Below are 225,699 nucleotides of genomic sequence, written 5' to 3' on the forward strand. Positions count from 1 at the left end.
TACCGACGCGCCGCCGAGTTGACCCGAATGCAATGGATACAAGCTTGCGATGAAGCGGTCGCCGCCTTTGCCGGATAAGGGATTGATGGTTTCCAGGATCCTGGCATTGCGCATATCGATGTATAAACGCAGGGTGCCGGTACGCTGCCAGTCGTCGGCACGGCGCAAGCGCGCGATAAATAGTCCTTTATCGGGCTGACGGGAAATACCGACCAGGGAAGTACCGTCGCGCAAATAAGGCGCGGCGGCCGCTTGCACCGCGTTCCACGAAATAGCCTGCTCGCCTTTTTCCAACGCCGGCATGGCGATATTGCGGCGCTCGGCACCGACTTCGGCCACGCTGGCCACCAGGCTGCGTCCGGCTTCGGGCAAGCCGTTGTAGAAGCCGGTCAGCGCCAGCGCCAGCAGGGGCACCAGGGCCAGCAGGCCGATGGAGCGATGCAGGTCGTAATTGCTGCGGTAGGCGTTCTGGTTCAGCCGGATGCGCAGCGCGCGCAGCCAATGGCCCTGCCTCGGCCATGCCAGGTACAAACCCACCAGCAGCAGCACGGCGACCGCCGCCCCGATATAGCCCTGCGCGATGCGGCCGGGCTTGCCCTGGAACATATTCAGGTGCCAGGTCTGCAGCATCGGCATCCACTGCTGCGCGCCCAGGCCGACGGCGGCGCGGTCGCGGCTGCCCAGCAACGCGCCGCTGCAGGCATCCAGCATGGCTTCGCCGGCTTCCATGCCCGGCGCCTTGAACGTGACACGGTAGCTGCCGCCCTCGTGGCGCGGCAGGTAGACGAAGCCGACCTTGGCCTTCGGCCACTGCGCCTGCACCTTGGCCGCCACCGTATCCACATCCAGCGGCGCGGCGCAGCCGCCGCCATGGAACAGCTGCGGATTGAGCGCTTCGTCCAGCTCATGCTCGAACACCAGCAAGCTGCCGCTCAAGCCCATCAGTACGAACAGCAGGCCAAGCGTCATGCCGGCCCAACGGTGCAGCCAGCTCATGGCCGGGCGAAGTTTCTGGCGCATCGGCGGACCCGGCTTAGAATGCGGCGCGCAACTGCAGGTACACCATGCGCGACGCGCCGGCCAGCTTGCCCTGGTTCACGTCGGTGGTGCGGGTGAAGCTGCGCTTGTCGGCCAGGTTATTCACGCCGGCCTGCACTTCGAAACGCTGCTCGCCAGGGATCGCATAGGTGACGCTGCTGTTCCACAGACGGTAGCCCGGGATCACGCCCAGCGCGCCATTGGCGCTTTCGGCCACGGTGTTGGCGTCGTCGGCGTACTGCCTGGACTGGTGGGTGGTGTTCAGGTCGAACACCAGGCCGCCCAGCTTGTAGCGCGCGCCCTGCGCGTCCACGGTGCGCGAGTAGAACGGCACGTCGTTGCCGGCGTAAGTGCCCTGTCCTTGCGTGGCCTTGGTGTAGGCGTAGGTGGCGTAGGCGCTCAGGCCGGCCAGCTTGCCGCTCTTGTCGAAGGCGTACTCGGCACGGGTTTCCAGGCCGCGGTGGCGGGTCTTGCCCAGGTTCTGGTAGAACACCGGCGCCTTGTTCAGGAACACGATCTGGTTCGAGAAGTCCAGGTTGAAGGCGGTCGCTTCCAGCTGCCAGCCCTTGGCGGCGTAGCGCGCGCCCAGTTCCACCGTCTTGGCCGTTTCAGGCTGCAGCGCGTCGGCCGAGCTTTGCAGGTTCAGCTGCAAGTGCTGGATGCTGCCGAAAGAGGTGTTGTAGTTGGCGAACACGGTGGTGGCGCTGTCCAGCAGGTAGGAAACGTTCACCGACGGCAGCGCCTTGGTGTTGGTGCTCTCCTGTTCGAAGCCGTTCAGCACATTGGTCCGGCCCATCTTGATGTGCTCGTAGCGCAGGCCGGGCGTCACGCGCCAACGGCCGAAGGCGATCTGGTCGTCGATGTAGAAGGCGTGCGCGTCGGTGCTGTTTTCGGAGTTGCGGGTTTCCGTGCGGGCGCCGTTGCTCAGCTTGATGTTGACGTTCTTCTCGTCGGCGCGCTCCTGCAGGTAGCGGTAGCCCACCGTGATGTCGTTGCGCACCGCCCCCCAGTTCAGGCGTTGCGTGTAGCGCGGCTCGAAGCCGAACACATTGTAGTGGCGCGGGCTGTTGGCGCTTTGCGTGGCGGCGCCGTCGAAGCCGTTGGCCAGCATGCTCTGGCGTGCGCTCTGGTTGAAATAAGTGCGCACTTCCACTTCCCGCGTGTCCGACAGGGAATTGATATAGCTCAGATCCACACCCTTGCGGGTACCGTCCCAGAAGTCGCCGTTGCGGAAGGACGCGGACGGGTCGGCCGCGTACTGGGCCGTGGTCAGGCCGCCCGGCGTTTCCGATTTGACGTCGTAGTAGGACAGCTTGGCGTTCAGTTCAGCGGTGGCCGACAGCGGGTAGCTGAATTTCAGCGCGAAGTCGTTCAGCGAGTCGCGGCTGTGGGCGCGGTAGCCGTCGCCTTCCACGCCGGAGTACAGCATGGCCACGCCCAGGCCCCCTTCCGAGCGGCCGCCGACGAAGGCGCTGTACTGGGCGCTGCTGTTGCCGCCTTCGTAGCGGTTGTAGCGCACGGACGCGTCCAAGGCCATGTCCTTGGACGGGATGGCGCGGGTCTTGAAGTTGATGATGCCGCCCACGTTCTGCGGGCCGTAGCGCACCGCGCCGCCGCCGCGCACCACGTCGATGGCATCGATATTGGCCAGCGACACCGGCGCGAACGACAGCTGCGGCTGGCCGTAGGGTGCGACCGAGACCGGCACGCCGTCCAGCAGCACGGTGGAACGCGGCGAGTAGCGCCCTTCCAGGCCGCGCACGCCGATGTTCAGCGACACCGCGCTGCCGCCGCTGGACGAGTTGTCGGTGATCTGCACGCCGGGGATGGCGCGCAGCACGTCGCTGATGCTGTCGGCGCCGGAGAGCTGGATGTCCTCGCGCTTGACGACGCTGCGCGCGCCGCCGAAGGTCTTCAGGCTCTGCTGGCCGGAGCCGAGCCAGTTGCCGGTGACCTGCACGGTTTCAATCGGCGTTTCCTGGGAAAACGCGGTGGCGGAAATGAGCAGCGAAATCAGCTGCAAACAGGCTGCGGCGATGGCGCGTCGCTGGAAAACGGGAGCGTTGGACATTTTTTCTAAGCAATAATTCGGAAGATCCGCATGATAACATTAGTGAGAATAGTTCTCAATTACCGTTTTGGACAGGACTCGCTGCACATGGAAGACGCCGCCGGGCGGTCAGCAATGCCATAATTGCAAACAGACCAGCATTGAATGGAGACCAGCTATGCGAACTGTGGGTTTATTGTCGGGCAAGGCGATCCCGGTGCTGGGCCAGGGTACCTGGAATATGGGTGAGGAGGCGATCTACCGGGCCCACGAAGTGGCCGCCTTGCGCCTCGGTATGGATCTGGGCATGACGCTGATCGACACGGCCGAAATGTACGCAGACGGCGGCAGCGAAGAAGTGGTGGGCGAGGCGATCGCCGGGCGGCGCGATGAAGCCTACCTGGTAAGTAAGGTCTACCCGCACAACGCGACGAGGGCGGGCGTCCGGGCGGCCTGCGAGCGCAGCCTGAAGCGGCTCGGGGTCGAGCAGATCGACCTGTACCTGCTGCACTGGCGCGGTTCGGTGCCGCTGGCGGAAACGCTGGAGGGCTTCATGGCCCTGCAGCGGGCCGGCAAGATCGCCGCCTATGGCGTCAGCAATTTCGACCTGGACGACATGCGCCAGGCACGCGCGCTGCCGGGCGGGGGCGAAATCGCCGCCAACCAGGTGCTGTACAACCTGGCCAAGCGCGGCATCGAATGGGACTTGCTGCCGTGGTCGCAACAGCAGCAGGTGCCGCTGATGGCGTATTCGCCGCTGGAATCGTCGGCGCTGGAACAGCGCGCCATGCTGGACAACCGCAGCCTGCAGTCCGTCGCGCGCCGCCACGGCGCCACCCCGGCGCAGATCGCGCTGGCCTGGCTGCTGGGGCAGGAAGGTGTGATCGTCATCCCCAAGGCCGCCAATCCCGACCACATCCGCCAGAACCGCGCCGCGCTGGACATCGCCCTGACGACCGAGGACCTCGCCGAACTGGACCAGGGATTCCCCCGTCCCGGCCGCCGCAGCCCGCTGGCGATGCGCTGATTCCAAAAGGTTCCCCGCAATCACCTGATGCAACGCATGCTCCCAACTACAGCTTAGGCTGATACTGGGGGAGCTGCGCGCCTTGCGCGTCGGGAGACCTCCTTGAAAAAATCCAGAAAATGGTGGGAACCATGCGCATTGATCGCCAGTCATATAGGTAATGCAACTGTGATCTTTTTGCTGTTTGGCGCCACAGCGGCCGGCATGGGTATTTTGGTAAGGCAGCTGGAACGCCTCAACGTCCCTTCCTTTACCTTGTGGTTACTAACAATGCTGGACTATGCCACGATCATCACCGGCGCAATACTTTACCTGGGACTATTGGGAGCCCACACGTGGAGGGCTCTGAAGGAGATGTTAAAATGAAACGAACTTTCGCAGAAATTTTCTGGCATTCCGCCAAGCAAACCCCAAAACTGTATTTCGCTCCCCTGGTGGGTGCAGTGAGGGGGGCGGTTGAATATACTCGTCTGCAATATAAGCTGGCGGCGGAAGAAGATGCCATCTTCTTCGGTAAGGACGACGAACCGGCACTGCAGAAACAGGGCATCGAGCAGGCAGGCTAAAGGCGGCTAAATCGCCGGGCAGCCGCCGGCTTTGTATTTGCAGTGGCGCGCGATGACGCTGCGGATGATGCTGACCAGCTGGCAGGCCGCCGGCCCCGGCCGTTCGGCGTTGGCGATGATGAGCGACAGCGACAGCTTGCGCTTCTGCCCTATCCTCAGCGGCAATGGCTTCAGCAGGCCGGACGCGAGCTGCGGCTGGATCTTGTGCGTGGCCATCCAGCCGAAGCCCAGGCCGGCGCACACCATCTCGGTGCGCGTGGCCGGGCTGGTCACGGTCCAGCGCTGGCTGGTGTTGAGCCAGCCGAAATCGCGCGAGGCCGTGGCGCCGCCGTCGCGCACGACGATGTGCAGGTGGCGCTCCAGGTCGTCCTCGTTCAGGTCGCGGCCCAGGCCGTGCAGCGGATGGCCGGGATGGGCCACCGCGAGGAATTCGATGTCGAGCAAAGCATCCCCCAGGAAACCGCTGGGCACGTAGTTGGCGATCACCACGTCGGCGCGCTTTTCGCGCAGCACGTCGTCCGAGGCGGACAGGATGGTTTCCTCCAGGTTCACGCGGGTGTGCCGCGCCAGCGGCTCGAAGGCCTGCAGGATCTCGATCAGCAGCTCGCTGGGGAACAGGCTGTCGACCGCGAAACGCAACTCGGACTCCCAGCCTTCGTTCAGGCTGGCGGCCAGCTCCTCCAGCTGGAAGGCGTCGTCCAGCAGTTCGCGCGCCTTGCGCAGCAGCGTTTCGCCGTTCCGCGTCAGCCTGGCGCGGCGGCCGTCGATTTCCAGCAGTTCGATGCCGAGCTGCTCCTGCAGCTTGGCCACCATGTAGCTGACCGAAGACTGGCTGCGGTGCAGCGCCTCGGCCGCCTGCGCGTAGCCGCCGCATTCGACGATGGCTTGCAGCACCTGCCACTGCTCCAGCGTGCTCCGCGGGATCTTCATCACTTGCTCTGCATGACGTAAGTGCCGTCCCAGTCGTCCGGCGGCGGCTCGGCGGCCAGGCGCAGGCAACGCTCGATGTAGAGCGCGGCCGCCTTGTCGGCGGGGTTGAGCGCCTGCACTTCCTCGAACAGCTTGCGCGCCGCCGCCCACTTGCGCCTGCGGTAGTTGATGATGCCGTTGCGGAACAGCCCCATGGCGTCGATCAGGTGCGGATAACTGTCCTCGGTGTGGTAATCCATCACCTCGTAGATCGATACCGGCTTGGTCTTGCCCTGCACCACCACCGTGTCCAGTTCGCGCACGCGGTAGGTGCCGCGCAGCGCGCGGTAGGTGAGTTCGCTGATCAGGATGTGGGCGCCGTACTGCTTGCAGGCCGATTCCAGCCGCGCGGCCAGGTTCACGCCGTCGCCGATGATGGTGTAGTCCATGCGCTTCTTGGAGCCGATATTGCCCGACACCACCTGGTCCGAATTCAGGCCGATGCCGATGTCGACCGCCAGCTTGCCGTCGCGCACGCGTACCTGGTTCCAGGCGCGCAGCTCGGTCATCATGGCGATGGCGGTGCGCACAGCGCGGTCGGCGTCGTCCTCGTGCGGCACCGGAATGCCGAAAGCGGCCATGATGGCGTCGCCGATGAACTTGTCCAGCATGCCTTCTTCGCGCTGGATGCAATCGACCATCATCGTGAAATATTCGTTCAGCAGCGCCACCGTGCCCTGCGCGCCGAGCTGCTCGGTGATGGTGGTGAAGCTGCGCACGTCCGAGAACAGCACCGTGGCGTTGACGTTCTTTCCGCCCAGCATCTCGGCGCCGTTGGCCACCATCTGGTCGGCGATGCCGGGGTCCATATAGCGCGACATGGTCGCTTTCAAGCGTTTTTCGCTGGAGATATCCTCGAGCATCAGCATCCAGCCGATGCGCTTCTTCTCCATCGACAGCAGCGGCTGGACGTTGAAGTTGACCGAGATCGTGTCCTCGCCGACGATCAACGGCGCGTCCATCAGATGTTCGGCGGACTGGTGTTCCTCGACCCGGCGCAGCTTGTCGAGCACCCAGGAATTGGCGCCGGCGAAGAAATCGGCCGCCTGGCGGCCCAGCACCGCGGCCGACTCCACACGCAGGATGCGCAGGCCGGCGGCGTTGCAGGTGACGATGTTCTCCTGCCCGTCCAGCGTGATCACGCCGTTCGACATCGACTCCAGCATGGCCTCGTTGTAGTTCTTCATCTGCTGCACGTCGGCGAACAGCTTGGCGTTTTCCAGCGCGATGGAGATCTGCGCCGTGAAGGCGCGCAGGCGCGACTCGTCTTCCGTGCTGAAGGGGCCGCCGCGCTTGTTCAGCACCTGGGTCACGCCTATGGTCTTGCCGTTCTTGTTGACGATGGGCACGCACAAGATGGAACGGGTGAAGTAGCCGGTGCGCTTGTCGAAGGCCGGGTTGAAGCGCAGGTCCGCGTAGGCGTAGGGGATGTTGATGGTTTTCCCGGACGTGAAGACGGCGCCAGCGATGCCTGCGTTGTTGGGCAGCCGGATCTGCATCGACTCCAGGCCCTGCCCCACCTCGGACCACAGCTCGCCGGTCTTCTCGTCGTTCAGGAACAAGGTCGAGCGCTCGGCGTTGAGCAGGCGCGTGGCCTCGCCCATCACGCGCTGCAGCAGCGAGCCCAGCTTGATGTCGGCGGTGACCTCGGACACCACGTCGATGAACTCCATCTCCTGGCGCCGCACTTTTTTCATGCTCTCCAGGAAGCGCGCGCTTTGCAGCGCCAGCGTGCCTTGCGTCGTCAGCGCCTCCAGCAATTCCAGGTCCTTGCGGGTGAATTTTCCCCGCGTCTTGTTCAGCGTCTGCGACACGCCGATGATCTCGCCCTTGAAGGTGCGGATCGGCACGCACAGGATGTTGCGCGTGACGAAACCGGTCTGCTCGTCGATGGCGCGGTTGAAGCGCTCGTCGGCGTAGGCGTCGGCGATCATCAGCGGCTCGCCGGTGGTAAACACGTGGCCGGCGATGCCGGACGTGTTCAGGAAGCGGATCTCGCGCTGGGTTTCACCCTGCGCGATGCGCGAGAACAGCTCATTGGTTTCCGAGTCGTTCAGGAACAGCGTGCCGCGTTCGGCGCCCAGTTCCTCGGTGGTCACCTCCACCAGCGCGGTGAGGATCTCGTCCAGCGTGTCGTAGGCGGCCATGCGGCGCGACACTTCCAGCAGCAGCTCGACCTTGCGCAGGCGGCGGGTTTGCGCGCCGGCGGCGGCGTCGGCCACGAATTTGTCCGCGTTCTTGTCCATCTGGATCATGCGTGCGCTTCCAGTGCGGTGCGCAGCGCGCGTATGGTCTCATGCAGCTGCAGCACTTCGCCGCGGTGCGCGGTGGCGGCGCTTTGCAGCGCGGCGGCGTGCTCGTGGGTCAGCCGCTCGAGCTGCTCGCGCAGCACGGTGACGGTGTCGCGCAATTGCGCGATCTCGGCGATCGAGCCCGCCAGCGCGTTCTTGACGGCGGCGTCGCGCTCCATATTGGCCTGCTCCAGCGTGTCGCGCAGCGACATCACCGTCGCACGCACCTGCTGCGCTTCGTTGTGCGCGGCCGCCAGCGCATCCTGCACCTGGCGCTGGCGCTCATGGTGGGCCTGCTCCAGCTCGGCGCGCAGCACAACCACGGTGCGCTGCAGGTCGCGCACCTCGGACAGGGCCAGGCCGAGGGCATCCGGGGCCTCGGCTGGCAGAGCGGCGGTGGTGGTTTTTGTCATTCAGCAATCATACCATCCGGCGCCGCTGCGGAAAACGGGGAACAGGCCCGGAGCCGGTACGCCTGCTGCGCGCCGGATACGCAGCCTTCCTTGCTATCCTGGCTTGGCGCCAAGGCAGCCAGGGCGCCTGGTGCAGGCGGTGTTTTGGACCGTGTACTAGCTCGGAAATTCTCCCCGCGGCGTGCTGCTTCGTTATAATGCGCATTCGTCTATATTGATAGGTGTGATAACTGTGTCCGATCGTCTAGCTGTACTGCCGCAATACCTGCTGCCCAAGGGCGCGCTGACCAACTTCGCCGGCCGGGTGGCCGGCGCGAAAGGCGGCGCCATGACAACCCGGCTGATACGCTGGTTTGTGGGCCGCTACGACGTCAACATGGCCGAGGCGGCGAATTCGGACATCGCCAGCTACCACTCCTTCAACGAATTCTTCACCCGCGCGCTGCGCCCGGACGCGCGGCCGCTGGCCGACGCCGACTTCATCTGCCCGGTGGACGGCCGCATCAGCCAGTTCGGCGCGATCGAGGACGACCAGATCTTCCAGGCCAAGGGCCACAAATTCAGCACCACCGCGCTGGTCGGCGGCGACCAGGAACTGGCCGCGCAATTCCAGCACGGCAGCTTCGCCAACCTCTACCTGAGCCCGCGCGACTACCACCGCATCCACATGCCGTGCGACGGCAAGCTGACGCGCATGATCTACGTGCCGGGCGAGCTGTTCTCGGTCAACCCGACCACGGCACGCGGCATTCCGGGCCTGTTCGCCCGCAACGAACGCGTGGTGTGCGTATTCGACACCGCCCACGGCCCCTTCGTCATGACGCTGGTCGGCGCCACCATCGTCGGCAGCATGGCCACCGTGTGGCACGGCGTGGTCAATCCGCCACGCCGCTCCTCGGTGCAGGAATGGACCTACGGCGACAAGGACATCGTATTGAAGAAGGGCGAAGAAATGGGCCGCTTCCTGCTGGGTTCGACCGTCGTCATGCTGTTCCCCAAGGACAAGCTGCATTTCAACGCGGCGTGGCAGCCCGCCGGCCCTGTGCGGCTGGGCGAAGCCATGGCCAACCTGAAATAATGGAACAGGCCGGCAAGTAGGCGGCTTGACGTAGGCGGCTTGACGTAGGCCGCTTGACGTAGGCTGCTTGACGTAGGTTGCTTGACGTAGGTTGCTTAACGTAGGCGGCTTAATTCATTGCGGCGCCAAGCGCCCGTGCGCCGGCCAGGTCCTTGCGGATCAGCCGGTCCGCCTGCTGCGCAACGATGAATGCCACTGCCAGCAAGGCCGCGCCAACCAAGCCGATCTGGTGGCGGTCGAGCAAGCTGATGCTCGCGGCGCCTAGCACCCCTGCCAGCGACACGCCGATATACAGCGCCGCCGAATTCAGGCCGAGCAGCAGCGGCGCGGAAGTCGGCGCTAGGCCGATCAAGCGGTGCTGCTGCGGCACCAGCATACCCCAGCCACACACACCCCATATGACGATGGCCACGGCCGCGCTCCAGTAGTGGGCCGACGCCCATGGCAAGAGCGCGAAGTCGACGGCTCCGAGCGCGATGGCGCCGTAAATGATGGCCCGGCTGCCGAAGCGGTCGGTCAATTTCCCCGCCACCAGATTGCCGGCCGTCGCAGCCAGGCCCCACAGCAACAGCAGGCCGGCCAGCGCGTCCGGCTTGCCGCCGGTGGCGCGGTCAAATGTCACGCCGATATAGGTGTAGACCGCGAACAGGCCGGCGTAGGCAGTCAGCGTGGTCAACAGCGTCAGCAGCACACGACGGTCCTGCAGCGGCGCCAGACGCTGGCGCAGCGTCACGGCGGGCAAGGCGGGAAGCTTGGGCAGCAAGAAGGCCACAGCGACGCTGGCGGCCAGGCCGATGGCGGTCACGAACCACATCGTGTAGCGCCAGTCGCCCAGGCCGCCGATGAAGGTTCCCATGGGCGAACCGAGCGCGGTGGCGCTGGTCAGGCCGGCAATCACGATGGCCAGCGCGTGGGCGCGCTTCTCGGGCGGCACCAGCGAGGCGCCTGCCGCCGTCGCGGTCGGGCTGAACATGGCCGCCCCCAGGCCGGCGATCAGCCGGCTCGCCAGCACCCATTCGATGCTCGGCGCGATCGCCGTCACGAAATTTCCAAGCACAAACACGGCCAGGCCGGCCAGCAGCAGGCGCTTGCGCGGCCAATGCGCGGCCGTGGCGGCGATGACCGGCGAGAGCAGCGCATAACTCAGCGCATATAGCGTCACCATCTGGCCGGCGACGCTGATCGGCACGCCGAGCGACTTCGAGACTTCGGGAAGAATGCCGGCGACGACAAAGCTGTCCGTGCCGATAGCGAACATACCGGCGGCAAGCACGAGCAAGCGACGATCCATGGTCCTACTCCTTTAAATTAGTTTCATAATGAAACTGTAGCAGACGAAGTTGCATAACGCAACTGACTTGTTTAGAATCGGCGTATGCAACGTAAAACTTTCGATGGCATGAATTGTTCAATAGCCCGCGCGCTCGACCAGGTCGGCGAATGGTGGAGCTTGCTGATCATTCGCGAATGCACGCTGGGCACGACCCGCTTCGACGAGTTCCAGGACCGGCTGGGCATCGCCCGCAACATCCTGACCAGCCGCCTCAAACGGTTGACCGAACTGGGCATACTGGAAAAATCGGCGCTGGGCGACAGCGAGCGCCGCCAGGGCTACCGGCTCACGCCCAAGGGCGAGGAACTGTTCCCGGTGTTGATGGCCTTGCTCCAGTGGGGCGACAAATGGGCCGCTGGCGACGGCGGGCCGTCGGTGCGCTTTGTCGAGCGCGGCTCGGACCAGCCGCTGGGACCGGCAGGCCCCCTGTCGGCCGACGGGCGCGTGCTCGGCTTCCGCGATGTGCGCATGGCGCCGGGGCCAGGCGCGACCGACGCTACCAGAGACCGGATCAAGGCCCGCAATCTGGCGGTGCTTGGAAGCAGCGACCCTTAGGCCATCTGTTGCGTCAATCTGCTGCGTCGATCCGCTGCGTCGATCTGTTGCCCGTAGGCCTCGCTGCACGTTCCAGCGCCAGCGGTGAGAAAGCATGGTTGTGTTTTTGCTACTTTTGTGGCAAAGATCTATTATCATCCTGCCATCCATGCTAACGTCGGTGCCTGCCTGCAAACGAGGGGACCGTCATGAGCATCGCATCCAGTCTGAAATCCACCGGCATCGCAGAAGTGATGGTGGTGCTGAAGCCGGCCAAGCAGGAAACGGCGGCGGCGGCCACTGCGCCGCAAAAGGTCGCCCGCCATTTCAAGACATCGCCGTTCTCCCAGGACAATGCGCTGCTGGAACAGCTGAAGGCGACGAAGTCCCTGAAAACACCCCGCATCAAATCGCGCGAGCCCTCGGCGCTGGCCCTGGGCACCGCGTCTCCGCCGGACTCGAAAGTCCGGTTTTATCCGCACCTGGGCATCGCGCTCGGCGTTGTCGACCGCGCGGGGCTGGCGGCGCTGCGCAAGGAAGACAGCGTCGCCGCAGTGATCGAGGCGCCGCAACTGCGGCTGATCAAGCCGGTCGCCAGCGCGGCGGCTGCGCCGAAAAACGGCTACACCTGGGGCTTGCGCGCACTGGGCGTCGATGTGCTGCACAAGCAGGGCTACAAGGGCAAGGGCATCCTGATCGGCCACCTGGACACCGGCGTGGACGCGTCCCACCCCGCCCTGTCCGGCGCGGTCAAGAAGTATGCGGAGTTCGACGCGCTGGGCAATCAGCTGGCGAAAGCCAAACCGAGGGACTCGGACGAACATGGCACCCACACGGCAGGCACGATTGCTGGACGGCCGGTCAACGGCGTCAGCTTTGGCGTCGCACCGGAGGCGAGCTTGGCCAGCGCCATGGTCATAGAAGGGGGCAATGTGCTGGCCCGTATCCTCGGCGGCATGAACTGGGCGGTAGGCCAGCGGGTGCGCGTGCTCAGCATGTCGCTGGGCCTGATCGGCACCAAGGATACCTTTCTGTTCCTGACGCGTATTCTGCGGGCACGCAATGTCCTGCCCGTCTTTGCCATCGGCAACGAAGGGGCCGGGACCAGCCGCTACCCGGGCAACTATGCCGAGGCCTTGTCCGTCGGCGCCATGCAGGAGGACGGCCTGATCGCCGATTTCAGCGGCAGCCAGCGCTTCCTGCGCAAGGCCGATCCATTGGTGCCGGACGTGGTCGGCCCGGGAGTCGACGTCGTCTCCTGCGTGCCGGGCGGCAGCTACAAGGAGATGTCGGGGTCGTCGATGGCAACGCCGCACATCGCCGGCCTCGCCGCGCTCCTGATGCAAGCCAGGCCGGGCAAATCGATTGCCGAAATCGAGGCCGCCATCTTCATGTCCTGCAGCCTGAAGCCGGGCATGCTGCCTTCCCGCGCCAACCGGGGCTTGCCCGACGGGGTAAAGGCCCTCTCGCTGCTGTGACGCGGCTTGCCGGGACGGCAGGCGGCGGGATGGCAAAGGGTGTATGCTTCGAACTGCATCACGACATCGAAGCGAGGTATGACCTTATGGCTACGTCCACTACCAAGCAGGGCAAAGCGGCACCCGCACTGGTGGAAGCTGTCGTCGTATTGCGTCCGCTGGCCGGCGACAGCTTGCCCAGCCCGGCGCAGAGCAAGAAAATGGCCAGCGCCGTCCTGCACAGCGCCACGGAAAAAACCGGTCTGCAACCGGCCTCGTCCTCCATCTTCGAGAACCTGCATTCATTCAGCGTGCGTGCCTCCACCGAGTTCATCGACGCGCTCGCCCGTTGCAAGGAAGTCGCCCAGGTGTTGCCGAACGACGCAGCGGCTCCCGAACTCATCGCCCCGGTCCGCAAACGCCCTGCCACACTCTAGTCCGGGTTTCGCTTCGGCCCGGGGGGTTTAGCCTGTTTGCCCGCCGCCCAGCGTTTCCAGCATATCGAGGAAGACCCTGGTCTTGGCCGGCATCAGCCTGCGGCCCGGGAAAACGGCCCAGCCCGTCACCGGCGGGAAGCTCCATTCCGGCAGCACGCGCACCAGCTGGCCGCTGTCGAGGAAACTCTTGGCAAACATCTCCGTGCTGGCGGCGATGCCGATGCCGGTGCAAGCCATGCGCACCAGCAGCTCGGGCGAGTTGGCCAGCATGCGCACCGGCAGTTCCCTCTCCCACTCCGTTTTGCCGCGCAAAAGCTTCCAGCGTATCATGCCGTTTTGCTTGGGCGGCAGGCTAAGCAGGTCGTGTTTGTACAGGTCGTCGGGATGCTCCGGCAGGCCGCGATACGTCGTGTAGCCGGGCGCAGCGTACAGCCCGTGCTTGCTGATGACGACCGCGCGCGCGGCCAAAGTGGAATCGTCCGGCAGCTTGCCCATGCGGATGGCCAGGTCGAAACCCTCGGCCACCAGGTCCACGCGGCGCGGCGACAAGTCCACCTCCAGCGAGATGGCCGGATACATTTCCATGAAACGCGCCATCAGCGCGCCCATCGCGTAGTTGGCGAAGTCGCCGGGCATGGACACCCGCAGCAGGCCGCTGGGCGCCTGCTGGCGGTGCTGGGCCAGCGCCCCCGCCGCCTCCGTCTCTTCCGTCACCTTGCGCGCGTGCTCCAGCAGGCTGGCGCCGAACTCGGTGAGCACCAGGCGCCGCGTCGTGCGCTGCAGCAGGCGTTCGCCCAGCTGCGCCTCGAGTAGCGACAAGCGCCGCGACACGGTCGATTTCGGCTGCTGCACCCGCTCGGCCGCCGCGCTGAAACTGCCGCACTCCACTATCCGGGCGAACAGGAGCAAGTCGCCGGGGTCGATATCCGCCATAAAGTTTCCATGCTGTGTATGCCCGCGCACCTTACCACACGGGCGCTGATCGGAAAACAACGCGTCCGACAAATCGATTTACACTTAATATGTTTAAGCTTAAAGTATCCCTGCATCGCTCGGCCATTCCCCCAACCCACGAAGGAAAAGAAGATGAAGAAATCACTGATCGCAATGTCCCTGTGCAGCCTGTCCGGCCTGGCCGCCGCGCAAAGCAGCGTCACCATGTATGGCACGGTCGACGCCGGCATCGTACGCGAATCGGGCGGTGTGGCCGGAAAGATCACCAAGCTGACCGGCGGTGTCGAAGGCGGTTCGCGCCTCGGCTTCCGCGGCAGCGAAGACCTGGGCGGCGGTATGAAGGCGATCTTCGCGCTCGAGATGGGGCTGGCATCGGACACCGGCGCCAGTGGCCAGGGCGGCGTGCTGTTCGGCCGCCAGGCGCTGGTCGGCCTGCAGAGCAAAGCGGGCACCGTGACGGCGGGCCGCCAGTACACGCCGCTGTTCCTGGCGATGAACAGCGTCGATCCCTTCCAGTCGCTCAGCACCGCCGGTTCCGCCGCCAACCTGATGTCGAACGCCGGCATACGCATGAACAACACCGTGAAATACGCCATGCCGGACACCATGGGCTTCTCCGGCGAAGTGGCATACGGCTTGGGCGAAGTGGCAGGCAACAGCGACGCCGGCCGCCACATCGGCGCGAACGCCGGCTACACCAGCGGCCCGCTCAGCCTCAAGTTCGGCTACGCCAACGTCAACAACATCCCGGTAGGCGCCGCGCCCATTTCCAAGGGCCGCACCGCCATGCTGGGCGCCACCTACGATTTCGGCCCGGCCAAAGCCGCGCTGGCCTACTCGACGAACCGCGGCACGGTCAACATCAACAACACCATCAACCCGAACGGCAAGGCCGACTCGCGCGACATCCTGCTGGGCGTGACGGTGCCGCTCGGTGCGCATACGCTGCGCGCCTCCGTCATCGACAAGAAGGACCGCGCCGGCACCAGGCGCGGCGCCGACCAGTGGGGCGTGGGCTACAGCTACTACCTGTCGAAGCGCACCGACGTCTACCTGGCCTACGCCAGCATCGACAACGATGTCGCCGCCGGCGCCACCGGCTTCTACACTGTCGGCAACGCCACCGAAGTCGGCTCCGGCAACCGCGCCTTCAACCTCGGCCTGCGCCACAACTTCTGACCGAGCGAAACCGTATGGATGCGTAAGCTTGCTCGAACTTCGTAGGGCGGGTTAGCCGGTACGGCGTTACCCGCCATGCGTGCACGCCGGCGGCCTGGCTGGTAACGCGCATGCGCTCGGCGCGCCCCGCAAATCCGCCCTACACGCCCACGTAGCGGTGCCAGATGTCCGGCGCCGCGCGCAGCGTGGGCGAGTCGCCCGACCACACCACCTTGCCGCGCTCGATGATGGTATGGCGGTCGGCAAAGCGCGTCAGGCGCTCCACGTATTTGTCGATCACCAGCGTGGTCTGGCCGACGCTGCGCAAGCGCTCCAGGCAAGCCCAGATCTCTTCGCGTATCAGCGGCGCCAGGCCTTCGGTGGCCTCGTCCAGTATCAGCAAATGGGGATTGGTCATCAGCGCGCGCCCGATGGCCAGCATCTGCTGCTCGCCGCCCGACAGCTGCTTGCCCATGTTGCGCGCCCGTTCCCGCAAGCGCGGAAACAGCTCGTAAATGCGGGCCAGCGTCCAGGGCTCGGCCGACTGGCAGCGGTTGGCGGCAAAGGCCACCAGGTTTTCCTCCACCGTCAGGTTGGGAAAGATCTGCCTGCCCTCCGGCACGATGGCCACGCCTGAACGGGCGATGCAGTCGGTGGCCATGGCGTCGATGCGCTGGCCGTTGAAGGTGATGCTGCCGCTGCCGATGCGGTTCAAGCCCAGGATGGAGCGTATCGTGGTGCTTTTGCCCATGCCGTTCCTGCCCAGCAGCGTGGCAATGTCGCCCCGCCGGATATCGAAGGTCACGCCGAACAGCACCTGGCTGCTGCCATAGGCCGCCGTGATGTCCTCCACTTGCAGTATCGCGCTCATGCCGCCACCTCGTCGCCCAGATAGGCCTTCTTCACTTCGATATTGCCGCGGATCTGGTCCGGCGTGCCGGTGGCGATGATGCGCCCGGCCACCAGCACCGAGATCCGGTCCGCCATGCGGAACACGGCATCCATGTCATGCTCGATGATGAGCACCGCGATGTCCGGCCGCAGGCTTTCTATCAACGGTATCATCTCCACCGATTCCTCGTGGCCCATGCCGGCCATCGGTTCGTCCAGCAGCAGCAAACGCGGACGGGTGGCCAGCGCCAGGCCCAGCTCCAGCTGGCGTTGCGCGCCATGCGCCAGGCTGCCGGCAAGACTGTCCGCGTACGGCCCCAGGCCTACCCGGCCGGCCAGTTCGCGCGCCTCTTCGAACAGCGGGCGCTCGCCCGCCGCCGGGCGCCAGAAGCGCATGCTGGAACCGCTGCGCGCCTGCACCGCCAGCGCCAGGTTGTCCAGCACCGAGAAGCGCGGGAAGATGTTGGTGATCTGGTAGGAGCGCGCCAGCCCGGTCTGCACCCGCAAATGCATGGGCACGCGCGTGACGTCCCTCCCGGCGAAGACGATGCGCCCGCTGTCGGACGCCAGCGCGCCGGAGATCTGGTGGATCAGCGTGGTCTTGCCCGCGCCGTTGGGGCCGATGATGGCGTGGATTTCGCCCGCCTTCACGGTCAGGTCCAGGCGGTCGGTCGCGGTCAGTCCGCCGTAGCGCTTGACCAGGCCCTGTAGTTCCAGCAGCGCGCCGCTCATTTCCGGCCTCCCTTGTAACGCTCATTAAACCGGTCCGCCAGGCTGGCGACGCCCTTGGGCAGCAACAGCACCGCGACCAGCAGGATCACGCCCAGCGGCAATTGCCAGTGCTCCGTGTAGCCGGACAGCACTTCCTCCAGCAGCAGCAAGGCGAAGGCGCCCAGCACGCCGCCCCAGAAATAGCCGGCGCCGCCGAGGATCACCATCACCATCAGGCTGCCGGACTGGGTCCAGTGCACCAGGCTGGGGCTGACCAGCATGTTCTGGTTGGCGATCAGCGCGCCGGCCAGCCCGGCCAGGGCGCCGGCGATGGCGAAACAGGTCAGCTTGTAGCGGAACACCGGATAGCCGATCGCCGCCATGCGCGTTTCGTTGTCGCGCACCGCCTGCAGCACACGGCCGAAGCGGGAATTGACCAGGCGGTGCAGCAGCAGCAAACAGCCCGCCAGCAGCGCGAGCACGACGTAATAGAAGGGAATGTCGCCCGACAGGTCCACGCCCGGGATGCCGAGCGTGGAGCGCGACATCAGGTTCAAGCCATCCTCGCCGCCATAGCTGCGCAGCGAAATGAACAGGTAGTACACCATTTGCGCAAAGGCCAGCGTGATCATGATGAAGTAGATGCCGCGCGTGCGCAGGCACAGCGCGCCTATCGCCAGCGCCATCAGGCCGCCCACCAGCATGGCGGCCGGCCAGCCGACCCAGGCCGACACGACGCCGTGCTGCATCAGGATGCCGACCGCGTAGGCGCCGGCGCCGAAATACGCGGCGTGGCCGAGGCTGACCATGCCGCCGAAGCCCAGTATCAGGTTCAAGCTGCTGGCCGCCAGCGCGAAGATCATCAGGCGGCAAGCCATGCTGACGTAGAACTCCTGGCCCAGCGCCTGCGCGGCCAGCGGGAACAGCAGGAAGGCCGCCAGCAGCGCCAGCGTGCGCGGCAGGGGAAGGCGATGGTGCAGATTACTGTGCAAATTGCTATGCATGGCGCGCTCCTAGCCGCGTGCGGGGAACAAGCCCTCGGGTTTGAAAAACAGCACGGCGGCCATCAGTATGTAGATCAGCATGGACGATAGCGCCGCGCCCAGGTCGGCCAGCAGGCCGTCCGGCGCCAGCGTACGCGTCAGCACCGGCAGCAAGGTGCGGCTCAGGGTGTCGACCACGCCGACCAGCAGCGCGCCGGCCAGCGCGCCCCGGATCGAGCCGATGCCGCCGATGACGATGACCACGAAGGCCAGGATCAGGATGCCCTCACCCATGCCCGACTGCACCGTGAGTATGGGGCCGAGCAAGGCGCCGGCCAGCGCGCACAGCGCGGCGCCGAAGGCGAACAGCAGCGTAAACACGCGGCCTATGCTGGCGCCCATGACCATCGCCATCTCGCGGTTCGAAGCTCCTGCCCGCACCACCATGCCGATGCGGGTCTTCACCACCACCACGTACAGCAGCAGCGCCACGGCCAGGCCGGCGCCGATGATGAACAGGCGGTAGGCGGAGTAGCTGAAGTCGGCCGTGAACTGCACCGGCGTGGCCAGCGCGGCCGGCACATTGAGGGAGATCGGCGCGGCGCCCCAGATCAGGCGCGCCAGCTGATTGAATATCAGGATCAGCGCGAACGTGGCCAGCACCTGGGACAAATGGTCGCGCCCATAGAGGCGCCTCACCACGGCCAGTTCCAGCACCACGCCGAGCAGCGCGGTGGCGCCCACGGAGAGCAGCAGGCCTAGCCAGTAAGAGCCAGTCATGCCGGTGAAGCTGGCGGCGAAGTAGGCGCCCGCCATATACAGCGAACCGTGCGCCAAGTTCACCAGGTCCATGATGCCCAGCACCAGTGTCAGCCCGGCCGCCAGCAAAAACAGCATCAAACCAAACTGCAAGCCATTGAGGCCATGCTCTATCAGTAGCGCGATATCCATGCCCGTCCCTCTCCGAAGAAGCGCCAGAAAAATACTTTAAGCTTCAAGCATATTACCCGAATTTGGCGCCGGGGCCAGCTTTTTCGGGGCCTGGCCACGGTTTTTTTGAGGCGCCATATTTTTCTTGACGCATATATATTTTAAGCTTAAAGTAGTTTTCACAGCATCTGGCAATGGCAGCTACAGCGCAACGACACGCACCACCGACACACAGTCTATACGGAGCAGACATGATCGTCACAGGCCACATCGATACTTTCGCACGGGACAAGCTGCCGCCACGCGGGCAGTGGCCGGAAATGCCGCGTTCCCTGCCGGAGCTGGAATACCCCGAGCGCATCAACTGCGCGTCCGCTTTGCTGGACGACATGGTCGCGCAAGGCCATGGCGGCCGTCCGGCCATCCACAGCTACGACGCTTCGTGGACCTACGCCGAGCTGCTGGAACAGGTCGACCGCATCGCCCACGTGCTGCGCGGTCCGCTCGGCCTGGTGCCCGGCAACCGCGTGCTGCTGCGCGGCGCCAACAGCCCCATGATGGCGGCGTGTGCGCTGGCCGTGATGAAAGCCGGCTGCGTCCTGGTGGCCACCATGCCGCTGCTGCGCGCCAAGGAACTGACCGCCATCATCGGAAAGGCCGAGATCAATGCCGCGCTGTGCGCTTCGGCGCTGTCCGAGGAGATGGAACTGGCGCGCGCGCAGACCGGCATGGCCGGAGCGGCCTTGTACTTCGGCGGCGACGCCGGCGCCGACGGCGGGCTCGAACAACTGATGCTCGCCCAGCCGTCCTGCTTCGCGGCGGCCGACACCGCCGCCGACGACGTCTGCATCATCGGTTTCACCTCGGGCACCACCGGCGTCCCCAAGGGCACCATGCACTTCCATCGCGATGTGCTGGCGATCTGCGACTGCTTCCCGCGCTCCACGCTGCAATCGGGCAGCGGCGACGTCTTCATCGGCACGCCGCCGCTGGCCTTTACCTTCGGCCTGGGCGGCTTGCTGCTGTTCCCGCTGCGGGTGGGCGCCGCCGCCGTGCTGCTGGAGCGCCTCACGCCCGAACTGCTGCTGAAGGCGGTGCAGGACTTCCGCGCCACCATCTGTTTCACCGCCCCCACCTTCTACCGCCTGATGGCGCCGCTGGCGGCCGAATACGAGCTGTCATCGCTGAAGAAGGCCGTGTCGGCCGGCGAGGTGCTGCCCGTCTCCACCCGTACTGCCTGGCGCGAAGCGACCGGGCTGGAAATCATCGACGGCATCGGCGCCACCGAGATGCTGCACATCTTTATCTCGGCGGCAGGCACCGATGTGCGCCCCGGCGCCACCGGCAAGGCGATTCCAGGCTACCAGGCTTGCGTGCTTGGCCCTGACGGCAAGGCGCTGCCGCCCGGCGAGGTGGGCCAGCTGGCTGTCAAGGGACCAACCGGCTGCCGCTACCTGGACGATGCGCGCCAGCAGCAATATGTGCGCGACGGCTGGAACCTCACCGGCGACGCCTACTGCATGGACCAGGACGGCTATTTCTGGTACCACGCGCGCACCGACGACATGATCATTTCGGCTGGCTATAATATCGCCGCGCCCGAAGTGGAAGAGGCGCTGATGTGCCACCCGGCAGTGGCGGAATGCGCGGTGGTCGGCTGGCCCGACGAGGAACGCGGCCAGATCGTCAAAGCCTTCGTTGTGCTGCGCCCCGGCCACGCGGCCGGCGCCGAACTGGCGCGCGCGCTGCAGGAACACGTCAAGCAGACCGTGGCGCCATACAAGTACCCGCGCGCCGTGGAATTCCTGGCGACGCTGCCGCGCACCCAAAGCGGCAAGCTACAGCGCCACGCGCTGCGCAGCGACGCCGCCAAATGATGAAGAACCGTAGCAGATCCATCCCACCCACCAGCCAGGAGCCGCCCGTGAAATTCACCGCCACCACCCTACGCCATTCCGTCCTCGCCGCAGCCGTGTGCGCGGCGGCCGCCTCGGCCTCCGCCGCCGACAGCGTGAAAGTCGGCATGGTGACCACGCTGTCCGGCGCGGGTGCCGGCCTGGGCGTCGATATCCGCGACGGCTTCTCGCTCGCGCTGACCCACCTGGGCAACAAGATGGGCAACCTGCCGGTGGAAGTGATCAGCGGCGACGACCAGCAATCGCCCGACGTGGCCAAGCAGCTGGTGGACAAGATGATCAAGAAGGACAAGGTCGACTTCATGAGCGGCATCGTGTTCTCCAACCTGATGCTGGCGGTCGGACCCACCATTTTCAATTCCAAGACTTACTTCGTCAGCGCCAACGCCGGCCCGTCCCAGTATGCCGGCGAGCAGTGCAACCCCTACTTCTACAACGTCGCCTGGCAGAACGACAACCTGCACGAGGCGGTGGGCCAGCAGATACAGCAGCGCGGCTTCAAGAACGTGGCGCTGATCGCGCCCAACTACCCGGCCGGCAAGGACGCGCTGGCCGGCTTCAAGCGCTATTACAAAGGCAAGGTGGCCGACGAGATCTACACCAAGCTGGGCCAGCTCGACTACGGCACCGAGCTGGCGCAGTTGCGCGCGCTGAAGCCGGACGCGGTCTACATTTTCCTGCCGGGCGGCATGGGCATCAACTTCATCAAGCAGTTCGTCGACGCCGGCCTGTCCAAGAACCTGCAGCTGTTCGGCCCGGGCTTCTCGGCCGACGAGGACATCATCCGCGCCGTCGGCGCGCCGATGCTGGGCATGTTCAACGCCTCCCAGTGGGGCCACGACATGGACAACCCGCAGAACAAGCGCTTCGTGGCCGATTTTGAGAAGACCTACGGCCGCCTGCCCAGCCTGTACGCATCCCAGGGCTACGACGCGGCCATGCTGATGGACTCGGCGGTGCGCGGCGTGAAGGGCAACCTGGCCGACAAAGCCGCCGTGGGCAAGGCACTGCAGGCGGCCAGCTTCAAGTCGGTGCGCGGCGAGTTCAAATTCAACCGCAACCACTATCCGGTGCAGAAATACTACTCGCGCATGATAGGCAAGGATGCGCAGGGCCGCATCACCAACCGTACCCTGGGCGTGGTGTTCGACAACCACCAGGATGCCTACGTCGGCGCCTGCAAGCTGTAAAAAGTTAATCAAGAATTGAACCGGGAGTCACGATGAACATCACATGCATAGGCGGCGGGCCGGCCGGATTGTATTTCGGCCTGCTGATGAAGAAGCAGAACCCCGCCCACGAGATCACCATCGTCGAGCGCAACCGCGCCTACGATACCTTCGGCTGGGGCGTGGTGTTCTCTGACCAGACCCTGGGCAACCTGGTCAACGCCGACGAGCAGACCGCGCGCACCATCCTGCAGGCCTTCAACCACTGGGACGACATCGACACCCACTTCAAAGGCAGCACGGTCACCTCGGGCGGCCACGGCTTCTGCGGCATCGGCCGCAAGCGCCTGCTCAACATCCTGCAGCGCCGCTGCGAGGAACTGGGCGTCAAGCTGGTGTTCGAGACCGACGTCGCCGACGACCAGGAAATCGCGGCCGCCTACAACGCCGACCTGGTGATCGCCAGCGACGGCTTGAACAGCCGCATCCGCACCCGCTACGCGGCCAGCTACCAGCCGGACATCGAGCAGCGCAACTGCCGCTTCGTCTGGCTCGGCACCAAGAAGCTGTTCCCGGCCTTCACCTTCGCCTTCGAGCAGACCGAGCACGGCTGGTTCCAGGCCCATGCCTACCAGTACGACGGCGATACCTCGACCTTCATCGTCGAAACGCCGGAGGATGTGTGGCGCAAGGCCGGGCTGGACCAGATGAGCCAGCAAGAGTCGATCGAATTTTGCGAGCGCCTGTTCGCCAGGCAGCTGGACGGCAATGCGCTGATCAGCAACGCCACGCATCTGCGCGGTTCGGCAGCCTGGATCACCTTCCCGCGCATCATCTGCCGCAACTGGGTGCACAGCAACGACATCAACAGCAAACGGGTGCCGGTGGTGCTGATGGGCGACGCGGCCCACAGCGCCCACTTCTCGATCGGCTCCGGCACCAAGCTCGCGCTGGAGGATGCGATCGAACTGGCGCGCTGCTTCTCGCAACACGGCGAGGCCGGCATGGAGCAGGTGCTGGACGCCTACCAGCGGGCGCGCGCGGTGGAAGTGCTGAAGATCCAGAGCGCGGCGCGCAATTCGATGGAGTGGTTCGAGAACGTGGAGCGCTACACGGCGATGGAGGCCGAGCAGTTCGCCTACTCCATGCTTACCCGCAGCCAGCGCCTGTCGCACGAGAACCTGCGCGTGCGCGACGCCGCCTACGTGGAGCGTTACGAGCGCTGGATCGCCGAACGGGCCCACGCCCAGGCCGGCCTGCCTGCGCCTGCGCCGGGCCGCCACAGCATCCCGCCCATGCTCACGCCCTTCAAGCTGCGCGGCACCGTGCTGAAGAACCGCATCGTCGTCTCGCCGATGGCGCAGTATTCGGCCGTGGACGGCGTGGCGGGCGACTACCACCTGGTGCACCTGGGCGCGCGCGCCATGGGCGGCGCCGGCCTGGTGTTCGCCGAAATGACTTGCGTATCGGCGGACGCCCGCATCACGCCGGCCTGCCCCGGCCTGTATGCACCGGAGCACACGGCGGCCTGGAAGCGCATCGTCGAATTCGTCCACAGCCACACCAGCGCCAGGATCGCCATGCAGATCGGCCACGCCGGCGCCAAAGGTTCCACCCGCCGCGCCTGGGACGGCATCGACCAGCCGCTGGAGAGCGGCAACTGGCCGCTGGTGGCGGCCTCCGAACAGCAATACCTGCCCGGCGTGTCGCAGACGGCGCGGGCGGCGACGGCCGGGGACATGGCGCGGATCCAGGCCGATTTCGTGGCCGCCACCAGGGCTGCGGCCGAAGCAGGCTTCGACTGGCTGGAACTGCACTGCGCGCACGGCTACCTGCTGTCGTCCTTCATCTCGCCACTGACCAACCACCGCCAGGACGAATACGGCGGATCGCTGGAGAACCGCTGCCGCTATCCGCTCGAGGTGTTCCGCGCGGTGCGCGCCGCCTGGCCGCAGGACAAGCCGATCAGCGTGCGGATTTCGGCCCACGACTGGGTTGAAGGCGGCATCACGCCGGACGACGCGGTGGCCATCGCGCGCCTGTTCAAGGAAGCCGGGGCCGACATGATCGATTGCTCGTCGGGCCAGGTCAGCAAAAGCGAAAAACCGATCTACGGACGCATGTTCCAGACCCCGTTCGCGGACCGCGTGCGCAACGAGGCGCGCATTCCGACCATCGCGGTGGGCGCCATCTTCGAGGCCGACCACGCCAACAGCATCATCGCCGCCGGCCGCGCCGACTTGTGCGCGGTGGCCCGTCCGCACCTGGCCAATCCTGCCTGGACGCTGACCGAATCGGCCAGGATAGGCTACCTGGACGTGGAATGGCCGCAGCAGTACACGGCCGGCAAGGTGCAGCTGGAGCGCAACCTGGAGCGCGAGCGCCAGATCGCGGCAGCCAATAGCGGCATGACGCCGCAGCAGGTCGCCGCCAAGCTGCTGGAAGGCTGAGCATGGATCCGAACTTGCAAGGTAGCGCACAGCAAAGCGCAGACTCGGCCGACGGGCCGGGCGCGCGCCCGGATGCCAGCCTGGGCGCAGGACCGCTGCGCGGCAAGCACGCGCTGGTGACCGGCGGCGGGCGCGGTATCGGCAGCGCCATCGCGCGCGCCCTGCTGCTGCAAGGCGCGCGCGTCACGCTGGCGGGACGCACCGCGGCGGCGCTGGAACAGACAGTGCAGGAATTGGCCGCAGTCCTGACGGAAGCCGCGGCAGGCGCCCCGGCCGCGTCCCCGGCTCCGGCCCCGGCCCCGCCTGCGGGCGCCGCGATCGACTACGTCACCGTCGACGTCACCCGCCGCGCGTCCGTCGACGAGGCGCTGGCAGAAGCGGCGCGGCGCCACGGCCGCATCGACATCCTGATCAACAACGCCGGCCAGGCCGCGTCCGCGCCGTTCGCCAGGACCTGCGACGACATCTGGCGCCAGATGATGGCGGTGAACCTGGACGGCAGCTACCACTGCATCCAGGCCGCGCTGCCCGGCATGCTGGAAGCGGGCTGGGGCCGCATCGTCAACGTCGCCAGCACCGCCGGGCTGGCGGGCTACGCCTACGTGTCGGCCTACTGCGCCGCCAAGCACGGCGTGATCGGCCTGACGCGCGCGCTGGCGCTGGAGCTGGCCACCAAGGGCATCACCGTCAACGCGGTCTGCCCCGGCTATACAGAAACCGATATCGTCAAGGACGCCGTCGCCAATATCGTCGCCAAGACCGGGCGCACGGAAGAACAGGCGCGGGCCGAACTGGCGGCTGGCAACCCGCAGAAGAAACTGGTGCAGCCGGAGCAAGTGGCCGACGCCGTGGCGTGGCTGTGCCAGCCCGGCGCCGGCGCCATGACCGGACAAGCGCTGGCCGTGGCCGGCGGCGAAATCATGTAAGAAAGCAGAGAATGACACGCAAACTCCCGGCCAAGGCCGCATTGAAGGCTGTCCCGGCCGCAAGACCGGCCGCGCTAGCCGCCCAGGCAAACAAGGCGGCATCGGCCGCGCCGGCATCGCAGCCGGCCCAGCCTGCGCAGGTCTTCGACCTGGAGTCGCGCCTGACGCAGGACCATCACCAGTCCCTCAAACTGTGGCTGCGCATGCTCTCCTGCACCACCATGATAGAGAGCGAAATCCGGACCCGCTTGCGCAACGAATTCGGCATCACGCTGCCGCGTTTCGATTTGATGGCGCAGTTGCAGCGCCATCCCGAAGGACTGCGCATGGGCGAACTGTCCAAGCGCATGATGGTCACCGGCGGCAATATCACCGCTATCACCGACCAGCTCGAGCACGAAAAACTGGTGCTGCGCGTGCCCGATCCGAAGGACCGGCGCGCCTACAGCGTCAAGCTCACCGCCGCCGGCCGCCGCTCCTTCGAGCGCATGGCGCTGGTGCACGAAGGCTGGATCGCCGACCTGCTGGACGGCCTGTCGGTTCAGGAAAAGAACGACATGATCGCGCTGCTCTCGCGCATGAAAGGCCATCTGAGCGATGGTCCCCACCAAGACGAATAAGGAACACCGCCATGCGTTATCTACCAGGAAGCCCGCACCAACTGCCCGGCAACAGCCAGGCCTTGGCCGATTACAGTGCCGCGCACTTTAAGTTCGAAGTGAACGGCGGCGTCGCCGTGGTGACGTTGAACCGCCCGGAGCGCAAAAACCCGCTCACCTTCGAGTCCTACGCCGAGCTGCGCGACCTGTTCCGCGCGCTGGCCTACGCGGACGATGTGAAAGCCGTCGTCATCACCGGCGCGGGCGAAAACTTCTGCTCCGGCGGCGACGTGCACGACATCATCGGCCCGCTGACGAAGCTCGACATGCCCGGCCTGCTGTCCTTCACCCGCATGACGGGCGACCTGGTGAAAGCCATCCGCGCCTGCCCGCAGCCGGTCATCGCGGCCATCGACGGCATCTGCGCCGGCGCCGGCGCCATCCTGGCCATGGCGTCCGACATGCGGCTCGGCACGGAGCGCAGCAAGACGGCCTTCCTGTTCACCCGCGTCGGCCTGGCGGGCTGCGACATGGGCGCCTGCGCCCTGCTGCCACGGCTGATCGGCCAGGGGCGCGCCGCCGAGCTGCTCTACACCGGACGCTCGATGTCCGGTCCCGAGGCCGAGCGCTGGGGTTTCTTCAACAGCCTGCAGGAACCGGCGGCGCTGCTGGAGGCCGCCCGGGCACTGGCGCAGGGCCTGGCCAGCGGTCCCACCTTCGCGCACGGCATGACCAAGAAAATGCTGCAGCAGGAATGGAATATGGGCGTGGACGAGGCCATCGAGGCGGAAGCCCAGGCCCAGGCCATCTGCATGGCCACCAACGACTTCCACCGCGCCTACCACGCGTTCGTGGCCAAGCAAAAACCTGAATTCGAAGGCAACTGAGGAGCCACCATGTCCGACAAAAACTACCTGAACTGGCCCTTCCTTGAACCGCGCCACCGCCTGCTGGAGCAGGAGCTGGACAACTGGGCGACGCAGCACATCGCGCAAGAACATGCGCACGACGTCGACGCCGCCTGCCGCGCGCTGGTGGCCCAGCTGGGCCAGGCCGGCTGGCTGGCGCACGCCATCGCGGGCACGCGCCATGGCGGCGGGGCGGACGTGATCGACACGCGCGCCCTGTGCCTGATCCGCGAAACGCTGGCCCGCCATGCCGGCCTGGCCGATTTCGCCTTCGCCATGCAGGGCCTGGGCTCGGGCGCCATCAGCCTGTTCGGCAGCGACGCCAACCGCGAGACCTATCTGCCGCGCGTGGCGCGCGGCGAAGCCATTGCAGCCTTCGCGCTGTCCGAACCGCAAGCCGGTTCCGACGTGGCGGCCATGCAGTGCGCCGCCGTGCAGGACGGCGACAGCTATGTACTCAATGGCGAGAAGACCTGGATTTCCAATGGTGGCATCGCCGACTTCTACGTGGTGTTCGCCCGCACCGGCGAAGCGCCGGGCGCGCGCGGCATTTCCGCCTTTATCGTCGAAGCGGGCGCGCCGGGCTTCGAGATCGCGGAACGCATCAACGTGATTGCGCCTCATCCCCTGGCGCGGCTGACGTTCAACAACTGCCGCATCCCGGCCGCGCAGCGCCTGGGCGAGGCGGGCCAGGGCTTCAAAGTGGCCATGGCCACGCTGGACGTGTTCCGCACCTCGGTGGCGGCGGCGGCGCTGGGCTTCGCCCGCCGCGCGCTCGACGAGGCGCTGGCGCATGCCAGGCAGCGCAAGATGTTCGGCCAGACCTTGGCCGATTTCCAGCTGACCCAGGCCAAGCTGGCGCAGATGGCGACCGGCATCGACGCCGCCGCCCTGCTCACCTATCGCGCCGCCTGGCAGCGCGACCAGGGCCAGAACGTCACCAAGGAAGCCGCCATGGCCAAGCTCACCGCCACCGAAACCGCGCAGCAGGTGATCGACGCGGCGGTGCAGATGTTCGGCGGCCTGGGCGTGGTCAGCGAGCATCCGGTCGAACGGCTGTACCGCGAAATCCGCTCGCTGCGCATCTACGAAGGCGCGTCCGAGGTCCAGCAATTGATCATCGCGCGCGAAATGCTGCGCGCCTGACTCCGACACCATCGGCATCATCGACACCCATCGACATCATCATCTGAGAGGCACACCATGGAATTCCTGCAACCACCGGGCTGGGTACAGCCCAAAGGCTACGCCAACGGCGTGGCCGCAAGCGGCCGCACGGTTTGCGTCAGCGGTATGATAGGCTGGGACGCCGAAGGCCGTTTCCACACCAGCGATTTCGCGGGCCAGGTCGAACAGGCGCTGCGCAACATCGTTGCGGTGCTGGCCGAGGCCAAGGCCGGGCCGGAACACGTCGTGCGCATGACCTGGTACGTCACCGACAAGAAGGAATACGTCGGCGCCTACAAGGAAATCGGCGTTGCCTACCGGGCCGTGTTCGGCCGCCATTTCCCAGCCATGACGGCGGTGCAGGTGGCGGGCCTGATCGAAGACCAGGCCAAGGTCGAAATCGAAGTGACCGCCATCGTGCCGGAAACGGCATGATCAGCGAGGCGAGCACACTGACGTCCGGTGACAATGCCGCCTCGCCGGCTGCAGCACCGTCGCCGCTGCCGCCGGCTCCCCGGGACACGCGCACGCTGGGAGTCGCAGGCGCGGGCGCCATGGGGCGCGGCATTGCGCAGGTGGCGGCGCAGGCCGGCATTGCCGTGCTGCTGTACGACGTGCAGGACGGCGCTGCCGCCAGGGCCGTGGCCACAGTGCGCGAGCAGTTCACCGCGCTGGCCGCCAAGGGCAAGCTCACGCGGGAGGTAGCCGACGCGGCCAGCCTGAAGCTGGGCGCAGCGGCCACGCTGGATGCATTGGCCGATTGCGACATCGTGATCGAAGCCATAGTCGAGCAGCTGGAGGCCAAGCGCGCGCTGTTCGATGCGCTGGAACACATCGTCAGCCCCTCGTGCGTGCTGGCCACCAACACCTCCTCGCTGGCTGTGACGGCCATCGCCGCCGGTGCGGGCCTGCCGGGCCGCATCGCGGGCTGCCACTTCTTCAATCCGGTGCCGCTGATGAAGGTGGTGGAAGTGATCGCCGGGGCGCTCACCGGCAGCGACGCCACCGATGCGCTGACCGCCTTGGTCAAGCGCATAGGCCACACGCCGGTGCAGGCCAGCGACACGCCGGGCTTCATCGTCAACCACGCGGGACGCGGCTACCTGACCGAAGCGCTGAAGATCGTGCAGGAAACCGTGGCCGATTTCGCCCAGGTGGACGCCGTGCTGCGCGGCGCCGCCGGCTTCCGGCTCGGCCCCTTCCAGCTGCTGGACCTGACCGGGCTCGATGTGTCGCATCCGGTCATGGAATCGATCTACCGCCAGTATTACCAGGAGCCACGCTACCGCCCCAGCCCTATCACGGCGCAGCGGCTGGCGGCAGGCCTGTTGGGCAAAAAGACCGGACGCGGATTCTACGGCTATGCCGGCGGCAAGCCAATGCCGCAACCCTCGGCCGCAACTATCGCAACCGCCGCCATAGTGCCGGAAGCGGCGGCAGAGGCGGCACTGACGGCACCGGCGGCACCGGCAGCGGCAGCGACGGCAGCGGCAGCGGCAGCGACGGCACAACCGGCGCCGGCACCAGCGGCGGCACCAGCGGCAGTGGCATCTGTTGGCTGCGCCCCATCAATCACAGGCGCCGCGACCGTGATGCAGAGCGCCACGATGCAGCAGGCATGGACTGCCCCGATCTGGATAGACGCCCCCGACACCGGTACCCACGCCAGTCTGGCTGCGCTGCTGCGCAGTCTGGGAGCCGACGTCGAAACCGGCTTGCGCCCGTCGGACTGCGCCGTGTGCCTGGTCGCGCCGCTGGGCGAGGATGTCAGCGCCTGCGTGGCGCGGCTGGAACTCGATGCCGGCCGCACGCTAGGCATCGACCCATTGTGTACTGCCAACGCATCCATCGCAGGCACCGGCCCGGGCTCGGACATCCGTCCGGATTCCAGCCCGCAAGCCGGCACTGGCTCGGCGCCGTGCGTGCCGCTTGGCGCCGGCCACGTGACTTTGATGCTGAACCCCGCTACCGACATCGCGCTGGCCGAACGCGTGCTCGCCCTGTTCGAACAAGGCGGCCAGCCCGCCACGCTGATCGATGACAGCGCCGGCTTCATCGTGCAGCGGGTGCTGGCGACCATCATCAACATCGGCTGCGACATCGTCCAGCAAAGCATCTGCACGCCGCAAGACCTCGACAGCGCGGTCACGCTGGGCCTGGGCTACCCGCGCGGCCCATTGGCCTGGGGCAACCACCTGGGTCCGCGCCGCGTCCTCGCCATCCTGCAAAACCTGCAGCGCGTCACCGGCGATCCGCGCTACCGCCCCAGTCCCTGGCTGGTGCGCCGCGCCCAGCTCGGCCTGCCGCTGCACCATGTGCGCGGTGCGGTGAACCAGGCTGCGGCGCCGTCCTGCGAGACGCCATGAGGACCAAGGCCGGCATCAGGGACGGCGGCGAGCACGGCGGCGCCGCGCCGCTCTACCAAGGCTACGGCGCGGCGGAACTGGACCGGCAGTACAACGCCCGCGCCACCGTGCCGGACGCCACCGTCTACCTGCGCGCCTACGCCGAACAGAGCGCCGCCATGCGCGCCGCGCTGCCCTGCCACTGCGGCGTGGCGTACGGCGCGCACGAAGACGAACAGCTCGACATCTTCCCCGCGCCCAGGCCCGGCAGCCCGGTGCTGGTGTACATCCACGGCGGCTACTGGCGCGCCCTGTCCAAGGGCGATTCCAGCTTCATGGCCGCCACCTTCACGGCGGCCGGCGCCACCGTGGCGGCGGTCAACTACTCGCTGGCGCCCGCCGTCGCGCTGGACCACATCGTCGACCAGAACCGGCGCGCGCTGGCCTGGATCCACCGCCACATAGCCGAGTACAACGGCGACGCGGCCAAAGTCTATCTCTGCGGCAGTTCGGCCGGCGGCCACCTGGTCGGCATGCTGCTGGCGCCCGGCTGGCAGCAGGCGCACGGCCTGCCCGACAGCGCGGCCGCAGGCGCCTGCCCGATCAGCGGGCTGATGGACCTGGCGCCCATCCCCGCCACCCACATCAACGAGTGGGCCCGGCTCGATGCCACGGCGGCGCGCCGCCTCAGCCCGCTGCATCACCTGCCGGAGCAAGGCGGTCCGCTGCTCGCTTGCGTGGGCGCCAAGGAAACCGAGGAATTCCGGCGCCAGAGCCGCAGCTACGCCGATGCGTGGCGCGCCAAGGGCTTGCCGGGCGAATATCTGGAAATCGCCGGCACCAACCACTTCGACGTGGTGCTGGAGCTGGCCAGGGCGGACAGCCTGCTCGCGCGCGCCCTGTTGCGCATGATGGGCCTGGCCTAAGCAGGACGACGCCCCCTGATTGTTCCATGCATGGATCAATGAAACTCATTTAACCATCTTAATCTATTCTTTTGAGACTGTTAAAGTTCATCCATCGCAGCAAACAACCCAACAAGGAGCGTCACCATGAACATCCTGCAAATCAATTCCAGCGCCCGCAGCACCGGTTCCGAATCCACCCGCCTGGCCGACTCCATCGTCGCCAAGCTGAGCGCCAGCAACCCCGGCGCCAGCGTTGCGCGCCGCGACCTGGCTGCGAATCCGCATCCGGTGATCGACGAGCCCGCCCTGCAGGCCCTGTTCACCCCGGCCGACCAGCGCAGCGCAGAGCAAGCCGCCCGCGTGGCGCTGGACGACGCGCTGATCGCCCAGGTGCAAGCGGCGGACGTCATCGTGATCGGCTCGCCGATGTACAACTTCGGCATCACCGTACAGCTGAAATCGTGGTTCGACGCGATCGCCCGTGCCGGCGTAACCTTCAAATACGGCGCCAGCGGCCCGATCGGCCTGCTGAGCGGCAAAAAAGTCTACGTGGCCCTGTCCCGTGGCGGCATGCACCGCGACGCCCCGAGCGACACGCAACTGCCGCACCTGAAAATGTTCCTGGCCTTCCTGGGCATGACCGACGTGCAGTTCGTCTACTCCGAAGGCCTGGGCATGGGTCCGGACGCGGTGGCCAAGGCGCAGGCGGAAGCCGATGCGCAAGTGAACGCGGTGCTGGTGTAACTCGACACAACAAGGAGCAAAGGTCATGACACAGGCAAACATAACATCCGAGAACGTGCTGCAATCGCGCGGCGTGGAACGCATCATCAATGGTCAGGCCGTGATGGACGGCGCGGGCGTGAAGATCAACCGAGTCCTGACCCAGCCCTTGCAACGCCGCCTCGACCCTTTCCTGATGCTGGACAACTTCGGCAGCGATACGGCGAACGACTACATCGCCGGCTTCCCCGAGCACCCGCACCGGGGCTTCGAGACGGTGACCTATATGCTGACCGGCCGCATGCGGCACAAGGACAGCGCAGGCAACGAAGGCTTGCTGAGCAACGGCGGCGTGCAGTGGATGACGGCGGGCCGGGGTGTGATCCACTCCGAGATGCCGGAACAGGAGGAAGGCCGCATGGAAGGCTTTCAGCTGTGGCTGAACCTGCCCGCCAAGGACAAGATGCGCGAACCGTGGTACCGCGACTTCAACGCCGAACAGGTGCCGTCGTTCAGCACCCCGGAAGGCGCGCAGGTCCGCGTGATCGCGGGCGGCAGCCACGGCGTGGCCGGCGCGGTGCAGCGCGAAGTGACGGAGCCGATCTACCTCGACGTGGAACTGCCGGCCGGCGCGCGCTTCAGCCAGCTGATCCCGGCCGGGCACAACGCCTTCCTGTTCACCTATCGCGGCGCGGTGCATGTGGCCGGCAAGCCGGTGACCATCGGCCGCATGGCGATCCTGGAGAATACGGCCGGGGCTGACGGCGTGACGGTAACGGCGGCAGAAGACAGCCGCTTCATCCTGGTGGCGGGCCATCCGCTGAACGAGCCGATCGCGCAGTACGGCCCGTTCGTGATGAACACCCAGGCCGAGCTGACGCAGGCGGTGGAGGACTTCCGCGCAGGCAAGCTGGGCGAGGAAGCGCACGCCTGAGGTTGCCGTCCAGCCAAGTTCAAACCAGCAGTTCAAACCAGCCTCTGGGGGAGTAACACCCCCAGGGCTGTCTCCAATCCGCTAAAATGCCGGCATGACATCCCCACTCATCGGTTGGCTCAAGCACCTGAGCCGGATCTGCGGCTTCGACACCGCCGATTCCTTCCCGCCCGGCCATCCGCACGCGCGCACGCGCTGGAACGCGGCCTATTTCGACATTGCCTCGGACGTGAAAGCGGACGAGATGGAGCGCCGCGTCAGCGACGCCATCGGCAATACCCCCTTGGTATTCGCCCATATCACGGCGCCGACGCCGCGCATGCAGCGCGCGCTGCTGGGCGTGATCGAGGCGCGCATCCGGCAGAACAACGGGAAAGAGGCGGCGCAACTGATCGCCCTGCTGATCAAGGCTTACCAGAGCCCGCACACCGCCGAGGCCCTGCCGGGCCTGCGCCACGCCATCGACAGCACCCGTGACGACGAGGCCCCGGCCCGCGTGCGCGCCGTGCTCGAATTCCTCAACAGCATGCAGTCGCCCTACGACGTCATCGACATGCGCCCTTGAAGGCAAAGGATCAGCCCGCCGTACCCAGCTCGGAGGAGGATGGGGACGCCGAGTCACCAGGTAGATAAAGCGGGCTCTGCTGGAGTACTGGCTGGACGCTGGTTGCCGGGGAAATGGCGGTCGCGCAGCTTCATGAAGGGGACCTCCACTGCCGCATACAGCAGCCAGCCGCCAAGCAGGCTGGCGGCGGCCATGATGCCGATGCCGCTCCAGCTGGCGGTGCTGACGCCCCACCCCGCCAGCTCGGGCTTGAGCAGCAGGAAGAATTGTTTGTGCGTCAGATAGACGGCGTAGGACCACAGCGCCAGCTTGCCGGCGCCCGGGATCGCCGTTTTTTGCAGCAGGGAACCGGGACTGAGCGCCGACACCAGCAACAAGGTAAAGCCCAGCGCCAGCAAGGGGTAGCCGAACACTGTCATGCCGTAGCTGTAGTGGTCGTCCCAGAATAGATGGAAGGCCAGCGCCGATACAGCCAGCCCTGCCGCCAGCGCCCAGTTGCCGCGCGAAGTGAGGCGGAGCCAGGCTCCGGCGTGGTAGTTTTTCAGCAACGCCAGGGCCACGCCGGCGACCAGGTCGTCGAAACGGCACAGCGAGGAGTAGTAGATCGCGTTGTAATAAGCAAAGCCGCCTTCGCTGTCGCCCACTTGCGTGTTCCACAAGTAGCTGCGGATGGCCATGCCGCCCAGGAAACTGGCCGCCACTGCGACCCAGGCCCATACCAGCGAGCGGCGCATGGCGGCGATCAGCAGCGCGACCGCCGGCAGCAGCACGTAAAACTGCTCTTCCACGCAGAGCGACCAGGCGTGCGAGAACGCAGTGCCCGGCATCAGGTCGAGATTCTGCGTGAAGGTGAGGAATTGCCACAGCGGCGGCAAGGTCAGGCCGGCGCGGAAGTACGGCCACAGCGCGTACAGCGCGAGCACGACGTAGAATGCGGGCAAGGTGCGCAGGAAGCGGCGGATATAGAAGGTGCGCAGCGAAAAGCCGTCTTCGCTGCGCATGCCGGCGAAGATCTGGTTGCCGATCAAATAGCCCGACAAGGCGAAAAACAGGTCGACGCCGACCCAGCCGACCTCGCCTAAAAAACTGAATGGGGCGCGCCGCGTGACGAACAGGACGTAGTGGTTCATGAACACGAGCAGGATCGCCAGCGCGCGCAGGGTGTCCAGGCCATGAATGCGGGTTATGGATTTCATGCAGCATTTTAACTGTTGGATGGCAGAATCCCCGCTAGAATAACGGCCATTCATCACAGCTTCGGGGACCAGCATGACTGTAGCAAGCGATCTGCATTTCAAATCCGTCAACTATACGGGCCAGGGCCAAGGCCCGCGCGTCATCATCACCGGCGCGGTGCACGGCAACGAAACCTGCGGCACCAAGGGCATCTCGCGCGTGATGGAGGAGATCGACAGCGGCAAGCTGCGCGTGCTGAACGGCAGCGTGACTTTCGTGCCCATCGTTAATCCGCTGGCCTATGCCAAGGGCCAGCGCTCCGGCGACCGCAACCTGAACCGCAACCTGTTCCCGAACGAGAACCCGCAGGATTTCGAGGACCGCATCGCCAACTGGCTGTGCCCGCTGCTCGGCCAGCACGAGGTGCTGCTGGATCTGCACTCCTTCAATGCGCAGAGCCAGCCTTTCGTGATGGTCGGCCCGCGCAACAACGACGGCACCTTGCAGCCTTTCCAGCATGAGGAGAAGGAACGCGCGCTGGCGCGCCGCCTGGGCGTGAAGCGTTTCGTGGACGGCTGGATGGCGACCTACGGCGCCGGCGTGCAGCGCCGCCTGCGCGACGATTCGCAACTGGAAACCGTGCTGCGCTACGGCGTCGGCACCACCGAGTACATGCGTTCGACCGGCGGCTACGCGCTGACGCTGGAGTGCGGCCAGCACGCCGACCCGCAGGCGCCGGACGTGGCCTACCGCGCCATCCTGAACACGCTGGCCTTCCTGGGCCTGGTCGACGCGCCGCAGCCGCTGCCTTTGGCGCCCGAGGACACGGAATACCTGAGCATGGTCGAGGTGCACGACAAGAAAAACGCGGGCGATACCTTCAGCCGCGTCTGGTCCAGCTTCGACCGCGTGTCCAAGGGCGACGAGATCGGCCGCCGCAGCGACGGCACGCCGGTGCTGGCGCAGGCCGACGCCATCGTCCTGTTCCCGGACACCAATGCGCGCGCCAACGCGGAGTGGTACTACCTGGCGAAGGCCAATCCGGCCGGCTTCTAAGCGAGGGACAGGCCGCCCAGCGCGGCCACATGTTGCTTTTTACGCACGCAGCGGGCGAAATATTTTCGGCCTTCCAGGATGAAAGTCTGTCCCGGCATTCAGGCAAGACTCCTTTTCCGTTGGCATCGCCATTTCTGGGGGATACAATCGCTGGAGGAGAAAAGCATGCACATTCCGCTGCCGCCCAGTGCCAGACTCATCAGCTTGTGCATCGCGAGCCTGTCCTTGGCCGCCATCGCCCAGCCCGTCCCGGTGCGCACCATGGGCCAGGAGAGCTTGCCTCCCAAATGGATAGCGCGCGAGGGCCGCCTGGAAGGCTTGTGCCCCGAGATCCTGTCCGCCATGGAAAAGGCCGAGCCGCGCCTGAAGTTCTCCGGGCAGGACGACTTCCGCTCCGTGCCGCAGATCGAGCAGGGTCTCGAGTCCGGCGCAGTCGGCGCCGCCTGCGCCCTGCTGGACACCGAACGCCGCCGCAAGATAGCCCATATGTCCGCCAGGGTATACATGGTGCGCCACCGGCTGGCCGCCTCGGCCGCCGACAAAGCCACGGTGGACTCGATCGACGACCTGGTCCGCCTCAATCCCCTCATCGCCACCTCGCGCGGCGCGGCCTACTCCGAGCAGCTGCGTGCCCTCGGGCTGGAAGTGGACGACAGCACCGGCGATAACCTGACCAATCTGAGGAAGATCCTGGCCGGCCACGGCCGTTTCGTCTACATGAATGAACTGACGCTGGCGTGGATGATCCGCGAGAACAAGCTGCAGGACAAAATCCGGCTGATGCCGGCCGTGCTGAAGGAGGAGCCGATCTTTTTCTGGATCAGCAAGAAGGCCGATCCGGTGGCGGCGCGGCTGATGAATCAGGCGCTGCAAAAAATCAAGGCCAGCGGCGAACTGGCGCGGATCTACGAACGCTGGTCCGGCGAGAAAGCCGCGCCTTAGCCGGGCGGGCAGAATGGTTTAGTGCGCCGACACCAGCTTGAGGCCGAGGATGCCGCAGGTGATCATCGAAATGCAGACGATGCGCGCCACGCCGGACGGCTCGCCCAGCACCAGGATGCCGAACAGCGCCGTGCCCACGGTGCCGATGCCGGTCCAGACCGCGTAGGCCGTGCCCAGCGGCAGGTCGCGCAGCGCCAGCCCCAGCAAGCCCATGCTGCCGCCCATGGAGAGCAGGGTCAGCACGGATGGCACCAGGCGGCTGAAGCCTTCGGTGTACTTCAGGCCCACGGCCCAGCCGATTTCCAGCAGGCCGGCGACGAACAAAAATACCCAGGCCATCTCTTCTCCTTGTTTGGCGGCAACCACTAAGCGGGATGTCAGTATATCATTGCAAAATACCAAATTTTATAGGGGTAGTGAATGTTACTAATGGCACAAATCGTCACCGGCCTGGTGCTGCTGATCCACGTCTACATCGTGCTGCTGGAGACCGTGCTGTTCCGCACGCGCGGACGCCGCGTGTTCGGCCTGAGCGCGGAAAAGGCCGACATCGTGCAGCCTGCCATGTCGAACCAGGGCTGTTACAACGGCTTCCTGGTGGCCGCGCTGGCGCTCGGCTTCGTCCATCCCAACCCGGCCACGGCGCTGGCCTTCACCGTGTTCGGCCTGTGCTGCGTGGCGGTGGCCGGTGTGTGGGGAGCGGCCACGGTGTCGCGCCGCATCCTGTTCGTGCAGACCGTGCCGGCCGTGATCGCCCTGCTGCTGGTCAAACTGAGCTAACACTTCGAGACGGGCGTGCCGCGTGCACGCCGTCCATTTATATCGTAATATACCGATATTAGCATCGGACTTTCCAGATGCGAATATCGTCAAAGCCAAATATGAACATCGACATCGACGCAATCCACAAAGCGCTGGCCAACCCGGTCCGGCGCCAGATCCTGGCCTGGCTGAAGGATCCGGAAGCCCACTTCGCCGACCAGGCCCATCCGCTGACCTTCGGGGTCTGCGCGGGGCTGATCGACCAGCGCACCGGCCTGTCGCAATCGACCGTGTCGGCCCACCTGGCCACCTTGCAGAAGGCCGGCCTGGTGACGGTGCAGCGGGTGGGACAGTGGAATTTCTTCAAGCGCAACGACGAGGTGATCCAGGGCTTTCTCGACCATATCAACCAGGGTCTGTGAACGGCCCCGCACCTTCCAGGAAAACATCATGGCAAATCTTTTCGACCCCATCAAGATCGGCGACCTGACCCTGAACAACCGCGTCATCATGGCGCCGCTGACGCGCGCCCGCGCCACCGGCGGCGAGCGCGTGCCGAACGCACTGATGGCCGAGTACTATGTGCAGCGCGCCTCGGCCGGCCTGATCCTGAGCGAGGCGACCGCCGTCTCGCCGCAGGGCGTGGGCTACGCCGACACGCCGGGCATCTGGTCCGACGAACAGGTGGCAGGCTGGAAAACCGTGACCGGCGCCGTGCACGCGGCCGGCGGCAAGATCTTCCTGCAGCTGTGGCACGTGGGCCGCATTTCGGATCCGAGCTTCCTGAACGGCGAGGCGCCGGTGGCGCCGAGCGCGATTGCCGCCAAGGGCCATGTCAGCCTGCTGCGCCCGCAGCGCGGCTACCCGGTGCCGCGCGCGCTGGAGCTGGCCGAAATCCCCGGCATCGTGGCGGACTTCCGCAAGGGCGCCGAGAACGCCAGGCTGGCCGGTTTCGACGGCGTGGAGATCCACGGCGCCAACGGCTATCTGCTGGACCAGTTCCTGCAGGACGGCACCAACCGGCGCACCGATGCGTACGGCGGCCCGATTGAAAACCGCGCACGCCTGCTGCTGGAAGTGACTGACGCGGTGGTGGAAGTATGGGGCGCCGGCCGGGTCGGCATGCATCTGGCGCCGCGCCGCGATTCGCACGACATGAGCGACTCCGATCCGGCGGCGACCTTCAGCTACGTGGCGCGCGAACTGGGCAAGCGCGGCATCGCCTTCATCTGCGCGCGCGAGGCGGTGGGCGAGGACAGCCTGGGGCCGCTGCTGAAGCGGGAATTCTGCGGCGTCTACATCGCCAACGAGAAGATGAACCGGGATGTGGCCGAGCGCATCCTGGCCGCAGGAAGCGCCGACGCGGTGGCATGGGGCACGGACTTCATCGCCAACCCGGACCTGCCGGCGCGCCTGCGGCAAGGCGCGGCGCTGAACCCGGCGCGTCCGGCAACCTTCTTCCACTCGACAGCGGAAGGGTATACCGATTATCCCGCACTGGCTCCGTCCTTCTAGACGCTGCGCGGCCCGGGCCGTTGAATGGACCGCGAGCCAAACGGCCAGGCCGGGACGATGCCCGGTCCCGGACGCATCAACGCATCAACGCGGGATGGTGTAGTTGGCCGGCACGAACTGGTAGCCCTTGCCGCTGCTGCGCACATGGCCGATGCCGGGGAACTGCAGGTGGGCGGCGGCGATCCAGTAGCCCTGCTTGGCCGCGTCGGCGAACGCCGCCTTGCGCTGCGCCAGCGCCGCCTTGCTGTCGCTGTCGAATTCGATGGTCACCGACGGGTCTTCGAACTGCACCGCCTGGACGTGCAGCAGGTCGCCCAGCAGCACCAGCTTCTGGCCCTTGCTCTCGACCACGTAGACGGTGTGGCCCGGCGTGTGGCCGTAGCTGCTCACCGCTTTCACGCCCGGCACCAGTTCGGTGCTGCCTTCGAACGGGTTCAGCTTGCCCGCGTCGCTGTACGGCGACACCGACGCCATCGCACCCTGGAAGAAACCCTTCTGGTCGGCCGGCGCCCTTTCCAGGTTCACTTTGCTGAGCCAGAAATCCGTGTCGTGCTTGTCCGCGCGCAGCACGGCGTTCGGGAAGGCAGCCTTGCCGGCCGCCGCCGCGCCGCCGACGTGGTCAGGATGCAAGTGCGTGATATAGATCTCGTCGACCTGCTCCGGCTGGTAGCCGGACGCTTTCAGATTGCTCACCAGCTTGCCCAGCGTGGGGCCGAACAGGCCGCCGGCGCCGGTGTCGATCAGCACCAGCTTGCCGCCGGTGTTGATCAGGTAGCCGTTGACCGACGTTTCCAGCGGCACTTTCAGGAAGGACTTGGCCAGCGTCTGCGTGGTCTTGGCCGGCTTGTCGTGCAGCAGCTTGTCCATCGGCAAGTCGACGGTGCCGTCGTTCAGCGCGGTCACTTCGAAGTCGCCCAGCATCATGCGGAAGTAGCCCGGCGCCTGGGTTTTCGCCAGCGGCGCGGCGGCAAAGGCGGACGATTGGCCCAGCATGGCTGCGAGTGCGATGGCCACGCCGGCGGCCGGAATGCGACGAGAGATCATGGTTACCCTTTGTGTGTGATGTCGAATTGCACACAATATCGTAAAAACACGATGGGCGTCTAGAAACTCATCGGGAAGCGCACGGACAGGGTGACGTCGGGGGTGTCGCGCGTCAGGCCGGCGCCGACCGACACGTTGAGCGAACGTTGCTCGTTGAAGCGGTAGGAGAAGCCCATCAGCAAGGTGCCGAGCTGGGTGCGCACGGAACCGGGCACAGGCACGCCGTTCTGCTTGGTGCGGCCCATGGAGTCGTGGCTGTAGCCCAGGCTGAGCGAGGCCTTTTCATTGAGCGCCAGGCCCATGCCGAAGTTAAAGCCGAACACGTCGCCCGGTTTCAGCGTGCCGAGGTCTTCGAATTCGCCGTTCAGGATCACGCGGCGCACGTTGCTGCGCTTGACGTTGCGCAGATAGCTGACACTGCCGAACAGGATGGCGGGGTCGGACGGGAACAGCCACGTGACGCTGGGCTGCACAGAATAAAAACCCGAGCCGGTGGGCAGGTCCAGCGGCAGGCCGGTGCCGGTCGCGTTGGGGCCGACGCAGCGGCCGGCGCAGTCGGTGACGACTTCGAATGGATCGCGCCCGGTGCGGGTTTTCACGCGCAGGCCGGCCACGTAATAGGGCTTGTCGGCGCCGCCATCGTTGAGCTGATGGCGCAGCGCCAGTTCCACGTCGCCGACGCCCCTGCCGCTGGTCGAGAAAACGTTCTCGACCGCGCTGCCGGTGAAGATTTCCCTGCTGACGGTGGAGTCGGAGCGGTAGACATAGGGCACGCGCACTTCCAGCTCGGTGCGCCGGCTCAGGCCGTAGCGGCCGGCCAGCGCGGCGGTCATGGTGTTGCGCTTGACTTCGCGCACGTCGACCAGGCCGATCAGCAAGGCGGGAATGATGGTGTAGCCGACCAGCACCACGCGGTTGCTGGACGAGTAGCCGAACTGGTAGGACGGTTCCAGCACGTAACGGCCCTTGGGCGTCAGCACGCCGGGCGCTTCGAACAAGGGCGCCACTTCGGGCGGGCGGCCGTCGCGCTGCGGCGCCTGGCCGACTGCGGGCTGGTTGCCGCCCGGCACGCCGCCGGCGCCAGCGCCGCCGCCCGCCGGCCCCTGCGCCTGCCCCTGCCCCGCCCCCTGCCCCGATGCCTGCGCCACCGGCTGGGGCAGACCGGGCACGGAAGCTGCCGCATCCGGGCCCGCCCCCGCCGAGGCGGCAGCCTGCGCGCCGCTCTGGGCGCCGGCCTGCGCTGCGTCCGTGCTGCCCGCTGGCGTGCCGGCCGGCTCGCCCATCCGGGCTGCCGCCGCGGCGGCGCCGCCCGCCGGACCGGTGCCGCGCTGGGCCGCCAGGCGCTCCTGCGTCGCGGGCGTGCCTGCCAGGATGCGCTGCTGTTCGGCCAACTGCCGCCGCATCTGGTCCAGCAATGCGCGCTGTTCGGCCAGCTGCCGCTTCAGCAGCTCGATCTCGGCGGCCAGCCCGGCGCTGCCGCTTTGCCCTGGCTGGCCGTGGGCCAGCGTCGTGCAGACGATGATGGATAGACCGGCCGAGCCGGCGCGCAGGACGTGGGCAAATCGCATTCCTTGCTCCTTTTCAATGGGGTGCGAGCGCGCCGGACAGGGCCGCGCGCATGCTGCTTTCGAGGTTGATACCTGTGAGCATAGATAAACCACTGACGGACGCATTGATCGTTGTCTGGCTTCGTATCAATTGGTCGTTGACACTGTTCTGAATTAACAACGCCGACATCGCTTGCGACGCCTGCTGCGCCCCGTCCGGCAGCGATATACCGTTGTTGAGGCCGTTCTGCACCACCATGAAGGGCTGGATGGCCTCGCGCGCCAGCAAGGCTTCGCCGGCCGTGACGCGGGACAGGTCGGCGATGTTGAACTGGCTGCTGGCCACGGTGCCGCCGTTGATCGACACCAGGCGTTCGATGCCGAGCGAGACCAGCATGCCATTGCCGCCGTCGAAGCCGCCGCGCTGCGCCTCCAGCGTGCTGTCGGCCACCGGCGTCCAGCCGGGCGGCAGGCCGTCCGCCCCGGCGGAAATAGTCATGCCGCACAAGGCGGCAGCGATCCAGCGCGAAGATGTCATCGCGTCCTCCGTTCAGAAATTGCCATCGCCCAATTTGGGCAGGGTCAGGCGCTGCAGGCTGTCGCGGTCGATACCGGTGCCGAGAGCCGCTTGCGGCGCCACGCGCCAGTCCGCCGCCTCGTTGAAACGCGGCCGCTGCGGGCTGCCGTGGACGACAAACAGCAGCCGGTTCTGCCAGACGGCCTCGAACGCGGCGCGGCCCATGGCGCGGGTGCCGCCGGACGGGTCGCCGATCAGCACGCGCTCGCGCGACAGGCCCTTGACCACCACGAAATGGTGATAGCCCTTCTCCGCCACCAGCACGATGGCCGGCAGGCCCGCCTCGGCCAATTTGTCGAGCGGCAATTCAAAGCCGTCGGCGGCATAGCCCAGGCTGGCCAGGTAGCGCTTGATGTCCAGCAGCGAAAACCCCTCGCGCTGGATGCGTTGCTGGTCGCCGTGCAGGAACATCTGCTGAAAGGCGGCCTGCTCGGTGACCGGGGTGTTGAAGTGGTAGCTCAGCAGCGTCGCCACCGCCGCCGAGCCGCAACTGAAGTCGAATTGTTGCCGCACCGTGCTGCGGTAGCGCGCCTCCTTCAGGCTGGTGACCCGCAGCGCGTAACTGGCGCCGCCGGCGCCGGCCAGGTCGGCCGCCGCCGCTGACAGCGGCGGCAACACGAGCAAGAGCGGGAGCGCGGGCAAAAGCGCCAGGAATGCATTCGGCGCCCTCATTTGAACTGCACATTCACGATGGTGGCGTTCTGGATCAGCACATTGGCGCCGGAGTTCTGGATCACCATGGGCAGGCCGGAAGCGTTGCTGAACGCGCCTTCGGTGATGACGTTGGCGCCGGTGGCGACCGCCACCGCGCTGTTGCCGCTCACCGCGCCGTTCAGCTTCATGTCGCTCCACGGCGTGTCGCTGCCGCCGCGCAGGCCGGCCAGGCGTCCATCTTCCAACGGCGCGCCCAGGCCGGCCGCGAGACCGCGCGCGCGCGCGCTTGCCACGGCCAGCGGGGCCGGCAGCGCAAACACCCGCGCGTCCGCCCCGGGGCCGCCGCCCGGCTCCTCCGGAGGGGCCGCGTACGCGTTCAGCGCCGCGGCCTGCGCCAGAGCCCATCCAAGCTTGGCTAGGCGCTGCATACCTACCTGCCGACAGCCAGGTTGGCCTGCACGTTGATGCTCTGCTGGATCAGCGAGGAGAAGCCGTTGTTCTGGCTGACCGTCATGATGCCCGCAGCCGACTGGCCCACGGTGGACATGGTGTTGGACATATTGAACGAGCCGGCGTTGACGGAATTGCTGCCGCCGGCGCCGCCGGTGCCGCCATTGCCCGCGCCGCCGGCGGCGTTGCCCGCCGTCTGCGTGCCGCCCGCGCCGCCCATCCCGCCGGTGGCCGCACCGCCCGCCGCGCCGGCACCACCGGTGTTGCCGCCACCGCCAGCGCCGCCGTCGCCGCCGTTGCCGGCGGTCGCAGTACCGGTGCTCGCCGCGCCGGTGGTAGCCATGCCGCCCGTGTTGGTGCCGCCGGTGCCGCCCGCCCCGCCGGTGTTCGACGCCGCACCGCTGTTGCCGCCCGCGCCGCCCGCCGCGCCCGCCGCGCCGGCGCCGCCGGTGGCGCGGTCAAATGTCACGCCGATATAGGTGTAGACCGCGACCAGGCCGGCGTAGGCAGTCAGCGTGGTCAACAGCGTCAGCAGCACACGACGGTCCTGCAGCGGCGCCAGACGCTGGCGCAGCGTCACGGCGGGCAAGGCGGGAAGCTTGGGCAGCCAGAAGGCCACATCGACGCTGGCGGCCAGGCCGATGGCGGTCACGAACCACATCGTCGCCGCCGGCGCCCGCCGCGCCGCCGCTGGCGCCGGCGCCGCCGGCGCCGGACGTGCTCGTGCCGGCGGTGGCCGTCACGGTGCCATTGCTGCCTGCGCCGCCGGTGGCAGTGCCCGCCGTGGCGGTGGCATCGCCAGCCGTGGTGGGCGTGCCGGTGCCGGTTGGGTCGCTGCCGTTGGCGTTGTTGGTGCTGGTGGCGCGGCCAGCGTGGCCATAGCCGCCGCTCGCCGTCTGCATGCCGGAAGCGTCGCCGCTGGAGGCGCCGCCGCTGGTGCCGCCCGCGCCGCCGTACCCGCCCGCGCCGCCCGCCGCACCCGCGCCGCCGCTGGCGTAGCCGGTGCGGCCGCCGTAGCCGCCTTCGGCGCCGGAGACCGAGCCGGAAGCACCGCCTGCGCCGCCATTCGCGTTGCCGGTGGCGCCACCCGCGCCGCCACTCGCCTGGCCGCCGGCGCCGCCGGCGCCGCCGGCGCCGCCATTGCTGGCACCGGCAATGCCGCCGTTGCCGCCATTGCCGCCGATACCGCCGTCGCCTGCGCGGCCGCTGTTGGCGTCACGGGCCGTTCCGCCGCCGCCGCCATCGGCGCCGGTGGCCGAGCCGCCGGTAGCGCTGCCGCTGGTAGCGCCGCCGCTGGTAGCCAGACCGCCAGCGGCACCGTTGCCGCCGCTGCCGCCGCTGGCACTGGCGCCGTTGCCGCCGTAGCCCGCCGTGGCGCCGGCGCCGTTGCCGCCATTGGCGCCCCGGTTGGAGCCGCCCGTGGCGTTGCCGCCGATGCCGCCCAGGCCGGTGCCGCCATTGGTATTGCCCCAGTTGTTGGCGCTGTTGCCTATGTGGTGGATGGCGTTGCCGCTGACCGAGCCGTTCAGGCGGCTGATCGCGGTGGCCGACGAGGTGTTGAAGGAGTTGCTGAGATTCGATGTCGCGGTCGCGCCGTTATTCGCCGCCGCCGAGCCGTCGGCCAGCGCCCGCGCGATGCCGTCGCTGTTGGTATTGCTTGGTTCCGTAGTTTGGGCCGATGCGCTCATACTGAAGAGCATCGCAATTGTTGTCGCCAGCAGTGTTTTCTTCATTTCCTTGCCTCACCAGGTTAGTTAAAAGGTCGTATTGCCGAGGCAGCGCCCCGGTCAGAGGGATCTCAGCAAACTTGATGCCAAGCCGCCGCCGACGCACAAGTCATTGAAACTAAAGAAGAAATTTGCGCAGCCCTGGGAATTCCTGGCGCCGGGGAAATTGGGGGCGCAGCGCCAGTCACAACGGTGTGACGTGCTCGGCCGATGCGCTGCACGTAAACCGTTGATTTAGCTGGGCTGTCATGGGGAATACGCGCCGCCGCGGCTGTAACGCGGATGTGACAGGCGCGGCGGTGCGGCTCATTTGCCGCGCGCGCGCGACGGATTGGCGATGCCGTGTTTAGCCATCAGACGGTACAAGGTCATGCGCGAGACGCCCAGTTCCTCGGCCACCTGGGTCACGCTCTTGCCGTGCCCCAGCCCGCCTTCGATGGCTTGGCGCTCGGCGCGCACCCGGGCGCCGTCCAGCGGTTCACAGCCGTCCTGCGCGGGCGCGCCTTCCAGGCCCAGGTCGGCCGGTTGTATCAGCCGTCCTTCGGCCATGATCAGCGCGCGCCGGATGCGGTTGATCAGTTCGCGTACATTGCCCGGCCAGTCGTGGCGCCGCATGGCCGCCTGCGCGGCGCTGCTGTAGCCCTTGAGGCGGGGCGCGCGCTCGGCGGCGAACTGCTCGAAGAAGTGTTCGGCCAGCAGCACCAGGTCGTCCTTGCGCTGGCGCAGCGCCGGCACGTCCAGCGACAGCACGTTGAGGCGGTAGTACAAGTCCTGGCGGAATTCGCCGCGCGCGACCGCCGCCTCCAGGGCGACATGCGAGGCGGCAATGACGCGCGCGTCCACCGGCACGCTGCGGGTGCCGCCCACCCGCATCACCGATTTCTCCTGCAGGAAGCGCAGCAGATTGGCCTGCATCTCGAGCGGCAGGTCGCCGATTTCATCGAGAAAAATGGTGCCGCCGTCGGCCGATTCGAGCAGGCCGCGCCGGTCCTGGGACGCGCCGGTGAAGGCGCCGCGCACGTAGCCGAACAGTTCCGACTGCGCCAGCGTGGGCGAGATGGCGGCGCAGTTGACGGCCACGAAGGGCCCGGCGGCGGCGGCCGAGCGCGCGTGGATCGATTGCGCCACCAGTTCCTTGCCGGTGCCGCTCTCGCCCCAGATCAGCACCGCCGCGTTGACCGGCGCCACCCGCGCGATCTGGCTGTGCAGGCGCCGCATGGCCTCGGAATGGCCGACCAGCGGACTGTCGCTGCGCTGCGGCAGGCGCGGATAGGGCTGGGCCCGCAATGCGGCCAGGCCGTGGGCGTGGCCCAGCGTATGCTGCAGACGGCTGCGGTCCAGCGGCCAGGTGTGGAAGTCGCAGCAGTGGTCGCGCACCAGCTGCCGGTACGGCTCGTGCTGCAGCCGCAAGGGGTGGCACAGCGCGATCCAGTGCACGGCGGGATGGCGGCGCAGGAAGGCGTCGGCGGCCGGCACGTCCTCGAAATCCATCAGAAAGAGGCCTACACTGATATGGCGGGCACGCAAGAGCTTGCTCGCGTCGGCCAGGCTGGACGCCTTGCACAGTTCCCAGCCCTGGATCGTGTCATCCAGGTTTTCAAATGTCGACAGGTCTCCCGCTGCTACGCATAGCACTGTTTTTGTTGTCATTTTTGGCGTCTCCCTAACCGGACTGTGCCGCATGTAGACAAAACGGCAATCATGACTTTATCAGAACACCTTACTGATGAGCGTTGTTTTCAGGTCGGCCTGGCGTGCCCGGGGCCGCCGGGCTTGCGGCTGCCTTGCCCGCCGGATAGAATGTCGGCGCACTTTTTCCGATCGCCAACCAGGCAATAAATGAACAATGATCAACTGAAACCGGCAGACCTGCCCAAGCTGGGGCAGCGTGTCGCGTTGCGCGTTCTGACGCTGTTCGGCTGGCGCCTGCTGTTCCGTCCCCTGCCAGGTCCGCGCGGCATCTGCGTGATTTATCCGCACACCTCGAACTGGGACTTCATCGTCGGCCTGCTCGGCAAGTGGGCGCTGGACCTGCCGTTCCGCTGGCTGGCCAAGGACTCGCTGTTCAGGATACCGGTGCTGGGCAAGTGGTTCCACGCCATGGGCGGCGAGCCGGTCGACCGCAGCGCCCAGACCGGCATGATACAGCGCCAGGCCGCGCGCATGAACGCGGCGCAATGGTACTGGGTAGGCATCACCCCGGAAGGCACGCGCAGCTACCGGGAGAACTGGAAAAGCGGCTTCTACCGCCTGGCGCTGGAGGCCAGGGTGCCGCTGTGCCTGGTGTACATCGATTATCCGAACAAGACCCTGGGGCTGAACCAGCACGTGTTCCCGAGCGGCGACCAGGCGGCCGACATGGCCGCCATCCGCGCCGGTTTTGAAGGGCACGAAGGGCTGCACCCGGAGAAGGCGGCACCCATCGTGCTGTCCGAGCGCAAGCCGGACTAGGCAGCCATCATCAACACGCCGGTGGCGGCGATGCCCGCCCCGGTGATGCGCACCATGTCCGCTCCGGCCGCCCGGCCGAACCAGCGGCCCGCCGCCATCAGCAGGCCGCTCGCGGCCAGGAAGCCGAAGGCGCTGCCAGCCAGCGGCAGTTCGTGGCCGTGGGCATTGCCGTGCAGGACGGCGAAAGCGGCAATCATCGCCGCGCCTATGGCCAGCGGCAGGCGCGCGGCAAGCGCGATCAGCACGCCGGTCAACACCACCGTGGCGGCAATGCCCGCCTCCAGGCCCGGGATGCTCAGGCCCGCCACGCCGCTCAATGTCCCCAGCAGCATCGCCGCCAGGAAGAGCAGCGGCAGCGGCTTGCCTTGCGGCTGGCGCGCGCCCCAGATGCCGACCGACAGCATGGCCAGCAGATGGTCGACGCCGGTGAGCGGGTGCAGGAAGCCGGCCTGGAAGGCGGCGGCCCATCCTGATTGGCCGAAGGCGGCCAGCAGCGGGCCGCCGGCCGGCGTGGAAGCGGCGACGGAGGCTGCCGCTGCGGCGGCAGCCGACGCGTGAACATGCAGTTGGCCGGCGTCCGGGTGGGCCAGCGCGGGCAAGGCCAGGCCGGCAGCCAGCAGGCCCAGGGCCAGGGCAGGCGCGTTGCGGGGGAAGGTCGTCATGCTTGCTCCTTGTGCGCCTGCTCCAGCAGGCCTTGTTGGCGGATGAAATCGATCACGGCGGCGACGCCTTCGCCGCTGCGCAGATTGGTGAAGAGGAAGGGCCGCGCGCCGCGCTGCTGTTTGGCGTCGCGCGCCATCACGGCCAGGTCGGCGCCGACGTGGGGCGCGAGGTCGGTCTTGTTGATGATCAGCAAGTCCGAGCGCGTGATGCCGGGGCCGCCCTTGCGCGGGATTTTCTCGCCGCCGGCCACGTCGATCACGTAGATGGTCAGGTCGGACAGCTCGGGGCTGAAGGTCGCGGCCAGGTTGTCGCCGCCCGATTCGACCAGGATCAGGTCCAGGCAGGGGAAGTCGGCCTGCATGCGGGCGATGGCTTCCAGGTTGATGGAGGCGTCCTCCCGGATGGCGGTGTGCGGGCAGCCGCCGGTCTCCACGCCCATCAGGCGCTCGGCCGGCAAGGCGTCCGCGCGCAGCAGGATCTCCATGTCCTCCTTGGTGTAGATGTCGTTGGTGATGACGGCCATGTCGTAATGGTCGCGCATGCCTTTGCACAGCATTTCGCACAACGCGGTCTTGCCGGAGCCGACCGGGCCGCCGATGCCGACGCGCAGCGGATTGGATGGATGCATGATGGTTCCTCTTTAAGATCGGTATAGACGGCTGTATTGGACCTCGTGCCGCATCGACAGCAGCGACAGGCCGGGCGCCCAGTTGCTCATGTCCTCGTCGGCCACGGTGCGGGCGTGCAGCGCGGCCGCCTCCAGCTCCGGGCGCAGCGACAGCAGCATGCGCTGGCCGGCCACCTGGCCCAGCGGGACCGATTTGACGCACACCAGCACCTGGTTCTCGGCCCAGGCGAACAGCATGGCCAGCAGCGCCTCCTCGCGCGGGATGTCGAGCGCGGCGACGGCGCAGGCGTAGGCGACCGGCAGCGCCAGCTCGGTTTCGGGCGGCAGCATGGCCGTGATGGCGGCGTCGGCGATGCCCAGTTCGGCGATCAGGCGCGACAGGGAGTAGCCCATCTGCAGCGTCTCGGCGCGGAACTCGGCCGTGTCGCGCGAAGCGAGGAAGCGTTCGCTCCATTCGGCCACGGCGGCCGCGTCGCGGCGCCCGAAGGCGTGCATCAGGCGCCAGCAGACCGGGGCTTCCCACTGCGACACGACTTCGCTTAACTGGCGCACGATCCAGGCGCGCCCCGTTTCTGCGTTGTGCACCGCGCCCGACTCCAGGGCCGCTTCCAGCCCCTGCGAATAGCTGTAGGCGCCGATCGGCAAGGCCGGGCTGGCGAACTGCAGCAGATGCAGCAGCGCGGCGGCGTGCATCATGGCGCGACACCTGGCATAAGCGAACTCGTAGGGCGCGTTAGCCGGCACGGCGTAACCCGCCCTACGGCGTCGATGTAAGGCTGAGGTTTCATGACGCGCTGTCGCCGGGACGGTGGATCTTTTGGCGCAGCGGGATGGGCGCGAGCGGATGGCCGCCGTGGCTGTCGTGGCCGTGCCCGTGGCCGCCGCCGTAGGCGCCGGACTCGGGTTCGAAGGCGGCGTCTTCCGCCACCACCACGGCGCCCAGGCCGGCCAGCATGTCCTTGAGCACGGCGTCGGCGCGGATGCGCAGGAAGCCATCGCCCACTTGCGCCTGCGTGTGGCGGTTGCCGAGGTGGAAGGCGCAGCGCAGCAGGGTGTGCGCATCGGCGCACGTTACCTTATAGGTCGGCTCGCGCGCGGCGACCACGCGCACGACGACGTTGCGGTCTTCGCCGGTGAGCAGGTCGCCGTCGCGCAGCACGGTGCCGCGCACGGTGAACACGCCGACTTCTTCGCCGGTGCTGAGCACGGCGCGCAAGCGGCATTTTTCGCGCAGCTCGTAGGGCAGCACAAGCTGCGCCACCGGTTCGGCGACGCCTGGGCCGGCGCTGGCGGGGAGTTTGGTGTGCAGGGTCAGCATGGGGATGGCAAGCCTCGTCAGAACAGGAAATAGCGCTGCGCCATCGGCAGCACGGCGGCCGCTTCGCAGACCAGCAACTGGCCGTCGGCGCGTACTTCATAGGTTTCGGGATCGACTTCCATATGCGGCGTGGCGCCGTTGTGGATCATGTCGCGCTTGCGCAGCGTGCGCGTGTTTTTCACGGCGATGGTCTGCTTGTTCAGGCGCAGCCGTTCGCCCAGGCCGGCGTCGAACGCGGCCTGCGAGACGAAGGTGAAGGACTTGCGCAGGCCGCCGCCGAAGGCGCCGAACATCATGCGGTAGTGCACCGGCTGCGGCGTCGGGATCGACGCGTTCGGGTCGCCCATCTGCGCGGCGGCGATCATGCCGCCCTTCAGTATCATCGACGGCTTGACGCCGAAGAAGGCAGGCTTCCACAGCACGATGTCGGCGATCTTGCCCACTTCCAGCGAGCCGACCACGTGCGAGATGCCGTGCGTGATGGCGGGGTTGATGGTGTATTTGGCGATGTAGCGCTTGGCGCGGAAATTGTCGTTGCGCGCGCTGTCCTCGGCCAGCGCGCCGCGCTGCACCTTCATCTTGTGGGCGGTCTGCCAGGTGCGCATGATGACCTCCCCCACCCGGCCCATGGCCTGCGAGTCGGACGACATCATCGAAATCGCGCCGATGTCGTGCAGGATGTCCTCGGCGGCGATGGTCTCGCGCCGGATGCGCGACTCGGCGAAGGCCACGTCTTCGGCGATGGCCGGGTCGAGGTGGTGGCACACCATCAGCATGTCGAGGTGTTCATCCAGCGTGTTGACGGTGTAGGGCCGCGTCGGGTTGGTCGACGAGGGCAGCACATTGCCCTGCCCGACCGCCGCGATGATGTCCGGCGCGTGGCCGCCGCCCGCGCCTTCGGTGTGGAAGGTGTGGATGGTGCGGTCCTTGAACGCGGCCAGCGTGTGCTCCAGGAAGCCGCCCTCGTTGAGCGTGTCGCTGTGGATGGCGACCTGCACGTCGAGGCGGTCGGCCACGGACAGGCAGTTGTCGATGGCGGCCGGGGTGGTGCCCCAGTCCTCGTGCAGCTTCAGCCCGATGGCGCCGGCCAGCACCTGCTCCTCCAGCGGCAAAGGCTGGCTGACGTTGCCCTTGCCGAGGAAGCCGAGGTTCATCGGGAAGGCGTCGGCCGCGCTCAGCATGGCGTGCAGATGCCACGGCCCCGGCGTGCAGGTGGTGGCGGCAGTGCCCACGGCCGGGCCGGTGCCGCCGCCCAGCATGGTGGTCACGCCGCTCATCAGCGCTTCCTCGATCTGCTGCGGGCAGATGAAGTGGATGTGCGAATCGATGCCGCCGGCGGTGACGATCAGCCCTTCGCCGGCGATGATCTCGGTGGCCGCGCCGATGGCCATCGTCACGCCGGACTGGATGTCCGGGTTGCCGGCCTTGCCGATGGCGGCGATCAGGCCGTTCTTCAGGCCGATGTCGGCCTTGACGATGCCCCAGTGGTCGAGGATGACGGCATTGGTGATGACGGTGTCCATCACCTCGGCGTGAGGACGCTGCGACTGGCCCATGCCGTCGCGGATCACCTTGCCGCCGCCGAACTTGACCTCCTCGCCGTAAATCGCGTAATCCTTCTCGATCTCGATGAACAGTTCCGTGTCGGCCAGGCGGATGCGGTCGCCGGTGGTGGGGCCGTACATTTCGGCATAGGCGGCGCGCGGAATCGATGCCATATTATCCTTTCGGTGGCGTGTCTTGCAGCTTGCCGTTGACGGCGCCGTTAAAGCCGTGCACCACGCGGTCGCCGGCCAGCTTGACCAGTTCCACGGTGCGCTGCTGGCCCGGTTCGAAGCGCACGGCGGTGCCGGCGGCGATGTTCAGGCGCATGCCGTAGGCCTTCCAGCGCTCGAACGAGAGCGCGGGATTGACTTCGAAAAAATGGAAGTGGGAGCCGACCTGGATCGGACGGTCGCCGCGGTTGGCGACGACGACGGTGACGGTTTCACGGCCCTGGTTGAGGCCGATCTCTCCTTCTTCGAGCATGAATTCACCAGGGATCATGATGAGCTCCTTCAAGGGATGGGGTGGTGTACGGTGACGAGCTTGGAGCCGTCGGGGAAGGTCGCTTCGACCTGGATGTCGGGGATCATTTCGGGCACGCCCTCCATGACGTCGGCGCGCGTGAGGATGGCCGCGCCTTCGGACATGAGCTCGGCCACGCTGCGGCCGTCGCGCGCGCCCTCCATGATGGCGGCGCTGATCAGCGCCACCGCTTCCGGATAGTTCAGTTTCAGGCCGCGCGCGCGGCGGCGCTCGGCCAGCAGGGCGGCGGTGAAAATCAGCAGCTTGTCTTTTTCGCGTGGGGTCAGGTCCATGGTCTTTCCTGTTCAGGTGCGCCAGCTGCGCGGGTCGAAGGCCGCGCGGCCCAGCAGGTGCGGCCGCAGCTTGCGCCAGACGGCCAGCATGATTTCGCGTGCGGCCTCGCTGTCGTCGCCGAGGTGGCGCACGACCAGCAGGCCTTTCATCTGGGTGGCGCCAAAGCCGCTGCCGTCACCGCCGCCCGAGCTGCGGCCGACGTCGTTGCGGATGTCGGCCAGCACGGCGGCGGGCAGCGGCGCGCCCGCCGCGATCAGGGTGGCGCACACGCTGCGCCCGTCCAGGCCCAGCGGGCTGGCGATGCCGTCCGGCGTCAGCGCGCCCTGCTCCCACCACAGCAGCTTGCCGCCGCGCCGGATGCGGGTGCGCTGCGCCACACGGCCGGCGCGGAAGGTCTCGCCGGAGGCGCGCCGCCCCATGCACAGGATTTCGCAGCCGAGGTAGCTGGCGTCCGCCGCCAGCGCGATATCCTGCTCCAGCTCGACGTGGGCGCCGTCGAAGAAGATGGTCTCCTGCGGCATCCATTCGATGGATGCGCCGGCGCCGGCGTCCAGGCGCACGCTCTGGCGCGACACCTTGCCGTTGGCCTTGTACCACTTGGCCGCGCCGGGCGTGGTGAGGAAGGCGCGCGCGCGCCCCCCCACCGTGGCGCTCAGCGCCAGCTGGTCGCCGCCCACCACGCCGCCGGGCGGATGGACGACGATGGCATGGCATACCGCGCCGCCTTCCGGATACAGCGGCTTCTGCACCCGCAGCGGACCGCTGTGGCGGCGCTCGACCAGGCGGGTGGTGCCGGCGTCGTCGGCGAAGCCCAGCGCCAGGCTGGCCTGCCAGGGAGCGTGCGCCGGGACGGCCGCGCCGCCACCGGCGCCGCCCGCCGGAGCAAGCGCAGCCAGGCCGGCGGCAGCGGGTATGGCTGCGGCCGGATGGCTGTTAGCGCTACACAAAGTGTCCGCGTGAATGACGGTGTCTGGCATCAATGAAAAAGTGAAAAAGTGGGCGGCCAGATGGACGACCACGTACTGAACGAGTAGTACGCAAGTAATACAAAGCAATACGCAAGTAGCATGCCAGCGCTTGCGCGTCTTTCGCGCCGCCGCGGCCGCGGTCAGCGCACCAAGTTGGCACGGCCGCACCAAAGTGGAGCGCCCGCCCCTGCATCCCCCAATGCCGCGCCCTTGCGGCAAGGCATGGCGTATAGTCCAAACGCATGAGCACCACACTCTGGTTCATCCTGATCGGCTGCCTGATGCTGGCGCGCGGCCTGGCAGCGACCACCTTGTCGCGGCTGCCCGTGACCTCGGCCATCGTCTACCTTGGCGTCGGGCTGGCGCTGGGGCCAGCCTTCCTCGGCATCTTCGCCATCGACCCGTACGCGCAAGCGCCCTTGCTCGAGGTGCTGGCCGAACTGGCCGTGCTCATCTCGCTGTTTTCGGCGGGCGTGAAGATGCCGGTGCCGTTCGCGCTGGCGCGCTGGGCGCCGTCGCTGCGGCTGGCGTGGCTGTCGATGAGCATTTCGGTCGGGCTGATGACAGCCTTCGGCACCCTGGTGCTCGGTCTGCCGCTGGGCGCGGCGGTGCTGCTGGGCGCCATCCTCGCGCCCACCGACCCGGTGCTGGCCACCGACGTGCAAGTGCGCCACGCGGGCGACAAGGACCAGTTGCGCTTCGCCCTGACCTGCGAGGCCGGCATGAACGACGGCAGCGCCTTCCCCTTCGTCATGCTGGGGCTGGGCCTGCTCGGCCTGCACGAACTGGGCGAGCACAGCTGGCACTGGGCACTGGTGGACGTGCTGTGGGCAACGTCGTCGGCGGTGCTGTTCGGCATTGCCGGCGGCGCGCTGCTGGCACGGCTGGGCTGGGCGCTGCGCGGCAAGGATCCGAAGCACGAGGTGCTCGACGACCTGGTCGGACTCGGCCTGATCGCGGTGGTGTACGGCGTCAGCGTGTGGCTGCACGCCTGGGGTTTCCTGGCCGTGTTTTTCGCCGGCGTGGCATTGCGGCAGACCGAGCTGGTGCTGGCGGGCGCGCCCAAGGACAGGCAGGGACTGCTGAAGGCTCCGCAGCCGAGCACCGCGCACGCGGCCACGCCGGCCAACTCCCCGCCCGATGCCGATGCACCGCTGACGGTCAGCGGCGAGTCGCTGATCTTCAAGGAACACCTGGAGCGCCTGTCCGAGCTGACACTGGTGCTGCTGCTGGGCGGCGCCGTCACGGCGCAAGTGTGGGACTGGCGCGCATGGAGCACGGCGCTGTTCCTGTTCCTGGTCGCGCGTCCGCTCAGCGTGTTCCTGGGGCTGGCAGGGTCGGCGGCGCGGGGCCGGGTGCGCGGCATCGTCTCCTGGTTCGGCGTGCGCGGCATCGGCTCCGTCTACTACCTGATGTACGCGGTCAACCACGGCCTGCCGCAGGGCCTGGCGCGCGAACTGATCGACATCACGCTGGTGGTCATCATGCTGTCGATCGCCGTGCACGGCATCAGCGTCAAGCCGCTGTTCGACCGGTTCTGGCGCGACTAAGCGACTGTCTGCAATTCGTTTGACGTAGCCGTTTGCGCACTTCGCGGGGATGTGCAATATTGCCTTTTAGGCTATTGCATAATCGACAAATCCACTGCGGAGTACGGATGCTTTCTTTCCTGAATCAAGTTTGGCATAAGTTGGCGTGGTCGGCCTGGTCGTCCCGGCTGCTGCTGTTCGCGTTCTTCTGGATGGTGGCGGCGGCCGGTTTTTCGGGCTCCGTCGGCAAATGGGGCTTGCGCGACAACGCGGCCGAGTTTTCCATCGAGGGCATGCTGGAGGCCCGTGCCCAGAAACCTTTCGTCTACCGGCAATTGCTGCCCATGCTGGCCAACGCCGCCGACCGCGCCGCGCCACCTGGCATCAAGCAGCTCGCGTCCCGCACGCTCGGTCCGCAGAAGGTCTACGTCAAAGCCAGCTCGGCCGCCAACCCGGCCATCAGCTTCCGCTACATCGTGGTCTACTACCTGTCCTTCCTGTCCCTGCTGGGCAGCTTGTTCCTGATGCGCGCGATCTCACTGGACGCCGGCCTGGCGCCCATGACGGCGGTGCTGGCCCCGAGCGCGCTCGCGCTGGCCTTCCCTTACCTGCAAACCGTAGGCGGCTTCTTTTACGACAGCGCCGAACTGTTCTTCTTTGCCCTCGCCTTCCTGCTGGTGAGCAGGCGCCAGACGGCGCTGTTCTTCGCCATCCTGATCCCGGCCACACTGAACAAGGAATCGTTTCTGTTCTTCGTCGTGGCGCTGCTGCCCCTGCTGATGCACCACTATCCCAAGCGCAGCGCCGCCGCCATCGGTGCGGCGGCGGTGCTGGTCTCCGGGCTGGTCAACGCCGCCGTCAAGCTGATGTTCGCCGACGCGCCGGGCGGCGCGGTCCAGTACCACCTGGCCGGCAACCTGCAAGCCTATCTGTCGGGCGCGCCCTACAGCCAGCTCGAACTGACCTATGGTCTCGCCGGGCCGCGCCAGGCCTTCGCGCTGACGCTGTTCATCATCGCGCTGGTGTTCGCGCGCGGCTGGCGCGACAGTCCCGGCGTGGTGAAACGCCACATCCTGCTGGCGGCGGCCATCAACCTGCCGCTGTTCGCCGCCTTTGCCGCCGCCGGCGAATTGCGCAACCTCAGCCTGCTGTTCATCGGCTTCGCCATCCTGATCGGCAAGGCACTGGAAGCCGGCGGGCGGGCGGAGACGCCGGAAGCAAGCATACCCTTGAACCTGGAACAGCCGCGCTACCGGCATGGAGGCGAACTATGATGGACATCCCGCTGGTGGTGGACCTGGACGGGACGCTGACGCCGACCGACACCCTGGTCGAAGGCACGGTGAAGCTGATACGGCAATCGCCGAAATACCTGCTCTGGCTGCCGATCTGGCTGCTGCGCGGGCGGGCCGGCTTCAAGAGCAGCCTGGCCGAGCATGCGGGCGTGTCGGCGCATCTGCTGCCCTACAACGAACCCTTCCTGGCCTGGCTGCGCGTGGAAAAGCTGCGCGGCCGGCGCATCGTGCTGGCCACCGCCGCCCACCAGACGGTGGCCGACGGGGTGGCCCGGCATCTGGGCCTGTTCGACGAGGTGATCGCCACCACGCCGGGCAGCAACCTCAAAGGCGAAGCCAAGCTGCGCGCCATCCGCCGCCTGGTCGGCGACGACTTCCTGTACGCGGGCGACAGCAGCGCCGACCTGCCGATCTGGAAAGCGTCCGGCAAGGCCATCCTGGTGGGCGCGGACGGGCGCACCGGCAAGGCCGCGCGCGCGGCCGCGACGGTGGAGCGCGAATTCGGCCTGAGCCTGCAGCCGCCGCCCAAGCTGCGCCTGTGGCTGCGTGCGCTGCGCGTGCACCAGTGGCTGAAAAACCTGCTGCTGTTCGTGCCCCTGCTGACCGCGTTCTCCTTCCTGGAACCGGCCAAAATCTGGCCGCTGCTGCTGGCCTTCCTGTCCTTCAGCCTGGCCGCCTCGGCCACCTACATCGTCAACGATCTGTGGGACCTGGAGTCGGACCGCCACCACCCGCGCAAACGGTTCCGGCCCTTCGCCAGCGCCGAACTGCCTATCCTGCAAGGGCTGGCGGTGGCCGGGCTGGCGCTGGCAGCGGCGCTGGGCCTGGCCGCCGCCGTCTCGCCGCACTTCCTGCTGATATTGATGGTCTACCTGCTGCTGACCAGCAGCTACAGCTGGGTGCTCAAGCGATACGCGCTGATCGACGTGCTGATGCTGTCGGTGCTGTACACGCTGCGCATCCAGGCCGGCACGGTGACGCTGCAAGTGCCGACCAGTTCCTGGCTGCTGGCGTTCTCGGTATTCATCTTCCTCAGCCTGGCCCTGGTCAAGCGCTGCTCGGAGCTGGTGCTGCTGGCGCAGGAGCAGCGCGAGGCCACGCAGGGCCGCGACTACCGCGTCAGCGACCTGGCGGTGCTGTGGCCGCTGGGCGTGGGCGCCGCGCTGAGCGCGGTGGTGGTGCTGGGACTGTTCATCAGCGCGCCCGAGACGCAGGCGCGCTACCTGAGCCCCAACCTGCTGTGGCTGGCCGCTTTCGGCCTGATCTACTGGCAGGCGCACATGTGGATCAAGACCACGCGCGGCGAAATGCATGACGACCCGGTGATCTTCGCCATCAGGGACAGAGGCAGCCGCATGACGGTGCTGGCCATCGTCGGCGTGGTGCTGGCCGCGCGCTTCCTGGCGCTGCCGGTGTGAATGCCCGCTCGGACGCCTGCTCGGATGCCTACTCAGATGCCAAATTCCGCAGCCGCCTTGGCGGCCCAGATGGCCTGGTCGCGGCTGGGGAAAGGCTGGTCGTAGTTGTCCACCTCGCCGTTCTCGCCGACGAAGCAGGTCCACCAGCCCTGGTCGTCGTGCCGGATGGCAATGGAATTGCTGGTACAGTGTTCCAGCATCGCCTCGCCGTCGGCCAGGGTGACGATGGAGACGCCGCGATGCGTGATTTTGTTGGCCATATGCCCCCCGGAAACAGCAGCCCGGCGACGCCGAGCCTGTTCCTTTAGTGTAGTCCAAATAACAAACTTGCCGCGCAAACGTGCGCGCCGCCTCACTCCTCCTTGGGGTACGGGCTTTTGCCGCCTTCCGCAATGAAAGCGTCGATGCGCGCCTGCAGCACCGGCAGCGGCACCGAACCGAGGTTGAGCACGGTGTCGTGGAAGGCGCGGATGTCGAATGCCGCGCCCAGCGCCCGCTCGGCCTTTCCGCGCGCCTCCATGATCGCCATTTCGCCCAGGTAATACGACAGCGCCTGGCCCGGCCAGGAAATGTAACGGTCCACCTCGGTGGCGATCTCGTGCGCCGACAAGGCCGTGTTGGCGTGCAGATAGGCCTGCGCCTGCTCGCGGCTCCAGCCCTTGGCGTGCACGCCGGTGTCGACCACCAGGCGCGAGGCGCGCCAGGCCTGGTAGCTCAGCATGCCGAAGATCTCGTACGGCGTCTCGTAGATGCCCATCTCCACGCCCAGCCGTTCGGTGTACAGCGCCCAGCCCTCGCCGTAGGCGGAAATATAGGCATTGCGGAAGGCCGGCCGGCCCTTCTGCTCGAGCGCGATCGGCATCTGGAAGGCATGGCCGGGGGCCGACTCGTGCAAGGTCAGCGCGGGCAGGCTGTATAGCGGACGCGCCGGCAGGTTGTAGGTGTTGAGCAGATAGGTGCCGGGCCCGCCGCGCCCGGAGGTGTAATACGGCGCGATATCGGGCGCCACCGGGGTGATGGCGAAGCGGCTGCGCGGCAGGTAGCCGAAGTAGTCGCCCACCTTGCCGTCGAAGCGCTTGGCTATCCAGGCCGCGCGCATCAGCAGCTCTTCCGGCGTGCGCGCGTAGAAGCGCGGGTCGGTGCGCAGGAACTGCAGGAAGGCCGGCAGGTCGCCCTTGAAGTCGACCTGCCGAATCACGGCCATCATCTCGGCGCGGATCTTGGCCATTTCGGCCAGGCCGGTCTGGTGGATCTGCTCCGCGCTCAGCGTGGTCGTGGTGTACTCGGTGATCTTGGACTGGTAGTAGGCCCTGCCGTCCGGCAGCCGCTCGGCCGCCAGCGTGTCGGTTGCCTTGGGCAGGTACTCGGCGCGCAGGAACTGCAGCAGTTGCCGGTGCGCCGGCACCACCGCCTCGCGCAGCGCCTTCAGCGCCTCCGCGCGCAACCCGGCCTGGCGCGCGGCAGGTATGGCCGGCGGCATGCGCATGAACGGACGGTAGAAGGCCAGCTTCTCCAGCTCCTTTTCCTCGGCCACGGCAGCCACCGACAGGTCGCGCCCCAGCAGCGTCACCTTGGGCGGGGTGAAGCCGCGCCGCAGGCCGGCGCGCATATTGTCGGTCGCCTCGCCGAAGTAGCGCGGCACGTCGCGCAATTGTTGAATGTAGGCGGCGTATTCGGCCTCGGTGCGGAAGGTCTTGTCGGCGTCGCCGGCCATGTTGGACCAGAAGGCGGAGTCCGAGTTGAGCGGCTTTTCGTATTCGCGGAAGCGCTGGTTCTCGATCAGCGCGGCGATCTGCGCGCGGTAGACCGCGTAGTCGATGCGCCCGGCCGGCGGCAGGCCGGCCGGCGCGATCGCGTCCAACTGGCGCAGCACGCGCTGCCAATAGTCCAGGCGGGCCTGCTGCGTGGCTGCGTCGACGCGCGGCAGGTCCGGGCGGATGCCGCTGACGTCGTCCTCTGCGTCCTCCAGGCGCTGGCTCATGCGCCACTGCCATTCCTGCGTGTACAAGGCCTTGAATTCGGCCGCCCCGCCGCCCGCTTCGTTCGCCGCCCGGACCGGGAAAGCGGCGGCCGATAATACGCCGGCGGCGGCCAGGGCCGCGCTGATCTTCTTCATGATGTCCTTACTGGGATGGTAACTGAGCTGGGAGCGGCGGCGGCAGCTGCAAGGCGCGCTTCTCCCGCAGCAGCGCGGTGTAGGCGGCGGCCGCCAGCGGCCTGCTGAAATAATAGCCCTGCATTTCATCGCAGCCGTGCGCCGCCAGGAATTCGACCTGCTCGCACGTCTCCACGCCCTCGGCGATCACGCGCATGTTCAGGTTGTGCGCCAGCGAGATCACCGACAAGGCGATCGCCGCGTCGCTGGTCTTGGTGGTGACGTCGTCGACGAAGGACTTGTCGATCTTGAGCACGTCGATCGGGAAGCGTTTCAGGTAGGCCAGCGAAGAATAGCCGGTGCCGAAGTCGTCCAGCGAAATCGCCACGCCGATGTCCTTCAGGCGCCTGAGCGCGGCCACCGCCTTGTCCGGGTCGCCCATCACCGTGCCCTCGGTGATCTCCAGCCCCAGCGAGGCCGCCGGGATGCCGTGCCGGCGCAGCGCATCCTCCACGCAAGGCACCGTGCTGTCGTGCGCGAACTGGCTGCCCGACAGGTTGACCGCCACCTTCACCATGCCCAGGCCCGCCGCCTGCCAGGCCGCGATCTGCGCGCACACGGTATCGACTACCCACACGCCGATGGCGTTGATCAGGCCGTACTCCTCGGCCAGCGGGATGAAGCGGTTCGGCCCCACATGGCCCAGCACCGGACTGTGCCAGCGCAGCAGGGCCTCGGCCCCCAGCATGGCGCCGCTGCGCAAGCACATCTGCGGCTGGTAGTGCACCTCGAACTCGCCGCGCGCGCTGGCGCCGCGCAGCTGCGCCTGGATCGCCAGCTTGGCGCGGATGTCGGCGTCCATGCGCTCGGTGAAGAAGGCGTAATTGTCGCGCCCGACCTCCTTGGCGCGGTACAGCGCCGTGTCGGCGTTGCGCAGCAGTTCGTCCAGCGTGACGCCGTCGGTCGGGCTGACCGCGATGCCGATGCTGGTGGTCAGCGCCAGCTGTTGCGTGCTGCCGGCCTGGCCAGGCTGGCCGGGCTCCGGCTGGCGGTCGATCTGCACGCCTTCGCGCAGCCCGGCCAGGATCTCCTGCGCCATCGCCATGGTGGCGCCCAGCTGGGCGTCGTCGGGCAGGATGATCTGGAACTCGTCGCCGCCCTGGCGCGACACGGTGCCGCGCTCGCGCACGCAGCCGCGCAGGAAGCGCGCCACCGCCTGCAAGGCCTGGTCGCCGGCCGGCGCGCCGTAGGAATCGTTGATGCTCTTGAAGCGGTCCAGGTCCAGGCACAGCACCGCCACGCATTGCCCGTTGCGCTGCGCCGCCGCCAGCGCCTCGTCGAAGCATTGGCGCGCCAGCAGGCGGTTCGGCAGCCCGGTCAACGCGTCGTGGTAGGACAGGAAGTCGATCAGGTGCTGTTCTGCCTTGCGCTCGGTGATGTCCATGAACACCACGATGTAGTTCTCCACCGCGCCGCCGGCGTCGACCACGCTCGACACGCTGAGCAGGCCGGGAAAGGTGGCGCCGTTCTTGCGCCGCGCCAGCATCTCGCCCGACCAGTGGCCGTGCTCGGCCAGCGACGCCATCAAGGCGTCGTAGGTGGCCGCGTTCTGCTGCACCGTCTGCAGGGTGCTGACGTGGCGCCCCACCATCTCGGCGGCGTCGTAGCCGGAGATGGTGCTGAAGGCCGGATTGGTGGTCACGATGTGGCCGCCGGCGTCGGCGATGATGATGGCGTCCTGGGTCGCGCCGAACACCCGGCTGGCCAGGCGCAGCGCGTCCTCGTTGACGCGGCGCCGCTCGACTTCGCGTTCCAGCGAGGCGGCCGTCTCGGCCAGTTCGGCGGTGCGTTCGCGCACGCGCTGCTCCAGGTGGGCGCGCTCGGCGGCCAGCGCCAGCTGGGCGCGCCCCAGGCGCACCTGGGCGTCGGTGCGGGCCAGGATTTCCTCGGCCTGGAAGGGCTTGGCGATGAAGTCGGCACCGCCCAGCGCGAAACCGCGCACCTTGTCGTCGGTGTCGTGCTGGGCCGACAGGAAGATCACCGGCACGTGCGCCAGCGCCGGCGTGGCCTTCAGGCGGCGGCACACTTCGAAGCCGTCGATGCCGGGCATGCGCACGTCGAGCAGGATCAGCTCCGGCGGGCGCGATTGCACCGTCCACAGCGCCAGTTCGCCATTCGGCGCCTGGCGCACGTAGTAGCCGGCCTCCGTCAGCAGGTCGCTTAGCAGCTTGAGCGAAGCCGGCGTGTCCTCCACGATCAGCACTTCGCCCTTGCTTGTTTGTTCCGACAAATCGCGATGCATCTCCACCCTTCCACCCTCGTTCTTATTTTCCTCGCAACCCTACCATAGATTGGATCTGCGCCCAAGGGCATGCGGCCACAGCGGCAGCGGCATGCCGCTGCCGCTGCTCCCAGGCGCGCTGTGCCCCACGCCCCTCCCGCCCAGCACGCTGGCGAACAGCTTGCCCTTACCCATTTACCCAGCCTCCCTCATGCGTCCGTCATGGCATTGTTTGCTCGGCCGTGTCCTGCGGCGCGAGCAGTTCGCACAGCTGGGGATACTGGTGCCGCGCCAGCATGCGCTTGATGGCCGCCACGGTGCCGGCGCAGGCCGGCGGCAAGGGCGCCAGCAGCGCCGCCACCCGGCCCAGGTTCAGTTGCATCACCGCTTCGCGCAACGCCGCCCGCACCGCCGGCGGCAGCGCCGCCAGCGCGGCGGCCGTCGGCAGCTCCTCGCCGCCGGGCGCCCGCGCGCCCTCAGCGCCCACGCCGCCCACGCCGCCAAATTCCGCGCCCGCGCCCGCCTCCGTCTCCGCTCCGTGTGCCTCGCCCGCGCCGCCTTCAAGTTCGCCGTCCACCGCGCCGCCCGGCACCGCGAAACGGAACACCGCGCCCGCGCCCAATGCCGACTGCACCGTCAGCGTGCCCCCCATCAGCTGCACGAACTCGCGCGAGATGGCCAGGCCCAGGCCGGTGCCCTCGGAGCCGCCCTCCTGCTCGGCCTGCACGAAAGGCTCGAAGATGCGTTCATGGTCGGCCTCCGCGATGCCCGGCCCGGTGTCGCTGACGGCGAAAGTCAGCAGCCAGCGCGGCGCGTCCTCTCCCAATCCGTCCGGCACCGATTCCAGCCGGGCCCGCGCCTGCAGCGTGATGCGCCCGCTGCGGGTGAATTTCACCGCGTTCGACATCAGGTTGAGCAGCACCTGGCGCAGCTTGGTGCCGTCCAGGCGCGCCCGCAGCGGCAACAGACCGCTGTCCAGGCGCAGCGCCACACCGGCGCTGGCACGCATGCTGACCATGTCCATCACCTCCTGCAGCATCTCGGCCAGCAGCACCGGCTCGCTCTGCAGTGCCGCGCGCCCGGCCTCGACCTTGGACAGCTCCAGGATGTCGTTGATCAGGGTCAACAAGTGCTGGCCGGAGCGGTGGATGATGGCCAGGTTGCGCTTTTCCTCCGGCTGCATGCTCTTCGAGTCGGCCATCAGGCGCGAGAAGCCGATCACCGAGTTGAGCGGGGTGCGCAGCTCGTGGCTCATATTGGCCAGGAAGACGCTTTTGGCCTGGTTGGCCGCGTGCGCCTGCGACACCGCCACCGACAGCGCGTGCGTGCGGTCCTCCACCAGTTCCTCGAGGTGGTGGCGGTGGCGCCGCAGTTCGAGCTGGGCCGCCTTGTGCGCGGTGATGTCGTAGTTGACGCCCACCATGCGCAGCGGCTTGCCATGGCCGTCGCGGAACAGCATCGAGTCGGCCTGCAGGTGGCGCACCGTGCCGTCCGGCCACACAATGCGGAACTCATGATCGAAATCGGGGCCGCCGTCGAGCGTGCGCTGCAGCGCGGCCTGGCAGGCCTCGCGGTCCTCCGGGTGCATGCGGTCTATCCACCACTGCATCGGCATGACCGCCTCGGCGCGCTCGGCGCCGTACAGGCGGAACATCTGGTCGTCCCACACCACCGCGCCGCTCTGGATGTCCCAGTCCCAGATGCCGATGGCGGCCGCGCGGGTGGCAATCTGCAGCCGCTGCTCGCTGGCGTGCATGGCGCGGTAGCGCGACTCGAGCAGCGCGATCATCTCGCGCAGCGAGGCCTGCAGCGTTTTCAGCTCGCCGAAGAACCAGGCGCGCGGCGCCGGCGCGGCCGGGTTCAGGCCGGCCTTGACGTCGGCCGCGTAGCGTCCGATCGCCTGCACCGGCTTGAGCATCATGTGCCACAGGGTCAGGTACAGCCCGGCCACCAGCGCCAGGTCCAGCACCAGTATCATGCCGGCGATGGCCCAGCTGCGGGCGCGCAGTTCGGCCAGCAGCGCGGCCGGCGAGGCGTACAGCGTGATCACGCCTATGCTCTGGCCCTCGACCACCATCCGCCGCTGCTCCTGCAGCAAGTCCGGCCCGCGCGGGCCGATCAGCGTGCTGACCAGCTGGCCATCCGGGCTGCGCGCCAGGATGTAGGGCCGGGCCCCGCCGGCCGGCGCCACCATGCTGGCGTGCAGGCCGCGGTTGCTCAAGCCGCTCTTCATGATGGTGATGATCTGGGCCTCGTCGAAATTCCACACCGGCAGGGCCACCGCCGCCGCCAGCTCGTCGGCGCTGGTGGCCAGGCCGGCGCGCAATTGCTCCCAGCGCTGCGTTTTTTCGCTTTGGTAGAAATAGGCGGCGAACAAGGCCAGCACCACGGTCACCACGGCCGTCAGCGCCACGCTGACCAGCAGCGCGATCGAAATCTCGCCGCGCCCACGGCCCCGTCGCCCACCGCCGCCCGCTGTCGATCTCGCTGTACCCATGTCCCATGCCGTTGAAAAGTGCCTGATGCGGCTCAGTCCGGCACACACCACTTGCGAATGATATGTTCAAGCCCCGGTCAAGTCCAAGTATTTATTGCTTGGCCGACCGTCAGACCAGGCGAATTTCGATGGCGAGGCTTTTCATGGAAAAATTGCCTAGGGTTGAAAAGCCCGCCGCAAAGCCTGCAGCAGCTCTTGCGAGGCGAACGGCTTGCGCAGGTAGGCCAAGCAGCCGAGGCGCTGCGCGGCGGCCTCGAAGCCGCCGTCGAGCTGGCTGGTGACAAAGACGATGGGGGGCGCCGTGCCCGAGCCGACCAGCATCCGCTGCAGCTCGATGCCGGACAAACCGCCTAGGTCGATGTCGAGTATTAAACAGGCAACGTCGCTATGGTCGGCGCGCTGCAGATACAGCTCGGCCGAGGCGTACAGCTGGGCCATGTAGCCGGCCGCGCGCAACAGCCGGCCCAGGGCCTTGAGCATGCCCGGGTCGTTTTCGACCACCGCCACGACGAGATTTGCAGGTTCCATGACGCCATCCTAAAGCGGATCCGGCGGGCTGTAACGTGTCCTTTGGTACAGGTAGCAGGACAGGCTGCGACGGCGGGCGCCGCCAAGCTCAATGGGCGGCCAGGCCCAGGCGATTGGCCATCTGCACCAGTTCGGCCAGCGAACCGGCGTTCAGCTTCGCCATCAGGCTCTGGCGGTGGGATTTCACGGTGCGTTCCGTGTTGCCCAGTTCAAAAGCGATTTGTTTGTTCAGCATGCCCTGCACCACCAGCACGAACACCTCGCGCTCGCGCACGGTGAGCGTGTCGGCGCGTTTGCGCAAATCGCTCATCTGGCTGCTGTGCAAGGCGGCCGCCTGGTAGCGCTGCATGGCGCGCTCGATGGCGTCCAGCAGCTGTTCCTTGCCGATCGGCTTGGGCAGGAAATCCTCGGCGCCGGCCTTGATGGCGCGCACGCTCATGGCGATGTCGCCACTGCCTGTCAGAAACACGATCGGCAGGATATTGTTGCGTTCCCGCAGATGCTGCTGCAGCTGCAAGCCGGTCAGGCCCGGCATGTCGACGTCCAGCAGGATGCAGCCGGCCTCGTTGCCGCTGACGGTGCGCACGAAGGCGTCACCCGACTCATAGGCGCTGACCTGGTAGCCGCAGGCGCCCAGCAGGCGCGAGAGCGCGGTGCGCAGCGGCTCGTCGTCGTCGATGATATGGATTCTCATGGGTTCTCCAGCGCCTCGCGGTCCTGGGCCAGCGGCAGCGCGAAGCCGACAGTGGCGCCGCCGCCCGGATTGTCCAAGGCCCAGATGCGCCCGCCGTGCGCGTGCACGATGGCGGCGGCGATCGACAGGCCCAGGCCCATGCCGTGCGCCTTGGTGGTGAAAAAGGATTCGAACAGGCGTTCCTGGTTGGCGCCGAAGCCGCAGCCTCGGTCGCTCACCAGCACCTCGGCCATGCCGGCGCTGCCCGGGCCCGCCTGCCCGCGCCGGGTGCACAGCGTGACGCTGCGCTCCCCGCCGGCCGGCTCGGCAACGACCTGCCCCATCGCGTCCATGCCGTTCAGCACCAGGTTGATCAGGATCTGCTGCAGCTGCACCGGGTCGGCCGACACCGTCAGCGCCTGCGGCGCCAGCTCGGTCTCCAGCAGCACCTTGCGCATGCGCGCCTCGCTGCCCAGCAACGCCGCCATCTGGCGCACCGCCTCGTTCAGGTCCAGCGCCTGCGCCACCGGGTCGGACTTTTTCAGCAGTTCGCGCATGCGCTGTATCAACTCGCTGGCGCGCCGGTCGTCGCGCTGGATGTCGGTCAGGATCTCGGCCACCTCGCCCAGCGCCGGCGGGCTCATCCTCATGAACAGTTCGGCCGCCTCGGCATTGCTCATGATGGCCGCCAGCGGCTGGTTCAGCTCATGCACCAGCGCCGCGCAATACACCGAGGCGCTGGCATTGCGGTTCATATGCGCGATCTCGGCCAGGCGCAGACGCGACTCGCGCTGCAGCAGGTCGTTATGGGCCGCCAGTTGCTGCTGCAGGCGGCGTATCTTCAGGTGCGCCATCACGCGCGCGTTCACTTCCTCGAACTGGAACGGTTTCGAGATGAAATCGACGCCGCCGACCTCGAAGCCGCGCAGCTTGTCATCGGTGTCGCTGTGGGCGGACAGGAAGATCACCGGCACCTCGTCCAGTCCCGGCATCTTCTTCAGGCGGCTGCACACTTCGTAGCCGTCGATGCCCGGCATGCGGATGTCGAGCAGCACCAGGTCGGGCGCCTGCGCCTGCGCGCTCCACAGCGCCAGTTCACCGTTGGGCGCCTCGCGCACACGGTAGCCGGCGTCGGTCAGCAGCCTGGAGAGAAGTTGCAGCGAGGCCGGCGTGTCCTCGACCACCAGGATGTCGCCGCGCACCTGCCCGGCTGCTTGCTCGGCCTGATCTACCTGTACCACTGGGTCCATCCACGCTCCCGTATTGACGCCGGACCACGTCCGCCGCGCCAGTATATTGCATGCCCCTGCCCGCGCGCCACCGCCGTCGCCGGCAGATGCGCCGCAACGCCAGACCGGGCGTTCCTGCGCCGGTTCTGTGGCGGCCTGGCAACGGTGCCGATCGGGGAAGCAACCATGCCGGCGCGGCGCGCCCCTCAAACGAGCTTGGCCAGTTCCGTCTCGGTGAAGCCGGCCAGGCGGCGCGCTTCGATGTTGAACGGTCCCTTCAGCGCCGGCGCCCGGTAGCGCGCCGCCAGTTCGTCGTAGGCGGCGCGCGGTTCCAGGCCGCGCTGCTCGCATAAATGCCGATACCAGCGGTTGCCGATTTCGACGTGGCCGATTTCGTCGCGCAGGATGATGTCGAGGATGGCGGCGGCCGCCAGGTCCCCGGCCTGCGCGATCTTGGCGCGCAGCGGCGGGATGGCGTCGAGACCGCGCGCCTCCAGCGTGCGCGGCACCAGCGCCATGCGCGCCGTGATGTCCTCTTTCGTGCGCTCGACCATCTCCCACAGGCTGTCGTGGGCCGAAAAGTCGCCGTACTGGTAGCCCAGCGTGCCCAGGTGCGCCGACAGCATGGTGTAGTGATAAGCCTCTTCCTTCGCCACGCGCAGCCAGTCCGTGTAGTACCCGGCCGGCATGTCCGGGAAGCGCCACAGCGCGTCGAGCGCCAGGTTGACCGCATTGAATTCGATGTGCGCCAGCGCGTGGACCAGCATGGCCCGCCCTTCCACCGTCGCCATCGAACGCCGTCCCACCAGCCGCGGAGGCACCAGCTCCGGGCGCGCGGGGCGGCCGGGTATGGCGCCCGCCGCGTGCAGCGCCGCGCCGCCGTCCAGCGCCATGGCGCCATCGGCCCAGGCCGCCTCCATGGCCGCCACGGCAGCTGCCTTCGCAGCCGGGTCGGATTCAAGCAGGCATTGCAGCGCGATTGCGCGAAGCTCAAGCGGTGGCGACATCATGTAAACCCATGCAGATAAAAGGCGGCAGTGTACCTCAGGCAGCGGCCATGCTGGTGGACGCGCCGGCGCGCAACTGCAGTCTATCCCACAAGCGGTCGTGGTATGGCAGCGCGATGACGTTCAGGATGGGCTCAAGCACAGCCGCCAGGCCGCCGACGGCCAGCGAGCCGGTGGCCCAGTACAGCATGGCGAAGGCGACGGCGGCATGCATCAGCGTCTGGCTCAGTTTTTCGCCCGCCAGCGCGGCGTAGCGCGCATTGACGGCAAAGGCGCTGGCGCGCAGCTTGTGCCACAAGCGCTCGTGCAGCGGCAACAGCAGCACATTGATCACCGGCTCGAGTATCGCGGCCAGGCCGCCGAAGGCGATGGAACCGGTGATGGCGTACATGAGGCCGAACGCGATGCTCGTGTGGGCGGCGACCTGGCTGACTTTTTTCGCTACGATGATCATATTGAGCCTCGCTACTTTATTCCTGGACAGGCTTAATAGTAACGAGTCTCATTTAATAGTAAAAATTGATTATTTTTACCGAAACGATAGCATTCACCTCAAGCAATGTCACGCACCACCCGGCACGGATTGCCGACCGCCAGGCTGTTGGCAGGGATCGACTTGCCAACCACGCTGCCCGCCCCTATGGTGCAGTTGTCGCCGATGGTCACGCCGTGCAGGATGGTCACGTTGGCGCCTATCCACACATGGTTGCCGATGGTGATGGGCAGCGCCTCGAACACGCCAGCCGCGCGCGCCACCGGGTCGACCGGATGGCTGGCGGCCGAAATCACCGTATTCGGCCCGATCAGCACGTTGTTGCCCAGCGTGACCGGTGCGCAGTCAAGCACCACCAGGTTGTGGTTGGCGAAGCAATTCTCGCCGACGGTGATGTTGTAGCCGTAATCGCAAAAGAACGGCGCCTCGAAGTGCGCGTTGTTCGGCTTGCGCAGCAGTTGCTGCAGGATCTCGGCGCGCTTGGCGACATCGTCCTCGCGGTTGAAGGCCGCGCACAGCAATTTGGCGGCGCGGCGCTCCACGCTGCCGGGCGAATCGCCGGGGCGGTAAGGTTTGTTCAGGTCGGACATTGACACTCCAGAAAGTTCAGGCGGCTGCCTGGTGGATTTTATCGCAGGCCATGGCTGTGCTCAGGAAGATGGGGCCGCTCAGTTGCGCCGGCAGGTCGCTCGCACGCAAACGGTCCATCACCGGGCCTTTCACTTCGGCCAGGTGCAGCGTCACGCCGCGCCGGCGCATGCTCAGGTTCCACTCGGACAGCGCGAACAGCGCCGTGGTGTCGATCGAACTGACGGCCGTCATCACCAGCACCAGGTGGCGCGCGCTCGGATGCGCGCGCAACTCCTCCTCGATCCGTCCGCCGACCGCTTCCACGTTGCCGAAGAACAGATTGGCATCGATGCGCAGCACCAGCATCTCGGGCTGCGTTTCGGCAGGATAGCGCTCGATATTGCGGAAATGCTCGCTGCCGGCGATGCGGCCCAGCACCGCGATGTGCGGACGGCTGGCGCGCCAGATCAGCGTGCCCATCGACAGCACGACGCCGACGATGACGCCCGCCTCCACCCCCAGCGCCAGCACGCCAGCGCCGGTGGCCACCCAGGCGGCGGCGTCGCCCCGGTCGTAGCGCCAGGCCAGGCGCAGCGTATCGAATTCCAGCATGCCGAGCACGGCCACGATGATGGTCGCGGCCAGGGTAGGCAATGGCAGCAGCGCCAGCCAGCCGGTCGGCGCCACCAGCGCGGCGGCCAGCAGGCAGGCGGTGATGACGCTGGCCAGCGGCGTGTTGGCGCCTGCCGAGAAATTGACCGCCGAGCGCGAAATGCTGCCGGTGACCGGGAAGCCGCCCGACACCATGCTCGCCACGTTGGCCGCGCCCAGTCCGATCAATTCATGGTTGCTGACCAGTTTCTCGTTGCGCTTGAGCGCCAGCGTCTGCGCGGCGGACATGCTCATCAGGAATACCATGAAGCCGATCAGCAAGCCGGGCTGCAGTAGCGCGCCCCAGTGGGCGCTGGAGGTGGCCAGGTTCAGCCCCGGCAAGCCTGACGGCACGGCGCCGGTGGTGCGGATGCCCATCGCTTGCAGCCCGAGCAGCGGCACGGCGGCCGTGGCGGCCAATACCACCAGCATCGGCGCCAGGCGCGCGCCCAGGTCCGCGTGGGCGGCCTTCATGCCGCAGCCGCGCAGCAGGCCAGCCATGTAGCGTTTGCCCAGCACCAACAGCAACAGCGACGCGCCGCCCAGGATCGCGCTAGGCAGATGGAATTGCGGGAAGGAAGCGCCCAGCAGCGGCTGGACCTGGCCCGCCGCGATGACGATGGCGGCGCCGACCGTGAAACCGCTCATGACCGGGCGCGAGAAGAAATTGGCCAGGAAGCCCATGCGCAGCGCGCCGCACAGCAGCAGCACCGCGCCCGCCACCAGCGCCAGTTGCGCGGCCAGCACGCCGTACAGCCCCGATCCCGCCGGCGCCAGCGGCGCGATGACGGCGCCCGTCATCAAGGACACGATGGCCATCGGGCCGACCGATTGCGTCATGCTGCTGCCGAACAGCGCATACACGACGGGAGGCAGGATGCTGGCGTAGATGCCGACCACGGGCGGCAGCCCCGCCACCAGCGCGTAGGCCATGCCCTGCGGGATCATCATCATCGCCACCACGATACCGGCGCTGATGTCGCCCGGCAGCATGGCACGCCGGTATTGCCTCAACCATTGCAGCATTGTCTATCCGTCCAGCCTTGAAATATGCGAAGCGTAACATACGGGCAACGCATATGGATATAAGGAAAACGGATAAGGGACGTGCAGGAATTGAGCGATGTCATCTCCGCAGGCGGAGCTGTGGGGTCAGGTAAAGCACCACCCTGCCGTTATTCTTTCTTTTTCATCAGACCGGCCAATGATGCAAACGGATTATGCGTCGCCGGCGCGACCTCGGCCGATTTCAGACTAAGTCCCTGGTCGGCCTCAAGATAACGCGAGTGTTCGTTATCGTGGCAGTAAAGGCACAGCAACTCCCAGTTGCTGCCATCAGGCGGATTGTTGTCGTGATTGTGATCACGATGGTGCACCGTCAGTTGTGACACATTGGTATGCGTAAATTCACGCATGCAGCGCCCGCACACCCATGGATACATTTTCAGCGAGCGCTCGCGATAGCCCAGCTCGCGCTGGTCGGCCGCGCGCCGTGCGTCGGCCACAATTTTGTCCAGCCGCGCGGCATCCGGTTTTTTTCCAATGGTCATGCTTGTTTCCCTCCCTTGCTGTTACTTGTTGACCGGCATCGCCCACTGTCGGCGGACTCGGCCGCTGGCCTTGTTGCCGACGGTCGGCGGCTAAATTTACTATTTAGCAGCGAATATGTCGGATTCGCCCTTTTGGGCAAATATTTCTCCGTACGTCAGCACACCATTTTTCAGTTCGTAAGAATAGTAGACAATAACGGAATAGTTGGATCGATGATTCAGTGCCACAGCAATTGCATCGCTTTTTTTTCCAGAGGATGGCACGACGACGCGCACGTCATAAACTAAGACCGTGGCCTTAAACTCGCCGGAGTTTGCACCCACCACGAAGCCCTGTTTCAATAGCTTGATCACATCAGCTGAAGGCGGCCGCTCTCGGCCATCGTACCCAGCCATGCTTGCAATTGCTCCCGAATTTCTCAACGCACCACCGTAGGGGAAAAACTCGCCATCCTTCTTTAACATCTTTTCCGCAAAGGGCAGGACCGCGTTCATTAACAGCTCGCATTCGGCTTTTGGAGACTGCAATGTTTCTGCCCTTCCTGTGCCAAAAATAGAGAACCCCAGGGCTATTAGCCATCGTAATTTCATAAAAGTCATTCTATATAGCGGTTTAGCACACGGACTTGACTCTCCCGCTGCATCACGACATTCGCCTATTTTTTAGAGCTTTCCACCTGCCGCTTCAGGTAAATTTGCCTTTGCCCGACATAAAAAAGAAATGCTACGCAAAAAAATGCAAACGACGCAGCGTAATGAGCAATTTGTCCGCTATGAATTGCCTCCCACATCTTCATGGCTGAAAGCATGAGCCACGGCAGGGGGACTATAAACCCACCTCGTTATACACAACTTGCCAGCATCCCCATTTCGCGTAATGTCTTGATCGTATGAGCCGAGGCCCGAACATCGCAAATGCCTTCCCAAATGGTCTTGGCCCCCGGTTCACCGTCGCCTTTTCTCGCCAGGAATCCCCCGGCGCGAGCAATCATACGTACGACTTCGTTCAGTGTTGGTGCCGTCGGCGGTCGCTTCTTGTTGAGCAAATAGGCCGCCTGTATTTCATCGGGATCGAAGAACAGGCTGGCGTCAAGGTCGGGGCATGTGCGGCCCATACGCATCAGATAAGCGATCCGCCACGCCACCACCAAGTACAGCGCGAGCGCGCGCTCGATGCGCTCGATCCTGCCCAACTGCAGTTGCTCAACCTTGCAGCCGGCCTTGAATACGTTGAACAGCATCTCGATCTCCCAGCGAGCCCGGTACCAGTCAATCAGTTCAGCCACCTCGGCCGCCGTGGTGGCCACTCTGTTCGTCAACAGGCGCCATTCGATGGCTTTCGTGCCAGCCAGCGCGCCGTACTCACGCGCCACAATGCAGGTCGCTTGCACCGTTTTACCCTTACCCGCCTTCAGTTCGACACGGCGCGCCCACAGGTGCTGGCGCACGATTCGCGCTTTGTTGCCTGGCCGGGCTGCGAGCATGAATTCGATCTCGCCCAGCGCCGCCCCTTCCGTAGTGTGGGGCCACAGCTTCTCGCTGTTGGGCAAGCAGCGGTTGTGCGTCGCGCGCACCAGCCAGTCGAGCGGCATGCCCAGTTGCTGGGCGCGCGCCATCAACGGCATCATGTCCGCTTCGCGGTCGGCCACATACACCAGGCGCGTCGATGCCAAACGCGGCGCCAGTTCGGCCAGCCGCTCGTAACCCTCGATCCAGCGCAGGCTCTCTTTCGGCCCGCCGCGCTTGCCATCTTCCTTCTTTGGTTCGCGCGCCCACATCCATACGTCCAAAATCCCCAGCGGTTCGCGCGCCGTCGTTACCGCGTAGGTCGGGTGCAGGTACATGCCGCGCTGCGCCTCGTAGCTCAGTGGGCCAAGGCCTTTGGCCTGCTGGCCATTGAAGTCCAATTCCGTCGTGTCCTGCAGGCACAGCACTACCGATTCTGCCGCCATCCGCTGCTCGGTCTGCTGCCAGTGGGGTTCCAGCACCGCTTGCCATTCCACGCTGTCGTTGTCGAAGAAGCGATATGCTGCCATCGTTTCGCCCCATCCGTTGCACGCCTTCGGCACGCTTGCCGTCGGGGCCGCAGCCATACTTTCCATCAGTGTCCTCGCTCGCCGGTTCAGGCGCGCATCGCCCAGATCGAGTTGCCCAAATTCCGCTTCCGTCCAGCTTGTCGATCCGTTTGCCAATTGCGCCACGCAAAAGACGAGAGTAAACGCGATTTCGCGGCAGTTTACAAGCCCGGCGCTAACTCACTGAATGTAAACGGAAATTCCAGCGGCCAACGTCATGGGGCCGACTTGTGTATAACGAGGTGCTATAAACCGGGCATTTCTTTTAAAAAACTTCATTTAAGGCCATCTCATTAAGAATAAACATAGCGTGCCTGCTCTTGGCCAGCATCGGCTCAAGGCGAATAGAATAACATCTTGCCGGAGAGGAAAATACACGAATTGTCACAAAGCATCGCTCGCTGGGGTTTGTCGCGTCCAGAGTAGGTACCTGCATTTCTGCCCCCAAAAAATGCAGTTTCGCTCCACAGCTGGGCGGTTTCGTCACTGATCGATGGCTGGGTGCGAGGCCATCCGGCAAAGTGCGGTGATCGACACCTACTTGTACAAGGAGCACACCATGCTGCGACAGATTCTGATTCAAACGCCGGTCTACGTCTGGGCCATCCTGGCTTTCCTGGTCTATCGCGGCATGGTCGCCAGCAAAGACCGTCTGGTCAACTACCCCAGCGTGTTCATCATTCCAGCAGTAATGCTGGTGCTGGGCCTACAAAGTATCACCCGCGGGTTCGGGCTGGAAACGTTGGCTGGCGCGGCTTGGCTGGCTGGGGCGCTGATCGGCGCGGGCTTGGCTTACACTTTCACTGGCCCCATCACTGTGGACCGCGCGGCCGGCGTTGTGATGCAGCGCGGCAGTTGGTTGCCGCTGACACTGATGATGGCTATCTTCTGCTGCAAGTATGCGGTCGCGGTGACTGTGGCGATACAGCCGGCATTGAGCGGCGAGCCGCGTTTCGCTGTCCCCGTCTGCTTGGCGTTCGGTCTGTTCAACGGCATCTTCCTGGGACGATTGATGCGTACCGTGGCTGCTTGGATGATGAGCAGCACCATTGCGCGATACGCCGCCTGAGGGGAGTTCTAGGAAGCGAAAAGCCGCGCCTCCGGCGGCATCTTCGACAATATACGCTAAGGCTCAGGTATGTCGACGCGGCGCAGCCTACCTGGGAAAGGACGATCTGGCACACTCGTCCGCCGTCGGGAATTCGCCCACGCCCATGCAATACCGGTAGCTGGCGGGGAGACCTGATATGGACTTACTGTCCCCATTTCCAATTTTAAACTCAGTCAGAAATCTCCTGTGGCAAGCCCGATGCAGGTTCTGCGCCGTCCCCGATGTCTGGCAGCTATCAACGTAGAGCCGGTACGCACACGGCACCGGCGACTTGGCGCCATTCAATTCAGTTCTGCACGTAAAAGTCGTGTCCACCAGGGACTCGCGCGGCGCCTGGGCGTCAATTTCCGACGCGCCCGCCAACCACGGCAACATGCAAGACCAGATAAGTAAGAATTTTCCCAAGAGTCCTCCAAATTCAATGCTCTAACGCCCCTGCTCCAGCGCCGCGACAACCGCCGCCAGCACTTCCTCCGACTGCGCCGGATCGGCCATCACGCGCGCCAGCACCAGGCCGCCCACCATGCTAGCGTAGTCCGCTATCGCGCGCTGGCGTTTGGCGCCGGCGTCGGCGCCGGGTTCCAGGCCGGCCAGCAGCGCCAGTTGCGCCTGCACGCCATCGGACATGGCTTGCCGCACGTCCGGCCCCGCGCGCGCCACATCCGTACCCAGGCTGCTGACCGCGCAGCCCTTGCCGGGAAAATCGCGGTGCGATGCCGACAGGTAGGACTCGGCGATCGCCGCCACCGGCCGCGCCGGGGCGCCGTCGGCCAGCGTGCGCCATTTATCGACTGACTTTTCCATCGCCTTGCCGCACGCCTCGGCCAGCAGCACTTCCTTGGAAGCGAAGTGGCCGTAAAAGCCGCCGTGCGTCAGGCCCGCCCCCTTCATCAGGTCCGCCACGCCGATGCCGTCGAAGCCCTTCTCGCGGAACAGCCGCGCGGCCGTGTCCACTATCCGTTCGCGGTTCAGCGCCGCCTGCTCCCTGCTCACCTTCATGATCGTCACTCCCGATAAGTTCTACTTGACATTATATATTATGGACGTAATATATGACTCATTGATGATGGTCATCATATAAAATTTTAGGAGCACCGCCATGCAATACAAGACTTTCGGCCGCCGCACCGGCTTGCGCGTATCTGAAGTGGCACTGGGCGCGGGCAATTTCGGCACCGGCTGGGGCCACGGCGCAGAGCGGGACGAGGCGAAGAGCATGTTCGACGGCTACGCGGCGGCGGGCGGCAACTTCATCGACACCGCCAACGGCTACCAGGGCGGCCAGTCCGAGCAAATGGTGGGCGACTTCATCGCCGCCGACCGCGACCATTTCGCGCTCGCCACCAAGTACACGCTGGGCGCGGGCAGCGCGGACGGCCTGTCGCGCACCGGCAACAGCCGCAAAGCGATGATGCAGTCGGTGGAGGCCAGCCTGAAGCGCTTGAAAACGGACCGCATCGACCTGCTGTGGACCCATTTCTCTGACGACCAGACGCCGATGGAGGAAATCCTGCGCGCCTTCGACGATCTGGTCCGCTCGGGCAAGATTTTGTATGCCGGCCTGTCCAACTTCCCGGCCTGGCGCATCGCCCGCGCCGACCTGATGGCCGACTTGCGCGGCTGGGCTCCGATAGTGGGGGTGCAGATGGAGTACAGCCTGGCAGAGCGCAGCGCCGACCGCGAACTGCTGCCGATGGCCGACGCGCTCGGCCTGGGCGGCGCACTGTGGTCGCCCCTGGGCGGCGGCGTGCTGACCGGAAAATACCGCAACAACGAGGCCGGCCGCCTGCAAGCCTTCGGCGGCTTCCTGTTCCGCGATGAGAAAGACCAGCGCACCGGCGCCACGGTGGACGCCGTGCTGGCCGTGGCGGCCGAGGTTGATGCGCCGCCGACGCATGTGGCCATTGCCTGGCTGCTGGAACGCAGCGCCCGCGCGCACACCAACCTGATCCCCATCCTCGGCCCGCGCACCCGCGCGCAGCTGGACGGCACGCTGGGCGCGCTGACGCTCAAGCTAAGCAATGAACAGTATCAGCGCCTGGCCGACGCCAGCGCCGTGCCGCTCGGCGCGGCTCAGGAATCGGCGGCGGCAGCGGCGGCAGGCATCGCAGGCGGCACGCCGGAACTGCTGCTGCCCGCGAAGCTCCCGGTCGCCTGAGCCGAGCGTTCACACCGCCCGCGAGGGGGCGATGTGCCAGATATTGCGGGCCGCCGCTTGTCATTCCCACGCAGGTGGGAATCCATACGTCCTATGGGTTCCCGTTTTCACGGGGACGACGTGGTCAGCGAGCCATCAAGTGGGAATTCATGCTTCCTATGGGCCCCGTTCGGCGGCGATGCTCGACAAGCGGGTCAGCCACCGCTTGTCATTCCCACGCAAGTGGGAATACATGCGCCCTATGCGTCCCCGTTTTCACGATCCCGACGTGGTCAGGTAGCCATGGCCAGTTCGACGCAGTTGCGTCCGGCGCGCTTGGCGCGGTGCAGGGCCGCGTCCAGGCGCTCCAGCAGGACGGAACCACCCTCTTCCGGCCCCGCTTGCGCCACGCCCAGGCTGATCGTCACCGTCTCGCAACCCGGCAGTTCCGTTCCGGCGATGGTTTCGCGCAGCTTCTCGGCCAGCTTCAGGCAATCGATGGCGGTGGTGTGCGTGGCAATGATCAAAAACTCCTCGCCACGCATGCGCACCAGCGTGTCCGACGTGCGCAAGCGGCTTTGCACCGTCTGCGCCACCGTACGCAAGGCCTGGTCGCCGCAAGGGTAGCCGTAGATATCGTTGACCGACCGGAAATTGTCGATGTCGAAGGAAATCACACCCAGCGGTACACCGTAGCGCCGCGCGCGGCGGATTTCATTGTCCAGTTCGGCTTCGCCATGGCGCCGGTTGACCGCGCCGGTGAGCGCGTCCAAGGTGGTGATCTGCGTCAACTGCCCCGCCAGCGCATCATTCTGATGCTTCAGCTCGCTCATTGCTAAACCGAAACTGATGAACTGCGCCAGGCTACCGAAGCAGGCGAACTGTTCGCGCGAGAAGGCAATGTGGCGGTCAAACATCAGGCTGACGGCGCCCTGCACCGGCCCGCCCGGCTCGCTGCGCAGCGGAAGGGCCAGCACCATGCGCACGCCCTTGTCGTGCAAGCTCATCGCCAGTTCGGGATTGCCCGCCTTCTCAGGGGCGTCGAGCAGCACCATGTCGCCGCTGCCGACTGCCATCAGCGGCGGGAACTCGCCGGCCAACGGTGATTGCAGCAGCCGTTCTGAGCGCTGCAGCAGCTTGGCCAGGTCCAGGTGGTTGCGCGCTTCCTGCGCCACCAGGGCCAGGTTGCCGCGCTCCTTCATGTGGAACAGCGCCGTGTGGCGCACGCCGGGGAAGCTGCACAAGGCGCTGCAGATCTGCGCCGCCATCAGGTTCAGCTCGTCCATGCCGGTCAGCGCGCGTTGCACGCTGCGCTGGATGGCCAGCAGGTCGCGCAACTCTTTTTCCCTGTCCAGCAGACTCTGCTGCGCCGCCGCGGCCGCGTCCAGCGGCGCGGTCAGCGCCCGGCCGACGGCTTGCTGCAAATCCTCGCTGAGGATGGGACTGATGCGGTAGCTCAGCGGGCCAGCCGCCATCAACTCGGGCAGCCAGGAGGAGTTCCCGTAGGGGCACAAGACCAATACCGGTGCGCCGTGGCGGGCGCGGATCAAGTCGCCGGCGCCGGCAATGTCGCCATTGTCGTCGAAACCGTCCAGGTCGATCACCAGCAGGTCCACCGGCTGGCGGCCCAGCATGGCGGCGGCGCCGTCGAAGGTCTCTGAGAGCAGCAATCGATTGAACAGCTCACCGCAACTGGCCTGGAATTCACCACGCCTTTCGCCGGAGAGGTTAAGGAATAGCCCTACCCGCCGGGCATGGCTGTCGATGTCTGCACTCATGAGATATCCCCAAGTATTCTTATAAAAAACCTATCTCTACAGTTTGCCATAAAGTTCACAATAAGCAATGTGTGTGCTATAAAAAACACGATTAATGTGCGAAAACGCACGGTCAGACGCGCCCGCCATCCCAATACTGGTCGCTTGCAGACCTAGGAGAGCGACATGGCCAATTCGGAAAACAAGGCGGCGGAATCGGCCGCCAGCATGCAACGCGCGGTCCAACAAGAACAGGATAGGCGCGACCAGGCGCAGGGGCAACAAAAGGAAAGCAAGGATCCGGTGCAGACCGGCCACCACGACCAGCCCGTCCCACCCCTGCCCCAGCAGCACCTGGAAAAACCGGGCATGGAGGCGGACATGGAGCTGAAACCGCGCTTCCTCGCCCCCGACTACTGCGGCAGCGGCAAGCTGGCCGGCATGACCGCCATCATTACCGGCGGCGACTCGGGCATCGGCCGTTCGGTGGCGGTGCTGTACGCGCGCGAGGGAGCCGACGTGGCCATCATCTACCTCGACGAGCACGAGGACGCCGCGGAAACCAAGCGCTACGTCGAAGCCGAAGGCCAGAGCTGCATGCTGCTGCCCGGCGACGTGCGCGACCCGCAGTTCTGCCACCGCGCGGTCGAGCGTGTACTCAATGAGCTGGGCCACATCGACATCCTGGTCAACAACGCGGCCTTCCAGGAGCATGCCGGTTCGCTGGCTGAGCTGTCCGAAGAACGCTTCGACCTGACCATGAAGACCAATATCTACGGCTATTTCCACATGGCGAAGGCGGTCGAACCGCATCTGCAGCGCGGCGCGTCCATCATCAACACCGGCTCGGTGACCGGCCTGCAGGGCTCCAAGCATCTGCTGGACTACTCCACCACCAAGGGCGCGATCCACGCGTTCACGATGTCGCTGGCCTCCAACCTGCTCGACAAAGGCATCCGCGTAAACGCCGTCGCGCCCGGGCCGGTGTGGACGCCGCTGAACCCGGCCGACCAGTCTCCGGAAAAAATCGCCAAGTTCGGCGCCTCGACCGACATGAAGCGGCCGGCCCAACCGGAGGAATTGTCGCCCGCCTATGTCTTCCTGGCCGCGCCGTGCTGTTCCAGCTATATCACGGGCATCGTGCTGCCGGTCACCGGCAGCGTGGGCGACTGAGCCGGCCCCATGGCACGCTCCTTGTGGAAAGGCGCCATCAGCTTCGGCCTGGTGCACATACCGGTCGAAATGCATACGGCCGTGCAGTCGCATGACCTCGACCTGACGATGCTGGACCGGCGCGACTTTTCCCCGATCGGTTTCAAACGCTACAACAAGAACAACGGCAAGGAAGTCAGCTGGGACAACATCATCAAGGGCTACGAGTACAAGGACGGCGAGTATGTGGTGCTGTCGGACGAAGACCTGAAGCAGGCCAACGTGAAGGCGACGCAGACCATCGACATCCTGGCCTTCGTCAACGCCGAGGACGTGCCGCTGACCTACTTCGAAACGCCCTACTACCTGGCGCCGGGACGCGGCGGCGACAAGGTCTACGCGCTGCTGCGTGAAACCTTGCGCAAGGCCGGGCGCATCGCGATTGCAACCGTGGTGATACGGGTGCGCCAGCACCTGTGCGCGCTGGTCTGCGTGGACGACAGCATCATCCTCAACACCTTGCGTTTCGCCGAGGAGATCCGCAGCACGGAAGAACTGAAGCTGCCGCCCAAGTCGGTCAAGGCGGCCGGCATTTCGGACAAGGAATTGCAGATGGCCTTGTCGCTGGTGGACGGCATGACGGAGGAATGGCATCCGGAGCAGTACCACGACACGTACAAGAACGACGTGCTGGCATTGGTCGAGAAGAAGGTGAAGGCCAAGCAGACCAAGTCCATCACCGTCGCCGCACCGGAGAAGAAGGAAAAGGCCGCCAGCAATGTGGTGGACCTGGTGGCGCTGCTCAAGCAGAGTTTGGGCAGCAAGGGGAAAGGCAAGGCTGCTGCGGACGAGGAAGAGGAAGAAGCGGACACCGAGGAAACCGGGGACGCGGGAGACGTGGAAGACGTGGAAGAGGCGCCAGCCAAGGTACGCAAGCCTGCGGCGGCCAAGTCAGGCGCCAGCAAGACGCGCAGCACGGCGGCGCGGTCGGCCGCCAAGCCGGAGGCAAAGACAGCTGCGAAGGCGAAACCCGCAACGAAGACAGCCTCGAAATCCACCGCCACCCGGCGCAAAGCCGCCTGACGTGGCATTCCCGTGCAACGGGAATCCATGCTTCGGCGGCTGAGACACGGCGGACGGATTCCCATTGGCACGGCGGTCCGCCGATGCGGAATGACAAGGCGCGACAGCGTCACGCGTCCGGGGTGAAGCCCAGTTGCTTCATCGCGGCGCTGATGCTCTTCACACTGTCGTCGTAGCCATCCCAAGGCGTGTTGCCCTCATCGAGCCTGTCGTGCACGGTCGCTACCGTCCAATGATCCCCGCCCTTCAAGCGCCCCAGTTCGTCCCAGCGCACCGGCACCGATATCCCCAGCCCCGGCCGCGTGCGGGCCGACCAGGCGCACACGGTCGTCGCACCGCGCCCATTGCGCAGATAGTCGATGAAGATCTTGCCGACCCGGTTCTTCGGCCCGCTCTTCATCGCAAAGCGGTCCGGCAAGGTCGCCGCCATATGCTCGACGATCTCCTTCGAGAACGCCTTCACGGTGTCCCAGTCGTAGGCGGGCTTGATCGGCACAACCACGTGCAAGCCCTTGCCCCCGCTGGTCTTGAGAAAAGCGGGCAAGCCCAGTTGGTCGAGGAAGGCGTGCATCAATTCTGCCGCTTCCTGGATCGCGGTCCAGCCGACGTCCTTGCCCGGGTCCAGATCGAAAACCATGCGGTTCGGCTTCTCGTAGCTGCGCGCAACGGCATTCTGGGTGTGGATCTCCACCACGTTCCACTGCGCCGCCGACAGCAGGCCCTCGACGCTGCCCACCACCAGCATGGGCGGATGATCCGGATCCAGCGCCTGGTCCAAATGCTTCAGGCCCGGCATCTTCGTCACGTCGGCGTGCTTCTGGAAGAACAGCTCGCCGCCCACGCCGGCGGGCGCGCGCACCAGCGATACCGGGCGCGCTTTCAAATGCTCCATCATCAGCTCGCCCACCAGCGCGTAGTAGCGCACCAGCCCGATCTTGGTGGTGCCGCTCTCCGCGTCGATGACGCGGTCCGGGTTGCTCACCTTCAGGGTGTCCGGCAATTTGCCGTGCAGCCCGCCAGGATCCGCCGCCTTCGCGTCTCCCGCAGCACGCGGGGCTGGTCCGCCGCTGCGCATCTCTCCGTCCGCCCCGGTCTTGGCACCGGTTGTGGGGCCCGCTTTAGTAACCGCCTGGGTGCCGGCTGTCGCGCCCGCCTTGGTACCGGCCTTGGTGCTGCCTTTGGTGTCCGCCTGGGTCCCGGCTTTGGCGCCACCTTTAGCCCCGGTCTTCGCTTCGCCCTTGCGCCCTGTGCTGCCCGCAGCTTCAACGGCAGCCTCGTCGACCGCCTCGTCAGGCCCTTCATACGCCAAATCCTCCACGTGCGCGGGCTGCTCGCGCACGATGGCGCGTGGCGGTTTGTCCGTGCGCAGGCCCTGGAACACGGCATGGCGCACCGAGCCGCTGCGCGTCCATTCACCAAAGCTGACCTCCGCCACCAGCGTGGGCTTGACCCAGTGCGCCTTCTTGGCGATGGCGCGCGTCGGCGCGAAGGGGCTTTCATCGGCGGCCAGCTTGTCCAGCTTCGCCTTCAGCGCATCCAGGTTCTTCTCATTGAAACCGCTACCGACATTGCCCGCGTAATGCAGCTTGCCGTCCTTGCCGTGGGTTCCCAGCAGCAGCGAACCTATGCCTGTGCGCGAGCCTTGCGGATCCGTGTAGCCGCCAATGACGAACTCCTGCCGCTGCCCGCACTTGAGCTTGATCCAGTTGCCCGAGCGGCGCGAGGTGTAGCGCGAATCGCGCCGTTTTCCGATGATGCCTTCCAGGCCCATCTTGCACGCTGCCGCCACCATCTCATCGGGCGGCGCATCCAGTTGCGCGCTAAGGCGTACCACGCCCGCATCATCCGAGCCATGCCTGGCCATGACGGCCTCCAGCAACTCGCGCCGCTGCGCCAGCGGCACGGCGCGCAGATCGTAGCCATCGAGATAAGGCACATCGAACAGGAAGTAGACGATATCGTTGGTCTTCTCATTGTCGAAGGACTGCTGCAGCATGCCGAAATCCGGCCGCCCGTTCTCGTCGTGCACGACGATCTCGCCGTCGTACCAGCCTGCGGGCAGCTTCATTTTCACCAGCGCCGCATGCAGAGGCATGAGCTTGCGGGTCCAGTCGTTGCCGTTGCGGGTGAACAGCTTCACATCCTTGCCATCCACCCGGGCCAGGATGCGGTAGCCGTCGAACTTGATCTCGAACACCCAGTCTTCCGGCGTCGACGGCGGTTTGTCGACCAGCGTCGCCAGTTCGGGTGACAGCGTGGCCGGCAATTCGGCCCTCTCGACATCCGCCATGTCGGCGACAGCGGTTTTGGTGGCAGCGTTTTTGGCACCGGCGGTGCTGGCGGCCGTGGTTTTGACGGCGCCGCTGCTGCTGGCCTTCTTCGCGGCAGCAGCTTTCGGCATGCCCAGCGCCTTCACGCTGTCCGGCATCTCGTCGATCACGCTGAACTCGGCCGCAGGCCGCGCGTACTCGTCCTTCTCCTTGATCAGCAGCCAGGGCTCCTGCTTCTCGCCGCGCCCCTTCATCCGCACCAGAGCCCAGCGGCCATGCATCTTGTGTCCGCGCAGCTCGAATTTCAGGTTGCCCGCCTGGTAGCCCTTGCGCGGGTCGTCCAGCGGATGCCAGGTGCCCTTATCCCAGATGATGACTTTGCCCGCGCCATACTGCTTTTCAGGGATGGTGCCTTCGAAAGTGTTGTAGGAAATGGGATGGTCTTCCACATGCACGGCCATGCGCTTGTCGTGCGTGTCGTAGCTGGGACCTTTCGGCACGGCCCAGCTCTTCATGGTGCCGTCCAGCTCGAGGCGGAAGTCGTAATGCAGGCGCGAGGCCCAGTGTTTCTGGATGACGAAAGACAAATTTTCGCCGCCCTCCTCCCCGCCTTCGGCAGGTTCGGGCGTGATGTCGAAGTTGCGCTTGGCCTTGTAGGTTTTAAGAGAGTCGCTCATAAGGGCAACTCTACGCCTGCGGCCTGGGCGCCGCGGTTAGCCAGCTAACAAAACCGGCCAAGCGCCGCTATTTCGCCTTGTACGTTCCGCAGGCGATGTACAAGTCGTCCACCCGTTCGACATAGGTGCTTTTCGACTCCAGCGCCCCGGTCTTGGCATTCGGCCATTTATAGTCCACCCAGCCTTTGCCTTCCTTGCTGGCGGCGATCTCGCGGAATTTCTGCACGAAATTCACGCCGTCCACGTCCCGCAAGTCGCCCAGCGACTTGCCCACCAGCTTCGCGTTCGCGCCATGCGCGATGACGGAGCCGCCCGCGTAGGGCGACATGAACAGATACAGATCCTTCTCACGGAATTGCGGCGTGCGGTTATTGATTTCCGCTGCCAGCTTGTCGCGGCCGTTGGCCTTGTAGAAAGCGATGGCCTTCTTCACCAGCGCCACCGCCTCGTCCGCCGTGCCGCGCTCCACTTCGTCGGCCGCGCCTGCCGCCGCGCTGGCGCCTATCAGCAAAGCCATCACCATCGATTGCAGGAATTTCAACATTGTCGTCTCCGGTGGATACAGGTGTAGAGCCATCCTATGCCGCAGCTGATTCGACATCAAGCAACATTTACGGACGCGTTTCGGGTCTGCAACATGACAAGCGACGTTCAGCAAAGTATCCGTGATCAATCTGCCCTCGTTGCCAAAGAAGTCAGGCTGAATCGTAGCCGAAATTCACTAAATGTTGGCTCGGCCGGCAAATCGGCTTATAGTCGATGCCAGCACCCCACCAGAAGGAGGCGCCATGAAACCTATGCGTTTGCTGAAGTTGTTGTTCATTGCCTGGTCCCTGCCCGTCCTCGCAGCCGAACCGTTGCCGATGACGTTCGCGATGCAGGTCTTCCCTCCTTTCATCATCCACGAAAACGGCCAGCAGTCCGGCTTCTTCCCCGACACCCTGCGTGCCGTGTGCACCGCCATGCACGCGAGCTGCACGATGGAGGTCTACCCACAGCGCCGCGCTTACGCGATGGCGCTGGGCGGCGGGGTGGACGGGATTCTGATGCTGCTCAATACGCCCCAGCGCCAGGTAGACTTGTACATGGGTCCGGCTATCGTGCAGACCGCCTACGCGCTGTACGCGCAACAGCAAAACCCGGTGCGCTACAGCGTCCCCGCCGACCTGGCTGGCTACACGGTAGCCGCGTACGGACCGTCCGGCACGTCATACGCTGCCGAGGGACTGGTCAACCGCATCCCCGGCGCGCGCCTGGAGGTGGAAATCGACAACCCCACCGCGCTGCGCAAGCTGCGCATGGGCCGCTACGGTCCCAAGGCGGTGGTGTTCATCAACCACGACCTGGCGCTGCACTTGATGAAGCCCGAGGGGGACGCGGGACTGAAGCAAGTGGGCGAGTTGCAGAAGATCGAATATCACATCGGCCTGTCGCGCAAAAAGCTGCCGCAGCAGCAAGTCGATACCTTTCACGCCACCTTGCAGCAATTGCTGCGCGACGGCACCATCGCCGCCATTGCCAAAAAATACGGCCTGAAAGCGGTGCCGTCGGAATGAAAAAAGAGGCGGCGCCATCTCTGGCGCCGCCTCAAGGGCAATACTACCGGGTTTGGAGAGAGATTACTTCGATGCCACCGCCAGCGGCGCTGCTTCCCAGCCGCCGCCCAGCGAGCGTATCAGCGCCACCGTGGTGACCGCGCGGCTGCCGCGCAGTTGCACGGCGCTGCGTTCCACGCTGGCCAGGTTGCGCTGCGCGTCCAGCAGGTCCAGGTAGCTGGAACGGCCGGCCGCGTACAGCTTCTGGGCCAGGTCGGCCGAGCGGCGCGCGGAGACCAGCGCGTCGTCGATTTCCTGGGTCTGGCCGGTCAGGATGCGCAGGCCGGCCAGGTTGTCTTCCACTTCGGCGAAGGCGGTCAGCACGCTCTGGCGATAGCTGGCAACCGATTCTTCCAGCACCGCTTCGCTGCGCACAACGTTGTTCTTGTTGCGGCCGCCGTCGACGATGGGCAGCGACATCAGCGCGCCCAGCACCCACGAGCGGCTGCTCCACTTGAACACTTCCGAGAAAGCGCCGGCGGCGCCGCCGCCCGACGCGTTGATGTTCAGCGCCGGGAACATGGCCGCACGCGCCACGCCGATGCGGGCGTTGGACGCCTCCATCGCACGCTGGGCCGATGCGATGTCCGGACGGCGCTCGAGCAGCGCGGACGGCAGGCCGGCGGGGATCGCCGGCAGCAGCGACGAGTCCAGCAGCGGGCTGACGCCGGCGGTGAAGTTGGCCGCCGGCTGGCCCAGCAAGACCGCCAGCGCGTGCTCGGTGGTCACGCGGGTACGCTGCAGGCCGATGGCTTCGGCGCGCGAGGTGGCCAGTTCGGTCTTGGCACGCGACAGGTCGAATTCGCCGATGTCGCCCAGGTCGAAGCGGCGCTGGTTGACCTTCACGTTCTCCTCGCGCAGGCGCACGGTCTGTTCCAGCGTGGCCAGCTCGGCGTCCGTGGCGCGCAGACGGAAGTAAGTCTGCGCCACGTCGGCCTGCACGGCCAGCAGCACCGAGCGGTAGGTCGCCTCGACCGAGGCGGCGTCGCTGCGGGCGACGTTCACGCCGGAGGATACGCGGCCGAACAGGTCCACCTCATAGCTGGCCGACAGGCTGGCGCTGTAGCTGGTCTGCGGCGCCACCGGCGAGCCTTGCGGCAGGCCGAGCGACTGGGCCGACGCGCGGGCCCGCTGGGCGCCCACGCCGACGCCGATTTGCGGAACGCGGTCCGCCTCGGCAATGCCGGCGATGGCGCGCGCCTGCTTGACGCGGGCGGCCGCCACGGCCAGATTGGCATTGGCCTTGGTCGCTTCGCCTATCAGCTGCGTCAGCGCGCTGTCGTTGAAGGCCAGCCACCACTCGCCGCGCGGCTGCTGCTCGGCAGGCTGGGCCTGCTTCCAGCGGGTGCCGTCGGCGGCGGTCTGCACCGGCGCGTTCGCCACGATCGCGCCGGGAGCTTGCGCTTCCTTGAACGCGGTCGGCACGGCGACGCTGGGCTGTTTGAATTCAGGCGCGGCGCAGGCGGTCAGCAGCAACGCTGCCAACAGCGAGCTGACTGCGGGCGCGACGCCTTTTGCGATCATATTCATTAGTGAGTCCCTTCCAGTTTCGCTGCCGCCACGGGAGCGGCGACGTCGGATTTCTTTTCAAAACGCTGGGCCAAGGTACGCAGCAGGACGTAGAACACCGGCGTCAGGAACAGGCCGAAGAAGGTCACGCCCAGCATGCCGGCAAACACCGCCACACCCATCGCGTGGCGCATTTCCGAACCCGCGCCGCTCGAGAACACCAGCGGCACCACGCCCATGATGAAGGCGATCGACGTCATCAGGATAGGACGCAGGCGCAGGCGGCAAGCTTCCAGCGCCGCCTGCAGCACCGTGCGGCCATGGTCTTCCAGTTCGCGGGCGAATTCGACGATCAGAATCGCGTTCTTGGACGCCAGGCCGACCAGCACGAACAGCGCGATCTGCGTGAAGATGTTGTTGTCGCCGCCGGTCAACTTCACGCCGATCAGGGCGCACAGGATGGACATCGGCACGATCAGGATCACCGCCAGCGGCAGGGTCCAGCTCTCGTATTGGGCGGCCAGCACCAGGAATACCAGCAGCACGCACAGCGGGAAGACGTAGACCATGGTGTTACCGGACAGGATCTCCTGGAACGTCAGGTCGGTCCACTCGTAGGTCACGCCCTTGGGCAGCGTCTCCTTGGCGATCTGCTCGAAGATCGCTTGCGCGGTGCCGGACGAGACGCCGGGCGCCGGGCCGCCGTTCATGTCCGCAGACACGTAGGCGTTGTAGCGCTGCACGCGGTCCGGGCCATAGCTGTCCTTGACGCGCATCAGCGAGGACAGCGGTATCATCTCGCCCTTGTCGTTGCGCACCTTCAGCTGGGCGATCTGCTCGGCCTGCGAACGGAACGGCGCGTCAGCCTGCACGCGCACCTGGTAGGTGCGGCCGAACTGGTTGAAGTCGTTCACGTACAGCGAGCCCAGATTGATCTGCAAGGTCTGGTAGACGGTCGCCAGCGGCACGCCCAGCTGCTTGGCCTTGGTGCGGTCCACGTCGGCGAACAGTTGCGGCACGTTGATCTGGAAGCTGGAGAACACGCCCTGCAGCTGCGGATTGCCCCATGCTTTCATCTGCATCGCCTGGCTGGCTTTATACAGCTCGTCGTAGCCGACGTTGCCGCGGTCTTCCAGCATCATCTTGAAGCCGCCGATGGTGCCCAGGCCGTTGACCGGCGGCGGCGGGAACACCATCACGAACGCGTCCTGCACGGCGCCCATGCGCTTGTTGATTTCAGCGGCGATGGCTTGGGCCGACTGGCTCTTGTCCTTGCGCTCGTGGAAAGGCTTGAGCGAAGTGAACACGATGCCGGAATTGGGCGCATTGGTAAAGCCGTTGATCGACAGGCCGGGGAAGGCAATGCTGGCCTCGACGCCGGGGATTTCCTGGGCGATGGCGGACATCTTCTTGATGACGGCGTCGGTGCGGTCCAGCGAGGCGGCGTCCGGCAGCTGGGCGAAGCCCACCAGGTACTGCTTGTCCTGGGACGGCACGAAGCCCGACGGCACCACCTTGAACATGAACACGGCTGCCACGGCCAGCGCGGCGTACACGGCCAGGGTGGCGCTCTTGCGGCGCATCACGCCCTTCACGCCCAGCTCATAACGATCAGAGGCACGGCCGAAGAAGCGGTTGAACCAGGCGAAGAAGCGGCCGAAGACCTTGTCCATGCCGCGGGTCAGCGCGTCTTTCGGCGCGTCGTGCGGTTTCAGCAGCGCGGCCGACAGGGCCGGGGCCAGGGTCAGCGAGCTGAATGCCGAGATCACGGTCGAAATCGCGATGGTCAGGGCGAACTGGCGGTAGAACTGGCCGGTCAGGCCGGACACGAAGGCGATCGGCACGAACACGGCGCACAGCACCAGGGCGATGGCGATGATGGGACCGCTCACCTCTTTCATGGCCTGGATGGTGGCGTCGCGCGGCGACAGGCCGTTGGCGATATTGCGCTCGACGTTCTCCACCACCACGATCGCATCGTCAACCACGATACCGATGGCGAGCACCAGGCCGAACAGCGACAAGGTGTTGATCGAGAAGCCGAAGGCCATCATCACGGCGAAGGTACCCACCACCGACACCGGCACCGCCAGCAGCGGGATGACGGAGGCGCGCCAGGTTTGCAGGAAAATGATCACCACCAGCGCCACCAGCACGACCGCTTCGATCAGCGTGTGGATCACGGCGTCGATCGACTCCCGCACGAATTGGGTCGGGTCGTATACAACACTGTACTCGACGCCTTCCGGAAAATCTTTCTTCAGTTCTGCCATCTTGGCGCGCACATCGGCCGACAGCTGCAGCGCGTTGGCGTTGGGCGCCTCGAAGATGGGGATGGCCACCGCCGACTTGTTGTTCAGCAGCGAACGCAGGGAATAGGAGCTGGCCCCCATCTCCAGGCGCGCCACGTCCTTGAGCAGCGTGACGGCGCCGTCGGCGTTGGTCTTGACGATGATGTTGCCGAATTCCTCGACCGACTGCAAACGGCCCTGCGTGTTGACGGTAAGCTGGAAGTCGGCGTCCTTGGAGGGGCCGGCTCCGATGACGCCGGCCGCGACCTGCACGTTCTGCTCGCGGATCGAGGCCACCACGTCGCCGGCGGTCAGGTTGCGGGCTGCGACCTTCTGCGGATCGAGCCAGACGCGCATGGCGTAGTCGCCCGAACCGAACAGCTGGACCTCGCCCATGCCCTGGATGCGGGCCAGCTGGTCCTTCACGTTCAGCACCGCGTAGTTGCGCAGGTACAGGTCGTCGTAGCGGCCGTCCGGCGACGACAGGTGGACCACCATGGTCAGGTTGGGCGAGGACTTCACGGTCGTCACGCCGATCTGGCGCACTTCCTCGGGCAGGCGCGGCAAGGCGCGCTGCACCCGGTTCTGCACCTGGGACTCGGCCTGCTCGACGTTGGTGCCGATCTTGAATGTCACGGTCAGCGCCAGCGCGCCGTCCGAGGTGTTCTGCGACGACATGTAGAGCATGTTCTCGACGCCGTTGATCTGCTCCTCGAGCGGCGCGGCCACGGTTTCGGCGATGATTTTCGGGTTGGCGCCGGGGTATTGCGCGCGCACCACCACCGAGGGCGGCACTACGTCGGGGTATTCCGAGATCGGCAGTTTGAAGATCGAGATCAATCCGCCGACGAAAATGATGATCGATAAGACCGCCGCGAAAATCGGCTTATCGACAAAGAAGCGTGAAAAGTTCATTTTATTATTCCTTCGAAGTTGCGCCGGCCTTTGCTGCGGCGGCGACTTTTTCATCTTTTTTAGCTTCAGGCTTGGCCGGCGCCGGGGCCAGGGGATCGAAATCCATGGCCACGATCTGCGCCGTCACCGGGGCGCCGGGGCGCACGCGCTGCAGGCCGTTGACGACGATCTTCTCGCCCGCCTTCAAGCCGTCGCGCACCACGCGCAGGCCGTCGATCTGCGGGCCCAAGGTGACCGGGCGGTATTCGGCCTTGCTGTCGGCGCCGACCACGAACACGAACTTGCGGTTCTGGTCCGTACCCACGGCGCGGTCGTTGATCAGCATGGCGGCCTTGCCGGAACCGGCGCCTTCGAGCTGCACGCGGGCGAACAGGCCGGGCACCAGCGCGTTGTCGGCGTTGGCGAAGGTGGCGCGCATGCGCACGCTGCCGCTGCGCGGATCGAGCTGGTTGTCGACGAATTCGAGCTTGCCTTCATGCGGGAAGCCGGTTTCGTTGGCCAGGCCCACTTTCACGGTGACCGGCTTACCCTTGGCGGTCGAACTGCCCACGCGCAGGAAGGTGTCCTCGTCGCCGTCGAAGCTGGCGTAAATCTTGTCGGTCGAGACCACGGAGGTGAGGATGGCCGACGCGTCGACCAGGTTGCCCAGCGTGATTTCGGCTTTCGAGACGCGGCCGTTGATCGGCGAATGCACCTGGGTGTAGGCCAGGTTCAGACGGGCCGATTCGGCTTGCGCCGAGGCGGCGCGGGCGTTGGCGTCCAGCTCTTTCACGCTGGACGCTTTCTCGTCGTATTCGCGCTGGGCGATGGCTTTGTCGGCCAGCAGTTTTTCTGCGCGGCTCAACTCCAGCTTGGCCAGGTCGGCCTTGGCGCGGGCCGAGTTGGCGGCCGCTTCGGCGCGGTTCACTTCGGCCTGGTAGGGACGGGCGTCGATCTGGAACAGCACGTCGCCCTTCTTGACCTCGCTGCCCGGCTTGAAGTTCACGGCGGTGATGAAACCGCTCACGCGGGAACGGATCTCGACGCGCTCAATGGCTTCCAGGCGGCCCGAGAACTCCTGGGTTTCGGTGATGTTCTTCTCCACCACGGCGGCGGCGGAGATCGGCGGGCCGCCGGCGGCAGGCGCTTCAGCGGTCTTGCCATTGGCCGTATCGCATCCAGCAAGGGTGACAGCAGCCAGCCCTGCGACAGTCAACGCGGCGGCCAAGGGACGCAGCATTGAAGTGAAATTATTCATGGTTTTCATATTAAATCCTTTTTGTATGAAAATTTTTAATGGATACGGCGGGCAAAACGGCGCCACCGCGCTCGGAGCACGGAAAAATGATGACAGCTTGGCTAGTCTCTGTATTCTGTATTGCTAGGCTGGCAGGGTCTCCGCCCCATCCAGGCCGGCGATGAAACCGGCAATCTCGCTCAACGCGAACACCTTGCACGCACACTCGTTGCGCGCCTCGACGTCGGCCAGCGGCGCGGCGGGCAGGCGCCTGACCGTGGTCTTGATGCCGCAGGAAATCAGCTTGACGCCGTATTGTTCGGCTTCATCGCGCAAGGGATCGTCCTCGCCGGACAGGATCAGCGCCGGCGGCAAATTCTTCAGCCGGCTCGACTGCAGCGGCGACGCGTACGGGTGGGTGCGGTCCGCCGCATTGGGCAGATAGCCCCGGTAGCCGGCGGCACACACCTCGGCCGCTTTGGCCTTGTCGGTACAGGTCGGCAACTCACGCATGGAACAGCTCGACAGGCCGGGATCCAGCATCGGCATGATCAGGATCTGGCCCGACAGCACCGGGCCGCCACGGTCGCGCGACATCAGCGAACTGACGGCGGCCAGGTTGGCGCCGGCCTCGATGCCGGCCACCAGCAGGCGCTTGCCGTTCCAGCCCAGCTTGGCTTTATTCTTTTTCGCCCACAGCAAGACCGCGTGGGCATCCTCCACCGCCGCCGGGAAGGGGCTGGTGGTGGCCAGGGTGTAATTGCTGGCCAGGACCAGGTAGCCGCGGTCGCAGCCGACCAGGCCGCGCAGGAACTCGTCGGCATCTTCCAGGCCGCCGCTGACGAAGCCGCCGCCGGGGAAAAACACGATCAGCGTGTCGCGCTTGCCGCCGGGAGCGCCGGAATAGGCGCCGCTGTACAGGCGGGCCGACAGCGGGCCGTTGGCGCCGGCCACTTCCAGGTCGCGCATACTCAGTTGCGCCGGCACCGCGTCCATCATTGCTGCACCGCCGCAGTTTTGGCGCTCGCCAGGCCGTCGGCGCGGCCCGCCAGGCCGCCGCCCATCACTTCATGGGTCAGCGCGTTGACGCCACGGACTTCGGTGCCGGCGGCCGCCAGGTACACATCCGTGTACATCATTCCGGCCAAGGCGAACGAGCTCAGCGTCAAAGCGATCGTTGCGAAGATTCCATCCCGATGTTTCATGTCAAGCTCCCAGTGGCACTACGTTACATTCCTGCATGCATGAACTATAGACTTGATCTACAATCGGATAAATAGTGCTGTGACGAATTGATTGTTCGGGATTCTGAACAATAGGGAGAAAAATGAACAAACTGCTAGCGATGGAAGTTTTCGTGCAGGTGGTCGATGCCGGAGGCTTCACGCGCGCGGCCGAGAATATGCAGCTGCCCAAAGCCAGCGTGTCCACCCTGGTGCAGGGGCTGGAAACGGTGCTGGCCGTCAAGCTGCTGCACCGCACCACACGCCAGATCAGCGTCACCGCCGACGGCGCCGCCTATTACGAGCGCTGCCTGCGCATCCTGTCGGACGTGCGGGAGGCCGAGGAATCGCTGTCGCGCACCCGGCTCAGCCCGAGCGGCCGCCTGCGCGTGGACGCGCCGACGGGCCTGGCCAGCGGCGTGCTGATCCCCGCCCTGCCCGACTTCTTCGCCCGCTACCCGGACATCACGCTGGAACTGGGCTGCAGCGACCGCCCGGTGGACCTGATCGAGGAAGGCGTGGACTGCTGCGTGCGCGGCGGCGTCCTGAGCGACTCGGCGCTGATCGCGCGCCGCATCGGCGTGCTCAGCTTCGTCACCTGCGCCGCGCCCGGCTACCTGGCGCGCTACGGCGTGCCGCAACATCCGCACGACCTGGAACGGCACCGCTGCGTGAACTATTTCTCAGCCAAGACCGGCAAGATCTTCGACTGGGACTTCACGCGGGACGGCGAACGCATCCAGATGCCGCTGCCCGGCGTGGTCGCGTTCAACGACAGCAACGCCTACGTCGCCGCCGGCGTGGCCGGGCTGGGCGTGGTGCAGATGACCGACTTCGCGCTGGAGGAATACCTGCTCGACGGCCGCCTGGTCCAGGTACTGCCCGACTGGACGACGGATCCGATTCCGATTCACGTGGTCTATCCGCAGAACCGCCACCTGTCGGCCAAGGTGCGCGTGTTCGTCGAGTGGGTGGCGGAACACTTCGCCGGCCATCCCGGCATGCGCCTGAGAACGCCAGGCACGACAGGCGCCCCCTCCTTGTCCTCCACCATCCCGCAGGCAGCCCAATGACCACGACCGCCAACACCAGCCACAACATCGTCTTCCTCGACCGCGACAGCCTGATCGCCAACGTGCGGCGTCCGGCCTTCAGCCACAGCTGGACCGAATACGGCGCCACGGCGGCGTCCGAGGCCGCCGGCCGCCTGGCCGGCGCCAGCATCGCGATCACCAACAAGGTGCCGCTGCGCGCGGACACGCTGGCGCAGCTGCCGGACTTGAAGATGATCGCCGTGGCCGCCACCGGCACCGACATCATCGATCTCGCCGCGTGCAAGGAGCGCGGCATCGTGGTCTCCAACATCCGCGACTACGCCTACGCCTCGCTGCCCGAGCATACTTTCGCGCTGATCCTGGCGCTGCGCCGCAACCTGCTGGCCTACCGCGCCGACGTGCAGGCGGGGCAATGGCAGAAGTCCGACAAGTTCTGCCTGTTCGACTACCCGATCACCGACCTGGCCGGCAGCAAGCTGGGCCTGCTCGGCTATGGCGCGCTGGGGCACGCGGTAGCCAGGCTGGGGCGCGCCTTCGGCATGGACATCCTGGTGCACAAGCGCACGCCGGTGGAAGAGGAAGGCATCAGGAGCGTGTCGTGGGACGAGTTGCTGGAAACTTCCGACGTGCTCAGCCTGCATGCGCCGCTGAACGAGCAGACCCGCAACATCATCGGCAGCACCGAGTTGGCGCGCATGAAGCGCTCGGCCTTGCTGATCAATACGGCGCGCGGCGGCCTGGTCGACGAGGCCGCGCTGGCGGCGGCCCTGACCACCGGCATCATCGCCGGCGCCGGCTTCGACGTGCTGGTCAAGGAACCGCCGCCGGAAGACAACGTATTGCTGAACCTGCACCTGCCCAACTTCATCCTGACCCCGCACATCGCCTGGGCCAGCACGCAAGCCATGCAGATCCTGGCCGACCAGCTGGTCGACAATGTGGAAGCGTTCGTGGCGAACAAGCCGGTGAATGTGGTGGGCTAGCGCTGGGCGATTGCTTCTTTCAGCAGAAAGAAGACGGTGAGGGTCATGCCCGCCTGCGAGAAAAACAAGCCGATGGCCACGCCTATCATCCAGGTCCGCAGCTTGTCGATTTCATCCTTCAGCTCAGCCTTGGTAGCCAGGTGGGGCAACTGGGCCTCAATGGCAGCCAGGCGCGTGCCCAAGGCGGCAATATCCTGCTTCGTCGCCATCGTTGCGTGTATCAACGCCAACTCTGTCTCAGCGGAATACATGCGCCTCTCCAAATCGTCGCTACGTTTACCTGGAACTTCATCATTGGACACGGTGCTCTCCCTGTCAAGCAAGCTCAAGCCACTATGCGCCTGATGCCCGGCAGGAAGTTTGACCCGGGTCAACGCCTCGTCATGACCATCATCGCTTCACTTCTTCGAGATTTTCTTGTGGACTTCATTCACCGTCATCAAGCCTGCGCTGGCGAAGAAGACGTGATATTCGGCGACCATTTCGCCGTTGATGATGACGGGGTCGGTGGCGACGTAGGACTTGGCCTGTTCAATATCAGGCGTGGCGAGCACGAACACGCCGCGCCAGCCGTCGACGCCGTCCAGCGGGCCGGCGACGGCGAGCTTCTTTTCATCGGCCAGGCGCTGCATGTTGGCGAAGTGGCCCTTGAACATTTCCGTGCGGGCCGGCCCTTCGGGAACTTTGGTCGGGCCGGCCTTCAGGATGACCAGCACGTATTTTTTCATGCCGTTGGCGTCGCCGCCCAGCGACCTGGCCAGCTCGGGGTCGTATTGTGGCGCTGCGGGCGGCGCGCTTTGCGCGGCGGCGGGCAAGGAAGACAAGCACAGCAGTCCGAATGCGATGAGCAAGTTTTGTTTCCACATGGTTCCATCCCCCGTTTTGTGAGTATTGCAGAACACTAACACAGCGCGCCTGGCGCGCACCGCCACCTTTTCAGATCCGCTAATATCTTCGGTTTACATGAAGATAGGCAGGCAGGCGTAATGAAAGCTCAGCTGTTAGAAGACATCGGGAACAACCATGCGTTCGCGCCGCCACCACGCCCAAGCGCAAGGACCTCGGCCCCGCAGCAGCCAGCGCAGCAGCAGCCGGGGCCATCGGAGCCGCCCCCATCGCCGGCATGGACGGGGCCGCAAATCGAAGAGGAAGCCCGGTACGGGAATAGCAATGATGCGGATGCCGGCGACTGGTTCGACCGTTGGGGCCGCACGGCGGCGATCTGGCTTGCCGTCCTGCTGACTGCCCTGCTGTTGTCGGGCACGGGCATGTGGCTGTACAACGAGAATAAGCTCGACACCACCTTGCAGGTTCTGGCGAAAGCACCGATCCCTGCACGCCAGGCCAAGCTTGCGCCTGTCCCGGCTCAGGCTCAGTCCCAGGCTCCGGCTCCGGCTCCGGCAGAGGCTGCCAGCACGGCAGCGGCGGCCGCAATCGCGTCCGAGCCGCAGCGGCCAAGTCCGGGTCCTGCGCAAGTGCCGGAACTGCCGGCGCCCCCGGCTCCAGCCGGAGGCGGGGCCGCCACCGGCGTCGCGCCGGCCCCTGCCGCGGATGCCGCAGCGCCTGTGGCCGCGGCCGCGCCGTCTACGCCAACGCGGGCAGCAAAGAAGGGCGCGCCGGCGCAAGCAAGGGAGCAGGAAAGGTTGGCCGCGGCCAAGGCCGGGCGCGGCGAGCAGCTATCGGAAACGTTGAGGCTGTGCCGCGCGGCTGGCTACCATGCCGCGCGCTGCGTGCAACTCGGCTGTGAGGCGACCAAGTACGGGCTTGCCTGCAAAGGAAGCTCAGGTAAGCAATAGCGCAAACGAAAGCGCAAACGAAAAAGGCCAGATCTCCCGATCTGGCCCTCGTATTCTGGTGCGGCTGGCAGGAATCGAACCCACGACCCCTTGGTTCGTAGCCAAGTACTCTATCCAGCTGAGCTACAGCCGCTTATTTGTTGCTTTTTACTACACTTCTCCACTACGGTAAAACTGGTGCGGCTGGCAGGAATCGAACCCACGACCCCTTGGTTCGTAGCCAAGTACTCTATCCAGCTGAGCTACAGCCGCAAAAAACATCATTCAGGCACTTCCACAGTAAGACTGGTGCGGCTGGCAGGAATCGAACCCACGACCCCTTGGTTCGTAGCCAAGTACTCTATCCAGCTGAGCTACAGCCGCGCATCACTACTGTTTCCACTACCTTGCTTGCTACGCTATCACGAAAATAACGCATTTACTACTGTAAAACTGGTGCGGCTGGCAGGAATCGAACCCACGACCCCTTGGTTCGTAGCCAAGTACTCTATCCAGCTGAGCTACAGCCGCATCGGAAATCACTGATAACTTGCGATTTTCGCTTTCTTTCTCTGGTTGCCCGTCGAAAGAAGCAAGATTATAGGCATATCCCTGCTGCTTGTCCAGAGGGAAATCGCATTCGCAGCGTTGAACTGTTCATTCATGGATCATTCACGGAAGTGATGGCGTCCATCACAAAAGGAAATTGGATTTTCCGTGCGGCACGCTGCATCATTGCACCTGTCTCCTCTATTCTCCCCAAGAGATTAGATTCAGCCCGCTCTAGCAGCGGGCTTTTTTTTATCCCACGGCTTTCTTTTGGTGTAGCATCTTCCACATTGGCACATACACAATGACAGGCGCTTCCGGATGACACGACAAGACAGCATCAGCCTGCACACCCTGCCGCCCCTGGACTGGTCGAGCACCGGGCTGGGACAGCCGGCCAATTGGCCCGCTTGCCTGCGGCTGCCGGTGGACATCATGCTGAACTGCCCGCTCGCCATGGCCATCGCCTGGGGGCCGGAAAAAACCCTGCTCTATAACAAGGCCTACGCGGCCCTGACGGGTGCCCGCGCGGAGTCGGTGCCGGGCGGCTGCGTCCCCACCGTCCAGCCTGCCGTATTCGGCTGGAACGGCGACGCCATGGAGGCGGTCTGGGGCGGCGCGGCGCTGGCATACCACGGCCAGTCCGTGCCATTGTGGCAGGACGGCACCCCCGTGCTGCGGCCGCTGGACCTGCATTACACGCCGCTGCGCGACGAAACCGGCACGGTGCGCGGCATCCTGTGCGCCATGCAGCCCGCCGCCCGTCCCGCGCCGGCCGAAGCGCCCGCCGCGCAACAAGGTGCCGCGGCGGCCCCGGCGACGCCCGTCGCTACGCACGTCGCTACGCATGTCGCTACGCACGTCGCTACGCATGTCCGTATACTCGTAGTCGAAGACAATGCCGACGCCCAGTACCTGGTGTGCGAAATGCTGCGCGCGCTGGGATACGAGGTGGATCCCGCCGGCGACGGCGAACAGGCCCTGGCACTGCTGCGGCAAAACCGCTATGACATTCTGTTCAGCGACGTCAGCCTGCCCGGCATGTCCGGCGTACAACTGGCGCGCCTCGCCCTCCGGCAGCAGCCGCAGTTGCAAGTGGTGTTCGCCTCCGGCTACGGCAGCGGCTTGACCAGCCAGCTCGAATTCCCGGCCGTGTCCATGCAAAAGCCCTACGACATCGAACAATTGCAGGACGTGCTGGCCGGCGCGGCGGCGCGCCTCCCAACGGTGCGGTTGTAATTGCCCCGGGACGGCTACAATGACTACACGGTCCGGTTCGGCCGTCCCCACGATGCAAATACAGATGATTCCAACTGAACCCACAGGCACCGTCACTACCCCGCTAGCTGCAAGCGCACTGGCCGCCGCCGTATTCGGGAGGCGGTAATGGCTAAACTCGACAAGGACGCGGAATTGCTGATGCGCGCCGCCGCCATGCGCAGCGCCAGCACCATGCTGGTGGCGCGCGAAGACGCCGAGCAGGCCATGAAAAAGACGCAGGAGGCGCAGGAAGCGCGCGAGGAACTGCAGCGCGCCAACGAGCGCATGCAGTGCATCCTCGACAGCATCACCGATGGCCTCATCGTGCTGGGGCACGACTGGTGCATCAACTACATCAACCCGCAGGCGGCAGAGCTGATCCAGACCGGTCCGGACAGCGGCGAGCGCATGCTGGGCCGCAGCCTGTGGCTGGCCGCGCCCGGCTTGCGCGGCACGGTGCTCGAAGCGCAGTGCCGGCGCGCCATGGAGCAGCAGCACAGCGCCGGCTTCGAACTGTACTACCTGCCGCGCAAGGTGTGGCTGGAAGTGCGCGCCTACCCGTCGGCCGAGGGCCTGACCTGCTCCCTGCAGAACATCACCAAGCGCAAGCTCGACGAGCGCGCGCTGCGCGAAAGCGCCAACCGCCTGCAGGTGGCGCTGGCGGCCGGCAAGCTGGGCGACTGGCTGTGGGACGCCGACAGCAACCTGGTGACCCTGGGCCGCCGCGCCGCCGAGCTGCTGGACCTGCCGAGCGAAACGGCGGTGACCTGGGGCCTGCTGAGCGAGCGCATCCTGGAGGACGACCGGGCGCCGGCGCGCGCCGCCTTCCTGGACGCGTTCGAAAGCCGTACCGATTTCAACATCGAATGCCGCATCGAGCGCGCCAGCGGCGAGCGGCGCTGGCTGTCGGTGGTAGGCCACGGCAACTACGCCGAGGACGGCACAGTGCAGGGCATGACCGGCATGGTGCAGGATATTTCCGACCGCAAGGCGGCCGAAAACACGCTGCGCCAGAGCCAGGAAGAGTTGCAGGCCATGGCCAACTCGATACCGCAGCTGGCCTGGATCGCGCGCTTCGACGGCGCCGTGGTCTGGTTCAACGAGCGCTGGTACGAATACACCGGCCTGCCGCCGGGGGACGCGCCGGCGAGCGGCTGGGACGATGTGTACGACCCGGAATGCCGGCCCGTGATCCGCCAGCGCTGGCAGGAGGCCTTGCGTACCGGCACCCCGTTCGAAATGGAATTCCCGATCCGCGGCGCGGACGGCCAGTACCGCTGGTTCCTGTCGCGCGCCAACCCGGTGCGCGACAGCACCGGCCGCCTGGTGCGCTGGTTCGGCACCTGCACCGACGTCGACCAGGTCAAGCGGGTGCAGGAGGCGCTGCGCGACGAGAGCAATGTGCTCGAATTGCTGAACAACACCGGCAACGCGCTGGCCTCCAAGCGCGACCTGCGCTCGCTGCTGCAGGAAGTGACCGACGCCGCCACCCGCATCAGCGGCGCGCGCTTCGGCGCCTTCTTCTACAACAGCACCAGCACCGATGGCGGCACGCTGTCGCTGTACACCCTGTCCGGCCTGCCGCACGAGGCCTTCGCCCAGTTCCCGCACCCGCGCGCCACCGCCCTGTTCGGCCCCAGCATGCGCGGCGAAGGCCGTCTGCGCAGCGACGACCTGCTGCGCGACGCGCGCTACGGCCAGAACACGCCGTACAACGGCGTGCCGAACGGCCACCCGCCGGTGCGCAGCTACCTGGCGGTGCCGGTGGTGTCGCGCTCCGGCGAAGTGATAGGCTCGCTGTTCTTCGGCCACCCGGAACCGAACATCTTCACCGAACGCACCGAGCGCATCGTCGGCGGCATCGCCGCCCAGGCCGCCGTCGCGATCGACAACGCGCGCCTGTACGAGGCGGCCCAGCAGGCCGCCGAGGAACGCAAGGTGCTGCTCGACAGCGAGCGCAGCGCGCGGGCCGAGGCCGAGCGCACCAGCCAGATGAAAGACGAGTTCCTGGCCACGCTGTCGCATGAACTGCGCACGCCGCTGACTGCCATCCTGGGCTGGGCCCAGGTGCTGCGGCGCGGCAGCCGCGACGAGGCCGACCTCCACCGCGGCTTGCAGACCATAGAACGCAACGCCCGCGCCCAGGCGCAACTGATCGAGGATTTACTCGACATGAGCCGCATCACGTCCGGCAAGGTCTTGCTCGATATGCAAGCACTGTCGCCGCTGGCGGTGGTGGACGCCGCCATCGAAACCGTGCGCCCGGCGGCCGACGCCAAGAACATCCAGATCGAACGCGACTTCGGCGGCGGCAGCCTGGTGGCGGCCGACGCCAGCCGCCTGCAGCAAGTAGTATGGAATTTGCTGACCAACGCCATCAAGTTCACCCCCAAGGGCGGCGCGGTGCGGGTCGCCGTGCGCGAGGACGAGGGCCACGTGGCCATCACCGTCGCCGACACCGGCATCGGCATCCGGCCCGAGTTCCTGGCCCACGTGTTTGAACGCTTCCGCCAGGCCGACTCCACCACCACGCGCCGCCACGGCGGCTTGGGGCTGGGCTTGTCCATCGTCAAGCATCTGGTCGAGCAGCACGGCGGCACGGTGTCGGTCGCCAGCCCCGGCGAGGGACGCGGCGCCAGTTTCACCGTCAGCCTGCCGCTGGCCACGGCCGGCCCGGGCGGCGGGCGCCAGTCGCGCGCGCCGTCCCTGCCGCCCTCCATTCCCGCCGACACCGGCCTGCGCGACCTGGGCGGTTTGCGCGTGCTGGTGGTCGACGATGAAATTGACGCAAGAGAGCTGATCAAGCGCATACTAAGTGACTGCAACGCAACGGTGCTGACGGCGGCCAACGCGGCCGAAGCGCTGGCCGTGATCGAGCAGGAACGGCCCGGCCTGCTGGTCAGCGATATCGGCATGCCGGATGTGGACGGCTTTGAACTGCTGGCCAAAGTGCGCGCCCTGGGCGGCGCGCGCGGCGGCGGCGTGCCGGCCATCGCGCTGACCGCCTTCGCCCGCTCGGAAGACCGGCTGCGCGTGCTGGAGAGCGGTTTCCGCGACCACGTGTCGAAACCGGTCGAACCGGCCGAACTGGTACGCGCTGTTGCGCTCGCGGCCCGGCAACGTTGATTATTTACAACAGGAAATGGATGTTTCCACAGAGAATAACTTCCACTCCTACCTGAAGACGCGGCGCTGTCCTACAAGCAACGCCCGCTTCCTTTGCTACACTCGAACAAATAAAAAAATCACCGCCCCAACTGTTTTTCAAGAGACTTTATTATGCCTAGCCCGGACGAGATTCTGAACGCCAAGATACTGGTGGTGGACGACTGCGCCGACAATATCGACCTCATGCTCGAGATCCTGCGCGATGCCGGCTATGCCAATGTCTCGTCCACGATGCTGCCCGAGAAGGTGTGCGGCCTGCACCGGCAGCATAATTACGACCTCATTTTGCTCGATTTGCAGATGCCGGAGCTGAACGGCTTCCAGGTGATGAAGGGCCTCAAGGAGATCGAGCAGGACGGCTATTTGCCGGTGCTCGCCCTGACCGCCCAGCCCAGCTTCAAGATCGCCGCGCTGGAGGCGGGCGCGCGCGACTTCATCAGCAAGCCCTTCGACCTGCTGGAAGTGCACAAGCGCATCCACAACATGCTGGAGGTGCGCCTGCTGTACAAGGAATTGGCGCAATACAGCAAGCAGCAGCAGGAACTGGCGCTGCACGACCCGCTCACCGGCCTGCCGAACCGCCGCCTGCTGGAAGACCGCATCGCCACCACGCTGACGCACGCCGCGCGCCACCAGCACAAGGCCGCCGTCATGTACCTGGACCTGGACGGCTTCAAGGCCATCAACGACACCCACGGCCACGCCTGCGGCGACGAGATCCTGAAACTGGTGGCCGGCCGCCTGGTCGGCTCCTCGCGCAAGGAGGACACGGTGGCCCGCGTCGGCGGCGACGAGTTCGTCATCGTGCTGGGCGAAGTGGGCGGCTTGTCGGACGCGCAGGAGCCGGCGTCCAAGCTGATCGAGGTGGTGTCGGAACCCTACCAGGTCGGGCCGCTGACGCTCAAATTGTCGACCAGCATAGGCATCGCACTCTATCCCGACCACGCAGACAATGTTGAAAAATTGATCCAGATGGCCGACCACGCGCTGTACGACGCCAAGCGCGGCGGCAAGAACCGCCATTGCGCTGCCCAGCCCGAAACAGCCGGCGCCACCGTCGTCCCCCTGCACTCCGCGCACGGCGCCTCGGTTTCCGCCTAGGCATACCGCATGAACAGGTCGTTGCGCGACGGCGCACCGCCGCGCAGGCGGGAATCCCCACGCCGCGGCCATGCCGGCGCAGCTCGGATTCCCGCCTGCGCGGCACAGGGCCGCCAATTGAATGCGCTAATGCGCGGCGGCCGTTTCCTTGGCCACGCCTTCTTCAGTCGATTGCTCCACCTTGCCGGCGTGCTGGTGGTCGCTATGCGCGTCGACCATCTCGGGCGGCACTTCGATGCGGGTGATGCCGGCGTCCACCGAAATCGGATCGCTGGCGGGGAAGGTCATTTCCACGGCCTCGTCAAGCAGCGTTTCCTTGGCCAGCTGGGCCGGCGTCTCCTGCTCGTGGTCGGCCAGGATGGTGATGGCCTGCGCCCACTTCACGAAGTCCAGTTCGGCCAGCTGGCGCACCGAACTGATGTTGAACGCCTTGGCCAGCGCCTTCGCATCGTTGGCGCTCACGCCCTTCAGCGCGCTGACAGGGGCATCCGCCAGTTCGCGGAAGCATTTGCCCACATATTCTTTGTCCACAACGGTATCGATGTTCATCTTGCGTCCTTTCAGGGGTTGGTCAGCACGCTTTCACTATGGCATGGCCATGCCGCAATGTATGTGCGCCGCCGAACACTGGGGCGCGCGCGATAGCCGCGCGGTCTTTTGACTTTGCCTTATCACGTTGTTATGATCAATCAACTGTTTGCCTGGCGAAATTCTTCCCTCCTGTAGTTCGAACAACAACGTGCCTAAAGTAGACAAACCCAAAATCCTGGTCGTCAACGACGACGCGAACAGCCTGTTCGCGCTGACCAGTCTGTTGGCCCAGTGGTCCGCCCAGGAGGGCTATGACGTGATCGCCGCGCGATCCGGCGAGGAGGGGCTGCGCCAGGTGCTGATGCACGATTTCGCCGTCATCCTGCTCGACGTCAACATGCCCGGCATGGACGGCTTCGAGACTGCCGAGGCCATCCACCAGCGCGCCCGCTCGGCCGACATTCCCATCATCTTCATCACCGCCTTCGTGGCGGACGAACTGGACCGCCTGAAGGCCTACCAGCGCGGCGCGGTGGACTTCCTGTTTACGCCCGTCATACCGCAGATCCTGCACGCCAAGATTTCCGTATTCGTGGCGCTGGCCGTCAAGAACGAGGAACTGAAGAAGCAGGCCCGCCAGCTCAGCTTGCGCACCACGGAACTGACCGCCACCAACAAGCGGCTGACGCGCGAAATCGAGGAGCGCAAGGTGGCCGAGCGGCAGAACCACGCCAAGGACGAATTCCTGGCCATGCTGGGCCACGAACTGCGCAACCCGCTCAGCGCCATCAGCAGCGCTGCCTCGCTGATCGCCCTGCCCGGCGTGTCGGCCGAGGCCGTGGTGCGGGCCAAGAAGATCATCCAGCGCCAGAGCCGCCACCTGGGCCGCATCGTCGACGACCTGCTCGACCTGAGCCGCGCCATGTCCGGCAAGATCCTGCTCAACCGGGCGCCGCTGGACCTGGCCGCGCTGCTGGAAAGCAGCCTGGAAACCTACCGCACCACGGGCCGCAGCGCCGGCTTCAGCGTGACGCTGGAAACGGCGCCGGGCTGGGTCGACGGCGATGTGACGCGGCTCGAGCAAGTGTTCACCAACCTGCTCGACAACGCACTCAAGTACACCCCGCCCGGGGGCGCCATCCACGTCGGCTGCGAGGTGGAAAACGGCGAAGTGGTATTGTCTGTGGAAGACAGCGGCGTCGGCATTCCGGCCGAGCTGCTGCCGCATGTATTCGACGTCTTCGTCCAAGGCTCGAGCACGCTGGACCGCGCCCAGGGCGGGCTGGGCATCGGCTTGTCGCTGGTGCGCCGCCTGGCCGAGCTGCACGGCGGCAGCGCTAGCGCGCATAGCGACGGCAGCGGCGAAGGCAGCATATTTACCATCCGATTGCCGCATATTGCGCGGCCATCCGAACAGAGGCAAGAAATCATGGACAATAAGCAAGCTGGCAAGCCTACCGTGCTGCTGATCGAAGACAACGACGACGGCCGCGAAATGATGTCGATGATGCTCAGTTGCTACGGCTACGAGGTGCGCCACGCGGCCGACGGCCTGCAGGGGCTGGAAGTGGCGTCGGCCTTCCGTCCGGACCTGGCGCTGGTCGATATCGGCCTGCCCGGCATCGACGGCTATGAAGTGGCGCGCCGCCTGCGCGCCAGCGCCGACACCTGCGGCATGAAACTGATCGCCCTGACCGGCTACGGCCTGGCCGAGGACCAGCGCCGCGTGCTGGAGGCCGGCTTCGACATGCACCTCGTCAAACCGGTCGATATCGACCACTTGATGAAGGCCATCGGCAGCTGTTCGGCAGCTGCCCCGGCGGCCGGCGTGGGCGCCGCGGCGGCGTCCGCCGCGGGCGCGCGCCCATGACACCTGTGTGCGACAGGCATCATCAACCTCAGGTATGATCGCCGCATAAAAACAGATCATCTTACTCTGAGACTCACTATGTCCGCACAGGCACAACCCGTCCATTTCGACGCCCAGCGCGCCGCCGAGCTGAGCGAATTGCTCGGCCACGTCAACGCCTGCTGGGACAACGAGCGCCGCTCGCTGTCGCGCCAGCTGCACGACAGCATGGGCTCGTCGCTGACCGCGCTGACCATGCACCTGGGCTTGCTGACGCAGAAACTGCCGCCCGACCCCGCGCTGATGGAACGCGCCACGCAGATGAAGAACCTGCTGCACAACATCATCGAGACCAACCGCCAGATGCAGCACCGGCTATGGAACGACAAGCTGGAGTTCCTCGGCGTGCGGGTGGCGCTGGGCGAGCTGGTCACGCAGTTCGGCGAGCAGCACGGCGTGGCCGCGCGCTGCAGCTTGCCGGAGGAAGAGCCGCGCTGCCCGCGCAGCCACAACGTCGTGCTGCTGCGTGCGTTGGAGGAAGCGCTGCACAACATCGTCAGCCATGCGCAAGCCAGTTCGGTGGACGTGGTGGTCGACGATAACGACGACGAGATCATGCTGACGGTGAAGGACAACGGCGTCGGCGTCTCCGCGCACAGCGACGCGATCGGCGCCGACAACGCCAAGCACGGCTTGCGCGTGCTGCGCGAGCGCGCCGTCTACCTGGGCGGCACGCTGACCCTGGTGGCGGGCGCGGACGGCGGCACCACGCTGACCGTGGTCCTGCCCAAGCCGGCGCCCTGACCTGCCGTTCCGCATCGGCGGACTGCCGCGCAGACGGCGATCCATGCTGCGCCTCCGGGCATGCGGCCTGTGGATTCCAGCCTGCGCGGGAAGGACAAGCGGCAGTTGTACTAGTGCAGTTTGACCAGCGGCGTGCTGCGCTTGATGAGGAAGCGCGCCAGCGCCAGCAAGGCGGTGCGCACCGTGCCCAGCACCGCCTGGTGGTGCATCAGGTGCAAGCTGGTGTACATCAGCCGCGCGACGAAACCATCGACAAACCAGTTCAGCCCTTTTAGCGAGCCCATCAGGCTGCCGACGGACGAGGTCTGCCCGAACGACACCAGCGAACCGTAATCCCTGTACACATAAGGCCCGCTTTGGCGCGCCTTGCCGTGCGCCTGGCGCAAGAAGGTCTGCAGCAGGTAGTCGGCCTGCTGATGCGCGGCCTGCGCGCGCGGCGGCACCGGCTTGCCGTCCGCGCCCAGGCACAGCGCGCAATCGCCGAGCGCGTAAATGTAGTCGTGGCCCTTGACGCTCAGGTCGCCGTTCACGTCCAGCTGGCCGCCCTTCGCGGTCGGCAAGCCCAGTGTGCCCAGCAAGTCCGGCGCCTTGATGCCGGCCGCCCACACGACGATGTCGGCCGGATAGCGCGGCCCCTCGGCCACTGTCACCTGCTCAGCGTCGATTGCCGTCACGCGGGTGTTGCTGACCACCGTGATGGCGCGCTCCTGCAGCAGCTTGAGCGCGGCCTCCGCGACCCGCTCCGGCAGCGGCGCGAGGATGCGCGGCGCGCCTTCGAGCAGGGTGATGCGCACGTCGTTCAAGGGATCGAGGTGGCCGAAACCGTAGGCGGCGTACACGCCGCTGGCCTCGCGCAGTTCAGCCGCCAGCTCGACGCCGGTGGCGCCGCCGCCGATGATGACGATGTCCACGCCGGCCTGCGCCGGCTTGGGCGGACGCCCGGGCGCATCGGCGGGGGCATGGCCGGTGGTTTCCTCACGCGCTAGCTGCGCGCCCTTCGCCAGCGCCGCCTTGGTCAGCAGCTTGAGCAGGGTCAAGCGGAACCGCTCGGCGTCTTCGGTGGCATTGAGGGAAATCGTGTGTTCCTTGGCGCCGGGCACGCCAAAATAGTTGGACGTGCTGCCGATGGCCAGCACCAGCGATTCAAAGCCGATGCGGCGTTCCGGCAGCACTTCCTCCTGGTCGGCGGTGGCGATGGCCGCCACCGTCAGCTGCCGGGCGGCAGCGTCCAGTCCCGTCAGGGCGCCATAAACATAGGTGAAACCGTTATCGTGCGCCAGCATCTGGTAGGACAGGCCCTCCTGGTGGATGTCCAGGGTGCCCGCCGCCACCTCGTGCAGCGAAGGTTTCCAGATGTGGAACAGGCGGCTGTCGACCAGCATCACTTGCCGGGGCCCCAGATTGCGGCCCAGCTTGCAGGCCAGCTCCAAACCGCCCGCCCCGCCTCCGACGATCACAATTTTGCTCTGCATGGCGCTCCTGAAAAGTTGGCCGCTTCAGTCCTTGCCGTGGCCCTTGCCGTGGCCATTCCCATGGCCGTGCTTGTCATGCTTGTCTTCGTGCTTGTCTTCGTGCCTGCTGTCGCGGTCGCCGCCGCGGTGGCCATGCTCGTCGCGGTAGCGCGGCGCGTAGTCGTTCTGGTACCAGTCGTCGCGCACGAAGTATACCTGACGGCCGCAGGCATTGTAGGCGCCGCAATGCTTGGACCATTTTTTGGCGTGGCCGGGCGGCACGCGCAGGTACAGCGGCTGCTCGATCATGCGCACCGGACGTTGCACAATGATGGGTTCCGCGTAGATGACCGGCGGCGGCGCCATGTTGCCCAGATCGATACGGCCGTAAAAGCCAGGCTGTCCAACGCTGATGGAAACGTTCTGCGCGGCGGCGGACAGGGAGATTGCCAGCATGCTGGCGGCGATAAGGAGTTTTTTCATGGTGTCATCTCTAGTTATGGATTCACTTGCTGCGATGCAATTGTAATCCGGCATTAACCAGATGTATGTACGCTTGCGCACATAAGTCACCAAATTTTGTTCACAGGCAATTTCCAGCCTCATCGGTCAAGCCTGCCGAAGGTGGCTTTCGAGCTGCTGGATCGCCGCCTGCGACTGCGCGATCACCTTGTCGGCTATGCGCTGGCGCATGCCCTGCACCCGGCCGGCCGCTTCGGCCTCCAGCAGGATGGGCGTGAGCATCTGCCGCGCCGATTCATGGAAACCCTTGGCCACCTCGTCCAACTGTCCGGTAAAGGACTGTTCCGCCACTTTCAGCCGCTTGCGCAGCTCATCTTCGAAGGCGCGGCGCTTGTCGCGGATTTCCGAACGCTTGCGCTTGCCGCCATCGCTGAACCATTTGAACGCGCCCGCCAGCAGCACCGCGCCGCCGACGAAGGGCGCGGCCGGGACCAGCACCGGCGTCACCACGGCCACGCCGAACAGATAGGCCACCGTGCCGGTGCCGGCCGCCGCCACCGCGCCGCCCATCAAGGTCAGGTTGGCGGCCGTGTCGACCGAGTTCACCAGCCGCGTGCCGATGCGCAGGCGCGGCATCAGACGGGCCAGCGCGGCGTGGTGCTCGCGCTCGAACACGCTCGTTTGCGTCAGCCGCATGTCGGCCTGGAACAGCCGCAGGTCGTGCTGCAGCAAGGTCAGCGCCTCCTCCTTGCGCCGCACCACCCGGTCCAGGCGGCGCTCCATCTCCTGCCCGAACTGGTTGCGGCCTATGCTGGCCCACACGTCCTCGTCCTTCCACTGGTCGGTCTGCAGGCGGTCGGTGATGGCCAGTTCGATGGCGTTGCCGGCGTCGTGCACGGCGTCGTCGATGTCCTGCCACAGCAGGCCGCGCTCGTACGCCAGGCGCGCGTCCACCAGCGCCAGCCGCTGCTCCACCTGCAGTTTCAATGCCAGCGCCGCGTTCAGCATCGCCTCCGCACTGGTATCGGAGGCGCGGCGGGCCACCGCCCTTTCCTGGTAGGCGCTGATGCCGGCGATGATGCTGGCCGTCGCTTGCTGCACCATGCCGCGCAGCTGTTCCTGGTCCAGCTTGCCACCCTGGAAACGGCGCGCGCCATCCAGCAGCTCGGCGTGGCCGGTGTGGCGTCCGAAGTCGGCCACCGCGTCGGCCAGGCCGCGCCCCTTGACCAGCTTGCGCGCCTGCTCCCCCAGACTGCTCAGCAGCTTGCGCTCGTCGTCCAGCGGCAGCATGGCCAGCTCATCGGTGCGCAAGCGAATGCCGAGCGCCTTGGCGACGCGCTGCGCCAGCGCACGCGCCTTGCTGCCTTGCAAGGCGACCAGCGGGCGCAGCATGAGGTAGGCGTCTTCCCGGGTCTGGTGCTCGACGGCGGCGGAGCAGCGCGACAGCGCGTTCAACGCCCAGTCGACGTCCACGCCCGATTCGATGGCGTTCAACACCAGGGCGGTGAACACGGCCGACGCCTTGCCCTCGCCGGCCAGGTCGGTGACAGCGGCGAACTGGCCCAATGTGACGACGCCCTCGGCAGCGGCGAGGGCGCCCACGGTACGCGCAAGCGCGGAGCCGAAACTTTGGTCTGAGGACAAGTGCTCGTCCAGCGTGCGGATTTCTATCGTGTGTTCGGCATCCATCCAGTATCAATCCAAGAGTGTCAGGCCAGCCGCCACAGGCGGCCTCTGGTCGAAACCATTATAGTGATCCTTGGGCCACCCGCAACCTTGTTGTTACGCTATCGTGCGCTAGATGGCATCCGTGGACAGGAACAAGGTCTCCTTGATCTCCTCCATCACCACATAGCTCTTGCTCTGCGCCGCGCCCGGCAGTTGCAGCAGCATCTCGCCCAGCAGCTTGCGGTATTCGGCCATTTCGTGGATGCGCGCCTTGATCAGGTAGTCGAAGTCGCCCGACACCAGGTGGCACTCCTGCACTTCCGGTATGCGCAGCACCTCGCGCCGGAACTGTTCGAACATCGAGGCCGACTTGGTGTTGAGCGTGATCTCCACGAACACCAGCAGCTTGGCCCCCAGCGCCGGCGGAGCCACGCGCGCATGGTAACCGGTGATGACCCCGTCGCGCTCCATGCGCTTGACGCGCTCGATGGCCGGCGTGATCGACAAGCCGATCTGCTCGCTCAGGTCCTTCATCGAAATGCGCCCATCCTCCTGCAGGATGCGCAGGATCTTGCGGTCCATCTTGTCCAGGCTGCGGACCGATTCCTTTTGTGTACGCATGATTTTTTGCTGAATATTTGGATTTATATAGTAACAAACACTGGCTGAACCAAATTACCATAGCGTTATATCTGGCGCAAGCCATAATAAACACAACAGGGGAAGCATATGCGTATCGTCATTCTGGGTAGCGGCGTCATCGGTGTCACCAGCGCGTATTACCTGGCCCAGGCTGGCCATGATGTGACGGTGCTGGAGCGCCAGCCCGGCCCGGCGCTGGAAACCAGCTTCGCCAACGCCGGCCAGATCTCGCCCGGCTACGCCTCCCCCTGGGCCGCGCCCGGCATCCCGCTGAAGGCCATGAAATGGATGCTGCAGCGCCACGCGCCGCTGTCCATCACGCCCGACGGCACCCTGTTCCAGCTGCAATGGATGTGGCAGATGCTGCAGAACTGCAATGCCGAGCGCTATGCGGTGAACAAGGAGCGCATGGTGCGCCTGGCCGAATACAGCCGCGACTGCTTCAAGACGCTGCGCGCGGCCACCGGCATCGCCTACCAGGGACGCCAGCAAGGCACGACCCAGCTGTTCCGCACCCAGCAGCAGCTGGACGGCGCCGCCAAGGACATCGACGTGCTGAAGGAGACCGGCGTGCCCTTCGAACTGCTCAGCCGCGAGCAGCTGGTCCAGGCCGAACCCGGCCTGGCGCGCTCGGCCGGCAAGCTGGTGGGCGGCCTGCGCCTGCCCAACGACGAAACCGGCGACTGCCAGCTGTTTACCACCCGCCTGACGGCCATGGCCGAAGAGCTGGGCGTCAAATTCCGCTACAACACCGACATCCGCAGCCTGGTGATGGAAGGCGGCGAGATCAAGGGCGTGGTCACCGCCACCGGCGTGGTCCAGGCCGACAGCTATGTGGTGGCGCTGGGCTCCTACTCGACCCGGCTGCTGCAGGACATCGTCAAGATCCCGGTCTACCCGCTGAAGGGCTATTCGATCACGGTGCCCATCGTGGACGGCGCCGCCGCGCCCACCTCCACCATCCTGGACGAAACGTACAAGATCGCCGTGACCCGCTTCGACGACCGCATCCGCGTCGGCGGCATGGCCGAAATCGCCGGTTTCGACACGCGCCTGAACCCGCGCCGCCGCGCCACGCTGGAAATGGTGGTCAACGACCTGTTCCCCGGCGCTGGCGACACCGCGCAAGCGAGCTTCTGGACCGGCCTGCGCCCGATGACCCCGGACGGCACGCCCGTGGTCGGCCGCAGCGCCGTGCGCAATCTGTTCATCAACACCGGCCATGGCACGCTGGGCTGGACCATGTCCTGCGGCTCGGCCCAGCTGCTGGCCGACATCATCTCGGCCAAGCGCCCCGCCATCCAGGCCGACGACCTGTCGGTGGGCCGCTACAGCAGGGAAGCCCGCCAGCGCGCGCCGCAGCTGGCCAGCGCCTGACGCGCCCAAGCGGCCCAAGCGGCCGGGCACTGCCGCGTCCGCCGTTGCTGGCGCACCACCGGGGTGCATCCCATGCGTTTGTGGGTGCGTTTGTGCGTTGTGATTGCCGCGCGCACTGCGTATAATTTTTTCATGAATAAATTAGAAGCATACGGCCACATCGCGGCCCTGGCGATACGCGGCGACCTGGTGTTCCCCACCAGCGTCAACGCGGCTTTGCGCGTGCAACTCGCGCTGGACGATCCCGAATGCCCGATCGACGAGGCCATCAGACTGGTGCTGGCCGAGCCGCAGCTGGCGGCGCGCACCGTCGCGCTGGCCAACTCGGCCATGTTCAACCGCAGCGGCGGACCGGAAGTGACCAATGTGCGGGCCGCCATCATGCGCATCGGCTACCACAACCTGTTCGCGCTGGCGGCCGCCATGGTGGTGCGCCAGTTCGGCAGCAAGATTGCCGACCCTGAATTGCGCGTCAAGGCCGAACAGCTGTGGCAGCACAGCGTGCACGTGGCCTGCCTGGCGCGCATCATCGCGCGCGACGTCACCTACACCAACCCGGACACGGCGCTGTTCGCCGCCATCGTGCACGAAGTGGGCAATTTCTACCTGCTGTCGCGCGCCGACGAATTCCCCGGCCTGCTGGAGGACGACCCCGACAACTGGCAGCCCGCCAGCGAGGAAATCATCACGCGCGAGGTGCTCAACAAGCTCAACATCCCGGAAGCGGTCAGCGCCGCCATCCAGAGCATGCGCGACAGCTTCCTGCAGATCCCGCCGGACTCGCTGCTCGACACGCTGCTGCTGGCCAACCACCTGTCGCCGGTGCCCTCGCCGCTGCAAGCGGCGCCGCGCGAACTGCCGCCGCATTCCGAATCGGTGATCGACCTGTTCATCGACCAGGAAATGATGGAAGAGCTGCTGGCCCAGTCCGGCAAGGACGCCGAGGCCATGAACGCCGCCCTGCTGGTCTAGCCGTGCCGCTTTAATCCGCGCGGCCCGGATGCAGCTGCACCGGATGCAGCTGCTGCGCCTTCGCCCCCCTGGGCGGCGGCAACAAGTCCGCCAGCGTCACACCGTCCAACACCTTCAGATAGGCGTCGGTCGCCTCCTCCAGCTTGGTCTTCAGGAAGCAGGCGCCATTGAACACGCAGCTATTGTGTTCGCCGTCAAAACACTCGGCCATATGGAAATCGCTCTCGCTGCCGCGCACCACAGCGCCGATATTGATGTCGGCCGGCTCGCGCTTCAGGCGCAGCCCGCCGTTGCGGCCGCGCACCGTCTCCACCAGGCCGATTACGCCCAGCTGGTGGACCACCTTGGTCAGATGGTTCTTCGAGATGGTGTGCAGGTCGGCGATATCCTGGATCGTCACCAGCTTGTCCCGGTTCATGCCAAGGAACATCAGGGAGCGCAGCGTGTAGTCGGTAAACGAGGTCAGTCTCATGGCGCGCCAGTTAGAAAATTAAACATTCATTTAATATATTGCTTTAGATTTTCATCTAATGTAGCATCCATTGTATAGGTTTTACCGCGCACCGCGGCAGTGGCGGCAGCCGCCGGCCGGTGCATCCGAACCTTCCCCGCCATTCGAGACTAAGCCATGAAACTTCAGGAACTGAACACCGCCGCCATCACCACGCTGGTCCACACCTTCTACGACGCCGTGCGCGCCGACCCGGAACTGAGCCCGGTCTTCACGCTTGCCATCGGCGACGGCTGGGACGCACACCTGGCGCGCATGGTGGATTTCTGGAGCACCGTGATGATGGGCACCAAGCAATTCCAGGGCAATGTGTTCGGCACCCATATGCAGCTGACCGGCATCGAGCCGCAGCACTTCCGCCGCTGGCTCGCGCTGTTCGAAGAAACCGCCGTCCAGCTGTTCGAACCTGCGCTGGCCAGCGAATTGCTCACCGTCGCGCGCCGCATCGCCGCCAGCCTGCAGTATGGCTTCTTCGGCAAAGTCGTCGCCCAATAGTATCGGGACACCCGTGAAATCCCTCCCCGCCACCGTCGCCCACTACAAGAGCACGCCCGAATTCACCGAACACTCGGTGCCGGCCGGCCTGCAGCGCCATCACAGCACCGCAGCCGGCGTATGGGGCCGGATCACCGTGCTGGAAGGGACGCTGCGCTACCACATCATCGAACCGGAAGAGGAAACGGTGCTGCTCACGCCGGAGCTGCCCGGCATCGTCGAGCCGCGCATGCTGCACGAAGTGGAAATGACCGGGCCGGTCCGTTTCCGCGTGGACTTCCACCGCTGAGCGCAGTTTGCTATGCTGGCGGCACTCAACCTTGGAGATGCCGATGCAAATCAATGCGCCCGCCTACGGTTCGGACCAAACCGGCCTGGTATGCGGCTATTTGTTCGGCCGCGACCACCAGCCCACGCCGATCGAGGCGCACGCCGCGCAGGAATGGCTGGAACAGCCCGGGCACCACGAGGGCGAGTTCGTCTGGCTGCACTTCAACCTGGCCAACACGGCCAGCGAAAAGTGGCTCAAGGAGCACGTCACGCTGGCCGAGGAGTTCTACGAAAGCCTGCACGAAGGCCAGCGCTCGACCCGCATCGAACTGGCCGACAACGCGCTGATCGCCGTCGTCAACGACGTGGTACACGATTTCTCCTTCGATCCGTCCGACATCTCCACCCTCTGGCTCAGCGTGGACCGGCAGGTCGTCATCAGCGCGCGGCGCCAGCCGCTCAAAGCCATCGAGAGCCTGCGCCAGGCCGTGCGCGCCGGCGAGCCGATACGCTCGCCGGTCGAACTGCTGACGCATTTGCTGCGCGACCAGGCCGACGCGCTGGTGATGATCGTGCGCGACGCCATCGGCCGGGTCGACGCCATCGAGGACAACCTCTTGCAGGGCAAGCTGAAACGCAAGCGCACCGACCTGGGCGCGCTGCGGCGCGTGCTGGTGCGCCTGCGCCGCCTGCTCGCCCCGGAACCGGCCGCGCTGTTCCGCCTGCTGCAAAAGCCGCCCGGCTGGGTGGCCGACGTCGACAGCGAGGAGCTGCGCCAGGCCACCGAGGAATTCGCCGTGGTGCTGAACGACATGGCCTCCCTGCAGGAGCGCATCAAACTGCTGCAGGAGGAGATCGCCGCGCAAGTCAACGAGAGCAACAACCAGAGCCTGTACGTGCTGACCATCGTCACCGTGCTGGCCCTGCCGATCAACATCATCGCCGGCCTGCTGGGCATGAATGTGGGCGGCGTGCCGATGGCGCAGGACCCGGAAGGCTTCTGGATCGTCGCCACCATCGTCGCCGTCTTCACCGCCGTCGCCGGCTGGCTGGTGTACCGCAAGCAGCAGGACCAGGACTAGGGACCAGGGGCCGGACATGCTGGAAATGTTATTGCAGTTGCTCGGCGAACTACTGATCCAGCTGCTGGGCGAAGCGCTTGTCGAGCTGGGCTTCCACGCGATCGCCGAACCGTTCCGCAAGCCGCCCAATCCCTGGCTGGCTGCGGCGGGCTACCTGATGCTGGGGGCCATCGTCGGCGGCCTCAGCGTGCTGGCGGTGCCGGCCCACCTGGTCAGCACACACTTCCTGCGCATGGCCAACCTGCTCCTCACCCCCGTGGCTGCCGGATTCTGCATGGCAGCCGCCGGCGCCTGGCGCGCCCGCCGCGGCCAGGCGCTGCTGCGCATAGACCGCTTCGCCTATGGTTACCTGTTCGCGCTGTCGTTCGCACTGATGCGGTTCTGGCTGGCCTGCTGAGCGCACGTATCACCTCGACCATGCTATCTGCGCCATCGCATGTTCGGCCAGCGCAGTGATAGTGAGTGCCGGATTGACGCCCGGATTGGCCGGCATCGCCGCGCCGTCGCAGACCAGCATGTTCTGATAGCCGAACACGCGCAGCTGCCGGTCGACCACGCCACTCGAGGCGTCGGCGCCGATGACGGCACCGCCCAGCACATGCGCCGTCGTCGGAATATCGGCCAGGGCCTCCAGCACATTGCTCTGGGCGATGCCGCCCGTGCGCCGCGCCAGCCACTGGGCGGCCTGGTTGGCCACCTCGATATAGGCCGGGCTGGGCTTGGCGCCGTTCTGTTCGGTGGCCAGGCGGTAGCCGCGCCCCAGCCAGCGTTTCCTGGGACGCAGCGCGATCGCGTTGTCCAGCGTCTGCATCACCAGCAGCGTCACCATGCGCCGGCTCCAGCCCACCGGCCACGCCGTCTTCAGCCATTGCACCGGGTGCGACGCGATGGCGGCCAGCCACTTCAAGGGCCGCGTCACGCGGCTCCCCTTGCCGACCAATACCGTGTACATCAGCCCCATGGCATCGGCATTGCGGCCATAGGTGAGGAACTCGATGCTGGTGTTCTGGTCGACATGCACGCTGCTGCTGGCCGTGACGTCGTTCCAGGTCTTGAGGTCCCGGGGCAGGCGCACGTTGAGCACCGACTCGCTGTTGGTGCGCACCAAGTGACCGAGGCTGTCGCTGATCCGCGGCAGCGAGCCCCCGAGCTTGCAGTTGGCCAGCAATTCATTGGTGCCCAGCGCCCCGCCCGCGAAGACGACGCCGCGCGCGGTCAGCGTCCGGCGCTCCGTTGCGAGCCAGGCTCCGGGGCGCTGCGTGGTGACCAGGTAGCCGCCGCTGCCGTCGGCGGCGCCGAGCGGCCTGACATCGACAACTTCGCGCCCGGCCAGTATCCGCGCACCGCCCTGCTCCGCGAACCACAGATAGTTCTTCAGCAGGGAATTGACGGCGCCGGTGCGGCAGCCCACCATGCAAGCGCCGCAGCGCGTGCAGCCGGTGCGGTCCGGCCCCGCGCCGCCGAAATAGGGATCTTTGACCGTCTTGCCGGGCTGGCCGAAGAAAACCCCGGTCGGCGACCGCGCGTACCGGTCCTCGCCCCCGAAATGGCGCGCCATTTCCCTGGCCAGCCCTTGATTGACCGAGTCGAACGGCACGGCCGTCACGCCCAGCATGCGTTCAGCCGTGGCGTAGTGCGGCCGCAGCAAGGCGTTCCAGTCGCCGAGCGCGCGCCACTGCGGGTTGACGAAAAACGCCGGGCGGGCGCGGTACAGCACGCCGCCATACACGGTGCTGCCGCCGCCGACGGCGGACTGGCTCGGAAAGAACACGTGCCGAAACACCTTCATGCGCATGACGCCCCGCAGGCCGACGGCGGGCGCCCACAGGAAGCTGCCCAGCTGCCAGGCCGACTTGGGCAGGTCTTCGTCACGGTAGCGCCGGCCGCGTTCCAGCACGCCGACGCGGTAGCCCTTCTCCGTCAGCCGCAGCGCCGCGACGCTGCCGCCGAAGCCCGAGCCGATCACCAGCCAGTCGAAATCGAATGCGGGGGCGCCCATCTTAGAATTTATAGCCGAGCGTTAAACCGAAAATCTGCGGCCGGTCCGTCAACGCGACGCTGCGCGGGATGGCGCCATAGCCGGGCGTCTGCGTGACCACCTGCGCCGACGTCTTCAGGCGGAACAGGCCGGCCTCCATGCTGACTGCCCAATGCTTGTCGATCGGGTAGGACAAGCCCAGCCGCCCGTAAGGCGACCATGAGCTCTTTAACGCTATCGTGCTGCTGCTCCCTTGCAGCAAGCCGGTATAAGTGTTGCTGACTTCCTGGTTGGTGAAGAAGGTGTAGACCACGCCCATCCCCACGTGCGGCCGGATGCCGTGGAAGTCCGGGAAGGTGTACTGCATCAGGGCGGTGGGAAACCAGATGCGCGCCTTCGCGACAGTGCCCACGGGCACGGCGACGCCCGCGCCGACGGCGGTGAGCGTGGGCGGAATGCCACCCTGGAATTGCGCCACCCAGTTGGCGGACAGCCGCCGTTCGTAGCTGACGGCCAGCAGGCCCTGATCCTTGGCGTCTATTTTCAGGCCGGGCGGCGTGGTGCCGGGCGGCCCCGTCAAATCGCCGGATTGCAGCTTGAAGCGTATCTTCGCGTAGCCGACCCTGACGGTATTTTCAAGCTCCCCGGCGTGCGCCGCATGGCACAGTATCCAGGTCATCGGCAAGGCCGCGGCAACGGAGGTGATGAATTTTTTCGTTTGCATTTTTATGTCTCCTTGGTGTGTTTTATAGTCAATTCAACAGCTAACGCGCCAGTTTCCGGACGATCCAGCGCGTCAGCGGCGCCGGCGCGACGCGTGTCCCGAGCGACAGGAAGCCGGCCTGCACGCCCACCGTCCAATGGGTTTTGTGGATCAGGCGCCGGGTGGTCGCGCAGCGCCACACGGTGTCGGCGACGTCGGCCGGCGTCAGACGTATGCCCAGCGATCTGGCGCTGGCGATGTGGTCGAAGCCGTCGGCCATGGCGGTCTGCACGAAGCTCGGCCAGATGTCGCTGACGCGGATGCCGTGGCGGCTCCATTCGAGGTCCAGCCCCTCGGTGAAGCCGCGCACGGCGAATTTGCTGGCCGAATAGGTCACCAGCTCCGGCTGGCCATAGATCGCCGTGGCCGATGCCATGTTGATCACGCGCGCCCCCGGCGTCCGCCGCAGGCGGCCGTAGGCGCTGAGGCAACCGGCGATCATGCTCGCCACATTCACGTCCAGCATGGCACGGTGCCGGGCCAAGGGCACGCTTTCAAACGGTCCCGCCGTCAGGACACCCGCGTTGTTGAGCAGGACGTCGAGCCGGCCGCTGTGCGACCAGAAGTGCGCCAGCGCCCGCTCCCACGCGTCCGCATCGCATACGTCGAGCGCGCCCCAGACGGCGTTGCCCTCGCCCAGCGCGGCGCCGGCCGCAGCCACGCCGTCCGCGTTCAGGTCGTACAGGCCGACAAACCAGCCGCGCCGCGCGAACAGTTCGGCGCAGGCGCGGCCGATGCCGGACGCGGCGCCGGTCACGAAGATCGCCGGCCTCATAGGCTTTGCGGCTGCGGCATGGTCGGCAACATGGCGCGCAGCTTGCGCTTGTCGATCTTGCCGACCGGGTTCTTCGGCAGGCTGCCGATGACATGGATGGCCGCGGGCCGCTTGTAGCGCGTGAGCCGCTCCGCGCAATGCCGGTTCAGTTGCGCCGGCGTGGCGCCGTGTCCCGCGCGGCAAGCGACATAGGCAATGACGATCTCGCCCAGCGTCTCGTGCGGCGCGCCGATCACCGCCGCCTCCAGCACGCCGGGGAAGGAGCTCAGCGCGTCCTCGATTTCCTTGGGGTAGATGTTCTCGCCGCCTCGGATGATCATTTCCTTCAACCGGCCGACGATGGACAAGTAACCGTCGGCATCGAAGCGCCCCAGATCGCCGGTGCGCAGCCAGCCGTCGACGACGGCCTGCGCGCTCTCCTCCGGCTTGCCCAGGTAGCCGCGCATGACGTTGGGTCCGCGCACCAGCACCTCCCCGGTCTGGCCGGCCGGCAGATGGCGCCCGGCGGCGTCGGCGACGGCCACGCGCTGGCCGATGAAGGGCAAGCCCACCGTGCCGGCCTTGCGCACGCCGTTGAAGGGATTGATGGTCGATGCGCAAGTGCCTTCCGACAGCCCGTAGCCCTCGACCAGCGGAAAGCCGTAGCGCGCCTCGAAGCTCGTCAGCAGCTCGGCCGATGCGGGCGCCGCGCCGCAGATGCCGTAGCGCAGGCTGGAGGTGTCCGGCTTCACCGATACCGGCAAGGCGTTGAGCACGGCGTATATGGTCGGCACGGCCGAGAAATACGTGGGCCGCAGCCGCTCGACATCGGCGAAGAAGGTCTCGATGTCGAAGCGGGCACGGATGGTGACCCGGCTGCCGGCCGACAGCGGCGTCAGGATGCTGGCCACGATGCCGTTGACGTGGAACAGCGGCAGCACCAGCAGGCAGTGGTCCGCCGCCGTGATCTGCAGGGATAGGCGCGACATGTCCGCCATCGCTTCGAGGTTGGCGTGGTCGAGCATCACGCCCTTGGGCAGGCCGGTGGTGCCGCTGGTGTAGATCAGCAGCGCCAGCGCGGCTGCGTCGTCGGCCGGCGGCAGTGCGTAATGCGCGCCGTATTGCACCGCGCCGTGCAGCGCGGAGGCCGGCAGCGGCTGCACGCCCGTGGCCCCTGCCTGGCCGGTGGCGTTGACCAGCACCTTGGCGCCGGAGTCGTCCAGCTGATGGGCAGCCTCGGTGTCCGTCAGGCCCGGATTGAGCGGCGTGACGGCAGCGCCCAGCCGCCATGCGGCAAACATCGCCACCACGAATTCGACCTGGTTGGGCAGCATGATGGCCACCACGTCGCCGGGCCCCACGCCAAGTTCGGCGAACAAACCGGCTGCCACCAGCACCCGGGAATGGAACTCGCGGTTCGACAAGCTCGCCTCGGCATCGGCGACGCACGGCGCGTTCGGCGCCTGCGCCGCGCGCAGGTCTGGGAGTTTGGAAAATCGCATCACTATCCTTTCAAGGTGGAAACCGGCTGCGCGAACAGATGCCGCGTCAGGAATGTCGTCTGGTCGGACACCGCACGTTCGAAGTGCTCGCCCAGATAGAAGTCGAAGTGGCCGCAGTCATACAGCTTGATTTCGCCGCGCGGCGCGCGCCCGGCCATGGCGATGGTGCGTTCCGGCGGCGTCACCGTGTCGGTCCTGCTGACGCAAAACAGAATGGGCGGCTTGACCCTGGCGGCGCGCCGTCCCGGCCGGTAGCCGACGATTTCCGGGATCACCCGCGCCGCCACGCGGTTGACGAAGGCCAGTCCCTTGGGCATCAGCGCCAGGTAGCCGGGCAAGGCGTCGTGCGCGTTCATCAAGGCCGGCTGGCCGGGCAGCGCCGCGATCGGCACCATCACCGGCGGCCGGCCGAACAGCCGCGCCGCCAGGTCGCGCATGACCACCGGCGTAATCCGCAGCGAGCCGCGCATGCCCAGCGCGGCGGCGGACTCGAAGCCATCGGTGAACGGGCATTGGCTGATGGCGGCCACCAGTTCGGGATGGCGGCTGGCCACCTGGATTGCGTGGCCGCCGCCGAAGGAACTGCCCCAGATGGCGACGCGGCCGCCGTCGACGTCCGGGTGGGCCTTGACGAAGGCCAGTGCCGCGTCCCAGTCGGCCAATTGGCGCCGCACCGACATCAGCTGGCGCGGCGCGCCGCCGCTGTCGCCGAAATAGCGGTAGGTGAAGGCCAAGGTCGCGATGCCGGCGCCGGCAAAGCGCTCGGAATAGGCGTCCAGGCGCATTTCGCGCACGGCGCCCAGCCCGTGCCCGAGCACGACCACGGGAGGCCGTTCGACGCCGACCGGCAGATACAGCCACGCCGAACAGAACGTTTCGCCGGAACGGAAACTCACGTCGCGGCGGGTGAATTCATAGGGAGTCTGTGCCATGGCGTTCAAGCGACCGTGCGCTTGCCGGTGAAGGGGAAATGCCCGTTTTTCAGGGTCTGGTCGTAGATGGCGGGGTCGTACAAGGGCAAGTCGCCCTCGTGCCCGGTGCGCTCCATGTATTCGATCATCAGGGCCTGGGCGCTCTCGCCCGACAGCGCCGACATGAATTCGGTGCGCTCCACGTGCAGCCCTTCCTCCAGCGGCATCGAACCGCCGATATAGACGGCGCGTTTGATGGCGCGGATGGCGTCGCGCGGGCGCGCGCCCAGGTAGTGGGCCAGCTCCAGCGCGCGGACGATCAACTGGTCCGGCGCCACCACCTCGTCGACCAGGCCGATGTCCAGCGCCTTGGCGGGCGACGCGGGCCGCCCTTCGAGCATCATCATCAGCGCGCGGTGGGCGCCGACCAGGCGCGTCAGCCGCTGCGTGCCGCCGCCGCCGGGAGGAATGCCGAGCAGGACTTCGGGCTGCCCGATGAAGAAATCGCCGTCGGCCATCAGGCGCACGTCGCAGGCCTGCGCCAGTTCGCTGCCCAGTCCCAGCGCCGAGCCATTCAGGGCCGCGATGAAAATCACGCCGCAGCGGTTCATGCGCAGGAAGGTATCGTGCAGCTTGTCGAGCTGCATGGCGCCGCCCAGCGGTGTGAACGCCGCCATCGGCGCCACCAGCGGCATGCGCCGGACGCTGGCGGCGGTGCGCGCCACGGCCGACGTCATGCCGCGCGCCATGGCCGGTATCGTGGTGCCGCCCACCTGCAGCCAGTGCACATCGGCATGGCCGATGAAACGCCCGGCGTGCGTCCCGGTGAGCACCACCGCGTTGACCGAGCGGTCGGCCTCCAGCTCGTCGACCAGCGCGGCCAGGCCGTCGGCCATTGCCAGCCCCATCACACCCTGCGGTCCGCCATCCAGGCGCACCAGCAGTACCGCCCCGCGCCGCTCCAGCTCCAGCCCGCCGGGCCGTGTTTCCGTGTTCCTCATGATGCGTCTCCTTATTTAATAACAGTGTTATGCGTTAACCATAACACTGTTATATTTCGATTTCAAGGCAGCGCCGGCCGAAAACCGGACGGCAGCCGATTATTTGTTGCGGGGCTTGGTCTTCTTGTTGTTCTGGGCGCCGGCCCACACGGCGTGGGCGCAGGCGGCGGAGGCTTCGGCCTGGTCGCGTTTGGCGCCCAGGCCCACCACCAGGTTCACGCACATCGGCACCAGCACGCCGGCGGCGGCGTCGCCGGTGTGCGCGAAGTGGCCGGCGAGATCGAGCATGATGAAGCCGTGCAGCGCGCTCCAGAACTGCAAGGCGATGAGATCGGGATCGGCCTTGCGCACGCACTTGGCATCCACCAGCCGCGCGCAGCCACGCAGCAGGAAACCATAGGCCGTGCGGAAAGACGGCGACTGCCCGCTCAGCAGCGGTTGCGCCTCCCCGCGCGACGGGCTGTAGCGGCCGTGGATCGACAGGCCGAACATCAGGTCGTACAAATGCGGATTGCGCCGCGCGAAGTCGTGGCAAGCCAGCGCCATCGCGCACAAGTCGGCCATCGGATCGTCCGTCGGCGGCAAGCGGCCGAACACCACCGCCTGCCGGTTGAAGCCCTCGTCCGCCACCGCTTGCAGCAGCTCCGGAACCCCGCCGAAATAGGTGTACACCCCCATGGTGGACAACTTCGCTTCGGCCGCCACCGAGCGCGCTTTCACCTCGGACGGCCCATGCAGGGCCAGCAAGCGGATGCTGGCTTCAACGAGGCGGGTGCGCGGATCCTGCAGGGAACTGTCGTCGGTCATCTGGCGTGGGGAAAGTGCTATAACAGCGTTATCATAGCACGCCAGGCCCCGCTCTCCCCGCTAGTCTCCTCTATTCCTGCCGCACCCACGTCTGCGTGCGGCCCAGCATCGGCACGCCGATGTAGCCGCGCACGCTGAGCTTCCTGCCGCCGTCGGTGAGGCGGATTTTGCTGGCATAGGTCTTGCCGTTGTCCGGGTCCAGGATCTGGCCGCCGGCATAGTCGTCGCCGTCCTTTTTCAGGCCGCTCAGGATGACCAGGCCGATGATGGGCGCATCCTTGTTCGCGCCCTCGCATTTTTCGCACTTCGGATTCTGGCTTTCGTTCGCTGCCGGGAAGACCTTCTCTATCCGGCCCTGCAGCGTGCCGTTCGTCTCGGCGATACGGATCAGCGCCCTGGGCTTGCCGCTGGCGTCGTCGATATTTTTCCAAAGGCCGGCCGGCGAGGCGTCGTCGGCCCAGGCGGCGCAAGACAGCAGTGCGCCGGCCAGCGCCAGCCCGGCGGCGGATGTACGTTTCAAAGTATGCATTGCGATGATCTCCTTGGTTGTGGTGAATAGCGCGCCGGTCACGTGCGCACGATCTGGACGACGACCTTGCCTTTGGCCCTGCCCTGTTCGAGATAGGCAAGCCCTTCCTTCGCTTGTGCGAACGGGAAGACCTTGTCGATAACAGGACGGATGCGCGCAGTCTCGAGCAACTCGCCGATCCTGGCCAGCTGCCCGCCGTCCGGCCGCACGAACAGGAAGGAATATCTGGCCTCGTGCTTGTTCGCCAGGCCGATGATTTTGCGGCTCAGCAAACCGAACACGAACTTCATCAAAAAGTTCATGCCGCGCGCGCGCGCCATGGCGGCATCCGGCGGACCGACAAGCGACATGACCATGCTTTTCGGATTCACGATCCGCATGGCTTTTTCCAGCCCGTCGCCCTTGATCGTCCCCAGCACGGCATCGTAGCCCTGCAGCGTTTCCTCGAATTCCTGCTTCTTGTAATCGACCACCTCGTCGGCGCCAAGGCTGCGCACCAGCTCCACGTTGGCCGTGCTGGTGGTGGTCCCCACCCTGGCGCCAAGCTGCTTGGCCAGCTGGATCGCGAACGTGCCGATGCCGCCAGAACCTGCCTGGATAAACACCTTCTGCCCCGGCTTGAGCTGCGCGCGTTCATGGAACGCCTGCCACGACGTGAGCCCCACCATCGGAATCGAAGCGGCTTGCACGAAGTCCAGGTTGGCCGGCTTCAGCGCGGCGGCGTGCTCCGGCACGGCGGCGAATTCGGCCAGCGAGCCCATACCCAGATCGAAGGTGCTGGCATATACCGCATCGCCGACCTTGAAGCGGCGCACCCGGCTGCCCACTTCCACCACCACGCCGGCCAGATCGCTTCCCATCGTGGCCGGCAGCCGCATCTTGATGATGGGCCTGAACTCGCCGTTGCGCATCATGTTGTCGCTTGGATTGAGGCCGGCGGCATGCACCTGGACCAGGAGTTCATCCGCCTTGATCAGGGGCCGGGGGATGTCGGTCAACTCGATCCGGCCGGCGCGGCCGTAACTTTTCAGGACTAGTGCTTTCATGATTGCCTTTATTGTTCAGTACGTGTGGAAACACCTGCTGCGCTCAGGCCGCGAGTGCCGGATAGTCCGTATAGCCCTGCGCGCCGGGCGTGTAGAAAGTGCTGGGATCGGGCGCGTTCAAGGGCGCGTCCCGGCGCATGCGCTCGACCAGATCGGGATTGGCAAGGAAAGGCCGGCCCATCGCCACCAGGTCGGCGCGGCCCTCGGCCAGCGCCTGTTCGGCGCCTTCCTTGTCGAAGCCGCCGGCAACAATGACGGGACCGTCGAAAGCGGCGCGCAAATCGGCTTTCAGCCGGGCCGGAACAGGCGGGGCGCCGAGCGGCGAGTGATCCAGGATGTGAACGTACATGAGGCCAAGCGCGGAGAGTTCCCTCACCAGCGCCACGTATTGCGCGTCCAGTTCCGGGAAGGCGCCGGTGGAGTTGAACACGCCATGCGGCGACAGGCGGATGCCCACCCGCTCGGCGCCGATCGCCTTGGCCGTCGCGCGCGCCACCTCGAGCACGATCCGGTTGCGCCCTTCCGGCGTGCCGCCGTAGCCATCGGTCCGGCGATTGACGTTGGCGTTCAGGAATTGTTCAAGCAGATAGCCATTGGCCGCGTGCAGTTCGATGCCGTCGAAGCCGGCGGCAACGGCCAGGCGCGCGGCGTTCGCATACTCTGCGACCGCCGCCTCGATGTCGGCGCCGTTCATTTCGCGCGGCGGCGTATGGGGCTGGCTTCCCTGGCTGTCGGTCCACATCTCGCCGGGGCAGGTCTCGGAAGACGGTCCAAGCACCTCGGCCCCGACGGGCAGGTTGGCCGCGTGGCCTACCCGGCCGGTATGCATGAGCTGCACGACGATCTTGCCGCCCCTGGCGTGGACGGCATCGGTCACCTGTTTCCAGCCCTGCACATGGGCCTCGTTGAACAAGCCCGGTATGCGCGCGTAGCCCAGGCCGTTCGGCGACGGCGACGTCCCCTCCGTGATAATGAGGCCGGCGCTGGCGCGCTGTCCGTAGTAGGTGGCCATCAGGCTGTTGGGCGTGTTGTTTTCGACGGCACGGCTGCGCGTGAGCGGCGACATCACGGCACGGTTGCTGAGAGTCAGGGCGCGCAGGGTGTAGGTGTCAAATAGCATTTTAGGTCCTTGGTGAGTGTCGGTTTACAAAGTCGTCTATAAAGCTGGCCTGTTACGCCAGCCGCAAATCCTTGCGCAGGCCGGCGTCCATCACGCCCGCCGGAGCGAAGGTGCGCAGCAGCCGCAGGCGCGCCGCCAGGCCGCCCGCGGTGTAGCGCAGCTTAGGCTTGCCCGCCAGCGCCGCCTTCAGCACCGTCTCGGCCACCACCTCCGGCCCCTCCGCGCCCTGCATCACTTCCTGCACGCGGCGCAACACCGCGGTGCGCACCTCGCGGTAGGCATCGAGCTTGGCGTCCGGCTCCAGCAGATTGGCGTCGAAAGGCGTCTTGATGTAAGCCGGTTCGACCACCACCGCGCGGATGCCCCAGTTGCGCAGCTCGTGGTCCAGCGATTCCGTATAGCCTTCGATCGCGTGCTTGGTGGCGGCGTACAGCGCGCCATAGGGCATCGGCAGGAAGCCGAGCACCGAGCCGATGTTGATGATGCGGCCGCCGCCCTGGGCCCGCATGTGCGGCAGCACGGCGCGCGTCATGCGCACCACGCCGAAGAAGTTGGTGTCGAAGATGGCCTGGGCCTGCTCAAGCGAGCTCTCCTCGGCGCCGGCCGGGGCGACGCCGAAGCCGGCGTTGTTCACCAGCAGATCGATGCGCCCTTCCTGCTTGATCACGGCCGCGACGGCGGCCTGGACCGAGGCCTCGCTGGTCACGTCCAGCGGCAGCATTTCGAATTCGCGCCGGCCCGATTGCGCGCCGCGCCGGCTGGTGCCGTAGACCTTGTAGCCGGCTTGCGCCAGCCGCTTCGCGGTGGCTTCTCCGATGCCGGACGAGGCGCCGGTGACCAGTGCGATCTTGTTATTCATGGTATTTTTCCTTTTCAATATGACGATCATCATATTTGCATTTAAAAAAAACCGTCGGCGGTGTCAGCCGGCAGCCGGGGAGAATTGTTTCAGCGCAGCTGCGCACAAGGCCTGGGACAGCTTGGGATCGTCCACCGCGCGCGCCACCATGGCGGTGCCTATCAGCGCGCAGACCAGCGCCATGGCCTGCTCGTGCGCCTGAGGCTGGCCCCAGTCGGGCAGCTGGCGGGCGAACAGATCGATCATTTCCTTGATGTGTATGGTCGCGGCACGGCGCACTTCCGGCGCCTGGCGCGGCATTTCGGAACCCAGCGCGGAAACCGGGCAGCCGGTCTCGATGGCCGAGATGTGTTCCTGCGACAGATAAGCCTGCATCATGGCCTGCAAGGCCTGCCCCGGCGGCGCAGCGGCGGCCACGCGCGCCGCCACGGCCACCGCCTCGGCGCCGGCGCGGTCGCCGGCCTCGGCCAGCAAGGCGTCGCGCGACTCGAAGTGGGCATAGAATCCGCCGTGCGTGAGGCCGGCCTCCTTCATGATGTCGGCCACGCCGGTGCCGCCGTAGCCGCTGCGCCGTATGGCGCGCGCCGCCACCTCCACGATACGTTCGTGGGTGGCTTCCTTGCGGCTGGCTGCCGCTTGCTTGGTGGGTTTCGACTTCATGACGCCCATCATATACCATTTTCCCCAAGTCCGCACAAAACGGTCATTTCAATCGATACGGCTTCAGCGCTTCATGGCATAGGCGTCGCGCACTTCGCGGGAGATGTAGGTGCTGAGGCCGGCGCCGCTACGGGCGAGCCGCTTCATGCGCTCGACGCGCTGGCGGCCGGTGCTGGCGTAGGTGTAGGTATAGACGGCGCCATCGACGAACCGGATGTCGATGGCGTCGGGCTTGATGGTGTAGGCGGTCACGCCGGAGGTGCCGCTCAGGTCTCGATAGCGCTCCATGGCGCCAATGTAGCGCGCCCCGCCCCGATGCGGCGCGCCACTGGGGCACTGGGGGCACTGGGGCACTGGGGGCACTGGGGCACTGGGACACTAGAGCAATGGGGTACTTGGGCGCTGGCGCTGCGCTAAGCGCTGCCGCACGCTGTCATCCTCGCGAATGCGGGGATCCATACACAGACTGAGAGGTGGCGAAGTATGGATCCCCGCATACGCGAGGATGACACGGTATGGGCCGAGGTATGCGAGGCCGCCTGGGCCTGCACTGCTGGGGTCAGGCGGGGCTGCCGAGGCCTGCGTTCCTGCACTTTTTATGTCACCCTTGACCACGCGCTAGTCGATACTGCGCGAATGCAGGCCAGACCCAGGCTGCCGCGCCAGCGCTGCGCTAAGCGCCGCCGCCCGCTGTCATCCTCGCGAATGCGGGGATCCATACACAGACTGAGAGGTGGCGAAGTATGGATCCCCGCATACGCGAGGATGACACGGTATGGGCCGAGGTATGCGAGGCCGATGCGGCGCCGGCCGGCCATGGATCCGCGCGTGAGGATGACACGGTGTGGGCCTGAGGCGGGCGGGGCCGCCGGAGCCCGCTGCCGCTCTCGCGAATGCGGGGGGGGGGTTAGCGCGCCAGCGGATTCGGCGTCGGCTCGGCCACTTTGTGCAGCAGGTTGCGGTCGATGTGGTGGAACGGTTCGTCTTCCTTGCCGCGGATGAGCATCACCGTGTCTTCCTCGTAGCCCCAGGTGCCGTCGTCGTTGATGGTCACCTTGATGCGGTATTCGACCGTCTTGAAGCCGAACTCCAGGAAGGGATTCGAGCGGATGCCGTAGGTGTCGGACTCGCGGTAAGCCACCAGTTCGAAAGTCTTCGCGTCCGGCGCCGCCGTGCCCGACGCCATGGCGATCTGGCCGCGCGGGATGGCCAGGGTCTGGATCACGGTGTTGCTGCCCGGTTCCCACAGCCAGTAACCGACCTGCTCGTGGTAGGTCTTGACCTGGTCCGGCTTGGTGATCAGGATGACGTAGCGCAGGCCGTAGAACAGCTGCGGGCCGTTGGTCACCGGGTCGATTGGCTGCAGTTCGATACGCTCGACATAGGCCTGCTTGCGCGGGCCGTCCTTCTTCGGCTTGATGTCCAGCCCGCGCTCGCCCTCCCAGATGCCCGCCATGGCGCTCAGGGGCCCCAGGTTGGCCAGGGTGTTGACGTCCACATTGGACGGTTCGGTATAGATGTCGTCGGAAAATTCGCTCATGGCTGCTGAAATTGGTGGATGCAATTCAGCAATTGTAGCCCATGGCGCCGGGAACCGGGGCCGCTACGCGGCGGCCGCCTCGGCCTGCACTTCCAGCATGCCCTGGATCAGGTCCGGCGCCACCGGGCGGCTGAACAGATAGCCCTGCATGTCGTCGCAGCCGCTCTGCTGCAGGAAGCTGCGCTGCTGCACGGTCTCCACGCCCTCGGCGATCACGCGCAGCTGCAACTGGTGCGACAGCGAGATGATGGCGCGCGCAATGGCCTGGTCGTCGCTGCTGCTGTCCAGGTCCCGCACGAAGGATTTGTCGATCTTCAGGCTGCTGATCGGGAAGGTCTTCAGCGACGCCAGGCTGGAATAGCCGGTGCCGAAATCGTCGATGGACAGCGAAATGCCCATCGCCTTGAGCTCGCGCATCTTGTCGATGGCCTGCTGCAGGTCGCGCATGATCAGGCTTTCGGTCACCTCCAGCTCCAGCCACTGCGGCGCCAGGCCGCTCAGCTCGAGCGCGCGCTGCACCCGCGCCACCAGGCGCGCGTCGTCGAACTGGCGCGCCGAGACGTTGACCGAGATCGTGATCGGCGGCAGGCCCGCCGCCTGCCAGGCCTTGGCCTGGCGGCACGCCGTCAGCAGCACCCATTCGCCGATCGCGACGATGGCGCCGCTCTCCTCGGCCAGCGGGATGAACTGGTCCGGCGCCATCATGCCGCGCTGGGGATGCTGCCAGCGCAGCAACGCCTCCACGCCGAACACCAGGCCGGTGTCCAGGTTGACCTTGGGCTGGTACTGCACCCGGAACTGCTCCTCGGCCAGCGCCACGCGCAAGCCGTCCATCAGCTCCAGCTTTTCCTCCAGGCTGGCGTTCATTTCCATCGTATAGAACTGCACATTGTTCTTGCCGGTGTCCTTGGCGCGGTACATCGCGGCGTCGGCGTTCATCAGCAGGGTGTCGGCGTCCGAGCCGTCGCGCGGATACATCGCCACGCCGATGCTGCAGCTCACCTGCACCGGCTGGCCGCCCACCACCACCGGGCGGATCACCGCCTCGCGGATTTTCTCCAGCAATACCATCAGCGCGCCTTCGCTGTCGCGCTGTTCCGGCAGCACCAGCACGAATTCATCGCCGCCGAAACGGCCCACCGTGTCAGCCCGCCGCACGCAGCCGACCATGCGCGCCGCCACCTCGGTCAGCAGTTCGTCGCCCGCCGTGTGCCCCAGGCCGTCGTTGACCATCTTGAAGCTGTCGAGATCGATGAAGGCCACCGCCACTTCGCGGTCGTTGCGCTCGCCGTGCAGGATGGCTTGCTGCAGGCGGTCGGCGATCAGGCTGCGGTTCGGCAGGCCGGTCAGGCTGTCGTGGTGCGCCATGTGCACGATGCGCTCCTCGGCCAGTTTGCGCTCGCTGATGTCGCGCACGATGGCGACCACGCCGCCGTCCACGCCCACCACCTGCCAGTGCAGCCAGGACGCGCGCAGTTGCGGCATGGCGTTGCGCAGCTCCTCGTCGTACACGCCGCCGACGGCGGCGATATGGGCCAGCGTTTCGAAGGTGCCGCCCAGGCGGATCTGCGGCAGCCAGGCGCACACCGTCATGGCCTGCAATTGTTCGCGCTTCAGGCCGGACAGCTTCTCGGCGCGGCCGTTGGCGTCGGCGATGACAAAATCGGTGACCATGCCGCGCCGGTCGCGCACCGCGCGCAGTACGAAGAAGGCGTCCATGCTGGCCTCGGACGCGGCTGCATAGGTTTCCTGCGCGTGGCGGATGCCGCGCCGCGCCCGCGCGCCCTGCCACGACCACACCCAGACCAGCGCCGCCAGCAGCACCAGCACCGCGCTGGCCACGGCCGCTTCCCACAAGCTGGTGGTGCGGCGCTGTTCGAACACGGCCATCTGCTCGCGTTCGGACATGCCGGCCAGCGCCGTCAGCGCGAAGCCGTGCAGCGGACGCGCCATCGTATAGCGCGTCACGCCGTCCCAGGAGTTCGGCAATTGCGCGCCCACTTCCGCGCGCAGGTCCAGCTGCTGCCCCCAACTCACCTTGTCGCCGACACGCAGGGCGCGCACCGCGCCATCGTTGCCGACCAGGGCCAGCACGCCTTGCTCGCCCAGGCGGCGGCGTTCGTAGCCGCTGGTGAAGTAGGCGGGATCGACTTCGATGACGACGATGCCGGCGAACCGCCCGTCCTCGTCGATGCGGCGCGTGAAGTGCAGCCGGGGGTCGCCGCTGGCCTCGTCTTTCAGAGTCTCGCCTACGACGGCGGCCTCGCCCGGCGTCTCCTGGTGGTATTTGAAATATGGCTGGCCGGCCACGGACACGGGCCGCGCAACGGGATTGCGCGCCACCACGCGGCCCTGCGCATCGGCGATGCTGACCGAGAACACAAGGCTGTTAGGCAGCAGGCCGCGCTGGTTCAATTCCGCCAGCGCACCGGCCGCGCCTTTGCGCTCGGCCGCGTAGGCGATCACCTTCAGGCTCTGGTCGATGCCGTCCAGGTTGCGTGCCACCTGCGCCTCATATGTGTCGACCAGTTCACGCACCGAGTCGGAAGCGCCCTTGGACGCGGCGTCGCGTTCGATGTCGATGAAGTGGAAGGTGAAAGCCCAGATCGCGCCAAGCAGGAACAGCATGAACAGCGGCAGCGTGACGTAAGTCTCCAGCCCGAGCCGCAGCCAGCGCGCGCGCTGCTTGTGCGCGTCGGCCATCACTTCACCACCAGCACGGCGCGTACGCTGGCGTTAAGGGCGGAGCGTTCTATGTAGCCGATCAGCGCCGGATTGGCTGCCACCAGGCGGCGCACGGCGGCGTTGCCCGCCGCTTCGCGCGGCGGCCGCCCACGCCCGGTGAAGATCATCTTGGTCCAATGTGCGGTCATCCATGCCGGCGAGCGCCCCGCCACCTTGCTGTAAAACTCGTCGCGCGCGGTCGAGCCGAGCCGCTGGTCCACCGGCACCGCGTCGCCGCCGCCGGGAAAGCGCGCCGCCTGGGCCAGGAAGATGTCGGCCACCTGCTGTTGCAGCAGGGTAGTGACCGGGCTCCTGGCCGATACGATGACCACCAGTTCCTTGCCCCGCGATTGCGCCTGCGCCTGCGCCTGCGCCGGCAACGCGCAGGCGCACAGCAGGCAGCACAGCAGGCTGGCGGCATGACGACGGGCGTGTAAGCGATTCAGCATTGCGGGGTATATCCTGGCGGAGGCTAAGCAAAAGTAAGCAAGTGATGGGCAGGCGCGCAGGCCTGCCGGGGAGATCCAGCGGATCGGGCACTGTATCGCAGATGCTAGTAACTGTCGATCACTTTCTTGATAGAACTACTATTTGCATTATGCAAATAATAAGCTGATCGAAAGCGCATCGGTCCCGGGGAGCTTGGGACCATGGGGAGTCAGCACAACGGTGCCGTGGGCGAACTTACGGCGCCGCGTTTTCCTTCGCCAGCGTCACCGCGGGCTTGCACAGCGGGTCATCTTTCGCGCCCGAGCAGGCGCGGGTGCGGCATTGTTCGGCGCCTTTCGAACCGAGCTGGCGGCACTGCTTGAGCCGGGACGACAGTGGTTCCGGCTGTTTGGGCGCACGCGTGGCATGGGTGTGCGCGACCAGCGCTGCCAGCAACGCGACGTCGCTGTCCGGAGCTGGCTGGGCCTGCACGGCGGGCCTGTCTTTCGGCTTGTCTTTGGGCTTGGCCGGGGCCGTGGCCTTGGCCAGCTTGGGCGCGGACGGCTTGGCCTTCGCTTCGGCGTGCGCCGTCGCATGCGTCGGCATGTTCCTGCCCTGCGCCGGCGCGCTCCCGGCCTGCGCCTTGACGGCAGGCGCGTCGGGCGCGGCGGCCAACTTGGCCGCGGGCGCACCGGCGAGCGGCGCGTTCAACATCTCGCGCAGCGACTGCTCGCGCTGCGCCGGCGTCCCATCTTCTATGGTGGCTGCCGTGCTTGCCTTGGCCGGGGCTGCCAGCGCGGCGGCGATGTCGGCACTGTTGCCCGGCGCCGTCCCGCCCGCCGCAGCTGCGGCAGCCGGAGCGGCTGCCAGGGTTGCCGCCGCTGCCACTGCCGCCGGCGCCGCTGCCGCGTCAGCCGCCACGGCAGCGCCGGCGTTATCCGGCGCGCCCTGCGTATTTGGCGCTGCGTGCACGGCCGGCGCTGCCGGCGGCTGAGCCGCCGTGTTGGCCAGCGCCAGATTCAGTTCCTCCTGCTGCACATCGAGCATCCAGACTGCCGCGCTACCCAGCAGTGCCAGTCCCAGCAGCGCCCCGCCCCACAGCAGCCCTTTGCTGCCGCGCTGCGCAGCCGGCGCGCCAGGCGCACCCTGCGCACGCGATGCGCCAGCCGGGGCCGGCTTCTTCATGGCCCCGTCCAGGTCGTTCAGGATGCTTTTGCTGGTCGTTTCCGCTTGCGGCGCGGATGACAAAAGGCTGGGCCGGGCTGCTCCCGGCCTGCGCGGCTCGTCGTGTTGCAAGGTTGACTCCTTAGTAATTTTCGCGACTTTACCCGAAACAAGAAAATCGTGACGCATAGTAGAACGGCAACAGAACGCGCCTTATTTCAATCGTGCGCGGCATTGTCAGAAACTAAATATATACTCACGGCAATGCTTTTAGGATAATTTTTTGCCCAGGCGGCGAGGTGCGGCGTGTTTGTATTGGCGGTAGCAATGTATTTCCTGCTGGCATGCCTGTTGAGCTGGCTCGTGCTCTTCCCCGCCGGGCGCGACTTGCTGATAAGTACGCTTGAGCGGGCCGGGATACGGTGGCGCCGCCGTGTGGCGGAGGTGGCGCGGCGCCAGGAACAGGGCGCGGCGGAGCTGCACCGCTCCGGCCGCGCGCAGTTGGCGGGCATGGCCGCCTACCTGCGCCGCCACTACGCGCTGTGCGCGGCCGGCCTGGCGCTGGTCTGCGTGCCGCCCATGGTGGCGCTGCTGGCCGGCAGCCGCCCGGCGCTGAAGGGCTTCGAGGCATCGACACGGGAAATCAACCCCCAGGTGGCGGGTTTGCTGGAGGGCGAGCAGCTGGTGCCGCCGCCCGCGTTGCCGCCGCTGGCGTTCACCACCGCCGAAGTGGAACTGGCCCGCCCGATGATCGCCACCGCCAGCCGCGACTGGGCCTTGCTGGACCAGGCCTACGCGCAACGCCTGCTGCTGGCGTTCCGCATCATGAAGGAGCAGCATGGATACGACATGGCGATACTGGAAGGCTACCGCAGCCCGGAACGCCAGAACAGGCTGGCCGCGCTGGGAACGAGCGTCACCAGCGCCGCCGCCTTCCAGAGCTGGCACCAGTACGGCCTGGCTGCGGATAGCGCCTTCGTCCGCGACGGCAAGCTGGTGATCAGCGAGCAGGACCCCTGGGCCATGCGCGGCTACCAGCTGTATGGCGAAGTGGCCGAATCGCTGGGCATGACCTGGGGCGGCCGCTGGAAGATGCGCGACTTCGGGCACACGGAACTGCGTGTGCCCGGCGTAATGAAACGATAGACAGGAGAACAGAATATGGCCGGGCCATTCATCTTATTAGGCGACAAGCTTTCGCACGGCGGTTCCGTGGTCGAAGCGTCCCCGCACAGCGACAGCGGCGGCGTCGGCATCGCACGCGTCGGCGACAAGGCAAGCTGCAGCAAGCACGGCTCGGTGACCATCGCCACCGGCGACGCCACCATGCTCATCGACGGCAAGCCGGCCGCGCGCCACGGCGATAAAACCAGCTGCGGCGCCACGCTGATCGCCAGCCAGCAAAACTCCAAGGACCAGGTGTAATGCAGGCTTGGATGAAAGGCGTCCTGCTGTCGTCGCTGGCGTTCGGCGGCAGCTGGTCCGGCGCCGTCTGGTACTGGCGCGACACCAACCGCATGCCCGCCACCGGCGAGCTGGCCGCCTACCTCATCGCCCTCCCGCTTGCGCTGCTGCTCGGCTACTGGCTGGCGCGCAAGACAGCGGCCGCGTGGAGCGGGCGCCAAGCCGCTTCGCCGGCGCCAGCGGCGCAGGCGTCCGGCGCCGGCGACGCAGCGGCATCGGCAATGGCAGCGGCAGCCGCCGCGCAGGCCCAGGCTGCGGCGCAATTGCGCATCGCCGCCGCGTCGTTGCGCGTCCCGCACGGTGACTCGGCTGACGCGCTGGCCGAGGCCATGGCATCCAACAAGGCCCGTCCGGATCTGGACAAGGAATTGTCCGACGACGACGGCTTCCCGGTCATGACCGCGCGCGCCGAAGGCGTCGACGAGCAGGCGATGGAACAGGAAATCAACGCCTGGCTGGCCGATAGCGGACAAGCAGCGCTGCACGCCAGGCCCGAGTTCTGGCGTGCCCTCGCGCTGGCCGCGCCGGTGATGCGCGACCTGGCCTCGTGGGCCGGCTCGCACCAGCGCTTGGCCGATCTGGCAAGCGCTAGCGACATGAGCCTTGCCGGCGCCAATGCGCGCCAGGCCGCGCAAGCGCTGAACGCCGTGCCCATGCTGCAACTCGTGGCCATGCTGCCGCAGGAATGGAATGCGCCGTCGCGCGACACCGCCGCACGCTGGCTGCGGCAGCAGCTGGTGCAAGCGGGCTGGCCGCTGGAACGCATCGCACTCAACGCGCGCACCGACCACCACCCTGGCCCCGTGCTCGCAGCGCTGCAGAGCAGCAGCGAACCGTGCGTGGCGGTGCTGCTGGCATGCGGCTCCCACATCGGCGAGCAGACGATGAACGCCTGGTCCAGCGCAGACAAGCTGTTTTCGGCCGCCCGCCCGCAAGGCGCCATTCCCGGCGAAGGGGCCGCAGGCCTGCTGCTGGCGGACGCCGCGCAAGCCGTCCTGCTGGCCCAGGGCGCGCAAGCGGCCTATGGCGAAGCCGCCGATGCGGACAGCTATCCCCTCCTGGCCGCCGTCGCCGCAGGCGCACGTTCGGACCACATCGGCCAGGCCCGCAGCGGCGAATGCGCGGTGCTCACGCAACTGGCGCGGCAAGCGTTGCGGCCGCTGCAAGCGCCGCAATCGTCCCAGCCCCAGCCCGGCGCCGCGCCTGCGCCGCAGCCGCCTGCCGATGCCGCCGCGGCAGTGCTTGCGGCACCCGCGGTGCCGCTGCTCATCGCCGACACCGGCCACGGCAGCGCGCGCGTGATGGAACTGATGGCCGCCGCCGGCGCCGTGCAGCCGCAGCTCGACGCCGCCAAAGACATCCTCGCGCTGGGCAACGCCACCGGGCAGGCCGGCTGCGTCGGCTTCCTGGCCGCCCTGGCGCTGGCCCGCCACGAATCGCAAGCACGCGACGAACCGGTGCTCTGCATCGCCAACGAAGACCCTTACCTGCGCTGCGCGGCCCTGATCCGGCCCGGAACGCCTGCATGACCTCAACCAAGACCAATATGACGACCCAACCACTCCGCCAATTCCTCACCTCGCGCACAGCCCTGCTGCTGCTCGGCTGGACCGCGCTGGCCGCCTTCCTGCTGATAGGCGCGGCGCTGCTGCAACTGCCCTACAGCGCGGCCTGGACCATCTACGCGGTGGCGCTGGCCATCGGCCTGGCGCTGTGGCTGTGGCGCCGCCAGCGCCACCAGCGCAAGTCGAACCAGCTGGGCGACATGCTGGAACAGCAGGTCAACCAGGCCGCGCCCAAGGCGGACGCGCTGCAGCGCCAGGAGACCGACGCGCTGCGCAAGCGCATGCTGGACGCCATCGCCACCATCAAGCAGTCCAAGCTGGGCCAGTTCTCCGGCAACGCCGCGCTGTACGAGCTGCCGTGGTATATGGTCATCGGCAATCCGGCGGCGGGCAAGAGCACGGCCATCGCCAGTTCCGGCCTGCAGTTCCCCTTCGCCGACAGTAAAATCGTCCAAGGCGTGGGCGGCACCCGCAACTGCGACTGGTTCTTCACCACCGACGGCATCCTGCTCGACACCGCAGGCCGTTATTCGGTGGCCGACGAGGACCGCGCCGAGTGGTTCGGCTTTCTCGACCTGCTGAAGAAATACCGCAAGAAGGCGCCGATCAACGGCGTCATCATCGCCGTCAGCGTGGCCGAACTGGCCGGCAACCGGCCCGAATTCGCCATCAACCTGGCCAAGAACCTGCGCCAGCGCGTGCAGGAAGTGACCGAGCGCCTGGCCGTCCACGCGCCGGTCTACATCGTGTTCACCAAGGCCGACCTGATCAACGGCTTCAACGAATTCTTCCAGGACAGCGAACTCGGTGAACGCGACCGCGCCTGGGGCGCCACCCTGCCCTACAGCCAGCACACCAGCAGCGCGCAAGTGCTGGACCAGTTCGACGCCCGCTTCGACGAGCTGCACGACGGCCTGAAGGACATGAGCCGCGCCAGCATGGCGCTGCAGTGGCGAGAACGCATGCCGCCCGGCGTGTTCACCTTCCCGCTAGAATTCGCCTCCATCAAAGGGCCGCTGCGCACCTTCATCGCCACGCTGTTCGAAGAAAACCCCTTCCAGTTCAAGCCCGTGTTCCGCGGCTTCTACTTCACCAGCGCGCTGCAGGAAGGCGAAGCGGTCTCCGCCTCGTCGCAGCGCGTGGCGCAGCGTTTCGACATCAAACTGCAGCCGCAGCACCACGACGACGCCCATCAGCAAAAAGGCTACTTCCTGCTCAACCTGTTCCGCCAGGTCATCTTCGCGGACAAGAACCTGGTGGCGCAATACGCCAGCCCGGCGCAGACCCGCTTGCGCTACGCGGCCTTCTTCGCCGCCACCGCCTTCGTCGGCGTGGCGCTGGCCGGCTGGAGCTGGTCCTATATGAACAACCGCCAGCTGGTGGCCAACGTGGAAGCGGACTTGCAGCAAGCGGTACGCCTGCAGGACAAGCGCTTCGACCTCCAATCGCGCTTCCAGGCCCTGGAAGTGCTGCAGGACCGCATCGAGCAGCTGGACCGCTACAGGGACAGCCGCCCGCTGTCGCTCAGCATGGGCCTCTACCAGGGCCAGACGCTGGACCGCAAGCTGCGCGAGGAATACTTCAGCGGCGTGCGCGAGGTGATGTTGCGGCCCGTGGGCCAGTCGCTGGAAGCCTTCCTGGCCGAAGTCAACGCCAGCACCGAAGCGATGCAGCCGGCGGTGCGCCCGGCCCCCGCCACGGGCGACGCCGCTGCCGCCACCGTGGCGTACGGCGCCCAGCAATTCAAGGACGCCTCGCCAGCCAACGCCGAAGACGCCTACAACGCGCTGAAAACCTATTTGATGCTGGGCGATAAATCGCGCGCCGAAGCCGGCCACCTGAGCGACCAGCTGACCCGGTTCTGGCGCGTGTGGCTGGACTCGAACCGCGGCGCCATGCCGCGCGAGCAGATGATACGCAGCGCCGAACGCATGATCTCCTTCTACCTGGCGCAAGTGAACGACACCTCGTGGCCGACCATCGACAACAAGCTGGCCCTGGTCGACCAGAACCGCGACAAGCTGCGCCGCGTGGTGCGCGGCATGCCGGCCCGGGAACGCGTGTACGCCGACGTGAAGGCGCGCGCCGCCACCCGCTATCCGTCGATGACGGTGGCCCGCATCGTCGGCGACCAGGACAAGGAACTGCTGCTGGGCAGCTACGCCATCCCCGGCAGCTTCACCCGCGAAGCCTGGGAAGGTTTCGTGCAGGACGCCTTCCGGGAAGCGGCCAACCGCGAACTGCAAAGCGCGGACTGGGTGCTCAAGACCGCCTCCAAGGACGACCTGACGCTGGAAGGCAGCCCGGAACAGATCCAGAAGTCGCTGGTGGACCTGTACAAGAACGACTACGCCAAGGAGTGGCAGAAGTTCGTGCAGGGCGTGACCGTGCGCGACCTGGACGGCTTCGAGACCGCTGCCGCGTCGATGAACCGCCTGGGCGACCCGCAAGTGTCGCCGCTGAACAAGCTGATCTCCACGGTCTACCAGCAAACCTCCTGGGACAATCCTTCGCTGCTGGACGCCGGCATGCAGCGCGCGCAGCGCGGCGTGTCCGGCTGGTTCCGCGAAACCATCCTGCGCCAGACGCCGTCGCAACTCAATGTGAACCTGGCTGCGCCCGGCGTGCAGAACGCCGCCCTGCCGCTGGGCCCGGTCGGCCGCGAATTCGCCGGCGTCGCGCGACTGGTGGTGGCCAAGGACAAGGACGCCTCGCTGATGCGCGGCTACCTGGACCAGCTGGCCAAGCTGCGCGGCCGCTTCAACCAGATCAAGAACCAGGGCGACCCCGGCCCGGGCGCCAAGCAGCTGATGCAGCAGACGCTGGACGGCAGCGGCTCCGAACTGGCCGACGCGCTGCGCTACGTGGACGAGCAGATGCTGACCGGCATGAGCGACGCACAGAAACAGGCGCTGCGCCCCATCCTCGTGCGTCCGCTGATGCAGACCTTCGCCGTCATCGTGCGTCCGACCGAAGAAGAGATCAACAAGGTCTGGACCGCGCAGGTGATCACGCCGTTCCGCCAGAACCTGGCGTTGAAGTACCCCTTCGCCACCGAATCGCGCGCCGAAGCGAGCAACGCTGAAATCGCCGAGATCTTCGGCCCGGACGGCGCCATCGCCAAGTTCTTCAACACCGCCGTCGGCCCGCTGGTGGTGCGCCGCGGCGACACGCTGAGCGCCAAGACCTGGGCCAATATGGGCATCAACCTGGCGCCCACCGTGGCCGCCAGCTTCCCCGCCTGGATAGCGCCGCTGAGCGCGGGCGGCGTCGCCAACGCGGTGGCCGCCACCCCGGGCGAGGCGCAGACCCGCTTCGACCTGCAGGCGCTGGGCTCCCAGGGCGCCACCGAGTTCACCATCGAGATCGACGGCCAGGCGCTGCGCTGGCGCGGCCAGCCGCAGCCTTGGGTGCACATGGTCTGGCCCAACCCGCAGGGCGTGCCCGGCGCGCGCATCACCGCCATCACGCCGGAAGGCCGCCCGGTAGTCCTGCTCAACGAAACCGGCCACTTCGGCCTGAAGAAGATGATAGACGCATCCGCCCGCAAGAAGAAGGAGGGCGGCGTGTTCGAGCTGACCTGGAACAGCGGCGGCGTCAACGTCACCGCCAACCTGAAAATCAACGCAACACCCGCGCCGGCGCCCGCACCGGTTCCGGTGCCGCAGCAGGCGTCCGGCTTCAAGCGCCTGCGCCTGCCGGACGCGGTGGTCGTGCCGACCATGGCCCAGATCCCGCCTGCGGGAGCCGCGCCTGCCGTGGCAGGCGCGGGCGGCGCTGCGGCGGCCGCTCCGGCGCCCGGCGCGCCCGCAGTCGGCCCGGCCGGCGTCCCGGGCACGATGCCGGGCGGGGCTACCTCGCCGGCAGGCGCACCGGCTCCGGCCGCGCCGGCGCCAGGCTCAACGCCTGCGCCGGGCGTCTCGCCCGCCGCGCCTTCGGCCCCGCCGCTACGCCCGCGCGCGCCCACAGCGCCGCCCGCCTCCACCATGGCGGCCGCTCCCGCCCCCGTATTGGAGGTGCAGCAATGAGCCGCAACGTCACCCCGACCGCCATCGGCTACTTCGGCAAGATCCCCAGCCGCGGCGACTTCGTCAAAGGCAGCGACAATCCCGCGCTCATCAAAGTGCTGGACGACTGGCTGGCCAAGGCGATGGACCTGCTCAGCGCCGACGCGCGCTGGAAACTCAGCTACGACGCGCTGGCCCCGCTGCACTTCGCCTTCGTCGGCCCTCGCCGCCGCCATGCCATCGGCGGCCACATCGTGGCCAGCAGCGACCAGTCCGCGCGCCGCTTCCCCTTCCTCATGATGAGCAGCATGGAATCGTCCGAGCCCGCGGGCTTCGTGCCGAACTCACCACTGGTGCTGAGCCGATTGTGGACACGCCTGGAAAGCCTGACCGCGGGCGTGCTGCAGGCGTCCGAGCCGACGTCCGCGCTGCAGGCCGCCGCCGCCCACATGGTGGACCTGGACCTGCGTCCCGCCGCCTACGACGCCGCCTTCAACGACTTCATGGAGCTGCAAACCATCTCGGCGCTGGACGGCATGCTGACCCAGGCCGGCTTTGCAGGCTCGGTGCGGCAAGTGCTGCTCGCGCTGGGCATGCTGCTGCAGCCGGTACTGGCCAGCAGCTCCAGCCGGCTTGAAAAAAGCCTGCTTCTGCCGCTGCCGAACGACCCCATGTACCGCAACCTGGTGGCCGCCTACTGGATGCACCTGATCACGCCCTTCCTCGCGCGCGCCGACTTCGAACTGGCGCTCTTCCTCACGCGCGTGGAGCAGCGTCCCGTGCTGGTGCTGGGCTTCAGCGGCGCCTCGGCGCATACGCTGCAGGCCATCATGGACCCGCAAGTCGGCCTGGAACACCACATCGCCTTCGACCAGCTGGACTGGGTCGAAGAGCAGGTGGACGACGACTACGCCAGCAAGAAGGCGTCGACCTATCTGTCGCAACCCAATTTGTCACTCAAATCCGCGCTCGAATCGCTGCACGCGGCATTTATCGGAAGCTGAACATGCGCCACACCGCCCTCTTATTATTGGCCCTGGCCGGCGCGGCCCAGGCCCAGGCCCAGGCCCCGGCAGGCCCCCAGCCCGGCCAGGTGCTCGCCACCGGCACCGTCGGCGACGAAGCCAGCAAGGCCGGCGTGCTGGCCAAGCTGCGCGAAGTCTACGGCGCCGACCGCGTCGTCGACCAGATCTCGGTCGGGCAAGTCGCCACGCCCGCCAACTGGAACGCCTACGTCCAGAAGCTGATCACGCCCGACCTGAAGCAGATCAGCCGTGGCCAGCTCAAGATCGACGGCAGCACCGTCACGCTGCGCGGCGAAGTCGCCAACGAAGCGCAGCGCCAGAAGCTGGCCAGCAACGTGGCGGTCAGCCTGAACCCCACCTACACGGTGAACAACGGCCTGCGCGTGTCGGCCAGCGACCAGGGCATCCTGGACAGCACGCTGGCCAACCGCATCGTCGAATTCGAAAGCGGCAAGGCCAGCCTGACACCGGCCGGCCGCGCCATCCTCGATGAAATGGCGAGCGCCTTGCTGAAGCTGAAGGGCCGCAAAGTCGACATCATCGGCCACACCGACAGCGTCGGCCTGCGCGCCACCAACCAGGGCCTGAGCCAGGCCCGCGCCGAGGCGGTGAAAGCCTATCTGGCCAGCCACGGCATCAACGGAGAGCTGCTGACCGCGTCCGGCCAGGGTCCGGACCGGCCGGTCGCCAGCAACGACAGCACCGAAGGCCGCGCGCGCAACCGCCGCATCGAATTCCGCATGGCGCAGCAATAGCCGCAGTCGAACAACGAGGAAACCATGTTTTCAGCAGAAAAAATACTAGAACCGGTCAGCGCGGACGCGCCCGGCGGCAGCGATCTGGCATTCTCCCCGGAGCTCGACGCCATCGCGCAAGCGCGCATCTTCGACGATCCCTCGCTCGACCAGGGCGAATGGGTGACCGACTTGAAGGAAGCCGACTGGGGCTTCGTCGAGCAGCGCTGCGCCGCCCTGCTTGAAACCCGCAGCAAGGATTTGCGCCTGGCCGTGTGGCTGACCGAAGCCGCAGCCAAACAGCACCAGCTGCGCGGCCTGGCCGAAGGCTTCCGCGTGCTGGCAGGCCTGTGTGTACGCTACTGGGACAACGGCCTGTTCCCGGAAGAGGACGGCGACAACGAACAGCGCATCGGCAATCTGAGCTGGATACTGGCCCGCACGCCGGCGCTGCTGCGCGCCATCCCGCTGACAGAAGGCCGGGGCAGCGCCTATTCCATGGTCGACTTCGAGACCGCCCGCAAGCTGGCTGCCAATGGAGCCAATGGAGCCAATGGTGGAAGCAATGGCAGCAACGGCAGCAATGGATACGGCGGCAACGGCGCCGGCGCGGTCGTCAGCCTGAAGCTCGCCGACCTGGAAGCGGCGCGCCGCAACAGCTCCCCGCAGTTCCGCGAAGCGCTGGCGACGGACGCCGCCGCGTGCATGGCGGCGCTGCGCGCATTCGAACAGGCAGCCGACGCGCGTCTCGGCAACGACAGCCCCGGCTTCTCTGCCGCGCGCGAAGCGCTGCAAGCGCTGATCCACGTGCTGCCGCCCAGCGCGGCCAACCACGCCATCGTTTCCGCGCAAACGTCAGAAGGAGAAGCCATGACAGAAAACGGCCATGCGGCCCACGCCCTCAACGGCGACGCCGGCCACGGCGCGCCTATGCAGCTGCTGCCATCCGGCCAGCCGGGCGCGATCCAGAACCGCACGCAAGCCGTCGCGCAACTGCGCTCTGTGGCGCAATTCTTCCGCCGCACCGAACCGCACAGCCCCGTATCCTACTTCGCCGACAAGGCCGCCGACGCCGCGGAACAGGATCTGCACAGCTGGCTGCGCTCCGTCGTCAAGGACCAGGCCTCGATGGCCCACATCGAAGAACTGCTCGGCGTGAAGGACAGGCCGCAGGACTGACGCTGCAGCGCGGCACTCAGGTCAGCCCGCCACGCTGCGCCAGCCGCTGGCGGGCCACGGCGATGTCGGCCTCGACAAGATCGCGCCACTTGTCGAAGGTATCGTCGGCGAAGGTAATCGTGGGGATGTCACGTTGCGTCAGCGTGACAGGCTGGTAGCGGCCGAAACCCGCCTCGTGCACGCCCGTCGAACCCCTGCCGGGCGCTGGATGGCTGAGATGCGAGAAGCTGGCCACGTGGCCGAAATTACCCGCCGGGTAAAGAGGATAGCGCGCCGCGTGCGACATCGGGGTGATGCCCATCAGCGCGTCGTACTGCATTTCGGCCACGGCCGGAATGCCCGGATAGCGGGCGGCAAGCGAGCGTACCAGTTTTTCGGTACCGACAAACATGTCCCCGTCGGGATTATTCTCCCAGAAGCCGCAGATATCGAGGAAATAGGCGTCGACACGGTACTTGTCCATCATGGCCGCGATCCTGCCGCGCAGATGGTCGCGCCAGCTCGGCACGGCCAGGTTCATCAGAACCATGGACGAGTCGCCCTTGCGGTCGCCGTCCCAATCGACGTAGTTGCCTAAGATGCGCTCGCCATACACATTGCGGACCTGCGCATTGGCGACCTTGGCGAATCCGGGCGCGGCTGGGTTGGCGACGTTGGAACCGAACATCAGCAGGAAACGGTAGCCGAGCTTTTGGCCTTCGCTGATGAGGCGTTTGAACGCTGCCTCCCCGCCCATGCGCGGATCGACGTCGAAGCGGGGATAGTCCCAGTAATAGCGGGCATCCCAACCGGCCAGAAACACCATCACGTTGCGCGGATCGGTCTTGGTGCTTGCCCACCGGAGGATCTCCAGTTGGCGCGCATAGTCGTTGAAGATGCGTCCGGTCCAGTGTTGTCCGTGCAGCGACAATACCAAGCCGGTGTGCTTCATCCAGTGCGGCGCATCGGCGCGCGCCTGGAACGCCGGCAGGCGGTAGGCTTGCTCGATGTGCGCAAAATGCGGCTTGACCGCCGTGTCGAAATCCGCAGCCGACGCAATGCGCCAGGTCGGCGTACGCACGTCGCCGCGCCGGTCCCAGGCTGCCATTTCCGAGATCAGCTCCACTTTATAACCGTCAGGGCCGGGCCAGAAGAAGAAGCGCGCGGGGCGCACCTCGGTTTGCAGCGCCGAGATCGCCCAGATCCGGCCATCGTTTGCTTCGAGCGCCATCAGCGGCGTCGCCATGCCATTCATCAAGTCCGGATATTCGAACACTTTCTCGCTGTCGCCGGGATTGAACCAATGGTCGGCCGCTTTCGACAGCCGGCCGCGCGGCAGATTGCGCACGATGGTTTTGATTGCCTTGACCGGCTTGCCGAACTGCGCCGACACCAGCCATTCAAACGAGCCGTCCGGCAGGCGATTCAGGTTCGCTTCGAGATAGCCGCCCACCTTCTCCTGCCCGCCGGCCCAGGTGAAGCCGCGCGCGACGAGCTTGCGCTTGTCGCCGCTGCCAGTCACACTGACCTGCGCCGGGTCGATGGCATAGGTATTCTCATAGCTCACCAGTTCGAAGGCAAACAGCATCCCGCCAAACTCGGTAGACGGTTCAGGCCACGAAAAGCCGAACTTCATTTGCCCGCCTTCCTTGGCGGGGTAATACACGCCATCGGTCGACGTGAGCAGCTTGAGGCCGGCAGGATTGGACGCGTCCGCGCCAGCCGCCAGCGCCGGTCCCGCAACGGCCAAGCCCGCCAGGCCACCGCCCATCGTTTCAAGAAAGTCCCGTCGGGTGATTGCGCAAGGCTTGGTCTGGCTCGTCATGAATGTCTTTTCTTCAGAAATACCCCTGCGGGCATGATCGGTGTTGTCGTGTCCTGGCGGCGATAGTACGCAATCGGCCGATTCAAGACCAATCACATTTTTTTCCTTATCGATATCAAAAACACGTCCGGCCATGGACGAATTGACAATGCACGTCATTCAGCAGCCTGCTGGCGGCGTGGGTCAAGCTGTCAGGGCTGAGGCGGGGGTGCGAAGGACAGAGGACTGCCCGACACCCCGCGCAGGCAAAAACTGATGATGGCGACGGCATGTTCGGACAAGCTCGGATCGTCCGGCACGGTGTCCGAGGCCAACGGACTGACCAGGCCTTCGAACAAGCAGCCAACGATACAGTCGGCAGAGGCGCGCTCGCTCTGCGCCGGAAACTCGCCGGCGCGCACGCCCTGTTCGATGATGGTCATGAACACCCTGGCCAGGGCGCGGTGATACTTGAGGCGGGCGGCTTCCACCTCCGGCTCCACCGGTTCGGCCACCAGGGCGTGGGCGAGCCGCTTTCCGCGCAGCGCGCGGTTGGCAAAGGTCCAGGCGGCGACGCCGAGACGTTCGGCGGCGCTGCCCTCGCCCATGGCAATGCCCGCCACGACGTCGACTTCACGCTGCGCCGTCAGCGCCACGACCTCGATCATCAACTGGGTCTTCGCGGGAAAGTAGCGGTACAGCGTGCCGATTGCTATCCCGGCCGCGTCGGCGACGGCTGACATCTGCACGTCCCGGAATCCGGAAGTCGCAACCAGGCGCCGTGCCGCCTTCAGTATCAGCGGGTATTTGTCCGGGCCGCGATGGCGTATGCGGGGTTTGCGGACAGCGCCAGGCACCTCCACCAGATTCGTTTCCTCTCCCACACCATCCCCTTCCAAAACCGATGCAGGATTATACACTTGGCCTACCTGGCTACTTCTTGTACACCCCGCAGGCAATGGTTAAATCACCAAGTTTTTCAACGTAGGTGGATTTTGAATCGATCAGCTTTGTCACAGGGTTCGGCCATTTGTAATCCACCCAGCCGCTCCCGCTGCCCTGGGCCAGATCGACCAGCGCCTTGATGAAGGGCTTGCCATCGGCATCCTTCAATTCCATTAATGCCTTGCCGATCAGTTTAGGATTGGCGCCATGGGACAACATGGTTCCTTTTGCATCGATCACGGCGATATACAGGTCGCGGTCGACAAAGGAACCGGCCGGTTCGTTGAATTGCTTGAAAGCCTCATCCTTTCCCTTGGCTTTCATCAGGGCCCCCGCCCGCTTCACCATCGCAACGGCCTCCTCGGCCGTGCCGTAGCCCGCCGCTTGCGCACCGACTATCTGACCGGCAAACAGGAAAACCAAAATCCTGAGTATCCATTTCATCATCGCCTCCATTTAAGTGAACCAGAATTCCACATAAACTATAGAGCGGCGCCGACCGTGTCAAGGACTATCGCGGCCCTGTTGCTATTCCGTTCATCGACCAAGCAGCATGCCCTGTCCGACCGCGCAGCTTGGCGGCATGCCCACTTCCAGGAATTCTCCACTTGACTTAAGCGAATCTGAATTCTACTATCAATTAACTAGAACTCTAATTCACTTAAGAGCCTGGTATCGGCTTGCCGCCAGAGCAAGCACTTCACCTGGAGGAGACCCGCACCATGTCTTCAGCTTCCATTGCACCCATTCGACAGAGGTATGCACATGCACTCTATTAATATTCAAAAGCTTATCGACGAGTCCAGATTCAACGGCTTTCACGCACTGATCCTGTTCTGGTGTTTCCTGATACTCGTGTTGGATGGTTACGACCTCGCGGTGGTGGGCGCCGCCTTGCCGATGATCATGAAAGAGATGGGCGTGGACGCCGCCACGGCGGGCTTCATGGCAAGTTCGGCGCTGTTCGGGATGATGATGGGCGCCATGTTTTTCGGCACGCTGGCGGACAAGGTCGGCCGGCCGAAAATGCTCGTGATTTGCATCGCAGTGTTCAGCGTCTTCACCGCCGCCGCGGGCTTGACCCATGACCCGGCCAGCTTCAGCGTCATGCGTTTCATAGCGGGTCTGGGCATAGGCGGCGTCCTCCCCATCACCGCGGCGCAAATGGGCGAATATGCGCCGGTCTCGATTCGCACCCGCCTGGTGGCGATCGTGTTCGCGGGCTATGCCGTCGGCGGCATCCTGGTCGCCCTCACCGGGAAACAGCTGATCCTCGACTACGGCTGGCAATCGGTGTTCTACGTCGCCCTGCTTCCGGTGCTGCTGATTCCGTTCATCTTGAGGACCATGCCCGAATCGGTGCCCTTTCTCATCGGTCGCAGGCGCAACGCCGAACTGCGCGAGATCGTCGGCAAAGTGCTGCCCGACTACCCGCTGCCGGCCGACGCCCAGTTCATCGTCGTGGCGGGAGCCAAGACCAGCAACGCATCTATCCTGCAGCTGTTCCAGGAGCGGCGCGGTTTCAGCACCGTGATGATCTGGGCCGCGTTCTTCTTCGGCCTGTTCATGGTGTACGCCCTGAGCTCCTGGCTGACCAAGCTGCTGGCGATGTCGGGCTACAGCCTCGGGTCCGCGCTGAACTTCGTCCTCGTGTTCAACATCGGCGCCATCGCCGGCGCCCTGGGCGGCGCCTGGCTGGGCGACCGCTTCAATATCAAGCACGTGCTGGTGGGACTGTATGCGACCGGGGCGGTCTCGCTGACACTCATGGGTTTCACCAAGTCCTCCGAACTGCTGTTCGTGATGGTCTTCATCGTCGGCGCGACGACACTGGGCACGCAGCTGGTCGCCTATGCCTATGCGGCGGCGTTCTATCCGGCCGCCATCCGCTCGACCGGCGTCGGTTTCGCCTCGGGAGTCGGACGCGCGGGCGGCATCCTGGCGCCCATCATGATCGGTGCGCTGGTCGCGCTGAAGCTGCCGCTGGAGCAGAATTTCATGGCGATCGGGCTTGCAGGCCTGCTGGGAATGAGCGCCGTCGTGCTGATCAATCACAGGCTGTGCGCCTCGGCCGGCCGCGCCGCTGCCTGACCGTACCGATAAATTCACACCATGGATGAGGAAATGACTATTCGACAGTCTACACCACCGGACATTGCGCCCGACGAGCTGCGGCGCGCTGTCGACTGGGCGCTGAGTACCCGCCGCTCCATTCGCGCCTTCCTTCCAACGCCGGTGTCATGCGAGGAAGTCAGCGCCATCCTGGACGTCGCGCGATATAGCGCGTCCGGCGTGAACACGCAGCCCTGGCATGTTCACGTCGTCACGGGGGCGGCGAAGGAAGGGCTGAGCGATGCCATCATGCGCGTCTATGACGACCCCGCGCAGATGGCCGAACTCGAGGAGCCATACGACTACTACCCTCGGGAATGGCTCTCGCCCTACATTGACCGGCGGCGCAAGGTCGGCTGGGATCTCTACGGCTTGCTGGACATCCAAAAAAACGACAAGGACCGCATGCATGCCCAACACGGCCGCAACTATGCCTTCTTCGACGCGCCGGTCGGGCTGATGTTCACCATGGACCGCAGCATGGGCCGGGGGAGTTTGCTCGACTACGGCATGTTTCTGCAAAGCGTCATGACCGCCGCCCGGGCGCGTGGCCTCGACACCTGCGCCCAGGCCGCATTCAACGCATTCCACCACATCATTGCCACGGAACTGGGGATACCTGAGCAGCAAATGTTTGTCTGCGGTATGAGCCTCGGCTACGCGGATCCTGGCCGCATCGAAAATTCACTGGTCACCCAGCGCGAGGCGGTGCAGGATTTCACCACGTTTCACACAACTACAAATATGGAGACCGCAACATGAGCGCAGCAGCCTACTCCCAGGGCCTGGACAAGAACGCCGCCAACCACGTGGCCCTGACACCACTCGGTTTTCTCGACCGCACAGCCGACGTCTACCCGCAGCGCACCGCCATCGTCCACGGCGCCTTCCGCCAGACCTGGGCGCAGACCCGCGAGCGTTGCTACCGGCTTGCCTCCGCGCTCGTCCGGCTAGGCATACAGCCCGGCGACACGGTGTCCATCCTCGCGCCGAATACTCCCGCCATGCTGGAGGCGCACCTCGGCGTGCCACTCTCGGGGGCCGTGCTCAATGCCATCAACTGCCGCCTCGATGCAGACGGCGTCTCCTTCATTTTGCGCCATGGCGAGTGCAAGCTGCTGATGGTGGACCGCGAGTTCGCGCCGCTGGCCGCGAAAGCGCTGCTGGGACTAGCGGATCCGCCGCGCGTGATCGACATCAACGATCTGGCCGCGCCCGCCGGACCCGCTATCGGGGAAACCGACTACGAGTCCCTGGTAACCAGCGGTGATCCAGCTTTTGCCGGGCACTGGCCGGCCGACGAGTGGACGCCGATCGCGCTGAACTACACGTCCGGCACAACCGGCGACCCGAAGGGGGTGGTGCCTAGCCACCGTGGCACCTATCTCATGAGCCTTCTGCAGATGACAAACTGGGCCCTGCCGCGCGCGCCGGTCTATCTGTGGACGCTGCCGATGTTCCATGCGAACGGCTGGTGCTTCACCTGGGCGATCACCGCGGCGGCGGGCACCCATGTGTGCCTGCGCAAGGTGACAGCCGCCAACGTCTTCACCGCGATTGCGGAACACGGCGTCGACCACTTCTGCGCCGCGCCCATCGTCTTGGCCGGCATCGCCAGCACGCCCGAAGCGCAGCGCCCCACGCTGCCGCGTCCGGTGCGCATACTGACGGCCGGCTCGCCGCCGCCCGCCAGCGTGCTGCAGGCGGTCGGCGCCATGGGCTTTGATGTCGAGCATGTCTACGGCATCACCGAGGTGTCCGGCACGCCGATCAGTTGCGCCTGGCAAGCCGAATGGGATGGGCTGCCGCCGGCGGAGCAAGCGCGCATGAAAGCGCGTCAAGGCGTACGCGCGGTGGGCCTGGAACACAGTGCGGCCGCCGACGCAGACACACTGCAAGCGGTGGCGGCGGACGGCGTCGCGGCCGGCGAGCTGCTGGTTCGCGGCAACACGGTGATGATGGGATATTTGAAAAACCCGGGAGCCACCGCCATCGCCTTCGCCGGCGGCTGGTTCCATACCGGCGACGTGGCGGTCGTGCATGCGGACGGCTACCTGCAGATCACGGACCGGTCAAAGGACGTCATCATTTCCGGCGGCGAGAATATATCGTCAGTCGAAGTGGAGGATGTGCTGTACCGCCTGGCCGGCGTGCTGGGCGCGGCGGTGGTCGCGCAGCCCGACGACAAATGGGGCGAAGTGCCGTGCGCCTTTGTCGAACTGAAACAAGATGCGCCAGCCCACACCGAAGCCGAGGTGATCGCGTTCTGCCGCGAACGGCTGGCGCACTTCAAGTGCCCGCGCCGCGTGGTTTTCGGCGAACTGCCGAAAACCGCGACCGGGAAGATTCAGAAGTTCCGCTTGCGCGAGCAGGCTGGCAGCCGGGAGGCGATAGTAAAAATTTCCCGCTGAAACCAGTCCGGCCGCATTCTGTGCAATGGACATCGTCGACGCACAAATCTACAATGTGTTGGCTTAACTGGAAGGAGATTCTATGTTACACGGCAGTTGTTTATGCGGCGGCGTCGCGTACCGGGCCGAGGGGCCGGTCCACCATGCCAGTCATTGCTATTGCACCATGTGCCAGAAGCAGCACGGCGCGGCGGCGGGTACCTACGCCAACGTCAGCCGCGCCGGCTACGTCATCGAACGGGGCGAAGATTTGGTCACGGAATATGCCTCATCCGACCATGGCCGCCGGGGCTTCTGCAGCGTCTGCGGTTCAACCCTGTTCTGGCGCAGCACACAAACCCCCGACAAGATCGCGGTCACTTTAGGGACGATGGAGCCGGAATACGACGGCCCCGTCCAGCGCGAGCTGCATACGGACACCAAACCGAAGTGGTTGCCCACCAGGGAGTAGCGTCCGCCGCAGCCTAGCGTATCGTGTACTTGAACTGCCCCTGCTTGTTGGCGCCGACCTTGATCTTGGCGATTGCCGCCCCTTCCGCCATCTTCGCCAGCACCGACTCGGCGATCTCCGGCAGCAAGGTCCCGTTCAGGATATTGTCGACATTGCGCGCGCCGGAATCGACTTCGGTGCAGCGCGCCAGCACGGCGTCGACCAGCGCCTCGTCCCAGCTGAACTCCGCCTTGTGGTTCACGCTGATGCGCTGGCCGATGCGGCCCAGTTTGAGCTCTATGATCTCGGCCAGCACCTCGTCCGGTATCGGGTAGAACGGTATCACCTTCAGGCGGCCGAGGAAGGCGGGCTTGAACTGCTTGCTCAGCTGCGGCCGTATCATCTCTGCCAGCGCATCGGCCTTCGGCAGCTCCTCTGCGGTCTTGTTCAGGCAGGCCTGCATCAGCGTTGACGAGGCCACGTTCGAGGTCAGGATGATGATGGTGTTGCGGAAGTCGATCTCGCGGCCTTCGGCGTCGTCCATCACGCCCTTGTCGAACACCTGGAAGAACAGCTCCAGCACGTCCGGGTGCGCCTTCTCCACTTCATCGAGCAGCACCACGCTGTAGGGGTTGCGCCGCACCGACTCGGTCAGCACGCCGCCTTCGCCATAGCCCACATAGCCCGGCGGCGAGCCTTTCAGCCCCGAGACGCTATGCGCTTCCTGGTATTCGCTCATATTGATGGTGACCAGCTTGCGCTCGCCGCCGTACAGCACATCGGCCAGCGCCAGCGCGGTCTCGGTCTTGCCGACGCCGGACGGGCCGACAAACAGGAACACGCCCTTCGGCTTGTTCGGGTCGTCCAGGTTGGCGCGCGAAGTGCGCACCCGCTGCGCCACCGCTTCCAGCGCATGCGGCTGGCCCAGCACGCGTTCCTCCAGCATGTCCTTCAGCTTGAGCACCGTCTTGATCTCGTCCTTCACCATCTTCCCGAGCGGGATGCCGGTCCAGCCGGCGACGATGCCGGCCACCACGTGGCCGTCGACCTGCACCGGCACCATCGGCGTTTCGCCCTGCAGCGTCTTCAACTCTTCCAGCAGCGCCTGCACGTCCTTGCCCTGGCTCGCGTCGGCCGGGCCGCCCGCCTCCAGCACCAGGCGCGCGGCCTTGATCTGTTCCGTCAACTGCTTTTCCTGCTCCCAGCGCGCCGCCAGATCGGCATGTTGCAGGGTAACGGCCTCGCTCTCTTCGCGCAGCTGTTTCAGGCGCTCGGCGTGGGCCTTGCCGCCGCCGGCGTTCTGCTCGCGCTCCAGCGACGCCGCTTCGGCCGCCGCGCGTTCCAGCCTGCGCACCAGGTTCTCCAGCAGCGCGGGCGTGGCGTTCTGGCCCAGCGCCACCTTGGCGCAGGCCGTATCGAGCACGCTGATCGCCTTGTCCGGCAGCTGGCGGCCCGTGATGTAGCGGTGCGACAGGCGCACCGCCTCGGTGATGGCCTCGTCATACACGCGCACGTTGAAGTGATTCTCCATCAGCGGCGCCATCCCGCGCAGCATGGCGCAGGCCAGCTCCTCGCTCGGCTCTTCCACCTTCACGACCTGGAAACGGCGCGCCAGCGCGGCGTCCTTTTCGAAGTACTTCTTGTACTCGCCCCAGGTGGTGGCGGCAATGGTGCGCAATTCGCCGCGCGCCAGCGCCGGCTTGAGCAGGTTGGCCGCGTCGTTCTGGCCCGCCTGTCCGCCCGCGCCTATCATCGTGTGCGCCTCGTCGATGAACAGGATGATGGCGTGCGGGCTTTTGCGCACCTCGTCGATGACGTTCTTCAGGCGGTTCTCGAACTCGCCCTTCACGCTGGCACCGGCTTGCAGCAGTCCCATGTCCAGCGTGTGGATCTGCACCCCCTTCAGCACGTCCGGCACGTCGCCCCCGGCAATGCGCAGCGCCAGCCCCTCCACCACGGCGGTCTTGCCCACGCCCGCCTCGCCGGTCAGGATGGGATTGTTCTGGCGGCGGCGCATCAGGATGTCGATGGCCTGGCGGATCTCGTCGTCGCGTCCGATCACCGGGTCGACCTTGCCGTCGGCGGCGCGCTGCGTGAGGTTGGTGGTGAACTGGTCCAGCGCCGGCGTCTTGCCGGGGGCGTTGGCGGCGATCTCGCCCACCGGGTCGCCGCCCTCGTCTTCCGCGCCCTGCTGCGGCGGCGCCACGGCTTCCTGCGAACCCGCCGAGATTTCATCCAGATTGTGGCGGATCTGTTCGAGCTCGAACCTGGCGAACAGCTTCGAGCTGCGCTGCGCCAGTTGCGACAGTTCGGAATCGGTCAGCAGGGCCTGCAGCAGATGGCCGCTGCGGATCTGCACCTGGCGGCCGGACTGGATGTCCAGCGAGGCGATCAGCCACGCGTTCTCCAGCAACTTGGGCAGGCGCGCCGAGAACACCGGCGTGCGCGTGTTGCCGTTCTTGAAGCGGCTCAGTTCCGACTGCAGGTCCGCCTCCAGCATGCTCACGCTGATGCCGCTGCGGCGCGCAACAACCACCAGGTCGCTCTTGGGCTGCTCCAGCAGCGCCAGGAACAGGTGTTCGATGTCGACTTCGAACTGGCCCAGCGACACGCAGATGCCGGCGGCGCGCGTGGCGGCCACGCGGCAGGTGTCGTTCAATTTGCCGATCAGCGTTTTCAGGTTGATGCTCATATGACCTACTCCTCTTATATTGTATGTATTTCGTAACGCACGTCGCTGCGGTCCGTCGCCTGGGCGCCGCTCAGCACAAAGCTGTCCCAGCCCAGCCTTCCCCCGCTGCGGTTTTCATCCAGGCTGGTGCCCTGCACGTCGGACGCACGCAGCACCAGCTGCACTTCGTATTCCAGCGTCAGCCCGGTGAACATGGCCAGCATGTCCTTCAGCGCGCCGGCCGCCTTCCCGCCCGGCAGGAAGGAGACAAAACTGGCGCGGTCCAGCGGGCCGATGACGAGCCGCATGCGCAAGTCGCGCTGCCACACGCGCGCCCCGGCCAGCGCACCGCCGCCCAGCACGGCGTTGGCCCCGCCCAGCGTGCTTTGCTGGGCTTGCGGGACGTCGTACCAGCAGCCGATGAACTGCGTGATGCGCACCTGCTGGTCGAAATATTCCGACAGCACGCGCGCCACCTGCGCCGCCGACGCGGGCTTCTGCCGCACCGCGCTGGCGAAATAGCCCAGCGATTCATCGCGCACGCCGTCGCCGTGCCTGGCCATGCGGCGCCGCAGCGACGCGTTGCCCAGCCCGGCCAGCGACAGCAGCAGCGGCAGGAAGCCGTCCTTGCCGTCGGCCTGGTACTTCAGCTCCAGCCGGTATTTGCGCCAGGCTTCGTAGAACAGCGCCAGCGCGCGGTTGGAAAAGGTGTCGAGGAAGGCGCGCGGACCGTCGTCGCGCTGGTACAGGCCGTGCGCGGCGATGCGTTCCGTGTAGTGGGCCGGCAGCGTGCCGCTGCTGCCGAGGAAGCCCATGAAGGTCGGTGTCAGCCGCACATACTTCAGTTGCGACGCCTGCAGCGCCTCGCCCAGACCGCGCGCGTCCCGCGCCACGTCGCGCGGCTCGGGGTGCAACGATTCGAGCTCGCTGGCCGGGAAGGACAGCGAAGTCGAATTCTGGAAGCGCAGGAAGTTCGCCACCGCGCCCTCCTGCGGCACGCCGCGCTTCTTCAGCCACAGTTCCAGCATGCGCACCGCCTGGAAGTACTCGAAGCGGTAAGGCTCGGCGAACAGGCGCTCGATTACAGCAGGCTCAAATCGCCGCTTCGTGGCAAGCATCGCAGCAGTTCCTCTCCGGTTTTGTGGGACAGCACGACCAGCTGCGTGAAGCTGTTGGCGTGCACATAGAGGCCGAGGAAGCGCTCGATGATGTGGGCGAAGGCATGGATGCCGCTGCCGACAAAGGCTTCTTCGTCGATGGTCAGGCGCACTTCTACGCCGCGCACCAGGCAGGCGAAGGGATTCCCGGGCAGCCAGGTGTTGGCGGCCTTGTGCGCTATCCCCAGCACGCCGCCGATCTGGCGCTGCGTGGACGGGGAGCGCGGCAAGTCGTACAGCGTGAGCATTTCACGGAACGCGTCCAGGCCGTCCTCGTCCAGCGACAAATGGTTCAGCGACAGGTGCGAGATCAGACGCCAGTGCGCGCCGCGCCCGCGTTCGAAGCGCTGCGAGGCGGTCGGCTTGCGCAGCAGGCTGATGGAGCGCACGCTGGAACCGCCTTCCATGAACAGGTCGCCGCCGCGCATGCCGTAGGACAGCATCGAAGGCAGATCGCGGTTGGTGCAGCTCAGTTCCAGGCTCAGCGTGTCGGTCTCCACCTCGGCCGGATCGAAGTCGATATCGACAATGGAAATCTCGGTCTCGTAGCCCGGGCTTTTCTCGGCCACCGTCTCGTTGCGGCGCGCAACCCAGTAGTGGCCGCTCTTTTCCGGCGCCTGGCCATGCTTCAGCGAGTAGAACGGGCGGAAGGTGGTGATGGATTCGCCTTGCGGCGTCTGGCGCACCAGCCGCACCGACTCGATGGCCTGCACCTCGTAAGCGAAGGCGCGCCGGGCGTCGGCCAGCACCGGATAGCTGGCGGTGGTGTGGGTCAGGCGTATCGGTTCGCCGCGCTGGCGGAACAGGTTGACCACAGGCGTGCAGCCCAGCAGCACATTGTTGGTATTGAGCGTGCCGAGGATGCGCGCGGTGTTCGAGTCCGTGCGCAGACCGGACAAGGCCAGGTGCAGCGTGACCGAGCGTGCGCCGGACGGCAGCGCCACGCCCAGCCTGGCCAGGTCGATGTCGAAGAAATTGAACTTCTCGGGGAAGCAGAAATATTCGGTCAGCAGGCGGTAGGCCGCGTGCGAGCGTGCCGAGAAGTCGATCAGCGATTCGTCTTCCTCGAAACCGGCCGGCGTCAGCGGCGACGCCTGCAGCGGCACCCAGCGGCCGTTGCCGTCCGCTTCCGCGTAGGCGGCCACCGTGCGCATGAACAGCGCGTCGCGCAGGGCCGCGCAAAAGGACGGCTCCCCGTCGATGAAGAAGCGCAGCTTGCCCAGCCCCAGCTGCAGCGGACCGGCCTGCTCCGACGTGGCGGACAGGGTGATGCTGATGCTGGACGTGGCGCCCTGCGGCGCGCGCAACGCCTCCGGCACGGAGATGATGGCGCTGAACGACGCCTGCGACAGCGCCAGCGGCGCCACCGTCACCGGGTAGGCGGTGCGGAAGGTGCAGGCCGCGCCGCGCACCGGCCGCGTGGTGAGCTGCGTGCCGCGCGGGATTTCGCTGGCCGACGTCAGTTGCGCGGCGGCGCCGCTGTAGTCCATGCGGGCGATGGAGCAGGAGGGAAAGGGCCGCAGGTAGTGCGGGTACATCACCTCGAACATCGCCTCGGTGAATTCGGGGTAATCGTCGTCGAGCCGCTTGGCGATGCGCGAATTGAGCAGCGCGAAGGACTCGATCATGCGTTCTATATGGGGATCTTCGCAGACCTCGCCGCCGACCAGCAGGCGGCCGGCGATTTTCGGGTAGCGCTCGGCGAATTCGCGCGAGTAGCGGCGCAGGAAGCCGAGCTCCCTTTCGTAATATGGTAACAGCTGTTCCAATTCAGGCTCCCGGCTGCGCCGCGCGGCGCGCCTTGCTGATGGTGTAGTGCAGGCTCGAAGGTTGCAGCACTGCGTCGAAATTGACGGGTTCCTGGGTCGCGCTGGCGACCAGCAAGGCGGTGATGCTGAAGCCGAGCCGGTTGATGGCGCCCTCGCGCACTTCGAGCGACGCCTGCACATTGCGCAGGCGCGGTTCGTGGCGCAGGATGGTGCGTTCCAGCGCGCGGCAGATGTAGGCGCGGTCGTCGGTGCTCGACAGCGACAGGCCGGCGAAGTCGCTCAGGCCGTAGCTGGCGATCGAGCGCCCGCATTCCGGAAACCGCTTGAGCAGGTCCTCGCGCAGCACGGAACGGGTATTGAGCAGCGCTTCCAGGTCGCGCGCAACGGCGTCCTTCATCTCCTCGATGGTAAGCCGCTGCATGGTGCCGACAGCGTTGCCGCTGCCGTTGCCATGCGACGGCTCATCGAGGAGCCGGTCAAACAGCCCTGGCGTATAGCCTTTCACCGGGATGACGGCGCCAGGACGCCGGGTCGTTTAACCAGATCAAGCATACTTAAACCGTCTTGTTGGCCGACAGATCCCAGCCGCCCGAAGTGTTGCCACCGGAGCCGCCGCCAACCTTTTGCTGCGTGTACTTCCACTTCACGCGCGAATACTTCAGCGCCACGTCTTCGCTCAGGATGTCGCCCTGGTTGATCGACGGTGCAACGGAGCCGATCAGCACGTTTTCCAGTTCGATTTCGAAGTACTTGATACGCTCGCCCTGGCCGTCGGCGCGCAGGAACTCCAGCTTCGCTTTCGGGATGGTTTTGCCGGACGAGCAAGTCTGCAGCAGGATAGGCGTGGCCAGGTCGGCCAGCTTGTGGATGACGATATCCTTGTGCTCGGTGCGCTCGGCGGTGTGGCCGCCGCCGGTCGACGCGGTGGCCGACTTGGGCTGCAGCACTTCGAAGTTCACGGATTTGACTTCGATCCAGTCACGGTGGGTGCTGTCCGAGGATTCGCCTTTGATACCGTCGATTTGCAGGTAGACGTCGATTGCCATGTTATTCCTTTCAGTGGTTGTAAAAAAAGGGGGTGAACTTCAATAGATCAGTTCTTTTTGGTCGCAACAGGAAGCTCCGCGACCAACCGGAGCGAAACCGAAAGCTCATCGAGCTGGAAGTGGGGGCGCAGGAACGACACGGCGCGATATACGCCCGGCCGTCCCGGCACCTCCGCCACCTGCACCGATGCCTCCCGCAACGGGAACTGGGCTTTCTGTTCCTGCGTTGCGTTGTCGTCGAGCAGCACGTACTGGGTCAGCCAGCGGTTCAGGAAGTCCTCCACGTTGGAGGCGGCGGCAAAGCTGCCGATCTTGTCCCGCATCATGGCCTTCATATAGTGCGCAATGCGCGACACGGCGAAGATGTATTGCAGCTGCGCCGAGAGCACCGCGTTGGCGTTGGCCGCTTCGGTGTTGTATTTCCTGGCCTTTTGGGCCGACTGCGCGCCGAAGAAGGCCGCGTAGTCCGTGTTCTTGCAATGCACCAGCGAGATGAAACCGAGGTCGCTCAATTCCTTCTCGCGGCGGTCGGTGATGGCGATCTCGGTCGGGCATTTCAGCGCGACTTCGCCTTCATCGGTCTTGAAGGTGTGGGTCGGCAGGTCTTCGACCAGGCCGCCGCCCTCTACGCCGCGGATCGCCGCGCACCAGCCGTAGTCGTCGAAGGCCGTGGTCAGCTTGGTGCCGAAGGCGTAGGCCGCGTTGCACCACAAGTATTTTTGGTGGTCGGTGCCGTCCACGTCTTCGACGAAGTTGAAGCCGTCGGTGACGGCGCCGTCGGCCGGGTTGAACGGCAGGCGGCCCAGGAAGCGCGGCAGCGTGAGGCCGACGTAGCGCGAGTCTTCCGATTCGCGGAAGGATTTCCACTTGGCGTATTCGATGGTGTCGAACACTTTCGACAGGTCGCGCGGCCTGCCCAGTTCACTGTAGCTCTCCAGCCCGAACAGTTCGGGCGAGGCGGCGCTGATGAAAGGCGCGTGCGCGGCGGCGGCCACGTGCGACATCTGCTCGATGAAATACATGTCCTCCGGCTGGCGGGTGATCTCGTAGTCGCCCAGCAGCGCGCCGAACGGGGCGCCGCCGAAGGTGCCGAATTCCTCCTCGTAGACCTTCTTGAACATGGTGCTCTGGTCGAATTCGAGCGCGCTCTGGAAGTCCTTCACCAGCTCCTTCTTGGTCGCGTTCAGCATCTTGATCTTCAGGTTCTGGCCGGTGGCGCTGTTCTTCACCAGGTAGTGCAAGCCAGTCCAGCTGCTTTCCAGCTTCTGGAATTCGGGCGCGTGCATCACGGCCGACAACTGGGCCGAGATCATGCGGTCCAGCTCCGCCACGCGGGCATCGATGGTGGCCGCCAGATTGTCGGACACGACCACCGTGCCCTCCATCACCTGGCTCACCAGTTCGGCGATCAAATCCTTGGCGCGCGCGTGCTCCACGCTGGACTTGGCGACCTTGCTCTGCTCGACGATCTGGTCCAGCAGGGCCGCTTCATGGAGCGGCGCGGCGGCAGCATTGGCACTGAATTGGGCGGACATGACTTATTCCTTCGCTTCTTGGGCGGCGCCGCTCAGCTGCGCCAGTTTCTCGGTGCTGCTCAACACATCGTTCAGGATGTCTTCCAGCTTGTCGTTGCCGGCCAGCTTGTTGCGCAGGTCGGCCAGCTTGGTGCGTGCCTCGAGCAGCTTGCGCAGCGGCTCCACCTGCTGCACGACGGCCTCCGGACGGAAGTCCTCCATCGAACGGAACTTCAGGTCCACCGCGAACTTGCCATCCTGGTCGCCCAGCTCATTGGCCACGGTGTAGTTGGCGCGCGGCTCCACGCCCTTCATCACCTCGTCGAAGGTGTCGCGGTCGATGCCGACGAATTTGCGGTCCTTCAGGCGCTTCTGCTCCACTTCCGAGTTGCCGCCGAAATCGCCGACCACGCCCATCACGAAAGGCAGTTCTTTGCTTTCGATGGAGTCGCCGATTTCAACGTCGTAGCTCATCTGCACGCGTGGCGGGCGGACTTTCTGCAGGCGCTTCTGGACACTTTCACTTTTAGACATGGCATTCCCCTGTTATTGACGGTTACGGGTTATTTCAGGCCGCTGAACGGATCGGCGCTGGATTCCTGGCGCGCCTTGACGGCGCCTTTCTTGACGGCGCCGCCGCGTGCGACCGGGCCTTTGCCGGCAGCCTGCGGCACCGGCTGCGGCGGCACCAGCACGGTTTCGCCCAGGCTCTCGCGCAGCAGCTTGGCCAAATCCTGCGACTCGGTGCGCAGCGGGCCGTTCAGATTGTTCTGGCGGCTCAGGTCCGCCAGCGCGCGGGTCGACAGGCGCAGGCCGCTGATGGCGATGATGCTGTTGGCCAGCTGGTCGTTCGGATCGCGCACCAGGATTTCCTGCGCGCTGACGATGGCTTCGCCGTACTGGCCCGCGTCGTAGCGGCTCTGGGCGATGCTGACCCACGGCGCTTTCTCGGCCGGGAAGGCGGCGGCGGCGTCCTTCCACAAGGTGACGGCCTGCTCCTTCTGGCCGGACGACGCGGCCTGGCTGGCCTTGGCCATCAGCGCGCTGACGGTGGGCTTGGGCAGCTCGACGACGGCTTGCGGCACGGTGGTACAGGCGCTCAGGATGACCGCGCAGGTGGTGGCGCCGGCCAGGCGGCGCAGGGTGGTGACAGGTTTCATGCTTTCCTCGGACAGACTTGCAAAAAAGAGATAGTTAATTGCTAATTGTTACTGTGGCGACACATTATCAGAAATTTATTTTTTGCCGCGTTCAATTGAATTTTCTGGGGAAACAATGTTAATTCCATGTTGCTAGCCGCCAAGCCGAGGGCGCGCACAATTGAAGCGCTCGCTTGCGCCATGTTTCCTAAAGAAATGTTAGTGTTCTGCCACCTAATCAATTTCCGATTTGATAACATGACCAGCAAAGTACTTTGGGGCGAGGGTTTGTTCCTCCGGCCCCAGCATTTCCAGCAGCAGGACCGCTACCACGAGCAGCGCCTCCATGAGAGCGTGAAGGTGCTGCACCCCTACGCCTGGGGTGTGGAGCGGATCGACATCGACCGCGAAGCGCTCGCCAACAACGCGCTGCGCCTGCTGGAACTGTCGCTGCGTTTCCAGGACGGCGAGCTCTACAGCGCCCCGGCCACGGACGAATTGCCCGATACGGTCGACCTCAGCCAGCTGCCGCAGAGCCAGCAAATTGTGACTTTTTACGCCGCCCTGCCCGCCTTCAAACCCTTCGGCGGCAACTTCGGCGCGGCGGGCTCGGCGGGTTCGGCGAGCGCCGGCGTGCGTTTCACCCAGCACAACGCCGACACGCCCGACCTCTACACCCAGGCCGCGCAGGCCCAGCTGAGCTACCTGAAAAAGGCCGTGCGCCTGGTCCCGGACCACGAACCGCGCGACTCCTACACCCATTTCCCGCTGCTGCGCCTGCGCCGCGCGGCCAGCGGCGGCTTTGAACTCGACCCTTCCTTCGTGCCGCCCTCGCTGTCCATCGCCGGCGCGCCGCTGCTGTTCCTGCAGTTGCGCCGCCTGATCGACGCGCTGCAGGCCAAGGTCAGCGCGCTGCAAGGCCACCACCGCGAGCCGAGCCGCCACGTGATCGAATTCCGCTCCGGCGACATGTCCTCGTTCTGGCTGCTGCACACCGCCAGCTCCGCCTTCGCCGGCCTGACGCACTACTTCCACCACCCGGCGCTGCACCCGGAGCGCCTGTACGAACAGCTGCTGTCGCTGGCCGGCGCACTGATGACGTTTTCCAAAAGCTGGACCCTGTCCGACCTGCCGCCCTACCAGCACGCCGATCCCGGTCCCGCCTTCGCGCGGCTGCACCAGATCATCCGCGAGCTGCTCGACACCGTGATCTCGTCCAAATACTTCGCCATCGCCCTGAACGAAGTGAAACCTTCCTACCACCACGGCATGCTCGACAGCGGCAAGATCGACGACAAGACCACCTTCTATCTCGCCGTGTCGGCCGACCTGCCCACCGTCGAACTGGTGGACGTGGTGCCGCTGCGCTTCAAGATCGGCGCGCCGGACGACGTGGAAAAATTCGTGCTGTCGGCCATGCCGGGCGTACGCATCCAGCACGCGCCGCAGGTGCCTGCGGCCATCCCCGTGCGGCCGGACGCCTGCTATTTCGCCATCGAGGGCAAGGGCCAGATGTACGAGCGCATGCTGCAGGCGCAGTCCATATCCATCTACGTGCCATCCGGCCTGCGCGACATGAAGCTGGACCTGCTGGCCGTCACATCCTGAGCGGAGACACCGAACAATGAACACCATGGCTGCCCCTTCCCTGATCGCCGCCGGCTCCGGACCATCGACCGCGCCCGCCTCGAGCAAACCGCAATCGCTGCAGGACTTGATGTATGACGGCTTCTACGCCCTGTTCATGCTCAAGAACGGCAGCGGCCCGCAGGACAACGCCGACTTCGCGGCGAAGATGACGCAGTTCCTCGACGAATTCGGCCGCAACGCGCGCAAGCAGAACGCCACACCTGACGACATCGACGCCGCCAAATACGCCTTCTGCGCGGCGGTCGACGAGATCATCCTGCGCTCGTCCTACGCCATCCGCGACGCGTGGGAACGCCGCCCTTTGCAGCTGCAACTGTTCGGCGACCAGCTGGCCGGCGAGAACTTCTACATCCGTCTCGAAGCGCTGCGCGCGCGCGGCGCGGCTCACCTGCAGGCGCTGGAAGTGTTCCATATGTGCTTGCTGCTCGGCTTCCAGGGCCGCTACATCCTGGAGGGCTCGGAAAAGCTGGCCTACCTGACCAGCCGCCTGGGCGACGAGATCGCGCAACTGAAGGGCAAGCGCGGCGGCTTCGCACCGCACGCCGAACGGCCCGACCAGATCGTGCACAAGCTGCGCAGCGACCTGCCGCTGTGGGTGCTGTGCTCCGTGTTCGGGCTGGTGTGCGTGCTGGGCTACATCGGCCTGCGCACCTCGCTCGGCCGCCACACCGACGAGCGCCTGCACGCCTACAACGACGTCGTCAAGATGGCGCCGCGCGTGGCCAACCTGACCATCACGTTGCCCTGATGTCCGCAGCAGCCTCCCTTAGCTCCGCGCTCGGCCGGTTCGGCACGGGCCTGAGCCAGCACGCCCGCCTGATCACGCTGGCCAGCGCGCAGCAGCGCGCGCTGCCCGAGTCGCTGATGGCCGAGCACTTCAGCGCGCGCGAAGCCGTCAACGAACTGTACGCCTTCGAAGTGCACGCGCTCAGCACCTCCACCGACCTGGAGCTGGACCAGTTCCTCGCTGAGGAATTGACGGTCAGCCTGCTACAACCCGACGGCAGCCAGCGCGCCTGGCACGGCATCTGCACCGAAGCCGCCTGGCTGGGCGCGGACGGCGGCGTGGCGCGCTATCGCCTGCTGCTGGAACCGGCGCTGGCCGCGCTGCGCCTGCGGCGCGACAGCTACATCTACCAGGACAAGAACGCGCAAGACATCGTCACCGAACTGCTGGCCGACTACCCGCACGTGCGCTTCGAGTTCGACCTCACGCAAGAACTGGCGCCGCGCCCCATCTGCACCCAGTACCGCGAAAGCGATTTCGAATTCTTCAAGCGCCTGCTGGCCTCCGAAGGCCTGAACTGGCGCTTCGAGCACGACCCGGCCGGCGATGACGCAGACAACGCGGGCGACGGCCAGGCCAAGCACAAACTGGTGATCTTCGACGCCCAGGCCGCAGCGCCGGACACGCCCGGCGGCGCCGAACTGCGCTTCCACGGCGTGCGCGCCACCGACAGCGACGACGCCATCGACCGCTTCAGCGCGCGCCGCCAGGTGCAGCCGAACGCGGTCAGCATCGCCAGCTGGGACCCCGCGCAACTGCTGGCCCCGTCGGCCGAACAGCAATCGAGCCTGGACGCGGGCGAACTGCCCGCGCTGGCGGTCTACGACGGCAGCGGCGAACGCATCGCCAGCGGCGCCGGGACCGGCCACGGCCCCGCCGACCAGCACAGCGTGCTGATGCTGCAAGCGCTGGAGCTGCGCAACAAGGTCTTCGAAGGCAGCGGCGCGGTGCGCAGGCTGGCCGCCGGCCACGGCTTCCAGCTCACCCGGCACGAGCGCTACGGCGACGGCGCCAACAGCTTCAAGGTGCTGTGGGTCGAGCACGAAGCGCGCAACAACTTCGACGCCGCCATCAAGGGCGGACCAGCCTTCGGCGTGGAAGCCGGAACCTACCGCAACAGCTTCGGCTGCGTGCGCGACACGGTCGCCATCGTCCCCGACGCCACCGCCGCGCAGCACGCTTGCACCGCGCTCGGTGCGCAGACCGCGCTCGTGGTCGGCCTGGCCGACACCCTCTCCACCACCACGCGCGACCACCAGGTGCGCGTGCAGTTCGCATGGCAGCGCGGCGAAGGCGCCAACCCGGGCGGCCTGCAGCACAACACCGACGCCAAAGGCAGCGCGCCCGGCGACGAGCGCGCCGGCACCTGGGTGCGCGTGGCCGAAGCGCTGGCGGGTCCTAACTGGGGCACGCAGTTCACGCCGCGCATCGGCACCGAAGTACTGGTCGGCTTCATCGAAGGCGACATGGACCGCCCGGTGGTGGTCGCGCAGCTCTACACCGGCAGCGACGAGCCGCCGTTTTCGGCCGGCGTGGACGCGGGCGTCAACCACGCGGGTACGATTTCCGGCATCCACAGCCAGAACTTCGACCGCAGCGGCTACAGCCAGTGGCAGCTCGACGACACGCCCAGCCAGGTGCGCACACGCCTGGCCACCAGCAGCGGCGCGACGCAGCTCAACCTCGGCTACCTGATCCAGCAAGCGCCCGGCTCCGCGCAGCGCGGCAGCTATCGCGGCGCCGGTTTCGAATTGCGCACCGACGCCTGGGCCGTGCTGCGTGGCGCCGAAGGCGTGCTGCTCACCACCAGCGCGCGCAGCGCGCAAGGCAGCGGCATCGCCTCCACGCAGCTCGACGCGTCGGAAGCGCTGGCGCAGTTAAAGGGCGCGCAGGAACTTGGCACGCAACTCGCCGACGCCGCCGCTAGCCAGAAAGCCTTGTCCAGCAAGGTCGCGGCGGCAGCGCAGACAGACTTCATCGCCCAGATCGATCCCAAGCAAAGCGGCAAGCACGAAGGCGCCGTCAACGGCCAGCAGGCACTGCAAGCGCAAGCCGGATCGCGCGAACTGGACAGCGCCAAGCCCGTGGAAAAATTCGGCGTGCCGCTGGTGCTGATGGACTCCCCCGCCAGCATCAACTGGGCCACGCCTGCATCCACCCTGCTGTTCGCGGGCCAGCAACTGCAATGGACCACGCAGGGCGACCTGCACCTGGCGGCGGCGCACACCGTATCCACGGTGGCGGGCAACGCGGCGGGCTACTTCACGCACGAAGGCGGCATCCAGGCCTTCGCGGGCAACGGCCCCGTGTCGCTGCAGGCGCACACCGGGGAACTGGAGATCCTGGCGGACAAGGAGATCACGGTTATCTCCGTCAACGACAGCATCGAGATCAAGGCCAAGCAGAAGATCGTGCTGCAGGCCGGCCAGTCCAGCGTCACGCTGGAAGGCGGAGATATCACGTTTGCTTGCCCTGGCAACTTCACCGTCAAGGGCGGGCAGCATATTTTTGATGGGGGTGCCAGCGCAGCGGCGGACCTGCCGCAGCTGCCGGAGGGCGAACTGCCAAAGGATACGCTGTACCTGGACCACCGCTATCACGACGACCAGCCGCTGGCTGGAGCAGAGTATGTTGTCAAGCTGGCCGACGGCACAGAACGCAAGGGCAAGCTTGATGCACAAGGCCGCGCGGTAATTACTGGCATTCCTATGGGGGTGGCTCAAGTCAGCTACGGTCCGATGCCAGGTGCGTTCCAGCGGGTCGACAAAGCGCCCATGCCAAATTACGATCCGGCGCCCTCCGCTGCGAAAATCAACAGCCTGTTCGACAAATATTTCAAGTCGGATGAAAGCAACGACAGTGCCGGCGGCGCCGCCTGACAAGGAACAAGCATAATGAGCGATATTCAAAATCCCCCAGCCGGTTGGAGCTTAAGCCAGTTCAAGGCCGTCTGCGCTGATGTGGGGAGCTGGACATGGGGAACGGTCCAAGGAGCCTTCAATGAAAAGGCAAGCATCACCCAAATTGTTGTGGATGCCGTCATCGGCATGATCCCGCTGGTTGGCGACGCCACAGCCGTGCGCGACCTGATCGCGGTTGTCATCGGCCTGGCTGATGATGAAGAAAAACGCAATTCAACGTGGCAGTGGGTATTGCTGGTCGTCTTGCTGTTCGCCCTGATTCCCGTGCTCGGCGGCGTCGTCAAGGGTGTAGGCAGGATTATCGTGAAGGTTGCCCAAGAAGCGGCCCATCTGGCGGGAGCAGCCAGGATGGCGCACATGGCAGCTGGCGCAAAGGAAGTCGTCGAGTTTCTTAACCGTATCGGCGTCAAGAATGCGGAAAAATGGCTACTTGCACTTCGCGTCAGCGACCATTTGGAGCCCTTGGTCGGAAAATTTACGCATCTGATGGTGACCCTCGACACGATCATGGTTAAATCCCGCTCCAAAGTCGCAGGCATGTTTCCGAGTTTGGCCAAGCGCATCGACTCGCTCCGAGCCGGCCTCATCAAAGTACGGGAAAAAGGCAAGGAGATGATCCCGACTGCCGTGAAAGAACTCGATCAAAAACTGCGGGAAATTCAGGCCTACATCCGGTCCGGCGGCGAGACCACTAGCCGACTGGCGCTGCACGAAGTGGCTACCGGTCAAAAGCTGGCAACGCGTGCTGACGAGCGGCGGTTGGTTGAGGAGGGCGTGCTACCCGTAAGAAATAGTCGGGGCGGCTTTAACCAAAACCCAGCCAATCCTTTGAAACCTGCAATGGTCGAAAAATATTACAAGCCGGCCCTTGGGTATCCAGACTTGTTGCGCGTCGACCCATCAACCAAACAATACAATAGCGTGGCAGCGTTTTCTGGAAAGATGGTGAATCGCCAACTAAAAGATGGCGAACAAGTCTACAGGTTCTTCGGTCCACCGCGGACGACTCATGGCACAACGGTAGATGAGGCTTGGGCGGGCGGCGGCTGGTGGGGCGTGGGGCAGCCACCCAAAACTGCCAAGGAATGGCGAGAGGTGGCAGCCGTGCTTGACAGTTTCAACGGTGATGGCTTTTACGTGTCAGCTCGGGTGGTGGGGAATAAGGGACCAAAGGCGGTGGTCGGTACAATTTCTGAGCAATTTGGAGATAAAATTCCAGGGCAGTATCTTCCCGGAGGCGGAACTCAAGCTTTCTTTCTTTTAGACAGCGGCTTCAAGGACATTTTGAACCAAGTTGGCCATGATTTCGCGAATGGCGTCAAGACGAGTAAAATCGTCGATCCCCATACGGGGCTTGAGCTGACCTTTTATAGTACCGGCTGGACAGATGCGAACGGCATCTGGGGCTACCTCCGTGCCCCCGGCACTACCACCATTCAAACCGCGCGCGTCGGCAGCCGTGAACAGGCAACAAAACATAACGAACAGGTAGTCATCCACCCATGAATCAATCTATACCCAGCGATGCTGTCAAGCTGCCATCCGGCTTGGAACGGCAACAGATTTTTTACTGGCTGAAAAGAGTCAGCTCAGTCACGGCATGGCGCCGTATTTTTGAATATTACAAAGCTTGGGCAGCCGCTACCGAAAACAGTCTACGCGAGGCCGATGAGCATGGCTGGGGCGACGAGACATCCCTTCCGCAATCAGAATATGTCCTCATTCTGAAGTGTTTAGCACACTGCGAAGAAGGTGTCATTCGATTAATGAAGGGGGACAAACGCGTATTTAAATTTGACGCAAATGGTGAATTCGTAATGGCTCAACGCATTCTCTCTCATTGGTCTGAAATGCTTTACCGCATAGAAATTGGCGAGAATGGCATCAAGAAAAATACCCCACGCTGGGCTGAATTTTGCGAAACGCTGATGTCGACGGGCTCGGCGTGGGGAGAATGCGGGCCGCATATTCTTGAGCCGCGCTATCTTGGAGAGGCAGGTCGTACAGTATATGGCCAATGGATTCAGAAAGAGCTTTCAACCATGTCATTTCCAAGTGAACTCGCAATGGTACCCGACCCGGTTGAGAACACGTTTGTGCGTACGAACGGATATACGCCGTGCTCTGGGATCTGGGAACCGGTTGATGTTCCAAAATCCTCATTCCTGAGTTTACTCACCGGTGCCCCGAAGCCTCAACCACCATTTAAGATCGCCGGCGCCATGAACTACTTGCATGGGGGTTCGAAAGCGCCGCGGATCACGGTAGAAACGGCGACAGACAATATTGATCTGGATACGACATGGCGTTTGCTATGGCGGGACGACCGCTACAACGATGGCACCGTTCCAGAAGAAGAGGCGCACTATCACTTCACTAAACCTGACCTTGTGCCCCCCCCGCCCCCACCCATCTGGGTACCGGAAGAACTCGTTTGGGCAGAGAGCGGTACCGCCGCACCGCTTGCCGGAAAGTGGCTTGTCGCATCGGATTTAAACGCAAGCGTGATGCTGAATATAGGCGAAGAACTGCCGCTGCATAATCGCCGTGAAGTGCGTTGGGTGCTGGCTAGAAACTGAAGCTGAGCGTCAGCGCGCTGCAAGGCCACCACCGCGAGCCGAGCCGAGCCGCCACGTGATCGAATTCCGCTCCGGCGACATGTCCTCGTTCTGGCTGCTGCACACCGCCAGCTCCGCCTTCGCCGGCCTGACGCACTACTTCCACCACCCGGCGCTGCACCCGGAGCGCCTGTACGAACAGCTGCTGTCGCTGGCCGGCGCACTGATGACGTTCTCCAAAAGCTGGACCCTGTCCGACCTGCCGCCCTACCAGCACGCCGATCCCGGTCCCGCCTTCGCGCGGCTGCACCAGATCATCCGCGAGCTGCTCGACACCGTGATCTCGTCCAAATACTTCGCCATCGCCCTGAACGAAGTGAAACCTTCCTACCACCACGGCATGCTCGACAGCGGCAAGATCGACGACAAGACCACCTTCTATCTCGCCGTGTCGGCCGACCTGCCCACCGTCGAACTGGTGGACGTGGTGCCGCTGCGCTTCAAGATCGGCGCGCCGGACGACGTGGAAAAATTCGTGCTCTCGGCCATGCCGGGCGTACGCATCCAGCACGCGCCGCAGGTGCCTGCGGCCATCCCCGTGCGGCCGGACGCCTGCTATTTCGCCATCGAAGGCAAGGGCCAGATGTACGAGCGCATGCTGCAGGCGCAGTCCATATCCATCTATGTGCCATCCGGCCTGCGCGACATGAAGCTGGACCTGCTGGCCGTCACATCCTGAGCGGAGACACAGAACAATGAACACCATGGCTGCCCCTTCCCTGATCGCCGCCGGCTCCGGACCATCGACCGCGCCCGCCTCGAACAAACCGCAATCGCTGCAGGACCTGATGTATGACGGCTTCTACGCCCTGTTCATGCTCAAGAACGGCAGCGGCCCGCAGGACAACGCCGACTTCGCGGCGAAGATGACGCAGTTCCTCGACGAATTCGGCCGCAACGCGCGCAAGCAGAACGCCTCGCCGGATGACATCGACGCCGCCAAATACGCCTTCTGCGCGGCGGTCGACGAGATCATCCTGCGCTCGTCCTACGCCATCCGCGACGCGTGGGAACGCCGCCCGCTGCAGCTGCAGCTGTTCGGCGACCAGCTGGCCGGCGAGAATTTCTACATCCGCCTCGAAGCGCTGCGCGCGCGCGGCGCGGCGCACCTGCAGGCGCTGGAAGTGTTCCATATGTGCTTGCTGCTCGGCTTCCAGGGCCGCTACATCCTGGAGGGCTCGGAAAAACTGGCCTACCTGACCAGCCGCCTGGGCGACGAGATCGCGCAACTGAAGGGCAAGCGCGGCGGCTTCGCACCGCACGCCGAACGGCCCGACCAGATCGCGCACAAGCTGCGCAGCGACCTGCCGCTGTGGGTGCTGTGCTCCGTGTTCGGACTGGTGTGCGTGCTGGGCTATATCGGCCTGCGCACCTCGCTCGGCCGCCACACCGACGAGCGTCTGCACGCCTACAACGACGTCGTCAAGATGGCGCCGCGCGTGGCCAACCTGACCATCACGTTGCCCTGATGTCCGCAGCAGCCTCCATTACCTCCGCGCTCGGCCGGTTCGGCACGGGCCTGAGCCAGCACGCCCGTTTGATCACGCTGGCCAGCGCGCAGCAGCGCGCCTTGCCCGAATCGCTGATGGCCGAGCACTTCAGCGCGCGCGAAGCCGTCAATGAACTGTACGCCTTCGAAGTGCACGCGCTCAGCACCTCCACCGACCTGGAGCTGGACCAGTTCCTCGCGGCGGAATTGACGGTAAGCCTGCTCCAGCCCGACGGCAGCCAGCGCGCCTGGCACGGCATCTGCACCGAAGCGGCGTGGCTGGGCGCGGACGGCGGCGTGGCGCGCTACCGCCTGCTGCTGGAACCGGCGCTGACCGCGCTGCGCCTGCGGCGCGACAGCTACATCTACCAGGACAAGAACGCGCAAGACATCGTCACCGAACTGCTGGCCGACTACCCGCACGTGCGCTTCGAATTCGACCTCACGCAGGAACTGGCGCCGCGCCCCATCTGCACCCAGTACCGCGAAAGCGATTTCGAGTTCTTCCAGCGCCTGCTGGCTTCCGAAGGCCTGAGCTGGCGCTTCGAGCACGACGCGGCCGGCGAGGAAGCCGACAACGCGGGCGACGGCCAGGCCAAACACAAGCTGGTGATCTTCGACGCCCAGGCCGCAGCGCCGGACACGCCCGGCGGCGCCGAACTGCGCTTCCACGGCGTGCGCGCCACCGATAGCGACGACGCCATCGACCGCTTCAGCGCGCGCCGCCAGGTGCAGCCGAACGCAGTCAGCATCGCCAGTTGGGACCCCGCGCAACTGCTGGCCCCGTCGGCCGAACAGCAATCGGGCCTGGACGCCGGCGAACTGCCCATGCTGGCGGTCTACGACGGCAGCGGCGAACGCATCGCCAGCGGCGCCGGGACCGGCCACGGCCCCGCCGACCAGCACAGCGTGCTGATGCTGCAAGCGCTGGAGCTGCGCAACAAGGTCTTCGAAGGCAGCGGCGCGGTGCGCAGGCTGGCTGCCGGCCACGGCTTCCAGCTCACGCAACACGAACGCTACGGCGGCGGCGACAACAGCTTCAAGGTGCTGTGGGTCGAGCACGAGGCGCGCAACAACTTCGACGCCGCCATCAAGGGCGGACCGGCCTTCGGCGTGGAAGCCGGGACCTACCGCAACAGCTTCGGCTGCGTGCGTGACACGGTCGCCATCGTTCCCGACGCCACCGCCGCGCCGCACGCTTGCACCGCGCTCGGTGCGCAGACCGCCCTCGTGGTTGGCCTGGCCGACACCGTCTCGACCACCACGCGCGACCACCAGGTGCGCGTGCAGTTCGCATGGCAGCGCGGCGAAGGCGCCAACCCGGGCGGCCTGCAGCACAACACCGACGCCAAAGGCAGCGCGCCCGGCGACGAGCGCGCCGGCACCTGGGTGCGCGTGGCCGAAGCGCTGGCGGGCCCCAACTGGGGCACGCAGTTCACGCCGCGCATCGGCACCGAAGTGCTGGTCGGCTTCATCGAAGGCGACATGGACCGCCCGGTGGTGGTCGCGCAGCTCTACACCGGCAGCGACGAGCCGCCGTTTTCGGCCGGCGTGGACGCGGGCGTCAACCACGCGGGTACGATTTCCGGCATCCACAGCCAGAACTTCGACCGCAGCGGCTACAGCCAGTGGCAGCTCGACGACACGCCCAGTCAGGTGCGCACGCGCCTGGCCACCAGCAGCGCCGCGACGCAGCTCAACCTCGGCTACCTGATCCAGCAAGCGCCCGGCTCCGCCCAGCGCGGCAGCTATCGCGGCGCCGGTTTCGAATTGCGCACCGACGCCTGGGCCGTTCTGCGCGGCGCCGAAGGCGTGCTGCTCACCACCAGCGCGCGCAGCGCGCAAGGCAGCGGCATCGCCTCCACGCAGCTCGACGCGTCGGAAGCGCTGGCGCAGTTGAAGGGTGCGCATGAACTCGGCACGCAACTCGCCGACGCCGCCGCCAGGCAGAAAGCCTTGTCAAGCAAGCTCGCGGCGGCAGCGCAGACAGACTTCATCACCCAGATCGATCCCAGGCAAGGCGGCAAGCACGAAGGCGCCGTCAACGGCCAGCAGGCGCTGCAAGCGCAAGCCGGATCGCGCGAGCTGGACAGCGCCAAGCCGGTGGAAAAATTCGGCGTGCCGCTGGTGCTGATGGACGCCCCCGCCAGCATCAACTGGGCCACGCCTGCATCCACCCTGCTGTTCGCGGGCCAGCAACTGCAATGGACCACGCAGGGCGACCTGCACCTGGCGGCGGCGCATACCGTGTCCACGGTGGCGGGCAACGCGGCAGGCTACTTCACGCACGAAGGCGGCATCCAGGCCTTCGCGGGCAACGGCCCCGTGTCGCTGCAGGCGCACACCGGGGAACTGGAGATTCTGGCCGACAAGGAGATCACGGTTATCTCCGTCAACGACAGCATCGAGATCAAGGCCAACCAGAAGATCGTGCTGCAGGCCGGCCAGTCCAGCGTCACGCTGGAAGGCGGAGATATCACGTTTGCGTGCCCTGGCAACTTCACCGTCAAGGGCGGGCAGCATATTTTTGATGGGGGTGCCAGCGCAGCGGCGGACCTGCCGCAGCTGCCGGAGGGCGAACTGCCAAAGGATACGCTGTACCTGGACCACCGCTATCACGACGACCAGCCGCTGGCTGGAGCAGAGTATGTTGTCAAGCTGGCCGACGGCACAGAACGCAAGGGCAAGCTTGATGCACAAGGCCGCGCGGTAATTACTGGCATTCCTATGGGGGTGGCTCAAGTCAGCTACGGTCCGATGCCAGGTGCGTTCCAGCGGGTCGACAAAGAGCCCATGCCAAATTACGATCCGGCGCCCTCCGCTGCGAAAATCAACAGCCTGTTCGACAAATATTTCAAGTCGGATGAAAGCAACGGCAGTGCCGGCGGCGGCGCCTGACAAGGAACAAGCATAATGAGCGATATACAGAATCCGCCAGCCGGTTGGACCTTAAGCCAGTTCAAGGCCGTCTGCGCTGATGTTGGCAGCTGGACCTGGGGAACGGTCCAAGGAGCCTTCAACGAAAAGGCCAGCATCACCCAAATTGTTGTGGACGCCGTCATTGGCATGATCCCCTTGGTTGGCGACGCCACAGCCGTGCGCGACCTGATCGCCGTTATCATCGGCTTGGCTGATGATGAGGAAAAACGCAATTCAACCTGGCAGTGGGTATTGCTGGTTGTTTTGCTGTTTGCGCTGATTCCTGTGCTCGGCGGCGTCATCAAGGGCGTAGGCAGAATTATCGTCAAGGTTGCCCAAGAGGCGGCTCATATGGCGGGAGCAGCCAGGGTCGCGCACATGGCCGCCGGCGCAAGGGAAGTTGTCGAGTTTCTTAACCGTATCGGCGTCAAGAATGCGGAAAAATGGCTGCTTGCACTTCGCGTCAGCGACCATTTGGAACCCTTGGTCGGAAAATTTACGCATCTGATGGTGACCCTCGACACGATCATGGTTAAATCCCGCTCCAAAGTCGCAGGCATGTTTCCGAGTTTGGCCAAGCGCATCGACTCGCTCCGAGCCGGCCTCATCAAAGTACGGGAAAAAGGCAAGGAGATGATCCCGACAGCGGTGAAAGAGCTCGATCAAAAACTGCGGGAAATTCAGGCTTACATCCGTTCCGGAGGCGAAACCACCAGTCGCTTGGCGCTGCATGAAGTGGCGACAGGTCAAAAGGTGGCGACGCGGGCTGACGAGCGGCGATTGGTCGAAGAGGGAGTGCTGCCTGTTAGAAATAGTCGGGGGGGATTTAACCAAAACCCGGCATTACCTTCGGATCCTGCAATGGTAGCAAAGTACTATCAGCCCGCCCCTGGATACCCAAACCTATTGCGCGTTGACCCAAATACGGGAGAATACAACAGCGTAGCAGCCTTTGCTGGAAAGATGGCCAATCGTCAACTGAAAGATGGCGAACAAGTCTACCGGTTCTTCGGCCCGCCGCGGACGACTCATGGTGTCACAGTAGACGAGGCTTGGGCAGGAGGCGGCTGGTGGGGCGTGGGGCAACCGCCTAAGACCGCCAAGGAATGGCGAGAGGTGGCTGCCGTGCTCGACAGTTTTAATGGTGATGGCTTTTATGTGTCAGCTCGGGTTGTTGGAAATAAGGGGCCCAAGGCAGTGGTCGGTACGATTTCTGAACAATTTGGGGAGAAAATTCCAGGCCAGTACCTTCCCGGCGGTGGAACCCAAGCATTCTTTCTTTTAGACAGCGGGTTCAAGGACATTCTGAACAAAGTCGGCCATGATTTCGCGAATGGCATCAAGACGAGTAAGATCATCGATCCGCATACGGGGCTTGAGCTCACTTTTTATAGTACCGGTTGGACCGATGCGAATGGTATTTGGGGCTACCTCCGGGCGCCCGGTATAACAGCTACTCAGACTGCGCGCGTTGGCAGCCGTGAGCAGGCAACAAAACATAACAAACAGGTAGTCATCCACCCATGAACCAATCCATATCCAGCGATGCCGCCAAGCTGCCAACCGGCCTTGAGCGACAACAAATTTTTTACTGGCTGAAAAGAGTCAGTTCAGTCACCGCCTGGCGCCGCATTTTTGAATACTATAAAGCTTGGGCAACCGCTACAGAAAATAGTCTACGCGAGGCCGATGAGAACGGATGGGGCGAGGAGACATCACTTCCGCAGTCCGAATATGCGCTCATTCTAAAGTGCCTGGCACACTGCGAAGAAGGCGTCAGTCGATTGGCACGAGGTGATAAACGCGTATTTAAGTTTGACGCAAATGGTGAATTTGCAATGGCTCGGCGTATGCTTTTTCATTGGGCTCAAATGCTGTACCGTATAGAAATTGGTGAAAATTGCATAAAAATACACACTCCCCTCTGGGTTGAATTTAATGAGGCGTTGACAAAAGCATGCCAAGCATGGCAAGAATGCGCTCTGCAAGTTCTTGAGCCGCGTTATCTTGGAGAGCCAGGTCTCACCTTATATGGTCAATGGCTTCAAAAAGAATTGGCAACAATGACATTTCCAAGTGAACTAGCCCTAGTCCCTGACCCGGTTGAGAACACGTTTGTGCGCACGGACGAATACACGCCATGCTCCGGGATTTGGGAACCAATCGACGTTCCAAAACCTTCATTCCTGAGCTTGCTCACCGGTGCCCCGAAGCCCCAACCGCCATTCAAAATCGTCGGTGCCATGAACTACTTACATGGTGGTTCGAAAGCGCCCCGGATCACAGTAGAGACTGCAACCGACAGCTTTCGTTTAGATACAACGTGGCGTTTGCTATGGCAGGACGACCGCTATAACGACGGCATCATTCCAGAAGAAGAAGCACACTATCAATTCACCAGACCGTACCTTGTGCAACCCGCCCCCCAGCCACTCATAGTACCGGAGGAAACCACCTGGGCAGAAAGCGGAACCCCCGCTCCACTTTCCGGAAAGTGGCTTGTAGAATCAGACTTGAACGCAAGCATAATCCTGACTAAGGGGGATAAACTACCATTGCATAATGGCCGTAAAGTACGTTGGGTATTAGCTGGAAACTAACGCTGAGCGTCGGTCGCAACGATGGCCGCGAGCCAAGCCAAGTGCAAACTGGCCTACTGACCAGCGGTCTTAGCGACGAAATCGCGCAAATGAAGGGCAAGCGCGGCGGCTTCGCACCGCACGCCGAACGGCCCGACCAGATCGTGCACAAGCTGCGCAGCGACTTGCCGCTGTGGGTACTGTGTTCTGTGTTCGGGCTGGTGTGCGTGCTCAGCTACATCGTCCTGTGCACCTCGCTCGGCCGCCACACCGACGAGCGCCTGCACGTCTACAACGACGTCGTCAAAATGGCGCCGCGCGTGGCCAACCTGACCATCACGTTGCCCTGATGTTCGCGCCAATAAACCACATGAAGAACATTAATTATATTTTCTTACTCACCTCAATTACATTCTCTTCACTAGGCTGCGCAGCTACGCCCCATGACCAGAAAATTAAGGCGGACCAGTTGAACCAAGTACTGCATGTGCGCGGCCCGGCTGCGTACACATATCCAACAAAGTTTGGAGATATGAAATTTATTCGCGAGGATGGGACGTTGGGGGATCCAGCGGAGACGATTATACTAAACGGGGAAGTATTAATCTCAACAAAGGGTAAATTTGATGCACAAGGCGGAGCCTTATCTCTTGGATCAGAAATAATGACCAGCACCTCCAGCGAACTAACGAAGCGTAAACCGGGTCAAGCGGGGAAAACTGAAACCAAACGAATGATTTTTCTTGTAGGGCAAGGCACTTGTACTAAGCAATTCTTGGTTCTCGATTTCACAGGTGAAAAGCCCTTCGTTTCCGAAAAGTTCGGAAACGACCAAAATGACCGGTTTTGTTTAAGCTTCAAGAAGGCCAAGTGGGAAAAGAAAGAATCTGAGATTATTCTCGACGGACCGGTTACCTACATTTACAGTACGCATGACAAGATAGCTGGGCCTTTCGTATTTGAATGATCAAATGCAGAGCTGACTGGGATGTCAATGACGCTGAGTTCGCACCATGCGCGCTACTCAGCGGCACCTCGAAATACCTGTCGTTCCGCATCGGCGGACCGCCGCGCAGGCGGGACCCCATACTTCGCATGCTCAGAGGCGTAGCATGGATTCCTGCCCGCGCGGGAATGACAAATTAGCGGTTATTCGAGGTTCGCTCAGAACGATCCCGTCACCGCGCTAGCCGCACAACATATCCTGGCTCTCCACGTACAGCCTGGCCAGCCAAGCCGCCACCACCCTGAACCGGGCGATGGATCCGGCGTCGCGGTGGCTCAACAGCCACAGCTCGCGCTGCACCACTGGCTTGTCGTCCAAGCGGCGCAGGCCGGGCGGATGGCCGATCAGGCATGGCAGCAACGCGAGCCCCAGCCCTTCCTCGCACGCGCGCATCATGGTGGTCAGGCTGTTGACCCGCACCGGGCTGCGCACGTCCGGATCCAAGGCCCGTATCCAGCGCATCTCCGGCACGTGCGCCAGCTGCTCGCCGAACATGACCCACGGCTGTCGGCCCCACTGCTCGCGCGGCACCGGCTCCGAGGCCGCGCTGCCGTAGACCGCCCATCCGATATCGCCCAGCTTGCGCATCACCAGCGCGGCGTCCTCGCCCGGCTGCGCCAGGCGCAGCGCGAAGTCAGCCTCCCGGCGCGTGAAGGACAAATTGTCATTGCCGGCCATCAGATGCAATTCGAGCTGCGGATACTGCGCGTTCAGCGCCGGCAGATGCGGCAGCAGCCAATAGTTGAACAGGAAATCGATGGCCGCGATGCGCACCTGCCCCGATATGGCCTCCGCCTCGCTCGACGACGCCAGCAGCATGCTCTGCACATTGCCATACACCGCCTCGCCGTGTTCGACGAACACCCTGCCCGCCTCGGTCAGCTGGTAGCGCGTGTTATCGCGGATGAAGAGGCGCAGCTGCAGCGACTTCTCGGCCGCCCCGATACGGCGGCTGATGGTGGACGCGTCCACGCCCAGCGTGCGCCCGCTTGCGCTCATGCTGCCGGTGCGCGCCAGCGAAAGGATCAGCGGTATGTCGTTCCAGTCAAAGTCATTAGCCATTCGAAACTGCTGCCCCTATTCCTATAGTTGGATCTGCATTTTTACAAAGTCACCTTGCAGCTTTGTCCGTTCCCTCGCCGCGTTTTCAGCCCTAAGATGCATCCCATCGAAACGCAAACGACGAGGACAAAACCATGAAACAAACCCTGAACATTCAAGCAGAAGACGGCACCTTCCAGTGCTACGTGGCGCGTCCCGCAACTGAAGGCCCGGCGCCGGTGATCGTCGTGCTGCAAGAGATCTTCGGCGTCAACGCCGGCATCCGCAGCATCGCGGAAGGCTATGCTGCACAAGGCTATATCGCCGTCGCCCCCGATCTGTTCTGGCGCGCAGAAGCGGGCCTGGACATGTCCGAAGCCAAAGAAGGCGACTGGGCCAAGGGCTTCGCCCTGTACAACGCCTACGACTTCGACCAGGGCGTGCGCGACATCGCCGCCACCATCGCCGCAGCGCGCGGCATGCAAGGCGCCAGCGGCAAGGTCGGCGTCACAGGCTACTGCCTGGGCGGCCTGCTCACCTACCTGAGCGCCGCACGCGGCCGTGCCGACGCCTTCGTCGCCTACTACGGCGGCGGCACCGAAAACTACGCCGCCGAAGCGGCCAAGGTGGCGGACCCGCTGCTCTACCACATCGCCGGCGAGGACGACTACATCGGCAAGGAAGCGCAAGCCGTCATCAACGCGGCGCTGGGAGCCAACGCCAATATCGAATTGCACACCTACCCGGGCTGCAACCACGCCTTCGCGCGCCCCGGCGGCAGCCATTACGACGATGCCGCCGCGACGCTGGCGAACGGACGCAGCGCCGCCTTTTTCAAGCAGCACCTCTCTTAATCACTGTAGCACAGCGCCACACCCCCAACTATTCACTAAAGGAAGAAGCCATCATGTCCACCAAGACCCAAGACCAGAACGAGAATGAAGTAGTGAACACCTCGCGCCGCAGCGCCCTGACCGGCGGTGCCGGCCTCGCAGCCATCGCCGCAGCAGCCATGCTGCCGCTGGCCGCCAGCAGCGAAGCGCAGGCAGCGACGGCCGTCAGGCCTGTGCGCAAGACCGCCAGCACCATCACCACCAAGGACGGCGTCGACATCTACTATAAAGACTGGGGCTCGGGGCAGCCCATCGTATTCAGCCACGGCTGGCCGCTCAATTCGGACAGCTGGGAAGCGCAGATGTTCCACCTTGCGAACAACGGCTTCCGCGTCATCGCGCATGACCGCCGTGGCCACGGCCGCTCCAGCCAGCCGTGGGACGGCAACGACATGGACCACTACGCCGACGATCTGGCGGCGGTGATCGAAGCGCTGGATCTGAAGGATGCCATCCTGGTCGGCTTCTCGACCGGCGGCGGCGAAGTGGCGCGCTACGTGGGCCGGCACGGCACCAGGCGCGTGGCCAAGCTCGCGCTGGTGTCGGCGGTGCCGCCGCTGATGCTGAAGACGGCCGACAATCCGGGCGGCCTGCCGATGGAAGTATTCGACGGCATCCGCGCGGGATCGGTGAAAGACCGTTCGCAGCTGTATCTGGACATCGCCAGCGGCCCGTTCTACGGTTTCAACCGTCCGGGCGCCAAGCCGTCGCAAGGGCTGATCAACGCATGGTGGATGCAAGGCATGATGGGCGGCCACAAGAACACCTACGACTCGATCAAGGCGTTCTCCGAGACCGACTTCCGCGCCGACCTGAAGAAGTTCGACAAGCCGACCCTGGTGATCCACGGCGACGACGACCAGATCGTGCCGATCGCCGCGGCGGGCCGCGCCTCGGCGGCGCTGGTCAAGGGCGCCAAGCTGATCATCTACCCCGGCGCCCCGCACGGTCTGACCGACACCCACAAAGACAAGGTTAACGCCGACCTGCTGGCCTTCGCCAAGTCCTGAAATAGCAAACCTACCCCCTGGGGTCTGGCCTGCAATCCTGCATTTTAAAGCTGGGGTCAGGCCTGCATTCGTGCATTTCCCGACGTCACAAAAGCCCAGTGGCCCAGGCTTTTTTGCGATTGCGAGTTGGGCGAGCTGGCCACAACGTGCAATCGCACCAGGCACCACCGGGCAAATATACGCCCTGTAGCACAGGCTGCATGCGCCAGAAAGCCATATCGCAGCTGTAGTTGTACTCCAAAGCAACGCACGAATGCAGGCCTGACCCCAAGCGGAAAATGCACGAATGCAGGCCTGCCCCTGGCCTTGGGCGCTTACTTGCCGCCGCCGACAGTGAGCGTGGTGGCGGTGATGTAGGAGGCGGCGGGTGTCAGCAGCCAGACCGCCGGTTCGGCGATTTCCTCGGGATTGGCCGGCCGCCGCATCGGGATGCCGGGCGCGGCGCGCTCGAGACGGCTGGCGTCGCCGCCGCGGGCGTGGATCTCGGTCAGCGTCATGCCCGGCGCCACGCCGCACACGCGGATGCCTTCGGGCGCCAGTTCGCGCCCCAGCCCCATCGTGAACGCTTCCACCGCCGCCTTGCTGGCCGCGTAGTGCACGTAGTCGCCCGCGCTGCCGCTGCGCGCTGCCGTGGACGAGATGTTGACGATCACACCCGCCACGCCGCTGCGCTGGAACGAGGCCACCGCCGCCCGGCAGCAGTCCATCAGCCCCAGCACGTTGACCTGGAACACGGCGGCGATGTCGCCCGGATCGGCGTCCATGAAGCGCCCCAGCCCGCCCGTGATGCCCGCGTTGTTGACCAGCGCCGTCACCGGCCCCAGTTGCGCCTCCACCGTCGTAAACAGCCGCGCCACGTCCGCAGGCAAGCCGACGTCGCCCTGCACCGCCACCGCGCGCCCGCCCATCGCGACGATGTCGGCCACCACCCGCGTGGCCGACGCCGCGTCGCTGTGGTAGTTGACACCGACCGCGTATCCTTCGCGCGCGCCCCGCAGCGCGATGCATGCGCCTATCCCGCGCCCCGCGCCTGTCACAATCAATACTTTGCTCATCTCTGCTCCATCCGGCTTGCTGCCATGCGCGCCAGTGTAGCGCAGCCGAATTTGATTGGGTATGCCCGGATTGGTATGTCCGCCTTGCAAGATTGGCTGGGCCACTCTAAAATCTGTATAAATTATTCACACCAACCCTCTCGGAAACGCCCATTCAATGAAGAAACCTCCTGCGCCGCGCGAAGCAAACCACGCCGAGCCGCGCCTGTACCGGGTCGTTGCCACTCGCATCCAGCAGCTGATCAAGGATGAAGACATCCAACCGGGCTCGCGCCTGCCGGCCGAACGCGACCTCGCGGCCAAACTGAGCGTGAGCCGCGCGTCGCTGCGCGAGGCGCTGATCGCGCTGGAGCTGGGCGGCGTGGTCGAAGTGCGCGGCGGTTCCGGCGTCTACGTGTCGGAACTGGTGGAGCAGCCGGCCGAGATGCCGGAAGTCGGCCCCGGCCCTTTCGAGGTGCTGGCCGCGCGCCGCATGATCGAGTCGGAAGTCGCCGCCATCGCGGCCAAGGTGGCCACCGATTCGGCCATCGACGCCATCCTGAAGGCGGTGATGGAGATGGAGCGCCACCACGAGGACCGTACCAGCAACGAGCAGGCCGACCGCAATTTCCACCTCGCCATCGCGCGCGCTACCGGCAACACCGCGCTGGTGGGCGTGATCGAGTACCTGTGGAACCAGCGCGGCACGCTGTGGCACAAGCTGAAGGAACACTTCCAGACCGAGGACTTGCGCAAGCAAACGCTGGTCGACCACCGCAAGGTGCTCGAAGCGATCGCCTCGCACGACGTGGCCGGCGCCCGCCAGGCCATGCGTGCCCACCTGGAACGCGTAACCCGCACCTTCTCGCGCGGCTGACACACGATGGCGGCCCTGCGGTCGTCCATTCCCGCCCTTTGTGCGCTCGACTTGGCAGTTGCTGGCGCCACGCCCGATTCCTGCCGCAGCGAGCTCACCGCCTCTTTCTGCACACCTTGCCCCGACCCGCGAGCCACGCATTGCCCTCGCCAGCATCGACGCCGCCGTCGGCTGTTTCATCACGCCACCAGTGCCAGCCTTCGCCTTGCCCTCGTCAGTATCGACACCGCCTTCGCCTCAAGCGCCACGCCATCTGCAGCAGCACCGCCTTCGCCTCAAGCGCCACGCCATCTGCGGCAGCCGTCCGCCTTGGCCTCGCATGGCGCGCCACGCGCCCCTGCCGGTGGCCTGGCCTTCCGCGGCATGTCGGCCACGCTATCCGCCGCCAATACCTCCCACGACTCGCAGCCGCCCCGCCAACGCTGTCATCCCTCCACGCGGCGCCGCCCACGCCCCACCGCCAGCCCGAACCGCCGCAAGCGGCTAGTCCACCTTGCAACTTTGGTCAGACCAAACTAGAATGGCCTGACCAAATGACGCAACATTAACCAAAAGCCGCGTACGGAGACAAATGTATACCACCAAGCAACTGTTGGCCAGTGTGGCCGCCCTCACTTTGCTGCTGGGCGCCGCCCACGCCGAAGGCCCCTACCGCAATCCGGACAACAAGAACCTGGCAGATGCCGGCGAAGGCAGCTATCCCGTGCCGTACAAGAAACCGGTGGCGGCCGAGGTGACCGAGGTGCTCAACCGCATCCGCAATTACATGGACGTCTCCACGCCGACGCGCGTGATCAACAAGAAAACCGGCGACCAGATCACCGACTTCGGCAAGCCGGTGGCGGACGCCGTCTTCGAGCCGAGCGCGGGCGACTACGGCATCATGGTCTATGAAATGGGCGTCGTGCACGGCGGCCTGTTCAAGGCGGCCGAGGCCACCGGCGACCCGCGCTTCACCGCCATGACCGAGCGCCACTTCAAGTTCTTCGCCGACAAGCTGCCCTACTTCCGCGCCCAGGAACAGCAGTTCAAGCTGGAACGCGCCAACAGCTTCTCGCGCTTCCTCGACCCGCGCGCGCTGGACGACGCCGGCTCCATGTGCGCCGCGCTGATGCGCGCCCGCGCGCTGAAGGTCGGCCCGGACATGGGCGGCATGATCGCCACCTGCAGCGACTGGGTCGCCAACAAGCAGTTCCGCCTGGCCGACGGCACCCTGGCGCGCAAGCGCCCGCAAGCGGAGTCGCTGTGGGCCGACGACATGTATATGGGCATCCCTGCGCTGGCCGAGATGGGCCGCATGACCGGTAAGCGCGAATATTTCGACGACGCGGTCAAGAACGTGCTGCAGATGTCGAACTATATGTTCAATCCAAGCCTGGGCCTGTACACCCACGGCTGGCACGCCAACATCCCGGACGCGCCGCGCTTCTACTGGGCGCGCGCCAACGGCTGGGCTGTCATGGCCATGTCCGACCTGCTCGACGTGCTGCCGAAAGACCATCCGGGCTATCCCAAGGTGATGGCGCAATTGAAAGCCAGCCTGCGCGGCATCGCCGAACTGCAGTCCGGCAGCGGCCTGTGGCACCAGATGATAGACCGTAACGATTCCTTCCTGGAGACCTCGGCCAGCGCCATGTTCGTCTACGCGATGGCGCACGCCATCAACCAGGGCTGGATCAGCCCGACCGTGTACGGCTCCGTGGCGCAGGCCGGCTGGTCGGGCCTGGTGCCCAGGATTACCGCCAAGGGCGAGATGGAAGGCATTTGCGTCGGCACCACGCTGGCCGGCGACCAGACCTATTACTACAATCGCCCCACCAGCGTGAACGCGCTGCACGGCTACGGCCCGATGTTGATGGCCGGCGCCGAAATCCTGAAACTGATCAAGAATCCGGCGGTCGCCATCGAGCACCGCGTGCGCACCTACCACTACATGCCCAAGGGCGCAGCCCAGACCGACTACCGTGAACACCATTAAGGCGACGACGATGACCCAAAACCCACTCCCCACCACCCTGCGCGCCGCCCTGCTGGCCGCGCTGGCATCCCTGGCCCCGATGGCGCAGGCCGCGCCCGGCCTGGCCGTCACGCTGAGCCATGACCTCGACATCGCCCGTCCTTCGGAAACGGTGACCATCCCCTGGGCCGAAGTCAACCGCGCGCTGCCGGGCGCGCTGATCCAGCGCCTGGCCGTCAAGGACGCATCCGGCCGCGTGCTGCCGCACCAGGTGACCAACGTCAAGCCGCTGGCCAAGGACCCGAAAAACGAGGGCATTGCGTACGGCGAACTGATCTTCCAGCACAGCTTCGCCGCCGGCGAGAAGTCGGCCAGCTTCACGGTCGAAGTCATCGACGGCCTGGCGCCGCCCTTCCCGAGCAAGGCCTCGGCGCGCTACGTGCCGGAACGCCTGGACGACTTCGCCTGGGAGAACGACAAGCTGGCGCACCGCACCTACGGCCCCGCCTTGGCGGCCCCGGCCGCGCCGGGCAGCGGCAAGGAGGTGCTCGAGACGAGCGGCCTGGACCTGTGGTTCAAGCGCGTGTCCTACCCCATCGTCGACCGCTGGTACAACAAGGGCCACGACCACTACCACCATGACGAAGGCGAAGGCATGGACATGTACAACGTGGGCAAGTCGCGCGGCGCGGGCGGCGCCGGCGTCTGGCTGAACGGCACCTTGTACACCAGCAGCAACTACGCCAGCTGGAAAGTGCTGGCCAGCGGCCCGGTGCGCGCCATCTTCGAACTGAACTACACCGCCTGGAACGCGGCCGGCACGCCGGTCAGCGAGGTCAAGCGCTTCACGGTGGACGCCGGCCACTATCTGGACCGCATCGACAGCACCTTCACCTTCGCCGGTCCGAAGACGCTGCCCGTCGCCATCGGTCTGAACAAGACGCCGACCGACAAGGGTGAGCAGCCGAAGATCGCCGTGGTGCGCGACAAGGGTTCGAACGGCCTGCTGCAGTGGGTGCAGCAAGCCACCAAGGGCGCGTTCGGCGTCGGCGTGGTGCTGCCGTCGGCCACCGGGTTCGCCGAAGACCCGCTGAACCACCTGATCGTGGCCGATGCCACCTCGGGCCAGCCGCTGACCTACTACGCCGGCGGCGCCTGGGAACGCTCGGGCGACATCACCTCGCAGGAACAATGGGAAGCCTATCTGCGCGCAGCGGCGGCGCGCGCGCGCAACCCGGTGCGTGTCAGCTGGAAGCAGCAACCGTAGTCGTATCAATCGCAACGATAAAGCATAAAAACAATACGGAGACAAGATGAACAACAAGGAACAACAACGCGTCCGCTTCAACGTGCGCCTGGCAGGCTCCACGTCGATCACCGCCATGGCGCTGGCCATCGCCGCCGCCTACGCCCCTGCGTACGCGCAAAGCGCCGCGCCGGCCGCGCAGGAACCGGCCACCGTGGTCGTGACCGGCATGCGCGCGGCGCTGGAAAGCGCCCTGAACAAGAAGCGCGAGGACAACGGCATCGTCGACGTCATCAAGGCCGAAGACATGGGCAAGTTCCCGGACACCAACCTGGCCGAGTCGCTGCAGCGCGTGCCGGGCGTGGTCATCGACCGCGACGCCGGCGAAGGCCGCAGCATCACGGTGCGCGGCCTGGGCCAGGATTTCACCCGCGTGCGCATCAACGGCATCGAAGGCCTGGCCACCACCGGCGGCACCGACAGCTCCGGCGGCGCCAACCGTTCGCGCGGCTTCGACTTCAACGTGTTCCCTTCCGAGTTGTTCAGTTCCCTCACCGTGCGCAAGAGTTCGTCGGCCGACATCGACGAAGGCTCGCTGGGCGCCACGGTCGACCTGCAAACCATGCGCCCCTTCGACCTGAAAGGCTTCAACGCCACAGTCATGGCCAAGGGCAAGTACAACGACCTGGCGCGCAAGACCGATCCGCGCGTCGGCTTCCTGGTCTCGAACACCAACGCCGACCGCACCCTGGGCTTCCTGGTGTCGGGCGCCTATTCGAAACGCCAAGTACTGGAAGAGGGCTTTTCCACCGTCCGCTGGGACAACGGCCCGTCCTCCGGCGGCTGGTGCGCGCCGATCGGCGTCACGCCCGCCAACCCGAGCAACTCCACCGGCACCACCTGCGGCCCGGCGGCCCAGGGCGTGCCGCGCCTGCCCGCCTCGGCGGCCGCCAGCGCCGCCTACGCCGAAGCCAGCAAGGCGGAGAACTTCAGCCCGCGCCTGCCGCGCTACGGCCGCCTGACGCACGACCAGGACCGCCTGGGCCTGACCGGCTCCATCCAGTGGCGTCCGATGCGCGGCTCGCTGCTGACCTTCGACATGCTGTACTCCAAGCTGGACGCGACGCGCCAGGAAGACTTCCTGGAAGCGATTTCCTTCAGCCGCACCGGCACCCAGGGCGGCAAGCCGCAGACCAGCGTGGTCGAAGCCCAGTACGCGCCGAACGGCTCGCTGCTGTACGGTAAGTTCAACGGCGTCGACGTGCGCGCCGAATCGCGCTTCGACGAACTGTCCACCACCTTCACCCAGCCCACGCTGACGCTGGAACAGGACATCGGCGACTCGCTGCGCCTGCTGGCCAAGGCCGGCCGCGCCCAGTCCAAGTTCCGCAACCCGGTGCAGACCACCACCACGCTGGACGCGCTCAACGTCAACGGCTACACGATAGACTTCCGCAACAGCGACCGCATGCCGGCCATCGGCTACCCCTTCGACCCTAGCCAGGCCGGCGGCGCGCTGAGCATCGTCGGTGTGCCGCAGGTGGCGAGCGGCACCCAGCCCGCGTCGGTGACCAACACCACGACCAGCGAGATCCGCATCCGTCCGCAGGGCGCCACCAACACCAATGACGTCGGCCAGCTCGACCTGGTGTGGGAAGCCTTCCCTGACAAGCTCAGCTTCAAGACCGGCGTCAACTACAAGAAATACAGCTTCGACTCCTACGAGTCGCGCCGCGTGAACCAGGGCGACACCATCTTCGCGCCGCCGGCCGGCACCAGCATGGCCAGCTTGACCACCACCATCAGCGGCTTCGGCCGCGGCCAGAACCTGCCCGCGGGCACGCCGACCTCGTGGGTGATCCCGGACCTGAACGCCATCGCCAAGGCCTACGACATCTATTGCAACTGCATCAAGAACGGCCCGGCAGGCGGACCCGGCGACTTCACGCTGTCGTCCACCACCAACGGCAACGCGCGCGGCAACAACCGCTCGGTCGTCGAAGAGGACAAGGGTTTTTACCTGATGGGCGACTTCACCCAAGAGCTGGCCGGCATTCCGCTGCGCGGCAACTTCGGCGCGCGCTACGTCAAGACCGGCCTGAGCGCGACCGGCTACCAGTCGGCCGGCGGCGGTTCCGCCGTCACCGTCGATCACGACTACTCCGACGTGCTGCCGTCCTTCAACGTGGCCGCCAACGTTACGCGCGACTTCATCGTCCGCCTGGCCGCCGCCAAGGTCATGACCCGTCCGCAACTGAACAACCTGTCGCCTGGCGGCACCGTGGCCACCACCGGCACGCCGAGCATCACCAGCGGCAACCCGCTGCTCAAGCCCTTCCGCGCCAAGACCTTCGACACCAGCTTCGAATGGTACTTCGGCAAGAACGCCTTCATGGGCCTGGGTCTGTTCCAGAAAAACATCGGCACCTACATCCAGAGCCTGCGCACCAACGTCGCCTTCAAGGACACCGGCCTGCCGATGTCGCTGCTGCCGTCCAACTTCACCGGCGAGGAAATCTTCCAGGTCACCGCGCCGGTCAACACCGACGGCGGCAAGCTGAAAGGCTTCGAGCTGAACTACCAGCAGCCGTTCACCTTCCTGCCCGCTTGGGGCCGCAACTTCGGCACCTTGTTGAACTACACCTTCGTCAAGTCGAAGATCGAGTACCTGGTGTCGCCGACGGCCAATACCACCATCACCGACGACCTCTTGAATCTGTCGCCGCGCTCGTGGAACGCCACGCTGTACTTCGACGACGGCAAGTTCAGCGCCCGCCTGTCGGCCTCGCAGCGCGCCGCCTTCGTCACCCGCGTGCCGGGCCAGAACAACAACGACGTCGAGGGCAAGAACAAGTCCACCAACGTCGACGTCTCGTTCTCCTACAAGGTCAACGACAAGCTGGACCTGACGCTGGAAGGCGTCAACCTGACCAACCAGGAAAACGACCAGTTCGTCAGCCGCGCCCGCAACGGCGTGGTGGTGAACAACGTCACCGGCCGCGAATTCCTGGCCGGCCTGCGCTACAAGTTCTGATTCAGTCTCCCTGTAGTCCCTTGGTTTTTAAGGCTCCTTCGGGAGCCTTTTTTTCGCCCCTCCGAGTGTGAAATATCGGCCAATTCCAAAGAGCAAGTGTGGATTTCCACATTTATTTTGCCAGATCGGCATTATCACGAAGAAAAACATTCCAATAATCAATCACTTACAAAACCAGGGAAACACGGCCGTACTGGCACGGACCTTGCGAAAACCAAGGTTGGCTACCAACCCGGTTCGGCCTAATAAATCCCTAGGAGACATAAGTGAAAATAAGAAACTTCACATACGATCACGCACTCAGCTCTACCCTGCTGACCTTGCTCGTCGCATCACTCGCTGGATGCAGTGGCGGCAGCAATGACCCCGTCAGCGAGCCCGCGCCAGTCGTGACTACCCCCGGCGTATCGAAGACGGCAACCGGCTACGCGAACGGTGTCGTCGCCGTGTCCCATCCCCTGGCGGCGAAAATCGGCGCCGACGTCCTGGCGGCGGGCGGCAATGCCATCGATGCGGCCGCCGCGATCCAGTTTGCGCTGAACGTGGTGGAGCCGCAAAGCTCCGGCATTGGCGGCGGCGGCTTCATGATGATCCACCTGGCCAAGGAAAACAAAACCTTCTACATCGATTCACGGGAGAAGGCTCCTGCCGCGTCGACGCCGGCAATGTTCGGCACCCTGAACTTCGAAGATGCGTCCACCACAGGTATCTCCATCGGTGTGCCCGGCACCCTGCGTGGCGTCTCCACCGCGCTCAGGAACTGGGGCACGCTGCCCCTGGCCAAAACGATGGAGCCCGCCATTGCCCTGGCTGAATCCGGCTTCAAGGTGAACGCCAATCTGGCAGCCGACATCGTCAATACCAGCGACCGCGGTTTCGTGATGACCAACCTTCAGCCAGAGACCGCTGCCGTGTTCCAACCCGGCGGCGTGCCACTCAAAGCCGGTGATGTGCTCAAGCAGCCGGACCTGGCGAAAACCTTGAAGCTGATCGCGGCCCAAGGCCCGGACGTGTTCTACAAGGGCGAAATTGCAGCCGCCATCGTTGCGGCGCAGAGCCGCGCCACCACCAGCGGGGCGGCGGGAGCGGCTTTGGGCACGGGTCTGGCGGGCCGCATGCAATTGGCCGACCTCGCCAATTATGACGTGGCGATCCGTCAACCGCTGACGGCGACCTACCGTGGCTACACGGTCGCCACCATGCCCCCACCGTCCGGTGGCGGCGTCACGGCGCTGCAACAGTTGAAGATGCTGGAGCAATTCCCGCTTGGCGACAAAGCCCAGGGTTACGGCTTTGGCGAGAAGAACACGCTGCACGTGATGATCGAGGCCATGCGCCTGTCCTTTAGCGATCGTAACTTCTGGGTAGGCGACGGCGACTTCGTCAAGGTTCCGACAACCGGGCTGCTCAGCAGTGCCTACCTGGCCGCGCGCGGCGCCTTGATCAAGGTCGCCACCGCGCTCGGAGCTGCGTCCATCGTGCCGGGCAACCCCTTGCCCAACGACGCGGTGAAGAGCGGACAACTGGCCATGGCCGGCGCTCCCAACCCTAAAGAAGGCGCACACACCACCCACTTCGTGGTGGCCGACAAGGACAACAACATCGTGAGCTACACCACCACGGTTGAGGCCTTGTTTGGCTCGGGCATTACGGTGCCCGGTTACGGCTTCCTGTTGAACAACCAGCTGACCGACTTCAACTGGCCTGCCGCCTACAACCCGGCCACCGGCAACATCGGCGCCAACGACGTGGCGCCTTATAAACGGCCGCGCAGCAGCATGGCGCCGACGATGCTGTTCAAGGATGGCAAAGCGTTTGCCGCCATAGGCTCCGCCGGTGGGTCGAAAATCATCAACGCCGTGGTGCAAATCACCTCAGACATGGTGGACCACGGCATGAGTGTGGAGCAAGCCATCGACGCACCCCGGGTCCATGCGGGCGCCAGCGGCACGGTGTTCTGTGAAACCGGTCCCTTCACGCCGAGCGGCTTCACGCCCACGCCCGCCTTCTCGCCTAGCGTGATCAGCGCGGTCAATGCCATGCGCGAGCCAGCCTTGGGCATGCCCGCCTGCAATGGCAAAGAGTCCAACGGCGCCAACCTGGCCGCCCAGGCGCTGGTGATCGACCTCGCCACCGGACTGAAATACGGCGCCGCGGACAAGCGCCGCGAAGGCACGGTAGTAGGCTTGAAATAAGCCCTTCGGGGCTCACCGGACGGAAAACAGCACGGCTGGGTAGAATCCCACTCAGCCGTGCCCCATGGCCGTGTACACCGCGTTGACACTCAAACGAGGCGTCGATACACTATATCGACACCGACGAAGGAGCGCATCATGGTTACGCATGCAGTTGACGCCTCGGTCAACCAGTGGGGAAACGGCCTGGCCGTTCGGATCAGCAAAGCCGTTGCCAAAGCGGCGGGAGTAGTGGAAGGAACGCGCGTACGCATAACCGCGCAGGAAGGGCGTATCATTGTCGAGAAAATTGAGCCGACGCCCTCGCTCGATGCCATGCTCGCCGCATTCGATCCCGAACGGCATGGTGGTGAAGCAATGGCGCTCACGCCTGTCGGCAAAGAGGTACTTTGATGACGGCCGCCGCACCGGTCGCCTGGTGCCCGGATCGGGCCGACATCATCTACATACAGCACAGTCCGCACGCCGGCAAAGAGATGCCGGGTTTACATCCCATGCTGGTGTCATCGTCCCGTGCATTCAATGAGCGTACCGGTATCGTCATCGGCTTTCCCATGACACACGCCGAATTCAACAAGGACAATCCTTTCGCTGTCGCAGTTCAAGGGCCGAACAAGGAAATTGGCTACGTCCTGGCATTCCAGCCAAAATCATTCGACTGGCGCGAACGCAAGGCTGGACGCCATCCATGGGGTGGCGGTCATGATGCGGTCCTGGCAGCTGCGCATGCCAAACTTGACGCTATCTGCGGCATTAGCCAACCATGACCAAGATAATCGCCCCCGCCGCCCTGAGCAGGACTGGAGCATTAACAACGGCTGGCTGGTGACCGATGTGACGCGCGATCTCGCAGGGGACTTCGGAACGCAACGCCAGCGAAGGCAAGAACGGCCAAAAACTTGCCAGCTTCAAATTCCTTCGGCTGAACAACAAAATCAACGTCCCACCCGCCCTGCCCCAGCCGCGCCCATGAGGCGCCTCATCACATGCAGTCACTTGATTTGAAAAGAAAAACAGTGCCGCTGCTATACTAGAAACTGGGCACTCTGGAGGTATTCACCGTGAAGATCGACTGCCGCATTCTGTCATCCATCAAGCGCCGTTCTGGCGCCGTTGTACTGCGCCGCGACTTGGCTAACTTGGGCCGTCCGCCCCAAGTTTCCGAATCGTTCAAGACGTTGTCACAGCGGATCCCCACAGAAGGAGTGAGTCAATTCGTGGCAAATCTCGCGCGCGAGTCGCGTGTCACTTATACACGTTCCGACGTCGATGAATGGGCTGAAGATGTGACCCGCTTGGCTGGCGACGAGGTGCAATCCGATGCTACCGGGGACTTGCTGGTCGCCCTCAAACGCGCCCGCAAGCTAACCGACCGCGAGATGGCGGCACTTCTCATCAATCATTTGAGGGAAAAGCACCGTGTTCGATCCGTTTAGGGACTTCGAAAAAGCGGGTTATCTACGAAATTTCGAAGGCGAGAAGGATCTGGATATCGTCAAGATGGCCGAACACGAGCTGTTTCGTGCCAATTTATCCGAGGCCGTAATTTATCTCAGGCGGCGAAGGAGCATCACATACGAGCATTTCTGTCGAGTTCATCACCTATTGTTTCGAGGATTGTATCCTTGGGCAGGCTTTGACCGCAGCCAAACGGCGCCCGACTGCGCCATCAGCAAAGGCGACACCATCTTTGCACACCCACAGGATGCGGCGCTTGCCGTGCAGGAAGGTCTGCGATTGGGAAAGGATGCGCGAAAAATGCGCGAGCATCCTGGCGAGGTCATGGGGCTCTTCGCCTTTGCTCACCCGTTTCTTGATGGGAACGGCAGGACAATGTTGCTCGTACATGCAGAACTGTGCCGACGTGCCGGCTTTTCGGTCAATTGGAAGGCTACCCGCAAGGATGATTATTTGCTTGCGCTAGCGCGCGAAATCGCATCACCAGGTAAACGAATTCTGGATCAATACCTGTTTCAATTCATTGACGCGACGGAAACTGGCGCGGCATGGCTAGCCACTGCCGCTGCACTTCCAGGCTTGGGTGGGACCAAGACTCCAGATGAAATTCGGGGCTACTTCAGCGATCCTGCTATTGCCGAAGAATACCGGCAGTTCGAGCATCGACGCGGTTACCAAATTAAGGAGTGACAAGCCTGCGACACGGTGCCACTGCTCTGCGCCAGTGTTCGGCCCGAACCAATGCCACCACTTGCATAGACGAAAAAAAACGGATGCCGTCACCGCACATCCGTTTTTCCTTACCGGCTACGCTTATGCCAGCTCGGTAATGAACTGCTCGCGCGGACGGCGCACTTTTTTCAGGTTCACCAGCCAGTCACCCTCTTCTGCACGATAGCCCAGCGGCAGCATCACGACCGAACGCAGGCCACGCTCACGCAGCTTGAGAATCTCGTCGACCTTGGCCGGATCGAAGCCTTCCATCGGCGTCGCATCGACCTGCTCGGCGGCGGCGGCGATCAGCGCGGTGCCGACGCCGATATAAGCCTGGCGGGCGGCGTGCTGGTAATTGGTTTCAGCGTCGCGCTGCGGGTAGGAGTTCAGCAACTGCTGGCGGTACGCTTCCCAGCCCTCGTTGCGAATGCCGCGCTCTTCATTGACCAGGTCGAACATATGGTTGATGCGGTCGGCCGTATAGTTGTCCCAGGCCGCGAACACCAGCAGGTGCGAGCAGTCGGTCACCTGGGCCTGGTTCCAGGCGTTCGGCTTGATCTGTTCGCGCAGTTCCTTGTTCGTCACCACGAACACTTCGTACTGTTGCAGGCCGCTGGAGCTGGCAGTCAGGCGCACCGCTTCCAGGATGCGGTCGACTTTTTCTTGCGGAACCGCTTTGGTCGGGTCCATTTTCTTGGTGGCGTAGCGCCATTGAAGCGTGTTGAGCAGGTCGGACATGGGGGACTATCTTTCTTGTGATTGAACCGGAATGCGCAGATGATGGCGAACTGATCAATTTCAAGTAGCAAAGCGGGCCTCCTGAGGCTGGCATGCATCCTGCTCATAGTGCTCACGGCGCTTTTGCCGAGAATAGAAACTGGGGCTGGAAATGGACAATGTAAACATCCGCAAACACGTATCGAATCTCCTGGTCGCCTCCGCTGTCATGGCAGTCCTGCCCTGCTACGCGGCGGCCAAACCGGCGGACAAGAGCGAGCGGCCGTCCTGGCTGCTGGGTGCGCTGAGCATCGTCGTCGCCATCGCGGTACGACGTAAAACAGTCAACACTGACGTGTAATTGACACCGGCGGCTGGCCGATTTACATGGAAATGACCACGTAAATTTGCAATCATTCCCAATGTGCAAGATATTGCTGGCGGATGAGCTTCCGCTATGCGAGACTCACCATATCTGTTATTCAATGGCGCTCCCATGCCTGCAACCTGGGCGCACCGCAGGAAAGATATGGAAAACCAAGCCGCCGAAGTCACCGCCCCGCCGCCAGATTGCCCGCAGTTCCAGCATTACCAGATTTTGTCCCGTTTGGGCCAAGGAGGATACGGCGAGGTGTTCGAGGCCTGGGACAGCAAGCTGCGCCGCAAGGTGGCCATCAAGCGCCACAAAGCCTTCGACCCGCTGCGCGACGCCGCCAGCCTGGTCAACGAAGCGCGCCTGACCGCATCGCTGCAGCACCCCGCTTTCGCGCAGATCTTCTCCATCGAAGAGGACAAGGAGTCGCAGGCCATTGTGATGGAGCTGATCGAGGGCCAGACCTGGCGCCAGCTCATCAAGGAAAACCCGCCCGACCTGGCCACCGCGCTGGGCTGGATGGCGCAACTGGCCGAAGCCATGCAGGCCGCGCACGACTCCGGCCTGACGCACGGCGACCTGAAGCCGTCCAACCTCATGCTGGACCCGGCCGGTAAGGTGCGCATCCTCGACCTGGGCCTGGCTTTCCACGACGACGCGCAGACCACGACTTCGGTGATCCAGTTGGAGCAGCAAGGCACTATCGCCTACATGGCCCCGGAAGTACTGCTGGGCGCCATGCCGGGACGGCAGACCGACATCTACGCGATGGGCGTGATCCTGTTTGAACTGGCCACCGGGGCGCGCCCCTTCGCCGCCATGAGCGGCCTGGCGCTCGCTGCGGCGCTAATGCAGTCGACTTCGACTGATTGGGTGTTCCCGGATACTGTACCGGAGGACGTGGTGCAACTGATTCGCGCGATGACGGCGCGCAGGCCCGATCAGCGTCTGGCTACGATGCGCCATGTCGGCCAGCGCGTTGAGACTTGTCATGAACGCCTTGAATTTCGCTTGGCAACTCGCCCCCGCAGAGCAGATGGCGATGCTGAACACTTCGGAAGCAGCGATAGCCGCCGGCCGGCCCTTCTAACCAAACTGTTACGCCAGCGGAGCCTACCCGCAATTGCGGCGGCCGTGCTCGTGCTCGGTGTGGGCAGCTGGCAGTTAGTAGCCAACACGACGCTGCTGGGAGTGCCCGCCCCTACATTCTCCAAAGCTCAGGCAATCTCTCGCGCCTTGACTGCATTGCAACAATTCGAACAACCCGAGCAGCTGGAAGCGGCTGAGCGCGACTTCAGCGCCATCTTGAAAATCGATCCCGACAACGCGGCCGCCGTCGCTGGCATGTCTATGGTCTATAGTTTCCGATACGCCAACGACACACAAGACGAGACATGGCTGCAGCGGGCCGCTGCCAGTGCTCAGCAGGCGATAAAATTGGATAGTCAGCTCGCACTCAGCCACACCGCTCAAGCCTGGGTGTTTGCCAAGCAGGGCAAACATGAGCAATCGCTAAACGAAAGTGAACGAGCGTTAGCGCTTGAGCCAAACCATTATTTTGGTGCCATTGGCAAAGCCGTTGCCCTGAAACGGATGAGGCGCTACGACGAGGCGCAACTGTGGATTGAGTCAGCGCTGCAACGCCATCCTGGTGGCCGCATCTTTGCCGACGAGCTCGGTTCGGTCTTTTTCGAACAGGGGAACTATGCCGCCGCAGAACAAGCATTCCGTCACAGTATCCAATTGCAACCCGACTCAGCCTTTGCCTATGCCAACCTGAACGCAGCACTGCTAAGGCAGAACCGCAGCGAAGAAGGTTTGCGCGCGTTGCAACAGGGCCTGCAAGTACGTCCCAATGGCGTGTTGTACACAAGCCTCGGCAACGCGTTGTTCGCGCGCGGCGAATATGTCGGTGCGGCCGACGCCTTCGAACGCGCTGTCACACCACCGACAGGCAACCCAAACAGCTATCTGCGTTGGGCAAATTTAGGCGACGCGCTGCTTTGGATCCCCGGTCGGACGGATCAGGCGAAAGACGCTTATCAGAAAGCGCTCGAATTGCTGGAGCCGCGCTTGCAGCACACGCCACAAGACGCCACGTTGATGTCGCGAATGGGCCTGTATTCAGTACGCGCGGGTGACACGAAACGGGGCGCAGAGCTGCTCGGCAAGGCCAGCACTTTGGCCCCCGCTAGTCCCGACGTTCACTTTCGCGCTGGTCTGGCATACGAATTGCTTGGCAACAGAGACCTTGCACTGGCTGAGCTTGCGCAAGCAAAAAAGAACGGGTACCCGGCCAGTGCCATTGAATCCGAACCGGACTTGGTGGCGCTACGCAGAGATAGCCGATATTTGTCCCAACCAACTAATGGAGCATCACAATGAGAAACGTCACTCTCACCGTCACTTTCGACATCGACCAGGATAGCCAGCTGCTACAGTGGGGGTTCGAAGCCGATGGCAAACCACTCACAGGTGAAGGTGTGGAGACCGGTCTGCTGGCGTTCAAGCGCCAAGATAAAATCGAGCTGGTGGTACAAGCAAAAAGCAAAAATAACAACCTGAAGCAGGTCAAGATCGAAGATTGCTACATGATCACCACTCCCCGTGCTTTCACGGCTCGCGAAAACCCAGAGCATGCCGGCGAATTTCCTGAACCGTCGCCTTTCGGTGATCACAGCGCTGTGGTTTCCTTTGGCCAAGGTACTATCGAAGGTACAGTCAGCAAAGCGCAATGGCAATCGGACGTAATCCCGGAGTGTACCAACCTAGGGCGCTGGGACATGTCGCTCATTATGACCACCGCCATCAGCCGCACTGGCGACTCGGCATGCCACCCCGAACGCCGCGTATTCGGTTTCGACCCCGAGTGCGAAGTCGGTTCAGGCGTCTGAGCATCTAACCGATACAACTCCCCGCAACAAAACATACCTTTCAACTCAACATACTCAAGGAGTTTTTATGCAGGACAAACGAAACAAGTCGATTTTTGCCAGTTTCAGCGGCATGTTTGCGAACGAGTCATTGGCAAAAAAACCTATACCAGCAATGCGTCCGTTGAACGAAGAGGAATTGCGCGCGGTGGCCGGCGGCCCCGAATGCGACGTAGGCAACGGCAACTGATAAATCCGTCAACTAATGCCGAGCGCACCGAGGTAACGCCGCAGCGCCTCGGCAGGCGTTTTTAGCTGCGCGGCGCAGCGGTCAACGGCACCGCCGTTGGCCGCCATCGCGCTGCGCAGCTCTTCTTCGGCGATTCGTTCTGGGCGCCTGATCAACGGATGTTCTTCCAGCAGCTTGTACATCGTCGGCCGCGAGATGCCCAGCGCCTGCGAAGCACTCAGGATGCGCCAGCCGTTACCGTCCATCGCAGCCAATACTTCGTCGTGGTCCGGCATCGCGCGCCTTCCGCGTCGCAATTCGGGCGGCGCGGCTGAATCCGTCGCCTCCACCGGGATGGTCCGGCCTGGGGATACCGCGCCATAGCCTGCGCCTGAAACCGAACCGGAGCCTGCCGCAGCCGCCCCATCGCCTGAAACGCCCGCACCAGCCGCGCCCGCGCCAGCAATTGCTGCACTGGCCACACTTCCCAAGCCCGCCAACCTCGCAGCGCTGCCCTGCGGCGACGTCAGGCTGCGCGTCAGCGACGACAGCGCCGGCACCTCGCCCATCCTCAGCGACAGCAGCGCGCGCCGCACCGTCTGCGCCAGTTGCCGCACATTACCCGGCCAGTCGTAGCAGGCGCAGTCGCTGGCCAGGGCGAAGGGGAATTCCTCCGGCATCGCCCCGGCCTCGGCCAGGAAGTGCAATATCAGCACGCCAATATCCTCGCGCCGCTCGCGCAAGGGCGTCATCGGAATCACATAGCTTTCCAGCCTGCGCAGCAAGGCGTGGTTGAAGGCGCCTCCGTACACGTCCTGGTCGGTCGCCGCGATCAGGCGCGCGCTGCTGCGCCGGTCGCCCTGCGATCCTACCGGCCGGTAGTCGCCGCTCTCGAGCACCCGCAGCAGCATGGGCTGCACCACGGACGGCGTGTTGCCGATCTCGTCGAGGAACAAGGTGGCGCCGTCGGCCTCGCCGAACAGGCCGGTGCGCGCGGTCTGGGCGCCCGTGTAGGCGCCCTTGGCCGCGCCGAACAGCTCCACCGCCGCCAAGGATTCGTTCAAGGTAGCCATGTTGACCGCCACCAGCGGCGCCGCCGCGCGCGGCCCCATGGCGTGGATGGCGCGGGCCGCCACTTCCTTGCCGCTGCCGGTCTCACCCAGCAGCAGCACGGGCATATTGGTCTGCGCAGCGCCGCGGATCTGCTCGCGCATCATGATGGCGGCGCTGCCGACACCCAGCAGGCCATTCACCGGGTTGTTGCGCGGGAGGCAAGCCGCCCAGTGCAGGCACAGCAGGACGGCTCGGCCCAGGCCCAGCACCGCACCTTCGGCCAGGCGTTCGGCGTCCAGGCTCTGCACGCCCTGCACTTCCGCGCCGTCCAGCTCGACGATCATGCGGCTGTCCGGCGGCGTGATCTCCACCCCGCCCGCCGGCGTACGCACGATGCGCAGCGGCTGGCGCGACACGCCGCCATAACCCAGCGGCAGCCGGTCTTTTCCAGGCCGGCTGAACATCGGCATGAAACGGCCCAACTCAATCACCCTGTCGCCGCTGCCGTCCAGGTACTGTTCGCCTATCCGCGAGGCGTCGGGATGCCACAGCACCGTCAGCGCCAGCACCGGCCCGCCGATCGCGTCTATGTCGCGCAGCGGGGACGTCAGCGTGAAATCGGAATTGTGGAAACCATCAACCAAAGCTCTCTCCTAGTGTAAATGACAATGTAAAGGCCAGACGTTGACATGTCAATTCACAATATTGAATGATTGGAACCGGCACTTCAGGAGGATTTGCCAACATTTCGTGCAGGCATGGCGATTGCTATGAGTAACTAGCAATCATGTATGCAGGAGCAAGAAAATGAAAACGCGCAGCGAATTAACCGACATCCCCCTCAACAGCAGCTATCAGGACGGCCTGTGCACCCAGGTCGCCGTGGTCGGCGCGGGCGCGGCAGGCTTGTACAGTGCCTGGCGCCTGATCACCAGCGGCGGCCGCGAAGGCACCGCCCTGCCCGGCTCGCAAGTGCAGCTGTTCGAGATGGGCGACCGCATCGGCGGCCGGCTGGAGTCGGTCACGCTGCCGGGCATGGACGTGGTGGGCGAACTGGGCGGCATGCGCTACATGGCCTCGCAAACCATCATCGCCACGCTGATCGAGCAGGTCTTCGGCGCCACGCTGAAGAGCGTGCCCTTCCCCATGGGCGAGGACGCCCACCTGCAGGCCTTCCTGCGCAAGCAGCACTTGCGCGCCGACGCCTGGACCCGCGCCCAGTCGCACGGCGACCGCCAGCTGACCCGCTACATGCTCAACGAAGCCGACATCGGCTACAGCGCGGACCAGCTGTTCAACAAGGTGGTGTACGACGTGCTGACCGCCGACCCGTGGTTCAACGAACACTACGCGGACAAGGTCAAGCACTACAACGCCTACGACTACACCTTCGAGCTGACCGCCACCGACTGGAGCGTCATCAAACCCCGGCTGCGCTACTGCTTCGCCGGCCCGTACAAGGACGCGCGTGTCAACGAGCTGGGTTTCTGGAACCTGCTGAAGGACCGCGTCGGACAGGAGGGCTACAACTTCCTGGCCGACGCCGGCGGCTACTATTCCAACACCATCAACTGGAACGCGGCCGAGGCCCTGCCCTATATGGTGGGCGACTTCTCCAACGCCGGCACCGCCTACAAGACCATCGCCGGCGGCTATGACGGCATCGCGTACGCGCTGGCGAACGCCTATCTGGCCGAACCGGGCGCCTGCATCTGGCGCGAGAACCAGCTGCTGGGCTTCACGCGCTCCGCCAAGCCGGGCTACCGCTACACCCTGCACTTCCTGAACCGTCCCGGCCGCGCGCCGTGGAAGGTGCACGCCAACAGCATCGTGCTGGCCATGCCGCGCCACGCGCTGGAACTGCTGGACCAGAACAGCTTCTTCTTCCGCAACGACCAGCTGCTGCGCAACATGGCCGCCGTCACACCCGAACCGGCCTACAAGATCCTGATGGGCTTCGAGCAGCCGTGGTGGCAGCAAGAGTTCGGCGCCAGCGCCGGCCACTCCATCACCGACCTGCCGCTGCGACAGTGCTACTACTTCGGCGCCGATCCGGCCAACAGCCACTCGCTGCTGCTGGCCAGCTACAACGATATGCGCACCACGCCGTTCTGGCAGACGCTGGCGAGCCATCCGCTGCCCTTCATGCCGCGCGCCACAAAAATGGTGTCGCAAGCCGAGTTGAACTGCCTGCAGGACATGCAGGCGCCGCAACGCATGGTCGATGAAGTCTTGCGCGAGTTGCGCGAACTGCACGGCGCCGGGGTCACGATACCGGCGCCCTATGTGACCTGGTACAAGGACTGGTCGGCCGATCCCTACGGCGGCGGCTACCACGCCTGGCAAGCCGGCTACCCGGTGCACCGCGTGATGCCCTTCATGCGCAAGCCCGATCCCGAGGAGGCCATCCACATCGTGGGCGAAGCCTGGTCGGACCAGCAAGGCTGGGTGGAAGGCGCGTTCTGTGTGGCTGAACGCATGCTGCAGGAGCACTACGGACTGCGCCGTCCGGACTGGCTGGACGAGCGCTACTACCTCGGCTACTAAGGGGAAACGAATGAAAGTCAGCTATCTGGTGACGCTGGACCTCTTGCGCAATGAACTGCGCGTGCAGTTCCAGCTTTCGGAACTGGCGCCCGGCGAAACCATGCTGATGACGCCGGCCTGGGTGCCGGGAAACGAGGACTTCGAGAGGTTTGGCCGTGACGCGTTCGACCTGTTCGATGTGCGCGCCGTCTATCCTGCCAGCGGCAAACAGCTTGAGATGCGACTCCACGGCTGGTCGTGCTACACGGTAGAGCCGCGTGGAGAGGCGCTGACGGTGAGCTACCGCGCGCCCGCCTCGCCGATGGAAGCGGGCGTAGGCGCACGCCTGTTGGCCGGCATCAGCGGCGTGCCGCTCGGCTCCCGCTACCTGCGCGTGGCCGCGCACGACGGCCCTTGCCTGGTAAAGTACGACGTGCCCGAGGGCTGGACCGTCCGGCACCCCGCAGTGGCGCGGGCGCAAGGAGGAAACACGTGGGAATATGAAGACTACGAGCAGCTGCTGCGTACGAAGGTATCCTGCAGCCGCCTGCGTGCGTGGGGCGGCGACGGCGATCAGAACCACCGACCCAGCCCGGTAGGGAATTACTTGTAGAACGCTTCGACTTTGCCGCTCAGTTTGATCAGCATCGGACGGCCCTTGCGATCCAGGCTCTTGCCGGCTGCGACTTTGATCCAGCCTTCGCTGATGCAGTACTCTTCGACGTCCAGACGCTCTTTGTCGTTGAACTTGATGCCGATGTCGTGCTGCAGCACGGGCAGGATGTGGAATGGGCTCTTCGGATCGACCGACAGGCGATCCGGCAATGGTGGTGGAGTAGTAGTATCGTTCATAGGCCGCAATTATCCACTAGAAAGCCGATCCAGACAACGCCCCAGCCCGCATGGCGCCTGCCTTATTCGAACACCGGCCGGAAGAAGCTGCGCTCGTAGCTGAGGAAGCAGCGCGTCTCCTCGGCGTAGCGGAACGCGGCCTGGCAGTCCGGGTCGCTCATCGATTTGGTGCGGTACTGCTCGTACTCGGCCAGGCTGGGGAAGGAGAACATCGCCAGCGCGACGTTGCTGACGCCTTCGGACGGCAGGAAGTAGCCGTGGTGCCGGCCGCCGAAGCGCTCCACCAGCGGGATCCAGATTTTGCCGTAGTGTTCGAATTCCGTCAGCTTGTACGGGTCGATGATGTAGCGCAGATAGCAGGTGATCATGGGATGGCAAATTTCTCGGCAAGGCGTTTGATAAAACCGGCGTCCTTCGCTTTCAGGTAGCCGGCGCGTAGGGCCCGCACCGTCGCTTCGGGCGTTTTCAGGCTGGCAGCGATATAGTAATCGTAATCTCCTGGCAACACGATGGTGCGCTCCAGTTTTTCCATCGGCAGCCCCGCGCTGGCCGCCATCACCCGCATCGACAGTTCGGATTCGGCGATCAGTTCCACCCTGCCGGCGGCCAGCTTGCGCACATTGGCCAGGTCGGTGTCGGACAGGTCGATATTCTGCCCCTCCTCCAAGCCCAGCGCTTTCAATTGCTTATGCACGACGTCGCCCCGGTTGGTCGCAATGGAATAGCGCCGCAAGTCCAGCATGCCCTGCACTTTGATATCGGTGCGCGCCGCGAGTTTATACAAATAGACTCTGCGCTTGGCCAGCGGCGCTATCCAATGGAATAGTTTCTCGCGGTCCGGCGTGCGCGTCATGCTGAATATCAGCACGTTGGGCTGCTGCTGCGCCATTTCGTAGGCGCGCGCCCAAGGGTAGGAGGCCATCGCGTAATCCACGCCGGCACCTTCCAGCACCGCCTGCGCCAGTTCGACGCCGTAGCCGGCCAGCTTGCCGTTCTCCGTGTAGTTAAAGGGCGGGAATTCCTCCGTGACCGCCAGCATACGCTCCGCGCCAAACGCGATGGACGCGCTGCAGAGCAGCATGGCGACCAGGAATAGGCGCTGCAAAATCATCAAACTTTCCATTCGGCAATTGACGAAGTGTAAAAATATCACACTTCCGGCTTAACGAACATATCAGATTGCTACGTATTTTCCGAATTTTCCGCTCACAGTTTGTCATTCCCGCGCAGGCGGGAATCCATACAAGGCCTCTGAACACGCAAAATATGGATACCCGCAGGGGCGCAGAGCCCTGCGGGCACGCCAGCTTGTTTTTTTGCAATCCGGCCATATCTACGGCGGCATCGCGCACACGCCAAAAAAGGAAAAACATGAGCAAATCGACCGACACCGCCATCCTCGCAGGCGGCTGCTTCTGGGGCATGCAGGATCTCATCCGCCGCTATCCCGGCGTGCTGGCCACGCGCGTGGGCTACACCGGCGGCGACGTGCCGAACGCCACCTACCGCAACCACGGCACGCACGCCGAGGCGATCGAGATCGTGTACGACCCGGCCGTGATCAGCTACCGCAAGATCCTGGAATTCTTCTTCCAGATCCACGACCCCAGCACGCCCAACCGCCAGGGCAACGACCGCGGCAGCAGCTACCGCTCGGCCATCTTCTACACCAGCCCCGAGCAGAAAAGCGTGGCCGAGGATACCATCGCCGACGTCAACGCGTCCGGCCTGTGGCCCGGCAAGGTGGTGACGGAGCTGGCGCCCGCCGGGCCGTTCTGGGAAGCCGAGCCGGAGCACCAGGACTACCTGGAGCGCCTGCCGCACGGCTACACCTGCCACTTCATCCGCCCGGACTGGAAACTGCCCCAGCGCAGCTAAGGCCGGGCGCCTCATCTCACCTTACCTCACAGGCAGTTGCCGATGATGTAATAGCCCGCCGAGGTCTGCGCCAGCGTGCTCGTGTAGAACGTGTTATTCAGCCCCATGTTCTGGTTCGAGCCCTTGGCCAACGCGTAGCCGCCGCTGTTGACCGCCCTGCCCGCCGTCACGTGCGCGTAGTTGCTCGACGTGGTGGCCGTGCACACGAAGCCGGAGGTGGTGGTGGCGGACACCGGCGCCGACAGCGCGCTTTCCCGCCCCGCTGCAAACGCCGTCACCGCGTAGCTATAGCTGGTCGACGCCGCCAGGCCGCTGTCGGTATAGCTGGTGGCGCTGACAGGCGTGGCGTTGACCTTGGCGCCGTCACGGTACACATGGTAGCCGGTGGCGCCGCTGGCGGCGCTCCAGGCCAGGCTGACGGTCGTGCCGGTCTGGCCCGTGACGGCCAGGTTTGCCGGAATGGCCAAGGGCGGCGGACTGCCGCTGGTGGTGGCGTTCACCGCCGCCGATTCGGCCCCGGTGGAGCCTCCCGCCGTCACCGCCTTCACTGTGTAGCTGTAGCTGCTGCCGGACGCAAGCCCGGTATCGGTGTAGGCCAGCGCAGTGACCACGCTGGCGTTGACCTTGCTGCCCGAGCGGTAGACGTTGTAGCCCGCCGCGCCGGACACGCCGCTCCAGGCCAGCGTCACGCTGTCGTCGGTCACGCCGCTCACGTTCAGGCCGGCCGGCGCCGGCAGCGCGCTGAAGCCGCCCGTCACGCGGTCGACCATGCCCTTGATGGCCGCCATCTGGCGCCCGCTCTTTTTCGCGTAATTGGCGTCGTCATAGCCCCACCAGTCCCAGCAGCCGTTCGGGTTGCCCGTGCTGCTGGGCGCCGTCTGCGGATACAGCATGATGATGTTGTTGGTGTCGGCCCACTTGTTGTAGCCGGTGCTGCGGTAGTACTTGTCCTGGATCTTGGTGGGATCCTGCTGGCAGCCATGCACCACCACGTGCAGCTTGCACTGCTGGTTGCTGCCGCAGCTGGCCGGCACATAGGCCCAGCCGCTGGCGGCCATGCCGTGCGTGGGAGGACTGGCGATGAACTCGGCCTGGTTGTATTCGACAAAGGAGCCGCCCAGCGTGCCGCTGTTCCTGGCGTTCAGCGGTCCGTAGATCCATTTCAGGATTTCGCCGGCAAGGTCGAAATTGCAGTTGTTGATGTAGGGACTGGCCTTGGTGCTGCAGCCGCTGCCGAAGTAGTCGGTCACCATCGCGTGCTCGGACGCCAGGTTGTTCTTGTAGAAGATGTTGGCGCCGGCAATGTAGTTCTTGTAGTAGGTGTCGGCCTCGTTCATCACCAGTTGCTTGACGGTGCTGTCGATGGTGCCGGAGTACAAATACACCTTGGAGTTGGCCAGGTTGCCGGTCGGGTCGATCAAGCCCTGGCTGGCCCAGCTGTTGGTGGTCGACACCAGGGTCGCGGTGGCCGGCTTGCTGATGCTGGTGGCCGCCATGCAGGGCCCGGTCGCGGTGCCGACGGCGCCCTGCGCACAGTAGTAAGGCCCGCCCGCGACGATGCCGGCGCCGGCCTTAAAGGTGGAAGAAAAAGCGACATGCAGCTGCACGGCCATGAAGCCGCCCGACGACAGGCCGGACACCGAAGTCTGGGCGATGTCGACGTTGTAGGACGGTAGCGGCACCGGGGCGGCATGCGCAGGCAAGCCTGCAGCCAACAAGGTGGCAAGAACAAATCGACGGATGCTGGAATGCTCAACTGGATACGCCATTGATAGTCTCCTTTATCGTTGTGTCTGCAACGGCCGCTGCCGGCAGGAGTCCGATATTAAAGGCTAACTTTGTGAATATGACAAAACTGGTATTTTTACCGTATCGGCTGGACGTTGGTTTTCGCACCAGGCTGGCGAAGGAAGGCGCGCCGTTGAAGGACTGCTCCTACATGAACTTGCGAAAGAGACTATAGGAGCGTGAAGTGGATGGGATTACGATAAAAATCCATTCGAAAGGAGCACTCCATGATCAATCGACTAATCACGATGGCGGCGCTGGCGGTGGGCGGCGTGTACGTAGCCAAGCAAATGAAGAAAAGGAAGGCCGGCGCTTCGACGGTGCGCGAATCCATCGTCGTCGACGTGCCGGTAAGGACGGCTTATGACCAGTGGACGCAGTTTGAGGAATTCCCATCCTTCATGGACAGCGTGCACGAAGTTCGGCAGCTCGACAACAAGCGCCTGCACTGGAAGGCCGACGTGCTGGGCAAACCGGTGGAGTGGGACGCCGAGATCGTCGAGCAGATTCCGGACAAGCGCATCGCCTGGCGCAGCACGACCGGCGCGCCCAACAGCGGCGTGGTGACATTCGAGCCGCAGGCTGGGTCGCGCTGCCGCGTGACGCTGCAGATGACGTACGAGCCGCAGGACGCCATCGAGAACATCGGCGACTTGCTGGGCGCGGTGCGTCTGGAAGCGTCCAGCAACCTCAAGCGCTTCAAGGAAATGATCGAGAAGCGCGGCAAGGAAACCGGCGCCTGGCGCGGCACGATACAAAGCCAGGGTCCGTCCCCGACCGCGCACTAAACGACCAAGAAACGAACAAGAAACGACCAAGAAACGACCAAGCCACCCGTGCAAGGCATACGGCACGGATGGCTTTCCCTCCTACTCTTCAGGCATGCCGCGCAGATGCTCGATGTCCGCCACCGCGCTCTTCCAGGTGGCCTCGTCGCCGATGGCGGCCAGCGTATCGAGCGGCAATTCGATCTCCTTCAGCACTTTGCCCTCCAGCGATATCCTGTAGCGCAGGCTGCTGTATTCGATATCGTAGCTTTTGCGCAGGCCTTGCTGCCTGACATAACTTTCCTGTGACATAGCCATGGTTTTTCTCCTTTACCCAGAACCGGAACCCAGTGTAGCAAACACGCCCGGCCGGGGGCGCGGGATTGCCAGTTAAAGCGCCCGCTCATGATGTTTGTCTCAGTGCCCGCCGTGCCCCGTTGGTTTGCGCACCGTCACTTCGATTTCCGGCTTGTTCACCACCGGCATGGTGTGTCCGCCCGCGCTGCTGCTGCGCGCCGGCGGCGGCAGCTCGCCGGTCCATTCATAGGCCACCGTGCCGGCCGGGTGCTTGTACCAGCCCGGGTCGGTGTAGTCGCCGCGCTTCTGGTCCTTGCGCACCTTGAGCACCGTGAACATGCCGCCCATTTCGACGCCGCCGAACGGTCCCTGCCCCGTCATCATGGGCAAGGTGTTTTCCGGCAGCGGCATTTCCATGCCGCCCATGGAGCCGCCCTTGTCGCCCATGACCATGTAGCCGGGCACGATCTTGTTGATTTTCTCGGCCACGCCGCGATGGTCGACGCCGATCAGGTTCGGCACGTTGTGCCCCATCGCGTTCATCGTGTGGTGCGACTTGTGGCAATGGAAGGCCCAGTCGCCGGGGTCGGTGGCGACGAATTCGATGGCCCGCATCTGGCCCACCGCGATGTCCGTGGTCACCTCGGGCCAGCGCGACGCCGGCGGCGTCCAGCCGCCGTCGGTGCCGGTGACGGCGAACTCGTGCCCGTGCATGTGTATCGGGTGGTTCGTCATCGTCAGGTTGCCCACGCGGATGCGCACCTTGTCGCCCTGGCGCACCGGCATGGTGTCGATGCCGGGAAACACGCGGCTGTTGAAGGTCCACAGATTGAAGTCCAGCATGGTGTTGGTCTTCGGCGTGTAGCTGCCCGGCTCGACGTCGTAGGCGTTGAGCAGGAAGACGAAATCGCGGTCCACCGCGTGCAGCGAGGGGTCCTTGGGATGGGTCACCCAGAAGCCCATCATGCCCATCGCCATCTGCGTCATCTCGTCGGCGTGCGGGTGGTACATAAAAGTGCCGGGGCGTTTGGCCACGAATTCGTAGACGAAGGTCTTGCCGGGCGCGATGCCGGGCTGGGTCAGGCCGGTGACGCCGTCCATGCCGTTCGGCAGGCGCTGGCCGTGCCAGTGCACGCTGGTCTGCTCGGGCAGCTTGTTGGTGACGAAGATGCGCACCCGGTCGCCCTCCACCACTTCAATCGTCGGACCCGGCGACTGGCCGTTGTAGCCCCACAGATTGGCCTTCATGCCGGGCGCCAGTTCGCGCACCACCGGCTCGGCGACCAGGTGGAATTCCTTGACGTTGTTATTCATGCGCCATGGCAGCGACCAGCCGTTCAGCGTGACCACCGGGTTGAACGGCCGGCCGTTGGGCGGCGGTGGCGGCACCAGTGTCTTGGCGCTGTCCATCAGCATCGCCTCGGGCAGGCTGGCCGCGCCGGCCTTGCTGACGGCGGCCACGCCGACCGCCGCGGCGCCCGCGCCCTTGAAGAAGTCTCTGCGTGAAATCATGGGGTGGTCCTCGTTTCGGTATTGGTGCCATTGCCGCCGCCGTTGATGGCGGAGTGGAGCCGCGACTCGGCAATCCAGAAGTCGCGCTGGGTTTCGATGGCGGTGTTGACGCTGTTGAGCTGTTCGCGCGAATCGGCCAGCAGCTCGAACACGCTGGCCAGCATGCCGTTGTAGCGCAGCAGGACTTCGTCCGAAATCTGCTTGCGCAGAGGCACCACTTCGTCACGGTAGTGGCGTGCGATGTCGTAGGTGGTGCGGTAGGCCGAATACGCCTCGCGCACTTCGGAACGGGCGCGTACGGCCGTGTCGGTGGTGCGGTGCACAGCCTGCATGTAGACGGCTTCGGCGCGCGCCGTGCCGCTGCTCCAGTCGAAGATCGGCAACTCGAGCGAAATCCCGTAGCCGTTCTCGCGCGGCGCGCCGCTGCTGCTCTTGTTGACGTAGCCCGCGTCGAACACGTTGATGAAGCGGGTGGCGCGGGTCAGGCCGAGCGCGGCGGCGGTAGCTTCGGCGTCGCGCCGGGCGGACAGCACGTCCAGCCGCTGCGACATCGCGCGCGCCTCCGCATTGCCCGGCTCTTGCGGCTGCGCCGGCAGCTCGGGCAGGCGCTCCGGCAGCGTGAAGTTCTGCTGCTCGCCCCACAGGCCGAGCAGGCGGATCAACTGCTCGCGGGTGGCGGTCGCCTCGTGCCGGGTGCGCGCCAGCTGGGTCAGCGCGTCCTGGTGGAAGGCGCGCTCGCGTGCCTGGTCGAGCTTGCTCCAGTTGCCGACCCTGGCCATGTTGCCGGCCAGTTCGGCGGCGGCCTCGGCGGCCCCGCGCACCTGCTCGGCGAACGCGGCCGATTGGGCGGCCGCCACCGCCATATAGTAGGCGCGGCGCGTCTCGGCCGCCAGCTGGACGGCCTGCGAGGCCGCCCGCAGCTTGGATTGCTCGAAGCGTCCCTGCTCGATGCGATGGCGCGCGGGCAGGGTCAGCAGGCCGGCGATGTCGAACATCACGCTGCGGTCGATTTCCTTCTCGCTGCCGCCACGCACACGGCTGAAGCCTATGGCCGGATTGCGCAAGCGGCCGGCCTGCACAAAGTCGGCTTCGGCGACGCCCAGTTCGGCGAAAGACGCCTTCAGCGCAGGACTGTTGAGCAGCGCGATTTGCACGGCCGTGTCGGCAGTGAGCGGCTGGGACAGCAGCGCTTGCAGCTGCGCGGCGTTGCGGTTGTCGGTCTGCGCGGAATCCTTAGTGAAACTGGCGGGCTGCCCGGTGCGCTCTTGCGTCAGGCGCGAGACATCGTTCAAGCCGCCATCGGGGGACAGACTGGCGCAGCCCCCCAGCAAAATAACGGACAGTCCCACTGCGGCGCGGCCCAGCGCAGGCTTGGATGGACGCTGCATGTCAGTGGCCTTTCATATTCATGTCATGCCCCTTGTGCGGATCGTCAGCGGGGGCCGCCGCTGGCCCGGCCGGGGCCGGGCTCGAAGCCGCAGACGGCGCGGCGGGCGCTGGTGCCCGCTTGGCGGCCGCGCCATGTGCGCCATGCATTGCGTGCGCGCCATGCCCGGACCCGGCGGCGGAGTCCTGGATGGCCTCCAGCCAGACCTTGTCCGGCGTGGCCAGCGGCTTCGGGTCGGCTTGGCGGGCTGCAAAAACCGATTGGTATCGCAAGGCAGGCACAGCCGCACTGGCGTCGTCCGCCAGCGCCGTCATTCGGACGCTCTGTGCGTGGACAAACAGCGGTACTCCAGCGGCTGCAAAGAGCAGCAAACTGATACGTTTCATGAGGTTTCCTTAAAAGGATGCAATGATTTTCCGGCGCCGGGGGGCCGCGCATGGCCGACCCTGGATCCGCGCTTTCGACGATAGTCAGGCGAGGCGGCGGGGCGGACGCTTGGGCGTCGCAGGGATGTGGGCGATCATTGCAGGCTCGGCTGCGCCGCGCGCGCTGGTGGAAAACGCGGCGGGAAGAATCACCGTTGGCACGGCCGGCGGTGCGGCCGTGCCGGACGAGCAGCTCGCGCAATGGCTGCATTTTCCGTGCACGCCTGCGGGCTGGCCGTCATCCGGATTCGGCTCATGCGCAACATCGGACTGCACGTCGGCTGACATCTCCCCGCAATGCTGCGCCACGGCGTGTGGCACAGCGACGCTGCCGCAAGACTTAAAGGCGAACGCACTTCCCTGCAACGGCAAGGCAGCTATCAACATCCACAGCAGGAAACGAACAAGTACGCGCATAAGTTCGGAAATATTACAGGAGCGATCGAGGCACTGGCAAGTTCCAGCACGATACACCCTCCCACAAAGGGAAGGTCAAGTCTCAATCGATATCAAGCCGCACCGTTAAATTGAGCGTAAACTGGCGGATATCAGCTCTGTATCCCGGTCCAGCGAGAGGTTGCAATGCATCCATCTACCCTTCAAGTGCCCAACGACGAATTAAGCGATTTGGGACCGCGCACGATTGCGGAAGATGCACCGCAGGAGCGACGTCGAGTTGCCTTGAGCAAAGTTTTTGGCATATTCAAAGGCCGCGATGATGCGCCGCAAGATGGCCTGGCCTTCCAACTCGAAATGCGCACCGAATGACAGCGGTACTGTTCGACACCAATATAATCATTGATGTCCTTGCGGGCAGAGCCGAAGCGCGTGAAGAACTGATCGCCTATGCGGACGCGGCAATCAGCATCATCACTTGGATCGAAGTCATGACTGGTACACCTGCCGATCTCAGAGGACAGGTGAAACAATTCCTGTCCGATTCGGCGCTGACGATCATCCAACTTCGCGACGATATCCCCGCCGAAACTGCAAATATTCGATATACCGCGCTACATGAAATACCTAAGCGCCGACTCAAGCTGCCAGACGCAATCATTCAAGCCACAGCAAAATTGACCGGACGACTTCTGATTACCAGAAATATCACCGATTTCAGAGGACCGGGGCTACGGGTGCCCTACGAGGTCGATGCCATTGGTAACGTGACCAATATCTTGCCGCCCATTCAACAAAAATCAATTTAGCGACAAAATACCGGCAAGCCTGATGCCTTATTCATCGTCCTTCAGGGGCAAGGCCTTAGGCGGATAGCTGGCGAGCACGATGGAAGTGGTCACCGCGCCCAGGCTGGCCAACTCATCTATGGCAGCCTCCAGCTCGCTCATCGCCGCAACCGTCGCGCGCACGATAAAACAATCCTCGCCCGTGATGCGGTCGGCGCCGACGATGGCCGGCATGCTCTTGAACTTGCCCAGGCAAGCTTCGATCTGGCTGTGGGTCGTTTTCACTCTGATCAAAGCGCTGATGCCGAGCCCGGCCTGGCGCGCATTGATGCGCGCGCCGTAGCCTTCGATGACGCCGGCCTCCTCCAGGCGCTGGATGCGGGCCGTCACCGCCGGCTGCGACAGGCCGATCCGCTTGCCGATTTCGGTATTGCTCATGCGCGCGTTCTGCTGCAGCAGTGCGAGGATGCCGCAATCGAGGCGATCCAGTCCATGTTTGGTTTTCATTTGCGGCCACCCCTCAATTTTCAATGAAATCATTGTAATCGGTGATGATTTCAATGTTACGCCTCTGTCAGCGAGGCAGCATAATTGGCATACTGTCACTCGTCAATCACCTTCCCTCGCCAAACATGACCACTCCCGTCCTGATCGTCCCCGGCATCAATAATTCCGGCGCAAGCCACTGGCAAACCATTTGGGAGCGCAGCCATCCCGGCTTCGAGCGTTTGGCGGTGGAAGACTGGGACCACCCGGACAGCGCCAGCTGGAGCGACGCGATCGGCGCAGCGATGCGGCGGCTCGGCCCCCGCACCGTGATCGTGGCGCACAGCCTGGGTTGCCTGGCGGTGGCCCACTGGGCCGCGCGGGAAGGCAGCGCCGCCGCCGCGGCGTTGCTGGTGGCGCTGCCGGACCCGCAGGGCCCCGCGTTCCCACCGCAGGCGCTGGGCTTTTCACCCGTCCCGGAAACGCGCTTCCCCTTCCCCAGCATCATCGTCGAAAGCGGCGACGATCCCTATGCGAACCCGCCGTTCACGCAGCGCTGCGCGCGCGACTGGGGCAGCAAGGTGCACCAGGCGGGCAACCATGGCCACCTGAACGCGGCTAGCGGACTGGGTGCATGGCCGGCCGGCTGGGCCTTGTTTGAATCGCTGGCGCGCTGAAACGGGCCGTGAACGCCGGGAGACCGGCGCAGAAATCAGCGCACCCGTATCAGCACGGGCGCCCAGGTTTTCCCCGACGTTTGACTATGCCACGATGCCGTGTTATGTTATCGATACCATAAAAGTTCACAATATATTGGAGACACATGCTGCGCATGAAAACCATATGCAGTGCCATGGCACTTGCGACCGCCGTCCTTGCCGCCACCTCGGCGCTGGCAAATGCCGTTCCCGCCCAGCAAAAGGCAACGCCCGTTATTTCGGCGAGCAAAACGCTGTCGGGCCTGGCACTGCGAACCGAACAAGGCGTGCTGCGCCTCGAGCCATGGAGCGACCGCATCGTGCACGTGTTGGCCGGCGCTGCGCCGGACTGGGCCGGCAACTACAACCCAGCGGTGGTTGGCAAGCCGCAGGCCGTGGCCTGGACCGTGTCCGAAACGCCGACCCACCACGTGCTGGCCACGCCCGCGCTGCAGGTGCGCGTCAACAAGGCCAGTGGCGCGCTGAGCTTCCACGACCTGAAAGGAGCCGAACTGCTGGCAGAGCCGGCGGACGCGCGCCAATTTGGCGCTTCCAATAAAGGTGTTACCCAGATGTTTTCCTACGGGGGGCCCGTGCTCGGCCTGGGCCAGCACCTGAACGGCATGCTCGATTACAGTGGAAGCCGGGTCCACCTGCAGCAAGCCAACCGCGACGTCGCCGTGCCCATGCTGATGTCGCCCAAGGGCTTCGGCGTGCTATGGAACAACGCCTCGGTCACCGACATCGACGCCCACATGCCGGCCAGCCCCGAGCCCCTCGTGATCCGTTCCGAAGCCGGCGCCGGCGTCGATTACCACTTCATCTACGGACCGGAACTGGACGACGTGGTCGGTGGCTACCGCGACCTGACCGGCCGCGCTCCGATGATGGCGCGCTGGACCTGGGGCCTGTGGCAATCGAAAGAACATTACAAGACCCAGGACGAACTGCTCGGCGTCGCGGCGCGCTACCGGGAAATGAAGGTGCCGTTCGACGCCGTCGTGCAGGACTGGCAATACTGGAGCCAGGGCGGCTGGGGCGAGCACGTCATGGAACCTGCGCGCTTCCCCGATCCGAAAAGCATGATCAAGAAGCTGCACGAGCAGAACGTGCACGCCATCATTTCCGTGTGGGCGCGCTTCGACACGGGCACACGCAACACGGCGGAACTGGACCGGGCCGGCGCGCTCTATCCGAAGACCTATCCCAACGTCTACCCGGCCGGCCAGGGACGCTGGTACGACGCCTATTCGGCGTCCGCACGCCAGCTGTACTGGGAACAGATCAACCGCAACCTGGGCCAGGCCAACTGGGACGGCTGGTGGCTCGACGCGAGCGAGGCCGAGCTGGGCGGAAGCTGGGGCGAGATGCGCGACGTGAAGACCGGCGCCGGCGCCGGCGCGGAAGTGCTCAACGCCTATCCGCTGCTGCACACGACCAGCGTGTTCGACGGCATGCGCAAGGACTTCCCCGCCAAGCGGCCTTTCATCCTGACCCGTTCAGCCTACAGCGGCCAGCAACGCAACGGCGCGATCACCTGGTCCGGCGATACCCATGCCACCTGGGACGTGCTGCGGGCCCACATCCCGGCCGCGCTCAACTTCACCTTGAGCGGCATCCCCTACTGGTCTGCCGACATAGGCGGCTTCTTCGGCGGCGAACCTTCCGACCCGGCATACGCCGAGCTTTACACGCGCTGGTATCAGTTCGGCGCTTTCAATCCGATGTTCCGTGTACATGGCACGGGTCCCGGCAAGGAGATGTGGAAGTTCGCCCCGGCCACGCAACAAATCCTGCTCGACTACACGCGCCTGCGCTACCGCCTGCTGCCCTATATCTACTCCGCTTCGTGGGACGTCACGCGCAACCACGGCACCATGATGCGCGCCCTGGCCATGGACTTCCGGACCGACCGCCAGGCGGTGACCACACCGGACCAGTACATGTTCGGCAAAACCCTGATGGTGGCGCCGGTGGTGAGCGCCAACACCGACGTGCGCACGGTCTACCTGCCGGGCAAGGAGGACTGGTTCGACTTCTGGACCGGCAAGCGCCATGGCGGCGGCAAGGTCATCGCCGCCAAGGCAGACATCGCCACCATTCCCCTGTTCGCCCGCGCCGGCAGCATCCTGCCGCTTGGCCCGGTGGTGCAATATGCCGATGAAAAAAGCGCGGAACCGGTCGAGATCCGGGTGTATCCGGGCAAGGACGGCAGCTACGTCCTGTACGACGATGCAGGCGATGGCGACGGTTACACCGCCAACGCATACGCCACCGTGCGCTTCGAGTGGAAGCAGGCGGCCGCCAGCCTGACGATACAGCCACGGCAAGGCGCCTTCCCCGGCATGCCCGGCAAACAGGCCTACACGGTGCGCTGCGGAGCCCTGCCCGGGGATCCGGGTGTGCGGGTGGAGGGCGGCGCCAAGCCAGTCACCGTCCTTCTGGAAAAATGCCAGTGATCGCGCAGGAATCCGCTACGTCCGTATCAACACCGAAGACCAGGTCTTCTCCTTGATGCAGGCGATGCAGCGCGCGGTCAGGCGGTCGCGCGTTTTCTTCGTGGGTTCGAAGAATTCGCCGTCCGCCGGCCAGTACTCGCCGCAGGTGAGACAGCGCTTCTCCTGGCCGATGTCGGTCAGTCTCGACATGCTGTAGCGCCCACCAGGCGCCGCGCTGGCCCCAGACCGCATCAACAGGCCGTGTACGCGGTTTTCACCGTGGTGTAGAACTCGGCCGCATACCTGCCCTGCTCGCGCGCGCCGTAGCTGGACCCTTTGCTGCCGCCGAACGGTACGTGGTAGTCGACACCCGCCGTCGCCGCGTTGACCATCACCATGCCGGCCTGCACCTCGCGCTTGAAATGCACCGCGTGTTTCAGCGAGGTGGTGCAGATGCCCGCCGACAGGCCGAACTCGGAGTCGTTGGCCAGCGCCAGCGCGTGCTCGTAGTCGTCGGCCGCGATGACGCAGGCTACCGGCCCGAAGATTTCCTCGCGCGCTATCCGCATGTCTGGCGCGGCGTCGACGAACAGCGCCGGCTCCAGGTAGAAGCCTGGACGCTCCCGTTCCAGGCGCCGGCCGCCGAAGGCCAGTTTCGCGCCCTCCTGCCGGCCCAGCGCGATATAGTCGAGGTCATGCTGCAGCTGTCCGCCATCCACCACCGGGCCGATATGGGTGTCCGGCGCGCACGCGTCCCCCACACGCAGGCCGCGCAGCCGCGCGGTCACCGCCTCGACAAAACGCGGCAACACGGCCTTTTCGACGATCAGCCGGCTGGACGCCGTGCAGCGCTGGCCGGTGGAGAAGTAGGAACCCTGCACCGCCACTTCAACCGCCTGCGCCAGGTCCGCGTCGGCCAGCACCACCAGCGGATTCTTGCCGCCCATTTCCACCTGCACCTTGGCGCCGCGCTCGCAGGCGGAGGCGATGATGCGCCGCCCCGTGCCCACCGAGCCGGTAAAGCTGATGGCGTTGACGGCGCGCGCGTTGATGAAGGTCTGGCCGACCTGGCTGCCCGGTCCCATCACCAGGTTGAACACGCCCGGCGGCAGGCCGGAACGGCTGATGATTTCGGCAAGCGCCCAGGCCGACCCCGGCACCAGGTCGGCCGGCTTGAACACCACGCAGTTGCCGTAGGCCAGCGCAGGGGCGATCTTCCACGCCGGGATCGCGATCGGGAAATTCCACGGCGTGATGATGGCGACCACGCCCACCGGCTCGCGCCGTATCTCGACGTCGATGCCGGGCCGCACCGAGGGCAGGCACTCGCCCTGCGGCCGCAGCGCCTCGCCCGCGAAGAAGCGGAAGATCATGCCGGCGCGCGCCACCTCGCCGATGGCTTCGGGCAGGGTCTTGCCCTCCTCCCGCGCCAGCAGCTCGCCCAGTTCGCGCTGGCGCGCCAGCAGTTCGGCGCCGATGCGGTCCAGCGCGTCGGCGCGCAGCTGGATGCCGCTGCGGGACCACGCCGGGAACGCGGCGCGCGCGGCCGCCACGGCCTGCCCGGCCTGCGCCGCGTCGCCCTGCGCGTAGTGCGCGATCACGTCGTCCGTGTCCGAAGGATTGATGTTGGCCCTGGCGCTGCCGGCTTCCAGCCACGCGCCGTCGATATAGTTCGGTTTCATGTCCTGTCCTGTCCTTGTCGGCTTCAAATTGCCGCTTTGAGATACAGCTTGTGCAGCTGGTCCGCGTCCATGTCCAGCCACTCGGCCAGCACCTGGCCGGTGTGTTCACCCAGCGCCGGCGGCGGCAGGCGGTAGCGCACCGGCGAGGCCGACAGCCGCATCGGACTGGCCACCAGCGGCGCCACGCCAGCCTCCGGATGCGCCATCTCGATGCGCATGCCGCGCGCACGGACCTGCGGGTCCCCGAACACCTGGTCGATGCGGTTGATCGGCCCGCAGGGCACACCGGCCGCCTCGAGCGCGGCGATCCATTCGGCGGTGCCGCGCAGGATGGTGGCCTGGCGCAGCATGCGTATCAGCTCGGCGCGGTGCGCGACACGCTGCGGATTGGTGGCGAAGCGCTCGTCCGCCGCCCATTCGGGATGGCCGGCCACGCCGCAAAAGCGCACGAACTGTCCGTCGTTGCCGACCGCCAGTATCATGTCGCCGTCGGCAGTCGGGAAGTCCTGGTAGGGCACGATGTTGGGATGGCTGTTGCCCATGCGGCGCGGCAGCACCCCGCCGGCCAGGTAGTTCGACGCCTGGTTGGCCAGGCCGGCGATCTGCACGTCCAGCAGCGCCAGGTCGATGTGCTGGCCCAGGCCGGAGCGCGTGCGCTCCAGCAGCGCGGCCTGCACCGCGACGGCGGCGTACAGCCCGGTCATCACGTCGGTCAACGCCACGCCCACCTTCTGCGGTCCCGCCCCCGCCTCGCCGTCGGGCGCGCCGGTGACGCTCATCAGCCCGCCCATGCCCTGGATCAGGAAATCGTAGCCGGCGCGCGCCGCGTACGGCCCGTCCTGGCCGAAGCCGGTGATCGAGCAGTACACCAGGCGCGGGTTGAGCGCCATCAGGCTGGCCGCATCGAGGCCGTACTGCGCCAGGCCGCCCACCTTGAAGTTCTCCAGCACCACGTCGGCGCGCGTGGCCAGGCGGCGCACCAGCGCCTGCCCTTCCGGATGCGCGATGTCGATCGCCACCGAACGCTTGTTGCGGTTGGCGCACAGGAAGTAGGCGGCGACGTCGGTGTCGTCGCCCTGCCCGTCCTTCAGGTAGGGCGGTCCCCAGGCGCGGGTGTCGTCGCCCTGCTCCGGGCGTTCGACCTTGATCACGTCCGCGCCCAGGTCGCCCAGCACCTGGCCGGCCAGCGGACCGGCCAGCACGCGCGACAGGTCCAGCACCTTGACGCCGGCCAGCGCCGCGCCGCGCCGCATGTCCGTCCCCGCCCGCGCGTCCATGTGCGCGCCCTTGTCCGCGCCCGCGTCCTTGCCCATGCCCCCGGCCATGGTCAGGAGAACGCCGCCAGGCCGGTGATGGCGCGGCCGATGATCAAAGCGTGCACGTCGTGCGTGCCCTCGTAGGTGTTCACCACTTCCAGGTTGAGCAGGTGGCGGATCACGCCGAATTCGTCGCTGATGCCGTTCCCGCCCATCATGTCGCGCGCCATGCGGGAGATCTCCAGCGCCTTGCCGCAGCTGTTGCGCTTCATGATGGAGGTCAGCTCCACCGCGGCGGTGCCCTCGTCCTTCATGCGGCCCAGGCGCAAGCAGCCCTGCAAGCCCATGGCGATCTCGGTCACCATGTCGGCCAGCTTCTTCTGTATCAGCTGGTTGGCCGCCAGCGGACGGCCGAACTGGGTGCGGTCCATGGTGTACTGGCGCGCGCGTTCGAAGCAGTCCTCCGCCGCGCCCAGCGCGCCCCAGGCGATGCCGTAGCGGGCGCTGTTCAAGCAGGTGAACGGACCTTTCAGCCCGCGCACGTCCGGGAAGGCGTTCTCCTCGGGGCAGAACACCTCGTCCATCACGATCTCGCCGGTGATGCTGGCGCGCAGGCCCATCTTTCCGTGGATGGCGGGCGCGCTCAGGCCTTTCCAGCCCTTTTCCAGCACGAAGCCCCGGATCGCGCCCTCGTCGTCCTTGGCCCAGACCACGAACACGTCGGCGATCGGGCTGTTGGTGATCCACATCTTGGCGCCGGACAGCGAGTAGCCGCCGGGGACCTTTTTGGCGCGGGTGATCATCGAACCCGGGTCGGAACCGTGGTTGGGCTCAGTCAGGCCGAAGCAGCCTATGTATTCGCCGCTGGCCAGCTTGGGCAGGTATTTCTGGCGCGTGGCTTCGGAACCGAATTCGTAAATGGGCACCATCACCAGCGAGGACTGCACACTCATCATCGAACGGTAGCCGGAGTCGATGCGCTCCACCTCACGCGCCACCAGGCCGTAGCAGACGTAGTTCAGGCCCGTGCCGCCGTAGGCTTCCGGTATCGTCACGCCAAGCAGGCCCAGTTCACCCATCTCGCGGAAGATGGACGCGTCGGTTTGCTCGTGGCGGAAATTCTCCAGCACGCGGCCGGCCAGGCGGCCCTGGCAATAGTCGCGCGCGGCGTCGCGCACGGCGCGCTCCTCGGCGTGCAGTTGATCGTCCAGCAGCAGGGGGGAACTCCAGTTGAATGCGGTCTTGGTCATCTCGGCCTCGGTGTGTTCGGTGTGTGGATGGAATGGGCCGATCTTAGAGGCGCGCCGCCTTCCCAGCAAACGATTTGTTCTCACCCAGATATGCATTCCACTCATAACTTGCAGCGCAAGACTCCGCGTTGTAAGCTCGCGCAGCAGGCAACATTCACCCACCTATTCAAATCAGGCATGTCATGACGCGCAAAATCCCCATGTTGCAATCGCTTAGCTGCTTCGAGGCGGCGGCCCGCCACGAGAGCTACACCAACGCCGCGCGCGAACTGTCGCTGACCCAGGGCGCGGTGTCGCGCCAGGTGGCGGCGCTGGAAAGCTTCCTCGGCGTGCGCCTGTTCCAGCGGACCCGCCACGGCGTGGCGCTGACCCCGGCCGGCACGGCCTACGCGCGCCAGGTTGCGCTGCGGCTGGCCGGCCTGGAGCGCGATACGCTGGATGCCATGGCCGGGCAAGGCGCGGGCGGCACCATCCGGCTTGCCTCCGTGCCCACCTTCGCCACCCGCTGGCTGCTGCCGCGCCTGGAGGACCTGCACGCCAGCCATCCGGACATCGTGGTCCACCTGGACGCGCGCACGCGCCCCTTCATGTTCACCGAAGCCGAATTCGACGCCGCCCTGTACGCCGGCAGCCCGGAGCAGATCGCCAACTGGCCCGGCACGCGCGCCGTGATGCTGATGCCGGAAACGGTGGTGCCGGTGGCCAGTCCGCGCCTGCTGGCCGGGCGCAAGCGCTGGACGCCGCACGACATCGCGCGCCTGCCGCTGCTGCAGCAAAGCACCCGTCCCGACGCATGGCGCCAGTGGTTCGACGCCATGGAGGTGGACGCCGAACTGGCCATGCACGGGCCGCGCTACGAGCTGTTTTCGATGCAGGCGGTGGCCGCCGCACACGGCCTGGGCGTGGCGCTGCTGCCACGCATGCTGGTGGAGGCCGAACTGCTGCGCGGGGAATTGCAGGTGGTGTGCGACAAGCCGCTGGGCGGACAGCGCGCCTACTACCTGGTGACGCCGGAGGCCGCGCCGGACACGCCGGCGCTGGCGCGGTTCCGCTTATGGCTGCAGGTCCAGAGCGGCGCCGATAAGCGCTTGTAATATCACATAGAAACGTTTAATGTCACATGGAAACTTGACACATTTAATAAATCCATACGCCGGTCATCGGCCCAACTTGAAATCAACTTGAAAGTAAAGCAATGAAAACAAAAACGCTCATTACCGCCCTTGGACTGTTCGTCGCGGCGCTGGCACCGGCCGCCATGGCGGAGAATGGCGTGACCGCCACGGAGATCAAGATCGGCATGGCCAACGCCTTGACCGGACCGACCTCGGGGCTGGGCCTGGGCGTCAAGTCCGGCAGCGAGGCCTACTTCAAGAAAGTCAACGCGGCGGGCGGCGTGAACGGACGCAAGATCACCCTGGTGAGCGAAGACGACGGCTACGATCCGCCGCGTACCGCGGCCGCAACCGAAAAGCTGATCAAGAAGGACAATGTGTTCGCCTTGTTCGGCTACGTCGGCACGCCGACCAGCAAGGCTGCCCTGTCGATGGCGGTCGACAACAACGTGCCGTTTTTCGCCCCGTTCACCGGCGCCGAATTCTTGCGCGCCCCCGTCAACAAGCAGATCTTCAATATCCGCTCTTCCTACTTCAACGAGATCGAGATGCAGGTCGAGCGCCTGGTCAGCGATGCCGGCGTCACCAAGTTCGGCCTGTTCTACCAGGAGGACACCTACGGGAAGGTCGGCAAGGAAGGCCTGCAGCTGGCGCTGCAAAAGCGCAAGACGAGCATCGCCGCCGAAGGCCATTACATGCGCAACACGGAAGACGTCGATGCCGGCCTGGCGGCCCTGCTGGCGGTCAAACCGGAGGCGGTGCTGATGGTGGGCACTTACAAGGCCTGCGCCGCGCTGGTGCAAAAGGCCCATGCCGCCGGCTATAAGCCCAAGTTCTTCAACCTGTCCTTTGTCGGCACGGCCAACTTCATCAAGGCCGCGGGCGAAGCAGCGGAAGGCGTCTACATCACCCAGGTGGTGCCCTCGCCGTTCGACGACTCCATCCCCATCGTCAAGCAATACCAGGCCGACATGAAGGCTGCCGGCGTCCACGAATTCGACTACACCTCGTTTGAAGGCTACATCGACGCTGCGGCGCTGGTCGAGGGCTTGAAGAAGGCCGGCCCCGAACTGACCCGGGCCGGCTTCCTTGCCGCGCTGGAAAAAATGAACGTCAACCTGGGCGGACTCGATATCGCCTTCGGCCCTCAGGATCACCAGGGATTGAACAAGGTTTACCTGACCAAGGTCCACAAGGGCAAGCCTGTATCGGTCAGCAAGCTCTAAGAAAACCGGCAAGGCCGCATTCCCTTCACTTCCCTCCGCGGTGCGCTCGACCGATGCGCACCGCAACGCCACACCTCCACACCGCAGCGAGCAGAGCCAGCTACGCCTGGGCGATAGCCTCGAACCAGTTCAACGCCGAAACCATCGCCGCCACCCTGCGCGGCGCGTCCACTCGCGCCTGGATGCACGCTTCACAGCGTGCGGCCTGCCCGCCGCCGTCGCCTCCCGCACAACACTATCGCCTTTAATTTTGCGCATTAATTTCAAAACTATGCACAAATTTATATTTGATGCATAATAAAGACGCAGTGATAAAACGCGGCAGCTAGCCGTCATAACGAGGAGACTTCATGAAAAGTACGAGCAACAAACGCGTGTTCAAGCCGGCGCTGGCGACGCTGCTGCTGCAATGCGCCGCGGTGTCGTCAGGCTGGGCAATGGAAGTAGCGACGGGCAATCCCGAGCTCAAGCTCAGGTGGGACAACACGGTCAAATACAACGCCGCGTTCAGGCTGAAGGGCCAGGCGCCCAGCCTGCTCGCCGACGCCAATATGGACGACGGCGACCGCAATTTCGACAAGGGCCTGATCTCCAGCCGGGTCGACCTGTTGTCGGAAATCGACTTATCCTACAAGGACTCGGGCCTGCGCGTCAGCGGCGCGGCCTGGTATGACACGGTGTACAACCGTGCCAACGACAACAGCTCCCCATCCACCGCCAGCCAGAGCACCGTCCCCTACCAGCGCTTCACCCGCGGCACGCGCGACCTGCACGGCCGCAAAGCAGAACTGCTGGACGCCTTCGTCTACACGCGCGCGGAACTGGGCGGCATGCCGGCCAGCGTCCGGCTGGGCCGCCACACGGTGCTGTACGGCGAGTCCCTGTTCTTCGGCGACAACGGCATTGCCGGCGGCCAGGCGCCGGTCGACGTGATCAAGCTGCTGTCGGTTCCGGGCACGCAGTTCAAGGAATTGCTGATGCCGGTAAACCAGCTGTCCGGCCAGCTGCAGCTCAACTCCAGTTTCACGCTGGGCGGCTATTACCAGTTCGAGTGGCGCGCCAACCGCATCCCCGCCTCCGGCAGCTATTTCTCCGGCGCCGATTACGTCGGCCCCGGCGCCGAACGATTCTTTGCGCCGGGCTCCTTCGCCCACGTGCACTTCGACCGCAGCGCCGACATCCGGCCCAGCGACAGCGGCCAGGGCGGCCTGCAGCTGCGCTACCGCCCGGAGAGCGAGATCGCCGAATTCGGCCTGTACGCGACGAAGTACCACGACAAGGACTTCAATCTCTACCTGAAGCCCGCAGCCATCCCCGCCCTGCCCTCCATCGGCAGCTACGAGCATGTCTACGGCCAGGACATCAAGGCGTTCGGGGCCAGCGCCAGCACCACGCTGGCCGGCGCCAACGTGGCGTTCGAAGTGCTCACCCGCCACAACGTGCCGCTGGTCAGCGACCCGGTGGTGGCCTTCGGCGCCGACAACGCCGGCAACCCCGCCTACGCGGTCGGCAAATCGCTGCACGCCAACGTCTCGGCGATCTATGTGATGAACGGCAGTGCACTGTGGGATGGCGGCACCTTGCTGGCCGAAGTGGCATGGAACCGCCGCCTGAGCATCAGCCGCAACCCGGCCGCGCTCGACCCGAACACCACGCGCGACGCCTCCGCGCTGCGCGCGCTGTTCATCCCCGAGTACTACCAGGTCTCGCCCGGCGTCGACCTGGCGGTGACCATGGGCGTGGGCTACACCATCAGCGGGCGCTCGTCGACCAATGTGAAGTTCGGCGGCGGCGCCGAGCATGGCGGCGACATGAGCCTGGGCGCCAGCCTGGACTTCCGCAAGCAATTCAAACTGAGCATGAACCTGGTGCATTTCTACGGCGGCGCGGGCACCTTCATCTCGCCCAACACGCTCCCCGCCGCGACCATCCTGCAGTACCGCCAGACCAATAAGGACCGCGACTTCCTGTCGGTCTCGCTGCAAAGCACTTTCTAAACACGAGGAGCACTGAACATGAACAAGATGAGCATGGGCGCGGCCATCACCGCCGCGATACTGGGCCTGGCATGGGCGGCCGGCGCGCAGGCCGTTGTCGGCCCCGACGAGGCCGCGAAACTGAAAGGCGAGCTGACCCCGTCCGGCGCCGAGAAGGCCGGCAACAAGGCCGGTACGATCCCGGCCTGGGACGGCGGCTACACCAAGGCGCCGGCCGGCTACAAGGAAGGCGACCCGCGCCCCGATCCCTACGCCAACGAAAAGCCGCTGCTGTCGATCAGCGCAAAGAACATGGACCAGCACGCCGACAAGCTGACCGACGGCGTCAAGGCGCTGATGAAAAAATACCCCGGCTACCGCATCGACGTCTACCCGACCCACCGCACGGCCGCCATGCCGCAGTGGGCCTACGACAACACATTCAAGAACGCCACCCGCTGCAAGACCACGGACGGCGGCCAGTCGATCGAAGGCTGCCATGGCGGCGTGCCCTTCCCTGTCCCCAAGACCGGCCATGAGCTGATGTGGAACCACCTTCTGTCCTGGAAGGGCCAAGCTAGCTCCATGCAGTTCCGCCTGTTCGTGACCACCTCGGACGGCAAGTCCACCATGGCCTCCGACGGCCTGAGCGAAGTGCAATCGCCTTACTGGTTCAAGGACGGCTCGCCCGAGAAGTTCAACGGCGACTACAACAACCTGATGCTGGTCACCTACGGGCCGCCGTTCAAGGCCGGCGAATCCATCCTGCTGCGCGACACCGTCAACGCCGGCAAGGGACGCCAGGCCTGGCAGTACCTGGTGGGCCAGCGCCGCACGCGCAAAGCGCCGACGCTGGGCTACGACACGCCGGACAGCGTGGCCTCCGGCGCCTTCTACTTCGACGAGGCCTTCGGCTTCTCCGGCGCGCTGGACCGCTACGACTGGAAGATCCTCGGCAAGAAGGAAGTCTACGTCCCCTACAACACCAACCGTACCTGGCTGGCCAAGGCCAGCGACCTGCTCGGCCCGCAGCACCTGAACCCCGACCATGTGCGCTGGGAGCTGCACCGCGTGTGGGAAGTCGAGGCAACGGTGGCGGCGGGCAAGCGCCACGCCGTACCCAAGCGCCGCTACTATCTCGACGAGGACACGTACAACATGGTGCTGTCTGACATGTGGGACGGCCAGGGCCAGATCTGGCGCGTCGGCTACACCTTGCCGATGGCGATGGGCGACGTGCCGGGGTCGGTGGCGCAGACCTTCGGCCTGTACAACCTGCTGGCCAACACCTATGTGCTGGCCAACTATCCGGGCGAGAAATCCTACCAGTACAAGCAGATGCCGCCCTTCAGCGACAGCTACTTCACGCCGGAGAACCTGGCCGCCAAGGGTTCGCGCTAAGCGCCGCACCCCACCGCAAAGCACGGCGGCCGGACGCCACTCCCGGCCGCGCTCAAGGAAACCACCATGACACCTATTTCATTCAAGCCGCGCCACGCGGCAAGGGGGCTGCTGGCCCGAGCCACCTTCACCGCGCTGGCCGCGCTATGCTGCAGCCTCGCGCGCGCCGAACCGGACGTGCTGGAACGCCCGGCCCTGATAAGCGCGAAAGCGGCCGGCTCGGTCCTGCTGGCGCTCGCGCAAGCGGGGCCGCGCCTGGTCGCGGCCGGCGAGCGCGGCATCATCCTGTGGTCGGACGACGGCGGCGCGAGCTGGCGCCAGGCCAGCGTACCGGTCAGCGTGTCGCTGACGGCGCTGCGTTTCACCAGCGCGCGCGACGGCTGGGCGCTGGGCCACAGCGGCGTGCTGCTGCGCACGCGCGACGGCGGCCAGAGCTGGACCAGGCAGATGGACGGCAAGCAGGCCGCCGCCCTGGTGCTGGAAGCCGCCAAGGCGGCCGGCGCGCAGGGCCCCGCGCTGGCGGAGGCCGAGCGCATGGTGGCAGAAGGTCCCAGCAAGCCCTTCCTCGACCTGCATTTCTTCGACCCGCAAAACGGCCTGCTGATCGGTGCCTTCGGCATGGTGTTCGCCACCGCGGACGGCGGCCAGACCTGGCAGCCGGCGCAGCAACGCCTCGCCAACCCGCAGGGCAAGCACCTGTACGCCATCGCGGGCGACGGCGACGGCTGCGTGATCGCCGGCGAACAGGGCGCGGTGTTCCGCTCCACGGACCGGGGGCGGACCTTCAGCACGCTCGCCACCGGCTACGAGGGCAGCTATTTCGGCGCCCTGGCGCTGGCCCCGCGCAGCGCGCTCGTATTCGGCATGCGCGGCAATGTGCGCCGCAGCGACGACGCCGGCGCCACCTGGCAGAAAAGCGAGATTGCCGCCGGCGCATCGATCACGGCGGGCCTGCGGCTGCGCGACGGTTCGCTGCTGCTGGCCGATGAAACCGGGCAGCTGTACCGCAGCACCGACGAGGGCAAGCGCTTCGTCCACATCGCCCCGCCGCAGCCCTCGCCCTTCACCGCCGCGGTGCAGCGCGCCGACGGCAAGCTGCTGTTATCCGGCGTACGCGGCATCACCAGCGTCGCCCTGAACTCCATCAAGGCACAACCATGAAGCCCCCAGCATCCGACCATCCCGTTATCGCCGATCCGGCCGATTTCGACCGCCGCTCCGGCTCCCCGCTCGAGCGCCTGCTGTTCAACCACCGCGTCGTCGTCGTGGCCCTGTTCCTGCTGATCACCGCCGCGCTGGCGTGGTCGGCCCTCGGCCTGCGGCTGAACCCCAGCTTCGAACGCATGATCCCGGCCAGGCATCCCTTCATCCTCAACTACCAGGCGCACAAGGCCGACCTTGGCGGCCTGGGCAACACGCTGCGCATCGCGGTCGCCATCGACGCGCAAAAGCCGGGCACCATCTACGACGCGGCCTACCTGGACACCGTGCGCAAGCTGAACGACGAACTGTTCCTGCTGCCCGGCGTCGACCGTTCCTTCATGAAATCGATCTGGATGCCGGCCGTGCGCTGGATAGGCGTGACCGAAGAAGGCCTGGACGGCGGCCCCGTCATCCCGGACGGCTTCGACGGCTCGCCTGCCAGCCTGGAGCAGCTGCGCGCCAACATCGAACGCTCCGGCGAGATCGGCTCGCTGGTGGCGCCGGACCTGCGCTCGACCGTCATCGTGGTGCCGCTGCTGGAATCGGAAGGCGCGCAGCGGCTCGACTATGTGCGCCTGTCCGGAAGCCTGGAACAACTGCGCGCGCGCTACGAGGCGCAGGGCGTCAAGATCCACATCACCGGCTTCGCCAAGGTGGTGGGCGACCTGATCGAAGGCATGCGCCAGGTGCTGCTGTTCTTCGCCGTCGCGCTGGCCATCTGCACCGCTATGCTGCTGTGGTACACGCGCTGCATGCGCAGCACGCTGCTGGTGGTGGCGTGCTCTTTGGTGGCGGCGGTCTGGCTGCTGGGGCTGTTGCCGCTGCTGGGATTCGAACTGGACCCGTATTCCATCCTGCTGCCCTTCCTGGTGTTCGCCATCGGCATGAGCCATGGCGCACAGAAGATGAACGGCATCATGCAGGACATCGGGCGCGGCACGCACAAGCTGGTGGCGGCGCGCTATACCTTCCGCCGCCTGTTCCTTGCGGGCTTGACGGCCCTGCTGGCCGACGCCGTGGGCTTCGCCGTGCTGATGGTAATCGACATCCCCGTCATCCACGACCTGGCGCTGTCGGCCAGCATGGGCGTGGCGGTGCTGATCTTCACCAACCTGATCCTGCTGCCGGTGCTGCTGTCCTACGTCGGCGTCAGCCCCGCCGCCGCGCTGCGCAGCCTGCGCGACGAGGAAGCGCCGCGCAAGCTGGCCTTCTGGGCCTTCCTGGACCGCTTCACGCAGCGCCGCTGGGCCGGCGGCGCGCTGGCCGTGGCCGCCGTGCTCACGGTGGCCGGCGGCGCGGTCAGCCTGCACCTGAAGATAGGCGACCTCGATCCCGGCGCGCCCGAGCTGCGCGCCGATTCGCGCTACAACCGCGACAGCGCCTTCATGGCCGCCAGCTACGCCGCCAGCAGCGACAACTTCGTGGTCATGGTGAAGACGCCGCAGTACATGTGCGCGCAATACGGCACGCTGGCGCAGGTGGAGGCGCTGGAGTGGAAGCTGCAGCAGCTGGCGGGTGTGGAGTCCACCAACTCCTACGCCACGCTGAGCAAGCGCGCCTCGGCCGCCATGAACGAGGGGAACATGAAGTGGTTCGACCTGCCCCGCTCACAGGACTCGCTGAACGCCATCACCACCCGCGCGCCGCGCGAGCTGCTGAACCAGAACTGCGACCTGCTCACCGTCTATGTCTACCTGAAGGACCACAAGGCCGACACGCTGGACGGCGTGGTGCGGGCGGTGGAGGCCTTCGCGGCCGCCAACAACAGCAAGGACATCCAGTTCCTGTCGGCCGCCGGCAACGCCGGCATCGAGGCCGCCACCAACATCGTCGTGAAGAAGGCCAACACGCAGATGCTGCTGCTGGTCTACGCGGCGGTGACGCTGCTCGCCTTCATCACCTTCCGCTCATGGCGCGCCGTCATCTGCGCCATCCTGCCGCTGATGCTGACGTCGGTGCTGTGCGAGGCGCTGATGGTATGGCTGGGCATAGGCGTGAAGGTGGCGACCTTGCCGGTAATCGCGCTGGGCGTGGGCATCGGTGTCGACTACGCGCTGTATGTGGTGTCGGTGACGCTGGTGGAATTGCGCCGGGGTGCGAGCCTGTCGGAGGCCTATTACAAGGCGCTGCTGTTCACCGGCAAGGTGGTGGTGCTGACCGGCGTGACCTTGGGCGTAGCAGTGGCCACCTGGGCCTTCTCGCCGCTCAAGTTCCAGGCCGACATGGGCATACTGCTGGCCTTCATGTTCATCTGGAACATGCTCGGTGCACTGATCCTGCTGCCGGCGCTGGCGCATTTCCTGCTCAAGCCCGCCGTGCAGGCGCGCCACGCCAACATTCAACTGAAGGAGGAAACATGCAACGCTATCTGATCAAACTGCTGGCCGCCATGCTGCTGGCCGCGCTGCCGTGGACAGCCTACGCCCAGCAGCCCGCCTCGCGCGACGAGGCTGTGCTGTTCGTCAAGAAGGCGATCATACACCTGCGCCAGCAAGGCAAGGACCAGGCCCTGCGGGACTTCAACAATCCGCAGGGGCCGTTCCTCGACCGCGAACTGTACATCATCGTGCTCGACATGAACGGCGCGCTGCTGGCGGACCCCTTGCATCCCAAAATGGTCGGCAAGCCGCTGGTCGACCTGCGGGACGTGAACGGCAAATACTTCGTCCGGGAAGAGCTGAAACTGGCGAAGGAGAAAGGCAGGGGCTGGGTCGACTTCCAGTGGCTGAACCCGCTCAGCAAGGCCATGGAGCCGCGTTCCAGCTATATCGAAAAGGCTGACGACCTGATTGTGCTGACGGGCGTGTTTCAGCAGCGTTGAAGCGGCGGGATGCGGACCT

Annotated in this window: 203 protein-coding genes, 4 tRNA genes and 3 pseudogenes (1 of these 210 running past the window's edge); 101 read left to right on the top strand and 109 right to left on the bottom strand. The window is 65.4% G+C overall.

Features of this window, described 5'->3' with window-relative positions; all coding sequences use genetic code 11:
* Positions 1–1,020 carry the 5' portion of a PepSY-associated TM helix domain-containing protein gene (locus ACSQ8Y_RS11885; protein WP_436266675.1) on the bottom strand. 90 nt of this gene lie to the left of the window's left edge, so 1,020 of the gene's 1,110 nt are visible here — the first part of the coding sequence; its start codon is at positions 1,018–1,020; the stop codon falls past the left edge of the window.
* 13 nt (positions 1,021–1,033) lie between these two features.
* Positions 1,034–3,109: a TonB-dependent receptor family protein gene (locus tag ACSQ8Y_RS11890; RefSeq protein WP_436266676.1), complete on the bottom strand. Its 2,076-nt coding sequence runs from the start codon at positions 3,107–3,109 to the stop codon at positions 1,034–1,036.
* 157 nt (positions 3,110–3,266) lie between these two features.
* On the opposite strand from ACSQ8Y_RS11890, the gene ACSQ8Y_RS11895 reads away from it, so the two are divergent.
* The 3 genes from ACSQ8Y_RS11895 to ACSQ8Y_RS11905 all read left to right on the top strand — a co-directional run bounded on the left by ACSQ8Y_RS11895 (position 3,267) and on the right by ACSQ8Y_RS11905 (position 4,681).
* Positions 3,267–4,115 carry an aldo/keto reductase gene (locus ACSQ8Y_RS11895; protein WP_436266677.1) on the top strand — a complete coding sequence of 283 codons (849 nt, stop codon included), beginning with the start codon at positions 3,267–3,269 and terminating at the stop codon, positions 4,113–4,115.
* Positions 4,116–4,217: 102 nt separating this feature from the next.
* Positions 4,218–4,481 carry a hypothetical protein gene (locus ACSQ8Y_RS11900; RefSeq protein WP_436266678.1) on the top strand — a complete coding sequence of 88 codons (264 nt, stop codon included), beginning with the start codon at positions 4,218–4,220 and terminating at the stop codon, positions 4,479–4,481.
* Positions 4,478–4,681, top strand: coding sequence for a hypothetical protein (locus ACSQ8Y_RS11905; RefSeq protein WP_436266679.1), 204 nt, complete (start codon positions 4,478–4,480; stop codon positions 4,679–4,681). Before ACSQ8Y_RS11900 ends, ACSQ8Y_RS11905 begins: the two co-directional genes overlap by 4 nt.
* A 6-nt stretch (positions 4,682–4,687) precedes the next feature.
* On the opposite strand, the gene ACSQ8Y_RS11910 is transcribed toward ACSQ8Y_RS11905, so the two are convergent.
* From ACSQ8Y_RS11910 to ACSQ8Y_RS11920, 3 genes are read right to left on the bottom strand one after another with little or no spacing between them, the layout of a single operon-like run.
* Positions 4,688–5,611 carry a LysR family transcriptional regulator gene (locus tag ACSQ8Y_RS11910; RefSeq protein WP_436266680.1) on the bottom strand — a complete coding sequence of 308 codons (924 nt, stop codon included), beginning with the start codon at positions 5,609–5,611 and terminating at the stop codon, positions 4,688–4,690.
* Positions 5,611–7,905, bottom strand: a complete 2,295-nt coding sequence (locus tag ACSQ8Y_RS11915; RefSeq protein ID WP_436266682.1) for a GAF domain-containing protein — start codon at positions 7,903–7,905, stop codon at positions 5,611–5,613. Before ACSQ8Y_RS11915 ends, ACSQ8Y_RS11910 begins: the two co-directional genes overlap by 1 nt.
* On the bottom strand, positions 7,902–8,354 hold the full coding sequence (locus tag ACSQ8Y_RS11920; RefSeq protein ID WP_436266683.1) for a hypothetical protein: 453 nt from the start codon (positions 8,352–8,354) through the stop codon (positions 7,902–7,904). The genes ACSQ8Y_RS11915 and ACSQ8Y_RS11920 overlap by 4 nt, the downstream gene beginning before the upstream one ends.
* Before the next feature lie 232 nt (positions 8,355–8,586).
* Between ACSQ8Y_RS11920 and asd the strand changes: the two genes are divergently transcribed.
* Positions 8,587–9,432: an archaetidylserine decarboxylase gene (asd, locus tag ACSQ8Y_RS11925; protein ID WP_436266684.1), complete on the top strand. Its 846-nt coding sequence runs from the start codon at positions 8,587–8,589 to the stop codon at positions 9,430–9,432.
* 109 nt (positions 9,433–9,541) lie between these two features.
* Here asd and ACSQ8Y_RS11930 read toward each other — a convergent pair whose 3' ends face one another.
* A complete protein-coding gene (locus tag ACSQ8Y_RS11930) occupies positions 9,542–10,723 on the bottom strand; it encodes an MFS transporter (RefSeq protein WP_436266685.1) in 1,182 nt (393 codons plus the stop codon).
* A gap of 84 nt (positions 10,724–10,807) precedes the next feature.
* Between ACSQ8Y_RS11930 and ACSQ8Y_RS11935 the strand changes: the two genes are divergently transcribed.
* The 3 genes from ACSQ8Y_RS11935 to ACSQ8Y_RS11945 all read left to right on the top strand — a co-directional run bounded on the left by ACSQ8Y_RS11935 (position 10,808) and on the right by ACSQ8Y_RS11945 (position 13,193).
* Positions 10,808–11,320, top strand: a complete 513-nt coding sequence (locus ACSQ8Y_RS11935; RefSeq protein ID WP_436266686.1) for a winged helix-turn-helix transcriptional regulator — start codon at positions 10,808–10,810, stop codon at positions 11,318–11,320.
* Positions 11,321–11,508: 188 nt separating this feature from the next.
* Positions 11,509–12,777: a S8 family peptidase gene (locus tag ACSQ8Y_RS11940; RefSeq protein WP_436266687.1), complete on the top strand. Its 1,269-nt coding sequence runs from the start codon at positions 11,509–11,511 to the stop codon at positions 12,775–12,777.
* An 86-nt stretch (positions 12,778–12,863) separates the two neighbouring features.
* On the top strand, positions 12,864–13,193 hold the full coding sequence (locus tag ACSQ8Y_RS11945) for a hypothetical protein (RefSeq protein ID WP_436266688.1): 330 nt from the start codon (positions 12,864–12,866) through the stop codon (positions 13,191–13,193).
* A 27-nt stretch (positions 13,194–13,220) separates the two neighbouring features.
* On the opposite strand, the gene ACSQ8Y_RS11950 is transcribed toward ACSQ8Y_RS11945, so the two are convergent.
* The gene (locus tag ACSQ8Y_RS11950; protein ID WP_436266689.1) at positions 13,221–14,126 is read right to left on the bottom strand and encodes a LysR family transcriptional regulator; all 906 of its coding nucleotides are present in this window, start codon (positions 14,124–14,126) and stop codon (positions 13,221–13,223) included.
* A 153-nt stretch (positions 14,127–14,279) separates the two neighbouring features.
* Here ACSQ8Y_RS11950 and ACSQ8Y_RS11955 point away from each other — a divergent pair, with 153 nt between their 5' ends.
* Positions 14,280–15,326 carry a porin gene (locus tag ACSQ8Y_RS11955; protein ID WP_436266690.1) on the top strand — a complete coding sequence of 349 codons (1,047 nt, stop codon included), beginning with the start codon at positions 14,280–14,282 and terminating at the stop codon, positions 15,324–15,326.
* 139 nt (positions 15,327–15,465) lie between these two features.
* On the opposite strand, the gene ACSQ8Y_RS11960 is transcribed toward ACSQ8Y_RS11955, so the two are convergent.
* From ACSQ8Y_RS11960 to ACSQ8Y_RS11975, 4 genes are read right to left on the bottom strand one after another with little or no spacing between them, the layout of a single operon-like run.
* The gene (locus tag ACSQ8Y_RS11960) at positions 15,466–16,176 is read right to left on the bottom strand and encodes an ABC transporter ATP-binding protein (protein ID WP_436266691.1); all 711 of its coding nucleotides are present in this window, start codon (positions 16,174–16,176) and stop codon (positions 15,466–15,468) included.
* Entirely contained in the window at positions 16,173–16,928 is a 756-nt protein-coding gene (locus ACSQ8Y_RS11965) for an ABC transporter ATP-binding protein (protein ID WP_436266692.1), read from the bottom strand. Before ACSQ8Y_RS11965 ends, ACSQ8Y_RS11960 begins: the two co-directional genes overlap by 4 nt.
* Positions 16,925–17,911, bottom strand: a complete 987-nt coding sequence (locus ACSQ8Y_RS11970) for a branched-chain amino acid ABC transporter permease (RefSeq protein WP_436266693.1) — start codon at positions 17,909–17,911, stop codon at positions 16,925–16,927. The genes ACSQ8Y_RS11965 and ACSQ8Y_RS11970 overlap by 4 nt, the downstream gene beginning before the upstream one ends.
* 9 nt (positions 17,912–17,920) lie before the next feature.
* The gene (locus tag ACSQ8Y_RS11975) at positions 17,921–18,841 is read right to left on the bottom strand and encodes a branched-chain amino acid ABC transporter permease (RefSeq protein WP_436266694.1); all 921 of its coding nucleotides are present in this window, start codon (positions 18,839–18,841) and stop codon (positions 17,921–17,923) included.
* A 230-nt stretch (positions 18,842–19,071) separates the two neighbouring features.
* Here ACSQ8Y_RS11975 and ACSQ8Y_RS11980 point away from each other — a divergent pair, with 230 nt between their 5' ends.
* The 13 genes from ACSQ8Y_RS11980 (at position 19,072) to ACSQ8Y_RS12040 (ending at position 33,430) form a co-directional block, all read left to right on the top strand.
* On the top strand, positions 19,072–20,697 hold the full coding sequence (locus ACSQ8Y_RS11980; protein ID WP_436266696.1) for an AMP-binding protein: 1,626 nt from the start codon (positions 19,072–19,074) through the stop codon (positions 20,695–20,697).
* Between the two features lie 47 nt (positions 20,698–20,744).
* Entirely contained in the window at positions 20,745–21,926 is a 1,182-nt protein-coding gene (locus ACSQ8Y_RS11985; protein ID WP_436266697.1) for an ABC transporter substrate-binding protein, read from the top strand.
* A gap of 32 nt (positions 21,927–21,958) precedes the next feature.
* Positions 21,959–24,355, top strand: a complete 2,397-nt coding sequence (locus ACSQ8Y_RS11990) for a bifunctional salicylyl-CoA 5-hydroxylase/oxidoreductase (protein WP_436266698.1) — start codon at positions 21,959–21,961, stop codon at positions 24,353–24,355.
* Positions 24,356–24,357: 2 nt separating this feature from the next.
* Positions 24,358–25,281 (top strand): SDR family NAD(P)-dependent oxidoreductase, encoded by a 924-nt coding sequence (locus ACSQ8Y_RS11995; RefSeq protein WP_436266699.1) that lies wholly within the window; start codon positions 24,358–24,360, stop codon positions 25,279–25,281.
* A gap of 11 nt (positions 25,282–25,292) precedes the next feature.
* Positions 25,293–25,901, top strand: a complete 609-nt coding sequence (locus tag ACSQ8Y_RS12000) for a MarR family winged helix-turn-helix transcriptional regulator (protein WP_436266700.1) — start codon at positions 25,293–25,295, stop codon at positions 25,899–25,901.
* 11 nt (positions 25,902–25,912) lie between these two features.
* Positions 25,913–26,767 (top strand): enoyl-CoA hydratase family protein, encoded by an 855-nt coding sequence (locus tag ACSQ8Y_RS12005; RefSeq protein ID WP_436266701.1) that lies wholly within the window; start codon positions 25,913–25,915, stop codon positions 26,765–26,767.
* A 9-nt stretch (positions 26,768–26,776) separates the two neighbouring features.
* Complete coding sequence (locus ACSQ8Y_RS12010; protein WP_436266702.1) at positions 26,777–27,934, top strand: acyl-CoA dehydrogenase family protein; 1,158 nt, start codon at positions 26,777–26,779, stop codon at positions 27,932–27,934.
* 57 nt (positions 27,935–27,991) lie between these two features.
* Positions 27,992–28,390 carry a RidA family protein gene (locus ACSQ8Y_RS12015; RefSeq protein WP_436266703.1) on the top strand — a complete coding sequence of 133 codons (399 nt, stop codon included), beginning with the start codon at positions 27,992–27,994 and terminating at the stop codon, positions 28,388–28,390.
* A 65-nt stretch (positions 28,391–28,455) separates the two neighbouring features.
* Positions 28,456–30,321, top strand: coding sequence for a 3-hydroxyacyl-CoA dehydrogenase (locus tag ACSQ8Y_RS12020; RefSeq protein WP_436269806.1), 1,866 nt, complete (start codon positions 28,456–28,458; stop codon positions 30,319–30,321).
* Positions 30,318–31,226, top strand: a complete 909-nt coding sequence (locus ACSQ8Y_RS12025) for an alpha/beta hydrolase (RefSeq protein ID WP_436266704.1) — start codon at positions 30,318–30,320, stop codon at positions 31,224–31,226. The genes ACSQ8Y_RS12020 and ACSQ8Y_RS12025 overlap by 4 nt, the downstream gene beginning before the upstream one ends.
* A 126-nt stretch (positions 31,227–31,352) precedes the next feature.
* Positions 31,353–31,952, top strand: a complete 600-nt coding sequence (locus ACSQ8Y_RS12030) for an FMN-dependent NADH-azoreductase (protein WP_436266705.1) — start codon at positions 31,353–31,355, stop codon at positions 31,950–31,952.
* Between the two features lie 25 nt (positions 31,953–31,977).
* A complete protein-coding gene (locus ACSQ8Y_RS12035) occupies positions 31,978–32,865 on the top strand; it encodes a pirin family protein (protein WP_436266706.1) in 888 nt (295 codons plus the stop codon).
* Between the two features lie 94 nt (positions 32,866–32,959).
* Positions 32,960–33,430, top strand: coding sequence for a hypothetical protein (locus tag ACSQ8Y_RS12040; protein ID WP_436266707.1), 471 nt, complete (start codon positions 32,960–32,962; stop codon positions 33,428–33,430).
* A gap of 53 nt (positions 33,431–33,483) precedes the next feature.
* On the opposite strand, the gene ACSQ8Y_RS12045 is transcribed toward ACSQ8Y_RS12040, so the two are convergent.
* A complete protein-coding gene (locus ACSQ8Y_RS12045) occupies positions 33,484–34,626 on the bottom strand; it encodes an acyltransferase family protein (RefSeq protein ID WP_436266708.1) in 1,143 nt (380 codons plus the stop codon).
* A 73-nt stretch (positions 34,627–34,699) separates the two neighbouring features.
* On the opposite strand from ACSQ8Y_RS12045, the gene ACSQ8Y_RS12050 reads away from it, so the two are divergent.
* Positions 34,700–35,662 (top strand): succinylglutamate desuccinylase, encoded by a 963-nt coding sequence (locus ACSQ8Y_RS12050; protein WP_436266709.1) that lies wholly within the window; start codon positions 34,700–34,702, stop codon positions 35,660–35,662.
* A gap of 165 nt (positions 35,663–35,827) precedes the next feature.
* On the top strand, positions 35,828–36,604 hold the full coding sequence (locus ACSQ8Y_RS12055; RefSeq protein WP_436266710.1) for a substrate-binding periplasmic protein: 777 nt from the start codon (positions 35,828–35,830) through the stop codon (positions 36,602–36,604).
* Between the two features lie 18 nt (positions 36,605–36,622).
* On the opposite strand, the gene sugE is transcribed toward ACSQ8Y_RS12055, so the two are convergent.
* Entirely contained in the window at positions 36,623–36,943 is a 321-nt protein-coding gene (gene sugE / locus ACSQ8Y_RS12060; protein WP_436266711.1) for a quaternary ammonium compound efflux SMR transporter SugE, read from the bottom strand.
* Between the two features lie 81 nt (positions 36,944–37,024).
* Here sugE and ACSQ8Y_RS12065 point away from each other — a divergent pair, with 81 nt between their 5' ends.
* The 3 genes from ACSQ8Y_RS12065 to ACSQ8Y_RS12075 all read left to right on the top strand — a co-directional run bounded on the left by ACSQ8Y_RS12065 (position 37,025) and on the right by ACSQ8Y_RS12075 (position 38,881).
* Positions 37,025–37,384 carry a DUF1304 domain-containing protein gene (locus tag ACSQ8Y_RS12065; protein ID WP_436266712.1) on the top strand — a complete coding sequence of 120 codons (360 nt, stop codon included), beginning with the start codon at positions 37,025–37,027 and terminating at the stop codon, positions 37,382–37,384.
* Between the two features lie 101 nt (positions 37,385–37,485).
* Positions 37,486–37,788, top strand: coding sequence for an ArsR/SmtB family transcription factor (locus ACSQ8Y_RS12070; RefSeq protein WP_436266713.1), 303 nt, complete (start codon positions 37,486–37,488; stop codon positions 37,786–37,788).
* 28 nt (positions 37,789–37,816) lie between these two features.
* Positions 37,817–38,881: an alkene reductase gene (locus ACSQ8Y_RS12075; protein ID WP_436266714.1), complete on the top strand. Its 1,065-nt coding sequence runs from the start codon at positions 37,817–37,819 to the stop codon at positions 38,879–38,881.
* An 84-nt stretch (positions 38,882–38,965) separates the two neighbouring features.
* On the opposite strand, the gene ACSQ8Y_RS12080 is transcribed toward ACSQ8Y_RS12075, so the two are convergent.
* The 8 genes and pseudogenes from ACSQ8Y_RS12080 to ACSQ8Y_RS12115 form a co-directional block, all read right to left on the bottom strand.
* Entirely contained in the window at positions 38,966–39,925 is a 960-nt protein-coding gene (locus ACSQ8Y_RS12080; protein WP_436266715.1) for an MBL fold metallo-hydrolase, read from the bottom strand.
* 59 nt (positions 39,926–39,984) lie between these two features.
* Positions 39,985–41,493, bottom strand: coding sequence for an acetate kinase (locus ACSQ8Y_RS12085; protein WP_436266716.1), 1,509 nt, complete (start codon positions 41,491–41,493; stop codon positions 39,985–39,987).
* A 13-nt stretch (positions 41,494–41,506) separates the two neighbouring features.
* On the bottom strand, positions 41,507–42,010 hold the full coding sequence (locus ACSQ8Y_RS12090) for a hypothetical protein (protein WP_436266717.1): 504 nt from the start codon (positions 42,008–42,010) through the stop codon (positions 41,507–41,509).
* A gap of 12 nt (positions 42,011–42,022) precedes the next feature.
* The gene (locus ACSQ8Y_RS12095; protein WP_436266718.1) at positions 42,023–42,721 is read right to left on the bottom strand and encodes a C39 family peptidase; all 699 of its coding nucleotides are present in this window, start codon (positions 42,719–42,721) and stop codon (positions 42,023–42,025) included.
* Positions 42,718–43,131: a hypothetical protein gene (locus ACSQ8Y_RS12100; RefSeq protein ID WP_436266719.1), complete on the bottom strand. Its 414-nt coding sequence runs from the start codon at positions 43,129–43,131 to the stop codon at positions 42,718–42,720. The genes ACSQ8Y_RS12095 and ACSQ8Y_RS12100 overlap by 4 nt, the downstream gene beginning before the upstream one ends.
* Positions 43,132–43,133: 2 nt before the next feature.
* Positions 43,134–43,607 (bottom strand): annotated as a pseudogene (locus ACSQ8Y_RS12105) (hypothetical protein); the annotation flags it as partial.
* Between the two features lie 4 nt (positions 43,608–43,611).
* On the bottom strand, positions 43,612–44,886 hold the full coding sequence (locus ACSQ8Y_RS12110; RefSeq protein ID WP_436266720.1) for a hypothetical protein: 1,275 nt from the start codon (positions 44,884–44,886) through the stop codon (positions 43,612–43,614).
* 300 nt (positions 44,887–45,186) lie between these two features.
* Positions 45,187–46,530, bottom strand: a complete 1,344-nt coding sequence (locus tag ACSQ8Y_RS12115) for a sigma 54-interacting transcriptional regulator (RefSeq protein ID WP_436266721.1) — start codon at positions 46,528–46,530, stop codon at positions 45,187–45,189.
* 189 nt (positions 46,531–46,719) lie between these two features.
* Between ACSQ8Y_RS12115 and ACSQ8Y_RS12120 the strand changes: the two genes are divergently transcribed.
* A complete protein-coding gene (locus ACSQ8Y_RS12120; RefSeq protein WP_436266722.1) occupies positions 46,720–47,331 on the top strand; it encodes a 1-acyl-sn-glycerol-3-phosphate acyltransferase in 612 nt (203 codons plus the stop codon).
* On the opposite strand, the gene ACSQ8Y_RS12125 is transcribed toward ACSQ8Y_RS12120, so the two are convergent.
* The 8 genes from ACSQ8Y_RS12125 to ACSQ8Y_RS12160 all read right to left on the bottom strand — a co-directional run bounded on the left by ACSQ8Y_RS12125 (position 47,328) and on the right by ACSQ8Y_RS12160 (position 53,197).
* Positions 47,328–47,993 (bottom strand): HupE/UreJ family protein, encoded by a 666-nt coding sequence (locus ACSQ8Y_RS12125; protein ID WP_436266723.1) that lies wholly within the window; start codon positions 47,991–47,993, stop codon positions 47,328–47,330. The two genes, ACSQ8Y_RS12120 and ACSQ8Y_RS12125, sit on opposite strands and share 4 nt — an antisense overlap.
* On the bottom strand, positions 47,990–48,622 hold the full coding sequence (ureG, locus tag ACSQ8Y_RS12130; RefSeq protein ID WP_436266724.1) for an urease accessory protein UreG: 633 nt from the start codon (positions 48,620–48,622) through the stop codon (positions 47,990–47,992). Before ureG ends, ACSQ8Y_RS12125 begins: the two co-directional genes overlap by 4 nt.
* A gap of 12 nt (positions 48,623–48,634) precedes the next feature.
* Entirely contained in the window at positions 48,635–49,315 is a 681-nt protein-coding gene (locus ACSQ8Y_RS12135; RefSeq protein ID WP_436269807.1) for an urease accessory protein UreF, read from the bottom strand.
* Positions 49,316–49,406: 91 nt separating this feature from the next.
* Positions 49,407–49,940 (bottom strand): urease accessory protein UreE, encoded by a 534-nt coding sequence (gene ureE, locus ACSQ8Y_RS12140; RefSeq protein ID WP_436266725.1) that lies wholly within the window; start codon positions 49,938–49,940, stop codon positions 49,407–49,409.
* Between the two features lie 17 nt (positions 49,941–49,957).
* Positions 49,958–51,658 carry an urease subunit alpha gene (gene ureC / locus ACSQ8Y_RS12145; RefSeq protein WP_436266726.1) on the bottom strand — a complete coding sequence of 567 codons (1,701 nt, stop codon included), beginning with the start codon at positions 51,656–51,658 and terminating at the stop codon, positions 49,958–49,960.
* Between the two features lies 1 nt (position 51,659).
* Positions 51,660–51,986 (bottom strand): urease subunit beta, encoded by a 327-nt coding sequence (locus ACSQ8Y_RS12150; RefSeq protein WP_436266727.1) that lies wholly within the window; start codon positions 51,984–51,986, stop codon positions 51,660–51,662.
* Positions 51,987–51,997: 11 nt separating this feature from the next.
* Positions 51,998–52,300, bottom strand: a complete 303-nt coding sequence (locus tag ACSQ8Y_RS12155; RefSeq protein ID WP_436266728.1) for an urease subunit gamma — start codon at positions 52,298–52,300, stop codon at positions 51,998–52,000.
* Positions 52,301–52,312: 12 nt separating this feature from the next.
* Entirely contained in the window at positions 52,313–53,197 is an 885-nt protein-coding gene (locus ACSQ8Y_RS12160) for an urease accessory protein UreD (protein ID WP_436269808.1), read from the bottom strand.
* 314 nt (positions 53,198–53,511) lie between these two features.
* Between ACSQ8Y_RS12160 and ACSQ8Y_RS12165 the strand changes: the two genes are divergently transcribed.
* The 3 genes from ACSQ8Y_RS12165 (at position 53,512) to ACSQ8Y_RS12175 (ending at position 57,511) form a co-directional block, all read left to right on the top strand.
* The gene (locus ACSQ8Y_RS12165; RefSeq protein ID WP_436266729.1) at positions 53,512–54,819 is read left to right on the top strand and encodes a cation:proton antiporter; all 1,308 of its coding nucleotides are present in this window, start codon (positions 53,512–53,514) and stop codon (positions 54,817–54,819) included.
* A gap of 107 nt (positions 54,820–54,926) precedes the next feature.
* Positions 54,927–56,072, top strand: coding sequence for a hypothetical protein (locus ACSQ8Y_RS12170; protein WP_436266730.1), 1,146 nt, complete (start codon positions 54,927–54,929; stop codon positions 56,070–56,072).
* Positions 56,069–57,511 (top strand): UbiA family prenyltransferase, encoded by a 1,443-nt coding sequence (locus tag ACSQ8Y_RS12175; RefSeq protein WP_436266731.1) that lies wholly within the window; start codon positions 56,069–56,071, stop codon positions 57,509–57,511. Before ACSQ8Y_RS12170 ends, ACSQ8Y_RS12175 begins: the two co-directional genes overlap by 4 nt.
* Positions 57,512–57,543: 32 nt before the next feature.
* Here the strand turns inward: ACSQ8Y_RS12175 and ACSQ8Y_RS12180 are convergent, their stop codons facing one another.
* The 14 genes from ACSQ8Y_RS12180 to ACSQ8Y_RS12245 all read right to left on the bottom strand — a co-directional run bounded on the left by ACSQ8Y_RS12180 (position 57,544) and on the right by ACSQ8Y_RS12245 (position 73,277).
* Positions 57,544–57,771, bottom strand: coding sequence for a hypothetical protein (locus ACSQ8Y_RS12180; RefSeq protein ID WP_436266732.1), 228 nt, complete (start codon positions 57,769–57,771; stop codon positions 57,544–57,546).
* 92 nt (positions 57,772–57,863) lie between these two features.
* The gene (locus ACSQ8Y_RS12185; RefSeq protein ID WP_436266733.1) at positions 57,864–59,627 is read right to left on the bottom strand and encodes a DUF885 domain-containing protein; all 1,764 of its coding nucleotides are present in this window, start codon (positions 59,625–59,627) and stop codon (positions 57,864–57,866) included.
* Positions 59,628–59,634: 7 nt separating this feature from the next.
* Positions 59,635–61,896: a two-component system response regulator gene (locus ACSQ8Y_RS12190; protein WP_436266734.1), complete on the bottom strand. Its 2,262-nt coding sequence runs from the start codon at positions 61,894–61,896 to the stop codon at positions 59,635–59,637.
* 211 nt (positions 61,897–62,107) lie between these two features.
* Entirely contained in the window at positions 62,108–64,384 is a 2,277-nt protein-coding gene (locus tag ACSQ8Y_RS12195) for an ATP-binding protein (protein ID WP_436266735.1), read from the bottom strand.
* Positions 64,385–64,540: 156 nt separating this feature from the next.
* Entirely contained in the window at positions 64,541–64,912 is a 372-nt protein-coding gene (locus ACSQ8Y_RS12200; protein WP_436266736.1) for a response regulator transcription factor, read from the bottom strand.
* 88 nt (positions 64,913–65,000) lie between these two features.
* Positions 65,001–65,606, bottom strand: coding sequence for a response regulator transcription factor (locus ACSQ8Y_RS12205; protein WP_436266737.1), 606 nt, complete (start codon positions 65,604–65,606; stop codon positions 65,001–65,003).
* Positions 65,603–66,835 carry a sensor histidine kinase gene (locus ACSQ8Y_RS12210; protein WP_436266738.1) on the bottom strand — a complete coding sequence of 411 codons (1,233 nt, stop codon included), beginning with the start codon at positions 66,833–66,835 and terminating at the stop codon, positions 65,603–65,605. Before ACSQ8Y_RS12210 ends, ACSQ8Y_RS12205 begins: the two co-directional genes overlap by 4 nt.
* Positions 66,836–67,020: 185 nt before the next feature.
* The gene (locus ACSQ8Y_RS12215; RefSeq protein WP_436269809.1) at positions 67,021–67,821 is read right to left on the bottom strand and encodes a ferritin-like domain-containing protein; all 801 of its coding nucleotides are present in this window, start codon (positions 67,819–67,821) and stop codon (positions 67,021–67,023) included.
* Between the two features lie 37 nt (positions 67,822–67,858).
* The gene (locus ACSQ8Y_RS12220; protein WP_436266739.1) at positions 67,859–68,275 is read right to left on the bottom strand and encodes a DUF2061 domain-containing protein; all 417 of its coding nucleotides are present in this window, start codon (positions 68,273–68,275) and stop codon (positions 67,859–67,861) included.
* A 98-nt stretch (positions 68,276–68,373) separates the two neighbouring features.
* Entirely contained in the window at positions 68,374–68,904 is a 531-nt protein-coding gene (locus ACSQ8Y_RS12225; RefSeq protein WP_436266741.1) for a sugar O-acetyltransferase, read from the bottom strand.
* Positions 68,905–68,920: 16 nt separating this feature from the next.
* Complete coding sequence (locus ACSQ8Y_RS12230) at positions 68,921–70,561, bottom strand: SulP family inorganic anion transporter (RefSeq protein ID WP_436266742.1); 1,641 nt, start codon at positions 70,559–70,561, stop codon at positions 68,921–68,923.
* 149 nt (positions 70,562–70,710) lie between these two features.
* The gene (locus ACSQ8Y_RS12235; RefSeq protein WP_436266743.1) at positions 70,711–71,085 is read right to left on the bottom strand and encodes a YajD family HNH nuclease; all 375 of its coding nucleotides are present in this window, start codon (positions 71,083–71,085) and stop codon (positions 70,711–70,713) included.
* A 99-nt stretch (positions 71,086–71,184) separates the two neighbouring features.
* Complete coding sequence (locus ACSQ8Y_RS12240) at positions 71,185–71,676, bottom strand: hypothetical protein (RefSeq protein ID WP_436266744.1); 492 nt, start codon at positions 71,674–71,676, stop codon at positions 71,185–71,187.
* Between the two features lie 251 nt (positions 71,677–71,927).
* Complete coding sequence (locus ACSQ8Y_RS12245) at positions 71,928–73,277, bottom strand: IS4 family transposase (protein ID WP_436269810.1); 1,350 nt, start codon at positions 73,275–73,277, stop codon at positions 71,928–71,930.
* A 442-nt stretch (positions 73,278–73,719) separates the two neighbouring features.
* Between ACSQ8Y_RS12245 and ACSQ8Y_RS12250 the strand changes: the two genes are divergently transcribed.
* A complete protein-coding gene (locus ACSQ8Y_RS12250) occupies positions 73,720–74,229 on the top strand; it encodes a DUF6622 family protein (RefSeq protein WP_436266745.1) in 510 nt (169 codons plus the stop codon).
* Between the two features lie 468 nt (positions 74,230–74,697).
* On the opposite strand, the gene ACSQ8Y_RS12255 is transcribed toward ACSQ8Y_RS12250, so the two are convergent.
* Positions 74,698–75,270 carry a TetR/AcrR family transcriptional regulator gene (locus tag ACSQ8Y_RS12255; protein WP_436266746.1) on the bottom strand — a complete coding sequence of 191 codons (573 nt, stop codon included), beginning with the start codon at positions 75,268–75,270 and terminating at the stop codon, positions 74,698–74,700.
* A gap of 100 nt (positions 75,271–75,370) precedes the next feature.
* Between ACSQ8Y_RS12255 and ACSQ8Y_RS12260 the strand changes: the two genes are divergently transcribed.
* Complete coding sequence (locus tag ACSQ8Y_RS12260; RefSeq protein ID WP_436266747.1) at positions 75,371–76,429, top strand: aldo/keto reductase; 1,059 nt, start codon at positions 75,371–75,373, stop codon at positions 76,427–76,429.
* A 272-nt stretch (positions 76,430–76,701) separates the two neighbouring features.
* Here ACSQ8Y_RS12260 and ACSQ8Y_RS12265 read toward each other — a convergent pair whose 3' ends face one another.
* Positions 76,702–78,186, bottom strand: coding sequence for a GGDEF domain-containing protein (locus ACSQ8Y_RS12265; RefSeq protein WP_436266748.1), 1,485 nt, complete (start codon positions 78,184–78,186; stop codon positions 76,702–76,704).
* A 165-nt stretch (positions 78,187–78,351) separates the two neighbouring features.
* Between ACSQ8Y_RS12265 and ACSQ8Y_RS12270 the strand changes: the two genes are divergently transcribed.
* Together ACSQ8Y_RS12270 and ACSQ8Y_RS12275 are read left to right on the top strand one after the other, a co-directional pair.
* Positions 78,352–79,338 carry an SDR family oxidoreductase gene (locus tag ACSQ8Y_RS12270; RefSeq protein ID WP_436266749.1) on the top strand — a complete coding sequence of 329 codons (987 nt, stop codon included), beginning with the start codon at positions 78,352–78,354 and terminating at the stop codon, positions 79,336–79,338.
* A 9-nt stretch (positions 79,339–79,347) separates the two neighbouring features.
* Positions 79,348–80,400, top strand: coding sequence for a Ku protein (locus tag ACSQ8Y_RS12275; protein WP_436266750.1), 1,053 nt, complete (start codon positions 79,348–79,350; stop codon positions 80,398–80,400).
* A gap of 109 nt (positions 80,401–80,509) precedes the next feature.
* Here the strand turns inward: ACSQ8Y_RS12275 and ligD are convergent, their stop codons facing one another.
* Together ligD and ACSQ8Y_RS12285 are read right to left on the bottom strand one after the other, a co-directional pair.
* Positions 80,510–83,347, bottom strand: a complete 2,838-nt coding sequence (gene ligD, locus ACSQ8Y_RS12280; protein ID WP_436266751.1) for a non-homologous end-joining DNA ligase — start codon at positions 83,345–83,347, stop codon at positions 80,510–80,512.
* 67 nt (positions 83,348–83,414) lie between these two features.
* Positions 83,415–83,891, bottom strand: a complete 477-nt coding sequence (locus ACSQ8Y_RS12285) for a cache domain-containing protein (RefSeq protein ID WP_436266753.1) — start codon at positions 83,889–83,891, stop codon at positions 83,415–83,417.
* A 244-nt stretch (positions 83,892–84,135) separates the two neighbouring features.
* Here ACSQ8Y_RS12285 and ACSQ8Y_RS12290 point away from each other — a divergent pair, with 244 nt between their 5' ends.
* Positions 84,136–84,903 (top strand): substrate-binding periplasmic protein, encoded by a 768-nt coding sequence (locus ACSQ8Y_RS12290; protein WP_436266754.1) that lies wholly within the window; start codon positions 84,136–84,138, stop codon positions 84,901–84,903.
* 63 nt (positions 84,904–84,966) lie between these two features.
* Here ACSQ8Y_RS12290 and ACSQ8Y_RS12295 read toward each other — a convergent pair whose 3' ends face one another.
* From ACSQ8Y_RS12295 to ACSQ8Y_RS12315, 5 genes are all read right to left on the bottom strand, one after another.
* A complete protein-coding gene (locus tag ACSQ8Y_RS12295; RefSeq protein ID WP_436266755.1) occupies positions 84,967–86,472 on the bottom strand; it encodes an efflux transporter outer membrane subunit in 1,506 nt (501 codons plus the stop codon).
* Positions 86,472–89,657 carry an efflux RND transporter permease subunit gene (locus ACSQ8Y_RS12300; RefSeq protein WP_436266756.1) on the bottom strand — a complete coding sequence of 1,062 codons (3,186 nt, stop codon included), beginning with the start codon at positions 89,655–89,657 and terminating at the stop codon, positions 86,472–86,474. Before ACSQ8Y_RS12300 ends, ACSQ8Y_RS12295 begins: the two co-directional genes overlap by 1 nt.
* A 4-nt stretch (positions 89,658–89,661) precedes the next feature.
* Positions 89,662–90,903: an efflux RND transporter periplasmic adaptor subunit gene (locus ACSQ8Y_RS12305; RefSeq protein ID WP_436266757.1), complete on the bottom strand. Its 1,242-nt coding sequence runs from the start codon at positions 90,901–90,903 to the stop codon at positions 89,662–89,664.
* A 114-nt stretch (positions 90,904–91,017) separates the two neighbouring features.
* Entirely contained in the window at positions 91,018–91,869 is an 852-nt protein-coding gene (locus ACSQ8Y_RS12310; protein WP_436269811.1) for an alpha/beta hydrolase, read from the bottom strand.
* Positions 91,869–92,078 (bottom strand): hypothetical protein, encoded by a 210-nt coding sequence (locus ACSQ8Y_RS12315; RefSeq protein WP_436266758.1) that lies wholly within the window; start codon positions 92,076–92,078, stop codon positions 91,869–91,871. The genes ACSQ8Y_RS12310 and ACSQ8Y_RS12315 overlap by 1 nt, the downstream gene beginning before the upstream one ends.
* A gap of 122 nt (positions 92,079–92,200) precedes the next feature.
* On the opposite strand from ACSQ8Y_RS12315, the gene ACSQ8Y_RS12320 reads away from it, so the two are divergent.
* Entirely contained in the window at positions 92,201–93,169 is a 969-nt protein-coding gene (locus tag ACSQ8Y_RS12320; RefSeq protein ID WP_436266760.1) for a LysR family transcriptional regulator, read from the top strand.
* Positions 93,166–94,134 carry a D-2-hydroxyacid dehydrogenase gene (locus tag ACSQ8Y_RS12325; RefSeq protein WP_436266761.1) on the top strand — a complete coding sequence of 323 codons (969 nt, stop codon included), beginning with the start codon at positions 93,166–93,168 and terminating at the stop codon, positions 94,132–94,134. Before ACSQ8Y_RS12320 ends, ACSQ8Y_RS12325 begins: the two co-directional genes overlap by 4 nt.
* Here ACSQ8Y_RS12325 and ACSQ8Y_RS12330 read toward each other — a convergent pair.
* The 6 genes from ACSQ8Y_RS12330 to ACSQ8Y_RS12355 all read right to left on the bottom strand — a co-directional run bounded on the left by ACSQ8Y_RS12330 (position 94,131) and on the right by ACSQ8Y_RS12355 (position 96,440).
* Positions 94,131–94,436 carry a hypothetical protein gene (locus ACSQ8Y_RS12330; RefSeq protein ID WP_436266762.1) on the bottom strand — a complete coding sequence of 102 codons (306 nt, stop codon included), beginning with the start codon at positions 94,434–94,436 and terminating at the stop codon, positions 94,131–94,133. The two genes, ACSQ8Y_RS12325 and ACSQ8Y_RS12330, sit on opposite strands and share 4 nt — an antisense overlap.
* A 96-nt stretch (positions 94,437–94,532) precedes the next feature.
* On the bottom strand, positions 94,533–94,985 hold the full coding sequence (locus ACSQ8Y_RS12335) for a YciI family protein (protein ID WP_436266763.1): 453 nt from the start codon (positions 94,983–94,985) through the stop codon (positions 94,533–94,535).
* Between the two features lie 1,001 nt (positions 94,986–95,986).
* A tRNA-Arg gene (locus tag ACSQ8Y_RS12340) sits at positions 95,987–96,063 on the bottom strand.
* Between the two features lie 42 nt (positions 96,064–96,105).
* Positions 96,106–96,182, bottom strand: a tRNA-Arg gene (locus tag ACSQ8Y_RS12345).
* Between the two features lie 34 nt (positions 96,183–96,216).
* Positions 96,217–96,293: transfer RNA gene (locus tag ACSQ8Y_RS12350), tRNA-Arg, on the bottom strand.
* A 70-nt stretch (positions 96,294–96,363) separates the two neighbouring features.
* Positions 96,364–96,440 (bottom strand) — tRNA-Arg (locus tag ACSQ8Y_RS12355).
* A gap of 339 nt (positions 96,441–96,779) precedes the next feature.
* On the opposite strand from ACSQ8Y_RS12355, the gene ACSQ8Y_RS12360 reads away from it, so the two are divergent.
* The 3 genes from ACSQ8Y_RS12360 to ACSQ8Y_RS12370 all read left to right on the top strand — a co-directional run bounded on the left by ACSQ8Y_RS12360 (position 96,780) and on the right by ACSQ8Y_RS12370 (position 101,987).
* On the top strand, positions 96,780–97,697 hold the full coding sequence (locus ACSQ8Y_RS12360) for a response regulator (RefSeq protein ID WP_436266765.1): 918 nt from the start codon (positions 96,780–96,782) through the stop codon (positions 97,695–97,697).
* A 147-nt stretch (positions 97,698–97,844) separates the two neighbouring features.
* Positions 97,845–100,844 (top strand): ATP-binding protein, encoded by a 3,000-nt coding sequence (locus ACSQ8Y_RS12365; protein WP_436266766.1) that lies wholly within the window; start codon positions 97,845–97,847, stop codon positions 100,842–100,844.
* Positions 100,845–100,997: 153 nt separating this feature from the next.
* On the top strand, positions 100,998–101,987 hold the full coding sequence (locus ACSQ8Y_RS12370; RefSeq protein ID WP_436266767.1) for a diguanylate cyclase domain-containing protein: 990 nt from the start codon (positions 100,998–101,000) through the stop codon (positions 101,985–101,987).
* A 126-nt stretch (positions 101,988–102,113) separates the two neighbouring features.
* Here ACSQ8Y_RS12370 and ACSQ8Y_RS12375 read toward each other — a convergent pair whose 3' ends face one another.
* Positions 102,114–102,536, bottom strand: coding sequence for a hypothetical protein (locus tag ACSQ8Y_RS12375; protein WP_436266769.1), 423 nt, complete (start codon positions 102,534–102,536; stop codon positions 102,114–102,116).
* 190 nt (positions 102,537–102,726) lie between these two features.
* Here ACSQ8Y_RS12375 and ACSQ8Y_RS12380 point away from each other — a divergent pair, with 190 nt between their 5' ends.
* Together ACSQ8Y_RS12380 and ACSQ8Y_RS12385 are read left to right on the top strand one after the other, a co-directional pair.
* A complete protein-coding gene (locus tag ACSQ8Y_RS12380; protein WP_436266770.1) occupies positions 102,727–104,388 on the top strand; it encodes a response regulator in 1,662 nt (553 codons plus the stop codon).
* A 78-nt stretch (positions 104,389–104,466) separates the two neighbouring features.
* On the top strand, positions 104,467–105,171 hold the full coding sequence (locus ACSQ8Y_RS12385; protein WP_436266771.1) for a sensor histidine kinase: 705 nt from the start codon (positions 104,467–104,469) through the stop codon (positions 105,169–105,171).
* A 110-nt stretch (positions 105,172–105,281) separates the two neighbouring features.
* On the opposite strand, the gene ACSQ8Y_RS12390 is transcribed toward ACSQ8Y_RS12385, so the two are convergent.
* From ACSQ8Y_RS12390 to ACSQ8Y_RS12405, 4 genes are all read right to left on the bottom strand, one after another.
* Positions 105,282–106,643 carry an NAD(P)/FAD-dependent oxidoreductase gene (locus ACSQ8Y_RS12390; protein WP_436266772.1) on the bottom strand — a complete coding sequence of 454 codons (1,362 nt, stop codon included), beginning with the start codon at positions 106,641–106,643 and terminating at the stop codon, positions 105,282–105,284.
* A 24-nt stretch (positions 106,644–106,667) separates the two neighbouring features.
* Entirely contained in the window at positions 106,668–107,105 is a 438-nt protein-coding gene (locus ACSQ8Y_RS12395; RefSeq protein WP_436266773.1) for a hypothetical protein, read from the bottom strand.
* Positions 107,106–107,231: 126 nt separating this feature from the next.
* Entirely contained in the window at positions 107,232–108,773 is a 1,542-nt protein-coding gene (locus ACSQ8Y_RS12400; protein ID WP_436266774.1) for a hypothetical protein, read from the bottom strand.
* A 108-nt stretch (positions 108,774–108,881) separates the two neighbouring features.
* Complete coding sequence (locus tag ACSQ8Y_RS12405) at positions 108,882–109,373, bottom strand: Lrp/AsnC ligand binding domain-containing protein (RefSeq protein ID WP_436266775.1); 492 nt, start codon at positions 109,371–109,373, stop codon at positions 108,882–108,884.
* 108 nt (positions 109,374–109,481) lie between these two features.
* Here ACSQ8Y_RS12405 and ACSQ8Y_RS12410 point away from each other — a divergent pair, with 108 nt between their 5' ends.
* Together ACSQ8Y_RS12410 and ACSQ8Y_RS12415 are read left to right on the top strand one after the other, a co-directional pair.
* Complete coding sequence (locus ACSQ8Y_RS12410; RefSeq protein WP_436266776.1) at positions 109,482–110,771, top strand: D-amino acid dehydrogenase; 1,290 nt, start codon at positions 109,482–109,484, stop codon at positions 110,769–110,771.
* Between the two features lie 132 nt (positions 110,772–110,903).
* Positions 110,904–111,743, top strand: a complete 840-nt coding sequence (locus tag ACSQ8Y_RS12415; protein ID WP_436266777.1) for an HDOD domain-containing protein — start codon at positions 110,904–110,906, stop codon at positions 111,741–111,743.
* Positions 111,744–111,753: 10 nt separating this feature from the next.
* Here ACSQ8Y_RS12415 and ACSQ8Y_RS12420 read toward each other — a convergent pair whose 3' ends face one another.
* Entirely contained in the window at positions 111,754–112,215 is a 462-nt protein-coding gene (locus ACSQ8Y_RS12420; RefSeq protein ID WP_436266778.1) for an RrF2 family transcriptional regulator, read from the bottom strand.
* 156 nt (positions 112,216–112,371) lie between these two features.
* Between ACSQ8Y_RS12420 and ACSQ8Y_RS12425 the strand changes: the two genes are divergently transcribed.
* From ACSQ8Y_RS12425 to ACSQ8Y_RS12440, 4 genes are read left to right on the top strand one after another with little or no spacing between them, the layout of a single operon-like run.
* A complete protein-coding gene (locus ACSQ8Y_RS12425; protein ID WP_436266779.1) occupies positions 112,372–112,749 on the top strand; it encodes a group III truncated hemoglobin in 378 nt (125 codons plus the stop codon).
* Between the two features lie 13 nt (positions 112,750–112,762).
* A complete protein-coding gene (locus tag ACSQ8Y_RS12430; RefSeq protein WP_436266780.1) occupies positions 112,763–113,038 on the top strand; it encodes a DUF1971 domain-containing protein in 276 nt (91 codons plus the stop codon).
* A 43-nt stretch (positions 113,039–113,081) separates the two neighbouring features.
* Positions 113,082–114,101: a transporter gene (locus ACSQ8Y_RS12435; RefSeq protein WP_436266781.1), complete on the top strand. Its 1,020-nt coding sequence runs from the start codon at positions 113,082–113,084 to the stop codon at positions 114,099–114,101.
* A 16-nt stretch (positions 114,102–114,117) separates the two neighbouring features.
* Positions 114,118–114,498, top strand: coding sequence for a hypothetical protein (locus ACSQ8Y_RS12440; protein ID WP_436266782.1), 381 nt, complete (start codon positions 114,118–114,120; stop codon positions 114,496–114,498).
* Positions 114,499–114,507: 9 nt separating this feature from the next.
* Here ACSQ8Y_RS12440 and ACSQ8Y_RS12445 read toward each other — a convergent pair whose 3' ends face one another.
* From ACSQ8Y_RS12445 to ACSQ8Y_RS12525, 17 genes are all read right to left on the bottom strand, one after another.
* Positions 114,508–116,100 carry a GMC oxidoreductase gene (locus ACSQ8Y_RS12445; RefSeq protein ID WP_436266783.1) on the bottom strand — a complete coding sequence of 531 codons (1,593 nt, stop codon included), beginning with the start codon at positions 116,098–116,100 and terminating at the stop codon, positions 114,508–114,510.
* A 1-nt stretch (position 116,101) separates the two neighbouring features.
* Positions 116,102–116,803, bottom strand: coding sequence for an OmpW/AlkL family protein (locus ACSQ8Y_RS12450; protein WP_436266784.1), 702 nt, complete (start codon positions 116,801–116,803; stop codon positions 116,102–116,104).
* 40 nt (positions 116,804–116,843) lie between these two features.
* On the bottom strand, positions 116,844–117,617 hold the full coding sequence (locus ACSQ8Y_RS12455; protein WP_436266785.1) for an SDR family oxidoreductase: 774 nt from the start codon (positions 117,615–117,617) through the stop codon (positions 116,844–116,846).
* On the bottom strand, positions 117,614–119,098 hold the full coding sequence (locus ACSQ8Y_RS12460; protein WP_436266786.1) for a class I adenylate-forming enzyme family protein: 1,485 nt from the start codon (positions 119,096–119,098) through the stop codon (positions 117,614–117,616). The genes ACSQ8Y_RS12455 and ACSQ8Y_RS12460 overlap by 4 nt, the downstream gene beginning before the upstream one ends.
* A 2-nt stretch (positions 119,099–119,100) precedes the next feature.
* Entirely contained in the window at positions 119,101–120,030 is a 930-nt protein-coding gene (locus ACSQ8Y_RS12465; RefSeq protein WP_436266787.1) for an alpha/beta hydrolase, read from the bottom strand.
* A 5-nt stretch (positions 120,031–120,035) separates the two neighbouring features.
* A complete protein-coding gene (locus tag ACSQ8Y_RS12470; protein ID WP_436266788.1) occupies positions 120,036–121,010 on the bottom strand; it encodes an enoyl-CoA hydratase/isomerase family protein in 975 nt (324 codons plus the stop codon).
* A gap of 99 nt (positions 121,011–121,109) precedes the next feature.
* Positions 121,110–121,817 carry a TetR/AcrR family transcriptional regulator gene (locus ACSQ8Y_RS12475; RefSeq protein ID WP_436266789.1) on the bottom strand — a complete coding sequence of 236 codons (708 nt, stop codon included), beginning with the start codon at positions 121,815–121,817 and terminating at the stop codon, positions 121,110–121,112.
* A gap of 70 nt (positions 121,818–121,887) precedes the next feature.
* Positions 121,888–122,346, bottom strand: a complete 459-nt coding sequence (locus ACSQ8Y_RS12480; RefSeq protein ID WP_436266790.1) for a DUF2147 domain-containing protein — start codon at positions 122,344–122,346, stop codon at positions 121,888–121,890.
* Positions 122,347–122,384: 38 nt separating this feature from the next.
* Positions 122,385–123,392, bottom strand: coding sequence for an NADP-dependent oxidoreductase (locus ACSQ8Y_RS12485; RefSeq protein ID WP_436266791.1), 1,008 nt, complete (start codon positions 123,390–123,392; stop codon positions 122,385–122,387).
* A gap of 43 nt (positions 123,393–123,435) precedes the next feature.
* On the bottom strand, positions 123,436–124,512 hold the full coding sequence (locus ACSQ8Y_RS12490; RefSeq protein WP_436266792.1) for an alkene reductase: 1,077 nt from the start codon (positions 124,510–124,512) through the stop codon (positions 123,436–123,438).
* A 52-nt stretch (positions 124,513–124,564) separates the two neighbouring features.
* A complete protein-coding gene (locus tag ACSQ8Y_RS12495; RefSeq protein WP_436266793.1) occupies positions 124,565–125,371 on the bottom strand; it encodes an oxidoreductase in 807 nt (268 codons plus the stop codon).
* A gap of 63 nt (positions 125,372–125,434) precedes the next feature.
* Positions 125,435–126,043, bottom strand: coding sequence for a TetR/AcrR family transcriptional regulator (locus tag ACSQ8Y_RS12500; protein WP_436266794.1), 609 nt, complete (start codon positions 126,041–126,043; stop codon positions 125,435–125,437).
* A gap of 51 nt (positions 126,044–126,094) precedes the next feature.
* On the bottom strand, positions 126,095–126,319 hold the full coding sequence (locus ACSQ8Y_RS12505; RefSeq protein WP_436266795.1) for a hypothetical protein: 225 nt from the start codon (positions 126,317–126,319) through the stop codon (positions 126,095–126,097).
* A 619-nt stretch (positions 126,320–126,938) separates the two neighbouring features.
* Positions 126,939–127,571: an FABP family protein gene (locus ACSQ8Y_RS12510; RefSeq protein WP_436266796.1), complete on the bottom strand. Its 633-nt coding sequence runs from the start codon at positions 127,569–127,571 to the stop codon at positions 126,939–126,941.
* A gap of 63 nt (positions 127,572–127,634) precedes the next feature.
* Positions 127,635–130,274, bottom strand: a complete 2,640-nt coding sequence (locus tag ACSQ8Y_RS12515) for a bifunctional diguanylate cyclase/phosphodiesterase (protein ID WP_436266797.1) — start codon at positions 130,272–130,274, stop codon at positions 127,635–127,637.
* The gene (locus ACSQ8Y_RS12520; protein ID WP_436266798.1) at positions 130,274–130,744 is read right to left on the bottom strand and encodes a phosphate ABC transporter substrate-binding protein; all 471 of its coding nucleotides are present in this window, start codon (positions 130,742–130,744) and stop codon (positions 130,274–130,276) included. The genes ACSQ8Y_RS12515 and ACSQ8Y_RS12520 overlap by 1 nt, the downstream gene beginning before the upstream one ends.
* A 235-nt stretch (positions 130,745–130,979) precedes the next feature.
* The gene (locus tag ACSQ8Y_RS12525) at positions 130,980–132,020 is read right to left on the bottom strand and encodes a hypothetical protein (RefSeq protein ID WP_436266799.1); all 1,041 of its coding nucleotides are present in this window, start codon (positions 132,018–132,020) and stop codon (positions 130,980–130,982) included.
* Positions 132,021–132,215: 195 nt separating this feature from the next.
* Here ACSQ8Y_RS12525 and ACSQ8Y_RS12530 point away from each other — a divergent pair, with 195 nt between their 5' ends.
* Genes ACSQ8Y_RS12530 through tssA form a run of 7 tightly spaced genes read left to right on the top strand, consistent with a single transcriptional unit; the run spans position 132,216 to position 141,862 of the window.
* Positions 132,216–133,034: a M15 family metallopeptidase gene (locus tag ACSQ8Y_RS12530; protein ID WP_436266800.1), complete on the top strand. Its 819-nt coding sequence runs from the start codon at positions 132,216–132,218 to the stop codon at positions 133,032–133,034.
* Between the two features lie 15 nt (positions 133,035–133,049).
* Positions 133,050–133,313 (top strand): PAAR domain-containing protein, encoded by a 264-nt coding sequence (locus ACSQ8Y_RS12535; RefSeq protein ID WP_436266801.1) that lies wholly within the window; start codon positions 133,050–133,052, stop codon positions 133,311–133,313.
* 11 nt (positions 133,314–133,324) lie between these two features.
* Entirely contained in the window at positions 133,325–134,881 is a 1,557-nt protein-coding gene (locus tag ACSQ8Y_RS12540; RefSeq protein ID WP_436266802.1) for a hypothetical protein, read from the top strand.
* A complete protein-coding gene (gene tssM / locus ACSQ8Y_RS12545) occupies positions 134,878–138,945 on the top strand; it encodes a type VI secretion system membrane subunit TssM (protein WP_436266803.1) in 4,068 nt (1,355 codons plus the stop codon). Before ACSQ8Y_RS12540 ends, tssM begins: the two co-directional genes overlap by 4 nt.
* Complete coding sequence (gene tagF, locus ACSQ8Y_RS12550; RefSeq protein WP_436266804.1) at positions 138,942–139,928, top strand: type VI secretion system-associated protein TagF; 987 nt, start codon at positions 138,942–138,944, stop codon at positions 139,926–139,928. Before tssM ends, tagF begins: the two co-directional genes overlap by 4 nt.
* A gap of 2 nt (positions 139,929–139,930) precedes the next feature.
* On the top strand, positions 139,931–140,704 hold the full coding sequence (locus tag ACSQ8Y_RS12555; RefSeq protein ID WP_436266805.1) for an OmpA family protein: 774 nt from the start codon (positions 139,931–139,933) through the stop codon (positions 140,702–140,704).
* A 24-nt stretch (positions 140,705–140,728) separates the two neighbouring features.
* On the top strand, positions 140,729–141,862 hold the full coding sequence (gene tssA / locus ACSQ8Y_RS12560; RefSeq protein WP_436266806.1) for a type VI secretion system protein TssA: 1,134 nt from the start codon (positions 140,729–140,731) through the stop codon (positions 141,860–141,862).
* Between the two features lie 16 nt (positions 141,863–141,878).
* Here tssA and ACSQ8Y_RS12565 read toward each other — a convergent pair whose 3' ends face one another.
* From ACSQ8Y_RS12565 to ACSQ8Y_RS12575, 3 genes are read right to left on the bottom strand one after another with little or no spacing between them, the layout of a single operon-like run.
* On the bottom strand, positions 141,879–143,825 hold the full coding sequence (locus tag ACSQ8Y_RS12565; RefSeq protein ID WP_436266807.1) for a hypothetical protein: 1,947 nt from the start codon (positions 143,823–143,825) through the stop codon (positions 141,879–141,881).
* A gap of 32 nt (positions 143,826–143,857) precedes the next feature.
* Positions 143,858–144,529 (bottom strand): TetR/AcrR family transcriptional regulator, encoded by a 672-nt coding sequence (locus tag ACSQ8Y_RS12570; protein WP_436266808.1) that lies wholly within the window; start codon positions 144,527–144,529, stop codon positions 143,858–143,860.
* A gap of 49 nt (positions 144,530–144,578) precedes the next feature.
* The gene (locus ACSQ8Y_RS12575) at positions 144,579–145,037 is read right to left on the bottom strand and encodes a cache domain-containing protein (RefSeq protein ID WP_436266809.1); all 459 of its coding nucleotides are present in this window, start codon (positions 145,035–145,037) and stop codon (positions 144,579–144,581) included.
* Positions 145,038–145,355: 318 nt separating this feature from the next.
* Between ACSQ8Y_RS12575 and ACSQ8Y_RS12580 the strand changes: the two genes are divergently transcribed.
* From ACSQ8Y_RS12580 to ACSQ8Y_RS12595, 4 genes are all read left to right on the top strand, one after another.
* Positions 145,356–146,681: an MFS transporter gene (locus tag ACSQ8Y_RS12580; RefSeq protein WP_436266810.1), complete on the top strand. Its 1,326-nt coding sequence runs from the start codon at positions 145,356–145,358 to the stop codon at positions 146,679–146,681.
* Between the two features lie 33 nt (positions 146,682–146,714).
* Positions 146,715–147,464 carry a nitroreductase gene (locus ACSQ8Y_RS12585; RefSeq protein WP_436266811.1) on the top strand — a complete coding sequence of 250 codons (750 nt, stop codon included), beginning with the start codon at positions 146,715–146,717 and terminating at the stop codon, positions 147,462–147,464.
* Positions 147,461–149,113, top strand: coding sequence for an AMP-binding protein (locus ACSQ8Y_RS12590; RefSeq protein WP_436266812.1), 1,653 nt, complete (start codon positions 147,461–147,463; stop codon positions 149,111–149,113). The genes ACSQ8Y_RS12585 and ACSQ8Y_RS12590 overlap by 4 nt, the downstream gene beginning before the upstream one ends.
* Positions 149,114–149,195: 82 nt before the next feature.
* Positions 149,196–149,564 carry a GFA family protein gene (locus ACSQ8Y_RS12595; protein WP_436266813.1) on the top strand — a complete coding sequence of 123 codons (369 nt, stop codon included), beginning with the start codon at positions 149,196–149,198 and terminating at the stop codon, positions 149,562–149,564.
* A gap of 13 nt (positions 149,565–149,577) precedes the next feature.
* On the opposite strand, the gene tssH is transcribed toward ACSQ8Y_RS12595, so the two are convergent.
* From tssH to ACSQ8Y_RS12635, 8 genes are read right to left on the bottom strand one after another with little or no spacing between them, the layout of a single operon-like run.
* The gene (gene tssH / locus ACSQ8Y_RS12600) at positions 149,578–152,235 is read right to left on the bottom strand and encodes a type VI secretion system ATPase TssH (RefSeq protein WP_436266814.1); all 2,658 of its coding nucleotides are present in this window, start codon (positions 152,233–152,235) and stop codon (positions 149,578–149,580) included.
* Between the two features lie 14 nt (positions 152,236–152,249).
* A complete protein-coding gene (gene tssG / locus ACSQ8Y_RS12605) occupies positions 152,250–153,332 on the bottom strand; it encodes a type VI secretion system baseplate subunit TssG (protein ID WP_436266815.1) in 1,083 nt (360 codons plus the stop codon).
* Positions 153,296–155,140: a type VI secretion system baseplate subunit TssF gene (gene tssF / locus ACSQ8Y_RS12610; RefSeq protein WP_436266816.1), complete on the bottom strand. Its 1,845-nt coding sequence runs from the start codon at positions 155,138–155,140 to the stop codon at positions 153,296–153,298. Before tssF ends, tssG begins: the two co-directional genes overlap by 37 nt.
* 1 nt (position 155,141) lies before the next feature.
* Positions 155,142–155,645 carry a type VI secretion system baseplate subunit TssE gene (tssE, locus tag ACSQ8Y_RS12615; protein WP_436266817.1) on the bottom strand — a complete coding sequence of 168 codons (504 nt, stop codon included), beginning with the start codon at positions 155,643–155,645 and terminating at the stop codon, positions 155,142–155,144.
* 49 nt (positions 155,646–155,694) lie between these two features.
* Entirely contained in the window at positions 155,695–156,186 is a 492-nt protein-coding gene (locus ACSQ8Y_RS12620; protein ID WP_436266818.1) for an Hcp family type VI secretion system effector, read from the bottom strand.
* A gap of 47 nt (positions 156,187–156,233) precedes the next feature.
* Positions 156,234–157,721, bottom strand: coding sequence for a type VI secretion system contractile sheath large subunit (gene tssC, locus ACSQ8Y_RS12625; protein WP_436266819.1), 1,488 nt, complete (start codon positions 157,719–157,721; stop codon positions 156,234–156,236).
* Between the two features lie 3 nt (positions 157,722–157,724).
* Complete coding sequence (gene tssB / locus ACSQ8Y_RS12630; protein WP_436266820.1) at positions 157,725–158,234, bottom strand: type VI secretion system contractile sheath small subunit; 510 nt, start codon at positions 158,232–158,234, stop codon at positions 157,725–157,727.
* A gap of 29 nt (positions 158,235–158,263) precedes the next feature.
* Positions 158,264–158,860: a tetratricopeptide repeat protein gene (locus ACSQ8Y_RS12635; RefSeq protein WP_436266821.1), complete on the bottom strand. Its 597-nt coding sequence runs from the start codon at positions 158,858–158,860 to the stop codon at positions 158,264–158,266.
* Positions 158,861–159,097: 237 nt separating this feature from the next.
* Between ACSQ8Y_RS12635 and tssK (ACSQ8Y_RS12640) the strand changes: the two genes are divergently transcribed.
* From tssK (ACSQ8Y_RS12640) to ACSQ8Y_RS12695, 12 genes and pseudogenes are all read left to right on the top strand, one after another.
* A complete protein-coding gene (tssK, locus tag ACSQ8Y_RS12640) occupies positions 159,098–160,447 on the top strand; it encodes a type VI secretion system baseplate subunit TssK (RefSeq protein WP_436266822.1) in 1,350 nt (449 codons plus the stop codon).
* Positions 160,448–160,463: 16 nt separating this feature from the next.
* A complete protein-coding gene (icmH, locus tag ACSQ8Y_RS12645; protein WP_436266823.1) occupies positions 160,464–161,237 on the top strand; it encodes a type IVB secretion system protein IcmH/DotU in 774 nt (257 codons plus the stop codon).
* On the top strand, positions 161,237–164,155 hold the full coding sequence (locus ACSQ8Y_RS12650; RefSeq protein WP_436266824.1) for a type VI secretion system Vgr family protein: 2,919 nt from the start codon (positions 161,237–161,239) through the stop codon (positions 164,153–164,155). The genes icmH (ACSQ8Y_RS12645) and ACSQ8Y_RS12650 overlap by 1 nt, the downstream gene beginning before the upstream one ends.
* Before the next feature lie 15 nt (positions 164,156–164,170).
* A complete protein-coding gene (locus ACSQ8Y_RS12655; RefSeq protein ID WP_436266825.1) occupies positions 164,171–165,703 on the top strand; it encodes a hypothetical protein in 1,533 nt (510 codons plus the stop codon).
* Positions 165,700–166,776, top strand: coding sequence for an Imm71 family immunity protein (locus tag ACSQ8Y_RS12660; protein ID WP_436266826.1), 1,077 nt, complete (start codon positions 165,700–165,702; stop codon positions 166,774–166,776). Before ACSQ8Y_RS12655 ends, ACSQ8Y_RS12660 begins: the two co-directional genes overlap by 4 nt.
* 40 nt (positions 166,777–166,816) lie before the next feature.
* Positions 166,817–167,494: pseudogene (tssK, locus tag ACSQ8Y_RS12665) on the top strand (type VI secretion system baseplate subunit TssK); the annotation flags it as partial.
* 16 nt (positions 167,495–167,510) lie between these two features.
* On the top strand, positions 167,511–168,284 hold the full coding sequence (gene icmH / locus ACSQ8Y_RS12670; RefSeq protein ID WP_436266827.1) for a type IVB secretion system protein IcmH/DotU: 774 nt from the start codon (positions 167,511–167,513) through the stop codon (positions 168,282–168,284).
* Complete coding sequence (locus ACSQ8Y_RS12675) at positions 168,284–171,202, top strand: type VI secretion system Vgr family protein (protein WP_436266828.1); 2,919 nt, start codon at positions 168,284–168,286, stop codon at positions 171,200–171,202. Before icmH (ACSQ8Y_RS12670) ends, ACSQ8Y_RS12675 begins: the two co-directional genes overlap by 1 nt.
* 15 nt (positions 171,203–171,217) lie before the next feature.
* Positions 171,218–172,750: a hypothetical protein gene (locus ACSQ8Y_RS12680; protein WP_436266829.1), complete on the top strand. Its 1,533-nt coding sequence runs from the start codon at positions 171,218–171,220 to the stop codon at positions 172,748–172,750.
* A complete protein-coding gene (locus ACSQ8Y_RS12685; protein WP_436266830.1) occupies positions 172,747–173,823 on the top strand; it encodes an Imm71 family immunity protein in 1,077 nt (358 codons plus the stop codon). Before ACSQ8Y_RS12680 ends, ACSQ8Y_RS12685 begins: the two co-directional genes overlap by 4 nt.
* A 56-nt stretch (positions 173,824–173,879) precedes the next feature.
* Positions 173,880–174,152 (top strand): annotated as a pseudogene (locus tag ACSQ8Y_RS12690) (DotU family type IV/VI secretion system protein); the annotation flags it as partial.
* 20 nt (positions 174,153–174,172) lie between these two features.
* Positions 174,173–174,769, top strand: coding sequence for a hypothetical protein (locus tag ACSQ8Y_RS12695; protein WP_436266831.1), 597 nt, complete (start codon positions 174,173–174,175; stop codon positions 174,767–174,769).
* A 219-nt stretch (positions 174,770–174,988) separates the two neighbouring features.
* On the opposite strand, the gene ACSQ8Y_RS12700 is transcribed toward ACSQ8Y_RS12695, so the two are convergent.
* A complete protein-coding gene (locus tag ACSQ8Y_RS12700) occupies positions 174,989–175,870 on the bottom strand; it encodes a LysR family transcriptional regulator (protein WP_436266832.1) in 882 nt (293 codons plus the stop codon).
* A gap of 134 nt (positions 175,871–176,004) precedes the next feature.
* Here ACSQ8Y_RS12700 and ACSQ8Y_RS12705 point away from each other — a divergent pair, with 134 nt between their 5' ends.
* Both ACSQ8Y_RS12705 and ACSQ8Y_RS12710 read left to right on the top strand, forming a co-directional pair.
* On the top strand, positions 176,005–176,703 hold the full coding sequence (locus ACSQ8Y_RS12705) for a dienelactone hydrolase family protein (protein ID WP_436266833.1): 699 nt from the start codon (positions 176,005–176,007) through the stop codon (positions 176,701–176,703).
* A gap of 53 nt (positions 176,704–176,756) precedes the next feature.
* Entirely contained in the window at positions 176,757–177,752 is a 996-nt protein-coding gene (locus tag ACSQ8Y_RS12710) for an alpha/beta fold hydrolase (protein ID WP_436266834.1), read from the top strand.
* A gap of 314 nt (positions 177,753–178,066) precedes the next feature.
* On the opposite strand, the gene ACSQ8Y_RS12715 is transcribed toward ACSQ8Y_RS12710, so the two are convergent.
* The gene (locus ACSQ8Y_RS12715; protein ID WP_436266835.1) at positions 178,067–178,807 is read right to left on the bottom strand and encodes an SDR family oxidoreductase; all 741 of its coding nucleotides are present in this window, start codon (positions 178,805–178,807) and stop codon (positions 178,067–178,069) included.
* A 157-nt stretch (positions 178,808–178,964) separates the two neighbouring features.
* Here ACSQ8Y_RS12715 and ACSQ8Y_RS12720 point away from each other — a divergent pair, with 157 nt between their 5' ends.
* The 9 genes from ACSQ8Y_RS12720 to ACSQ8Y_RS12760 all read left to right on the top strand — a co-directional run bounded on the left by ACSQ8Y_RS12720 (position 178,965) and on the right by ACSQ8Y_RS12760 (position 190,243).
* Complete coding sequence (locus ACSQ8Y_RS12720) at positions 178,965–179,663, top strand: FadR/GntR family transcriptional regulator (protein WP_436266836.1); 699 nt, start codon at positions 178,965–178,967, stop codon at positions 179,661–179,663.
* Positions 179,664–180,234: 571 nt separating this feature from the next.
* Positions 180,235–181,641, top strand: a complete 1,407-nt coding sequence (locus ACSQ8Y_RS12725) for a glycoside hydrolase family 88/105 protein (protein WP_436266837.1) — start codon at positions 180,235–180,237, stop codon at positions 181,639–181,641.
* Between the two features lie 10 nt (positions 181,642–181,651).
* Complete coding sequence (locus tag ACSQ8Y_RS12730) at positions 181,652–182,887, top strand: DUF4861 family protein (protein WP_436266838.1); 1,236 nt, start codon at positions 181,652–181,654, stop codon at positions 182,885–182,887.
* Between the two features lie 46 nt (positions 182,888–182,933).
* Entirely contained in the window at positions 182,934–185,900 is a 2,967-nt protein-coding gene (locus ACSQ8Y_RS12735) for a TonB-dependent receptor (RefSeq protein WP_436266839.1), read from the top strand.
* Between the two features lie 389 nt (positions 185,901–186,289).
* On the top strand, positions 186,290–188,095 hold the full coding sequence (gene ggt, locus ACSQ8Y_RS12740) for a gamma-glutamyltransferase (protein ID WP_436266840.1): 1,806 nt from the start codon (positions 186,290–186,292) through the stop codon (positions 188,093–188,095).
* A 138-nt stretch (positions 188,096–188,233) separates the two neighbouring features.
* A complete protein-coding gene (locus ACSQ8Y_RS12745; RefSeq protein ID WP_436266841.1) occupies positions 188,234–188,488 on the top strand; it encodes an AbrB/MazE/SpoVT family DNA-binding domain-containing protein in 255 nt (84 codons plus the stop codon).
* A complete protein-coding gene (locus tag ACSQ8Y_RS12750; protein WP_436266842.1) occupies positions 188,488–188,862 on the top strand; it encodes a type II toxin-antitoxin system PemK/MazF family toxin in 375 nt (124 codons plus the stop codon). The genes ACSQ8Y_RS12745 and ACSQ8Y_RS12750 overlap by 1 nt, the downstream gene beginning before the upstream one ends.
* A 294-nt stretch (positions 188,863–189,156) precedes the next feature.
* A complete protein-coding gene (locus tag ACSQ8Y_RS12755) occupies positions 189,157–189,531 on the top strand; it encodes a hypothetical protein (protein WP_436266843.1) in 375 nt (124 codons plus the stop codon).
* Positions 189,515–190,243 (top strand): Fic/DOC family protein, encoded by a 729-nt coding sequence (locus ACSQ8Y_RS12760; protein ID WP_436266844.1) that lies wholly within the window; start codon positions 189,515–189,517, stop codon positions 190,241–190,243. The genes ACSQ8Y_RS12755 and ACSQ8Y_RS12760 overlap by 17 nt, the downstream gene beginning before the upstream one ends.
* A 123-nt stretch (positions 190,244–190,366) precedes the next feature.
* On the opposite strand, the gene ACSQ8Y_RS12765 is transcribed toward ACSQ8Y_RS12760, so the two are convergent.
* Entirely contained in the window at positions 190,367–191,005 is a 639-nt protein-coding gene (locus ACSQ8Y_RS12765; protein WP_436266845.1) for an NAD(P)H-dependent oxidoreductase, read from the bottom strand.
* 151 nt (positions 191,006–191,156) lie between these two features.
* Here ACSQ8Y_RS12765 and ACSQ8Y_RS12770 point away from each other — a divergent pair, with 151 nt between their 5' ends.
* The 4 genes from ACSQ8Y_RS12770 to ACSQ8Y_RS12785 all read left to right on the top strand — a co-directional run bounded on the left by ACSQ8Y_RS12770 (position 191,157) and on the right by ACSQ8Y_RS12785 (position 194,480).
* A complete protein-coding gene (locus tag ACSQ8Y_RS12770; RefSeq protein WP_436266846.1) occupies positions 191,157–191,345 on the top strand; it encodes a hypothetical protein in 189 nt (62 codons plus the stop codon).
* Between the two features lie 168 nt (positions 191,346–191,513).
* Positions 191,514–193,742 (top strand): protein kinase domain-containing protein, encoded by a 2,229-nt coding sequence (locus tag ACSQ8Y_RS12775; protein ID WP_436266847.1) that lies wholly within the window; start codon positions 191,514–191,516, stop codon positions 193,740–193,742.
* The gene (locus tag ACSQ8Y_RS12780; protein WP_436266848.1) at positions 193,739–194,251 is read left to right on the top strand and encodes a hypothetical protein; all 513 of its coding nucleotides are present in this window, start codon (positions 193,739–193,741) and stop codon (positions 194,249–194,251) included. Before ACSQ8Y_RS12775 ends, ACSQ8Y_RS12780 begins: the two co-directional genes overlap by 4 nt.
* A 67-nt stretch (positions 194,252–194,318) precedes the next feature.
* Positions 194,319–194,480: a hypothetical protein gene (locus tag ACSQ8Y_RS12785; protein WP_436266849.1), complete on the top strand. Its 162-nt coding sequence runs from the start codon at positions 194,319–194,321 to the stop codon at positions 194,478–194,480.
* An 8-nt stretch (positions 194,481–194,488) separates the two neighbouring features.
* On the opposite strand, the gene ACSQ8Y_RS12790 is transcribed toward ACSQ8Y_RS12785, so the two are convergent.
* Positions 194,489–196,156: a sigma-54-dependent transcriptional regulator gene (locus tag ACSQ8Y_RS12790; RefSeq protein ID WP_436266850.1), complete on the bottom strand. Its 1,668-nt coding sequence runs from the start codon at positions 196,154–196,156 to the stop codon at positions 194,489–194,491.
* 163 nt (positions 196,157–196,319) lie between these two features.
* Here ACSQ8Y_RS12790 and ACSQ8Y_RS12795 point away from each other — a divergent pair, with 163 nt between their 5' ends.
* Both ACSQ8Y_RS12795 and ACSQ8Y_RS12800 read left to right on the top strand, forming a co-directional pair.
* On the top strand, positions 196,320–198,059 hold the full coding sequence (locus tag ACSQ8Y_RS12795; protein ID WP_436266851.1) for a flavin monoamine oxidase family protein: 1,740 nt from the start codon (positions 196,320–196,322) through the stop codon (positions 198,057–198,059).
* A gap of 10 nt (positions 198,060–198,069) precedes the next feature.
* Positions 198,070–198,651: a hypothetical protein gene (locus tag ACSQ8Y_RS12800; RefSeq protein WP_436266852.1), complete on the top strand. Its 582-nt coding sequence runs from the start codon at positions 198,070–198,072 to the stop codon at positions 198,649–198,651.
* On the opposite strand, the gene ACSQ8Y_RS12805 is transcribed toward ACSQ8Y_RS12800, so the two are convergent.
* The 3 genes from ACSQ8Y_RS12805 to ACSQ8Y_RS12815 all read right to left on the bottom strand — a co-directional run bounded on the left by ACSQ8Y_RS12805 (position 198,642) and on the right by ACSQ8Y_RS12815 (position 200,001).
* A complete protein-coding gene (locus tag ACSQ8Y_RS12805) occupies positions 198,642–198,890 on the bottom strand; it encodes a DUF3297 family protein (protein WP_436266853.1) in 249 nt (82 codons plus the stop codon). The genes ACSQ8Y_RS12800 and ACSQ8Y_RS12805 overlap by 10 nt on opposite strands.
* A gap of 62 nt (positions 198,891–198,952) precedes the next feature.
* Positions 198,953–199,258, bottom strand: a complete 306-nt coding sequence (locus ACSQ8Y_RS12810) for an NIPSNAP family protein (protein ID WP_436266854.1) — start codon at positions 199,256–199,258, stop codon at positions 198,953–198,955.
* The gene (locus tag ACSQ8Y_RS12815) at positions 199,255–200,001 is read right to left on the bottom strand and encodes a substrate-binding periplasmic protein (RefSeq protein ID WP_436266855.1); all 747 of its coding nucleotides are present in this window, start codon (positions 199,999–200,001) and stop codon (positions 199,255–199,257) included. Before ACSQ8Y_RS12815 ends, ACSQ8Y_RS12810 begins: the two co-directional genes overlap by 4 nt.
* 260 nt (positions 200,002–200,261) lie before the next feature.
* Here ACSQ8Y_RS12815 and msrA point away from each other — a divergent pair, with 260 nt between their 5' ends.
* Positions 200,262–200,768 (top strand): peptide-methionine (S)-S-oxide reductase MsrA, encoded by a 507-nt coding sequence (gene msrA, locus ACSQ8Y_RS12820; RefSeq protein WP_436266856.1) that lies wholly within the window; start codon positions 200,262–200,264, stop codon positions 200,766–200,768.
* Between the two features lie 26 nt (positions 200,769–200,794).
* Here msrA and ACSQ8Y_RS12825 read toward each other — a convergent pair whose 3' ends face one another.
* Positions 200,795–202,537: an extracellular catalytic domain type 2 short-chain-length polyhydroxyalkanoate depolymerase gene (locus tag ACSQ8Y_RS12825; protein ID WP_436266857.1), complete on the bottom strand. Its 1,743-nt coding sequence runs from the start codon at positions 202,535–202,537 to the stop codon at positions 200,795–200,797.
* Positions 202,538–202,783: 246 nt separating this feature from the next.
* On the opposite strand from ACSQ8Y_RS12825, the gene ACSQ8Y_RS12830 reads away from it, so the two are divergent.
* Positions 202,784–203,344: an SRPBCC family protein gene (locus ACSQ8Y_RS12830; protein WP_436266858.1), complete on the top strand. Its 561-nt coding sequence runs from the start codon at positions 202,784–202,786 to the stop codon at positions 203,342–203,344.
* A gap of 81 nt (positions 203,345–203,425) precedes the next feature.
* Here ACSQ8Y_RS12830 and ACSQ8Y_RS12835 read toward each other — a convergent pair whose 3' ends face one another.
* From ACSQ8Y_RS12835 to ACSQ8Y_RS12850, 4 genes are all read right to left on the bottom strand, one after another.
* Complete coding sequence (locus tag ACSQ8Y_RS12835; RefSeq protein ID WP_436266859.1) at positions 203,426–203,641, bottom strand: hypothetical protein; 216 nt, start codon at positions 203,639–203,641, stop codon at positions 203,426–203,428.
* A gap of 99 nt (positions 203,642–203,740) precedes the next feature.
* A complete protein-coding gene (locus ACSQ8Y_RS12840) occupies positions 203,741–205,132 on the bottom strand; it encodes a multicopper oxidase family protein (RefSeq protein ID WP_436266860.1) in 1,392 nt (463 codons plus the stop codon).
* Entirely contained in the window at positions 205,129–206,520 is a 1,392-nt protein-coding gene (locus tag ACSQ8Y_RS12845; RefSeq protein ID WP_436266861.1) for a TolC family protein, read from the bottom strand. The genes ACSQ8Y_RS12840 and ACSQ8Y_RS12845 overlap by 4 nt, the downstream gene beginning before the upstream one ends.
* A 1-nt stretch (position 206,521) precedes the next feature.
* Positions 206,522–206,905 (bottom strand): hypothetical protein, encoded by a 384-nt coding sequence (locus ACSQ8Y_RS12850; protein ID WP_436266862.1) that lies wholly within the window; start codon positions 206,903–206,905, stop codon positions 206,522–206,524.
* Positions 206,906–207,526: 621 nt separating this feature from the next.
* Here ACSQ8Y_RS12850 and ACSQ8Y_RS12855 point away from each other — a divergent pair.
* Together ACSQ8Y_RS12855 and ACSQ8Y_RS12860 are read left to right on the top strand one after the other, a co-directional pair.
* Entirely contained in the window at positions 207,527–207,712 is a 186-nt protein-coding gene (locus ACSQ8Y_RS12855) for a hypothetical protein (RefSeq protein WP_436266863.1), read from the top strand.
* Positions 207,709–208,149, top strand: a complete 441-nt coding sequence (locus tag ACSQ8Y_RS12860) for a PIN domain-containing protein (protein ID WP_436266864.1) — start codon at positions 207,709–207,711, stop codon at positions 208,147–208,149. The genes ACSQ8Y_RS12855 and ACSQ8Y_RS12860 overlap by 4 nt, the downstream gene beginning before the upstream one ends.
* Positions 208,150–208,176: 27 nt before the next feature.
* Here the strand turns inward: ACSQ8Y_RS12860 and ACSQ8Y_RS12865 are convergent, their stop codons facing one another.
* Complete coding sequence (locus ACSQ8Y_RS12865) at positions 208,177–208,635, bottom strand: Lrp/AsnC family transcriptional regulator (protein ID WP_436266865.1); 459 nt, start codon at positions 208,633–208,635, stop codon at positions 208,177–208,179.
* A 125-nt stretch (positions 208,636–208,760) separates the two neighbouring features.
* On the opposite strand from ACSQ8Y_RS12865, the gene ACSQ8Y_RS12870 reads away from it, so the two are divergent.
* Together ACSQ8Y_RS12870 and ACSQ8Y_RS12875 are read left to right on the top strand one after the other, a co-directional pair.
* A complete protein-coding gene (locus ACSQ8Y_RS12870) occupies positions 208,761–209,291 on the top strand; it encodes an RBBP9/YdeN family alpha/beta hydrolase (protein WP_436266866.1) in 531 nt (176 codons plus the stop codon).
* Between the two features lie 176 nt (positions 209,292–209,467).
* Positions 209,468–211,771 (top strand): glycoside hydrolase family 31 protein, encoded by a 2,304-nt coding sequence (locus tag ACSQ8Y_RS12875; RefSeq protein ID WP_436266867.1) that lies wholly within the window; start codon positions 209,468–209,470, stop codon positions 211,769–211,771.
* A 15-nt stretch (positions 211,772–211,786) separates the two neighbouring features.
* Here the strand turns inward: ACSQ8Y_RS12875 and ACSQ8Y_RS12880 are convergent, their stop codons facing one another.
* Genes ACSQ8Y_RS12880 through ACSQ8Y_RS12895 form a run of 4 tightly spaced genes read right to left on the bottom strand, consistent with a single transcriptional unit; the run spans position 211,787 to position 215,938 of the window.
* The gene (locus ACSQ8Y_RS12880) at positions 211,787–211,960 is read right to left on the bottom strand and encodes a hypothetical protein (protein ID WP_436266869.1); all 174 of its coding nucleotides are present in this window, start codon (positions 211,958–211,960) and stop codon (positions 211,787–211,789) included.
* 41 nt (positions 211,961–212,001) lie between these two features.
* Positions 212,002–213,432 (bottom strand): aldehyde dehydrogenase family protein, encoded by a 1,431-nt coding sequence (locus tag ACSQ8Y_RS12885; protein WP_436266870.1) that lies wholly within the window; start codon positions 213,430–213,432, stop codon positions 212,002–212,004.
* A 23-nt stretch (positions 213,433–213,455) separates the two neighbouring features.
* Positions 213,456–214,709 (bottom strand): CaiB/BaiF CoA transferase family protein, encoded by a 1,254-nt coding sequence (locus ACSQ8Y_RS12890; protein ID WP_436269812.1) that lies wholly within the window; start codon positions 214,707–214,709, stop codon positions 213,456–213,458.
* A gap of 50 nt (positions 214,710–214,759) precedes the next feature.
* Positions 214,760–215,938, bottom strand: a complete 1,179-nt coding sequence (locus tag ACSQ8Y_RS12895; RefSeq protein WP_436266871.1) for an acyl-CoA dehydrogenase — start codon at positions 215,936–215,938, stop codon at positions 214,760–214,762.
* 182 nt (positions 215,939–216,120) lie between these two features.
* On the opposite strand from ACSQ8Y_RS12895, the gene ACSQ8Y_RS12900 reads away from it, so the two are divergent.
* The 7 genes from ACSQ8Y_RS12900 to ACSQ8Y_RS12930 all read left to right on the top strand — a co-directional run bounded on the left by ACSQ8Y_RS12900 (position 216,121) and on the right by ACSQ8Y_RS12930 (position 225,680).
* Complete coding sequence (locus ACSQ8Y_RS12900; RefSeq protein ID WP_436266872.1) at positions 216,121–217,032, top strand: LysR substrate-binding domain-containing protein; 912 nt, start codon at positions 216,121–216,123, stop codon at positions 217,030–217,032.
* 101 nt (positions 217,033–217,133) lie between these two features.
* Positions 217,134–218,279, top strand: a complete 1,146-nt coding sequence (locus ACSQ8Y_RS12905; RefSeq protein WP_436266873.1) for an ABC transporter substrate-binding protein — start codon at positions 217,134–217,136, stop codon at positions 218,277–218,279.
* A gap of 350 nt (positions 218,280–218,629) precedes the next feature.
* On the top strand, positions 218,630–220,276 hold the full coding sequence (locus ACSQ8Y_RS12910) for a DUF1302 domain-containing protein (RefSeq protein ID WP_436266874.1): 1,647 nt from the start codon (positions 218,630–218,632) through the stop codon (positions 220,274–220,276).
* An 18-nt stretch (positions 220,277–220,294) separates the two neighbouring features.
* Entirely contained in the window at positions 220,295–221,656 is a 1,362-nt protein-coding gene (locus tag ACSQ8Y_RS12915) for a DUF1329 domain-containing protein (RefSeq protein WP_436266876.1), read from the top strand.
* A 66-nt stretch (positions 221,657–221,722) separates the two neighbouring features.
* Complete coding sequence (locus ACSQ8Y_RS12920; protein WP_436266877.1) at positions 221,723–222,817, top strand: WD40/YVTN/BNR-like repeat-containing protein; 1,095 nt, start codon at positions 221,723–221,725, stop codon at positions 222,815–222,817.
* Positions 222,814–225,231 carry an efflux RND transporter permease subunit gene (locus ACSQ8Y_RS12925; RefSeq protein ID WP_436266878.1) on the top strand — a complete coding sequence of 806 codons (2,418 nt, stop codon included), beginning with the start codon at positions 222,814–222,816 and terminating at the stop codon, positions 225,229–225,231. The genes ACSQ8Y_RS12920 and ACSQ8Y_RS12925 overlap by 4 nt, the downstream gene beginning before the upstream one ends.
* A complete protein-coding gene (locus ACSQ8Y_RS12930; protein ID WP_436266879.1) occupies positions 225,216–225,680 on the top strand; it encodes a cache domain-containing protein in 465 nt (154 codons plus the stop codon). Before ACSQ8Y_RS12925 ends, ACSQ8Y_RS12930 begins: the two co-directional genes overlap by 16 nt.
* Positions 225,681–225,699 lie beyond the last annotated feature (19 nt).

The sequence above is a fragment of the Pseudoduganella sp. LjRoot289 genome (genome assembly GCF_964252925.1).
Classification (GTDB): domain Bacteria; phylum Pseudomonadota; class Gammaproteobacteria; order Burkholderiales; family Burkholderiaceae_D; genus Rugamonas.

Excerpts from the sequence above, each read along its gene's own strand:
- ACSQ8Y_RS12490 (WP_436266792.1), bottom strand. The coding sequence starts at position 124,512 with ATGCTATTTGACACCTACACCCTGCGCGCCCTGACTCTCAGCAACCGT.
- ureG (WP_436266724.1), bottom strand. The coding sequence starts at position 48,622 with ATGCATCCATCCAATCCGCTGCGCGTCGGCATCGGCGGCCCGGTCGGC.
- ACSQ8Y_RS12180 (WP_436266732.1), bottom strand. The coding sequence starts at position 57,771 with ATGGCCAACAAAATCACGCATCGCGGCGTCTCCATCGTCACCCTGGCC.
- tssB (WP_436266820.1), bottom strand. The coding sequence starts at position 158,234 with ATGTCTAAAAGTGAAAGTGTCCAGAAGCGCCTGCAGAAAGTCCGCCCG.
- ACSQ8Y_RS12415 (WP_436266777.1), top strand. The coding sequence starts at position 110,904 with ATGAATAAATTAGAAGCATACGGCCACATCGCGGCCCTGGCGATACGC.
- ACSQ8Y_RS12725 (WP_436266837.1), top strand. The coding sequence starts at position 180,235 with ATGTATACCACCAAGCAACTGTTGGCCAGTGTGGCCGCCCTCACTTTG.
- ACSQ8Y_RS12210 (WP_436266738.1), bottom strand. The coding sequence starts at position 66,835 with ATGGACCCAGTGGTACAGGTAGATCAGGCCGAGCAAGCAGCCGGGCAG.
- ACSQ8Y_RS12065 (WP_436266712.1), top strand. The coding sequence starts at position 37,025 with ATGTTACTAATGGCACAAATCGTCACCGGCCTGGTGCTGCTGATCCAC.
- icmH (WP_436266823.1), top strand. The coding sequence starts at position 160,464 with ATGAACACCATGGCTGCCCCTTCCCTGATCGCCGCCGGCTCCGGACCA.
- ACSQ8Y_RS11960 (WP_436266691.1), bottom strand. The coding sequence starts at position 16,176 with ATGAGCGCGATACTGCAAGTGGAGGACATCACGGCGGCCTATGGCAGC.
- ACSQ8Y_RS12270 (WP_436266749.1), top strand. The coding sequence starts at position 78,352 with ATGGCCAATTCGGAAAACAAGGCGGCGGAATCGGCCGCCAGCATGCAA.
- ACSQ8Y_RS12505 (WP_436266795.1), bottom strand. The coding sequence starts at position 126,319 with ATGGAGCGCTATCGAGACCTGAGCGGCACCTCCGGCGTGACCGCCTAC.
- ACSQ8Y_RS12535 (WP_436266801.1), top strand. The coding sequence starts at position 133,050 with ATGGCCGGGCCATTCATCTTATTAGGCGACAAGCTTTCGCACGGCGGT.
- ACSQ8Y_RS11980 (WP_436266696.1), top strand. The coding sequence starts at position 19,072 with ATGATCGTCACAGGCCACATCGATACTTTCGCACGGGACAAGCTGCCG.
- ACSQ8Y_RS11945 (WP_436266688.1), top strand. The coding sequence starts at position 12,864 with ATGGCTACGTCCACTACCAAGCAGGGCAAAGCGGCACCCGCACTGGTG.
- ACSQ8Y_RS12290 (WP_436266754.1), top strand. The coding sequence starts at position 84,136 with ATGAAACCTATGCGTTTGCTGAAGTTGTTGTTCATTGCCTGGTCCCTG.
- ACSQ8Y_RS12580 (WP_436266810.1), top strand. The coding sequence starts at position 145,356 with ATGCACTCTATTAATATTCAAAAGCTTATCGACGAGTCCAGATTCAAC.
- ACSQ8Y_RS12775 (WP_436266847.1), top strand. The coding sequence starts at position 191,514 with ATGGAAAACCAAGCCGCCGAAGTCACCGCCCCGCCGCCAGATTGCCCG.
- ACSQ8Y_RS12325 (WP_436266761.1), top strand. The coding sequence starts at position 93,166 with ATGACCACGACCGCCAACACCAGCCACAACATCGTCTTCCTCGACCGC.
- ACSQ8Y_RS12135 (WP_436269807.1), bottom strand. The coding sequence starts at position 49,315 with ATGCACGCCGCCGCGCTGCTGCATCTGCTGCAGTTCGCCAGCCCGGCC.
- ACSQ8Y_RS12375 (WP_436266769.1), bottom strand. The coding sequence starts at position 102,536 with ATGAACATCGATACCGTTGTGGACAAAGAATATGTGGGCAAATGCTTC.
- ACSQ8Y_RS12465 (WP_436266787.1), bottom strand. The coding sequence starts at position 120,030 with ATGGCACAGACTCCCTATGAATTCACCCGCCGCGACGTGAGTTTCCGT.
- ACSQ8Y_RS12655 (WP_436266825.1), top strand. The coding sequence starts at position 164,171 with ATGAGCGATATTCAAAATCCCCCAGCCGGTTGGAGCTTAAGCCAGTTC.
- ACSQ8Y_RS12595 (WP_436266813.1), top strand. The coding sequence starts at position 149,196 with ATGTTACACGGCAGTTGTTTATGCGGCGGCGTCGCGTACCGGGCCGAG.
- tagF (WP_436266804.1), top strand. The coding sequence starts at position 138,942 with ATGAGCCGCAACGTCACCCCGACCGCCATCGGCTACTTCGGCAAGATC.
- ACSQ8Y_RS12855 (WP_436266863.1), top strand. The coding sequence starts at position 207,527 with ATGCATCCATCTACCCTTCAAGTGCCCAACGACGAATTAAGCGATTTG.
- ACSQ8Y_RS12880 (WP_436266869.1), bottom strand. The coding sequence starts at position 211,960 with ATGTCGAGACTGACCGACATCGGCCAGGAGAAGCGCTGTCTCACCTGC.
- ACSQ8Y_RS12835 (WP_436266859.1), bottom strand. The coding sequence starts at position 203,641 with ATGGCTATGTCACAGGAAAGTTATGTCAGGCAGCAAGGCCTGCGCAAA.
- ACSQ8Y_RS12285 (WP_436266753.1), bottom strand. The coding sequence starts at position 83,891 with ATGTTGAAATTCCTGCAATCGATGGTGATGGCTTTGCTGATAGGCGCC.
- ACSQ8Y_RS12750 (WP_436266842.1), top strand. The coding sequence starts at position 188,488 with ATGACGGCCGCCGCACCGGTCGCCTGGTGCCCGGATCGGGCCGACATC.
- ACSQ8Y_RS12215 (WP_436269809.1), bottom strand. The coding sequence starts at position 67,821 with ATGTCGCCACCGCTTGAGCTTCGCGCAATCGCGCTGCAATGCCTGCTT.
- ACSQ8Y_RS11905 (WP_436266679.1), top strand. The coding sequence starts at position 4,478 with ATGAAACGAACTTTCGCAGAAATTTTCTGGCATTCCGCCAAGCAAACC.
- ACSQ8Y_RS11935 (WP_436266686.1), top strand. The coding sequence starts at position 10,808 with ATGCAACGTAAAACTTTCGATGGCATGAATTGTTCAATAGCCCGCGCG.
- ACSQ8Y_RS12275 (WP_436266750.1), top strand. The coding sequence starts at position 79,348 with ATGGCACGCTCCTTGTGGAAAGGCGCCATCAGCTTCGGCCTGGTGCAC.
- ACSQ8Y_RS12920 (WP_436266877.1), top strand. The coding sequence starts at position 221,723 with ATGACACCTATTTCATTCAAGCCGCGCCACGCGGCAAGGGGGCTGCTG.
- ACSQ8Y_RS12425 (WP_436266779.1), top strand. The coding sequence starts at position 112,372 with ATGAAACTTCAGGAACTGAACACCGCCGCCATCACCACGCTGGTCCAC.
- ACSQ8Y_RS11975 (WP_436266694.1), bottom strand. The coding sequence starts at position 18,841 with ATGGATATCGCGCTACTGATAGAGCATGGCCTCAATGGCTTGCAGTTT.
- ACSQ8Y_RS12680 (WP_436266829.1), top strand. The coding sequence starts at position 171,218 with ATGAGCGATATACAGAATCCGCCAGCCGGTTGGACCTTAAGCCAGTTC.
- ACSQ8Y_RS12480 (WP_436266790.1), bottom strand. The coding sequence starts at position 122,346 with ATGCATACTTTGAAACGTACATCCGCCGCCGGGCTGGCGCTGGCCGGC.
- ACSQ8Y_RS12310 (WP_436269811.1), bottom strand. The coding sequence starts at position 91,869 with ATGGACGCGGTGCCGGCGCAACTGAGTATGCGCGACCTGGAAGTGGCC.
- ACSQ8Y_RS12295 (WP_436266755.1), bottom strand. The coding sequence starts at position 86,472 with ATGAATATGATCGCAAAAGGCGTCGCGCCCGCAGTCAGCTCGCTGTTG.
- ACSQ8Y_RS12850 (WP_436266862.1), bottom strand. The coding sequence starts at position 206,905 with ATGAAACGTATCAGTTTGCTGCTCTTTGCAGCCGCTGGAGTACCGCTG.
- ACSQ8Y_RS12200 (WP_436266736.1), bottom strand. The coding sequence starts at position 64,912 with ATGGAACCTGCAAATCTCGTCGTGGCGGTGGTCGAAAACGACCCGGGC.
- ACSQ8Y_RS12015 (WP_436266703.1), top strand. The coding sequence starts at position 27,992 with ATGGAATTCCTGCAACCACCGGGCTGGGTACAGCCCAAAGGCTACGCC.
- ACSQ8Y_RS12715 (WP_436266835.1), bottom strand. The coding sequence starts at position 178,807 with ATGAGCAAAGTATTGATTGTGACAGGCGCGGGGCGCGGGATAGGCGCA.
- ACSQ8Y_RS12675 (WP_436266828.1), top strand. The coding sequence starts at position 168,284 with ATGTCCGCAGCAGCCTCCATTACCTCCGCGCTCGGCCGGTTCGGCACG.
- ACSQ8Y_RS12150 (WP_436266727.1), bottom strand. The coding sequence starts at position 51,986 with ATGATCCCTGGTGAATTCATGCTCGAAGAAGGAGAGATCGGCCTCAAC.
- ACSQ8Y_RS12590 (WP_436266812.1), top strand. The coding sequence starts at position 147,461 with ATGAGCGCAGCAGCCTACTCCCAGGGCCTGGACAAGAACGCCGCCAAC.
- ACSQ8Y_RS12510 (WP_436266796.1), bottom strand. The coding sequence starts at position 127,571 with ATGAGCGAATTTTCCGACGACATCTATACCGAACCGTCCAATGTGGAC.
- ACSQ8Y_RS12090 (WP_436266717.1), bottom strand. The coding sequence starts at position 42,010 with ATGACATCTTCGCGCTGGATCGCTGCCGCCTTGTGCGGCATGACTATT.
- ACSQ8Y_RS12575 (WP_436266809.1), bottom strand. The coding sequence starts at position 145,037 with ATGATGAAATGGATACTCAGGATTTTGGTTTTCCTGTTTGCCGGTCAG.
- ACSQ8Y_RS12225 (WP_436266741.1), bottom strand. The coding sequence starts at position 68,904 with ATGTCCGACCTGAACAAACCTTACCGCCCCGGCGATTCGCCCGGCAGC.
- ACSQ8Y_RS12445 (WP_436266783.1), bottom strand. The coding sequence starts at position 116,100 with ATGGGCGCCCCCGCATTCGATTTCGACTGGCTGGTGATCGGCTCGGGC.
- ACSQ8Y_RS12115 (WP_436266721.1), bottom strand. The coding sequence starts at position 46,530 with ATGACAACAAAAACAGTGCTATGCGTAGCAGCGGGAGACCTGTCGACA.
- ACSQ8Y_RS12070 (WP_436266713.1), top strand. The coding sequence starts at position 37,486 with ATGAACATCGACATCGACGCAATCCACAAAGCGCTGGCCAACCCGGTC.
- ACSQ8Y_RS12515 (WP_436266797.1), bottom strand. The coding sequence starts at position 130,274 with ATGGCCGACGCGCACAAGCAGCGCGCGCGCTGGCTGCGGCTCGGGCTG.
- tssM (WP_436266803.1), top strand. The coding sequence starts at position 134,878 with ATGACCTCAACCAAGACCAATATGACGACCCAACCACTCCGCCAATTC.
- ACSQ8Y_RS12800 (WP_436266852.1), top strand. The coding sequence starts at position 198,070 with ATGAAAGTCAGCTATCTGGTGACGCTGGACCTCTTGCGCAATGAACTG.
- ACSQ8Y_RS12055 (WP_436266710.1), top strand. The coding sequence starts at position 35,828 with ATGCACATTCCGCTGCCGCCCAGTGCCAGACTCATCAGCTTGTGCATC.
- ACSQ8Y_RS12890 (WP_436269812.1), bottom strand. The coding sequence starts at position 214,709 with ATGGACGCGCGGGCGGGGACGGACATGCGGCGCGGCGCGGCGCTGGCC.
- ACSQ8Y_RS12720 (WP_436266836.1), top strand. The coding sequence starts at position 178,965 with ATGAAGAAACCTCCTGCGCCGCGCGAAGCAAACCACGCCGAGCCGCGC.
- ACSQ8Y_RS12860 (WP_436266864.1), top strand. The coding sequence starts at position 207,709 with ATGACAGCGGTACTGTTCGACACCAATATAATCATTGATGTCCTTGCG.
- ACSQ8Y_RS12870 (WP_436266866.1), top strand. The coding sequence starts at position 208,761 with ATGACCACTCCCGTCCTGATCGTCCCCGGCATCAATAATTCCGGCGCA.
- ACSQ8Y_RS12030 (WP_436266705.1), top strand. The coding sequence starts at position 31,353 with ATGAACATCCTGCAAATCAATTCCAGCGCCCGCAGCACCGGTTCCGAA.
- ACSQ8Y_RS12170 (WP_436266730.1), top strand. The coding sequence starts at position 54,927 with ATGCTTTCTTTCCTGAATCAAGTTTGGCATAAGTTGGCGTGGTCGGCC.
- ACSQ8Y_RS12685 (WP_436266830.1), top strand. The coding sequence starts at position 172,747 with ATGAACCAATCCATATCCAGCGATGCCGCCAAGCTGCCAACCGGCCTT.
- ACSQ8Y_RS12830 (WP_436266858.1), top strand. The coding sequence starts at position 202,784 with ATGATCAATCGACTAATCACGATGGCGGCGCTGGCGGTGGGCGGCGTG.
- ACSQ8Y_RS12100 (WP_436266719.1), bottom strand. The coding sequence starts at position 43,131 with ATGCAGCGCCTAGCCAAGCTTGGATGGGCTCTGGCGCAGGCCGCGGCG.
- ACSQ8Y_RS12120 (WP_436266722.1), top strand. The coding sequence starts at position 46,720 with ATGAACAATGATCAACTGAAACCGGCAGACCTGCCCAAGCTGGGGCAG.
- ACSQ8Y_RS12390 (WP_436266772.1), bottom strand. The coding sequence starts at position 106,643 with ATGCAGAGCAAAATTGTGATCGTCGGAGGCGGGGCGGGCGGTTTGGAG.
- ACSQ8Y_RS12785 (WP_436266849.1), top strand. The coding sequence starts at position 194,319 with ATGCAGGACAAACGAAACAAGTCGATTTTTGCCAGTTTCAGCGGCATG.
- msrA (WP_436266856.1), top strand. The coding sequence starts at position 200,262 with ATGAGCAAATCGACCGACACCGCCATCCTCGCAGGCGGCTGCTTCTGG.
- tssG (WP_436266815.1), bottom strand. The coding sequence starts at position 153,332 with ATGCTTGCCACGAAGCGGCGATTTGAGCCTGCTGTAATCGAGCGCCTG.
- ACSQ8Y_RS12455 (WP_436266785.1), bottom strand. The coding sequence starts at position 117,617 with ATGAGGCCGGCGATCTTCGTGACCGGCGCCGCGTCCGGCATCGGCCGC.
- ACSQ8Y_RS12220 (WP_436266739.1), bottom strand. The coding sequence starts at position 68,275 with ATGATCATCGTAGCGAAAAAAGTCAGCCAGGTCGCCGCCCACACGAGC.
- ACSQ8Y_RS12080 (WP_436266715.1), bottom strand. The coding sequence starts at position 39,925 with ATGATCTCTCGTCGCATTCCGGCCGCCGGCGTGGCCATCGCACTCGCA.
- ACSQ8Y_RS12585 (WP_436266811.1), top strand. The coding sequence starts at position 146,715 with ATGACTATTCGACAGTCTACACCACCGGACATTGCGCCCGACGAGCTG.
- ACSQ8Y_RS12040 (WP_436266707.1), top strand. The coding sequence starts at position 32,960 with ATGACATCCCCACTCATCGGTTGGCTCAAGCACCTGAGCCGGATCTGC.
- ACSQ8Y_RS12240 (WP_436266744.1), bottom strand. The coding sequence starts at position 71,676 with ATGAAATTACGATGGCTAATAGCCCTGGGGTTCTCTATTTTTGGCACA.
- ACSQ8Y_RS12530 (WP_436266800.1), top strand. The coding sequence starts at position 132,216 with ATGTATTTCCTGCTGGCATGCCTGTTGAGCTGGCTCGTGCTCTTCCCC.
- ACSQ8Y_RS12900 (WP_436266872.1), top strand. The coding sequence starts at position 216,121 with ATGACGCGCAAAATCCCCATGTTGCAATCGCTTAGCTGCTTCGAGGCG.
- ACSQ8Y_RS11940 (WP_436266687.1), top strand. The coding sequence starts at position 11,509 with ATGAGCATCGCATCCAGTCTGAAATCCACCGGCATCGCAGAAGTGATG.
- ACSQ8Y_RS12495 (WP_436266793.1), bottom strand. The coding sequence starts at position 125,371 with ATGAATAACAAGATCGCACTGGTCACCGGCGCCTCGTCCGGCATCGGA.
- ACSQ8Y_RS12095 (WP_436266718.1), bottom strand. The coding sequence starts at position 42,721 with ATGAGGGCGCCGAATGCATTCCTGGCGCTTTTGCCCGCGCTCCCGCTC.
- ACSQ8Y_RS12620 (WP_436266818.1), bottom strand. The coding sequence starts at position 156,186 with ATGGCAATCGACGTCTACCTGCAAATCGACGGTATCAAAGGCGAATCC.
- ACSQ8Y_RS12260 (WP_436266747.1), top strand. The coding sequence starts at position 75,371 with ATGCAATACAAGACTTTCGGCCGCCGCACCGGCTTGCGCGTATCTGAA.
- ACSQ8Y_RS12205 (WP_436266737.1), bottom strand. The coding sequence starts at position 65,606 with ATGAGAATCCATATCATCGACGACGACGAGCCGCTGCGCACCGCGCTC.
- ACSQ8Y_RS12875 (WP_436266867.1), top strand. The coding sequence starts at position 209,468 with ATGGCACTTGCGACCGCCGTCCTTGCCGCCACCTCGGCGCTGGCAAAT.
- ACSQ8Y_RS12370 (WP_436266767.1), top strand. The coding sequence starts at position 100,998 with ATGCCTAGCCCGGACGAGATTCTGAACGCCAAGATACTGGTGGTGGAC.
- ACSQ8Y_RS12420 (WP_436266778.1), bottom strand. The coding sequence starts at position 112,215 with ATGAGACTGACCTCGTTTACCGACTACACGCTGCGCTCCCTGATGTTC.
- ACSQ8Y_RS12005 (WP_436266701.1), top strand. The coding sequence starts at position 25,913 with ATGCGTTATCTACCAGGAAGCCCGCACCAACTGCCCGGCAACAGCCAG.
- ACSQ8Y_RS12440 (WP_436266782.1), top strand. The coding sequence starts at position 114,118 with ATGCTGGAAATGTTATTGCAGTTGCTCGGCGAACTACTGATCCAGCTG.
- ACSQ8Y_RS12470 (WP_436266788.1), bottom strand. The coding sequence starts at position 121,010 with ATGAGGAACACGGAAACACGGCCCGGCGGGCTGGAGCTGGAGCGGCGC.
- ACSQ8Y_RS12400 (WP_436266774.1), bottom strand. The coding sequence starts at position 108,773 with ATGGATGCCGAACACACGATAGAAATCCGCACGCTGGACGAGCACTTG.
- ACSQ8Y_RS12195 (WP_436266735.1), bottom strand. The coding sequence starts at position 64,384 with ATGGGTACAGCGAGATCGACAGCGGGCGGCGGTGGGCGACGGGGCCGT.
- ACSQ8Y_RS12435 (WP_436266781.1), top strand. The coding sequence starts at position 113,082 with ATGCAAATCAATGCGCCCGCCTACGGTTCGGACCAAACCGGCCTGGTA.
- ACSQ8Y_RS12075 (WP_436266714.1), top strand. The coding sequence starts at position 37,817 with ATGGCAAATCTTTTCGACCCCATCAAGATCGGCGACCTGACCCTGAAC.
- ACSQ8Y_RS12175 (WP_436266731.1), top strand. The coding sequence starts at position 56,069 with ATGATGGACATCCCGCTGGTGGTGGACCTGGACGGGACGCTGACGCCG.
- ACSQ8Y_RS12695 (WP_436266831.1), top strand. The coding sequence starts at position 174,173 with ATGAAGAACATTAATTATATTTTCTTACTCACCTCAATTACATTCTCT.
- ACSQ8Y_RS12085 (WP_436266716.1), bottom strand. The coding sequence starts at position 41,493 with ATGCGATTTGCCCACGTCCTGCGCGCCGGCTCGGCCGGTCTATCCATC.
- ACSQ8Y_RS12565 (WP_436266807.1), bottom strand. The coding sequence starts at position 143,825 with ATGACGTGCATTGTCAATTCGTCCATGGCCGGACGTGTTTTTGATATC.
- ACSQ8Y_RS12315 (WP_436266758.1), bottom strand. The coding sequence starts at position 92,078 with ATGAAACATCGGGATGGAATCTTCGCAACGATCGCTTTGACGCTGAGC.
- tssC (WP_436266819.1), bottom strand. The coding sequence starts at position 157,721 with ATGTCCGCCCAATTCAGTGCCAATGCTGCCGCCGCGCCGCTCCATGAA.
- ACSQ8Y_RS12635 (WP_436266821.1), bottom strand. The coding sequence starts at position 158,860 with ATGAAACCTGTCACCACCCTGCGCCGCCTGGCCGGCGCCACCACCTGC.
- ACSQ8Y_RS12230 (WP_436266742.1), bottom strand. The coding sequence starts at position 70,561 with ATGCTGCAATGGTTGAGGCAATACCGGCGTGCCATGCTGCCGGGCGAC.
- ACSQ8Y_RS11995 (WP_436266699.1), top strand. The coding sequence starts at position 24,358 with ATGGATCCGAACTTGCAAGGTAGCGCACAGCAAAGCGCAGACTCGGCC.
- ACSQ8Y_RS12365 (WP_436266766.1), top strand. The coding sequence starts at position 97,845 with ATGGCTAAACTCGACAAGGACGCGGAATTGCTGATGCGCGCCGCCGCC.
- ACSQ8Y_RS11890 (WP_436266676.1), bottom strand. The coding sequence starts at position 3,109 with ATGTCCAACGCTCCCGTTTTCCAGCGACGCGCCATCGCCGCAGCCTGT.
- ACSQ8Y_RS12035 (WP_436266706.1), top strand. The coding sequence starts at position 31,978 with ATGACACAGGCAAACATAACATCCGAGAACGTGCTGCAATCGCGCGGC.
- icmH (WP_436266827.1), top strand. The coding sequence starts at position 167,511 with ATGAACACCATGGCTGCCCCTTCCCTGATCGCCGCCGGCTCCGGACCA.
- ACSQ8Y_RS12045 (WP_436266708.1), bottom strand. The coding sequence starts at position 34,626 with ATGAAATCCATAACCCGCATTCATGGCCTGGACACCCTGCGCGCGCTG.
- ACSQ8Y_RS12110 (WP_436266720.1), bottom strand. The coding sequence starts at position 44,886 with ATGAAGAAAACACTGCTGGCGACAACAATTGCGATGCTCTTCAGTATG.
- ACSQ8Y_RS12025 (WP_436266704.1), top strand. The coding sequence starts at position 30,318 with ATGAGGACCAAGGCCGGCATCAGGGACGGCGGCGAGCACGGCGGCGCC.
- ACSQ8Y_RS11950 (WP_436266689.1), bottom strand. The coding sequence starts at position 14,126 with ATGGCGGATATCGACCCCGGCGACTTGCTCCTGTTCGCCCGGATAGTG.
- ACSQ8Y_RS12660 (WP_436266826.1), top strand. The coding sequence starts at position 165,700 with ATGAATCAATCTATACCCAGCGATGCTGTCAAGCTGCCATCCGGCTTG.
- ACSQ8Y_RS12360 (WP_436266765.1), top strand. The coding sequence starts at position 96,780 with ATGACACGACAAGACAGCATCAGCCTGCACACCCTGCCGCCCCTGGAC.
- ligD (WP_436266751.1), bottom strand. The coding sequence starts at position 83,347 with ATGAGCGACTCTCTTAAAACCTACAAGGCCAAGCGCAACTTCGACATC.
- ACSQ8Y_RS12930 (WP_436266879.1), top strand. The coding sequence starts at position 225,216 with ATGCAACGCTATCTGATCAAACTGCTGGCCGCCATGCTGCTGGCCGCG.
- ACSQ8Y_RS12810 (WP_436266854.1), bottom strand. The coding sequence starts at position 199,258 with ATGATCACCTGCTATCTGCGCTACATCATCGACCCGTACAAGCTGACG.
- ACSQ8Y_RS12895 (WP_436266871.1), bottom strand. The coding sequence starts at position 215,938 with ATGACCAAGACCGCATTCAACTGGAGTTCCCCCCTGCTGCTGGACGAT.
- ACSQ8Y_RS12765 (WP_436266845.1), bottom strand. The coding sequence starts at position 191,005 with ATGTCCGACCTGCTCAACACGCTTCAATGGCGCTACGCCACCAAGAAA.
- ACSQ8Y_RS12705 (WP_436266833.1), top strand. The coding sequence starts at position 176,005 with ATGAAACAAACCCTGAACATTCAAGCAGAAGACGGCACCTTCCAGTGC.
- ACSQ8Y_RS12710 (WP_436266834.1), top strand. The coding sequence starts at position 176,757 with ATGTCCACCAAGACCCAAGACCAGAACGAGAATGAAGTAGTGAACACC.
- ACSQ8Y_RS12925 (WP_436266878.1), top strand. The coding sequence starts at position 222,814 with ATGAAGCCCCCAGCATCCGACCATCCCGTTATCGCCGATCCGGCCGAT.
- ACSQ8Y_RS12700 (WP_436266832.1), bottom strand. The coding sequence starts at position 175,870 with ATGGCTAATGACTTTGACTGGAACGACATACCGCTGATCCTTTCGCTG.
- ACSQ8Y_RS12805 (WP_436266853.1), bottom strand. The coding sequence starts at position 198,890 with ATGAACGATACTACTACTCCACCACCATTGCCGGATCGCCTGTCGGTC.
- ACSQ8Y_RS12385 (WP_436266771.1), top strand. The coding sequence starts at position 104,467 with ATGTCCGCACAGGCACAACCCGTCCATTTCGACGCCCAGCGCGCCGCC.
- ACSQ8Y_RS11970 (WP_436266693.1), bottom strand. The coding sequence starts at position 17,911 with ATGCATAGCAATTTGCACAGTAATCTGCACCATCGCCTTCCCCTGCCG.
- ACSQ8Y_RS12845 (WP_436266861.1), bottom strand. The coding sequence starts at position 206,520 with ATGCAGCGTCCATCCAAGCCTGCGCTGGGCCGCGCCGCAGTGGGACTG.
- ACSQ8Y_RS12885 (WP_436266870.1), bottom strand. The coding sequence starts at position 213,432 with ATGAAACCGAACTATATCGACGGCGCGTGGCTGGAAGCCGGCAGCGCC.
- ACSQ8Y_RS12485 (WP_436266791.1), bottom strand. The coding sequence starts at position 123,392 with ATGAAAGCACTAGTCCTGAAAAGTTACGGCCGCGCCGGCCGGATCGAG.
- ACSQ8Y_RS12250 (WP_436266745.1), top strand. The coding sequence starts at position 73,720 with ATGCTGCGACAGATTCTGATTCAAACGCCGGTCTACGTCTGGGCCATC.
- ACSQ8Y_RS12745 (WP_436266841.1), top strand. The coding sequence starts at position 188,234 with ATGGTTACGCATGCAGTTGACGCCTCGGTCAACCAGTGGGGAAACGGC.
- ACSQ8Y_RS11895 (WP_436266677.1), top strand. The coding sequence starts at position 3,267 with ATGCGAACTGTGGGTTTATTGTCGGGCAAGGCGATCCCGGTGCTGGGC.
- ACSQ8Y_RS12235 (WP_436266743.1), bottom strand. The coding sequence starts at position 71,085 with ATGACCATTGGAAAAAAACCGGATGCCGCGCGGCTGGACAAAATTGTG.
- tssH (WP_436266814.1), bottom strand. The coding sequence starts at position 152,235 with ATGAGCATCAACCTGAAAACGCTGATCGGCAAATTGAACGACACCTGC.
- ACSQ8Y_RS12460 (WP_436266786.1), bottom strand. The coding sequence starts at position 119,098 with ATGCGATTTTCCAAACTCCCAGACCTGCGCGCGGCGCAGGCGCCGAAC.
- ACSQ8Y_RS11955 (WP_436266690.1), top strand. The coding sequence starts at position 14,280 with ATGAAGAAATCACTGATCGCAATGTCCCTGTGCAGCCTGTCCGGCCTG.
- ACSQ8Y_RS12815 (WP_436266855.1), bottom strand. The coding sequence starts at position 200,001 with ATGATTTTGCAGCGCCTATTCCTGGTCGCCATGCTGCTCTGCAGCGCG.
- ACSQ8Y_RS12305 (WP_436266757.1), bottom strand. The coding sequence starts at position 90,903 with ATGAAAACCATGAATAATTTCACTTCAATGCTGCGTCCCTTGGCCGCC.
- ACSQ8Y_RS12910 (WP_436266874.1), top strand. The coding sequence starts at position 218,630 with ATGAAAAGTACGAGCAACAAACGCGTGTTCAAGCCGGCGCTGGCGACG.
- ACSQ8Y_RS12300 (WP_436266756.1), bottom strand. The coding sequence starts at position 89,657 with ATGAACTTTTCACGCTTCTTTGTCGATAAGCCGATTTTCGCGGCGGTC.
- ACSQ8Y_RS12735 (WP_436266839.1), top strand. The coding sequence starts at position 182,934 with ATGAACAACAAGGAACAACAACGCGTCCGCTTCAACGTGCGCCTGGCA.
- ACSQ8Y_RS11910 (WP_436266680.1), bottom strand. The coding sequence starts at position 5,611 with ATGAAGATCCCGCGGAGCACGCTGGAGCAGTGGCAGGTGCTGCAAGCC.
- ureC (WP_436266726.1), bottom strand. The coding sequence starts at position 51,658 with ATGGCATCGATTCCGCGCGCCGCCTATGCCGAAATGTACGGCCCCACC.
- ACSQ8Y_RS11990 (WP_436266698.1), top strand. The coding sequence starts at position 21,959 with ATGAACATCACATGCATAGGCGGCGGGCCGGCCGGATTGTATTTCGGC.
- ACSQ8Y_RS12540 (WP_436266802.1), top strand. The coding sequence starts at position 133,325 with ATGAAAGGCGTCCTGCTGTCGTCGCTGGCGTTCGGCGGCAGCTGGTCC.
- ACSQ8Y_RS12185 (WP_436266733.1), bottom strand. The coding sequence starts at position 59,627 with ATGAAGAAGATCAGCGCGGCCCTGGCCGCCGCCGGCGTATTATCGGCC.
- ACSQ8Y_RS12520 (WP_436266798.1), bottom strand. The coding sequence starts at position 130,744 with ATGCTGAATCGCTTACACGCCCGTCGTCATGCCGCCAGCCTGCTGTGC.
- ACSQ8Y_RS12650 (WP_436266824.1), top strand. The coding sequence starts at position 161,237 with ATGTCCGCAGCAGCCTCCCTTAGCTCCGCGCTCGGCCGGTTCGGCACG.
- ACSQ8Y_RS12825 (WP_436266857.1), bottom strand. The coding sequence starts at position 202,537 with ATGGCGTATCCAGTTGAGCATTCCAGCATCCGTCGATTTGTTCTTGCC.
- ACSQ8Y_RS12865 (WP_436266865.1), bottom strand. The coding sequence starts at position 208,635 with ATGAAAACCAAACATGGACTGGATCGCCTCGATTGCGGCATCCTCGCA.
- ACSQ8Y_RS12475 (WP_436266789.1), bottom strand. The coding sequence starts at position 121,817 with ATGACCGACGACAGTTCCCTGCAGGATCCGCGCACCCGCCTCGTTGAA.
- ACSQ8Y_RS12165 (WP_436266729.1), top strand. The coding sequence starts at position 53,512 with ATGAGCACCACACTCTGGTTCATCCTGATCGGCTGCCTGATGCTGGCG.
- ACSQ8Y_RS12255 (WP_436266746.1), bottom strand. The coding sequence starts at position 75,270 with ATGAAGGTGAGCAGGGAGCAGGCGGCGCTGAACCGCGAACGGATAGTG.
- ACSQ8Y_RS12840 (WP_436266860.1), bottom strand. The coding sequence starts at position 205,132 with ATGATTTCACGCAGAGACTTCTTCAAGGGCGCGGGCGCCGCGGCGGTC.
- ACSQ8Y_RS11965 (WP_436266692.1), bottom strand. The coding sequence starts at position 16,928 with ATGAGCGGCGCGCTGCTGGAACTACAGGGCCTGGTCAAGCGCTACGGC.
- ACSQ8Y_RS12320 (WP_436266760.1), top strand. The coding sequence starts at position 92,201 with ATGAACAAACTGCTAGCGATGGAAGTTTTCGTGCAGGTGGTCGATGCC.
- ACSQ8Y_RS12050 (WP_436266709.1), top strand. The coding sequence starts at position 34,700 with ATGACTGTAGCAAGCGATCTGCATTTCAAATCCGTCAACTATACGGGC.
- ACSQ8Y_RS12125 (WP_436266723.1), bottom strand. The coding sequence starts at position 47,993 with ATGACGACCTTCCCCCGCAACGCGCCTGCCCTGGCCCTGGGCCTGCTG.
- ACSQ8Y_RS12405 (WP_436266775.1), bottom strand. The coding sequence starts at position 109,373 with ATGCGTACACAAAAGGAATCGGTCCGCAGCCTGGACAAGATGGACCGC.
- ACSQ8Y_RS12905 (WP_436266873.1), top strand. The coding sequence starts at position 217,134 with ATGAAAACAAAAACGCTCATTACCGCCCTTGGACTGTTCGTCGCGGCG.
- ACSQ8Y_RS12450 (WP_436266784.1), bottom strand. The coding sequence starts at position 116,803 with ATGCAAACGAAAAAATTCATCACCTCCGTTGCCGCGGCCTTGCCGATG.
- ACSQ8Y_RS12155 (WP_436266728.1), bottom strand. The coding sequence starts at position 52,300 with ATGGACCTGACCCCACGCGAAAAAGACAAGCTGCTGATTTTCACCGCC.
- ACSQ8Y_RS12265 (WP_436266748.1), bottom strand. The coding sequence starts at position 78,186 with ATGAGTGCAGACATCGACAGCCATGCCCGGCGGGTAGGGCTATTCCTT.
- ACSQ8Y_RS12770 (WP_436266846.1), top strand. The coding sequence starts at position 191,157 with ATGGACAATGTAAACATCCGCAAACACGTATCGAATCTCCTGGTCGCC.
- ACSQ8Y_RS11920 (WP_436266683.1), bottom strand. The coding sequence starts at position 8,354 with ATGACAAAAACCACCACCGCCGCTCTGCCAGCCGAGGCCCCGGATGCC.
- ACSQ8Y_RS12010 (WP_436266702.1), top strand. The coding sequence starts at position 26,777 with ATGTCCGACAAAAACTACCTGAACTGGCCCTTCCTTGAACCGCGCCAC.
- sugE (WP_436266711.1), bottom strand. The coding sequence starts at position 36,943 with ATGGCCTGGGTATTTTTGTTCGTCGCCGGCCTGCTGGAAATCGGCTGG.
- tssA (WP_436266806.1), top strand. The coding sequence starts at position 140,729 with ATGTTTTCAGCAGAAAAAATACTAGAACCGGTCAGCGCGGACGCGCCC.
- ACSQ8Y_RS11930 (WP_436266685.1), bottom strand. The coding sequence starts at position 10,723 with ATGGATCGTCGCTTGCTCGTGCTTGCCGCCGGTATGTTCGCTATCGGC.
- ACSQ8Y_RS12500 (WP_436266794.1), bottom strand. The coding sequence starts at position 126,043 with ATGATGGGCGTCATGAAGTCGAAACCCACCAAGCAAGCGGCAGCCAGC.
- ACSQ8Y_RS12555 (WP_436266805.1), top strand. The coding sequence starts at position 139,931 with ATGCGCCACACCGCCCTCTTATTATTGGCCCTGGCCGGCGCGGCCCAG.
- ACSQ8Y_RS12395 (WP_436266773.1), bottom strand. The coding sequence starts at position 107,105 with ATGAAAAAACTCCTTATCGCCGCCAGCATGCTGGCAATCTCCCTGTCC.
- ACSQ8Y_RS12410 (WP_436266776.1), top strand. The coding sequence starts at position 109,482 with ATGCGTATCGTCATTCTGGGTAGCGGCGTCATCGGTGTCACCAGCGCG.
- ACSQ8Y_RS12915 (WP_436266876.1), top strand. The coding sequence starts at position 220,295 with ATGAACAAGATGAGCATGGGCGCGGCCATCACCGCCGCGATACTGGGC.
- ACSQ8Y_RS12780 (WP_436266848.1), top strand. The coding sequence starts at position 193,739 with ATGAGAAACGTCACTCTCACCGTCACTTTCGACATCGACCAGGATAGC.
- ACSQ8Y_RS12730 (WP_436266838.1), top strand. The coding sequence starts at position 181,652 with ATGACCCAAAACCCACTCCCCACCACCCTGCGCGCCGCCCTGCTGGCC.
- ACSQ8Y_RS11915 (WP_436266682.1), bottom strand. The coding sequence starts at position 7,905 with ATGATCCAGATGGACAAGAACGCGGACAAATTCGTGGCCGACGCCGCC.
- tssK (WP_436266822.1), top strand. The coding sequence starts at position 159,098 with ATGACCAGCAAAGTACTTTGGGGCGAGGGTTTGTTCCTCCGGCCCCAG.
- ureE (WP_436266725.1), bottom strand. The coding sequence starts at position 49,940 with ATGCTGACCCTGCACACCAAACTCCCCGCCAGCGCCGGCCCAGGCGTC.
- ACSQ8Y_RS12795 (WP_436266851.1), top strand. The coding sequence starts at position 196,320 with ATGAAAACGCGCAGCGAATTAACCGACATCCCCCTCAACAGCAGCTAT.
- ACSQ8Y_RS12000 (WP_436266700.1), top strand. The coding sequence starts at position 25,293 with ATGACACGCAAACTCCCGGCCAAGGCCGCATTGAAGGCTGTCCCGGCC.